The 230,686-nt window shown below is 66.6% G+C and carries 184 protein-coding genes, 1 tRNA gene, 3 pseudogenes and 1 riboswitch; of the genes and pseudogenes, 104 read left to right on the top strand and 84 right to left on the bottom strand.

Going from position 1 to position 230,686, the window contains the following annotated elements:
* The first annotated feature begins 6 nt into the window (after positions 1-6).
* The 5 genes from DVU99_RS08165 (at position 7) to DVU99_RS08145 (ending at position 4,548) form a co-directional block, all read left to right on the top strand.
* On the top strand, positions 7-663 hold the full coding sequence (locus DVU99_RS08165) for a class II aldolase/adducin family protein (RefSeq protein ID WP_114239714.1): 657 nt from the start codon (positions 7-9) through the stop codon (positions 661-663).
* Positions 656-973, top strand: a complete 318-nt coding sequence (gene cutA, locus DVU99_RS08160) for a divalent-cation tolerance protein CutA (RefSeq protein ID WP_114239713.1) — start codon at positions 656-658, stop codon at positions 971-973. Before DVU99_RS08165 ends, cutA begins: the two co-directional genes overlap by 8 nt.
* Positions 974-1,334: 361 nt before the next feature.
* Positions 1,335-2,033: an HAD hydrolase-like protein gene (locus DVU99_RS08155; protein ID WP_114239712.1), complete on the top strand. Its 699-nt coding sequence runs from the start codon at positions 1,335-1,337 to the stop codon at positions 2,031-2,033.
* Between the two features lie 8 nt (positions 2,034-2,041).
* Positions 2,042-3,367: a DUF5690 family protein gene (locus DVU99_RS08150; RefSeq protein WP_114239711.1), complete on the top strand. Its 1,326-nt coding sequence runs from the start codon at positions 2,042-2,044 to the stop codon at positions 3,365-3,367.
* On the top strand, positions 3,364-4,548 hold the full coding sequence (locus DVU99_RS08145; protein WP_114239710.1) for a TIGR03364 family FAD-dependent oxidoreductase: 1,185 nt from the start codon (positions 3,364-3,366) through the stop codon (positions 4,546-4,548). Before DVU99_RS08150 ends, DVU99_RS08145 begins: the two co-directional genes overlap by 4 nt.
* A 3-nt stretch (positions 4,549-4,551) precedes the next feature.
* Here the strand turns inward: DVU99_RS08145 and phnF are convergent, their stop codons facing one another.
* Positions 4,552-5,301 (bottom strand): phosphonate metabolism transcriptional regulator PhnF, encoded by a 750-nt coding sequence (phnF, locus tag DVU99_RS08140; protein ID WP_114239709.1) that lies wholly within the window; start codon positions 5,299-5,301, stop codon positions 4,552-4,554.
* A gap of 51 nt (positions 5,302-5,352) precedes the next feature.
* On the opposite strand from phnF, the gene DVU99_RS08135 reads away from it, so the two are divergent.
* From DVU99_RS08135 to DVU99_RS08125, 3 genes are all read left to right on the top strand, one after another.
* Positions 5,353-6,534 carry an alpha-D-ribose 1-methylphosphonate 5-triphosphate diphosphatase gene (locus DVU99_RS08135; protein WP_232823507.1) on the top strand — a complete coding sequence of 394 codons (1,182 nt, stop codon included), beginning with the start codon at positions 5,353-5,355 and terminating at the stop codon, positions 6,532-6,534.
* Positions 6,535-6,738: 204 nt separating this feature from the next.
* On the top strand, positions 6,739-9,474 hold the full coding sequence (locus DVU99_RS08130) for a TonB-dependent receptor (RefSeq protein ID WP_114239707.1): 2,736 nt from the start codon (positions 6,739-6,741) through the stop codon (positions 9,472-9,474).
* Between the two features lie 74 nt (positions 9,475-9,548).
* Positions 9,549-11,564 (top strand): tetratricopeptide repeat-containing sulfotransferase family protein, encoded by a 2,016-nt coding sequence (locus DVU99_RS08125; RefSeq protein ID WP_114239706.1) that lies wholly within the window; start codon positions 9,549-9,551, stop codon positions 11,562-11,564.
* A gap of 7 nt (positions 11,565-11,571) precedes the next feature.
* Here DVU99_RS08125 and DVU99_RS08120 read toward each other — a convergent pair whose 3' ends face one another.
* Complete coding sequence (locus tag DVU99_RS08120) at positions 11,572-13,020, bottom strand: PLP-dependent aminotransferase family protein (protein ID WP_114239705.1); 1,449 nt, start codon at positions 13,018-13,020, stop codon at positions 11,572-11,574.
* Between the two features lie 110 nt (positions 13,021-13,130).
* On the opposite strand from DVU99_RS08120, the gene DVU99_RS08115 reads away from it, so the two are divergent.
* The 12 genes from DVU99_RS08115 (at position 13,131) to purH (ending at position 24,960) form a co-directional block, all read left to right on the top strand.
* Positions 13,131-13,829, top strand: a complete 699-nt coding sequence (locus DVU99_RS08115; RefSeq protein ID WP_114239704.1) for a glutathione S-transferase N-terminal domain-containing protein — start codon at positions 13,131-13,133, stop codon at positions 13,827-13,829.
* Positions 13,830-14,028: 199 nt separating this feature from the next.
* Positions 14,029-14,940 (top strand): DMT family transporter, encoded by a 912-nt coding sequence (locus tag DVU99_RS08110; RefSeq protein WP_114239703.1) that lies wholly within the window; start codon positions 14,029-14,031, stop codon positions 14,938-14,940.
* A gap of 102 nt (positions 14,941-15,042) precedes the next feature.
* Entirely contained in the window at positions 15,043-17,256 is a 2,214-nt protein-coding gene (locus DVU99_RS08105) for a protein-disulfide reductase DsbD (protein WP_114239702.1), read from the top strand.
* Positions 17,256-17,798: a peroxiredoxin gene (locus DVU99_RS08100; RefSeq protein ID WP_114239701.1), complete on the top strand. Its 543-nt coding sequence runs from the start codon at positions 17,256-17,258 to the stop codon at positions 17,796-17,798. Before DVU99_RS08105 ends, DVU99_RS08100 begins: the two co-directional genes overlap by 1 nt.
* 150 nt (positions 17,799-17,948) lie before the next feature.
* A complete protein-coding gene (gene aroQ, locus DVU99_RS08095; RefSeq protein WP_114239700.1) occupies positions 17,949-18,404 on the top strand; it encodes a type II 3-dehydroquinate dehydratase in 456 nt (151 codons plus the stop codon).
* Positions 18,405-18,466: 62 nt separating this feature from the next.
* Positions 18,467-18,925: an acetyl-CoA carboxylase biotin carboxyl carrier protein gene (accB, locus tag DVU99_RS08090; protein ID WP_114239699.1), complete on the top strand. Its 459-nt coding sequence runs from the start codon at positions 18,467-18,469 to the stop codon at positions 18,923-18,925.
* Between the two features lie 21 nt (positions 18,926-18,946).
* A complete protein-coding gene (accC, locus tag DVU99_RS08085) occupies positions 18,947-20,314 on the top strand; it encodes an acetyl-CoA carboxylase biotin carboxylase subunit (protein WP_114239698.1) in 1,368 nt (455 codons plus the stop codon).
* Between the two features lie 48 nt (positions 20,315-20,362).
* Entirely contained in the window at positions 20,363-20,731 is a 369-nt protein-coding gene (locus DVU99_RS08080; protein WP_114239697.1) for a hypothetical protein, read from the top strand.
* Positions 20,732-20,805: 74 nt separating this feature from the next.
* Positions 20,806-21,711 carry a 50S ribosomal protein L11 methyltransferase gene (prmA, locus tag DVU99_RS08075; protein WP_114239696.1) on the top strand — a complete coding sequence of 302 codons (906 nt, stop codon included), beginning with the start codon at positions 20,806-20,808 and terminating at the stop codon, positions 21,709-21,711.
* 98 nt (positions 21,712-21,809) lie between these two features.
* Entirely contained in the window at positions 21,810-22,607 is a 798-nt protein-coding gene (locus DVU99_RS08070) for a zinc-ribbon and DUF3426 domain-containing protein (RefSeq protein WP_114239695.1), read from the top strand.
* 297 nt (positions 22,608-22,904) lie between these two features.
* Positions 22,905-23,192: a helix-turn-helix domain-containing protein gene (locus DVU99_RS08065; RefSeq protein WP_114239694.1), complete on the top strand. Its 288-nt coding sequence runs from the start codon at positions 22,905-22,907 to the stop codon at positions 23,190-23,192.
* Between the two features lie 157 nt (positions 23,193-23,349).
* On the top strand, positions 23,350-24,960 hold the full coding sequence (gene purH / locus DVU99_RS08060) for a bifunctional phosphoribosylaminoimidazolecarboxamide formyltransferase/IMP cyclohydrolase (protein ID WP_114239693.1): 1,611 nt from the start codon (positions 23,350-23,352) through the stop codon (positions 24,958-24,960).
* A gap of 93 nt (positions 24,961-25,053) precedes the next feature.
* Here purH and DVU99_RS08055 read toward each other — a convergent pair whose 3' ends face one another.
* A complete protein-coding gene (locus DVU99_RS08055) occupies positions 25,054-26,061 on the bottom strand; it encodes a bile acid:sodium symporter family protein (RefSeq protein ID WP_114239765.1) in 1,008 nt (335 codons plus the stop codon).
* A 94-nt stretch (positions 26,062-26,155) separates the two neighbouring features.
* Between DVU99_RS08055 and DVU99_RS08050 the strand changes: the two genes are divergently transcribed.
* Positions 26,156-27,046 (top strand): LysR family transcriptional regulator, encoded by an 891-nt coding sequence (locus DVU99_RS08050; RefSeq protein WP_114239692.1) that lies wholly within the window; start codon positions 26,156-26,158, stop codon positions 27,044-27,046.
* A 129-nt stretch (positions 27,047-27,175) separates the two neighbouring features.
* Positions 27,176-27,886 carry a glutathione S-transferase gene (locus DVU99_RS08045; protein WP_114239691.1) on the top strand — a complete coding sequence of 237 codons (711 nt, stop codon included), beginning with the start codon at positions 27,176-27,178 and terminating at the stop codon, positions 27,884-27,886.
* Positions 27,887-27,934: 48 nt separating this feature from the next.
* Here DVU99_RS08045 and DVU99_RS08040 read toward each other — a convergent pair whose 3' ends face one another.
* Positions 27,935-28,396: a DUF2782 domain-containing protein gene (locus tag DVU99_RS08040; RefSeq protein WP_232823506.1), complete on the bottom strand. Its 462-nt coding sequence runs from the start codon at positions 28,394-28,396 to the stop codon at positions 27,935-27,937.
* A gap of 222 nt (positions 28,397-28,618) precedes the next feature.
* On the opposite strand from DVU99_RS08040, the gene polA reads away from it, so the two are divergent.
* Both polA and DVU99_RS08030 read left to right on the top strand, forming a co-directional pair.
* Positions 28,619-31,393: a DNA polymerase I gene (gene polA / locus DVU99_RS08035; RefSeq protein WP_114239689.1), complete on the top strand. Its 2,775-nt coding sequence runs from the start codon at positions 28,619-28,621 to the stop codon at positions 31,391-31,393.
* A gap of 455 nt (positions 31,394-31,848) precedes the next feature.
* Positions 31,849-32,877: a LacI family DNA-binding transcriptional regulator gene (locus DVU99_RS08030; protein WP_114239688.1), complete on the top strand. Its 1,029-nt coding sequence runs from the start codon at positions 31,849-31,851 to the stop codon at positions 32,875-32,877.
* Between the two features lie 25 nt (positions 32,878-32,902).
* Here DVU99_RS08030 and DVU99_RS08025 read toward each other — a convergent pair whose 3' ends face one another.
* The 5 genes from DVU99_RS08025 to DVU99_RS08005 all read right to left on the bottom strand — a co-directional run bounded on the left by DVU99_RS08025 (position 32,903) and on the right by DVU99_RS08005 (position 43,643).
* A complete protein-coding gene (locus DVU99_RS08025; RefSeq protein WP_114239687.1) occupies positions 32,903-34,369 on the bottom strand; it encodes an MFS transporter in 1,467 nt (488 codons plus the stop codon).
* Positions 34,366-36,426: a Six-hairpin glycosidase-like protein gene (locus DVU99_RS08020; RefSeq protein ID WP_232823518.1), complete on the bottom strand. Its 2,061-nt coding sequence runs from the start codon at positions 36,424-36,426 to the stop codon at positions 34,366-34,368. The genes DVU99_RS08025 and DVU99_RS08020 overlap by 4 nt, the downstream gene beginning before the upstream one ends.
* 149 nt (positions 36,427-36,575) lie before the next feature.
* Positions 36,576-38,906: a TIM-barrel domain-containing protein gene (locus DVU99_RS08015; RefSeq protein WP_114239685.1), complete on the bottom strand. Its 2,331-nt coding sequence runs from the start codon at positions 38,904-38,906 to the stop codon at positions 36,576-36,578.
* Positions 38,906-40,468, bottom strand: coding sequence for an alpha-amylase family glycosyl hydrolase (locus tag DVU99_RS08010; RefSeq protein ID WP_343126321.1), 1,563 nt, complete (start codon positions 40,466-40,468; stop codon positions 38,906-38,908). The genes DVU99_RS08015 and DVU99_RS08010 overlap by 1 nt, the downstream gene beginning before the upstream one ends.
* Positions 40,469-40,661: 193 nt before the next feature.
* Complete coding sequence (locus DVU99_RS08005) at positions 40,662-43,643, bottom strand: TonB-dependent receptor (protein WP_157971383.1); 2,982 nt, start codon at positions 43,641-43,643, stop codon at positions 40,662-40,664.
* A 494-nt stretch (positions 43,644-44,137) separates the two neighbouring features.
* Between DVU99_RS08005 and DVU99_RS08000 the strand changes: the two genes are divergently transcribed.
* The 7 genes from DVU99_RS08000 (at position 44,138) to DVU99_RS07970 (ending at position 52,867) form a co-directional block, all read left to right on the top strand.
* Entirely contained in the window at positions 44,138-45,754 is a 1,617-nt protein-coding gene (locus tag DVU99_RS08000; protein ID WP_114239682.1) for an alpha-glucosidase family protein, read from the top strand.
* Between the two features lie 104 nt (positions 45,755-45,858).
* Positions 45,859-46,077 carry a hypothetical protein gene (locus DVU99_RS07995; RefSeq protein WP_114239681.1) on the top strand — a complete coding sequence of 73 codons (219 nt, stop codon included), beginning with the start codon at positions 45,859-45,861 and terminating at the stop codon, positions 46,075-46,077.
* A 101-nt stretch (positions 46,078-46,178) separates the two neighbouring features.
* Complete coding sequence (locus DVU99_RS07990) at positions 46,179-47,345, top strand: FAD-dependent oxidoreductase (RefSeq protein WP_114239680.1); 1,167 nt, start codon at positions 46,179-46,181, stop codon at positions 47,343-47,345.
* A gap of 118 nt (positions 47,346-47,463) precedes the next feature.
* On the top strand, positions 47,464-49,422 hold the full coding sequence (locus tag DVU99_RS07985) for a serine hydrolase (RefSeq protein ID WP_114239679.1): 1,959 nt from the start codon (positions 47,464-47,466) through the stop codon (positions 49,420-49,422).
* 184 nt (positions 49,423-49,606) lie between these two features.
* On the top strand, positions 49,607-51,802 hold the full coding sequence (uvrD, locus tag DVU99_RS07980) for a DNA helicase II (RefSeq protein ID WP_114239678.1): 2,196 nt from the start codon (positions 49,607-49,609) through the stop codon (positions 51,800-51,802).
* A 30-nt stretch (positions 51,803-51,832) separates the two neighbouring features.
* Positions 51,833-52,411 carry an aromatic acid exporter family protein gene (locus DVU99_RS07975; RefSeq protein ID WP_114239677.1) on the top strand — a complete coding sequence of 193 codons (579 nt, stop codon included), beginning with the start codon at positions 51,833-51,835 and terminating at the stop codon, positions 52,409-52,411.
* Positions 52,412-52,510: 99 nt separating this feature from the next.
* On the top strand, positions 52,511-52,867 hold the full coding sequence (locus DVU99_RS07970; protein ID WP_114239676.1) for a hypothetical protein: 357 nt from the start codon (positions 52,511-52,513) through the stop codon (positions 52,865-52,867).
* A 6-nt stretch (positions 52,868-52,873) separates the two neighbouring features.
* Here the strand turns inward: DVU99_RS07970 and DVU99_RS07965 are convergent, their stop codons facing one another.
* The 3 genes from DVU99_RS07965 to DVU99_RS07955 form a co-directional block, all read right to left on the bottom strand.
* Positions 52,874-54,130 carry a heme biosynthesis HemY N-terminal domain-containing protein gene (locus DVU99_RS07965; protein WP_114239675.1) on the bottom strand — a complete coding sequence of 419 codons (1,257 nt, stop codon included), beginning with the start codon at positions 54,128-54,130 and terminating at the stop codon, positions 52,874-52,876.
* Entirely contained in the window at positions 54,127-55,221 is a 1,095-nt protein-coding gene (locus DVU99_RS07960; protein WP_114239764.1) for a uroporphyrinogen-III C-methyltransferase, read from the bottom strand. Before DVU99_RS07960 ends, DVU99_RS07965 begins: the two co-directional genes overlap by 4 nt.
* 61 nt (positions 55,222-55,282) lie before the next feature.
* Complete coding sequence (locus DVU99_RS07955; protein WP_232823505.1) at positions 55,283-56,050, bottom strand: uroporphyrinogen-III synthase; 768 nt, start codon at positions 56,048-56,050, stop codon at positions 55,283-55,285.
* A gap of 82 nt (positions 56,051-56,132) precedes the next feature.
* On the opposite strand from DVU99_RS07955, the gene DVU99_RS07950 reads away from it, so the two are divergent.
* The 3 genes from DVU99_RS07950 (at position 56,133) to DVU99_RS07940 (ending at position 57,661) form a co-directional block, all read left to right on the top strand.
* A complete protein-coding gene (locus tag DVU99_RS07950; RefSeq protein ID WP_114239674.1) occupies positions 56,133-56,615 on the top strand; it encodes a YiiD C-terminal domain-containing protein in 483 nt (160 codons plus the stop codon).
* A 52-nt stretch (positions 56,616-56,667) separates the two neighbouring features.
* On the top strand, positions 56,668-57,081 hold the full coding sequence (locus tag DVU99_RS07945; protein WP_114239673.1) for a hypothetical protein: 414 nt from the start codon (positions 56,668-56,670) through the stop codon (positions 57,079-57,081).
* A 136-nt stretch (positions 57,082-57,217) separates the two neighbouring features.
* Complete coding sequence (locus tag DVU99_RS07940; RefSeq protein ID WP_114239672.1) at positions 57,218-57,661, top strand: rhodanese-like domain-containing protein; 444 nt, start codon at positions 57,218-57,220, stop codon at positions 57,659-57,661.
* Positions 57,662-57,709: 48 nt separating this feature from the next.
* Here the strand turns inward: DVU99_RS07940 and DVU99_RS07935 are convergent, their stop codons facing one another.
* Positions 57,710-58,780: a 2Fe-2S iron-sulfur cluster-binding protein gene (locus tag DVU99_RS07935; protein ID WP_114239671.1), complete on the bottom strand. Its 1,071-nt coding sequence runs from the start codon at positions 58,778-58,780 to the stop codon at positions 57,710-57,712.
* Positions 58,781-58,836: 56 nt separating this feature from the next.
* Here DVU99_RS07935 and DVU99_RS07930 point away from each other — a divergent pair, with 56 nt between their 5' ends.
* From DVU99_RS07930 to rmuC, 8 genes are all read left to right on the top strand, one after another.
* Positions 58,837-59,277 carry a hotdog fold thioesterase gene (locus DVU99_RS07930; RefSeq protein WP_114239670.1) on the top strand — a complete coding sequence of 147 codons (441 nt, stop codon included), beginning with the start codon at positions 58,837-58,839 and terminating at the stop codon, positions 59,275-59,277.
* The gene (locus DVU99_RS07925) at positions 59,274-60,215 is read left to right on the top strand and encodes a serine/threonine protein kinase (protein WP_114239669.1); all 942 of its coding nucleotides are present in this window, start codon (positions 59,274-59,276) and stop codon (positions 60,213-60,215) included. Before DVU99_RS07930 ends, DVU99_RS07925 begins: the two co-directional genes overlap by 4 nt.
* 204 nt (positions 60,216-60,419) lie before the next feature.
* The gene (locus DVU99_RS07920; RefSeq protein WP_198670228.1) at positions 60,420-61,523 is read left to right on the top strand and encodes a tetratricopeptide repeat protein; all 1,104 of its coding nucleotides are present in this window, start codon (positions 60,420-60,422) and stop codon (positions 61,521-61,523) included.
* A 54-nt stretch (positions 61,524-61,577) separates the two neighbouring features.
* Positions 61,578-62,714: a polysaccharide deacetylase family protein gene (locus DVU99_RS07915; RefSeq protein ID WP_114239667.1), complete on the top strand. Its 1,137-nt coding sequence runs from the start codon at positions 61,578-61,580 to the stop codon at positions 62,712-62,714.
* 94 nt (positions 62,715-62,808) lie between these two features.
* Positions 62,809-63,243 (top strand): hypothetical protein, encoded by a 435-nt coding sequence (locus DVU99_RS07910; RefSeq protein ID WP_114239666.1) that lies wholly within the window; start codon positions 62,809-62,811, stop codon positions 63,241-63,243.
* A gap of 131 nt (positions 63,244-63,374) precedes the next feature.
* Positions 63,375-64,550 carry a class I SAM-dependent rRNA methyltransferase gene (locus DVU99_RS07905; RefSeq protein WP_114239665.1) on the top strand — a complete coding sequence of 392 codons (1,176 nt, stop codon included), beginning with the start codon at positions 63,375-63,377 and terminating at the stop codon, positions 64,548-64,550.
* Between the two features lie 30 nt (positions 64,551-64,580).
* Positions 64,581-65,792, top strand: a complete 1,212-nt coding sequence (locus DVU99_RS07900) for a DUF2252 domain-containing protein (protein WP_114239664.1) — start codon at positions 64,581-64,583, stop codon at positions 65,790-65,792.
* Positions 65,793-65,850: 58 nt separating this feature from the next.
* Complete coding sequence (rmuC, locus tag DVU99_RS07895; protein ID WP_114239663.1) at positions 65,851-67,299, top strand: DNA recombination protein RmuC; 1,449 nt, start codon at positions 65,851-65,853, stop codon at positions 67,297-67,299.
* 22 nt (positions 67,300-67,321) lie between these two features.
* Here rmuC and DVU99_RS07890 read toward each other — a convergent pair whose 3' ends face one another.
* Entirely contained in the window at positions 67,322-67,810 is a 489-nt protein-coding gene (locus tag DVU99_RS07890) for a hypothetical protein (RefSeq protein WP_114239662.1), read from the bottom strand.
* A gap of 228 nt (positions 67,811-68,038) precedes the next feature.
* Between DVU99_RS07890 and DVU99_RS07885 the strand changes: the two genes are divergently transcribed.
* Positions 68,039-68,872, top strand: coding sequence for a hypothetical protein (locus DVU99_RS07885; protein WP_114239661.1), 834 nt, complete (start codon positions 68,039-68,041; stop codon positions 68,870-68,872).
* A gap of 2 nt (positions 68,873-68,874) precedes the next feature.
* Here DVU99_RS07885 and DVU99_RS07880 read toward each other — a convergent pair whose 3' ends face one another.
* Positions 68,875-69,741, bottom strand: coding sequence for an energy transducer TonB (locus DVU99_RS07880; protein ID WP_157971382.1), 867 nt, complete (start codon positions 69,739-69,741; stop codon positions 68,875-68,877).
* Between the two features lie 156 nt (positions 69,742-69,897).
* On the opposite strand from DVU99_RS07880, the gene folE reads away from it, so the two are divergent.
* The 5 genes from folE to DVU99_RS07855 are packed head-to-tail and all read left to right on the top strand — an operon-like array spanning position 69,898 to position 75,650.
* Positions 69,898-70,500, top strand: coding sequence for a GTP cyclohydrolase I FolE (folE, locus tag DVU99_RS07875; protein ID WP_114239659.1), 603 nt, complete (start codon positions 69,898-69,900; stop codon positions 70,498-70,500).
* Between the two features lie 13 nt (positions 70,501-70,513).
* A complete protein-coding gene (locus tag DVU99_RS07870) occupies positions 70,514-71,809 on the top strand; it encodes a hypothetical protein (RefSeq protein ID WP_114239658.1) in 1,296 nt (431 codons plus the stop codon).
* A complete protein-coding gene (locus DVU99_RS07865) occupies positions 71,802-72,533 on the top strand; it encodes a hypothetical protein (RefSeq protein ID WP_114239657.1) in 732 nt (243 codons plus the stop codon). The genes DVU99_RS07870 and DVU99_RS07865 overlap by 8 nt, the downstream gene beginning before the upstream one ends.
* Positions 72,526-75,318 (top strand): AAA family ATPase, encoded by a 2,793-nt coding sequence (locus tag DVU99_RS07860; protein ID WP_114239656.1) that lies wholly within the window; start codon positions 72,526-72,528, stop codon positions 75,316-75,318. Before DVU99_RS07865 ends, DVU99_RS07860 begins: the two co-directional genes overlap by 8 nt.
* Entirely contained in the window at positions 75,318-75,650 is a 333-nt protein-coding gene (locus DVU99_RS07855; protein ID WP_114239655.1) for an EF-hand domain-containing protein, read from the top strand. Before DVU99_RS07860 ends, DVU99_RS07855 begins: the two co-directional genes overlap by 1 nt.
* Positions 75,651-75,974: 324 nt before the next feature.
* Here the strand turns inward: DVU99_RS07855 and DVU99_RS19705 are convergent, their stop codons facing one another.
* From DVU99_RS19705 to DVU99_RS19700, 3 genes are all read right to left on the bottom strand, one after another.
* Entirely contained in the window at positions 75,975-76,667 is a 693-nt protein-coding gene (locus DVU99_RS19705) for a hypothetical protein (RefSeq protein WP_157971381.1), read from the bottom strand.
* Positions 76,668-77,022: 355 nt separating this feature from the next.
* Positions 77,023-77,556, bottom strand: coding sequence for a hypothetical protein (locus tag DVU99_RS07850; protein WP_157971380.1), 534 nt, complete (start codon positions 77,554-77,556; stop codon positions 77,023-77,025).
* 307 nt (positions 77,557-77,863) lie between these two features.
* On the bottom strand, positions 77,864-78,163 hold the full coding sequence (locus DVU99_RS19700; RefSeq protein WP_157971379.1) for a hypothetical protein: 300 nt from the start codon (positions 78,161-78,163) through the stop codon (positions 77,864-77,866).
* A 583-nt stretch (positions 78,164-78,746) separates the two neighbouring features.
* Here DVU99_RS19700 and DVU99_RS07845 point away from each other — a divergent pair.
* Complete coding sequence (locus DVU99_RS07845) at positions 78,747-79,436, top strand: transposase (RefSeq protein WP_114239653.1); 690 nt, start codon at positions 78,747-78,749, stop codon at positions 79,434-79,436.
* Positions 79,437-79,488: 52 nt separating this feature from the next.
* Here DVU99_RS07845 and DVU99_RS07840 read toward each other — a convergent pair whose 3' ends face one another.
* The 3 genes from DVU99_RS07840 to DVU99_RS07830 all read right to left on the bottom strand — a co-directional run bounded on the left by DVU99_RS07840 (position 79,489) and on the right by DVU99_RS07830 (position 92,051).
* Complete coding sequence (locus DVU99_RS07840; protein ID WP_157971378.1) at positions 79,489-80,061, bottom strand: hypothetical protein; 573 nt, start codon at positions 80,059-80,061, stop codon at positions 79,489-79,491.
* 11 nt (positions 80,062-80,072) lie between these two features.
* Entirely contained in the window at positions 80,073-90,245 is a 10,173-nt protein-coding gene (locus tag DVU99_RS07835) for a hemagglutinin repeat-containing protein (RefSeq protein WP_114239651.1), read from the bottom strand.
* A gap of 75 nt (positions 90,246-90,320) precedes the next feature.
* The gene (locus DVU99_RS07830; RefSeq protein WP_114239650.1) at positions 90,321-92,051 is read right to left on the bottom strand and encodes a ShlB/FhaC/HecB family hemolysin secretion/activation protein; all 1,731 of its coding nucleotides are present in this window, start codon (positions 92,049-92,051) and stop codon (positions 90,321-90,323) included.
* A gap of 671 nt (positions 92,052-92,722) precedes the next feature.
* Between DVU99_RS07830 and DVU99_RS07825 the strand changes: the two genes are divergently transcribed.
* The 12 genes from DVU99_RS07825 (at position 92,723) to DVU99_RS07770 (ending at position 107,279) form a co-directional block, all read left to right on the top strand.
* Complete coding sequence (locus DVU99_RS07825; protein ID WP_114239649.1) at positions 92,723-94,063, top strand: TCR/Tet family MFS transporter; 1,341 nt, start codon at positions 92,723-92,725, stop codon at positions 94,061-94,063.
* Positions 94,060-94,566: a DUF1993 family protein gene (locus DVU99_RS07820; RefSeq protein ID WP_114239648.1), complete on the top strand. Its 507-nt coding sequence runs from the start codon at positions 94,060-94,062 to the stop codon at positions 94,564-94,566. The genes DVU99_RS07825 and DVU99_RS07820 overlap by 4 nt, the downstream gene beginning before the upstream one ends.
* 144 nt (positions 94,567-94,710) lie before the next feature.
* Positions 94,711-95,364, top strand: a complete 654-nt coding sequence (locus tag DVU99_RS07815; protein WP_114239647.1) for a DsbA family oxidoreductase — start codon at positions 94,711-94,713, stop codon at positions 95,362-95,364.
* Positions 95,365-95,531: 167 nt separating this feature from the next.
* Entirely contained in the window at positions 95,532-97,166 is a 1,635-nt protein-coding gene (locus DVU99_RS07810) for an NAD(P)/FAD-dependent oxidoreductase (RefSeq protein WP_114239646.1), read from the top strand.
* A 229-nt stretch (positions 97,167-97,395) separates the two neighbouring features.
* Positions 97,396-100,335, top strand: a complete 2,940-nt coding sequence (locus DVU99_RS07805; protein ID WP_114239645.1) for a TonB-dependent receptor — start codon at positions 97,396-97,398, stop codon at positions 100,333-100,335.
* 177 nt (positions 100,336-100,512) lie between these two features.
* A complete protein-coding gene (gene dinG, locus DVU99_RS07800) occupies positions 100,513-102,615 on the top strand; it encodes an ATP-dependent DNA helicase DinG (protein WP_114239762.1) in 2,103 nt (700 codons plus the stop codon).
* Entirely contained in the window at positions 102,612-103,166 is a 555-nt protein-coding gene (locus tag DVU99_RS07795; RefSeq protein ID WP_114239644.1) for a HutD family protein, read from the top strand. The genes dinG and DVU99_RS07795 overlap by 4 nt, the downstream gene beginning before the upstream one ends.
* A gap of 163 nt (positions 103,167-103,329) precedes the next feature.
* The gene (locus DVU99_RS07790; RefSeq protein WP_114239643.1) at positions 103,330-103,908 is read left to right on the top strand and encodes an NnrU family protein; all 579 of its coding nucleotides are present in this window, start codon (positions 103,330-103,332) and stop codon (positions 103,906-103,908) included.
* 209 nt (positions 103,909-104,117) lie between these two features.
* Positions 104,118-105,911, top strand: a complete 1,794-nt coding sequence (locus DVU99_RS07785; protein ID WP_114239642.1) for an ABC transporter ATP-binding protein — start codon at positions 104,118-104,120, stop codon at positions 105,909-105,911.
* 58 nt (positions 105,912-105,969) lie between these two features.
* A complete protein-coding gene (locus DVU99_RS07780; protein ID WP_114239641.1) occupies positions 105,970-106,167 on the top strand; it encodes a hypothetical protein in 198 nt (65 codons plus the stop codon).
* A complete protein-coding gene (locus DVU99_RS07775; protein WP_114239640.1) occupies positions 106,168-106,761 on the top strand; it encodes a DUF938 domain-containing protein in 594 nt (197 codons plus the stop codon). It begins immediately after the preceding gene.
* A 95-nt stretch (positions 106,762-106,856) separates the two neighbouring features.
* Positions 106,857-107,279, top strand: a complete 423-nt coding sequence (locus tag DVU99_RS07770) for a YchJ family protein (RefSeq protein ID WP_198670236.1) — start codon at positions 106,857-106,859, stop codon at positions 107,277-107,279.
* Positions 107,280-107,301: 22 nt separating this feature from the next.
* Here DVU99_RS07770 and DVU99_RS07765 read toward each other — a convergent pair whose 3' ends face one another.
* The 4 genes and pseudogenes from DVU99_RS07765 to gltB all read right to left on the bottom strand — a co-directional run bounded on the left by DVU99_RS07765 (position 107,302) and on the right by gltB (position 115,103).
* The gene (locus DVU99_RS07765; RefSeq protein ID WP_114239639.1) at positions 107,302-108,057 is read right to left on the bottom strand and encodes an NRDE family protein; all 756 of its coding nucleotides are present in this window, start codon (positions 108,055-108,057) and stop codon (positions 107,302-107,304) included.
* Between the two features lie 61 nt (positions 108,058-108,118).
* Positions 108,119-108,982, bottom strand: coding sequence for a methylglyoxal synthase (locus DVU99_RS07760; RefSeq protein ID WP_114239638.1), 864 nt, complete (start codon positions 108,980-108,982; stop codon positions 108,119-108,121).
* Positions 108,983-109,222: 240 nt separating this feature from the next.
* Entirely contained in the window at positions 109,223-110,662 is a 1,440-nt protein-coding gene (locus DVU99_RS07755; protein ID WP_114239637.1) for an FAD-dependent oxidoreductase, read from the bottom strand.
* Positions 110,659-115,103 (bottom strand): annotated as a pseudogene (gene gltB / locus DVU99_RS07750) (glutamate synthase large subunit). The gene DVU99_RS07755 and the pseudogene gltB overlap by 4 nt, the downstream one beginning before the upstream one ends.
* A 419-nt stretch (positions 115,104-115,522) precedes the next feature.
* On the opposite strand from gltB, the gene DVU99_RS07745 reads away from it, so the two are divergent.
* Positions 115,523-116,680 (top strand): murein hydrolase activator EnvC, encoded by a 1,158-nt coding sequence (locus tag DVU99_RS07745; RefSeq protein WP_232823504.1) that lies wholly within the window; start codon positions 115,523-115,525, stop codon positions 116,678-116,680.
* 127 nt (positions 116,681-116,807) lie between these two features.
* A complete protein-coding gene (locus DVU99_RS07740) occupies positions 116,808-118,169 on the top strand; it encodes a S41 family peptidase (protein WP_114239635.1) in 1,362 nt (453 codons plus the stop codon).
* Between the two features lie 39 nt (positions 118,170-118,208).
* Here DVU99_RS07740 and DVU99_RS07735 read toward each other — a convergent pair whose 3' ends face one another.
* The 5 genes from DVU99_RS07735 to DVU99_RS07715 all read right to left on the bottom strand — a co-directional run bounded on the left by DVU99_RS07735 (position 118,209) and on the right by DVU99_RS07715 (position 120,810).
* Positions 118,209-118,688: a cupin domain-containing protein gene (locus DVU99_RS07735; protein WP_232823503.1), complete on the bottom strand. Its 480-nt coding sequence runs from the start codon at positions 118,686-118,688 to the stop codon at positions 118,209-118,211.
* Positions 118,685-119,449 carry a twin-arginine translocase subunit TatC gene (gene tatC / locus DVU99_RS07730; protein ID WP_114239634.1) on the bottom strand — a complete coding sequence of 255 codons (765 nt, stop codon included), beginning with the start codon at positions 119,447-119,449 and terminating at the stop codon, positions 118,685-118,687. Before tatC ends, DVU99_RS07735 begins: the two co-directional genes overlap by 4 nt.
* Positions 119,436-119,804: a Sec-independent protein translocase protein TatB gene (gene tatB / locus DVU99_RS07725; protein WP_114239633.1), complete on the bottom strand. Its 369-nt coding sequence runs from the start codon at positions 119,802-119,804 to the stop codon at positions 119,436-119,438. Before tatB ends, tatC begins: the two co-directional genes overlap by 14 nt.
* An 18-nt stretch (positions 119,805-119,822) precedes the next feature.
* A complete protein-coding gene (tatA, locus tag DVU99_RS07720) occupies positions 119,823-120,053 on the bottom strand; it encodes a Sec-independent protein translocase subunit TatA (protein ID WP_114239632.1) in 231 nt (76 codons plus the stop codon).
* Between the two features lie 67 nt (positions 120,054-120,120).
* Complete coding sequence (locus DVU99_RS07715) at positions 120,121-120,810, bottom strand: lipid-binding SYLF domain-containing protein (protein WP_114239631.1); 690 nt, start codon at positions 120,808-120,810, stop codon at positions 120,121-120,123.
* A gap of 108 nt (positions 120,811-120,918) precedes the next feature.
* Between DVU99_RS07715 and hemH the strand changes: the two genes are divergently transcribed.
* Both hemH and DVU99_RS07705 read left to right on the top strand, forming a co-directional pair.
* Entirely contained in the window at positions 120,919-121,974 is a 1,056-nt protein-coding gene (hemH, locus tag DVU99_RS07710) for a ferrochelatase (protein WP_114239759.1), read from the top strand.
* Entirely contained in the window at positions 121,971-122,831 is an 861-nt protein-coding gene (locus tag DVU99_RS07705; RefSeq protein WP_114239630.1) for an alpha/beta fold hydrolase, read from the top strand. Before hemH ends, DVU99_RS07705 begins: the two co-directional genes overlap by 4 nt.
* 264 nt (positions 122,832-123,095) lie before the next feature.
* Here DVU99_RS07705 and DVU99_RS07700 read toward each other — a convergent pair whose 3' ends face one another.
* The 6 genes from DVU99_RS07700 to DVU99_RS07675 all read right to left on the bottom strand — a co-directional run bounded on the left by DVU99_RS07700 (position 123,096) and on the right by DVU99_RS07675 (position 129,399).
* Complete coding sequence (locus tag DVU99_RS07700; RefSeq protein WP_114239629.1) at positions 123,096-124,799, bottom strand: Zn-dependent hydrolase; 1,704 nt, start codon at positions 124,797-124,799, stop codon at positions 123,096-123,098.
* Positions 124,800-124,985: 186 nt separating this feature from the next.
* Positions 124,986-126,188 carry an ABC transporter permease gene (locus tag DVU99_RS07695; protein ID WP_114239628.1) on the bottom strand — a complete coding sequence of 401 codons (1,203 nt, stop codon included), beginning with the start codon at positions 126,186-126,188 and terminating at the stop codon, positions 124,986-124,988.
* Positions 126,189-126,190: 2 nt separating this feature from the next.
* Positions 126,191-126,925 carry an ATP-binding cassette domain-containing protein gene (locus tag DVU99_RS07690; protein ID WP_114239627.1) on the bottom strand — a complete coding sequence of 245 codons (735 nt, stop codon included), beginning with the start codon at positions 126,923-126,925 and terminating at the stop codon, positions 126,191-126,193.
* On the bottom strand, positions 126,922-128,502 hold the full coding sequence (locus DVU99_RS07685) for an alpha/beta hydrolase (RefSeq protein WP_114239626.1): 1,581 nt from the start codon (positions 128,500-128,502) through the stop codon (positions 126,922-126,924). Before DVU99_RS07685 ends, DVU99_RS07690 begins: the two co-directional genes overlap by 4 nt.
* Before the next feature lie 50 nt (positions 128,503-128,552).
* Positions 128,553-128,747: a helix-turn-helix transcriptional regulator gene (locus DVU99_RS07680; protein WP_114239625.1), complete on the bottom strand. Its 195-nt coding sequence runs from the start codon at positions 128,745-128,747 to the stop codon at positions 128,553-128,555.
* 16 nt (positions 128,748-128,763) lie between these two features.
* A complete protein-coding gene (locus DVU99_RS07675) occupies positions 128,764-129,399 on the bottom strand; it encodes a hypothetical protein (RefSeq protein ID WP_157971377.1) in 636 nt (211 codons plus the stop codon).
* Between the two features lie 395 nt (positions 129,400-129,794).
* On the opposite strand from DVU99_RS07675, the gene DVU99_RS07670 reads away from it, so the two are divergent.
* From DVU99_RS07670 to DVU99_RS07655, 4 genes are all read left to right on the top strand, one after another.
* Positions 129,795-130,352: a fimbrial protein gene (locus tag DVU99_RS07670; protein ID WP_114239623.1), complete on the top strand. Its 558-nt coding sequence runs from the start codon at positions 129,795-129,797 to the stop codon at positions 130,350-130,352.
* 89 nt (positions 130,353-130,441) lie between these two features.
* A complete protein-coding gene (locus tag DVU99_RS07665; RefSeq protein WP_114239622.1) occupies positions 130,442-131,188 on the top strand; it encodes a molecular chaperone in 747 nt (248 codons plus the stop codon).
* Complete coding sequence (locus tag DVU99_RS07660) at positions 131,185-133,944, top strand: fimbria/pilus outer membrane usher protein (RefSeq protein WP_114239621.1); 2,760 nt, start codon at positions 131,185-131,187, stop codon at positions 133,942-133,944. The genes DVU99_RS07665 and DVU99_RS07660 overlap by 4 nt, the downstream gene beginning before the upstream one ends.
* Complete coding sequence (locus DVU99_RS07655; protein ID WP_114239620.1) at positions 133,941-134,975, top strand: fimbrial protein; 1,035 nt, start codon at positions 133,941-133,943, stop codon at positions 134,973-134,975. Before DVU99_RS07660 ends, DVU99_RS07655 begins: the two co-directional genes overlap by 4 nt.
* A gap of 13 nt (positions 134,976-134,988) precedes the next feature.
* Here DVU99_RS07655 and DVU99_RS07650 read toward each other — a convergent pair whose 3' ends face one another.
* Together DVU99_RS07650 and DVU99_RS07645 are read right to left on the bottom strand one after the other, a co-directional pair.
* Positions 134,989-135,309: a hypothetical protein gene (locus DVU99_RS07650; RefSeq protein WP_114239619.1), complete on the bottom strand. Its 321-nt coding sequence runs from the start codon at positions 135,307-135,309 to the stop codon at positions 134,989-134,991.
* Positions 135,310-135,559: 250 nt separating this feature from the next.
* Positions 135,560-136,303, bottom strand: coding sequence for an FAD-binding oxidoreductase (locus DVU99_RS07645; RefSeq protein WP_114239618.1), 744 nt, complete (start codon positions 136,301-136,303; stop codon positions 135,560-135,562).
* A gap of 93 nt (positions 136,304-136,396) precedes the next feature.
* Between DVU99_RS07645 and DVU99_RS07640 the strand changes: the two genes are divergently transcribed.
* The 9 genes from DVU99_RS07640 (at position 136,397) to DVU99_RS07600 (ending at position 147,481) form a co-directional block, all read left to right on the top strand.
* Positions 136,397-137,350: an ABC transporter ATP-binding protein gene (locus DVU99_RS07640; protein ID WP_114239617.1), complete on the top strand. Its 954-nt coding sequence runs from the start codon at positions 136,397-136,399 to the stop codon at positions 137,348-137,350.
* Entirely contained in the window at positions 137,347-138,120 is a 774-nt protein-coding gene (locus tag DVU99_RS07635) for an ABC transporter permease (protein WP_114239616.1), read from the top strand. The genes DVU99_RS07640 and DVU99_RS07635 overlap by 4 nt, the downstream gene beginning before the upstream one ends.
* A gap of 113 nt (positions 138,121-138,233) precedes the next feature.
* Complete coding sequence (gene rluF / locus DVU99_RS07630; protein WP_114239615.1) at positions 138,234-138,953, top strand: 23S rRNA pseudouridine(2604) synthase RluF; 720 nt, start codon at positions 138,234-138,236, stop codon at positions 138,951-138,953.
* Positions 138,954-139,491: 538 nt separating this feature from the next.
* Complete coding sequence (locus DVU99_RS07625) at positions 139,492-140,931, top strand: sugar porter family MFS transporter (protein ID WP_114239614.1); 1,440 nt, start codon at positions 139,492-139,494, stop codon at positions 140,929-140,931.
* A 160-nt stretch (positions 140,932-141,091) separates the two neighbouring features.
* Positions 141,092-142,468, top strand: coding sequence for an ATP-dependent RNA helicase DbpA (dbpA, locus tag DVU99_RS07620; protein ID WP_114239613.1), 1,377 nt, complete (start codon positions 141,092-141,094; stop codon positions 142,466-142,468).
* Positions 142,469-142,506: 38 nt separating this feature from the next.
* On the top strand, positions 142,507-143,283 hold the full coding sequence (locus tag DVU99_RS07615) for a glutaminyl-peptide cyclotransferase (protein ID WP_114239612.1): 777 nt from the start codon (positions 142,507-142,509) through the stop codon (positions 143,281-143,283).
* A gap of 81 nt (positions 143,284-143,364) precedes the next feature.
* Positions 143,365-144,747, top strand: coding sequence for a M28 family metallopeptidase (locus tag DVU99_RS07610; protein WP_114239611.1), 1,383 nt, complete (start codon positions 143,365-143,367; stop codon positions 144,745-144,747).
* A 118-nt stretch (positions 144,748-144,865) separates the two neighbouring features.
* Positions 144,866-145,768 carry a DUF2167 domain-containing protein gene (locus tag DVU99_RS07605; RefSeq protein WP_114239610.1) on the top strand — a complete coding sequence of 301 codons (903 nt, stop codon included), beginning with the start codon at positions 144,866-144,868 and terminating at the stop codon, positions 145,766-145,768.
* Between the two features lie 120 nt (positions 145,769-145,888).
* The gene (locus DVU99_RS07600) at positions 145,889-147,481 is read left to right on the top strand and encodes a hypothetical protein (RefSeq protein WP_114239609.1); all 1,593 of its coding nucleotides are present in this window, start codon (positions 145,889-145,891) and stop codon (positions 147,479-147,481) included.
* A 6-nt stretch (positions 147,482-147,487) separates the two neighbouring features.
* On the opposite strand, the gene DVU99_RS07595 is transcribed toward DVU99_RS07600, so the two are convergent.
* On the bottom strand, positions 147,488-148,189 hold the full coding sequence (locus DVU99_RS07595) for a helix-turn-helix transcriptional regulator (protein WP_114239608.1): 702 nt from the start codon (positions 148,187-148,189) through the stop codon (positions 147,488-147,490).
* A gap of 55 nt (positions 148,190-148,244) precedes the next feature.
* Between DVU99_RS07595 and DVU99_RS07590 the strand changes: the two genes are divergently transcribed.
* Positions 148,245-148,910: a flavin reductase family protein gene (locus DVU99_RS07590; RefSeq protein ID WP_232823502.1), complete on the top strand. Its 666-nt coding sequence runs from the start codon at positions 148,245-148,247 to the stop codon at positions 148,908-148,910.
* Between the two features lie 3 nt (positions 148,911-148,913).
* Here the strand turns inward: DVU99_RS07590 and DVU99_RS07585 are convergent, their stop codons facing one another.
* Complete coding sequence (locus DVU99_RS07585; protein WP_114239606.1) at positions 148,914-149,210, bottom strand: hypothetical protein; 297 nt, start codon at positions 149,208-149,210, stop codon at positions 148,914-148,916.
* A gap of 357 nt (positions 149,211-149,567) precedes the next feature.
* Between DVU99_RS07585 and DVU99_RS07580 the strand changes: the two genes are divergently transcribed.
* The gene (locus DVU99_RS07580; RefSeq protein ID WP_232823501.1) at positions 149,568-149,939 is read left to right on the top strand and encodes a hypothetical protein; all 372 of its coding nucleotides are present in this window, start codon (positions 149,568-149,570) and stop codon (positions 149,937-149,939) included.
* 104 nt (positions 149,940-150,043) lie between these two features.
* On the opposite strand, the gene DVU99_RS07575 is transcribed toward DVU99_RS07580, so the two are convergent.
* A complete protein-coding gene (locus DVU99_RS07575; RefSeq protein WP_114239605.1) occupies positions 150,044-150,397 on the bottom strand; it encodes a hypothetical protein in 354 nt (117 codons plus the stop codon).
* 139 nt (positions 150,398-150,536) lie between these two features.
* On the opposite strand from DVU99_RS07575, the gene DVU99_RS07570 reads away from it, so the two are divergent.
* From DVU99_RS07570 to DVU99_RS07555, 4 genes and pseudogenes are all read left to right on the top strand, one after another.
* Positions 150,537-152,609, top strand: a complete 2,073-nt coding sequence (locus DVU99_RS07570; protein WP_114239604.1) for a M13 family metallopeptidase — start codon at positions 150,537-150,539, stop codon at positions 152,607-152,609.
* Positions 152,610-152,871: 262 nt separating this feature from the next.
* On the top strand, positions 152,872-153,720 hold the full coding sequence (locus DVU99_RS20095) for an energy transducer TonB (RefSeq protein ID WP_157971376.1): 849 nt from the start codon (positions 152,872-152,874) through the stop codon (positions 153,718-153,720).
* Between the two features lie 71 nt (positions 153,721-153,791).
* Positions 153,792-154,217: pseudogene (locus tag DVU99_RS20330) on the top strand (type 1 glutamine amidotransferase domain-containing protein); the annotation flags it as partial.
* A 537-nt stretch (positions 154,218-154,754) separates the two neighbouring features.
* A riboswitch (cobalamin riboswitch) is annotated at positions 154,755-154,970 on the top strand.
* Between the two features lie 154 nt (positions 154,971-155,124).
* Entirely contained in the window at positions 155,125-157,617 is a 2,493-nt protein-coding gene (locus DVU99_RS07555) for a ribonucleoside-diphosphate reductase subunit alpha (protein ID WP_114239602.1), read from the top strand.
* Positions 157,618-157,702: 85 nt separating this feature from the next.
* Here DVU99_RS07555 and DVU99_RS07550 read toward each other — a convergent pair whose 3' ends face one another.
* Entirely contained in the window at positions 157,703-157,999 is a 297-nt protein-coding gene (locus DVU99_RS07550; protein ID WP_114239757.1) for a GIY-YIG nuclease family protein, read from the bottom strand.
* Between the two features lie 207 nt (positions 158,000-158,206).
* On the opposite strand from DVU99_RS07550, the gene DVU99_RS07545 reads away from it, so the two are divergent.
* Entirely contained in the window at positions 158,207-159,232 is a 1,026-nt protein-coding gene (locus tag DVU99_RS07545) for a ribonucleotide-diphosphate reductase subunit beta (RefSeq protein WP_114239601.1), read from the top strand.
* Between the two features lie 42 nt (positions 159,233-159,274).
* On the opposite strand, the gene DVU99_RS07540 is transcribed toward DVU99_RS07545, so the two are convergent.
* The gene (locus DVU99_RS07540) at positions 159,275-159,748 is read right to left on the bottom strand and encodes a bacteriohemerythrin (protein ID WP_114239600.1); all 474 of its coding nucleotides are present in this window, start codon (positions 159,746-159,748) and stop codon (positions 159,275-159,277) included.
* Positions 159,749-159,884: 136 nt separating this feature from the next.
* Between DVU99_RS07540 and DVU99_RS07535 the strand changes: the two genes are divergently transcribed.
* On the top strand, positions 159,885-160,982 hold the full coding sequence (locus DVU99_RS07535) for an AbrB family transcriptional regulator (RefSeq protein WP_114239599.1): 1,098 nt from the start codon (positions 159,885-159,887) through the stop codon (positions 160,980-160,982).
* On the opposite strand, the gene DVU99_RS07530 is transcribed toward DVU99_RS07535, so the two are convergent.
* The 3 genes from DVU99_RS07530 to DVU99_RS07520 all read right to left on the bottom strand — a co-directional run bounded on the left by DVU99_RS07530 (position 160,979) and on the right by DVU99_RS07520 (position 162,687).
* Entirely contained in the window at positions 160,979-161,452 is a 474-nt protein-coding gene (locus DVU99_RS07530; RefSeq protein ID WP_114239598.1) for a bacteriohemerythrin, read from the bottom strand. The genes DVU99_RS07535 and DVU99_RS07530 overlap by 4 nt on opposite strands.
* Positions 161,453-161,612: 160 nt before the next feature.
* Positions 161,613-162,482 carry an SPFH domain-containing protein gene (locus DVU99_RS07525; RefSeq protein WP_114239597.1) on the bottom strand — a complete coding sequence of 290 codons (870 nt, stop codon included), beginning with the start codon at positions 162,480-162,482 and terminating at the stop codon, positions 161,613-161,615.
* Positions 162,483-162,489: 7 nt separating this feature from the next.
* On the bottom strand, positions 162,490-162,687 hold the full coding sequence (locus tag DVU99_RS07520) for a hypothetical protein (RefSeq protein WP_114239596.1): 198 nt from the start codon (positions 162,685-162,687) through the stop codon (positions 162,490-162,492).
* Between the two features lie 351 nt (positions 162,688-163,038).
* Between DVU99_RS07520 and DVU99_RS07515 the strand changes: the two genes are divergently transcribed.
* From DVU99_RS07515 to DVU99_RS07500, 4 genes are all read left to right on the top strand, one after another.
* The gene (locus tag DVU99_RS07515) at positions 163,039-163,425 is read left to right on the top strand and encodes a BlaI/MecI/CopY family transcriptional regulator (RefSeq protein ID WP_114239595.1); all 387 of its coding nucleotides are present in this window, start codon (positions 163,039-163,041) and stop codon (positions 163,423-163,425) included.
* A gap of 1 nt (position 163,426) precedes the next feature.
* Positions 163,427-165,352 carry a M56 family metallopeptidase gene (locus DVU99_RS07510; RefSeq protein WP_114239594.1) on the top strand — a complete coding sequence of 642 codons (1,926 nt, stop codon included), beginning with the start codon at positions 163,427-163,429 and terminating at the stop codon, positions 165,350-165,352.
* 130 nt (positions 165,353-165,482) lie between these two features.
* Positions 165,483-166,784 carry an ABC transporter permease gene (locus tag DVU99_RS07505; RefSeq protein ID WP_114239756.1) on the top strand — a complete coding sequence of 434 codons (1,302 nt, stop codon included), beginning with the start codon at positions 165,483-165,485 and terminating at the stop codon, positions 166,782-166,784.
* An 8-nt stretch (positions 166,785-166,792) separates the two neighbouring features.
* Positions 166,793-168,007: an ABC transporter permease gene (locus tag DVU99_RS07500; protein ID WP_114239593.1), complete on the top strand. Its 1,215-nt coding sequence runs from the start codon at positions 166,793-166,795 to the stop codon at positions 168,005-168,007.
* A gap of 125 nt (positions 168,008-168,132) precedes the next feature.
* Here DVU99_RS07500 and DVU99_RS07495 read toward each other — a convergent pair whose 3' ends face one another.
* The 3 genes from DVU99_RS07495 to DVU99_RS07485 all read right to left on the bottom strand — a co-directional run bounded on the left by DVU99_RS07495 (position 168,133) and on the right by DVU99_RS07485 (position 171,277).
* Positions 168,133-170,466: a S9 family peptidase gene (locus DVU99_RS07495; protein WP_114239592.1), complete on the bottom strand. Its 2,334-nt coding sequence runs from the start codon at positions 170,464-170,466 to the stop codon at positions 168,133-168,135.
* Positions 170,467-170,595: 129 nt separating this feature from the next.
* Positions 170,596-170,928 carry a multidrug/spermidine efflux SMR transporter subunit MdtI gene (gene mdtI / locus DVU99_RS07490; protein WP_304529404.1) on the bottom strand — a complete coding sequence of 111 codons (333 nt, stop codon included), beginning with the start codon at positions 170,926-170,928 and terminating at the stop codon, positions 170,596-170,598.
* On the bottom strand, positions 170,918-171,277 hold the full coding sequence (locus tag DVU99_RS07485) for an SMR family transporter (protein ID WP_114239591.1): 360 nt from the start codon (positions 171,275-171,277) through the stop codon (positions 170,918-170,920). Before DVU99_RS07485 ends, mdtI begins: the two co-directional genes overlap by 11 nt.
* Positions 171,278-171,338: 61 nt before the next feature.
* Here DVU99_RS07485 and DVU99_RS07480 point away from each other — a divergent pair, with 61 nt between their 5' ends.
* The gene (locus DVU99_RS07480) at positions 171,339-171,758 is read left to right on the top strand and encodes an acyl-CoA thioesterase (protein WP_114239590.1); all 420 of its coding nucleotides are present in this window, start codon (positions 171,339-171,341) and stop codon (positions 171,756-171,758) included.
* A 57-nt stretch (positions 171,759-171,815) separates the two neighbouring features.
* Complete coding sequence (locus DVU99_RS07475; RefSeq protein WP_114239589.1) at positions 171,816-172,568, top strand: glutathione S-transferase family protein; 753 nt, start codon at positions 171,816-171,818, stop codon at positions 172,566-172,568.
* Positions 172,569-172,587: 19 nt separating this feature from the next.
* Here the strand turns inward: DVU99_RS07475 and DVU99_RS07470 are convergent, their stop codons facing one another.
* A complete protein-coding gene (locus tag DVU99_RS07470; protein WP_114239588.1) occupies positions 172,588-172,956 on the bottom strand; it encodes a hypothetical protein in 369 nt (122 codons plus the stop codon).
* Between the two features lie 128 nt (positions 172,957-173,084).
* Positions 173,085-174,212, bottom strand: coding sequence for an NAD(P)/FAD-dependent oxidoreductase (locus DVU99_RS07465; RefSeq protein WP_114239587.1), 1,128 nt, complete (start codon positions 174,210-174,212; stop codon positions 173,085-173,087).
* A 131-nt stretch (positions 174,213-174,343) separates the two neighbouring features.
* Here DVU99_RS07465 and DVU99_RS07460 point away from each other — a divergent pair, with 131 nt between their 5' ends.
* Positions 174,344-176,386 (top strand): amidohydrolase family protein, encoded by a 2,043-nt coding sequence (locus tag DVU99_RS07460; protein WP_114239586.1) that lies wholly within the window; start codon positions 174,344-174,346, stop codon positions 176,384-176,386.
* A 79-nt stretch (positions 176,387-176,465) separates the two neighbouring features.
* On the opposite strand, the gene DVU99_RS07455 is transcribed toward DVU99_RS07460, so the two are convergent.
* A complete protein-coding gene (locus DVU99_RS07455) occupies positions 176,466-177,365 on the bottom strand; it encodes a LysR family transcriptional regulator (protein WP_114239585.1) in 900 nt (299 codons plus the stop codon).
* 114 nt (positions 177,366-177,479) lie between these two features.
* On the opposite strand from DVU99_RS07455, the gene DVU99_RS07450 reads away from it, so the two are divergent.
* Positions 177,480-178,472, top strand: coding sequence for an aldo/keto reductase (locus tag DVU99_RS07450; RefSeq protein ID WP_114239584.1), 993 nt, complete (start codon positions 177,480-177,482; stop codon positions 178,470-178,472).
* Between the two features lie 397 nt (positions 178,473-178,869).
* Entirely contained in the window at positions 178,870-179,760 is an 891-nt protein-coding gene (locus tag DVU99_RS07445) for a patatin-like phospholipase family protein (RefSeq protein ID WP_198670227.1), read from the top strand.
* 52 nt (positions 179,761-179,812) lie between these two features.
* Here the strand turns inward: DVU99_RS07445 and DVU99_RS19925 are convergent, their stop codons facing one another.
* Entirely contained in the window at positions 179,813-179,956 is a 144-nt protein-coding gene (locus tag DVU99_RS19925) for a hypothetical protein (protein ID WP_198670226.1), read from the bottom strand.
* Between the two features lie 86 nt (positions 179,957-180,042).
* A complete protein-coding gene (locus tag DVU99_RS07440; RefSeq protein ID WP_114239583.1) occupies positions 180,043-180,870 on the bottom strand; it encodes an AraC family transcriptional regulator in 828 nt (275 codons plus the stop codon).
* A 169-nt stretch (positions 180,871-181,039) separates the two neighbouring features.
* On the opposite strand from DVU99_RS07440, the gene DVU99_RS07435 reads away from it, so the two are divergent.
* Positions 181,040-181,906 (top strand): isocitrate lyase/phosphoenolpyruvate mutase family protein, encoded by an 867-nt coding sequence (locus tag DVU99_RS07435; protein ID WP_114239582.1) that lies wholly within the window; start codon positions 181,040-181,042, stop codon positions 181,904-181,906.
* Here DVU99_RS07435 and DVU99_RS07430 read toward each other — a convergent pair.
* Positions 181,903-182,997: an oxidoreductase gene (locus DVU99_RS07430; protein WP_232823499.1), complete on the bottom strand. Its 1,095-nt coding sequence runs from the start codon at positions 182,995-182,997 to the stop codon at positions 181,903-181,905. The two genes, DVU99_RS07435 and DVU99_RS07430, sit on opposite strands and share 4 nt — an antisense overlap.
* 118 nt (positions 182,998-183,115) lie before the next feature.
* Here DVU99_RS07430 and DVU99_RS07425 point away from each other — a divergent pair, with 118 nt between their 5' ends.
* Complete coding sequence (locus DVU99_RS07425) at positions 183,116-183,532, top strand: cupin domain-containing protein (RefSeq protein WP_114239581.1); 417 nt, start codon at positions 183,116-183,118, stop codon at positions 183,530-183,532.
* Positions 183,533-183,535: 3 nt separating this feature from the next.
* Here DVU99_RS07425 and DVU99_RS07420 read toward each other — a convergent pair whose 3' ends face one another.
* The 6 genes from DVU99_RS07420 to DVU99_RS07395 all read right to left on the bottom strand — a co-directional run bounded on the left by DVU99_RS07420 (position 183,536) and on the right by DVU99_RS07395 (position 191,824).
* The gene (locus DVU99_RS07420) at positions 183,536-184,468 is read right to left on the bottom strand and encodes a retroviral-like aspartic protease family protein (RefSeq protein WP_114239580.1); all 933 of its coding nucleotides are present in this window, start codon (positions 184,466-184,468) and stop codon (positions 183,536-183,538) included.
* A 37-nt stretch (positions 184,469-184,505) separates the two neighbouring features.
* A complete protein-coding gene (locus tag DVU99_RS07415; protein WP_114239579.1) occupies positions 184,506-184,727 on the bottom strand; it encodes a helix-turn-helix transcriptional regulator in 222 nt (73 codons plus the stop codon).
* Complete coding sequence (locus DVU99_RS07410) at positions 184,727-185,314, bottom strand: DUF2975 domain-containing protein (RefSeq protein WP_114239578.1); 588 nt, start codon at positions 185,312-185,314, stop codon at positions 184,727-184,729. Before DVU99_RS07410 ends, DVU99_RS07415 begins: the two co-directional genes overlap by 1 nt.
* A 144-nt stretch (positions 185,315-185,458) precedes the next feature.
* Entirely contained in the window at positions 185,459-187,417 is a 1,959-nt protein-coding gene (locus DVU99_RS07405) for a M61 family metallopeptidase (RefSeq protein ID WP_114239577.1), read from the bottom strand.
* 123 nt (positions 187,418-187,540) lie between these two features.
* On the bottom strand, positions 187,541-189,685 hold the full coding sequence (locus DVU99_RS07400; RefSeq protein WP_232823516.1) for a penicillin acylase family protein: 2,145 nt from the start codon (positions 189,683-189,685) through the stop codon (positions 187,541-187,543).
* Between the two features lie 171 nt (positions 189,686-189,856).
* A complete protein-coding gene (locus tag DVU99_RS07395) occupies positions 189,857-191,824 on the bottom strand; it encodes a M1 family metallopeptidase (protein ID WP_114239575.1) in 1,968 nt (655 codons plus the stop codon).
* A 150-nt stretch (positions 191,825-191,974) separates the two neighbouring features.
* On the opposite strand from DVU99_RS07395, the gene queF reads away from it, so the two are divergent.
* Positions 191,975-192,799 (top strand): NADPH-dependent 7-cyano-7-deazaguanine reductase QueF, encoded by an 825-nt coding sequence (queF, locus tag DVU99_RS07390; protein WP_114239574.1) that lies wholly within the window; start codon positions 191,975-191,977, stop codon positions 192,797-192,799.
* A gap of 148 nt (positions 192,800-192,947) precedes the next feature.
* A complete protein-coding gene (locus DVU99_RS07385) occupies positions 192,948-193,547 on the top strand; it encodes a hypothetical protein (RefSeq protein WP_114239573.1) in 600 nt (199 codons plus the stop codon).
* 67 nt (positions 193,548-193,614) lie between these two features.
* Here DVU99_RS07385 and DVU99_RS07380 read toward each other — a convergent pair whose 3' ends face one another.
* Complete coding sequence (locus tag DVU99_RS07380; RefSeq protein ID WP_114239572.1) at positions 193,615-194,166, bottom strand: HdeD family acid-resistance protein; 552 nt, start codon at positions 194,164-194,166, stop codon at positions 193,615-193,617.
* A gap of 288 nt (positions 194,167-194,454) precedes the next feature.
* Between DVU99_RS07380 and DVU99_RS07375 the strand changes: the two genes are divergently transcribed.
* Positions 194,455-194,661 carry a CsbD family protein gene (locus tag DVU99_RS07375; protein WP_114239571.1) on the top strand — a complete coding sequence of 69 codons (207 nt, stop codon included), beginning with the start codon at positions 194,455-194,457 and terminating at the stop codon, positions 194,659-194,661.
* Here DVU99_RS07375 and DVU99_RS07370 read toward each other — a convergent pair.
* From DVU99_RS07370 to DVU99_RS07345, 6 genes are all read right to left on the bottom strand, one after another.
* Positions 194,658-194,999, bottom strand: a complete 342-nt coding sequence (locus DVU99_RS07370) for a helix-turn-helix transcriptional regulator (protein WP_114239570.1) — start codon at positions 194,997-194,999, stop codon at positions 194,658-194,660. The genes DVU99_RS07375 and DVU99_RS07370 overlap by 4 nt on opposite strands.
* 84 nt (positions 195,000-195,083) lie before the next feature.
* Positions 195,084-195,950: an MBL fold metallo-hydrolase gene (locus tag DVU99_RS07365; protein ID WP_114239569.1), complete on the bottom strand. Its 867-nt coding sequence runs from the start codon at positions 195,948-195,950 to the stop codon at positions 195,084-195,086.
* Positions 195,951-195,954: 4 nt separating this feature from the next.
* Positions 195,955-196,386 (bottom strand): DUF6691 family protein, encoded by a 432-nt coding sequence (locus tag DVU99_RS07360; protein ID WP_198670224.1) that lies wholly within the window; start codon positions 196,384-196,386, stop codon positions 195,955-195,957.
* Positions 196,383-196,805, bottom strand: a complete 423-nt coding sequence (locus DVU99_RS07355; protein WP_114239568.1) for a YeeE/YedE family protein — start codon at positions 196,803-196,805, stop codon at positions 196,383-196,385. Before DVU99_RS07355 ends, DVU99_RS07360 begins: the two co-directional genes overlap by 4 nt.
* A gap of 258 nt (positions 196,806-197,063) precedes the next feature.
* A tRNA-Arg gene (locus DVU99_RS07350) sits at positions 197,064-197,140 on the bottom strand.
* Between the two features lie 157 nt (positions 197,141-197,297).
* Positions 197,298-199,154, bottom strand: a complete 1,857-nt coding sequence (locus tag DVU99_RS07345; protein WP_232823515.1) for a M61 family metallopeptidase — start codon at positions 199,152-199,154, stop codon at positions 197,298-197,300.
* 302 nt (positions 199,155-199,456) lie between these two features.
* Between DVU99_RS07345 and DVU99_RS07340 the strand changes: the two genes are divergently transcribed.
* Positions 199,457-200,041 (top strand): outer membrane protein, encoded by a 585-nt coding sequence (locus DVU99_RS07340; protein ID WP_157971375.1) that lies wholly within the window; start codon positions 199,457-199,459, stop codon positions 200,039-200,041.
* A gap of 197 nt (positions 200,042-200,238) precedes the next feature.
* Here the strand turns inward: DVU99_RS07340 and DVU99_RS07335 are convergent, their stop codons facing one another.
* The 6 genes from DVU99_RS07335 to DVU99_RS07310 form a co-directional block, all read right to left on the bottom strand.
* Complete coding sequence (locus tag DVU99_RS07335; protein ID WP_114239565.1) at positions 200,239-201,672, bottom strand: amino acid permease; 1,434 nt, start codon at positions 201,670-201,672, stop codon at positions 200,239-200,241.
* A gap of 171 nt (positions 201,673-201,843) precedes the next feature.
* Positions 201,844-203,106 (bottom strand): sterol desaturase family protein, encoded by a 1,263-nt coding sequence (locus tag DVU99_RS07330; RefSeq protein ID WP_114239564.1) that lies wholly within the window; start codon positions 203,104-203,106, stop codon positions 201,844-201,846.
* Positions 203,103-203,819 (bottom strand): lysoplasmalogenase, encoded by a 717-nt coding sequence (locus tag DVU99_RS07325; RefSeq protein ID WP_114239563.1) that lies wholly within the window; start codon positions 203,817-203,819, stop codon positions 203,103-203,105. Before DVU99_RS07325 ends, DVU99_RS07330 begins: the two co-directional genes overlap by 4 nt.
* A 200-nt stretch (positions 203,820-204,019) precedes the next feature.
* Positions 204,020-206,323 (bottom strand): TonB-dependent receptor, encoded by a 2,304-nt coding sequence (locus DVU99_RS07320; RefSeq protein ID WP_114239562.1) that lies wholly within the window; start codon positions 206,321-206,323, stop codon positions 204,020-204,022.
* Between the two features lie 205 nt (positions 206,324-206,528).
* Entirely contained in the window at positions 206,529-207,857 is a 1,329-nt protein-coding gene (locus DVU99_RS07315; RefSeq protein WP_114239751.1) for an alkaline phosphatase family protein, read from the bottom strand.
* 142 nt (positions 207,858-207,999) lie between these two features.
* Positions 208,000-209,049: a glycerophosphodiester phosphodiesterase gene (locus DVU99_RS07310; protein ID WP_232823514.1), complete on the bottom strand. Its 1,050-nt coding sequence runs from the start codon at positions 209,047-209,049 to the stop codon at positions 208,000-208,002.
* 272 nt (positions 209,050-209,321) lie between these two features.
* Between DVU99_RS07310 and DVU99_RS07305 the strand changes: the two genes are divergently transcribed.
* Positions 209,322-210,629, top strand: a complete 1,308-nt coding sequence (locus tag DVU99_RS07305) for a S9 family peptidase (RefSeq protein ID WP_114239560.1) — start codon at positions 209,322-209,324, stop codon at positions 210,627-210,629.
* Positions 210,630-210,683: 54 nt separating this feature from the next.
* On the opposite strand, the gene DVU99_RS07300 is transcribed toward DVU99_RS07305, so the two are convergent.
* Positions 210,684-212,996: a TonB-dependent receptor gene (locus DVU99_RS07300; RefSeq protein ID WP_114239559.1), complete on the bottom strand. Its 2,313-nt coding sequence runs from the start codon at positions 212,994-212,996 to the stop codon at positions 210,684-210,686.
* Between the two features lie 121 nt (positions 212,997-213,117).
* Positions 213,118-214,863 carry an alkaline phosphatase gene (locus tag DVU99_RS07295; RefSeq protein ID WP_114239558.1) on the bottom strand — a complete coding sequence of 582 codons (1,746 nt, stop codon included), beginning with the start codon at positions 214,861-214,863 and terminating at the stop codon, positions 213,118-213,120.
* A 98-nt stretch (positions 214,864-214,961) separates the two neighbouring features.
* Here DVU99_RS07295 and DVU99_RS07290 point away from each other — a divergent pair, with 98 nt between their 5' ends.
* Positions 214,962-215,996 (top strand): PHB depolymerase family esterase, encoded by a 1,035-nt coding sequence (locus tag DVU99_RS07290; protein ID WP_114239557.1) that lies wholly within the window; start codon positions 214,962-214,964, stop codon positions 215,994-215,996.
* Positions 215,997-216,119: 123 nt separating this feature from the next.
* On the opposite strand, the gene DVU99_RS07285 is transcribed toward DVU99_RS07290, so the two are convergent.
* Together DVU99_RS07285 and DVU99_RS07280 are read right to left on the bottom strand one after the other, a co-directional pair.
* On the bottom strand, positions 216,120-216,365 hold the full coding sequence (locus DVU99_RS07285) for a hypothetical protein (RefSeq protein WP_114239556.1): 246 nt from the start codon (positions 216,363-216,365) through the stop codon (positions 216,120-216,122).
* 82 nt (positions 216,366-216,447) lie between these two features.
* Positions 216,448-216,831, bottom strand: coding sequence for a YidH family protein (locus DVU99_RS07280; protein ID WP_114239555.1), 384 nt, complete (start codon positions 216,829-216,831; stop codon positions 216,448-216,450).
* Positions 216,832-217,169: 338 nt separating this feature from the next.
* Between DVU99_RS07280 and DVU99_RS07275 the strand changes: the two genes are divergently transcribed.
* On the top strand, positions 217,170-218,561 hold the full coding sequence (locus DVU99_RS07275) for a diguanylate cyclase (protein WP_114239554.1): 1,392 nt from the start codon (positions 217,170-217,172) through the stop codon (positions 218,559-218,561).
* Between the two features lie 13 nt (positions 218,562-218,574).
* Here DVU99_RS07275 and DVU99_RS07270 read toward each other — a convergent pair whose 3' ends face one another.
* From DVU99_RS07270 to DVU99_RS07245, 6 genes and pseudogenes are all read right to left on the bottom strand, one after another.
* On the bottom strand, positions 218,575-219,648 hold the full coding sequence (locus tag DVU99_RS07270; protein ID WP_255412910.1) for an acyltransferase family protein: 1,074 nt from the start codon (positions 219,646-219,648) through the stop codon (positions 218,575-218,577).
* A complete protein-coding gene (locus DVU99_RS07265) occupies positions 219,645-221,945 on the bottom strand; it encodes a family 20 glycosylhydrolase (RefSeq protein ID WP_232823498.1) in 2,301 nt (766 codons plus the stop codon). The genes DVU99_RS07270 and DVU99_RS07265 overlap by 4 nt, the downstream gene beginning before the upstream one ends.
* A gap of 241 nt (positions 221,946-222,186) precedes the next feature.
* Complete coding sequence (locus DVU99_RS07260; protein WP_114239552.1) at positions 222,187-224,910, bottom strand: TonB-dependent receptor; 2,724 nt, start codon at positions 224,908-224,910, stop codon at positions 222,187-222,189.
* A gap of 93 nt (positions 224,911-225,003) precedes the next feature.
* Entirely contained in the window at positions 225,004-226,020 is a 1,017-nt protein-coding gene (gene glk / locus DVU99_RS07255; RefSeq protein WP_232823497.1) for a glucokinase, read from the bottom strand.
* 644 nt (positions 226,021-226,664) lie between these two features.
* Complete coding sequence (locus tag DVU99_RS07250) at positions 226,665-229,622, bottom strand: TonB-dependent receptor (RefSeq protein ID WP_114239550.1); 2,958 nt, start codon at positions 229,620-229,622, stop codon at positions 226,665-226,667.
* 81 nt (positions 229,623-229,703) lie between these two features.
* Positions 229,704-230,627, bottom strand: a pseudogene (locus DVU99_RS07245) (glucokinase).
* Positions 230,628-230,686: the final 59 nt, after the last annotated feature.

Raw genomic sequence — 230,686 nt, 5'->3', positions numbered from 1 at the left:
GCAGGCGTGAGCGAGGAACAGACACTGCGCGAGGATATCGTGGTCCAGGCACGGCGGCTGGGCCCCAGCGGCCTCAGCCAGGGCACCTCGGGCAACCTAAGTGCCCGCCACGCCGAGGGTTTCCTGATCACACCGAGCGGCATGCCGTACGAGGCGCTGACCCCGGCGGACCTGGTCTGGGTGGATCGGGAGGGCGGCTACCGGCACCGCCTGCGCCCTTCCAGCGAGTGGCGCTTCCACCGCGACGTGTACGCCGGCCGCCCGGACGTGGCCGCCGTGGTGCACGTGCACCCGCCCCACGCGACCGCCCTGGCGATGTGCCGCATGGCCATTCCGCCGGCCCACTACATGATCGCGGTGGGCGGCGGCGACTCCATCCGCTGCGCGGACTACCACACCTACGGCACCCAGGCCCTGTCCGACGCGGTGCTGCAGGCACTGGAGGGGCGCCTGGCCTGCCTGATGGCCAACCACGGCATGCTGGCCGTGGGCAGCAGCCTGGCGCAGGCCATGTGGCGCGCGATCGAGGTGGAAACCCTGGCCCAGCAATACGCGCTGGCCCTGCAGGTGGGCAAGCCGGTACTGCTCACCGACGAGGAGGTCACGCAGGTGCTGGAAAAATTCGCCAACTACGGCCTGATGTCGCCCCGTTCCGATGCCTGATTCCGTGCTGATCTGCTACTGCACCTGTCCCGATGCCGGCTCGGCCCGCACCCTGGCGGAGGCGCTGGTGGGCGAAGGCCTGGCCGCCTGCGTGAATCGCCTGCCCGGCGTGCAGTCCACCTACCGCTGGAAGGGCGAAGTGGTCACCGACAGCGAAGAGCTGCTGATGATCAAGACCACCACCGCCCGCTTCCCCGCTCTCAAGGAGCGCCTGCTCGCGCTGCACCCCTACGAGCTGCCCGAACTGATCGCGGTGCCGGTGGCGCAGGGGCACGAGGCCTATCTCGACTGGGTGCGCGACCCGGGCTGAGCGTCGGCGGAAGTCGGCAGAAGGTTGCCCGCGATCTTCGGTCGATTTCGCCACAGGGCATTTCCCCCTCACCGTCTTTTCTCCCTCACCGTCATCCCCGCGAAAGCGGGGATCCAGCGACTTTGGCTTTATTTCGGAGCTGAAAGGCACTGGATCCCCGCTTTCGCGGGGATGACGGTGAGGTCACGCTGCCCGCACTGAGCTCGTGAACGGGTTCTGGCGAGAGCGGCACGCCGATTCCGGAACGCGCGCCACGCCCCACCCCAACGATTGACTAGACAGTCCGCCCCGGCTGTCGGTGCCCGCGTCACGGGCGCGCCATCGCCGCTCGTCAGCATGCCTTCCCATCACGGGAGGCGATATGACGTTCCAACTGGCGGTTTTCGACATGGCGGGCACCACGGTGCACGATCCGGACCTGGTGGCGCTCGCGCTGCACGACGCGCTGGCGCAGGCGGGATGCCACGCGACCCTGCCCGAGCTGCGCGCGCTGATGGGCTACACCAAGCCCGCCGCCATCCGCAGCATGCTCGCCGCGCACGATCTGCCCGCGGACGATGCGCAGGTGGCGCAGGTGCACGACGACTTCGTGCAGCGCATGCTCGACTGCTACCGCACGCACGAGGCCGTGCGGCCGATGAGCGGGGCCGAGGAGACGTTCGCCTGGCTGCGCCATCGCGGCATCAAGGTGGCGCTCAACACCGCCTTCTCGCAGGACATCGCCGAGTGCCTGATCGAACGCTTCGACTGGCGCCGGCGCGGGCTGATCGATGCCGCCACCTCGGCTGACCGCGTGGAGCACGGGCGCCCCGCGCCGGACATGATCCGCGCGCTGATGGCCGAGTGCGGCGTCACCGATGCAGCACGGGTGATCAAGGTCGGCGATACCGAAGTGGACATCCGCGAGGGCCGGGCCGCGGATTGCGGCCTGGTGGTCGCAATGACCACCGGCGCCTACACCCGTGCGCAGCTGCAGGCCCACCAGCCCGACGCCGTGCTGGACAGCCTGCACGAACTGCCCGCGCTGCTGGGCCGTGCCGGCCGCTCGGACGTGGCCTGAGGCCTGCCATGGAACGCATGCCCTCGTCCCGGCGCCCCGCATCGGCGTGGTCCACCACCCTGCTGCCGCTGGTTGCCGGCTTCGCCGCGTTCTGCACGTACTCGTGCATGTATGCCTTCCGCAAACCGTTCAGCGCGGCCAGCTACGAAGGCATGAGCTGGCTGGGCGTGGACTACAAGATCTGGCTGGTGATCGCCCAGGTGCTGGGCTACGCGCTGAGCAAGCTGTGGGGCATCCGCCTGGTACCCGAACTGCAGACCTCGCGCCGCGCCCACACCATCCTCTGCCTGATCGGACTGTCGTGGCTGGCCCTGCTCGGCTTCGCGCTCGCGCCACCGGTGCCCGGCATCGTGTTCCTGTTCCTCAACGGCCTGCCGCTGGGCATGGTGTGGGGCCTGGTGTTCGGCTACATCGAGGGACGCCAGGCCACCGAGCTGATGGGCGCGATCCTCGCCTCCAGCTTCATCTTCGCCTCGGGCCTGGTCAAAGGCGTGGGCAAGGCCATGCTGCTGGCCGGCGTCAGCGACCACTGGATGCCCTTCCTGGTCGGGCTGGCGTTCGTGCCGCCGCTATTGTTGTCGCTGCGCGTGCTCAGCCGGCTGCCGCCGCCCAGCGCCGAGGACATCGCCGCACGCGCACCGCGCGGCCGCATGGATCGTGCGGCACGCCGGCAGTTCGTGCGCCGCTTCCTGCCCGGCCTGCTGCTGATCGTGCCGCTGTACGTGCTGCTGACCGTGCTGCGCGACTTCCGCGAGAACTTCGACACGGAGATCTTCCGCGACCTCGGCTTTGGCCGCAGTGCGGTAGTGTTCGGCGAAGTGGATACGCCCATCGGCATCGGCGTGCTGATGCTCACCGCCTCGCTGACCCTGGTGCGCGACAACATGCGCGCCTTCATGCTCAACCACGCGCTGATCGGCGGCGGCCTGTGCTGCGCCGGGTTGAGCACCGTGCTGTTCATGCACCGCGAGCTGCCGCCGCTGAGCTGGATGACCCTGGTCGGCTTCGGGCTTTACCTCGCCTACATACCGCTCAACGGCATGTTCTTCGAGCGCCTGATGGCCACCTTCCGCATCGCCGGCACCGCGTCGTTCGTGATGTACATCGCCGATGCCTCCGGCTACATGGGCAGCGTGGCGGTGTTGCTGGCCAGGCAGTTCCTCGCCCTGCAGCTCAACTGGACGCAGTTCTTCGAACGCGCCGTGCTCGTCAGCAGCGTGGCCGGCCTGGTGCTGATCGCGCTGGCCGCACGCTGGTTCTGGCTGCACGGCCGCCAGAACCGGCATGCACCCGAATCGTTGTCACCCCTTGAGATGGAAAGCAGCCGCTTATGAGCAAGTCGCAAACACGCACCGCGATCGTCGTCGGCGCAGGCATCGTCGGCCTGGCCATGGCCCGCGCACTGGCGGAGGCCGGTTACCAGGTCACCGTCTTCGACCGGCACGAGCGCGCCGTGGGCGCGTCGGTGCGCAACTTCGGCACGATCTGGCCGATCGGCGTGTCCAATGGCCCGCTGTACGAACGCGCCCTGCGCTCGCGCGAAGTGTGGCGCGAGTTCTGCGACGCCACCGGCACCTGGTACGCGCCCAGCGGCAGCCTGATGGCCGCGTTCCATGACGACGAGTGGGCGGTGATGAACGAGTACGCCGCCATGAACGAAGGCATCCGCCCATGCCGCACGCTGGATGCCGCGCAGGTGCGCGGCCATGCGCCGGGCGTGCAGCAGCAGGGCCTGCGCGGCGCGCTGCTGAGCACCGACGAGCTGGTGGTGGATCCGCGCGAAGCGATCCGCAACCTGCCCGCCTGGCTCACCGAGCGCTACGGCGTCACCTTCCTGTGGCGCCAGGCGGTGACCCGCATCGAGCACCCGTGGGTGTGGAGCGGCCGTCGCCGTTACGGCGCGGACGTCATCTACATTGCCAGCGGCACCGACTTCGAGACGCTCTACCCGGAGCTGTTCGAGCGCCTTGCCATCACCAAGTGCAAGCTGCAGATGCTGCGACTGGAAGCGCAGCCCTCCACCTTCCAGCTGGGCCCGGTGGTCTGCGGCGGACTGACCATGGCGCACTACAACGGCTTCCATGCCACGCCCAGCATCGGCAGGCTGCGCCAGCGCCTGGCCGAGCAATACGCTGACCTGATGGCGCTGGGCATCCACGTGATGGCGGCGCAGAACGGGCTGGGCGAGATCACCATCGGCGACTCGCACGAGTACGCGCACACGCTCGAGCCGTTCGACGAGAGCGCGATCAACCGCAAGATCGTCGACTACCTGCGCAGCGTGCTCGACCTTCCCAGCTGGAACGTCAGGCAGAGCTGGCACGGCTGCTACGCCAAGCTCACCGACGGCCAGCGCAGCGAACTGGTGCTGGAGGCGGAACCCGGCGTGACCATCGTCAACGGCGTCGGTGGCGGCGGCCTGGGCATGACGCTGTCGTTCGGCCTGGCCGAGGAAGTGGTGGGCGGCCGGCTGCGCGCCGAGACGCTCGAAACCGCCGCGGTGGCCGCCGGCTGATCCTCAGCGTTCGCTGGTGGACAGCACCAGCTGCACGCGCTCCGCGGCGAAACAGGTCAGTCCGTACTGCACGGGCTGATTGTTTCCGTCCACGTTGAGCGACTCCACCTCCAGCACCGGCAGCTCCGGCGACTGGTCCAGCACACCCGCGGTGGCCGGGCCGGCAAGGCGCGCGGTCACGCGGGTGTAGCTGCGGAAGTAGTCCGTGATGCCGAACTCCGCCAGCGTGCGGCTCACCGAGCCGGTGCGCTGGAACACCTCGTCGAGCCGCGGAAAACGCCTGGCCGGAAACCAGGCCTGGCCGTGGTCGAGCACGCGCCCTTCCGCATAGGCCGACGACTCGATCCACCACGCTCCCTCGCCGCGCGCCAGCGCCAGTGACTCGGCCACCCGCTGCGGCGGCGTGACCAGGGCGGTGCCCAACACCTTGTTGCCGGAACTCACATTGAGGTTGTGCATGTTGCGGCTGAAGCTGGTGCGACGCCCGATCGGGTAGTCGTAGCACTCCTCGCGCACGCGCAGGCCACGCGCCGGATCGCCGTGGATCACGCCACGCTCCTCCAGCGCATCCAGCGCGCGCCGCACGGTGTGCCGATTGACGTTGAACTGGCGCGCAAGCTCCAGCGCGGAAGGCAGCCGCACGCCACCGCGGAGCTGTCCGCTGCGGATCTGCTGCAGCACCTGCTGCTCGATCTGTCGCCACACCGGCACGTCACGCGAGCGGTCGGGCGGTTGGAAAGGGATTGCCATCATTCCTGCATGTTCCTCACACAGACTGACGATGGGTTGAAACGGAACACGAGTATGGGCAGGCCAGTTTTCGCCGGGATGACATCGCTGAAGGAGCGTTCATGGTGCATCGCAAAGGCGCGCCTGGTGCTCGGCGACCGGGTGGTGACGGGTGGCGTGGAAATCCATGATGGCCTGATCGCAAGCACCTGGAGCGGCGACGAACATCCGCGCAACGCCATCGACTTCGACGGCGACTACCTGATCCCGGGACTCATCGAGCTGCATACGGACAACCTCGAGAAACACCTCTTGCCGCGCGCCGGCGCGGCATGGCCGGCGCTACCGGCGATGCTGGCCCACGACGCGCAGCTGCTCGCCGCCGGCATCACCACCGTGCTCGATGCCCTGTCGCTGGGCGACCTGGAGGAAGACGGCGGCCGCACTCGCACGCTGCGCGACGCGCTCGACGCTCTGGACGAAGCGCGCGACCACCACCTGCTGCGCAGTGAGCACTACCTGCACCTTCGCTGCGAACTGAGCTGGCCCGGCCTGCTGGAACTAGCCGAGCCGCTGTTGACCCGCGCCGACCTGCGCCTGCTCTCGCTGATGGACCACACGCCCGGCCAGCGCCAGTACCACGACGTGCGCCAGTACCGCAGCTACTACAGCCGCAACGGCATCACCTGGAGCGACGAGGAATTCACTGCCGTACTGGAGGAACGCCGCGCGCAGCAGTCCCTGCACCGCGACGAACAGATGGCCGGCGTGATGCGGCTGGCGCGACGCCACGGCGTGCTGGTGGCCAGCCACGACGACACCGATGTCGCCCATGTGGACGAGGCCGTCGCGGTCGGCGCGCGCATCAGCGAGTTCCCCACCACGCTGGCGGCCGCACAGGCGGCGCGAGAGCAGGGCCTGCACATCGTGGCCGGCGCCAGCAACCTGGTGCGCGGTGGCTCGCATGCAGGCAACGTGGCGGCGATCGCCCTGGCGCGCGCCGGCTGCCTGGACATCCTGTCGTCGGACTACATGCCCACCAGCCTGCTGCAGGGCGCCTTCATCCTGCACGAGCAGGCGGGCTGGACGCTGCCGGAGGCGATTGCCACGGTGACCTCCACCCCCGCCGACGTGCTGGGCTTCGACGATCGCGGCCGGCTCGACCCAGGCTTGCGCGCCGACCTGCTGCGCGTGCGGCTGCATCGCTCGCAGCCGGTGGTCCGCTCGGCCTGGGTGGCGGGCACGCAGCGGCTGTAAGTTCATATGGGCGGCCAAACGACGAGGACGCCGCACGATATCCGTGAGCGTTAACGCGTCGGCGGCCTGCTCCAGGGCATAGACAACCGCGCAAGCTTGCCTAGTCCGGGTCACTGGCCGTTCATTCCGCCCCCCTAGCCTCCCCGCATCGCAGCACTAGGCCTGCCGACGCCGTTCGGCTTCCAAACCCTTGGGGAGATAGTCTTGAAGATCAATCCAATCACTTGCGCGGTGCTTGCCGCGCTTGCGGTCACTCGCGTGTCCTATGCCGGCGAAACCGACCAGCCCGCCACCCAGCCGTCGGCGGCGCAGGCACCGGCCACCGACGCGACGCCTGCCCAGCAGGGTCCGTCGGCCACGGAAGCCTCGGCCTCCACGCTGGGCGCGATCACCGTGACGGCCCAGCATGCCAACGAGGACATGCAGGACGTGCCGATCACCATGCAGGCATTCACCGGCAACACGCTGCAGCAGCTGAACGTAAATACTTTCGACGACCTCATCAAGTACCTGCCCAATGTGACGTTCGCCGCGAACGGGCCGGGCCAGGGCAACATCTACATGCGCGGTCTGAGCACCGGCTTCCTCGGCAACCAGTCGAGCGCGTCGATCGCGCCGTTCCCGAATGTCGCCGTGTATCTCGACGACCAGTCGATGCAGTTCCCCGCGCGCAATCTCGATGTGTACATGGTCGACATGGAGCGCGTGGAAGTCCTTGAAGGCCCGCAGGGCACGTTGTTCGGCGGTGGCGCCGAGGCCGGCGCGGTGCGCTACATCACCAACAAGCCCAACCTGGACAAGGTCAGCGGCAACGTGGAGGCCAGCACTGGCGTGACCGCGGGCGGCGCGGCCAACAACTCGGCCAACGCCGTGCTCAACCTGCCGATCATCCCGGGCACCTTCGCGCTGCGCGGCGTGATCTACAACGACCATCAGGGCGGCTACATCGACAACGTGCCGAGCACCTTCACCCGCAACAACAACGATGGGGGCAACTTCTACGCCAACATCAAGCCGACCGGCGGCCTGTGCCCGAACGGCCAGGGCACCAGCACCGGCTATTGCGCAGTGCCAGGCAGCCCGGTGGCCAACAACTACGCCGTAGCACAGAAGGACTGGAACCCGGTGGACTACCAGGGTGCCCGCCTGTCCGCGCTCTACAAGATCAATGACGACTGGAACGTACTGATCGCGCAGAGCTACCAGGAAATGGATGCGCAGGGCCAGTCATCGACCTACCCGGTGGGTTCGGATGGCCAAACCCTGCAGCCGCTGCAGATCACCGCGTTCGCGCCGGCCTGGGACAAGGACCGCTACTCCAACACCGCGTGGACCTTGAACGGCAAGCTCGGCGACGTTTCGATGGTGTACACCGGCGGCTATACCGATCGCCACATCAGCGAACAGCAGGACTACACCAACTACGCGCGCAGCGTCGGCGGCTGGTACTACAGCTGCACCGGCGGCTCGGGCCTGGGCGCGGGCACCAAGCCCACCTGCTATTCGCCGATCGGCTACTGGAACGACCAGGTCAACAGCACCCACCAGAGCCACGAGCTGCGCTTCAGCACGCCGGACGACAGCCGCCTGCGCGCCATCGGCGGCCTGTACTTCGAGGATTTCAAGATCCTCGACGACATGAACTTCAACTACAAGACGATCCCGTCCTGCACGCCGGGCAACCTCGCCACGGCACTGGCTGGCGGCGCTCCGTGCGTGGCCAATGTCGCGCCGTATCCGGGCACCGCACAGATGGACTCCAGCGTACGCAGTGACAGCACCGCCTTCGGCGAAGACGAGCAGCGCGGCTATCGCCAGGTCGCGGCGTTCGGCTCGGTGTCCTATGACATCATCGCCGACGTACTGACCGCCACCGCCGGCACCCGCTACTACCACTACTCCGAGTACCAGCGCGGTTCGCAGTACGCCACCGGCTCCAACTGCGTGAACGTGCCCAACGGCCAGTGCACCGGCGGCGATGCCACCAGCATGACGGCGGAGAACCTCAACGCCAGCTACCACGGCTTCCGCAGCCGCGCGAACCTGGTATGGCACATCTCGCCGGACGCGATGGTGTACTACACCTTCTCGCAGGGCTTCCGCCCGGGCGCCTTCAACCGCACCACCAAGGAAGTGGCCAAGGGCGTGGATGGCCCGCAGTACCAGAAGCCGCTCAGCTACGCGCCCGACTCGCTGACCAACAACGAGATCGGCTTCAAGACCACCTTCTTCGACGACCGCCTGCTGCTCAATGGCTCGCTGTACCACATGCAGTGGAACAACGTGCAGATGCAGTTCTTCAACCCGCTGGTGTTGGGCAATACCACCTTCGGCGTCAACGGCCCCGACTACAAGGTGGATGGCCTGGAACTGCAGTTCGAGGGCCGCATCACCGACGGCCTGACCCTGATGGGCTCCGGTTCGTTCAACCGTGCCAAGCAGACCAACTCGCCGTGCCTCGTGGGCAACATCCCGAACACGCCGTCCTACGGCGCGTGCATCACCGAGGTGGTCGAGGCCGGTCTGGGCGTGCAGCCGTTCCAGAACCCGTTCGGCGAGGCAGGCAGCGAGCCGGCATTCTCGCCCCGCTCGCAGTTCAACCTGCGTGCCCGCTATGACTGGATCTTCAACGGCGGCTACAAGGCTTTCGCGATGGTCGGCGCCAGCCACACCGGCTCGATGTACAACCAGCCGGCGACCTACCCCAGCGGCGAAGGCGTGCTGTACCCGACCACCGTGGACTTGCGCTACCTGCAGGCGGCCTACACCACCTACGACGCCTCAGTGGGCGTCGCCAAGGACGCCTGGAACCTGTCGCTCTACGGCACCAACCTGAGCAACAGCCACGCCAGCGTGTTCACCTCGTCGGCGCAGTTCATCGAGTCGCAGGTGCCGCTGCGCCCGCGCGTGGTCGGCGTGAAGTTCGGCTACACGTTCTGACATCTGGCCGTCGCAGGCCGGCCGCTAGCATGGGGTGGGCGCAAGCCCACCCCTTACCGCTTCCAAGACCACGCATGAACGCCGCACTCGATCCGGTCCGTCATTCCATCGAACAACAGGTCCAGCAGCTGCGCCAGCTGCACAGGGAAGGCCAGTACGGTCAGGCGCTGGCATTGGCCCAGGCCGTGCGACCCGAGGTGCCGGAAAATCGCGACGTGCTGTATTTCGTCGCCCGCAGCCAGCGCTACCTCGGGCGCATCGACGACGCCCTGCACACGCTCAACGAACTCGAACGCCTGCACGCCGGCTTCAGCCGCGTGTACGAGGAACGCGGCCACTGCCATGTGGTGCGGAAGGACGCAGCGCAGGCCATCGACCAGTTGCTGCGCGCGGTGAACCTCAACCCCGCCCTGCCTTCCAGCTGGAACCTGCTCGAAGGGCTTTATCGCATCACCGGCGACCCGGCCAACGCGCAGACGGCCGCCTCGCACGTCGCCACGCTCAAGCGCCTGGCGCCCGAAGTAGTGCAGGCCACCAGCCTGCTGGCCGACGGTGAAGCGGGCCAGGCCGAGCAGGTCATCCGGCCCTACCTGCAGCGCGTGGGCAACGACATCGAAGGCATGCGCGTGCTCGCCCGCATCGGCATGGCGCGTGACGTGCTCGACGACGCCGACCTGCTGCTGGCGACCGTGCTGCAGCTCGCACCCGATTACCACGCCGCACGCTTCGATTACGCCAAGGTGCTGTTCGAGCGCCACCTGTACCAGCGTTGCTGCGAGGAAATGCAAACCCTGCTGGCCACGGATCCCGGGCATCTCGATTACCGCGCGCTGTATGCCAGCGCCAGCGTCGGGCTGGGCGAGCACGAGCGCGCCATCGCCTTGTACCGTGCATTGCTGCAGGAAGTGCCCGATGCGGCGGAACTGCACCTGTCGCTGGCCCATTCGCTCAAGACGCAGGGGCGCCAGGACGAGGCCGTTTCCTCGTACCGCGCCGCCATCGCCGCGCGCCCGGGCTTTGGCGACGCCTACTGGAGCCTGGCCAACCTCAAGACCTACCGCTTCACCGCGCAGGAGATCGACGGCATGCGCGCGCATGAGGCCGCCGCGTCGACGCCGATGGTGGATCGCTACCACCTGTGCTTCGCGCTGGGCAAGGCGCTGGAGGACCAGGGCGAGCATGCCGGATCGTGGCGGCACTACGCCCAGGGCAATGCGCTCAAGCGTGCCGAGAGCCAGTACCGCGCGGAGATCATCGAGACCAATACGCGCCAGCAGATCGCGGTATGCACCCGCGAGTTCTTCGCCGCCCGCGCCGGCGTCGGCGATGCCGGCCCCGATCCCATCTTCATCGTCGGCCTGCCGCGTGCGGGCTCCACCCTGCTGGAACAGATCCTGGCTTCGCACTCCCAGGTGGACGGCACCCAGGAGCTGGCGGACATTCCGCGCATCGTGCTGGACCTGCAGGGCCGCGAGCCGGACTTCGAGCATCCACGCTACCCGGGCGTGCTGGCCGAGCTGCAAGCGGACGACTTCCGCCGGCTCGGCGAGCAGTACCTGCGCGAGACGCGCATCTATCGCGGCGACGCGCCCCGCTTCATCGACAAGATGCCGAACAACTTCCGGCACCTGGGCCTGATCCACCTGATGTTTCCCAACGCGCGCATCATCGATGCGCGCCGCGAACCGATGGCCTGCTGCTTCAGCAACCTCAAGCAGCTGTTCGCCACCGGCCAGGAATTCAGCTACAGCATGGAAGACATCGCGCGCTACTACCGCACCTACCTCGAGCTGATGCAGCACTGGGACGCGGTGCTGCCCGGCCGCGTGCTGCGCGTGCACCACGAGGACGTGGTCGACGACCTGGAGGGCAACGTGCGGCGCGTGCTCGACTTCTGCGGCCTGCCGTTCGAGCAGGCCTGCCTGGACTTCCACCAGACGGCGCGCAGCGTGCGTACGGCCAGCTCCGAACAGGTGCGCCGACCGATCTTCCGCGACGGCCTCGACCAGTGGAGCAAGTACGCCGCGCAGCTGGAGCCGCTCAAGGCCTTGCTCGGCGACGCGCTGCAGCGCTATCGCGACAACCCCTGAGCCCCCCTCAGCGCGGCCGGTGCGCCTCCAGCACGCGGCCCAGCACGCGCACTGCTTCGTCCATGCGTTCGGCCGGCTGCACGCCCAGGCCGAACAGCAGGCCATGCGGTGCGACGCCGCCGACCGCGCTGTCGTCCAGCGACTCGACGCGCAGGCCTTCGCGCGCCGCCTCGTCCACCACGGTGCGCGCCGGCACCGGCCAGCGCAGTCGCGCGGCGACATGCAGCCCGGCCTCGACGGGTATCGGCGCCAGCGCATCCCCGGCGTGGCGCGCCAGGGCCTGCAGCAGGGCGTCGCGGCGATCGGCGTAGACGCGCCGCATCCTGCGCACGTGGCGGGCCAGGTGGCCCTCGGCAATGAACAGCGCCAGCGTGTCCTGCGCGAGCACGTCGCCATGCCAGTCGTTGAGCTGCCGCGCGCGCGCCAGCGCTCCCAGCGCCCACGGCGGCGTGACCACGTAGCCCAGGCGCAGCGCGGGAAACAAGCTCTTGGAGAAGGTGCCCACGTAGAACACCACGCCATCGCGATCGAGCGTCTGCAGTGCATCCAGCGGGCGCTCGCCGTAGCGGAACTCGCTGTCGTAGTCGTCCTCGATCACCACCGCACCATGGCGCCGCGCGAATTCCAGCAGTGCCAGCCGCCGCGAGGGCGACATCGCCACGCCCAGCGGGCTCTGGTGCGAGGGCGTCACGTAGATCACCCGCGTGCTCGGCGGCAGGCGCTCCACCACCAGCCCCTCATCGTCCACCGGCACCGGCGCCACGCGTGCGCCAGCCAGTTCAAAGGTGCGGCGCAGCGGCCCGTAGCCGGGATCCTCCATCGCCAGCATGGTCTGCCCCGGCACGATCAGGATGCGCGCCAGCAGGTCGAATGCGTGCTGGGCGCCATTGGTCACCACGATGTCCTCGGCGCTGCAGCTCACCGCGCGCGCAAACGACACATGCCCCGCGATCGCCTCGCGCAGCGCGCGACGCCCCACCGCCGAGTCGTACAGCGCCGGCTCGCGCGACAGCGCGCGCAAGGCACGCGCGGACAGGCGGCGCCAGACTTCATAGGGAAACTGCGAGGCATCGGGGACGCAGGCGCGCAGGTCATGGCGCATCGGCGGCTGTTCGCACATCGGCCGCGGCACGGTGGCATCGCGCCAGTGCGGATGCAGGCGGTGATCCCCGCCTTCGGCCGCCCGAGGCGAGGCTTCGCGCGAGGGCACCACGGCGGCGACGCGGTAGCCCGCGCCCTGCCGCGCGGCGAGATAGCCTTCGCTGAGCAGGCGGTCGTAGGCCGAGACCACCGTGTTGCGCGACAGGCCCAGCGACTCGGCCAGCGCCCGCGTGGAGGGAAGCGACTGGCCCGCGCGCAGCCGGCCGTCGAGAATGGCGGCACGCAACTGGCCGTGCAGGGCCTGCAAGCGTCCGCGTGCGGGGATATCCAGGGGAAACGCCAGCAAGGGTTCCATGGCAGGCTCCGCGGGGTGCCAACTGGTACCAGGCATTCTCCCATACCTGGATCTTTTTCAAGACCAGTGAAGGGTCCACACTTCGCCTACCCCTTCGCCGGAGCACTGCCATGATCGAGCTGTACTTCGCCGCGACCCCCAACGGCCTCAAGATCAAGCTGTTCCTCGAGGAAACCGGCCTGCCCTACTTCGTCACGCCGGTCAGCCTGAGCAAGGGCGAGCAGTTCCAGCCGGCCTTCCTGGCCATTTCGCCCAACAACAAGATTCCCGCCATCGTCGACCACGCCCCGGCCGATAGCGGCAAGCCGCTGAACGTGTTCGAGTCCGGTGCCATCCTGCAGTACCTGGCGGAGAAGACCGGCCAGCTGATGCCCACGGCCCCGCGCCAGCGCATCGAGGCGCTGGAATGGCTGTACTGGCAGGTGGGCGGACTGGGACCGATGGGTGGGCAGGCCGGGCATTTCCGCGTGTACGCGCCCGAGCCGGTGCCCTACGCCATCGAGCGCTACACCCGCGAGGTCACCCGCCTGTATGGTGTGCTGGACCGCCAGCTGGCCGGCCGCGAGTTCATCGCCGGCGAGTATTCCATCGCCGACATCGCCTGCTATCCGTGGATCGTGCCGCACGAGGCGCACGGCCAGAACCTGGCGGATTTCCCATATCTGGAGCGCTGGTTCATCGCCATCTCGCAACGCCCCGCCACGCTGCGCACTTATGAAGGCGTGGAGAACGCGTACCAGCCGAAACAGGCCTTGTCCGAAGAGGAACGCCGGGTGCTGTTCGGCCAGGGGTCGAAGCCGCAGGCCTGATGCAACGGAAGGATGAAGTCTGCTGACAGGTTCTGACACTATGGGCGGCTAGGCTTCCAAACAAGCAGCCACATCCCCCTCGTCATTCCTGCAAAAGCAGGAATCCAGCGCCTTGGTTCCTGGTGCGATGAGGTACATCAGAAAGTCGCTGGATCCCTGCTTTCGCAGGGATGACAGGCAAAAGCCAAGAAACAAAACCATGAAAACCTCCGACATCGCTGCACTGCTCTTGCTGGGAGCCTTGTGGGGCGCCTCGTTCCTGTTCATGCGCATGGGCGCCGACGAATTCGGCGGCATGGCGCTGGCCGGCATGCGCGCGATCGGCGCGGCACTGTGCTCGGCCCCGCTGCTGCTGTCGCGCCAGCGCCGCATCGAGATGCGCACGCACTGGCGGGCCATTGCCGTGGTGGGCATGGCCAATTCAGCGCTGCCGTTCATCCTGTTCTCCTATGCGGCCAAGAGCCTGCCGGCCGGGGTTTCGGCCATTTCCGACGCCATCGCGCCGCTGCTGGTGGCGCTGTCGGGCTGGATGCTGCTGGGCGAAAGGCTGGACGCGCTGCGTGCCAGCGGCCTGGTGATCGGCCTGACCGGCGTGGTGTGGCTGGTGGCCGGCACGGTGGGCTTCGGCCACGGCAGCGGCGGTTCGGGCTGGGCGATGGCCGCCTGCGTGGGCGCCAATGTCTGCTACACCTTCGGCGCGCACTACAGCCAGCGCATGCTGCGCGGGGTGACGCCGCTGAGCGTGGCCACCGGCAGCCAGCTGGCCGCCGCCCTGGTGCTGCTGCCGCTGACCGTGTGGATGTGGCCGGCCGCCACGCCGGGCCCGGCCGCATGGGTGGCCGCCCTGGGCCTGGCCGCACTGTGCACCTCGCTGGCCTACGTGCTGTTCTACGGCCTGATGGCGCGGGTCGGCGCGTCGCGCAGCATGGCGGTGATGTACATGATCCCTGTGTTCGGCGTGCTGTGGGGCCTGCTGTTCCTGCACGAGCCGGTGACCCTGCCGATGGCCGGCGGCTGCGCGGTGATCCTGCTGGGCGTGGCGCTGACCACCGGGATGGTGCGTCTGCGCACCTCGGCACCGCTGGATCGGGCCGTGGCGGAACAAGGCTGAACCGGCGCGGTCCATCGGTTTCCGGACCGCTGCCCGCCGCGTGCGCCATAATCGGACGCTCGCCGGCCTCCCCAAGGTCTGGCCCCGTTTGTTGGAGCCGCAATGCGCCTGATTCGCCCCGGCCGCCTGGCCGCACGCTTTTCCGCCCTGCTTGGCCTGTGCCTGACCCTGCTCGTCGTCGCGCCTTCGTTCGCGCAGGATGACCTCGACGGTCTGCTGCCGGTCACCGAGGCCTACAAGCTCAGTGCCGATGCCAGCACGCCTGGCGTGCTGAAACTGCACTGGGAGATCGCGCCGGACTATTACCTCTATCGCGGCCGCCTGAAGTTCAAGCCGGCCGATGGCGTGACCCTGGGCGACGCGCAGCTGCCCGACGGCGAAAAGCACCACGACGAATACCTGGGCGATGTGGAGACCTACCACCACGCCATCGATGCCAGCCTGCCCTACACCGTGGCCACCGGCAGCACGCGCCTGAAACTGAGCGTGCAGTTCCAGGGCTGCCACGAGGTCGATCCGAAGATCTGCTATCCGCCACACACCGAACAGCTCGATCTGCCGCTGCCCGGCGCCGCGCCGGGCGGAACCGGCGCCGCCTCGCTGGGCGCCGCGCTGGGCAAGCTCGGCGCGGGCAAGGCGACCAGCGACGGCGCAGCGCTGCCGGCCGAGCAGGCCTTCCGACTGGAAGCCGTGGCCACCGACCGCCAGCACCTGCTGCTGCGCTGGAGCATGCCCAAGGGCTATTACCTCTATCGCGACCAGACCTCGCTGCAGCTGAAGGACGCCGCAGGTCTTGCGCTGGCCAAGCCCGCCTGGCCGGCCGGCGTGACGCATGAAGACGCCCATTTCGGCCAGACCACGGTGTATTTCGACCAGTTGGAACTGCCGGTGGCCATCGAGGGCGATACCGCGGCGCGCCAGGCGGTGCAGTTGGAAGCCAGCTTCCAGGGCTGCCAGGACGGCGGCCTGTGCTATCCGGTGATGACCCGCACGTTGTCCGTCGACCTGACCGGTATCCCTGCCACCGGCAGTGCGGCACAGCCCGCCCCGGAAATGCCGCCCACCGGCCTTGGCCAGGGCGCGCTCGGCGTGAGCCTGTGGTCGGCCCTGCTGCTGGCGCTGGGCGGCGGCCTGGTGCTCAACCTCATGCCCTGCGTGCTGCCGGTGCTGTCGATCAAGGCGGTGGGGCTGCTGGAGAGCGGCGAAAGCCACGCCAAGGCGCGCTCGCACGCGCTGTTCTATACGGCGGGCGTGCTGTCGAGCTTCGCGCTGATCGGCATCGCCATCGTCACCCTGCGCACAGCGGGCCACGCGCTCGGCTGGGGCGCCCAGTTGCAACAGCCGCTGGTGGTGGGCGTGCTGGCCTGCGTGATGCTGGCGGTGGGCCTGTCGATGTCGGGCGTGGTGCAGTTCGGCACCTCGCTGGGCAATGTCGGCCAGTCGCTGGCCTCCCGTTCGGGCCATGCGGGTGACTTCTTCACCGGTGTGCTGGCGGTGGCCGTGGCCAGCCCGTGCACCGCGCCGTTCATGGGCAGCGCGCTGGCCTATGCCTTCGCCGCGCCCATGCTCAACGCGCTGCTGGTGTTCCTGGCGCTGGGCGTGGGCCTGGCACTGCCGTTCCTGGCGGTGGGCTTCGTACCGGCGCTGGCCCGCCTGCTGCCGCGCCCCGGTGCATGGATGGAAACGCTCAAGCAGGTGCTGGCGTTCCCGATGTATCTCACCGCCGCATGGCTGGTGTGGGTGCTGGCGCACCAGCGCGGCGCCGACGCGGTGGGCCTGGTACTGGTGGCCGCGGTGCTGCTGGCCGCCACGCTGTGGTGGTTCGAGCGCAGCCGCTCACGCGGCGTCGCCAGCAAGATCGCGGTGGCCGTGCTGGCCGTGCTCACCCTGGTGCCGCTGTATTACCTCACCCAGGTGCCGCCGCCGGCGCAGGCCACCACGGTGGCCGAAGGCGTGGTCGCCTATAGCCCCGAAAAACTCGCCGAGCTGCGCAAGGCGGGCACCCCGGTGTTCGTGGACATGACCGCCGACTGGTGCGTGACCTGCAAGGCCAATGAGCACGCCGTGCTCGACACCGACGCCTTCCGCGAATTGCTGAAGAAGACCGGCGCGGTCTACATGAAGGGCGACTGGACCGACGTGAACCCCACCATCGCCGCCTTCCTGCAGCAATACCACTCGCCGGGCGTGCCGCTGTACGTGGTGTTTCCGCGCGACGGCGGAGAAGGCCACCAGCTGCCCACCGTGCTTACGTCATCGATCGTGGAAGACGCGCTGACCAAGACCGCCAGCACCCCGGTGGCGAGCAACCCCTGATGCTGAGCCGTAGCAACTGGACCATCCTGGGCCTGGCCGTGCTGGTCGCGGCGGTCGGCGGCTGGCTGCAGCACGCCAGCCAGCAGGAGCGAGTGCCGCCCGGGGTGCACGTCGCCCAGACCGGCGACATCGTTCCCGACCTGGCGCTGGCCGGGCTGGACGGCAAGGAGCACCGCCTGTCCGATTACCGCGGTCGCCGGGTACTGCTGAACTTCTGGGCCACCTGGTGCGGCCCCTGCCTGAAGGAAATGCCGGCGCTGTCCCAGGCCCAGGCCAACGTCGGCGAAAAAGGGGCTATTGTCGTCGGCATCGCCATGGACGACCCGCAACGCGTGCGCGACTTCCTGGTCAGCCATCCGCTCAACTACCCGGTGCTGCTGGGCCGGCTGGACAGCCCCAGCACTTCGCTGCGGCTGGGTAACGTCGGCGAACTGCTGCCATACAGCGTGCTACTGGACGAGAACGGCCGCGTGCTCGCCACCCGCCGCGGCGTGCTGGACGAGGACCAGCTGCAGCAGTGGCTGGCCGCACCCGCGCCCTGACGCGGTTTGGGCCGCCATACGTCGGCGCACGGTTTACGCGTAACTTCTCCTTCAAACATCGTCGAACTGCGCCGAACTGGACAACATCGGTCGGGGCGCGCACACTCCGCGCCGGATGTCGGCTCTGCCGGCTCAACCGAAGGTGGTTGCGTGGCGAAGATCCTGGTCCTGCATGGGCCCAATCTCAATCTGCTGGGCGTGCGTGAGCCCGAGGTGTACGGCCGCGACACGCTGGCTGACATCGACGCCATGCTCGCGCGACGCGCACAGGCGGCCGGCCATGCCCTGGAAAGCTTCCAGTCCAACGCCGAGCACGCACTGATCGAGCGCGTCCACCAGGCGCGGCTGGACGGCACCGATCTCATCCTGGTCAATCCCGGCGCCTTCACCCATACCAGCATCGCGCTGCGCGACGCGCTGGCCGGGGTGGCGATTCCGTTCATCGAACTGCACCTGTCCAACGTGCATGCGCGCGAACCGTTCCGCCGCCACTCCTACCTCTCGGACATCGCCATCGGGGTGATCTGCGGCTTCGGCGCAGACAGCTACCGGCTGGCGCTGGACGCCGCCGTGTCCAGGCTGGAGCGGATTGCCTCCGCCCACTGAACCGGCCCGATTACCCATTCCCATCCGGCTGCCAAGGCGGCCCCAACGAAAAGGTTTGAACCATGGACCTGCGCAAGATCAAGAAGCTCATTGACCTGCTCGAGGAATCCAACCTCGCCGAACTGGAAATCAAGGAAGGCGAGGAAGTCGTCCGCCTGTCGCGCGTGCCCAAGGGCGGCGTGACCGTCGCCGCCCCGGTGGTGCAGGCTGCCCCAGTGGCCGTTGCCGCCCCGGTCGCCGCTGCGGCTCCGGCCGAAGCCGCCCCGGCAGACGCCGGCCTGCCAGCCGGCCACGTGGTGAAGGCGCCGATGGTCGGCACCTTCTACGCCTCCGCGAGCCCGGGTGCCGCGGCCTTCGTGAAGGTCGGCCAGCAGGTCAAGGCCGGCGAGACACTGGGCATCATCGAAGCGATGAAGATGTTCAACCAGATCGAAGCCGATGTCGCTGGCACCGTGAAGGCCATACTGCTCGAGAACGGCCAGCCGGTGGAATTCGACCAGCCGATGTTCGTGATCGGCTAAGCCGGGCCCACCTCCATGCCCATGCTAGAAAAAGTCGTCATTGCCAACCGTGGTGAGATCGCGCTGCGCGTGCTGCGCGCCTGCCACAGCCTTGGCATCAAAACCGTGGCGGTGCACTCCACCGCCGACCGCAACCTCAAGCACGTCGGCCTGGCCGACGAGGCCATCTGCATCGGCCCCGCGCCGTCGGCCGACAGTTACCTCAACATCCCGCGAATCATCGCGGCGGCAGAGATCACCGACGCCCAGGCCATCCATCCGGGTTACGGCTTCCTCTCCGAGCGCGCCGACTTCGCCGAACAGGTGGAGCAGTCGGGCTTCATCTTCATCGGCCCGACTGCCGACGTGATCCGCCTGATGGGCGACAAGGTGGAGGCGATCCGCGCCATGAAGGCCGCCGGCGTGCCGTGCGTGCCCGGCTCGGGCGGCCCGCTGGGCGACAACGTCGAAGAGAACATGCGCATCGCGCGTGATATCGGCTACCCGGTGATCATCAAGGCCGCCGGTGGCGGCGGTGGCCGAGGCATGCGCGTGGTGCGCACCGAAGCCCACCTGGGCAACGCCATCACCATGACCAAGCAGGAAGCGAAGGCCGCTTTCGGCAACGATCAGGTGTACATGGAGAAGTTCCTGGAAAATCCGCGTCACGTGGAAATCCAGGTGCTGGCCGATGGCCAGGGCAACGCCATCCACCTGGGCGAGCGCGACTGCTCGATGCAGCGCCGCCACCAGAAGGTGGTGGAAGAAGCACCGGCGCCGGGCATCACGCCGGAACTGCGCGAGCAGATCGGCAAGGTCTGCGTCGAGGCCTGCCTGCGCATCGGCTACCGCGGCGCCGGCACCTTTGAGTTCCTCTACGAGGACGGCCGCTTCTACTTCATCGAGATGAACACCCGCATCCAGGTGGAGCATCCGGTGACCGAGCTGATCACCGGCATCGACCTGGTGCGCGAGCAGCTGCTGATCGCCGGTGGCGAGAAGCTGTCGATCAGGCAGTCGGACATCCAGATCCACGGCCATGCGATCGAGTGCCGCATCAACGCGGAAGATCCCGATTCGTTCCTGCCTTCGCCGGGCACGGTGAAGCGCTTCGAGGCGCCCGGTGGTCCGGGCGTGCGCGTGGACACCCACCTGTACGACGGCTACCGCATCCCGCCGAACTACGACTCCATGATCGGCAAGCTGATCGTGCACGGCCCGGATCGCGAAACCGCCATCGCGCGCATGCGCCTGGCGCTGGCCGAGACGGTGATCGAAGGCGTGAAGTGCAACGTCCCGTTGCAGCAGCGCATCATGGCCGACGTCGGTTTCCAGCAGGGTGGACAGAACATCCACTACCTGGAAAAGCGCATGGCCGAACAGAAGGAAAAGGCCGCCACCGGCGGCTGATGACTCGCCGGCGAGCCGCTCGGGCGGCTCGCCGGTTTGTTTCCGACGATGTCCGCACTGCTCACTCTCCCCGAAGCGATCGACGCCATCACCGATGCGTTCGACGAAGGCGACGGCTGGGATCGCTACGCGTGGGTCTATATCCGCGGCGAGATCACCGATTCGGCCTGCCGGCTCTACCTGTCGCACGTCGCCGACGAAGATGACGCACTGATCGACGACAACGGCGAGGCCCTGCCGCCCTTCGCCGCGCAGCACCACCTGCGCCATTTCCTCGAAGCGGGCGACTTCGCCGAGGTGTTGTTCGTGCAGCGACGGCACAAGTCCGATTCCGGCCTGGCGGACTTCATCCGTGCGCTGGACCACTACCACCGTCACGACAGTTTCCTGGGCATGCGTCCGGACGCCTCGCTGTAGGAGTGCGGGGCCATCCGGCGCGCACGCTGTCACCGACATCGGCGACAATAGCCCCTTGTCTGCAGGAACCCGCCATGCCCTGGCTCGAACTCTCGCTCACCATCCGCTCCGAACAGCAGCCCCGCGTTGAGGAAGCGCTCGACGATCTCGGCGCGCTCTCCATCACCATGCAGGACGCCGATGCGGAAACGCCCGACGAACAGGCGATCTTCGAGCCCGGCGTGGGCGAACTGCCGCTGTGGCCGACCATCACGCTCAACGCGCTGTTCGATGCCGACACCGATCGCCGGGGCCTCGGCGAAGCACTGGGCGACCTGCTGCCCTGGCTGGAGCCGGACCACATGCAGTTCCGCGACGTGGCCGACGAGGACTGGGAACGCGCCTGGATGGACCAGTTCAAGCCCATGGTGTTCGGCCGCCGCCTGTGGATCTATCCGTGGAACATCGAGCCGCCGGTCGACGATGACATCGTGGTGGTCCGGCTGGATCCCGGCCTGGCCTTCGGCAGTGGCACGCATCCCACCACCGCATTGTGCCTGGCCTGGCTGGACGGGCTCGACCTGCACGGCAAGACCGTCGTGGACTATGGCTGCGGCTCGGGCATCCTCGCCATTGCCGCACTGAAGCTGGGCGCGGCGAGCGCGGTGGGCGTGGACAACGACCCGCAGGCGCTGACCGCTTCGACGGACAATGCCGAGCGCAACCAGGTTGCCGACCGGCTCGCCGTGTTCCTGCCCGAAGAGGTGGACGTCGAACCGGCGGATGTATTCGTCGCAAACATTCTTGCCGGCCCGCTCGGCGAACTTGCGCCCACCTTCGCCGCCGCTGCAAAGCCCGGGGCGCCGTTCGCCATCTCGGGCATCCTGCAGGGTCAGGAAGAGGAATTGCTCGCGCGTTACGCCGAATGGTTCGAGGACCTCGAGGTGGCCATCCAGGAGGACTGGGTGCGCATCAGCGGACGACGCACCGGGAAGCACTAATGTCGCGGCTGAGCGCCGGTTCGCGATCTGGCGATGGCCCGCGTGCTTTGTGGCGGGCAGTGCACTAGGCTTGCCCCAGCCCGATACCAGCGGACCGCATGTACGCCCAATGTCCCGAATGCCTGACCGTGTTCTCGCTGAACGCGGTAACGCTTGCGCAAGCGCGCGGCCAGGTCGTGTGCGGGCATTGCGGCGCGGAATTCGATGCACTGGCCAGCCTCAGCGAGCAGCTGCCGCCCGAGCCGTTCGAATTCCTCACCCCGCATATCCCTGATGCGCCGCCTCGGCTGGACCTGGCGGTGTATCGCCCGCAACCGGAGGCCGCGCAGCCTGCGATCGCCGAGTCCACCGCGGCACCCCACGCCGAAGCCGAGGATTTCAGCAACCTGGTGGTCGCCCCCCGCTTTGCACGCCAGCAGCCGCCGCGTCCGCGACGCTGGCCCTGGATCACCGCCTGCCTGTTGCTGTTGCTCGCGCTGGGCGCGCAGATCGCCTGGGCCAAGCGCGACGCGCTGATCAGCGACGACACCATCGGCCCGATGCTCGAACAGGCCTGCGCCAGCCTCGGCTGCCAGCTTCCACTGGTGCAGGACACGCGCCAGCTCAGCCTGGTGGCCCGTGACGTGCAAGCGCATCCGTCGGTACCCGGCGCGCTGCTGATCACGGCCAGCCTGCGCAACGATGCGAAGTTCGCCCAACCGTATCCGGTCGTGTCGATCACCCTGTCCGACGCCAACGGCAAGCGGCTGGCCATGCGCCGGCTGCGTCCTGGCGAATACCTCGGCGACAACGCGGTGCTGCAGCGCGGCCTGCCGGCCAGCGGCACGGCCACGCTCATGCTTGAAGTGGAAGATCCCGAAGGCAAGGCGGTGGCCTTCGAGTTCGGTTTCGAATAGACGTCCATTTGCGAAGGACGGGCCGGGGGCCGGGGCCCTTCCCCGGGCCGGCGGCGAGACCCAACCGTCAGGCATAGTCCGTGCCATCTCCTGCCGATTTTGTCCATAGGACATTTACTGAAAGACACGTCCGGTCCTGCGCGCTGTACTGCAGGGACTTAAAATTGTCTGGCCGCGAGGGTAAACTCGCCCCTTCGTCTTGTGCTGCACCCGGCGTTCCATGCGAGCCGCCGCCCGCGGTATTGCCATAAACAAATGCAACGGCCCACGTAGCCGTTGCGTAGAACGTGAGGGGAAATGCCCGTGAATGCCGTCAGACTGCCTGCCAACGAGTCTCCTGCCGAGACTTCGTCGCAGAGCGCGTTGAGCGAATGCGTCAGTCGCACCGTCCGCCGTTACCTCGCCGACATCGGCGACACGGAGTGTGACGAAGGCCTGCACGCGCTCGTGATCCGCGAGGTCGAAGGCCCCCTCCTGCGCGAGGTGCTGGCCTGGCACGACGGCAACCAGAGCCGCGCCGCTGCCGCGCTCGGCATCAACCGCGCCACGCTGCGCAAGAAGCTGGCCGCCCACGGCCTGCTGTAACAGCCCCTCGGCTGGACCCGCCTGCCCTGGGCGCACCGCGCCAGGGCTCGCATCGCGATACCACTGCATTTAGCCGTCCATCGTGCCCGGACCGCCCTCGCCGACGGCCCGGCCCGGGCAGGCTATAATGTGCGGCTTCCCCGTTCTGGAAGCCGCCATGTCCGCCTCTGCTGTCACCCCCATTCGCCGCGCGCTGCTCAGCGTGTCCGACAAGACCGGCCTGCTTGAACTGGGCCAGCGGCTGAGCAAGGCCGGCGTGGAGCTGCTCTCCACCGGCGGCAGCGCCAAGGCGCTGCGCGATGCCGGCATCCCGGTGAAGGACGTCAGCGAGCTGACCGGCTTCCCGGAGATCATGGACGGCCGCGTGAAGACGCTGCACCCGAAGGTGCATGGCGGCCTGCTGGGTCGCCGCGGCACCGATGCCGCCGTGATGGCCGAACTGGACATCGCCCCGATCGACCTGCTGGTGCTCAACCTGTATCCGTTCGAGCAGACCGTGGCCAAGCCGGACTGCACGCTGGAAGACGCGAGCGAGAACATCGACATCGGCGGCCCGGCGATGCTGCGTTCGGCGGCCAAGAACTGGAACGACGTCGGCGTACTCACCTCGCCCGACCAGTACGCCGAGGCGCTGGCCGAGATCGAAAGCCAGGGCGGGCTCAGCCGCGCCACGCGCTTCAAGCTTGCCGTGGCCGCGTTCAACCGCGTGTCCAACTATGACGGCGCGATCAGCGACTACCTGTCCGCGCTGAAGCTCAACGACAACCTCGACGCCATCGCCGGCCACGAGGCGTTCCCGGAGCAGGCCAATGGCCGCTTCGTGAAGGTGATGGACCTGCGCTACGGCGAGAACCCGCACCAGCAGGCCGCGTTCTACCGGGACCTGTACCCGGCGCCGGGCACGCTGGCCACCTTCCGCCAGCTGCAGGGCAAGGAGCTGTCGTTCAACAACATCGCCGACTCCGACGCCGCGTGGGAATGCGTGCGCAGCTTCACCAAGCCGGCCTGCGTGATCGTCAAGCACGCCAACCCCTGCGGCGTGGCGGTGAGCCTGGACGGCATCGGCCGCGCCTACGACCTGGCCTACCAGACCGACCCGACCTCGGCCTTCGGCGGCATCATCGCGTTCAACCGCGTGGTCGATGCGGCCACCGCCAAGTCCATCGTGGACCGCCAGTTCGTCGAAGTGGTGCTGGCGCCGGGCTACGAGGACGAGGCGCTGAAGGTATTCGCCAAGAAGGCCAACGTGCGCGTGCTCGAGATCCCCGCGCCGGCCGATGGCGACCTCAGCAAGGCGCATCCGGGCAACGACGTGCGCCGCGTGGGTTCGGGCCTGCTGATCCAGACCGCCGATCGCGCCATGGTGAAGCCGGAAGACCTCAAGATCGTCACCCAGCGCGCACCGACGCCGGCCGAGATCGACGACCTGATCTTCGCCTGGAAGGTGGCCAAGTACGTCAAGAGCAACGCCATCGTCTACGCCAGGAACCGCCAGACCATCGGCGTGGGCGCCGGCCAGATGAGCCGCGTGTACAGCGCCAGGATCGCCGGCATCAAGGCCGCCGACGAGAAGCTGGAAGTGCGTGGCTCGGTGATGGCGTCCGACGCGTTCTTCCCGTTCCGCGACGGCATCGACGCCGCGGCGGCCGCCGGCATCAGCGCGGTGATCCAGCCGGGCGGCTCGATGCGCGACGCGGAAGTGGTCGCCGCCGCCGACGAACACGGCATGGCGATGGTGTTCACGGGCATCCGCCACTTCCGCCACTGAGGCGACCAGAGAAAAAGAAACGGGGCCCTAGGGCCCCGTTTTCGTTGCCCCCTGCAGGAGCGCACAGGGTGCGCTCCTGCAGGGACTTTCGTATCAGGACAGCGCCTGCACCTGCTCCGTGGCCGCGCGCTTCACCTCCACCGGCCGCGCCGCGTACTTGCGTGCCAGCACGGCGCAGGTCATCAGCTGCATCTGGTGGAACAGCATGATCGGCAGCACGATCGTGCCCAGCGGATGGCCGGCGAACAGCACCTTGGCCATCGGCACGCCGCTGGCGAGGCTCTTCTTGGAGCCGCAGAACACGATGGTGATCTCGTCCTCGCGATTGAAGCCCAGTGCGCGTGCGCCATAGCGCGTCACCAGCAGCGCAACCGCCAGCAGCACCGCGTTCACCACCAGCAGGCCACCCAGCACCGGCAGCGGCATCTGCTTCCACAGGCCCTGCAGCACAGCCGCGCTGAAGGCGGTGTAGACCACCAGCAGGATCGAACCCTGGTCGACATAGGACAGCAGCGCACGGTTGCGCTCCACCCAGCGGCCGATCCAGCGCTGCGCCACCTGGCCGGCCACGAACGGCACCAGCAGCTGCATCACGATGGCGCCCACCGCATCCCAGCTCATGCCGCCCTGCCCGTGCGATTCCAGCATCACGCCCACCAGCACCGGGGTGATGAAGATGCCCAGCAGGCTGGAAGCCGAAGCCGCGCAGATCGCCGCGGGGATATTGCCGCGCGCCATCGAGGTGAAGGCGATCGACGACTGCACCGTCGACGGCAACGTGCACAGGAACAGCACGCCCATGTACAGCGCCGGCGTCACCAGCGGCGACAGCAGCGGACGCAGCAGCAGGCCCAGCACCGGGAACAGCACGAAGGTGCTGGCCAGCACGGTGAGGTGCAGGCGCCAGTGGGTCATGCCCGCCACCACCGCCTCGCGCGACAGCTTGGCGCCGTGCAGGAAGAACAGCAGGGCGATGGCCAGGTCGGTCAGCCAGTCGAACACGTGGGCGGTGGTGCCACGGCAGGGCAGCACGCTGGCCAGCGCCACGGTGGTGATCAGGGCACAGGTGAAACGGTCGGGAAGGAAGCGGCGGAAGGACATGGCCATCGGCACGACAGGACGGGAGAGCGCTATTGGACCGCCAGGCCATTGATTATTCAAATCGTTTTATCTGATCTACTGATAGTATTTTGATATGAATATCAGCCTGCGCCAGCTTCGTGTGTTCCTGGCCGTGGCCCGCCAGCAGCATTTCCGGCGGGCCGCCGAGAGCCTGCACCTGAGCCAGCCGGCGGTGAGCCGGCATATTGCCGAGCTGGAAGGCGAGCTCGGCGTGCGCCTGTTCGACCGCACCACCCGCGAGGTCATCCCCACCGAGGCCGGGCGCTACCTGGAGAACGCTATCGGCCGCGTGCTGGACGAACTGGAGGGCGTGCTCGACCAGGTCCACTCCGAGAGCGAGCGGCGCCGTGGCAAGGTGCACGTAGCCTCGGTGCCCACCCTGTCGGCCGGGCTGATGCCGCAATGCATCGCCGAATGCGCGCAGCTGTATCCCGAGCTCACCATCCAGCTGCATGACCAGGCCCAGACCCAGGTGCTGGATGCGGTGCTGGGGGGAGAGGTGGATTTCGGCGTCGCAGTGGCTCCCACCGCCACCGGCGAATTCGACAGCGAGCTGATCCTGCGCGACCCGTTCGTGCTGGTATGCCGACCCGATCACCCGCTGGCCCAGCTCGACCGCGTGCCCTGGCGCAAGCTGTCCGGCCAGCCGCTGGTGCTGCTGGATTACTCCTCGGGCAGCCGGCGCCTGATCGACCACGCGCTGGCCAAGCGCCACATCGAGGTGAACATCGTGCAGCAGACTGGGCACACGCTCACCGCGTTCCGCATGGTCGAGGCCGGGCTGGGCATCAGCGTGAGCCCCGCGCTGTCGCCACCGCCGCCCAACCTGGTCACACGGCCACTGACGCCGGTGGAGCATCGCGACGTAGTGCTGTTGAAACGCCGCCAGCGCTCGCTGTCGCCGCTGGCCACGCTGGTATGGGACCAGCTGCGCAGCACCGCCGCAAAGCAAAGCCTCCTGTAGCAGCGCCCCCTGTGCGCGACCGACCCGGGACCGACGGTGAGGGCGCCGTGACCGCGCACGGGGTGCGCTCCTACACGCGTCCTTGAAGGCGCGGTGGCGAAGATCGGCCTTTGATGCCCGGAGGCGGCCATGCGCTACGAGCTCTACTACTGGACCGGCATCCAGGGTCGCGGCGAATTCGTGCGCCTTGCGCTGGAGGACGCCGGTGCCGATTACGTCGACGTGGCGCGCGAGCAGGGCGATGCGGTGATGATGCCGTTCCTGCGCGGCGAGCGGCCCGGCACCCGTCCGTTCGCGCCGCCGTTCCTGCGCGCGGGAAGGCAAGTGATCGCGCAGACGGCGAACATCCTGGCCTTTCTCGCCCCGCGCCACGGCCTGGTGCCCGCCTCCGCGGCCAGCCAGTGCCAGGCGCTGCAGTGGCAGCTGACCATCGCCGACATGGTGGCCGAGGTGCACGACACCCACCACCCGATCGCCATGGAGCTTTATTACGAGGACCAGCGGGCCGAGGCGCGCAAGCGCGCCGCCTCGTTCCGACACGAGCGCATGCCGAAATACCTGGGCTACTTCGAGGACATCCTCGCCGGCGGCGATGGCCGCCACACGCTTGGCCGACGCCACAGCTACGTGGACCTGTCGCTGTTCCAGCTGATGTCGGGCCTCGAGTACGCGTTTCCGCAGGCGATGAAGGGCCTGCGCCGACGAACCACGCGATTGCGCGCACTGGCCGAACGCGTGGCTTCACGACCGCGCGTGGCGGCCTACCTGGCCTCGCCGCGCCGCGTGCCGTTCAATGAGGACGGCATCTTCCGCCACTACCCCGAACTGGATGGGGCTTAGGCGACGAAGGCTGCCGCCGGTCGGCCGGCGGCAGTACCCCGGGCGGCCTTACTGGCCACCGTTGTCCTGATCCTGGGCGGAGCGGCCCTTGCCCCACTCCATGATCTTGTACATCACCGGCTTCACCGGCTCGCCCGCCTGGTTGGTCCAGGCGCCCTTCTGGTCGACGTTGTAGGTCTGCGGAATGCCGCCCTTGGGCGTCACCACCACCATGTAGAGCTGGCCGCTGCGGCGGTATTCCTGCACCGTGTCATCGCCTTCGGTGTGCACGCTCACGGTGGGCGGCGCATTGCCATTGGCGTCACGCGGCTGCGTCGACGAGGTCGAGGTCGGGGACTGGCTCATCGGCGCCGCCGTATCGGCCGATACCTGGCCCGAGCTCGAGGCGGAGCCCGATTTGGGCGACGGTGCCGGAGCGGGAGCCGGCGCCGGGGCGGTGGCCTTCACGCCCGGATCATTGATGCCCGGCGGCGGTGGGGCCGGCGGAAACGGCGGAGAGGACTGGGACATCGCCGGCGATGCGACCGCGACACCAAGAACGACTAACCATGCAACGGGTTTCATGACGACGGCCTCCTGTTGGACTCACAGCATAGCAGTGCGAAACCCCACCGCTTGTGAAGCAACGGCACCGCTAGTCGCGCACGGAAACGCAGCGACCGGCGGACAGGTGCACGCCTGCCCTGAACGGCATGCGCCGCCGCGTCACACATGCGCATGAGAGAATGCCCCATGGCCAAGCTCATCCTCATCGACGGTTCCTCCTACCTCTACCGCGCCTTCCACGCCCTGCCCCCGCTCAGCAATGCGCAGGGCGAGCCGACCGGCGCCTTGTTCGGCGTGGTCAACATGCTGCGCGCCACGCTGAAGGCGAAACCCGAGTACGTCGCCTTTGTCAGCGACGCGCCCGGCCCGACCTTCCGCAACGCGCTGTATGACCAATACAAGGCCAACCGCCCGCCGATGCCCGACGACCTGCGCGCACAGGTGCAGCCGATGCTGGCCATCGTGGGTGCACTGGGCTTCCCCATCCTGCGCGTGGATGGCGTGGAGGCCGACGACGTGATCGGCACGCTGGCCGAACAGGCGCATGCGCAAGGCATCGAGGTGGAGATTTCCACCGGCGACAAGGACCTCGCGCAGCTGGTGCGACCCGGCATCACCCTGGTCAACACCATGACCAACACCACCACCGACAGCGCCGGCGTGGTGGAGAAGTTCGGCGTGGAGCCGACGCAGATCGTCGACTACCTCACGCTGACCGGCGACAGCGTGGACAACGTGCCAGGCGTGCCCAAGTGCGGCCCCAAGACCGCGGCCAAGTGGCTGGCCGAGTACGGCACGCTGGACAACCTGATGGCCAACGCCGACAAGGTCGGCGGCAAGATCGGCGAGAGCCTGCGCGCGACGCTGCCGCAGCTGCCGTTGTCGCGCCAGCTGGTGACGATCAAGACCGACGTGGCGCTGGAGCAGCCGGTAAGCGCGCTCACCCTGCATGAGCGCCATGTCGACCAGCTGCGCGAGCTGTACACGCGCTACGAGTTCAAGCAGGCGCTGAAGGAGCTGGACGCCGCCGTATCCCCTGCAGGAGCGCAGCCTGTGCGCGAACAGGACACCGCGAACAGTGTCGGCGATAAAGCCGAAGCCGGTCGCGCACAGGGTGCGCTCCTACAGGCAGAGCCACCCGTGCTGAACATGCCGGGCCAGTACGAGCTGGTCACCACCCAGGCGCAGTTCGACGGCTGGCTGGCGAAGGTCGCCACGGCGCCACTGGTCTCGTTCGATACGGAGACCACTTCGATCGACAGCATGCAGGCCGACATCGTGGGCCTGAGCCTGTCGGTGGAACCAGGCCATGCCTGCTACGTGCCGCTGGCGCACGACTATCCCGGCGCGCCCGCACAGCTGTCGCGCGAGCACGTGCTGGCGGCGCTCAAGCCGTTCTTCGAGGACCCCGACCGCCCCAAGATGGGCCAGCATGCCAAGTATGACATCAACATCCTGTCGCACTACGGCATCGCGCTGCGCGGTCTCAAGCACGACTCCATGCTGGAATCCTACGTGTGGAACGCCACCGCCACGCGCCACGACATGGATTCGCTGGCCAGGAAATACCTGGACGTGGACACCATCAAGTACGAGCAGGTCGCCGGCAAGGGCGCCAAGCAGATCCCGTTCTCGCAGGTGGACCTGGATACCGCCTGCCGCTACGCCGCCGAGGACGCCGACATCACCCTGCGCCTGCACCACGCGCTGTGGCCGAAGCTGGAGATCGAGCCGAAGCTGCGTTCGGTCTACGAGAACATCGAGATCCCGCTGATTCCGGTGCTGGCCTCGATGGAACAGCGCGGCGTGCTGATCGACGTTGGCGAACTGCGCATGCAGAGCCAGCAGCTGGGCAAGCGCATGCTGGAGCTGCAGCAGGAGGCCTGGAAAGGCGCCGGGCGCGAGTTCAACCTGGACTCGCCCAAGCAGTTGCAGGCGATCCTGTTCGATGAGCTCGGCCTGCCGGCCAAGCTCAAGACGCCCACCGGCCAGCCCTCCACCAACGAGGAGGCGCTGGAAGCCATCGCCGACGACCACCCGCTGCCGCGGCTGATCCTCGACTACCGTGGCCTGGCCAAGCTGCGCTCGACCTACACCGACAAGCTGGCCGAGATGGTCAACCCGCGCACCGGCCGCGTGCACACCAGCTATCACCAGGGCGCGGTGGCCACCGGGCGCATCTCGTCGTCCGATCCCAACCTGCAGAACATCCCGGTGCGCACCGAGGAGGGCCGGCGCATCCGCCAGGCCTTCGTGGCGCCCAAGGGCTGGGTGGTGCTCGCCGCCGACTATTCGCAGATCGAGCTGCGCATCATGGCCCACCTCTCGGGCGACGAAGGCCTGCTCAAGGCCTTCCACGAAGGCGGCGACGTGCATCGCGCCACCGCCGCCGAGGTATTCGGCCTCAAGCCGGAGGAGGTGTCGGCCAACCAGCGCCGCGCCGCCAAAGCGATCAACTTTGGCCTGATGTACGGCATGAGCGCGTTCGGCCTGTCCCGCCAGCTCGGCGTCGACCGTGGCGAAGCCAGCGACTACATGGCGCGCTACTTCGCGCGTTATCCCGGCGTGCACGCCTTCATGGAGGCCACGCGCCAGCAGGCCCATCGTGACGGCTACGTGGAGACCCTGTTCGGCCGCCGGCTGTACCTGGAAAACCTCAGCTCCCGCAACCAGGCCCTGCGCGCCGGCGCCGAGCGCGCCGCGGTCAACGCGCCGATGCAGGGCACCGCGGCGGACATCATCAAGCGCGCCATGATTTCGGTGCACCACTGGCTGGGCCAGCGCAACGACGACGCCCACATGCTGATGCAGGTGCACGACGAACTGGTGTTCGAGGTCCGCCAGGACGTGGTGGATGAGGTGCGCGCCGGCGTCATCGAGCGCATGTCCGGGGCGGCGACGCTGTCGGTGCCCCTGCTGGTCGAGGCGGGCGGGGGGGCGAACTGGGACGAGGCGCACTGAGCCTCCGCCCCTCCTGTAGGCGCGCACCCTGTGCGCGACGGGGCAGGGGACGGGTCGCGCACAGGGTGCGCTCCTACATAGGTTCAACATGGCCTTCCGGGACCGGCCCCACGGAAACATTTGATTTCCGTGAAATGAATATCCGCTAACCAAAATCGCGTTTTCGTGTGCAACTTTTGCCGCGTCGTGCGTTCTCAATTATCGGATGCGCGCAACGGCATCCATCGGCTCACCACCTCCCTGGATGAGCCAACCGGCCAGCGAACCTCTCCCCTGGGCTTCGCTGCCACCCCGGCCCCGAGGATTCCCCCCTAATCCTCGGGGCTTTTTTTGCCCCTGAACCAGTTGTCGCGGCGAAAGGACAGCGAACGAACAAATCGTTAGGATTTGCGCCATCCATTCGGGCCACAGGGAGCGCGGCCGGAATCGTCTCAGGGGGTCGTGGTCGCGTGCAGATGAAGGGAAAGGTCACCTCGTTCGATATTGCCCCCCTGGCCGGGGTCTCCCAGTCCACGGTGTCGCGCGCCCTGCGCGGCAGTCCGCTGGTCAACGAGGAGACCCGGCGACGCATCCAGGCCGCGGTCGAGGAGCTCAACTACAAGGTCGACAAGAACGCCTCCAGCCTGCGCGCCCGGCACACCGGCACGCTGGCGCTGCTGCTGTTCGAGGACCCCACGGCCGACGAGTCGCACATCAACCCGTTCTTCCTGTCCATGCTGGGCTCGATCACCCGCGCCAGCGCGCAGCGCGGCTACGACCTGCTGATCTCGTTCCAGCAGTTCTCGCGCGACTGGCATGCCGACTACGCAGACAGCAAGAAGGCCGACGGCATCATCCTGCTCGGCTACGGCGACTATCTGGCGATCCGCGACAAGCTGAAGAAGCTGGTCGACCAGGGCACGCGATGCGTGCGCTGGGGTGCGGTGCTGCCGGATCAGCCGGACGTCTCGGTGGGGTGCGACAACATCAGCGGCGGCCACGCGGTGACCGCGCACCTGCTCGAACAGGGCTGCAGGCGCATCGCCTTCCTCGGCGACGCCTCCAGCCACTACCCGGAGTTCTTCGACCGCTACCGCGGCCACGTGCAGGCACTCGGCGAGGCAGGGCACGAGGCGGAGCCCCTGCTGCAGGTGAACGCCGAAAGCACCGAACGATCAGGCTACGACGCGCTGGAATCACTGCTTGCGCGCGGCGTGAGCTTTGATGGCGTGTTCGCCGCCAGCGACCTGATCGCGATCGGCGCCATGCGGGCGCTGGACGATCACGGCCTGAAGGTGCCCGACGACGTGGCGCTGGCCGGCTTCGACGACATCCCCATGGCCAGCTTCGTCAATCCGCCGCTGACCACCGTGCTGCAGGACACCAGCCTGGCCGGCGAGATCCTGGTCGACAATCTGTTGCGGCTGATCCGCGGCGAGCCCGCCGAGAGCACCATGCTCCCGGCCCGACTGATCGTGCGCCGCTCCAGCCAGCGCCCCCGCTAAAGTGCGGGGCGCGCGGGGGGCGCGCCTACGCCGTCGAAGGCTCGGCCACGCGCAGCGTGCATAGCCCTGCCACGACCAGGCAGGCACCGCCCATGGCCAGTGCCCAGATCGGCTGGCCGTGGAAGAACAGCCGGAGCAGCACGCCCAGCACGCTGGCGGCCAGCAGCTGCGGGATCACGATGAAGAAATTGAAGATGCCCATGTACACGCCCATCTTCGCCACCGGCAGGTTGTCCGACAGCAGCGCATAAGGCAGCGACAGGATGGACGCCCAGGCAAAACCGATGCCCACCATCGACAGCAGCAGCCAATGCGGGTCGCGGATCACCAACAGCGAAAGCAGGCCCGCGCCGCCCAGCCACAGGTTCACCAGGTGGCTCACGCGCAGGCCCCAGCGCCGCACCATCCAGGGAATCACGATGGCGGCAACCGCGGCGAAACCGTTGTAGGCCGCGAACAACACGCCCACCCAGTTGGCGCCTTCGTTATAGGCGGCCGAATGGGTATCGGTGGTGCCGTAATGCACCGAGGTCACCGCGGCGGTGGTGTAGATCCACAGCGCGAACAGCGCGAACCACGAGAAGAACTGCACCACCGCCAGCCGACGCATGGGCGTGGGCATGCCGTACAGGTCGGCCATCACTTCGCGCAGCATGCCGACGCTGCGCGTGGCGGACAGCCAGCCGAACAGCGCGCCGAACACCAGCAGGCCGCCAGCGAGCAGGTAGAGTTCCTTCTCCAGCGCATAGTGGTGGATCGCCAGCAGCAGCAAGGCCCCGGCCACCAGCAACAGCACGCCGACCCGCCACGCCGGCCTGGCGTCGATCCAGCCTGACTCGGGCGCGCTGTCGGCAAAGGCCTCGAGCTGTTCCGGCGGGTACTCGCGCGTGCTGAACACCGTCCACAGCACCGCCAGCAGCAGCACCGCGCCGCCCAGGTAGAACGCGTAGCGCACGGTATCGGGAATGGCACCCTCGGCCGCCACGTTGCTCACGCCCAGCTTGGCCAGCAGCCAGGGCAACAGCGATGCCACCACCGAACCCACGCCGATGAAGAAGCTCTGCATGGCATAGCCCGTGGGCCGTTGGCGTGGCGGCAGCTGGTCGCCGACGAAGGCCCGGAATGGCTCCATCGAAATGTTGATGGAGGCATCCATCACCCACAGCAGTCCCGCCGCCACCCACAACGCCGGCGAGTTGGGCATGCACAGCAGGGCCAGCGTGGTGAGCACCGCGCCGATCAGGAAGTACGGCCGGCGCCGCCCCAGGCGACCCCAGGTGCGGTCGGACAGGTAGCCGATGATCGGCTGCACGATCAGCCCGGTGAACGGCGCGGCGATCCACAACGCGGGAATGTCGCCCACGTCGGCGCCGAGGGTCTGGAAGATGCGGCTGACGTTGGCGTTCTGCAGGGCAAAGCCGAACTGGATGCCGAGGAACCCAAAGCACATGTTCCAGATCTGCCAGAACGACAGTTCGGGTTTGCGGCTCATGGCTTGCCCTTGCCTGCCGGTGCCACCAGCAAGGCGCTTACCGCTGCATCGTTGACCGGACCATCCGCGCCGCCCTGGGCACTGGTGTAGTGCGCGTTGTGGCTGAGATAGCTCATGTTGAAGCCCTGGGCGAGGTCGAAGCGGCACGACGCACCGGCCGGCGCATCGAAGGCCGCCGAGGTCGAACGCTGCACGCCCAGGCTGTGCGGCATCACCACCGGCACGCCCTGCACCGGCACGCCGTCGCAGTGGATTTCCAGCATCTTCACCGCGGCCGTCACGCCGGTGTTGATCGGACCGTGGTCATTGGCATAGTCGAAGGCGGCGATGAAACGACCACTCGCCGTCGCGCGCCACGTCCACGGCCCCGCTCCGGCCATGCGTGCCGGCGAACCCTTGCAGGTAGCCGCGCTGGGCAGCGACTCCAGCCCGCGGGCATCGCGCCGGGTGAGCTGGAAGCACTGCAGGGTGTCGCCCTTGGCCACGGCCAGATGGCCGTCGATCGGGCCCACGCGTTGGCCATCGAGATACAGCATGCCTGGCGCATCGAAGCTCACGTCCCAATGGCTGCCGGCATCGGTCACCGCGGGCGCCCCGGGCATCGCCGGCGCATACAGCGGCGCGTCGGTACGCAAGGCCGGCGCGCCGGAACGGATCGCCTTCAAGGTGACTACGGTGGTATCGCCTTCGCGCTGCTGGGTGTCGCTCACCAGCAGGTCGCCATCGAGGCGGGCGGGACGCTGCAGCACAATGCGCTGCCCGGCCAGATCCAGCGTGATGCGCTGGCCGTTGCCGAACAACGGCGTTGCCCAGGCCACCGGCAGCTTGGGATCGATGCGGCCGTCATCGCCCAGGCCGAACACCCCGCCCATCACCATGTCGAGGTAACCGGCCACCGACCAGAGCTGGCGCGGCGAATTCACCACCGGGCCGCTCAGCGCGCCCTCGTCCACATGGACCGCCTGCGAGAGCAGCTCGTAGTTCTCCATGTCGGAGGCCGCGAGCGAGGCGCCGCGCACCAGCGAATCCATTTCGTGCGCGATGCGTGGCGCATCGTTGACGCTACGCGCGGCCCGCAGCGCATAGGCACTGACGAACGGCCAGATGGCGCGGTTGTGATAGACCGGCTGGTCCTTGCGCTCGGGCCAGATCACCGGGCTGCCGGCCGGCCAGGTCGGATAGTTGGCGAGCGCCAGCCTCGCCTTGGCCGGGGCGGCAACGCCGCTGGTGATCGCCAACGCAATGCCCAGCAGGTCATAACTGTCCACCGGCATCGCGCCGGGGCCGATGTAGCTCATGTACATGCCGCGATCTTCACGCCAGAAGCGGGCATTGATGGCTTGCGCCAGCGCCTCGGCCTGCGCCTGGTATTCGTGTGCGGCGGCGTCATGCCGTTGGGCAGCGAGCCGGGCCGCCAGTTGCAGGGCCTGGTAGTGCAGCACGTTGGTGGACAGCGCGAACGACTCGCCGATGAAACGCACGTCCTTGGCGGTCCACGCCGGATAGCTCTGCTCGCGCCAGTCCAGGAACGAGGTTTCGCCCCGGTAGAGGCCCAGCGTCGCGTCGAACACGTAGAGCCGGTCCTGCGCCAGCGTGTCCTTCAGGGCACGCCAGGTCTCGTCGCCAAAATGCGGATCGTCCAGCAGGTGCCGCGCACCGAGGAACCACACCACGCGGTCGGTGCTGATCGGCCAGCTGCCGCCCGAGCCGGTGTCCTGCAGCACGTACAGGCCTTGCGGGGCCGACGGCTCGCGCACGTCGGACAACTTGAAACGCAACGACTGCCGCGCGCGCGCCGGATCCAGCCGCCACAGCGACAGATCCACCGAATAGGAGAGGTCGCGCGTCCACACGTACGGCCACTTCTCGCCGGTGCTGAAGCACTCGCAGGGAATCGGCTTGCCGTGATCGAAGGCGTTGTCCTGGATCGCGCTCACCGAATCCTGGCGCAGGTCGTCCTGGGCCATCGCGAACAGGCCGTCGAACAGCGGGCTGGCGGTATGCACGGCGAGCTTCTGCGCGCCGATGCGGCGGTCGCCCTTGGGCGCATGCAGCATGAAGCCGCCATCCGGCGCGGCCGTCATGCTGGCCAGCCGGCCTTGCCAGTCCACGGCACCGTGCGCATCCAGCACCTGCGCATGGCTGGTACCGGCCAGCAGGATTCCCGCCAGCGCAAGCGCAAGGCGCCGGTGCGTGCGGCGCGCCATCAGGGCTGCCCCGCGCTGGTATCGAGCTTCACGTCATGCGCCTTGCCGGCCTGCAGCTTCACGTAGGTCACCTCGCCAAAACGATCCTTGCCCCTTGCCCAGCCTTCACCGGGCGATGCGCGCAGCGCTTCCACGCTGTCCAGCAGCGGCAACGCCTGGCCGCCGTTGCTGGCCGCACGCGCCACGCCGCCATGGATGGCCACGAGATAGTCGTGCAGTGCGGGCGCAAAACTACCCGTGGCGGCGGTGCTGCGGAAGCTCACCGCGTCGCCGTCGCGGCGTACCGCCAGATGCTGCAGGAAGTAGGCACCCTTCTCGTAACCGTAGGTATCGCCGTCGTCGTCGTAGACGTCGAAGCCGGTCTCCAGCGCCGAGGGGAATACCAGCACGTCCAGCGTGCCCACCGGCTGCTGCCCCACGTAGTCGAGCACGGGCTGCTGCGGAATGATCGCGCCTTCGCGGATGAACAGCGGGATGTCGCTCCACTGGCTGGCATCCACCGGCAGCGTGATCTCGCGGCCGCCGTCGTAGGCCTTGCCATCGAACCAGCCGATCCAGCGGCCCGCAGGGAGCTGCAGCGACTTGGAGGTCTGCCCCTGCTCCACCACCGGCGACACCAGCAGGTACTCGCCGAACATCCACGCATCGATACGATTGCGCTGGCTCGGGTCGTCGGGATAGGCGAACTGCAGCGGACGCACCAGGCCCACGCCCTGCACGTGGTTCTGGTACTCGTACGAATAGATGTACGGGATCAGCGCATAGCGCAGGCGGATCGCCTCGGTGGCAGCCTTCTCCGCAACCGGTCCGTACACCCACGGCTGCCGCTTCTGGCCGAAGTCGCCGTGCACGCGGAACACCGGGGTGAAGGCGCCGAACTGGATCCACCGCGCATAGTTCTCGTCGCTGGGGCGCGGCGACTTGAAGCCGCCGCCGTCCATGCCCCAGTGCATCGCACCCACGTCGAACGCCGCCAGCATGCGCTGGCGCTGGGCGGCCATGCTGGCAAAGCCGCTCTGGATGTCACCGGACCACACGCCATAGGCGTAGCGCTGCGAACCCAGGTAGAAGTTGCGGTTGATCGACCACACGCGCTGGTCGCTGTGCGCGCGCTGGCCGTCGTACATGGCGCGCTGCATGTTGAGGAACTGGGTGTCGACGCCGCTGTCGTCCGCCTCGTCGTTCCACCAGCCCACGATGCCGGTGTCGAACGATTGCCTCAGCGCATCGTTGAAGAACCAGTCGCGCACTTCCGGCTTGTCGAAATCCACGTCGCGCACGGGCTTGTGCGAGAAATAGTCCGGCGCCTGCTTCGATTGCGCCAGCCAGTAGCCGCGCGCGGTGGCCTCGCGGCCTTCGACCGTGTCCACGTGCACGCGCGGCTTCATGATGCCGGTCATGTGCATGCCGCGCTGGTCCATCCACTGCTTGAGCTTGCCGTCCGGACCATCGGGGAACTTGTCGGTGTTCCAGCGGAACTCGCCCATGTCCTCGCCCCACGCCTTCCAGTCGAAGTCGAAGGTGAAGTTGTCGATGGGGATGTGCTTGGCGCGGTAGGTGTCCACCAGCGCCTTGGCCTCGTTCTCGTCGATGCCCCACTGGCTGTTGGTGAAACCCATCGCCCACTTGGGGAACATCGGCGCGGCGCCGCTGAGCTGGCGCACCTGGCCGAACAGCTCGGCCGGCTTGCCCGCCAGCAGGTAAACCGTGTGCACGGGCTGTGGCTTCGCGCTGATGGCGATGCTGGCGTCGCCAAGATCGAAACGCGCGGGCTCCGCATCGGCCAGCACGCCGTATCCGGCCGTGCTCCATACCAGCGGCGCGCCGGCATGGCCCTGCTTGCCCGCGGTGGCCAGCTGCTTGCCGTTGCGCAGCAGGTCACCGGCCTGCGCGTCGAACGCGTTCAGGCCGCCGATGCCGTACTGCGGCTCACCGCGCGCATGGCTCAGCTTCCAGCGGCCGTCCAGTGCATGCGACAGGTCGGCGCTGAGCAGCAGGCGGCCGGAGGGATCCTCCATGCGCAATTCGGCCCGGCGCGGGTTCCAGCGCAGGGTGAGCTGGGGCGAGCGCAGCACCTGCTCGTCGCCCTGCTGCTCGCGCTGTACCGGCACCGGGTCGAAATGAGCCTGCGGATCGAGCACCGGCGTCGCCGGTTCGCGCACGCCCTGCGCGCGAAGCTGCACGATGCCTGGCGCCAGCAGCCGCAGTTCAAGCGTGCCATGCGGCACGGCCAGTTCCATGCGATCGATCGAGGCATCCACCGCCGCCACCGTAACCGGTGTGGCAGTCATCGCCGCCAGCAGGGCCAGCGCCAGCGCGCGGGCGCGCATCACTGCACCACCACCGAGCCATAGGCAGGCAGCGAGAGGCGGCCATTGGCGAGCGTGGCACCGTCCTGGGTCTTCAACAGCACCGCCGCGCCGGCCGGCAACGGCTTGGCGGCCGGCTTCCAACTGGCCGGCTTGCCCGAGAGGTTGTGCACCACCAGCACGCGCTGCTTGCCGTCGTCGCGCCAGAACGCGAGCAGATGCGGGTTGCCGGTATGGACTACCTCCAGCGTGCCATCACGCAGCGCACTGTTCTGCGCGCGCCAGCGGATCAGCGTGCGGTAGCTGTTGAGCAGCGAGTTCGGATCATCCTGCTCGGCCTGCACCGAGACGGCCTGGCCCTGGTTCACGCTGGAAGGCTTCCAGCGCGACTCGCCCGTGCTCGCCTCGCGCTGCCAGCGCATCGGCTCGCGCAGGTTCTCGTCGGGCTTCCTGCCCTCCATGCCCAGCTCTTCGCCGTAGTAGATGTACGGACGCCCCGGCAGGGTCAGCAGCATCGCCGCGGCCACGCGCATGTGGTCCAGGTTGCCGTTGAGCCGGCTCATCACGCGTTCCTGGTCGTGGTTGGACAGGAAGGTGGAATCGATATGAGGCGTGTCCCCCGCGACCTTGTACGCCTCGTAGGTGGCCGTGAGCAGCTTGCCGAGCGCATCGGCGTTCTCGCCCTTGGCGCTGACGATGAGCTGTTCGGCCAGCGGGAAGTCGAAGATGGAGCCCAGCGGCTTGAGGTACGGCGCCAGTTCCTTCGGCGACTTGGCGCTCACCTCGCCGACCAGGGTCACCTTGGGGTTCACCTTGGCCAGCGCATCGTGGTACTCGCTCCACCAGGCCACGTTGCTGGCCAGCGCCTTGGGGTCGTGCTCATCGGACTTGAAGTTGACGTAGATGTGCTTGGCCGCGTCCAGCCGGAAGCCATCCACGCCCTTGCCCAGCCAGAACTGGCCGACCTTGATCATCTCGGCGCGCACGGCCGGGTTGTCGTAGTTGAGGTCGGGCATGTGGCCGCCGAACACGCCGATGTACCAGCCTTCGCCGCCCTGGTGCCAGATCGGCGTGTCAGTGGCGCTCTGCGCCTTGAGGTCGGGCTTGCGGTCGGTCCAGCTGTACCAGTCGCGATGCGCCTGGCCGGTCTTCTGCGCGTCGAGGAACCACGGATGCTCGTTGCTGGTGTGGTTGATCACCATGTCCATGGTGACCGCGATGCCGCGCTTGTGTGCTTCGTCGACCAGGTGCTGCAGGTCGGCCACCGAGCCGTACTGCGGGTTGATGCCGTAGTAATCGGTGATGTCGTAGCCGTGGTAGCTGGGTGAGCTGTTGATCGGCATCAGCCAGATGCCGCTGATCCCCAGCGACTTGAGGTAGTCGAGCTTGGCAGTGACGCCGTTGAGGTCGCCGATGCCGTCGCCGTTGGTGTCGTACCAGGCGCGCACGAAGATCTCGTAGTAGACGCCCGAGTCACCCTGGCTCGCCGCGGCAGGCGCCATCGCATCGTCGGCCCGTGCCATCGAGGGGGTCGCCGCACCGGCGCCGAGTGCCAGAGACAGCAGGACTGCGAGGGGTTTCAACAGGGGATTCCGCGACATGCCTTGCTCCATTCGTTGGCCGCTGGCCTTCGCTGGAACGGTACACCAGGCACGGGCTTCGCCGGGGCAGGTGGCCGCCACGCCTGGCCTCGCGGGAGATGCCGGCATCCGCGACATGCGGACGCCCAAAAGCATCGTGCCGGCGCTCCTTGCGGGGCGCCGGCACGATCGTGGCTTACAGCTTGAGGTTCAGGCCCAGGTAACTGGTACGACCGAAGTACTGGATCGTGCCGGTCTGCTGGGAATTGCCGCCGAAGTAGGTCCGGGTCGGCTGGTTGGTCAGGTTGAGCATCTGGTAGACCACGCTCAGCTGCTTGGTGATGTCATACGAGGCCTGGAAGTCGTACACCGTCTCCGCCGCGAAGGTCACCAGCTGGTTGTCCACCGCGATCTGCGTATCGGACAGGAACGACGAGCGGTAGTTGCCCGACAGACGCGCCGAGAACGGGCCGTAGTCGTAGAACACCGCCGCGCTGGCCACGCGCTTGGACAAGCCCGGCAGGCCGACGTAGGTGGTCGGGCCACCCAGGTTGGTCGGGTTGCGCACGGTGCTGGAGGTCAGCGCGAAGTTCGCCTGCACGCCCAGTCCAGACCAGATGCCGGGCAGGAAGTTGGTCTTCGAGCCGGACAGCTCCAGGCCGCGCACCAGGCCGCCCTTGGCGTTGTAGGCCGTCTGGTACTCGCCGTTGAGGTACGGCTGGCCGGTGGCCGGGTTGGTCGGCACGGTGATGCCGGCCGCGGCGAAGTCGAAGTTGTTGTAGGTGACGTCCTGGATGAACGACTTCACGTCCTTGAAGAACACACCCGCGGTGACCGCGCCCGACGAATCGTCGAAGTAGTGCTCGTAACCCAGGTCATACTGCGTGGCGCGCAGCGGATCGAGCAGCGGGCTGGTGCCGCCCCAGACGTTGTACTGTGCACCGGCACCCGGGCCGTTGGACACCCACGAACCCGAACCCGCCAGCATCTTGTCGATCGGCGGACGCGACAGCACCTTGGCGGCCGAGAAGCGCAGCTGGTCGTTCTCGGTGAGGTGATAGATCAGGTTCAGCGACGGCAGATAGTCGGTGTAGGTCTTGCCGACGGTCAGCGGCGCGTAGTCGTAGCTGGTATAACCGTTGCCATCGGTGATGGCGATGCCCGCGTTGTTGCCCACCTGCTGCAGGCCGTAGCTGTACTGCGACTGGTGCGATACGCGGATACCGAAGTTGCCGGTCAGCGCGTGGCCGAACACATCCTCGTCGTCGATGTCGCCCTGCAGGAACAGGTCACGGGTCTTCTCGTTGACCTCGCCGCTCTGGATGTAGGTCCAGCTGTTGGCGTTGATGTCCTTCACCGGGTTGGCAGTGATGCCGTGCGCGGCAAGGATCGCCGGGCCATTGAGGGTGAGGAAACAGGGCATGCCGGAGAACTTGCCCTTCCAGCAGGTCACCTTCGCGTCACCGGCAGGAATGGACAGCGGCAGCTCGCCCGCGACCGGCGAGGTGTTCCACTCCGAACCATACACATACGCCTCGCGGTCGGCGTTGTAGTAGTGGTTGTTCATGTAGATGCCGGCTTCGACCGCCGACAGCCAGGAGCTGTTGGGCAGGTCGTACTTCACGCTGGTGCGGAAGGCCTTCATCTTGTCGTGGTAGATGTACGGGTACACACCGTAACGCGACAACGCCATGTCGTTGAGGTTGGTGTAGATGCCCGGGTTGGCGAAGCTCACCTGGCCCACGTTGGTACCGCGCAGCTGGTAGCTCATCGACTGCGACATCAGCTGCGGATTGGACGTGCCCAGGCCGGTGTACGGGTCAGCCGTGGTGTCGACGTTGATCTCGTTGCTGGAGGCGCGCGACAGCGAGATGTCCGAGTCGATGTGCCAGTTGCCGTGGTTCCACTTCAGGTTGATGCCACCGGAGAACACGTTGGTGGTGGTGGTGTAGTTGTCGGCAGTGGTCTCGTTGGAGAACTGGTTGCCGTACGGGTTGCCGGTGCGCGGATCGGTGCCGGTGGTCGGATTGCTCGCCACGGTGCCGCCGATCAGCGTACCCAGCGAGCTCCACATCGGATCGGTGATCTGGGTGTTGTTGCCGTAGAAGTTCTGCGAGCGGAAGCCGTAGCCGAACGACTCGTCCTTGAACTTGGAGAAGAAGCCGTCGCCGGTGATCTGCAGTTCGTCGGTGGGCTTCCACACGATGGTGGCGATCTCGCCGGTGCGACGCTCCTCACCGCCGTTCTGCTGCAGCTGCACGCCTTCGGGCAGGTAGCCCGACGGGGAGTTGGCCGAGGAGTTGATCTTGTAGACCGAACCGTCGGACGCCTCGCCCACGAACTGCTCGGACACGTGCGGCTGGTACATCTGCGCCACGCCCAGGCCGATGCCCAGGGTGTTGTCGAGGAACTTGCCCTGGTAGGCCGCGCTCAGGCGGTAGCCCAGCGCGTTGGCGCCACTCACGTCGTGCGCCTGGCCGTCGTAGCTGCCGCGCGCGTCGATGTTGAGGTTCTGGTCCTTCGGCGCATCCAGCGGGTTGGCCGTCTCCATCGCGATGGTGCCGCCCACGCCGCCGGTGACCAGCGAAGCCTGCGAGGACTTGTACACCGTGGCCATGTTGATCAGCTCGGACGGGTACTGGTCGAACTGGATGTAGTTGCTGCCGCTGGTGGACGGCTGTTCGCGCCCGTCCAGCGTGGTCTGGATGAAGTTGCCCGAGAGGCCGCGGATATTGATCTGCGACGCCTGGCCGGCGATGCGCTCGGCCGACACGCCCGGCAGGCGCGTCAGCGCATCGGCGATCGACTGATCCGGCAGGCCGCCGATGTCGGCGGAAGTGATGACATTCTGGATCGTATCGGCGTAGCGCTGGTAGTCGATCGACTTTTCCATGCTCTGGTTGTAGCCGGTCACCGTGATGGTGGACAGGCTCTTGGCCAGCTGCTGGTCCTGCGTCTGCTTGCCCTGATCGCCGTTCTGCGCGGACTTGTCGTCCTTGTTGGCGCCCTGGGCGTTCTGCTGCGTCGAGGCAGGCGTCGTCTGGTCGTTGGTCGCGTTGTTGCCGGCTGCCGTGCTGCCTGCGTTCGCGCCCGTATCAGCCGGCGTCGCGTGAATGCCGGCGGTCAAGCAAAGGCCGGAAGCCAGCGCCAGGGCCAGCACATTACGTTTCAGTATCACCGTCTTCCCCTCCCACGGGTTTGCACTTCATCTTTGGTCTTGTAGTTGCCGCAGCAGTCCCCACAGACTGCTGCGGGCTACGCGCCAGTGCATGCCGATGGCTCGGAGGGCCCCGTCGCGTGGCGGCCATGGTAGGGCTGCGCCAAAAGGCGAACAGGTCTATGCATACGTATTCATGACCGCGTTTTTTTGTGCACCTTTGACAAAATTCTAATGGCTCCCGGTGCAATCCGCTGCTGTTTCCCCGCGTTGCGCATCACCCGCCTGTCATGGCAATGCGCGTATTGGCGCGCTTTTCCCGCGCCTGCATGCGCCTGCGGTGCATGCAGGAAGCGCCCCGCCACTACGCATGCTGCGTCGCAATATCGCGGTTTTTTGAATACGTATGCAGTCAAAGCGTCAGCTTCGCGCTCTGCCTTTAAGCTGCCCCCCGCGCTTCGCTCGGACCCGGGGTTCCGGGCATGCGCGCATTGGGCGGAAACGGGACATGCGACATGAGTGAAGCACCGTGGTGGCGCGGAGCCGTCACCTACCAGATTTATCCACGCAGCTTCATGGACACCGACGGCGACGGCGTGGGTGACCTGCCGGGCATCATCGACAGGCTCGACTACGTGGCCAGTCTCGGCGTGGATGCGATCTGGATTTCTCCGTTCTTCCGCTCGCCGATGGCCGACTTCGGCTACGACATCGCCGACTACCGCGAAGTCGATCCGCTGTTCGGCAACAACGACGATTTCGATCACCTGCTGGCCAAGGCGCACTCGCTGGGCCTGAAGGTGATGATCGACCAGGTGCTCAGCCATACCTCGGTGGAGCACGCCTGGTTCCGCCAGAGCCGCGAGAGTCGCGACAACCCCAAGGCAGACTGGTACGTCTGGGCCGACGCGCGTGAAGACGGCACGCCTCCCAACAACTGGCTGTCGCTGTTCGGCGGCTGCGCCTGGCAGTGGGAACCGCGCCGCGGCCAGTACTACCTGCACAACTTCCTGACCTCGCAGCCCGACCTCAACTACCACAACCCGGACGTGCGCCGCGCGGTGCTGGACGAGGTGAAGTTCTGGCTGGACAAGGGCGTGGACGGCCTGCGCCTGGACGCGATCAACTTCTGCTTCCACGACCAGCAGCTGCGCGACAACCCGCCCAAGCCGGAAGACAAGCGCGTGGGCCGCGGCTTCAGCCCGGACAACCCGTACGCCTTCCAGTACCACTACTACAACAACACGCGCCCGGAGAACATCGCGTTCCTCGAGGACCTGCGCGCGCTGATGGACCAGTACCACCAGGTGGCGGCGATCGGCGAGATCTCGTCGGAAGACTCGCTGGCCACCACCGCCGAGTACACCCGCGACGGCCGCCTGCACATGGGCTACAGCTTCGAGCTGCTCACCGACGACTTCAGTGCGGCCTACATCCGCAGCACGGTGCAGAACCTCGAAGCGCAGATGCTCGAAGGCTGGCCGTGCTGGGCCATCTCCAACCACGACGTGGCCCGCGTGCTCACCCGCTGGGGCAACGGCGATGCCTCCCCTCAGCTGGCCAACCTGCTGAGTGCCATGGTCTGCTCGCTGCGCGGCTCGGTGTGCGTGTACCAGGGTGAGGAACTGGGCCTGACGGAGGCCGAGGTGCCGTTCGAGGCGCTGCAGGATCCCTACGGCATCACCTTCTGGCCGACCTTCAAGGGCCGCGACGGCTGCCGCACGCCGATGCCGTGGAACAACGGCATCAACGCGGGCTTCAGCGTCGGCGAGCCCTGGCTGCCGGTGCCCGCCGAGCACCGCGCGCTGGCGGTGTCCCTGCAGGAGTCCGAGCCCGGCTCAGCGCTGCACCGCTTCCGCGCCTTCATGGCGTGGCGTCGGACGCAGCCGGCACTGCGCCTGGGCGACATCCGCTTCCTCGATACGCCCGAACCGGTGCTGGCCTTCACCCGCCGGCATGGCGATGAAACCGTGTTGGCCGCCTTCAACCTGTCGGCGCAGCCGGTCGAACTACCGCTCGACGGCATCGCTGGCGCGACGCCTGTCAACGGGCACGGCCTCGCCCAGGGCACGTTCGCCGATGGCAGGCTGAGCCTTCCTGGCCACGGTGCGTTGTACGCGCGCATCGATTAACGCTTCCCCCCTCGACGGCGGACGTGCAGTACTGGCGCCGCCGTCGACTTTTCCCATGCCGCCATCGCTCCTATGATCGTGTCTTCGATTCCAGGGAGCTTCCCATGCGTGCAGTGCTGATCATCCTCGGCCTACTCCTGCTGGCCGCCGGCGTATGGGCGTTGCTTGGCCACGGCAGCTACCAGACCACCGACACGCTGGTGCAGATCGGTTCGGCCAAGATCACCGCCACCCACGACAAGGCCATCCCGCAGTGGGCCGGCATTGCCGCCCTGGTGGTAGGCGCCGTGCTCGCACTCGGCGGCTTCCTCAAGAAGGGCTGAGGCCCTTCGGCTTCTGCCACATGCCCTCACGCCTGTCATCCCGGCGCGGGCCGGAGTGACACGCAGGACGCATCCACGTGACACCACCGGACAGCCACCCCATGCAACGACGCCAGTTCCTTCGCCAAGCTGGCGCCACCCTCGCCGTCGCGTCGACCGCCGGGCTCGCTGCCTGTGCCTCGCAGCCGGTGGCGCCGGTCCCCAGATCCCGCAGCGCGTCGCTGGCCCCGATCCGTGCCTCGGTCGACCGCATCACCGGCGTGTACGTGTGCACGCGCCCGTTCCGCGCCGCCGGCCCGCGCATCGAGCTGGAAAAGCGCGGCAACAAGATCGTGGTTCACAACTACGGCCACGGCGGCAGCGGCTGGTCGCTGTCGTGGGGCTCGGGCGCGCTGGCGCTGCAGATGGTGCAGGGTACCGGGGCGCGCGAGCTGGGCGTGATCGGCTGCGGTGCCATTGGCCTCACCACCGCCCTGCTGGCGCAGCGCGCGGGGCTGCAGGTACGCATTTATGCCAAGGCGCTGCCGCCCGACGTGTTCTCGATGCGGGCCTCCGGCCTGTGGACGCCCGACTCACGCATCTGCGATGCCGCGCATGCGCCGGCCCTGGCGGACCGCTGGGAAACCATGACGCGTCTTTCGTATGCGCGTTACCAGAGCCTCCTGGGGCTGGCTGGCACGCCCATCGAATGGATCGACGGCTATTCGCTCTCCGACGCGCCCTTCGGCAAGTTCCACGGCGAGGTGCCCGACGAACCCGAATATGGCGACTTCAGCGACCGCGTGCGCGACCTCACCCCGCGGCCGGTGGAACTGGCGCCGGGCGAACATCCCTTCCCCGAACCCTATGTGCGCCGCTACACCACGCTGATGTTCAACATCAGCAGCTACGCGAACTACCTGATGTCGGAGTTCCTGGCGGCCGGAGGCAAGATCCAGGTCCGCGAATTCAGCCACGCTGACGAGCTGCAGGGCCTGCCCGAGCACACCCTGGTCAACGCCACCGGTTATGGCGCCCGCGCCCTGTTCAACGACGACTCGGTGATCCCGGTGCGTGGACAGACTGCGCGACTGATTCCACAGCCCGAAGTCACCTATGGCCTGCGTGCGCGCGACTTCAGCGTGGTGCCGCGCAGCGACGGCATCATGGTGCAGGTGATCGGCGACACCGGCAATTACAACAACCCCGACATCACGCCGCATCGCGAGGCATCCGAGGCCGCCGTGCGCGAACTGGCCGGGCTGGTCGCCCAGATGAAACGCGATTGAGGCCACATTTGCAGCTGAAGACGCGCTGACGCGCGTTGACGCGACGCAGACGCCGGGCAAAGTACGGCGCGGCATACTGGGCGTCCGTTTTTGCCGCGCCGGCTTCAAGGAGTCATGCATGCCCGCCATCGCGCCCGCCGTGACGAGCTGGTCCCCACTGCGGAAGTACGCTGCGGCGCTGGCCTTGCTGTTGCTTCCTGCCATGCTGTGGGCCCAGGCGCCGATCCAGATCACTCCGCTGCCCGAGAGCAAGCACGCCGCCGTCACGCAGCTGGGCGCGTCCGAACTGAGCGCCACCGACCTGCAACCGTGGCTGGATGCCGAAATGGCCGGCGTCATGCAGAAAGGCGCCGTGACCGGCGCGGTGGCCGTGGTGGTGAAGGATGGTGAAGTGCTGCTGGCCAAGGGCTACGGCTACGCCGATGCCGACGCCAGGACGCCGGTCGATCCCGCCACCACGATGTTCCGCGTGGCGTCGATCTCCAAGCTGTTCACCTGGACCGCGGTGATGCAGCTGGTGGAGAAGCACAAGCTCGACCTCGACGCCGACATCAACCGCTACCTGGACTTCACCATTCCCCCGCGCGAAGGCAAGCCGATCACCTTGCGCGACCTGATGACGCATACGGCCGGCTTCGAGGATGTGCTCAAGGACCGTTACGCGACCTCGCCTTCGTCGCTGTTGCCCTATGACGCATGGGTAAAGCGCTGGGTGCCCGAGCGCATCTATGCCGTCGGCGAGGTGCCTGCGTACTCCACCTATGGGGCGGCACTGGCCGGCTACATCGTGCAACGCGTGTCCGGACAGCCCTTCGACGACTACATCGAGCGGCACATCTTCGAGCCGCTGGACATGAAGCACGCCAGTTTCCGGCAACCGCTACCGGCGGCGCTGCGCAGCGAGGCGATCCCTTCCTACGGACGCCCCGGCACGGCGCCGCATCCCTTCGACCTGCGCACGGCTGTGCCCGGCGGCGCGCTGTCGATCAGTGGCAATGACATGGCGCAGTTCATGGTCGCCCATCTGCAATACGGTCGCGCCGGCAATGGGCAACTGCTGGAGCAGGCCACCGTGCAGCTCATGCAGAACTATCAACGCGTGGCGATCCCCGGCCTGCCCGGCATGGCGCTGGGCTTTGCGCACCTCGACCGCGACGGCCAGACCATCCTCGGGCACGGTGGCGATTTCGGCGGCTTCCACAGCCTGCTCGCGCTGCTGCCCGAGCACCACACCGGCATCTTCATCGCCACCGACGGCGGTCATGCCGCCCCACTGCTGCGGCCGCTGGTGGATCGATTCGCCGCTCGCTACTTCCCGCCGCTGCCGCAGCTCAAGCAGCCCACGCTGGCCACCGACAAGACGCACGCCGCGCAGCTGGTGGGGCGGTACCGCTCCAGCGTCACTTCGCGCAGCAATGTCTTCGCCCTGCGCGACGCGTTCGAGCAATGGCAGGTGGACCTGGCACCCGATGGCAGCCTGCGGACGCCGATGTTCGCTCCCGCGCACTGGCGCGAGGTGAAGCCGTACCTGTGGGTGGACGATGCCACCGGTCGCCTGCTCGGCGCGGTCGTGCACGATGGCAGGGTGAGCATGCTGTCGACCGACACGCAGTCGCCCGTCACGGTGTACCTGCCGGTGACCGGGGCGTCACCCGCGCAACTGAGACTGGCCATCCTCGCCATGCTGGCGGTGTTCGGACTGCTGGCGCTGTCCTGGCCGGTGCTGGCGTTGCTGCGCCGGCGGCCGGGGGCGCAAGCGCTGCCCGAGCAGGACGAGCGCTGGTATCGGCTGAGCCGCCTCAGCGCAGTGTTCTACCTGGTCTTCGCCGGCGGCTGGTGCCTGATGCTGCCGCGGCTGGGCGAGCCCGGCTTCGACCTTCGTCTGCGGCTGTTGCAGCTGATCGGCGTGTTGGCGGTGCTAGGCACCGTCGCCGTGGCCCTCGAGACCTGGCGCGCATGGCGACACGGCGGCGACTGGTGGCGACGCATCAGCGGCGTGTTGCTGCTGCTCGCCTGCCTTGGAGCCGTCGTCTTCATCCTCGCCTGGCACCTGCTGAGCCCGGGGCTGAACTACTGACCTCGCGCTGGCGGCGGGCCTTGGGTGACTGTCGCGCACAGGGCGGGCCCCTACAGTGAGGCTCCGCCAAGGCAGGAGTGCACCCTGTGCGTGACCGGATTGCGCACCAGCCTCGGCTACTGGCGTCATCAGGGAAAAGCAGGCGGCCGGGACCGCTGGGAGCCCTGCCGCTACAATAGGCGGGATGGATGTCTCCCACCTGATCGACAAGCTCAACGACGCGCAGCGCGAAGCGGTATGCGCGCCTCCCGGCAACTACCTGGTGCTCGCCGGCGCCGGTTCGGGCAAGACCCGCGTGCTGACCCACCGCATCGGCTGGCTCACCCAGGTGATGGGCGTGTCGCCGTGGGCCGTGCTGGCGGTGACCTTTACCAACAAGGCCGCCGGCGAAATGCGCGCGCGCCTGGACCAGCTGATCCCGGGCGGCACGCAAGGCCTTACCGTGGGCACCTTCCACGGCATCGCGCACCGCCTGCTGCGTCGCCACTGGCGCGAGGCCGGGCTGCCCGAGGGCTTCCAGATCCTCGACGCCGACGACCAGCAGCGCATCGTCAAGCGCGTGGTCACCGGCCTGGGCCTGGACGAGGCGCGCTTCCCGCCGCGCCAGGCCACCTGGCAGATCAACCAGTGGAAGGATGAGGGCAAGCGGCCCGACAACATCGAGCATCGCGATCACCCGATGACGCGCACGCTGGTGCAGATCTACCAGGTCTACGAGGATGCCTGCCAGCGCGCCGGCCTGGTGGATTTCGCCGAACTGCTGCTGCGCGCGCACGAGTTGTGGCTGAAGAATCCGCAGATCCTCGAGCATTACCGCGAGCGCTGGCGCTACCTGCTGATCGACGAGTTCCAGGACACCAACACCCTGCAGTACGCCTGGATCCGCGTGCTCGCGGGCAACACCGGCCAGGTGTTCGTGGTGGGCGACGACGACCAGGCCATCTACGGCTGGCGCGGCGCCAAGGTGGAGAACGTGCAGCAGTTCCTGCGCGATTTCCCCGGCGCAAGGACCATCAAGCTGGAGCAGAACTACCGCTCCACCTCCACCATCCTCAAGGCCGCCAACAGCGTCATCGCGCGCAACGGCGGCCGCCTGGGCAAGCAGCTGTGGACCGACGGCGGCGAAGGCGAGCGCATTGCGCTGTATGCCGCCTACAACGAGCAGGACGAGGCGCGCTTCGTGGTGGAGCGCATCCGCGAGTACATCGGCGAGCACGGCGACGCGCGCGACTGCGCCATCCTGTACCGCTCCAACGCGCAGTCGCGCAACTTCGAAGAACAGCTGATGCAGCGGGACATCCGCTTCCGCGTGTACGGCGGCCAGCGCTTTTTCGACCGCGCGGAAATCAAGGACGCGCTCGCCTACCTGCGCCTGTCGTCCAACCGGCACGACGACGCCGCCTTCGAGCGTGCGGTGAACACGCCGCCGCGCGGCATCGGCGACCGCACGCTGGACGTGCTGCGCCGTCGTGCCCGCGCCGAGGGCAGCTCGATGTGGGAGGCCGCGCTCAACGAGCTCAGCGGCGGCAAGGAACTGGCTGGCCGCGCGAAGAACGCGGTGAAGGCCTTCCTGCAGATGATCGAGGACATGGCGCGGGCGTTTGCCGGCGCGGAGGCGGGTGACGCACTCGCACTGGCCGAACAGATCGACCACGCCATCACCCACACCGGCCTGCGTGACTTCTACGAGAAGGACAGCCGTGGCAACGCCGAATCGCGGGTGGAGAACCTCGACGAACTGGTCAACGTGGCCAGCCGCTTCGAGCTGACGCCCGACGACGAGGAGGCCGGCCTCAGCGAGCTGGCCGCCTTCCTGTCGCATGCCGCGCTGGAGGCTGGCGAAGGCCAGGGCGAGGCCTGGGACGACTGCGTGCAGCTGATGACGCTGCATTCGGCCAAGGGCCTGGAGTTTCCGGTGGTGTTCCTGGTCGGCATGGAAGAAGGCCTGTTCCCCAGCCAGCGCTCGGTGGAGGATGAAGGCCGCCTGGAAGAAGAGCGCCGGCTGGCCTACGTGGGCATCACCCGTGCGCGCGAGCGGCTGTTCATCACCTACGCCGAATCGCGCCGCATGCATGGCGTGGAGATGCTGGCGCGCCCGTCGCGCTTCCTCGCGGAGATTCCGCCCGAGCTGATCGACGAGGTGCGCCCGCGCGTGCAGGTGAGCCGTCCGCTGTACGGCGCGCGTCCGAACAGCGGCTCCAGCTCGCTGGAGGAAAGCATGCCGCTTCGGCTCGGCCAGCGCGTCAGCCATCCCACCTTCGGCGAAGGCGTGGTGGTGAGTGCCGAAGGCAGCGGCGCGCACATGCGCCTGCAGGTCAATTTCGCCGGCGCCGGCAGCAAGTGGCTGGTGTATGCCTACGCCAACCTCACGCCGATGTAACCGCGTGCGGGTTTCGTTTCCGGAGCACTCATGAGCGTCCCTATTTCGCTGCGCGAAAACCTTCGCCGCCTGCTGGATTTCCAGCAGGACATGTCCAGCCTCTATCGCCGCCTGCCCTGGTCGCACCGCCTGGTGCAGGGCCTGTGGCTGGCCTTGCTCGCGCTGGTCGCCGCCAGCGCGGCCTACGGTTTCGGCCTGCTGCTGCACACGCAACAGGCCTTCTGGGCCGCGCTCACCGCCATCGCGGTGACCCAGCAGAACTACCTCGATACCCGCGCGTCCTCGCGCGACCAGATCATCGGCGCGCTGGTGGGCGGCGTGGCGGGTTTCGGTGCCGCCCTGATCGGCGGCGAGCACTACGCCACCTATGCGGTGGCGGTGGTGGTGGCGATTGCCGCGTGCTGGCTGTTCGGCGTGGGCAGCGCTGCACGCCTGAGCGGCACCACCACCACCATCATCATGCTGGTGCCGCACACCGGATCGTTCTGGCTGGTGGCGCTTACCCGCGTGGGTGAAGTCGCGCTGGGCATCACCTGCGCGCTGCTGGTGGTCGCCGCGGCCGAGCGCCTGCAGGTGCTGTGGGTGGGGCGGGCCGATAGCCGGGGCTGAATCCTCTTATGATCTGGCCGCTTAACGCGTGAGCTGCCGTCCGGAACCCGGGCCGGCGCCCAGGGCTCCATGTTTACGAGCTTTCCAGCAGGCCTGACCATGACGCCAAACCTTATCGACGACGCCCCCGAGCCTCGCTCGACCCGGCTGGACCACGACATCTGCGTGCACATCTTCACCGCCTCGGCCGCGATGGTGGGCGTGTGCCTCACCGTCATCGGCATCCTTCGCGTGGTGATCTCGCTGCGCAAGGAAGACCTGATCGGCGACGACCTGCTCGCCGTCAACTCGATGCTCTACCTGGCCTCGTGCCTGCTGTCCTACTGGGCCTTGCGCACGCGCAACCTCAAGCGCAACCACCGGCTGGAACGCACCGCCGACGTGATCTTCCTGGTCGCACTGGTGTTCACCGCGGTCAACGCGGGCTTCATCACCTGGGCCATCTCGGCCAGCTGATCATCCTTATTCCGGCAGTCGCGGCACACCGTGCTCGCTGCGTTCTTCCATGGCGATGGGGCGCGTATCCAGGCGCGCGGCACGTGCGCCCTGCGGCAGCGGCTGCACCGTCTCGCCGCGGGCCAGGGCCAGTGCGTTGCGGTAACAGCGCTGCGCCAGCAGCGCCTCGTCCTGTCCCGCATGCACGTCGCCGAGGGCTTCCCAGGCAGCGCTGCTGGGCTCCAGCGCCAGCGAGCGCTCCAGATACTGGGTGGCCTTGCCCCACAGCTGCTGGCGCACGCACATGCGGCCCAGCGTGAGCAGCAGCGCGGCATCGTTGGGGTGGCCGTCCAGCCATGACTCGGCGCGGCGCAGGCGCGCCTCGATGTCGTCGCCGCCCAGCGCACCATAGGTTTCGATCAGCAGCGGCGACCATTCGCGACGCAGCGCTGATTCCACTTCGTCCATCGCCGGCAGCACCATGCCGAACGACGCGGCCTGGCGCGCATAGGCATCGACCGCGGCGGGCACGCGGCGCTGTGCCTTGGGCAACTGCGACCACAACGTGTTGAGCGCGGCCGGATCGGGCTGGGCTCGCAGCGAAGCGGCCAGCACCTGCGACTCCAGCGCGGCGTAACCGCGCGGCCCCAGGGCGCCGCTCTTCTGCAGCGGTTCCAGCGCCAGGCGAGCGCGGCGGGTATCGCCGCTGGCCAGCGCGGCCAGTGCCAGCTCGCGCCAGCCACCTGGCGTGAGGTTGCCACTGTCGGCATCGGTGGCCAGCAGGTTCACGGCATCGGCAGGCTTGCCCTCGCGACGCAAGACGCGGGCGCGCAGCACGCGGGCGGCGCGCGGCGCGACTTGTCCCGCTTCGTCCAGGGTGGTCAGCGCACGCGTGTTCTCGCCGCGGCGCGAGGCGGCCTCGGCAGCGGCCAGCAAGGCCGGGCCGCGCAGCAGGTCGAGTCGCGAAGCACGATGCAGGTCGCGCTCGGCGTCACCATGGCGACCTTCCATCAGCGCAATGAGGCCCTCGCCCATCTTCTGGCGGCTCAACCGGCGATGACGGCGCGTGAGCGCGCCAAACGGCCAGCGCACCGCGAACCACACCGCGCTGAGCACCGCCCAGGCCAGCAGCAGCATCACCACCGCGGCCACCACCGTGGTCTCGGCCTGCCATCCGCGCAGGCGCACCAGCAGGTAGCCCGGGTCCTGGGCAATCCAGTGCCAGCCGAACGCCGCCAGCGCGGCCACGATCACCAGGAACAGAATCCAGCGCCACAACTTCATGGCTTGGCCCCGGCCGGCGCGCTGCTGCTGGCAGCAGGCTTGAGCGCATGCACCGCGCGCAGGTTGCGCAACTCGGTCCAGGCCGCACCCAGCTGCACGGGCGCAGAGGACGGCTGTGCGAGCAGCGCGGCCAGTTGGGCACGGGCCTGCTGCACGGCGGGCGTCGAACTGTCGAACTGTTCGGCCAGGCCAGCGTCGGCGCGCTTGAGCGCCGCGACGTAACCATCATGGTCGGCGGCCAGCAATGCAGCCTGCGCTTGCGCCAGGTCGATCGCGGTCAGCTCGCGGGCAAACCGCGCATCGGCCACCGACAGCGGCGCGCCATTGGTCCGCTGCACCTTCACCACGCTGTCCAGCGCCGCGACGATGCGCGACCAGCCGCCCGCGGAACTGCTGGAGCCCGTGGAATCCAGGGATTTCAGCGGCAACGTGGCCATGCCTGCGCGCAAGCTGGTGAGCGTGGCCAGCGATGCATCGAGGCTCGCCGGCTGGCTCTTGGCCAGCGCCTCGCGTTCGGCGCCGATGCTCTGGCGCAGCCCGGAGAAGGCGCCATCGTCCACCGCGGCCAGCGTCTGGTCGGCCAGCGCGTACGCAGCCGCCGCGCCCTGCGCGTCATGGAACAGTTCGTAGCGCTCCTTGCCCATGCGCAACAGCGATTCGGTTTCGTCCAGCAGCATCGCGTCATGCGCGGACAAGGTCTTCTCCGACAGCTTGGCCACCGCGTCTTCGAGATTGCGCGTGCGCTCAGCCTGGCTCAGCAGCTCCTCGCGCAACGAGCGGTTCACCTGGTCGGCATCGCCCAGGCGCTGGCGCAGCAGATTGCGCTCGTTGTCGCTGGCATTGGCGCCATGCTCGAGCGTTTCCACCCTGAGCCTCAGCGCATCGAGCGCCACCGAGCCGGCCACGCGGCCTTGTTCCTGCTGCCACTGGCGCCAGCCGACATAGCCGGCACCGCCGAGTGCCACCAGCGCCAGCAATAGCGCAACGGCGAGCGTGCCACTGCCGCGACGCGCGGGCGCAGGCTTGCGTGAAGGGGAATCCGCGCGGGTTTCGGCCGCGCCCGGGGAGGAGAAGGAGTCGTCTTGGCTCATGCCCGCCATGCTAGCAGCCCCTGGCCGCCCACCCGCATCAAACCCGCGTGAAGGTCCGCCCTCAGCGGGCCGCAGCGGCGAGCAGGTCTGCCGCCAGTGCCGATGCCGCCAGTTCCACGCCGGCAAAGCCGGCTTGGCGGGCAGCCTGTGCGAGCCGCTCGCTGCTGACCACCGCCGTGCAGCGACGCAGCGCTGCGAGCGCCAGCGGCGGCAAGCCGCCGCACAGATGGGCCAAGGCCTCGGCACTGGACAGCAACACGCGGGCATCCGGCGGCAACGCCTGTAGCTGTTCCAGCTGACGCCGCTGCCAGCGCGGCACGGCGCGCCGATAGACATGCAGTTCACGCAATTGCGCGCCCCGCGCAACCAGTTCGGCGCGCAGCAGGCCGCGTCCACCCGGCGCACCGATCAAGGCGACGCGTCGGCCCTGCAGGGAGTCCAATGCGGGATGTTCCAGCAAGCCTTCGCTGTCCTGCCGCATGGACGGCGCCAGTGGTTCGGCCACGCCACGGCGACGCAGCGCCCTGGCCGTACCCTGCCCTACCGCCAGCACCGTGGCCTGCGTGCGCAGCGGCCTCAGGCGCGCCGCAAAACGCACGGCTGCGGGGCTGGTGAACACCAGCACATCGTCGCCCAGCGCCTCGTCGAGCAACTCGGCGGTACGCGACGCGTCATCGGCAGCACGCAGGGACAGCCCAGGCAACAGCAACGGCATGCCACCGCGGCGACGTACCTGCCGCGCCAGGGATGAACCGGTGCCGGCCGGGCGGGTGATCACCACCGTGCGTCCGTGCAGCGGCGTTCCGGCGGTTGTCTGGGGTTCGCGCACGCGGGGCCGCCCTGGGAGAAACACCGGCCGAGTGTAGCTGGCGCGCGTACACTACGCGTTCCCCTTTCCCCACCTGGCAACGATGAGCACGACCGAACGTTCGACCCTGGCGCGCAAGCTGGTCACCTTCATGCGCGAGGAGATTCCTCTGGCGCAGAACATGGATCTGAGCCTGCTTGACACCGACGAGCAGCATCTTTCGATCGCCGCGCCGCTGGGTCCCAACATCAACGACAAGGGCTGTGCCTTCGGCGGCAGCTTGGTGAGCGTGATGACGCTGACCGGCTGGGGCCTGGTCGAACTGGAACTGCGCCTGCGCGAGCTGGAGTGCGATGTGTTCGTGGGCGAATCGACCGTGCGCTACCTGGAGCCGGTGTGGGGCGACTTCCACAGCGAGGCCCGCCTGGCCGAGGGTGCGGACTGGGTCACATTCTTCGATACGCTGGCCGCACGCGGCCGCGCCCGCATCGAGGTCACCTGCCGCGTTCCGGGCGTGGGCGACAAGCCCGCGGCCACGCTGCAGGCGCGTTTCGTGGCCAAGCGGCGCTCGCCCGACGCGGTGTGATACGCAACCAGGATTGCGGCAGAATGGCTGGCCTGTCCCTGGGGGAACCACCATGCGCCGCATCCTTGCCCTGCCCGTCGCCCTCTCCATGCTGCTGCTCGGCGGCTGTGCCACCGACCAGCGCCAGGACGCGCTGACCACCACGCTGAACGCCTATGCAAGCACCATGCGCTGGGGCGATTTCAATGGCGCGGCGCAGTTCATCGACCCGAAGGTACGCGAGGAGCATCCGATCTCCTCGCTGGAGATGTCGCGCTACCAGCAGTACAAGGTGAGCGGCTACGACGATGGCAAGGGCCCGATCCCGAACGGCCAGTTCGAAGTGACCCAGGTGGTGCAGATCAACCTGGTCAACGTGAACACCCAGTCCGAACGCACCGTCACCGACCACCAGACCTGGCACTACGACGCCGACAGCAAGCACTGGTGGCTGGTCAGCGGCCTGCCGGACATCAGCCGGCAGTGAGGCTGGACGCGGGGATGGGGGACGGGTAGCGAGGGCGCCCAAACCGCCGTTCGAGGCGAAGCCCACCCCGCCTGCCCTATAATCGACTGTTCCATTGACCCCGCGCGGCCTGTCCGCGCCTGCGGAAGCCTTTCGAATGAGCGACGTCCTGCACAAGCTGCCCGAGTTCATCGGCCATCACCTGGCGCTGGTGGCGCTGTTTTTGGCCCTGCTGGTCGCGCTCATCGTGACCCAGGTCCTCACCCTGTTCCGCAAGTACAAGGAACTGACCCCGGCCGGCCTGACCCTGCTGATCAACCGCGAGGGTCCGCTGCTGGTAGACCTCTCCGCCTATGCCGATTTCGAGAAGGCCCATGTGCCGGGCTCGCGCCATGTGGCGATGAGCCAGTTCGATCCCGAGCAGAAAGACCTGGCCAAGGCCAAGGACGTGCCGGTCGTGCTGATCGACAAGGATGGCCGCACCACCGGCAAGGCCGCGCAGCGCCTGATCAACGCCGGCTTCGCCAAGGTCTACGTGCTGGGCGGCGGCGTGCTGGCCTGGCAGCAGGCCCAGCTGCCGATCGCCAAGGGCAAGAACTAAAAGTCCGCTGCTTCGCGGTGCCGCGCTTGCGCCACGCAGGCGCGGCACTCAGGTCTCGATGGCGATGCCGGCGCGACTGCCGAGGATCTTTGCCAGCACGTCGGGCGCGTAGTCGAACGAATCGTAGTAGAGCCGTTCTTCCGGCAGGTTGGCCGCGACGAACAGCTTGCGTCCCGCGTCGATCATGGCCGGCGGGCCACTCATGTAGACATCGTAGCCGGACAGGTCGGGCTGGTCCTCCAGCAGGGCCTCGTGCACCAGGCCGATGCGTAAGCCGCTGACCGCCGCCTGTTCGGGGTCGGAAATCACCGGATGGAAGACCAGGTCGTGCGCCTGGCGCACCCAGCCTTGCGCCAGCTCGCGCAGATACAGGTCGCCCGCATTGCGCGCGCCCCAATACACCCGCATCGGCCGGCGCGTGCCCAGCGCGATGAAGTGCTCGACGATGGCCTTCACCGGTGCAAAGCCGGTGCCGCCGGCCATGAAGATCATCGGCCGCTCCGAGTCCTCGCGCGGCACGAAGGTGCCCAGCGGGCCCTCGATGCGCAGCGTGTCGCCTTCCTTCAGCGACTCGGCCACCCACGAGGTGAAGCCGCCACCGGCCACGTGCCGCACGTGCAGCTCGATGACGCCGTCGGCCTGCGGATGATTGGCGATGGAGAACGGGCGGCGCCGCTCGCCATCCAGCAGCACGTCCAGGTATTGGCCCGGTAGCCATTGCAGGCGCGGCTGGCCATCGGCGGGACGCAGCTGCACGCCGATCACGTCGGGTGCCAGCCTCCACTTGCGCGCCACCACCACGTCGAGCTGGCGGCGGGCGATGTCTTCCACCGAGGCGATTTCGCGCGCCTCGATGCGCAGGTCGCTGGCCGGCACCGCCTGGCACAGCAGGATCGCGTGCTGCGCCGGCGAGGTGCCGCTCAGCGCCAGCGGCGGGTTGCGCGGATAGGTGCAGCGCCCCTCCAGCAAGGTGGCCTTGCAGCTGCCACACACGCCCGAACGGCAGGAGTACGGCAATGCGATACCCGCGCGCTGGGCCGCTTCCAGCACGGTTTCGCCCGGCTCAGCGGTGAACTGGCGGCCGGTGGAGGAGAGAGTGACGGTGTACACGGGGCGCATTGTCGCGGCGACGGCAGTCGAACGACAATGCGGGCCCCTCCCCGGAGATTCAAGCCATGGCCATCTGGAAACAGGACACCTCGCTCGAGCGGCTCAACGGCTGGAGCGCCAACACCATGATGGAGACGCTTGGCATCCGCATCACCGAAGTCGGCGACGACTGGCTGCGCGGCACCATGCCGGTGGATCACCGCACCCACCAGCCCTACGGCCTGCTGCACGGCGGCGCCTCGGTGGTGCTGGCCGAGACGCTGGGCAGCTCCGCGGCGATGCTCACGCTCGATCCCACGCAGGAAGTGGCAGTGGGCCTGGACATCAATGCCAACCACGTGCGCGGCGTGCGCAGCGGCATCGTCACCGGCACCGCGCGCATGGTGCACATCGGCCGTACCACCCAGGTGTGGGAAATCCGCATCGAAACCGAGGCCGGCGAACTGGTGTGCATCTCGCGCATCACCATGGCGGTGATTCCCGCACGCGTGGTCGCGCCGCGTTGAACCACGAGCCCTACGCCACGCTCGATCCCGATCGCGTGCTCAACGCGGTGACGGCGTGCGGCCTGTGGCCGGACGGGCGCCTGCTCGCCCTCAACAGCTACGAGACCCGCGTGTGGCAGGTGGGTATCGAGGATGGCCCGCCGGTGATCGCCAAGTTCTATCGCCCGCATCGCTGGGGCGATGCGGCGATCCTCGAAGAGCACGCGTTTGCCGCTGAACTGGCCGCCGACGAGATTCCCGTGGTCGCGCCGCTGGTGTTCGGCGGACGCACGCTGCTGCACTACGAGGGCTTTCGCTACGCACTCACGCCGCGCCGTGGCGGACGCGCGCCCTCGCTGGAGTCGGCCGAACAACTGGAATGGCTGGGTCGCCTGATCGCACGCATCCACAGCGTCGGCGCGCGCCGTCCGTTCGAGCATCGCGGCCGCATCGACCGCGCCACCCTGATCGAACAACCCATGCGCGCCGTGCTCGACTCCGCCCTGCTGCCACCCTCGCTGCATGGCGCCTACCGCGCGGCCGCCGAACGCGTGGACCATGCCGTGGCTGATCGCTTCGAGGCCGTCGGCCCGGTGCGCCAGCTGCGCCTGCATGGCGACTGCCACCCGGGCAACGTGCTGTGGACCGACGGCGGCCCGCACTTCGTCGACCTCGACGATGCCCGCATGGGCCCGGCCGTGCAGGACCTGTGGATGCTGGCCAACGACGATGCCTCCATGCAGCACCTGCTGGAGGGCTACCAGCAGATGCGCGAGTTCGACTTCGCCGAACTGGCCCTGGTGCCCGCGCTGCGCGCCATGCGCCAGTTGCACTACGCCGGCTGGATCGCCGCGCGCTGGCATGACCCCGCCTTCCCCGCCGCCTTCCCGTTCGCGGCGGAACCGCGCTGGTGGGAGCAACATCTTGCCGACCTGCACGATCTTGCGAGCGAACTGTAGGCCAATGCCCTTTGGCTGAGTACGCCAAATCAACTGTCATCGATTTGGCCGAATTTGACCTTTGTGCGGACGGCGACCTCGCCTAACATGCGCGGCGGTTTATCCATCCATATGACAGGGGGCTGTATGGTTGTTGGAAAGCGTGCATTTTCATTTTTCCTGGCGTTCATCGCTGCCACGGCCGCTCATGCCGGGAATTCCCAGGTGCAGGTGCTGAGCGCCACGATCAAGGATCAGAAGATCGGTGGTGCATCAATCATCCTCCAGAAGAACGGCACACAGTCGGTCAACGCGACGACCGACGCCCAAGGCACGGCCAGTTTCGATGCGGGCCTGCTGGGTGACAGCAACTCGCTGATCATCATCAAGAAGGACGGCTATTCCAACCTGGTCGCCAAATGTCCCTGCACTGGCCTTACGTATGCGCTCAGTCCCGTGATGCAGAATCTCGATGGCCTTCGCGTGGTCCTGACCTGGGGCGACACACCGAAGGACCTGGACTCGCATATCGCCTATCCAGGCAACCATATCTACTGGCGCAACAGGCGTGGACAGGACGCCAACCTGGATGTCGACGATACGAATGGCTTCGGCCCCGAGACCGTCACACTCCAGTTCAAGTACCAGGGTGAGACCTACGTATATGCCGTGCACGACTACACCGACCAGAACCAGCCGGCGACGCATGCACTGTCGACCAGCCAGGCGAAGGTGTTCGTCTATATAGGCGAGTCACTGGTGCGGACCTACTACGTGCCGCAGAACCAGCCCGGCAACCTGTGGACGGTGTTCCGCATCACCGGCGATGGCGAGTTCCAGGACATCAACACGCTGAGTGGCGTGCAAGTCGATCCGGAACATGTGCTCGACTCCTTGACTGGCTTCGGCAACGATCAGACCCATGTGGTCGCCGCCAACCAGGCCCCCGTCGACGTGACGCATGCGCGGGCGCTCAACCAGTCGGGCGAAAAGGCCTATCACGCCGGCCAACTGGACCAGGCGATCACCCTGTACGGACAGGCGATCGAGCAGGACCCGAACTATGGACAGGCCTACAGCAACCTGGGCCTGGCCTATCAGAAGGCCGGCCGTAGCGCGGAAGCCATCTGGGCCAACCGCAAGGCCATCGCGCTCGCCAGCGGAGCCACGGCAGCCACTGTTCGCGCCAGCTCCTACTACAACATCGGCAGGATGTACGAGGACGCGGGCCAGTCCGCCAATGCCCTGGAGAGCTACCAGGCAGCCAAGCGGGAGAAAGCTAACCCGGTCTACGACACCGCCATCGAACGCGTCGGCGGCCACCAGTAAGTCCTCTCAACCCCCGGATCCCCGGGGGTTTTTCATTGCCGGAGTCCTTGATCCATGCGCAAACTTCCTGCCCTGCTGGGGCTGGCAGCTCTCTTGGTCGGGCCATCACATGCCGCCGGTCCCAGTGCCGTCGCCTCGATGGATAGGAGCCTGTGGCCTGAGCCGCTCAATTCACCAGCAGCATTCGACCGTGCCTCGCGCGCCGAGCTGCTGGCATTTGGCCACGCGCTCGCCGCTAGCGAGAAACTCGGTGACGACGACCTAAGGGATGAGCTGAAGCTCAAGCAGCTTGACCGCGGAGCAGTGGACCACATGCGCTCCATCTACTGGCAGCGCCTGACGTCGAACTATCAGCTCGCGGCCGCCCATTGCCAGCCGGCTGACGCGTTCTGCACCCGCGTAACGAGCGAGGATGATTTCAAGAAGACCGCCGACCACTTCACGGTTGCGGAGGGCGATCGCTACACCGCCTGGTTCAAGGCAGCAGGGGATTTTCATCGCACCTATCTGGACGAGTTATTGCGACTAGCTTCCTTGTTCCCACAGATCAGCAGCGAAGTGGATACCTATTCACCCCGCGAGCTAAGCGGCAACGAACTGCCAGACCGCCACTTCCTGCTGACCTTCGACGATGGCCCGACGCGAGCGGATGGCAACACGGACAAGTTGCTTGCCGTGCTGCGCCAGCGACAGCTCACGGCGACCTTCTTCCTGCTCGGTGCGCCGCTGCAGGCTCGTTTGCAGCAGACACCCGCGGCCCAGTTGGCGGCGAGCTACCAGGGCATGTGCGTGGGTGCTCACGGCTGGGAGCACAAGTCGCACAGCTCCTGGCCCGAGTGGCAGGACTCGGTCGAGAGGACCATTGCGCTGGTCCACGACAGCCTTCCCGGCAGCTACGCCCCGCTGTTCCGCCCGCCCTATGGCCAACGTCGTGCAGACAGCGGACCGTTCTTTGATGCGCAGGGGCTGCGCGTGGTTCTCTGGAATATCGACTCGCAAGACTGGAGCAGCAAGGTCGATGCCGACCAGGTAAAACAACGGGTGCTGACCCTGATGCTGCTTTGGCGCCGTGGGGTGATCCTGTTCCACGACATCCACCCTAAGGCGCAGGCAGCAGTGCCATGGTTGCTGGACCACACGGCGGACAGCGGGGTCGATTGGGTCGATTGCCACGCTTTTCCCGGGTCCTGAGCGTTTTATGACCGCCTGCGCCTCGCGTGCCTGAAGGTGCGCGCTGGGCAAGAGCGTTCCGCTATGCTCCCGACTTTTGGGTAGGGATGGGCACGTGCGCAATTTCCTTTTCCGACTGATCGGCATCCTCGAAGTGGCCGGCGGCTTCATGGGCATGGTGAACATGCTGCGCCGGCTGCTGCCGTTCGGCACGCACGATTCGCTGGTGGCGGTGATCGGACTGGTGCTCTACACCTTCATACTGGTGGCCGGCGTGCTGCTGCTGGAAGGCAGCGAGCGCGGCGTGTCGCTGTCGGGCTGGGCCCAGCTGCTGCAGTTGCCGCTTATCGCCACGCCGATCCTCAGCTACGCGCTGTACACCGGCGGCTTCGTGAACGTGTACGCCACGCTGCACCTGCCGGTGCGGCTGGGGCTGGACTGGCATTTCGGCAGCGAGGGCTTCCTGCTGGCGGTGGCGGGGCCGGGCGTGGCCCGCCTGGGCATCAACCTGCTCGCCCTGCTGTCCTGGCTGGCGCTGCGCCTGCGCTGACACCCCCTGTAGGAGCGCACCCTGTGCGCGAAGAGCCTACGTAGCGGTGACGCCCGGGCGCTGCGGTCGCGCACAGGGTGCGCCCCTGCAGCCGGGCGTCGCACGGCGGCCCGGCCCGCTACAATACGCGGATGAGTACCCCCGCTTCCCCCCTCCCCGTCATCCGCCTCAAGTCCGACCGCAGCCCCGGCCACCCCTGGGTGTGGTCCGCGCAGGTGCACAAGCCCGAGAACCGCCTGCCCCCGGGCAGCGTGGTCGATGTCGAGGACGCCAAGGGCCGCTTCGTCGGTCGTGGCTTCTGGAATGGGCATGCGCGCATCGCGTTGCGCCTGCTCACCACCGACCCGGCCGAGGCCATCGACGCCCAGTGGATCGCCACGCGCATCGACCGCGCGATTGCGCTGCGCCAGGAGCTGCTGCAACTCGATCGCGTGAGCGACGCCTGGCGCGTGGTGCACAGCGAGGGTGATGGCCTGTCGGGCCTGGTGGTGGACCGCTATGCCGACATCCTGGTGATCGAATACTTCGCCGCCGGCATGTGGCGCTTCCGCGAGGCCATCCACGCCGCGCTCAAGCGCCACTTCCCGGAGGCGCGCCTGTACTGGTTCGCCGAGAACCACGTGCAGAAGCAGGAATCCTTCGACTGCCGCTCGCCCGAGGCGCCGGCGCCGGTGGAAGTGCACGAGCACGGCCTGCGTTTCCATGCGGCACCGGGCTATGGCCACAAGACCGGCTTCTTCGCCGACCAGCGCGAGAACCGCCATCACTTCGCGCGCCTGGCCAAGGGCCGCCGCGTGCTGGACCTGTGCTGCAACGCCGGCGGCTTTGCCGTGCATGCGCTGGCCGCGGGTGCGGCTTCGGCCACCGGCGTGGACATGGACCCGGGCATCCTGGAGATCGCCCGCGCCAACGCCGAGGCCAACGACGTGCCGGTGGCGTTCGAGGCGGCCGACATCTTCGACTGGCTGCGCAACGCGGTGGCACGTGGCGAGCAGTACGACGCGGTGATCCTGGACCCGGCCAAGCTCACCCGCGACCGCAACAAGGTGGTGGACGCGCTGAAGAAGTACTTCGCGATGAATCGCCTGGCACTCGACGTGATCCCGCCGGGCGGCCTGCTGCTCACCTGCTCGTGCACCGGCCTGGTCAGCGAGGCGGATTTCCTGGAGATGCTGCGTCGCGTGGCGCTCAATGCCGGTCGCGAGATCCAGGTGCTGCACGTGGCCGGCGCGGGTGCCGACCATCCGTTCCGCAGCGACGTGCCGGAAGGCCGCTACCTCAAGGCCGTGTTCTGCCGCGTGATGTAGCCTGAGCACCTGCCCTGCTGGAGCGTGGTCATGTCCGATGTCGTCGAAACCATCCGTGACTTCAACACCGGGCGTGACCCCGAACGGCTGCAACGCAAGTACGCGGCGATGCGCCGCGATCCCTTCGTATTCCTGCGCGGCACCTGCCACCTGTTCTACGCGCAGCTGCCCGAGGCCAAGGTGTTCGCCAAGGCGCCGCCCACCTGGGTGTGCGGCGACCTGCACCTGGAGAACTTCGGCAGCTACAAGGGCGACAACCGGCTGGTCTATTTCGACCTCAACGATTTCGACGAGGCCGCGCTGGCACCGTGCAGCTGGGAGCTGATCCGCCTGCTGACCAGCGTGCACCTCGCGGCCGGCAGCCTCGGGCTGAGCAAGGCGCAGGCGCGCCACCTGTGCGCCAACTTCCTTGACGCCTATCGCGGCGCGCTGGCCCTGGGCAAGGCGCGCTGGATCGAACGCGACATCGCGCAGGGCATGGTGGGCGACCTGCTCAACGACCTGCGCGGACGCCTGCGCCAGCATTTCCTCGACGGACGCACCGAACGCAAGGGCAAGCGCCGGCTGATCCGCCTGGACGGCAAGCGCGCCTTGCCGGTCACCGGGCGGCAGCGCGAGAAGGTCACCGCGCTGATCGGCAAGATCTGCGCGAAGGAGGCCAACCCCGGCTTCTACCAGGTGCTGGACGTGGCGCGCCGCATCGCCGGCACCGGCAGCCTCGGCGTGGATCGCTACTCCATCCTGGTCGAGGGCAAGGGTTCGCCCGACGGCAACTACTTCCTCGACCTCAAGGAGGCCCTGCCCTCCTCGCTGGTGCCGCAGCTGCAGATCGAACAACCCGCCTGGGCCAGCGAGGCGGCACGCGTGGTCGGCGTGCAACAGCGCATGCAGGCGATCTCGCCGGCCTTCCTACGCGCCGTGACCATGGGCAAGAAGAGCTACGTGCTGCGCGGCCTGCAGCCCACCGAGGACCGCGTGGCGCTGGCCAGCTGGAACGGCAAGCTCGAACGGCTTGAAGGCGTGCTTGGCGCCATGGGCCGGCTCACCGCCTGGTCGCAGCTGCGCAGCAGCGGGCGCCAGGGCTCGGCCACCGCCGACACCCTGATCGCCTTCGCCGGAAAACGCCGCTGGCCCGGCCAACTGCTGGAACTGGCCGAAACCTGCGCCAACCAGACACGTCGCGACTGGAAGGCCTATGCCAAGGCCTACGACCAGGGTGCCTTCCCGGTCGATGCGGCCTGATCCCGGCATCTGAGACGCCAGCGCGTACACTTGGCGCCCTGTGCTACCAGGTACCGCGATGTCCGCCACCGAAATCCTGTTGATCGTGCTTGTCCTCGCCGTGCTGGCGGTGCTCGCGCTGCAAGTGATGAGCCTGCTGCGCCAGCGCGACGATGGCGGCCTCACCGCGCGCCTGGATACCCTCAAGGACGACAACCGCCATCTGCGCGAAGCACTGGCGCAGGAGCAGCGCGCCGGGCGCGGCGAGATCGGCCAGACGCTGACCCAGTTCCGCGGCCTGGTGCAGGAGCAGCTGGGCAACATGAGCACGCAGCAGCACGAGCGCATCGCCCAGTTCGGGCAGCGCCTGGACCTGCTCACCGAACGCACCGACAACGGCCTGCAGTCGCTGGCCCAGCGCCTGGCCGACGATGCACGCCACAGCCGCGAGGAGCTCACGCTTACCCTCAACCGCTTCGGCGAACAGCAGCAGCAGCGCCTGGCCGCGCTCACCGCCGACAACGAGAAGCGCCTCAACGAAGTACGCGCCACGCTGGAAACCAAGCTCAAGGCGATCCAGGACGACAACGCCGCCAAGCTGGAACAGATGCGCGCCACCGTGGACGAGAAGCTGCAGACCACGCTGGAAACGCGCCTGGGCCAGTCCTTCGCGCTGGTGTCCGAGCGGCTGGAACAGGTGCAGCGCGGCCTGGGCGAAATGCAGAACCTCGCCACCGGCGTGGGTGACCTCAAGCGCGTGCTCACCAACGTGAAGACGCGCGGCATCCTCGGCGAAGTGCAGCTGAGCGCGCTGCTCGAACAGCTGCTCACCACCGAGCAGTACGACGCCAACGTGGCCACCATTCCCGACAGCAGCGAGCGCGTGGAATTTGCCATACGCATGCCCGGCGCCAGCGAGGGCGGCCAGCTCTACCTGCCGATCGACGCGAAGTTCCCGGTGGAGGACTACCAGCGCCTGCTCGATGCCCAGGAGGCCGCCGATGCCGAGGCCGCCGCACAGGCGGGCCGCGCGCTGGAAACGCGCGTGCGCGAGGAGGCCAAGCGCATCCGCAGCAAGTACGTGGCGCCGCCGCACACCACCGACTTCGCCGTGCTGTTCCTGCCCACCGAGGGCCTGTATGCGGAAGTGATCCGCCGCCCGGGGCTGTTCGAGACGCTGCAGCGCGAACACCACGTCACCGTGGCCGGCCCCACCACGCTCACCGCGCTGCTCAACAGCCTGCAGATGGGCTTCCGCACGCTGGCCATCGCCAAGCGCAGCAGCGAGGTGTGGACCCTGCTCGGCGCGGTGAAGACCGAGTTCGGCAAGTTCGGCACGGTGCTGGAAAAGACCCGCAAAAAGCTTAGCGAGGCCAGCAACGTGATCGACCAGGCCAGCGTGCGCACGCGCGCCATCGAGCGCAAGTTGCGTGGCGTGGAGACCCTTTCGGGCGACGAGGCGAAGCAGTTGCTGGGCGACAACCTGCCGACGCTCGAAGACGCCGGCGAGGACGACGCCGAGGTTTGAGCACCCCGGCGCCGGATGGCGCTCAGGCCGAGGTGCTGACCAGGCTGCCGGTACTGCTGCTGCCTTCGGCCAGCAGGGCGGTGGACAGTTCGCTGGTGGCGGTGGCCAGTTCGCTCGAGGTGGTCGCCACCTGCGTCTGCAGGCCGGCCACGGCGGTCATGCCTGCCTCGCCCTGGCCCTTGCTGCTGTTCTGCGCCTTCTGCAACTGCTGCTGCTCCTGGGAGAGCTGCTTCTGCAGCTGCGCCACCAGGCGCTGTAACGTCTCGACCGTGGTCGAAGTCGAGCTGCTGGAGCTGCTGGAACCACCGCCGGCACCACCCGCCATACCCGCCGCCGAGGCGCTCTTGCTGCTCGACGACTTGGAAGTGCTGGACGTCGTTGCGGACGAAGTACCGCTGGACGAGCCCGACGACGACGACGAGCCCGACGCGCTGGCGTTGGTAGCGGTCGTGGAGGTGCTGGCGATGGTCACCGGGATGCTCGACTTGGTCGTGCTCAGGTTGATGTTCACGGGAAGACTCGATGGGGGTTCCAGAGGAGCTATCGGCCGCCAGCGGAGGAACTTGATGACCCGTCGTTGTGAAGTACGCGCAGTACCTTGCGATGCCGGCGGGTGCGACCCATCGGCCGTGGAATCGTTCCCGGTCCACGGCGAGGCGGGATCCTGCGTTCAAGTTCGGGCAGGCCCATCAATGGCAGCATCCGGCCTGTTAGCCAAGTACGCCTGTCGGAATTCGCCATGCTGCACGACCTGATCTGTGAGCTAGAGAGCGATCATTCGCTAGAACAACCCGAACGCCTGCGCGAGCGCGTCGATGCCATGGAGCGGCTGGAAGATGTACTTGCCCATGCGCAGGAGGCCGACGGCACGCCGCTGCTGCGACGAGCGCGGACCTTGCACGAAAAGCTGGCCGACGTGCAGCACCGCCTGTGCGAGGCGATCCGCCAGGCCATCGTGCTGGGTGGCGGCAGGCAGGCACTCGATGGCTGGGCCACGCCCTGCGCACGCCCCGCGCCGCTCGGCTACGACCACCTCGACGCACTGGTCAGCGAAGTGCTCTGCTTCGACGAGCCCGGCGCGACCGGCTCGCCAGCTACGGACATGGTGTTCTACCAGCCCACGCCCGCGCGCCATGTGTTTGACCTGCTTGATCGCGCCCGACTCGGCCGGGAAGACATCCTGGTCGACCTCGGCTCCGGGCTCGGCCATGTGCCGATGCTCACCACCATCCACTGCGGCGCGCGCGCCATCGGCGTGGAGTACGAGGACGCCTACGTGCGCAGCGCCCGCCACAGCGCACGGGCGCTCAAGCTCGACCGGGTGGATTTCCTGGCCCAGGACGCGCGCGAGGCGGACCTTTCGGCCGGCACGCTGTTCTACCTCTACACGCCGTTCGGCGGCGGCATGCTGCGCGACATGCTGGCGCGACTGCAGCAGGAATCACGCCGCCGCCCCATTCGCATCGCCACGCTGGGCCCGTGCACGGCTACCGTCGCCGGTGAGCCGTGGTTGCGCGCCCAGGGCCCGGTCGAGGCTGATCGCATCAGCCTGTTCCGGGCCTGCAGCAGCTGAACTCAGCCGCCGCTGCCCAGCGGCGAAGTGAGCTGCAGGCCGGTGCCCAGCGTATGCAGGCCATCGTCGGCCACCGCATCGGGCGCCGTCGCCAGCAGCCGCTGGTCCTTCACCCACGGCGCCACCTGGCGGGGACCGGGGATGTACATGCGCCAGGTGCCGTAGCGTCGCGGTTCACCCGCGCTGTTGGGCTTGTTGAGATTGAACGCCACCGGCACGCGTGCGACCCAGTACGGCGCATCGACCTCACCGCCCTGCGTGGGCGTGTTGAACGTCCATTGCCTGGCCACGTCCAGGGCGGCATTGCTGAGCGTGTCGCGGAAATGATTCATCACGCCGCGGCTGGCGTACTGGTCGAGGTTGACCTGCTCGGCGATCACGTCCTCCACATGGCCGTCGCGCCCTACCCGCAGCAGCAGGTAGACCGTGCCCGAGACACCCGCGCGCGCGGCCTCCTGCGGGTAGCGCGGTGGAATGCGCGATTTCATGCTCACGGTTTCGCCGCTCGCGGTGCCCTTGTCGCCAAACGAGGCACCCTGGATGGTGAGGCGGAAATTGTCCCCATCGACCGGATCGGCCAGCAGGCGCAGGCTCATGCTGGTGGTGTAGACCGGATCGGTGGTCGGCGGATGCTGGAAGGTCCAGTGCGGCACGTTCTTGGCGATCAGCTGCACCACCGGTGCCGGCAGCTGGTCAGGCTTGTCCAGCGTGTAGCCCTGCACGGTGCCGTCCTGGTTCACCTGCACGGTGCCCGTCACCAGCATGCTGGCCTCGGCCTGCTTGTGCACCTCCTCCTTGATGCTGCCCGCGCCCGCCGCGGTAGCCACGCCAGCCAGCACTGCCGCCCAAATCCATATTCCCTTGCCCATGCACAAGCCCTCCCTTGGTGTGGCGCCCAGTCTAGCCTTCAGCCCTTTTCAAAATCGAGGCGGCGGCCCGCCAGGCAGGCGTGGGCCGCCACGGCCCCAAGGACTTGACGGGCGGGTTAAACTGACCGGTCTCAAGCCGTACCTGAAGGAACCCGCATGAGCGAGCATCACGAACCGACCGGAGTCACCCGCGAACAGGCCGAGGAGGCCGTGCGCGTCCTGCTGCGCTGGTCGGGCGAGGATCCTAGCCGTGAGGGCCTGCTCGACACGCCCAAGCGCGTGGTCAAGGCCTACAGGGACTGGTTCTCCGGCTACCAGATCGACCCGGGCGAGTACCTGCGCCGCACCTTCGAGGAGGTGGCCGGCTACGACGAAATGGTGGTGCTGCGCGACATCGAGTTCGAAAGCCACTGCGAACACCACATGGCGCCGATCATCGGCCGCGCCCACGTCGGCTACCTGCCGACCAACCGCGTGGTGGGCATCAGCAAGCTCGCGCGCGTGGTCGATGCCTATGCGCGCCGCTTCCAGGTGCAGGAAAAGCTCACCGCGCAGATCGCGCAGTGCATCCAGGAAAACCTGCAGCCGGCCGGCGTGGCCGTGGTGATCGATGCCAGCCACGAATGCATGACCACCCGCGGCGTACACAAGCGCGGCGTGTCGATGATCACCAGCCAGATGCTTGGTGCCTTCCGCGACGACGCGCGCACGCGTTCGGAGTTCCTGCAGTTCATCGGCATCCACGGCGCGGGCCGCTGAGCCAGCCCGCCTGATGATGCCGATCGACAGCGCAGACGCCGACGAGCGTCTGCAGGACGTATTGCGCGAAGGCGTCAGCGCCGAGGACCTGCCTGCAGTGTTCCCGCTGCTGCGCGGCCGCGCCCTGCTGCGCGCGTTCAGCGCACTGTTCCATGGCGGCGAGGCCCAGGTGCTGCTGCGCCTGCTGGTACTGCGCACGCTGGGTGCACGCGCCCATGCTCCGGAATGGACGCCAGCGGAAATCCGCGACCAGCTCGCCTTCGTCGAGCCGGTGAAGCTGGAAACCGTGGTGCAGCGCCTGAAGGAGCACGAGCTGCTCACCTGGGACAGCGAGACGCTGCGTTACCGCGTGAGCCCGCTGGGTCGCAAGGCGCTGGCCTCGGTGTCCACGCTGCTGGAATTCGAGCGCGACGACGAGGATGGCCTGGGCTACATCACGGCGCAGCTTGCCGCGGGCCAAGCGGTGGGGCGCATTTCCGCCGACGAGCTTGGCCACCTGCTGTCGCGCCTGTCGGAGCTGAAGGAAGACTTCGACCGCGCCGTGCTGTCCGGTTCCGAGCATCGCATCCGCCGCGCGGCGACGCGGCTGGAATCGGTGTGGACCTGGGTGGAAAAAGGCACCGAGGTGGTACGCGCCATCGCCGACAGCGAGGATCTCGACCCGGCCACGCATCGCCTCGCGCAAGCCGTGGGCCGCGCCCAGAGCGCGCTGCTGCGCCAGGCCGGCGTGTTCCAGCGTGAGCTCAACAAGATCGACCAGCACCGCGTGCACCTGGGCCGTACCGGCCTGTCCTCGTCGGACCTGGTAACGTGGCTGCGCTCGCTCACGCCCGGTGTCCTCAGCGGTTACGCCGACGAAGCACACCTGCTGCCGGTGCAGCCTCCGTTCCTGCAGGACCAGATCGTGCTCGACGTGGCCGAATTCGAGCTGCTCGAGCGCGAGCGCGCCGCTGCCGAGAACGCCGAGCTGCCCAGCGCCGAGGCCACCCCCACCACGCACGACCTGCCCATCGACGAGGAAGACCTCTCGCCGCTGCTGGCCTGGCACGGCGAACTGGCCGCGCTCGCGGCACCGATGGAATTGAGTGACGCGCTGCGCGGCGAGGACTACGCGCTGAGCGCGTACCGCCTGTCGCTGCTGGGACTGGTCGGTGACCCGGAATCCTCCGCGCTGCAGGGCCCCACCGCTGACCTCGCGCGCCTGCCGTTGAAACTGGAAATCGAACCTCGCCTGGTCGACCCGGGCCTGGCGGCGATCGCGCTGGTCAGCGCGGGCCGCCTGCATCCCAAGGACAAGAAACATGCATGACGAGATCGCCGCGCTGATCGCGCGCCTGCTCTCGCAGCGCTGGCTGCCGCGCGAGGACGCGCAGGCCCGCAAGGCGCTGCTGGACGAGAGCTTCCGCGAAGACCTCGACCGCCGCCTCGCCGCGGTCGGCCTGGAGCTGCGCGAACACCCCTATTCCGCCTACATCGGCGTGGCCGTGGCGCGCGCCAACGAGAAGCACGTGTTCGGCGGTAGCGACAGCTGGATCTCCAACACGCTGCAGCTGGACCGCGATGCGGTGGCGCTGCTGGTGGTGCTGTGGGCGCTGATCGTGCTACCCAAGCGCCAGCGCCAGCTGGAGCGCCAGCAGGCCGAGGCCGACGCCTCGCAGACCCAGATGTTCGCCGAGGCCAAGCCGATCTCGCGCGACGCCTCGCTGTCGCCGGTGGTGGCCGAGCGCACTCTGCTCGCCGACTTCGGCGACCGCCTGGGCGGAAAGACGCGCGTGAACTTCAACCTCGGCGTGTTGAGCCGCCACGGTTTCATCGTGCGCCGCAAGGGCGAGCTGGCCGAAGGCCCTCTGCTCGACCTGGTGTTCGACTACGAGCGCACCGCGCGACGCATCCTCGATGGCGCGCTGGGCGACCTGCTGGCCGGCATCACCCCGCGCGAGGATCTCGACGGCGACGACGAGCCGCTGTACGACGACACCGACGGCGACGTGAATGAAATCAGCGAAGACAGCGAAGTGATCCACGATGTTTGATTTCCGCAGCCTCGAAGTCATCCACTGGGACTACTGGCAGCGCTTCAGCCTGCCGCTGGACACCAACATCGTCACCGTGGTCGGCCCCAACGGCTCGGGCAAGACCACCCTGCTCGACGCGCTGCGCACGCTGCTCACCATCGACTGCGCCGGCAACCGCGACTACAAGAGCTACCTGCGCCACAACGGCAAGCCGTTCGCCTGGCTGCGCGCCCGCGTGGGCAACCCGCCGGGACCGCGCGGCGAGCGCCCGTTCTTCCCGATCATGGACAGCGAAGTCACGCTGGCCGTGCGCATCCAGAAGAAAGGCGGCGAGTGGCAGCGCCAATACGCGGTGATGGGCGGCGACGTCAGCGTGGACGAGATCGAGGCGCGCAACGACTTCCTTGGCCTGCGCGAATACCGCGTGCGCCTGGAAGGCGCCGGCCTGTCGCAGGCAATCCGCCGCGTGCTCACGCTGGAACAGGGCGCCACCGACAAGCTGTGCCAGATGCCGCCCAAGGCGCTGCTGGACCTGGTGTTCGACGTGTTCGGCGACAAGAGCGTGCTGGAGGACTACCAGCGCGCCCGCAACGAACAAGGCGAAGCCGATCGCGAACTGCACGGGCTGGAACACCAGCTCTCGCTTATCGGGGTAAGCCTGCAGGAGGCCGAAGGCCGCGTGCGTTCCTGGCAGGAGTGGGACGCGCTCAAGCACGAGCACGCCGACCTGGTCGCCGAGACGCTGCCGCGCACGGAGCTTTCGGACCTGCATGCCGCCATCCGCGGCGCGCGCCCGCAGCTGCTCGGCCTCAAGCGCAAATGCCGCGAGCTTTCCGCGCGCGACGTGGAACTGCAGCTTGGCCTGCAGGCGCTGGACGCAGGCGAGGAATCGCTGCGCAGCGAACAACATGCCGCCGACCAGGCGCGCCAGCAGGCCAAGGCGCAGCTGGACGAAGCGCGCCGCGCGGAAACCGAGAACGCCACCCTGCTCAAGCAGGAACAGCACCTGCGCAAGCTGATGGCCGAGCAGGACGGAGCCGACCACGAGAAGCAGGGCAAGCTGCTGGTCGACGCGCGCAGCCAGCTGGGTCGCCTGCAGAACGACGAATCGCGGCTGCGCGACCAGCTGAGCACGCTGACTGCGCAGCTTGGTGCATGGCGACGTGGCCAGCGCTACACGCCGGAGTTCGAGCAGTCGTTCCGCCGCGCGCTGGACGAGGCCGGCATCGGCCACAGCATGCTGAGCGAGATCGTGGAGATCACCGAGCCGCGCTGGCAGGCTGCCGTGGAAGCGGTGCTCGCCGGCTACCGGCACGTGGTGTTGCTCGATCACCCGCGCGATCGCGAAGCCGCATGGCGCCTGGGCGAGCAGCATCGCTACAAGCATTTCGTCGTAGCCGAACGCGCCCCGGTGATGACGCCCACGCGCGGCTCCCTGCTGGAGGTGGTGGACTTCACTGCCGCCGCGCCGGAGTGGCTGCTGCGCCAGCTCGACCGCATCCGCCGCGTCGAGGACGTGGCTGACGGCAGCAAGCTGGGCAAGGACCAGGATTGGATCACCCCGCAGGGCTATTTTCGCGAACGCCGCGGTGGCCGCCACCTGGGCGTGGACGACGTGTACTTCGGCAGCGGCGCCCGCGAACGCCAGCTGCGCGAGGGCGAGGCGCGACTGCAATCGATCGAACAGCAGCTGCGCACCATCGCCGAGCAGCGCAAGCAATGGCAGCAGCAGGCGGCCGATGCGGAAAGCCTGCTGCGCGGCGCCAACGCCAGCCGCCAGCTGGCCGATCGCGCGGACGAGTTCGCCGAAGCCCACGAGGCCCAGGCCGCCCTGCAGGACGACGTGCAGCGTTGCGCCGACAGCTACGCCGCCGCCGAAGCTCACTACGAAGGCATCCGCGAGAAGCGCCAGCAGAATTCGCGCCAGCGCGACAACGAGGCGCGCGAGCACCGCCAGGCGCAGCAGCAGCTTGCCGACAGCGCACGCCAGTACAACCAACACCGCAACGAACAGATCGACCGCCTCAAGGCGTTTCGCCACAAGCGCAGCCACGTGCGTCCTGCCCACCGCAGTCGGCGCGCCATGGCTGAGCTTCGCGAGCGTTACGAATCACCCGCCGCCGTTCGCCGCGAGATCGAGCGCATCGAGCGCCGCCTCAACGAGGGCCACTGGGAAACCGACGACGGCTGCGTGCCGCTGCGCGACAAGTACGCCAACGACCACGATGGCCTGAAGCAGGATCTTCAGCGCCGCCGCGTGCACCTGGAGCGTGCCGGCCGCATCACCCACGAGGCCCGCGCCGCCTATCTCAACGTGCTGCGCAACACAGTCAAGCGCTACGCCCGCAACCTCAAGGTGCTGGCCGATCTGGCCGGCATCGGCGTAGACGTGGACCTGCCCGAGCTGGTCAACGAGGATCTCGCGCTGGCCCAGGCCGGCCTCACCGTGCGCTTCGAGTTCGACAAGAAGGGCTGGATCGGCATGGACGACGGCGAGGCGTCCGGCGGCCAGCAGGTGATGAAGTCGCTGTTGCTGCTGGTGGCGCTGATGCGCGACGAGGACCGCCCAGGCGGCTTCGTGTTCATCGACGAACCGTTCGCGCACCTGGACATCTTCAACATCGACAAGGTGGGCGCCTTCCTCAAGTCCACGCGTGCGCAGTACATTCTCACCACTCCGGCCACCCACAACATCAACGTGTTCCAGCCCAGCGACCTTACCCTGGTAACCAGCAAGCGCCGCCCCGGCGCCACCTGGGCGCAACCGCTGGCAGTGCTGCGCCGTCGCACCGAGGCCGCCTGATGCCACGCAGGGCCGCCCTCGCCGCCCTGCTGCTGGTCCCGCTCTGGGCGCATGCCCAGAGCACGCCGGCCGAATACCTGCGCGAGTTCGACACCGATGATGATGGGCGAGTGAGCGAGGCCGAGTACGTCGCGCACATGAGCGAGGGCTTCTATCGCCTCGATCGCAATGGCGACGGCGTGCTGGAAACCGATGAACTGCCGGGCGGCCATGGCAAGCCGATCACGCTCAAGCAGTATCAGGACAACCTGCGCCGCCAGTTCCACAAGCTGGACCGCAACCACGACGGCTACCTGGATGCACAGGAACTGACGCAACCGCCGCAGGGGTAACAGCCGGCTCCCGCCTCACGGCCGCTTGCCCGCCGCACGAATGCCCCACCTGTAGGAGCGCACCCTGTGCGCGACCGCCTTTCGCCACCGCGCCTACAACACGCGCCCCAGCGACTTTCCTACGCTTCAGTCCCACCGGAGGAGCATAGCTACGTGCTACTCACCTCACCGTCGGAATGGTGACGGACCGATCAGCCTTTCCTGGGCTGGAAGCGGCGTCATCTCCGGGGCAGTCCACAAAGCGGCTCGCGAATGTCTAGGAAACTCTGGCCGGTCCCGCCGGCCCCTGTTCTTGCGTAACCCTTCCCCCACGGACGCTGCGACCTATTCAGTACCTTCACAATCCGGTGCCCAAGAAGAAGCAGCGACCGCCGAAGCCAATCGTTCCGCTTCTGAAGCAAGCTGCAGAAGAGTGGCGCGCTTGGCGGCAGGGTCAGCACCACCGCTGACGTCAGGCCTCGTTGCATATTGAAGCGTCACCAAGCCTCGACAAGCTGGCACGTGGTACGTCTTGTGGGCATCCACTTCGTAACTGGAAAAGCGCTTATCGCCAATCACGCGCCCATCAGGCTCGTAGATCACCTTGGCATAGCCCCGCCCATCATCAATCCATACGCTGTAATGCGGTGTCTCTCTGGCGGCACTCTTAGCAAAACTCTTGGCCCACTCCATCGGTGTTACCACTACGCCCTTTGCATACGTAATCGTTATAAGGGTGCTCCAATTATCGACCGTCTCACCTTCAGTGGTGTACTCATACAAGCCGCCCTTCCCCGACGTAAAGGAAAGCCTGAAAGTCTTGCCGAACTCATCTATCTGTTCGGGCACCCTGAAATTGGCCTCCAGCGCATGCGCCTGCTGAGATATTGCGATGAAGACCCATAAGCACACGGAAGAAAGACAATAATTAGCACGCATTTTTTGCCTCACGGGTGTTTGTAGCGAATAGGGGACGAAGGTAGATAAACCGAAATCATGGTGTCCTGGCGGATTTTGAATCGCGGCAGCAACAGCCACGGTAACGATATGGCCCGCCTTCCCCGCTTCGACTTCACACCGCGTTGCGTCACATGTAGAGGAACTTCGGGTAGCTCCAGTCGAGGTTGGCGTGGCATGGCATCAGGGAGGCGACTCAGCTTGTTGCACTATGGCGATGCCATGAAACGCCTCGCGGCCGGTGCCCACCTCAACGTCGCGTGAGCTCTTATCGCGCCGCTTTGCGGTACTGTTTAACTACCTCCATCCCCTATTCCATGCGTATCAATTTACGTTTTCGCGCGACAAGCGCCGGTAGCTCAGCACCGCAGTCACGTCGAGCATGCCAAACCAGCGCGGGGCTGTCGGCCATATCGGCTCGGTGTCCATGCCCGCCTTACAGAATGGACATCCGACACTGATTGTTGATTTGGGCTACCGGTGAAAGCACCGTACCCTGTGGTGTCGTAATGAGTTCGGCGGCACCGTCGACACAGAATCCGCCGGCTGCCTGCCGCACTTCGTAATCCTTCCCTTCCTGCGGCGTGAATGTCACGCGTGACGTACAGACTTTGGTGTAGGGGCCTTGGGCGGACTGGTAGGTCCCACCAAAGGTTATGGTGAGCGGGGCGCCTGCGGGCACGTATATCTCTGCGTAGTCCTCGTCACCGAAAGCGGCCTGCCGTGGCATGCCAAGACTTCGCTTACCCAGCTTCGCGCCGACTCCCCAGTCCGCCAGGCGCCCGGAGGGTTTTGCGTCGCGTGTCGGGCACTCCGCAGCGAACACGTGAGGTGTAAGGCCAACAACGCGTACGCGCGCGCGTTGTCCCGTCGTGGGCTCTTCGTAGCGCGGAGAGACGCTTTTCACCGCGCCGCAGCCGGCAGCAGCCAAGAGATAGATGGACAGTGCCACCATGATGAGCTTGGGCATTTTCATATCGGGATCTCAGTATTCACTAAAGCTTTCGGGCGCCGGCGGCGCACTGGCGGAATAGGGGACGGAGGTAGTTAAACCGAACGGAATGGCATCCGGGAGGTGACTCAGCTTGTTGCACTATGGCGATGCCATGAATCGCTTCGCGGCCGGTGCCCACCTCAACGTCGTGTCAGCACTTATCGCGCCGCCTTGCGGTACTGTTTAACTACCTCCGTCACCTATTCGACACCTTCCTGAAGCCTCGCTACTTGACCCGCGACGAAATTCCTCATAACAGAATCGACGGAGCAAGAGACACGATTCACTTCGGCCCTGCGACTAGTGATTGGTACCACGGCTTCGACGGCCAATCTTCAAGCGCAGAAATGAATGCTGCTTCTGCTGAGAAAGCATTGGGATGCCTTTCGTAAAAAAGCGCATCTTTCCCCAAGGCGGTTTTGAATGCATAAGGATAAGGTGGAATTACCTTTCCCGACGCGATATCGTCAAAGAGTGGCTTCAACAATCTAAGCAGCATCGCTGCATCTGCATCATCTGGCATGTCATTCAAAATTACACGTAATGCTACTGCCTTGTCCTTCAGCAGAGTGCTCTTATCCATTGCCGGCATTCCTCATAATTTGGTCGGGTCGACTTGCACTGGATTAGTCCACTGCCACCGATTTGGGACGGCCAGAATAGGGGACCGGAATAGGGGACGGAGGTAGTTAAACTGGACGGAATGGCATCCGGGAGGTGACTCGGCTTGTTGCACTATGGCGATGCCGTGAATCGCTTCGCGGCCGGTGCCAACTCAAGGTCGTGTGAGCTCTTATCGCGCCGCTTTGCGGTACTGTTTAGCTACCTTCGCCCCTATTCCGGCGTAATAGTCGGACACGTTGTCTTCGCTGCCCTTCGTTATCCGATTGAAGGCACGACCCCATGGCCAAAAATTGACGCCAGACGTTGTCCGGAGGCCGGGGAAATTATGACCGCCGAGGGTAACGATGCTCCTTGTCGCGCCATGATTTCGGCGGTAGACCTCGCCTACGTAGCTCCCAAAGGCCTTCGCGAAAGACATTACCTGTTCGTCTGTTGAAAAACATGGTCAGGTTCACTTCCTATAAGTCGACTCGGTCCACACCCATACAATTATGGCGTCCCGGCTGATTTTGAATCGCGGCAACAACAGCCACGGTAGCGATATGGCCCGCCTTCCCCGCTTCGACTTGCCCAATATCCCCCAGCACATTGTGCAGCGGGGCAACAATCGCCTGCCATGCTTCCTCGATGACGCCGACCGTCATCGCTATCTTCAGCTGCTACGCGAAGCACTACTGCATACCAAGTGCGCACTGCATGCCTACGTCCTGATGGACAACCACGTCCATTTACTGTTGACGCCGCCGGCTATCGGCGCTGTTGCCCAGCTGATGCAGAAGCTCGGACGCCAATACGTCGGCCAGTTCAACGCTCGGCACCTACGAACCGGCACCCTGTGGGAGGGGCGGTACAAGGCTTGCCTGGTCGATAGCGAGACTCATCTGCTCCGCTGCTATCGATACATTGACCTCAACCCTGTCCGTGCCCGCATGACAGACGATCCCATACGATTTCCCTGGTCCAGCGCAGCCGCGCACGGCGGACACCGCACCGACTCTTTGCTAACACCCCATCCCGCGTATGACGCCCTGGGCCGAACTACCGCGGAGCGCGGCTCGGTTTACGAGGCACTCCTTCGTGAAACCGTGGCGGATGACGAGCTGCTCGCCATCCGCACACACCTGCAACAACAGCGTGTCTTGGGGAGGGACACCTTCAGAGCGATGGTGGAAGCCAAGACCCAGCGCTTCGCTGGCACCCGCCCAGCCCATCGCCCGCCGCGCAGGAAGTGAACCTGACCCCGTTTTTCCGTGCCTTCTCCAAGCATGGCCGCCTTTCCAAGTCCTAGTCGGGTCTCCTTGGGACAAAGACTAGGCTATCCGGATGGGAAGTCTTGCCGCCCACTGTGCTCTCGATATTGATGTGATGCTCGGCGATGTATGTGTTCATCGCCTCAATAAGCTCAGAAAACTTTCCTTGCCGCATGGGGCTTTCGACGATAGCGACTTTACCGCCAAGGACAGACGATGGATGCTCCTTGTTGCGCGGAAGGATATGGATGCCGAGGGTCTTTTTGTGTTCCTGCCAACTATACGAGTCAAATACCCAAATCAGCCGCACATCACGCCAAGGGATGTGCTTAATGACCCTTCGGCCTACGCAACGCGAGATGCCAGTGGTGTCCACAACAATATCCATTGCTACCACTACTGTTGAATACCAAACGAATAGCAGGAGGCTAAATACAGGCAGAAAAAAGGCATAAGGCCAATAAGAGTTATCCTGCCGCAAGGCGAATACAAAGAAGAAGACAAACATAAAAAAGAACAAACATTGCATTGCCACCGATCGACGGAGATCACGGAATTTGAAACGCACGGCTTTATCAGTGGTCGGTATTGAGCTGTCTGAGTTCATAGAGCGCATTGTTATTTGCCCTGATTGCCTTGTTGCTTCTTCGGTGTAGGTGTCGGGTCTACGGCAGCGGCACCGATGGAGAACAAACCAGAGTACGCACTGAATGCATTCGCCACACCAGTTCCTACCGCCGCCTCGCCGCCAAAGCCAACCACGACTGCCTCCCCGCTAGCGAGTGGAACGACCATACCCGCCCCTATGCCATAAGGTAGGCCATGGTTCCAAGGCTGTCCCAGTGCCACGTTGGTGGCCAAGGCACCCGCGCCACTCGTCAATCCGTTGAGTACAACGAATGTCCCCGCACCAGCCACCATACCGGTAGTGCCGCCCACTTGTCCGGCCACATATATACCGGCACCAGGAATGAACTCGCCGGCAACACCACCAACGAGAACACCAATTCCTGCCCCCTTCCATCCACCCGAGATATACCCGCCCGTGCCACCTGAAATAGCGCCGATCGCCCATCCCGATCCAGCAACGATCGGCCCCGCCGCGGCCATAGTCACTGCCCCGACTGCCACCGCAGGCGGGATGAAGAAATAGTTGCCCATTTGACTGGCATCACTCTCTCCGGCCACCAATCCCCAGTGGTATCGGTTAGCCATGTAGTCTTGCGTGGTGATGGCTTGATCCACTTGCAGCCCCAACTGGCTGGCTAACGGATCGCTGGCGTAGGCGCGCGCATCGAGGATGGCGCCCTTACATGCATCCGAATAATTGTTGGCGTTGCCGCCACAACCACTCTTCAGATCCTGCTCCTGTTTGGCGGAGGTGATTTCCGCGTCAGTCTTGGCGGATTCGATGCAGGACCGATCGCCGTTGCACGCAATGATCTGGTTTTGCAGATCAATCAACTGCGGATGCGTCAGGTAGTTGTACTGTGCGCCTGCATTGGCCGTCGCCAACCCGGTGCCACCGCCCACCACGCCGCCTACGACGGCGGACGCTAAAGCCGCCTCTTGTGGCCCCATGATGCCAGGCAGGTATTGGAGGAATGCCTCGCCAGCCCCAGCACCCAACGCACCCTGAGCAACATTGCCACCGCCCAGCGCGGCGATGGCCCCGCCGGCCACCGTATGGATAGCCGTGGCGCCGGCGCTGCCCGGCGTGAGTTGCATGACGTTCTCCAAGTCTCCCGCGGCCACCATGCCCACCTGTCCCGCCAGTTGCCCGGCCAGCATGTTGTCCTGAATCTTCTTCTCATCGAAGTTTGAGGTGAGGCCACTTGCGTTGATGTCAGGCTTGCGGTCCAGACCGCTGAGGTCGGTGTCGCCGTTGCGCGTGATGATCGTTCCGTCGGCGATACCCGCCTTCGTCGTGCTGCTTTCGTTGCCGGTTTGCGGCATCGCCAACCCCGCCAAGCCGATCAACCCCATCGGCCCACCCGTGCCGACGCCCACGCTGCTGGCGCTGTAGCTGGCATGGTTCTCGATATCGCTGAAGGTGAGGCTGCCGGTATCGAGCAGGTTCTTGGAGGCATCGGCCGTACTGGCGATCACGCCGCCCTTGAGGTCCGTGTTGCCGTTGACGTGGATGGCGAAGCCACCGTCGCCCGCGCCGATGCCGCTGACCGTCGTCACGCTGGTGTAGTCGCTATGGGCGTTGCTTTGGTTGTAGCTGCCTTGCATGCCGCTGCCGGTGGCGACGGTGGCGCTGGCTTGCTGCTGTTTGCTGGTGTAGTGGGCGGTGTCCTGCTCGCTGATGACGTTCAAATTGCCGCCGATGTTGGCCAGCACGGTGTTGCCCTTGGCCTGGGCGCCCTGGATCGTGGTGTCGCCGCCGCTGACGAGCGTCAGCGTGTTGGCCGCATCCACGCTCGTGGTGGCGTGTGTAGTGCCGTTGCCATGGGCCTTGCCTTGGCCCGCACTCGCGCTGGCGTACCAGCCGGTGGTGGCGCCGACGCTGAAGCCCACTTCGCCGCCAGCGTTGTGGTTGCTGCTCTGGTCGGTGTGCTGTTCGGCCTGGCTGAGCAGGTTGAGGTTGTTGGCGGCCGCCAGGGCAACGTTGTCGCCGCTGATTTGGCTGCCGATCACGTTGAGGTCGCCACCGGTGGCAGCGATCATCACATTGCCATTGCTGTGAATGGTGCTCCCGTAGGCCGTCTCATCGTGGGTGCTGGCCTTGGCGGAAGCGCTGCTGGCCCCGATACCGATCCGCAGGGAAATACCCGCGCTGTTGGTGTTGCCTTGGGCGGCCTGGCCGATGGCATCGGCACCGGTTTGGTTGCCCAGCCCCATCATGCGGCCCGCGCCCGGTGAGAGCAGCGCTTCGGCGCCCTGGGCGGCGTACAGCGCCTGCAGGCGAGAATCGCTGCTCTTACTGATGCCCTTGGCGTCGTGGTACACGGTTTGTGCCACTGTGACGGCGCCGCCGGTGAGCCCCACATGCAAACCGGCGCTGCTCTGCTTATAGGTCTGCGTGGTATCGGTGATGCCCATCGCCGCATCGATGGTGACGTTGTTGCCGACGATGGCGGTGCCCGTATCGCTGAGTACGGTGGCGTTGGTGAGGTGGACATTGTTGCCCGCCGTCATCGTGACGCTGCCGCCCAGGCTTCCCACGGTGGTGCCGGTGGGCGTCGTTTGCGTGATCGAGAGGTCTTGGCTTTGTTTGGCTTCGCCCACCATCACGCCCACGCCGGCACCCATGACGCCGGTCTTGGTCTTGCTGACGCTGTGGTCTTCGGTGTGGACGTCGTTGGCGGTGTTGAGGGTGAGGTTGTTGCCCGCCGCCATCACGGTGTCGTGGTCGGCCACCACTTGCGCGGCGGTGGCAGTGAGGTTGTTTCCGGCCGCCATCGTGACACTGCTGCCGCTGACCGTGGTGCCGATGGCGTAGGTGTCACTCACGCTGTCGTGCGTGCGCGTGGTGCTGTGGCTGAGCACGTTACCGCCGGTTTTCTTGGTGTCGACGACGGTGCTGTGGGTGTCCTGTGCGGTGTCGAGGGTAAGGTCGTGGCCAGCCATCAGGCCGATGGCGCCGTTCGTGCTGGTCATGGTGGTGGCGGTGGCCGTCAGGTCGTGGCCCGCCGTGAGCGCCACGCCGTTGGCACCACTCAGGGAGCTGCCGCGCACAGTGTCGTCATCGGCACGCGTGGTGGTAATGGTGTGCCCCGATACGGTCTTGCTGTAGTTCGACTGGTGGTCGGTAACGGTGTTGAGGGTGAGGTCGTGGCCCGCGGCCAGGCCCAACCGGTTGCCCGCACTGAGTTGGGTGCCGTCGCTGGTGAGGTCGTTGCCGGCGACAACCGCGAGGTCGCCGCCGGCCTGGATGGCGGTGACCGCATGGGTGGTCGACTCCTGGCCGTTCGAAGCGCCACCCGTGCGCGTGGTGTGGCCGGTGGCGTTGAGCGTGAGGTTGTTACCGGCCATCAACTGCGCGTCACCCACGGCCGAAATCGTCGATGCCGTGGCGGTGAGGTCGCGGCCCGCCACCATAGCGAGGTTGCCCCCGGCCTGAATGGGTGCGACGCCGGTCGTCAGGTCGCGGCCCGCTACGAGGGCCATGTCGCCGTTACTGGTGATGCTGCCGGTGTTCAACAGATCGCGCCCCGCCGTGACGCTGATCGCCCCGGCGCTGAGCGTGCCGCTATTGATCGTGTCGTTGCGGGTGGCGATGGCGAGGGTGCCGTCACTTTTCATCGCGCCGGTGTTGATCAGCGTGTCGGCGCTGAGCCACGTGCCCTGCGTTCCGCTGATGGTGCCGTCGTTGCGCACGGTGCCGGTGGAGGCGACGTTGACCGTATCGCCAGCAATCAGGGCGCCTTCGTGCTGCATCCGATCGGCGGTGGCCTTGCTGAGGTACACCACGGGCGTTAGCACATGCTGCCCATCGACCACCTGGTCGACCAGCCACACGATGTCGGTATCCAACGAGGCGATCTGCGCGCTGGTGAGTGGCGCACCCAACTGCAGCCCCAGGCGTGCGGCTTCGCTGGCCGCGCCATCCATCAGGGATTGGTACTGTGCCATCGGGTCGCCACCGCTCAGGCTACGACGGCCGGTGAGCTGCAGGATCTGGTCCATCACCAGGTTCTGCTCGACGTAACCATCGCCCAGGCGCTTCTGCATGTTGCTGGGGTCATCGCCCAGCGCGCGCAGCAGGTAGTCGGAGCTGGTCGAGGCACCCTGGGCAAAGCGCGGTGCGGTGGTGACCAGGAACGGCGCATTGGCGTCGGGATGCTGTTGCACCGTGGGATTGTTCGGCGGGGTGTAGCCGGGCAGCGGGCTGTTCGTGTCGCCTATCGTTTGCCCGGCGGCGCCGCCCTGGTGCCCGGGGCCGTTCACGGTCTGGCCCGCGGTGGCGGCAATGGTGCCCGCGCTACCCGCCTGCGCGCCGTTGGCGCTCTGGAAAGTGGTGCTTCCCGGACCGGCGAGGCCGCCGGGAGTGATACCGCTGACGCCGCCCCCGCCACCGACCACGGTGTTGGTGACGTCACCGCCAATGATGGTGACGCTGCCGACAGCCGTGATGCTGCCGGCCAGACCGGGGCCCGCGCTATAGGTCACCCAGGTAGGCGCATTGCCTTGGGCGACATTGATGGTGGAGCTGCTTTGGTAGATGCCCCAGGTCCACTTATAGGGCTCCACGTCCCAATGACGATCGCCACTGAAGCTGACGTAGCCAATGCCGGTCTGTTCGGTAGTGGTTTCCTGCACGGTACCGGTGGGCGTCCAGGCGATGTTCTGCACGGAGGCGGTGCCGGACGCACCGGAAGAAGGATCATAGATGGTGAGGTTACGGCCGGCCGCGATGGTGGATTTGTCGTTGAGCACGGCGCCGGTCAACGTCATGTCGCCACCGGAGACGATCTCGCCGGTCGCGCTGGCCGACACCAGGCGTTCCACCGACACCAGGGTGTCGGTGACGTTGGCGGTCAAATCGTTGTGGTAGATGTTGTGGGCGTTGCTTTGCCCCGGCATGGTGATGCCGTTGCACCATTGGTCGCCGTCCTTGCCGGGTGAGCCCTTGCCACCGCAGAAGGCTTCGAGCTGGGCGATCTGCGCGGCGCTCAACACCTGGCTCGGATCGACGTAGGGTGGGTGATGCAGAGGATTGGGATCGTCATCGCGATAGATGGCCACCGTCTGCGTGAAGGTATTCTGGGCCTGCTCGGCGGGCGAGAGGGTGTAGACCTCCGTCTGGAACACGCGTCGCGCGTTGGCGATCTGTTGGGCCGCAAGGCTGAGGTTGCCTTCGGCCTGGATAAGACCGGAGCGATTGAGGATCGATTGCGCCTGATTGCCCGCGGCATCGGCTGCGATGGTGAGATCACCGGCGCTGTAGAGCTGGGCGTCGAGGTTGGCGAGCGTGCCGACATGCAGGTTGAGTACCTGCGACGCGCCGATGAAGCCTTCGCCGTAGTCCACGGCAGCGGTGGCCGTGCCCAGATCGCGGCCGTTGGTGAGGCTGCTCGCGTCGAGAGTCACCACGTCACCGACGATGTCACCGGTGTTGGTGAGCGTGTTGGCGGATACGTTCAGCGTGTCGCCTTCGAGGGTGGCACCCTGCTGGTTGTCCACGCTGCCGCTGACGCGGAGGTTGGCGACGCCGCTGCCGTCATCCGCACTGGCGTTGATCACGGCGCCGTGGGTGTTGATGAGGTTGGCCGCGGAAAGGTCCAGCTCGCCCTGGGTTTGCAGCGTACCCTGGTTGATCAGGGTGCCGTCGACAGTGAGGCTGAGCACGCCATCGCTTTCCAGGCGCTGGCCGGCCAGATGGGTGTAGTCGCCGGTGACATGGGCATCCAGCAGCTGGCTGCCGTAGATGCGACCGACGCCGTTCAAGCTTGCGAGCGTAGCGTGCACGACGGCGCCATCCACTTCACCATCGTCGTTGAACAGCGTGGGTGTGGTGAGCCACAGCGTCGCGGCCTGCAGGTGGCCGCCCGCGTTGTTGGTGATCTGGCCGAGATCGAGCCACGCGGTGTCACCGGCGCCGAGTTGGCCACCGGTGTTGTCGAGCGTGGCGCTGCCATTCTGGAAACTGAGGTTGCGCGTGGCGTAGGTCGTTCCGCCGGTGTTGTTGAGCACACTGACACGGTCGAGCGTGAGATCGCGCTGGGCGACCAGCGTGCCGTTGCTGCTGTTGTCGATGCTCGCCGCATGGAGCGTGACGTCGCCGCCACGATTGCCGATGGTGCCGCCGCGATTGTCGAGCGTGCTTCCAGACGTGATCTGCAGTGCGGCCCCGGGGTTCGACGCATCGCCGGCGAGCAGTTGGCCACCGACATTGCTGACCGAGGCGGCCGCGATGGTCGCCGCGCCGGCGGCATCGAGCTGGCCGGCGCTGTTGTCGAACGCGCCGTTGGCGCCCAGCGTCAGCGTACCCTGGGTTTGAAGCACGCCACTGTTGCGGTTGAGCAGGTCGCCATCACTGGCGAGGGTAAGGTCGCCCTGCGCCGCGGCGGTGCCTCCGCTGTTGTCGAACGAGCCCGCATGAATGGTGGCCGTGCCCTCTGCCCCGATCAGGCCGCCGCCGGTATTGGTGAGCGCCTGAGTGACGTTGAGGCTGAGCAATCCGTCATGGCCGCGCTGGATCAGTTGGCCACCGGTGTTGTCGAGCGTGATGGCAGCAACCGACACGGTCCCGGTGCCGTCCATACTGCCGCCTGCATTGGTGATGGCGCCGCCTGATGCGATTTGCCCCCGCACGGCAAGGCTGTCGTTGGCATGGATCTGCCCTTGGGTGTTGTCGAGCGTGTCCGCGCGCAACTGGACGTGATCGCCATACAGGCCCTGCGGGGCGCTCGTGTTCAGCGTGTTGCGGTTGAGCAGCGAGTCCGCCTGGACGTTGAGGTCACCACCAGCGATCACAGTGCCGCCGTTGCTGTTGTCGAGTGTGCCGGCCACAGTCGCATCGATGGCTTGTTGGGCCTGGAGGGTGCCGCCGTGATTACTGAGGGAGCCCGCGCTGAGTGCAAGCGCGCCGTTGCCGACCAGGGTGCCGCCGTCGTTGATCAACGCCCCGTCGCTGCTGACGGTCAGCACGTCATCACTGGCCGCTTGCAAGGTGCCGGCTGTGTTGTCGAGCGAGCCGGCATGCACCGTCGTCGCGCCCGCCGTAGCGAGGATGCCGTGGGTGTTGTCGAACGCCTGGGTGATGGTGAGAACCGTGGCATCACTACCCGCGGCCTGTAGCGTGCCGTTCGCGTTGCTAAGCGCCTGCGCGGTGAGGTGCAGCGACCCGTTGGTGGCGATCTGCCCGCCCATGTTGTCGAGCAGGCCACGCACCGTCAGGTTGAGCGGGCTGCCGCCCAGGGCCTGCAGGGTGCCGCCCGCCGTGGTGAGTGCATCGGCGTTGACGGTGACACTCTGCGCAGTCGTGGTGCTGTCACGCAGGTTGAGGGCCCCGCCGTGCAGGGTGAGGTCACCGTTGCTGGCGATCGCGCCGCCTTGGCCGTTGAGCGTGGTGGCGGTGATCGTGGCCGCGCCTTGGCCGGCGTGCTGAATGGTGCCAGCCGTGTTGTCCAGAGTGGCCGTTTGGAGGGTCAGGTCGCCGTCGCTGGCGAGCACGCCGTGCTGGCTGTTGTCGAGCAGGCCGTTAGCCGTCACGCTCAGGGGTGCCCCCGACACCTGCAGCGTGCCGCCCTGGTTGATCAGGTCGTGCGCCTGGACCGTGGTGGCGCCCGCCGCCGCGAGGGTGCCGCCGGTGTTGTCGAGGCGGTTCGTCACGGTGAGATTCGTGGCACCGGTTCCCACTGCCACCACTGAGCCACCTACATTGGTAAGCGACGCCGCGTTGAGCTGGAGCCCGCCACCGGTGCTGACCTGACCGCCGGTGTTGTCATAGGCGCCGGTGACGGCCATTTGCAGAGGATCACTGCCTGCAGCGATCAGCGTGCCGTGCGCCGTGCTGAGGACACTGGTGGAGATCGCTAAGGATTGGGCCGATGTGTTGCCCCCACTGAGGTCTGTGGTGACTCCGGTGAGATATAGCTGGCCGTTGCTGCCGATAGTGCCGCCGACACCGTTGAGCGTGGTGGCGTCGATGCGAAGGGTGCCCGCACCCGCGTGCTGGATGGTGCCACTGGCATTGCCCAGCATGCTGGCCTGCAGCGACAGATCCGCATTGCTCGCAATCGTGCCGCCGTCGCTGTTGTCCAACGTGCCGGCAACCTGCAGCGTATTGGCGTTGTCGCCGGATGCCGTGATGGCGCCGCCACGGTTGTCGAAACTGGCCGCGTTCACGGTGACCTGCGTCGCTGCGAGGATGGCCTGTTGGTGATCGACGGCACCTGCCGTCAATTGCACCGCACCGGCCGTGGCGATCTTGCCGCCTGCGCCGTACAGCGCGTTCGTCGTGACCGTGAGGCGATCGAGCCCTGTGTGGCTGATCTGGCCGCCTTCGTTGACCAGCATTCCGCTCGTGATCGCCAACGACGATGCGTTGCTCGCCAGCGTGCCACCGGTGTTGTCGAGGGCGTCGGCGACAGACAACGTGGTCGCTGCTGTACCGACATGCGTGAGCGTGCCGCCTCGGTTGGACAGGTTCTGTACGTTGAGGATGAGGGTGTCGGCAAAGTTCAGCTGGCCCGCATCGTTGATGACGTTGCCGCCCTGGATGTTTGCCGCCCCGTTGATGGTCAGCGTGCCACCCTGATTGCTGAGGTCGCCGCCCGTCATGGTGAGTTGGCGCAGACCCAACTGGCCGCCGTCGTTGGCCAGGCCGTTGGCGGTGGTGAGATCGAAGCCTGCAGCGGCACTGATGCGGCCGCCGTCGTTGTCCAGCAGCCCCGCAATATGCAGGGCGCCGTCCGCGAGCGGCGCCACCGGCGTGGTGCCCGTTGACCCGCTGCCTGTCGCCGCGGCGTCACCATCACCGCCAGTGCCACCGCCCGGTGGTGTCGTCGATCCACCGGATGACGATGACGCACTACTATCGTCGCCCGCGTCAGCCACGGGCATGCCGATGCTGCCCCCGTTGCTGTTGGAGAGCGCACCCGCTTGCAGCGACATGCCCTGTACGCTGGTTTGCGCGATGGTACCGGCCTGATTACGGAGCGAGGCCGCATCCAGGGCGATGCGACCCGCGTTCAAGGTGCCCCGGCTGTTGTCTACGTCTAGCGGAGTCGTGATCGCGAGGGTGTTCGTGGCGGAGATCGTGCCGTTGTTACTCAAGCCGCCGGAAGCGCTGAGGTTCGTATCGGACAGCGATTGCAACGAGCCGGTATTTTCAAGACGGCCGTCAACGGTGACCACCACATTGCCGGCCGATGCGGCGATCGTGCCAGCGTTGCGCACACCCACGCCCTGCTCGTTGGCGAGCAGGACGATCTTGTTGGCGTACATACCGCCCAGCGCGCTGGTGTCGAGCGCAAAGGCCGGCTTGGTGCCGGCCCCCTGAATCGGGGTGACCTGACTTTGATCGGTATTGACCTGATTGGCGCCGAAGGTGGCCCGTAGTTGCTGGGCGTAGACGGCGCCATCCAGCACAGCGGCCCGCGCGATGATGTCCGTGTAATCGGCGCGCGAGGCATCGAGGCCGTTGCCGCTGACTTGAATGATGCCGCTGCTGTTGACGCGATAGCCCTCCAGCGCGCCGCCGTTCAAGAGGGGCGTCCCCGTGGTCAACGTCACGCGGGAGGCGTTGAGGAAGCCACCACCATCGACGGCGATGCCGGCGGGGGACGCGATGACGACCTGGGCTTTGTCGCCCGCCACTTCGATGTAGCCGCCGAGCGCCGCCGGCGAGCTGCTATTGACCTGGTTGACGATGACGCGCGCCGAACCGGTTGCCAGCCAGGGATTGCCGCCGATGGTGCCGGCCAACGTCGTTTGCGTGTTGTCGCGGGAGTTGTTCAGCACGGCGCCATGCGAGTCAACCTGGAATGCGCTGTACTGGTTGATCGACACGCCAGCCTTGGTAGGCGTGGTGATGTTGATGAGCGCGGCGTTGCCCGGGGAGCCCAGGACGGTCGGACGCTGATTGCCCGGAGCATTCGGGTCGGCAGTGATCAGCCCAGCGACTTGGCCCGCGTTGACGGGCGCGATCACGCTCACCATGCCCAGCGCGACCCAGGCGGCGAAGCTCAGCCCCTTGAGGGGGAGCGCCGAGTGCGCTGGCGTGGCAGATGCACCGGAGGCGCTCGGGCTACCTCCTTTGGGACGATGCGCCAGTTCGCTTGCAACCTGCACCATGCGAAGGCTTTTGTTCCACACCAGCCGATACTGCATGTTCATCCGAAGCTTCCTTCTTCTTGGGGACGCATCGCGGGCCAACCCCGCGCAGCGCCTTCCGGTGCGCTCGTGCTTGAGTCAGTAGGACCAGGAAAGGTTGAATCCAACGGTGGGGTTATCAGTAGCGAAGCCCTGCGGCTTGCTGATCGGCGCGGCTGCAAACACATCCCACGCGAAGCCACGCCAGGCTCCTCGCCAGCCGATCACCCCGCCGGCCAAGGTCTGCCCCAACTCCCACCGGATGGGCGGACCGCCGACATGGCCCACGTCGAGTCCGAGATAAAGTTCCTGGCTGCCGAACACGGCCCAGCCGAGGTCGTTGCGCACCAGCCAACCGTGGTCACCGGTGAGCTGAAGCTCACCGTCGTAGCCGCGAACCGTAAAGCGCCCGCCGATGGCGAAACGATCCTGGGGGACCAGCGCTGCCTGGTTCCATTGCGCACGCCAGCTGACGATGTAGCGGAAGTGCTGATCGCCGAACTGGAACGGCAACGTGAGCGTGGCATCGGCAGTGATGATGCGGGGACGGGCCGTGCCCTCATCGAACGCTTCTTCGGGCGCATGAAGGGCATTGAACGCACCGGTGCCACGGCGATAGGCCGCATCGGCATCGAGCGTGGCGGCACCGATGAACTGCTTGTAGGTGAGCCCGGCTTCCCAACCGCCCTGGCGACGGCGCTGCACCAGCAGCTCGGCGTCGTCGATGTAGTTGTTGGAGTTGCGCTCCCAGGCGCGGAGGTACCCGCCCAGCTTGACGGAGGCATTGCGGTACAGCAGGCGGCTCAGTTTCAGGTCGGCGTTGTGGCTCTGGCCACTGTAGACGTAGTTCTGGGCGTAGCCCGCCACCGTTTGGCGATAGGTGTAGCCACTCGCCGTGGCGCCCACCAGCCAATACCCGTAGGGCACGTCATAGTGCAGCGTATAGCTGCGGGTGCCCTTGTCGTTTCCATCGAAGACGTCCTGGCCAAGATTGGCGTAGAACAGGTCGTTCCAGGTGAGCAGGTTGTCCAGGGAAAGCGTGGCGCTGCCTTGGAGTTTGCCGGTGGCCTGGCTGCCGGAGTCGTCCACGCTGATGGCCACACGTGCAGGTGCGGACTGTTTCCAGACGATGAGCAGATCGCTGTCGCCTGGTTGGGCATCAGTTCCCTCGGCCGGGGCGATCTTGATGTCCGCTTCGACGGTAGGCACACGCTTGAAGTTTTCCAGTGCCTGCTCGATGTCACGCAGATTGAGCAAATCGCCGGGGCGCGCGGGCAAGGCATCGCGCCAGGAGGTGGCGCGAGCATCGACACCCGGCGCAAATCGAATGGCATGGATGCGACCGGGAACGACGGTGAGCGCGAGCACGCCCGTGTGCAGGTCCTGCGGCTTGGCCAGGACACGGGTGGTGACGTAACCGCGTGCGATGATGGTGTTCTGGATGCGCTTCATCACCACGTTGATGCCGGCCGAGCCGAGGCAACGACCGGTGGCGGGATCGCCATGCGGGCTCGCCGCCTTGAGCGCCCACTGGAAGCTCGATGCGTCATCGCCATCCATGCGAATCGCCTGGATGGGAAAGCATGGGGTTTCGTGGGTGGGGATGCGGTCCACGGCCACTTGCCCTTGGCGCGGCAGGCGCACGTCGGGCGCAGCCTCCTGCTGCTCGCGGAGGGCGCGCTCACGCTCCTGTTGGCGCAGCAGTTCCTGTGCTGCCGGATCCACCGCCTGCGCGAAGGACGGCGTGATCGACCCAGCTGTCGCCAGCGCAAGCAGCACGCCGGTCGTCAGCGTATGCGCGTGCCTCCACCCTGGCACACGATGATGCATCGTCCCATCGACATCCATGTCGTTACCGGCTCCCCGTGTTGAAAGACGAGCTCGGAACCGCTCACGACCTTCAGGTAGTCGCGGTTCAAGCGACGTCGAGCACAACAATCCAACAGGGGACGCTAGCGAGTCCGCAGCCTTTCATGAATCAGACAGATCCTGAAATGCGGGGGAATTTTGTCGCAGGGCATGAACGACAGGGCGATGACGGCCGCCAGCACGTGCCCATGCCATGCGATCACTGCGCATGAAACACCTCGACACGAAAGGAAAGGCTCATCCGCGGTGCCGGAGGCGGTCGCCGAAAGCGATCGGCACCGCCAGGGGACCCGATCGGTGACAGTGATGTCCGAAAGCATCACGTGGGGTGGAATATCCACGCGTTCATGATGAGAGCCCGTGTCGACCCGTTCCGGTCCATGGCTCCCCAAGCCATTGCACTTATGCCGTCCCGGGGAAGGGCTTCGGCTTGAGCCGACCTCGGCTTCGTCTCGGCCCATGGCTCGGAAAATCAGTCATCTGGGCTTGCAATGAGCGTTTGAGGGGTGAATTTCGTCTGCCCCGCATCACGCGTATGGAAGCCTCCCTACCCGGCCGATTTCCATACTGCACCGCACACACACCGTCACACGCAATCGGCTATCGTGCACGCCTCACTGCCTGCGACGTCCATGGAACAGCCAGCCACCACCGAGCTTCATTCCCGCCGCCGCGCTGCGGTGGCGCTGATCTACATCACCGTGGTGCTGGACATGCTGGGCTTCGGCATCGTGATTCCGGTGCTGCCCCATCTGGTGGAACAGCTCGCCGGCGGCGGCATCGCCAACGCGGCCTGGTGGGTGGGCGTGTTCGGCACGGTATTTGCGATCGTGCAGTTCGCCTTCTCGCCGGTGCAGGGTGCGCTGTCCGATCGGTTCGGGCGACGCCCGGTGATCCTGGTGTCCAACGCGGGCCTTTCGCTCAACTTCGTGCTGCTCGCGCTGGCGCCCACGCTGTGGCTGCTGCTGATCGCGCGCGTGCTGCTGGGCATGACCGCGGCCAGCTTCACCACCGCCAACGCCTATATTGCCGACATCACGCCCAAGGAGAAGCGTGCCGCCGCCTACGGCATCCTCGGCAGCGCGTTTGGTGTTGGTTTCATCATCGGCCCCGGCGTGGGCGGCTTCCTCGGCCACTACGACCTGCGCCTGCCGTTCTGGGTCGCCGCGGCGCTGGCGGCGTGCAATTTCCTGTATGGCCTGTTTGTGCTGCCCGAGTCGCTGCCCAAGGAGCGCCGCACGCCGCGCTTCGAGATGCATGCGGCGCATCCGCTCGGGTCGCTGGCGCTGTTGCGCCGCTATCCGCTGGTGCTGGGCCTGGCCGTGGTGATGTTCCTGGTGTATCTGGCGCACTACGTGCTGCAGACCACCTTCGTGCTGTATGCGGATTACCGTTATGGCTGGGGCACCCAGGCCGTCGGCTACGTGCTGATGCTCATGGGCGCCTGTGACGGCCTGGCCCAGGCCTTCCTCACCCGCCGGCTGGCGCCGGTGCTCGGGGAGCGTCGCCTGATGCTGGGCGGCATGCTGTGCGGCGTGGGCGCCTTCCTGGTGATGGGCCTGTCCAACAGCGGCGCGGTATTCCTGCTGGGCATTCCGTTGATGGCGCTGTGGGGGCTCTCGCAGCCGCCGATCCAGTCGATCATGACGCACGAGGTGGACCCCACCGAACAGGGGCGCCTGCAGGGTGCGATCAGCAGCCTGGCGAGCTTTGCGGGCATCTTCGGCCCGTTCCTGTTCGCGCAGGTGTTCTCGCTGTCGATTTCGCCCTCCTCGCCCTATCACCTGCCCGGCCTGGCCTTCGTGCTGGCGGCGGTGCTGCTGGCCGTGGGCGCGCTGATCGCCTCGCGCATCACCCGCCATACCCAGGACCTGGCCAAGGCCGACGCAGCACCGACCCATGCCGAGCTTGCCGCGGCGGCGCTGGTCCCGCCCACCGTTTCCACCACCGAACCCTCGGAGCATTCTCCATGACCTTGTCGATGTACCAGGCTTCCGTCCCCGTGTTCCTGCGCGCTCTGCACAACCTGCAGCATGTGCTGCGCAAGGGCGAGGCGCACGCGGAAGCCCGCAAGTACGAACCCTCCCTGCTGCTGCAGTCGCGCCTCACCCCCGACATGCTGCCGCTGACGCGCCAGGTGCAGATCGCCACCGACATGGCCAAGAACGGCTGCGCGCGCCTGGCCGGCGTGGAACCGCTGAAGTTCGAGGACAACGAGACGAGCTTCACCGAGCTGCATGCGCGCATCGAACGCGCCATCGAGTACATCAAGAACTTCAAGGCCGACCAGATCGACGGCAGCGAGACGCGCGAGATCACCCTGAAGATGCGCACCGGCGAGCAGCATTTCGAGGGCCAGGGCTACCTGCTGCACTTCGTGCTGCCGAACCTGTTCTTCCACTGCACCACCGCCTACGCCATCCTGCGCGAGGCGGGCGCCGACCTGGGCAAGCCCGATTTCATCGGCAAGCCCTGATCCGCTGGCGCGATGCGCTGTACCGCCATTCCGGGCATCACCGGAATGGCGGCGGCGCAAGCTCGCCATGATGGGCACGGGCCACTTGATAGTGGTGCCGGCGGCTACCACTAAGTGGAAATCGCCCATCCACGGAACCGCCCCATGACCGCGCCCACGCCCATCAAGATCGACTTCGTCTCCGACGTGGTGTGCCCGTGGTGCGCCATCGGCCTCAAATCGCTCGAACAGGCCCTGCACAAGCTCGGCGACGACGTCGCGGTGGAGCTGCACTTCCAGCCGTTCGAACTGAACCCGCAGATGGAGCCCGATGGCGAGGACATCGGCGAGCACCTGGCGCGCAAGTACGGCAGCACGCCCGAGCAGATGCGGCAGAACCAGGAGGCGATCCGCCAGCGCGGCGCCGATGTGGGTTTCACCTTCAACATGGACAAGCGCAGCCGCATCGTGAACACCTTCGATGCGCATCGCCTGCTGCACTGGGCGGCGCTGGAAGGCAGCCAGGCCGAACTGAAGCAGGGCCTGCTGGCCGCCTACTTCACCGATGGCCGTGACGTGAGCTCGCGTGACGTGCTGGTGGACGTGGCCGCCTCGGTCGGCCTGGACCCGGCGACCGCCCGCCAGGTGCTGGACGAGGACCGCTACGCCCAGGACGTGCGCGCCCAGGAACAGTTCTACCAGTCCCAGGGGATCCGGGCGGTGCCGTCGGTGATCGTCAACGACCGCTACCTGATCCAGGGCGGCCAGCCGGCCGAAGTGTTCGAGCAGACCCTGCGCAAGATCGCGGCCGAGGGGTGATGGATAGTGGGGGCGCGAAAGCCGCGCCTCTGACTGATCCATAGCCCGGCTGCTTCGTCACCCCGCACCGGGCTGACCCAGGTGGCCGGCTTTGGCGCCCCCGCTACCCATCCCCCATCGCCATACATGCGAAAATACGCGGCTTCAACGCCTGAAGCCCTGCCCGCATGCTCCGACTGACCGACATCAAGCTCCCGCTCGACCACCCCGAAGGGGCCATCGAGGCCGCCGCGCGGGCGAAGCTGGGCCTGGGCAAGGAGGGCCTGCTCGCGGTGCACGTGTTCCGGCGCGGCTATGACGCGCGCAAGCGCGGCAACATCCAGCTGATCTACACGCTCGACGTCGAGCTGGCCGACGAAGCCGGCGTGCTCAAGCGCCATGCCGCTGACAAGCACGTGCAGCCGACACCCGACACCAGCTACCGCTTCGTGGCGAAGGCCCCTGACGAGCTCAGGCAGCGCCCCATCGTGATCGGCATGGGGCCCTGCGGCCTGTTCGCCGGCCTGCTGCTGGCGCAGATGGGGTACCGGCCGATCATCCTCGAGCGCGGCAAGGCCGTGCGCGAACGCACCGTGGATACCTGGGGCCTGTGGCGCAAGCGCCAACTTGAGCCGGAATCCAACGTGCAGTTCGGCGAGGGCGGTGCCGGCACCTTCTCCGACGGCAAGCTGCACAGCCAGATCTCCGATCCGCACCACCACGGCCGCAAGGTGCTCACCGAGTTCGTGCAGGCCGGTGCGCCGGAAGAAATCCTCTACGTCAGCAAGCCGCATATCGGCACCTTCCGCTTGGTCACCATGGTGGAGAACATGCGCGCGACCATCGAGTCGCTCGGCGGCGAGATCCGCTTCACCCAGCGCGTGGACGATTTCCTGGTCGACACCGCCGACGACGGCTCGCGCCAGCTGCGCGGCGTGGTGCTGTCCGACGGCGCACAACTGCTCAGCGACCACGTGGTACTCGCGGTCGGCCACAGCGCCCGCGACACCTTCTTCAAGCTGCACGAGCGCGGCGTCTACATGGAGGCCAAGCCGTTCTCGATCGGCTTTCGCGTGGAACACCCGCAGTCGATCATCGACAAGGCGCGCTTTGGTTCGCAGGCCGGCCACCCCATCCTTGGCGCCGCCGACTACAAGCTGGTGCACCACTGCAAAAACGGCCGCTCGGTGTACAGCTTCTGCATGTGCCCCGGCGGCACCGTGGTGGCGGCGGCCTCCGAGCCCGAGCGCGTGGTCACCAACGGCATGAGCCAGTACTCGCGCAACGAACGCAACGCCAACGCGGCCATCGTGGTGGGCATCGATCCCAAGGACTTCGCCGCCTTCGACGACAGCGGCAGCCCGCTCGCCGGCATCGCCCTGCAGCGCGCGCTGGAATCGCGCGCCTATGAACTCGGCGGACGCGACTACAGCGCGCCGGGCCAGCTGGTGGGCGACTTCCTGCACGGCAAGCCCTCCACCGCGTTTGGCGAAGTGCAGCCCTCATACAAGCCCGGCGTGCACCTCACCGACCTGGCGCCGGCCTTGCCGGAATACGCCATCGAGGCCATCCGCGAGGCATTGCCGGCGTTCGATCGCCAGATCAAGGGCTTTGCCATGGGCGATGCCGTGCTCACCGGCGTGGAAACCCGTACCTCCTCGCCGGTGCGCATCCGTCGCGGCGAGGACTACCAGAGCCTCAACACGCAGGGCCTCTACCCGGCCGGCGAAGGCGCCGGCTATGCCGGCGGCATCCTCTCCGCCGCCGTCGACGGCATCCGCGTCGCCGAGGCGGTCGCGCTCGCCATCAACGCCGGGCGCTGACGCCCGCCAGCCGGCCCCCGCGCCTTGGCGCGAGGGCCGCGCATGACTTGTTACCTATGTGTGAATTCGGGGCTGTTTCGTCAGCCTCGCGCCAGCTTAGTGTGATCGAATCGTAATTTCTTGCTGTTACCCCCTAGCGCAGCAAGCCCCCTGCCGACGCTGATCCCCGAGTGACGTTGCCAGACGTCGGCTATCGATAACTCTATGCCCCGTAAGGGAGAACGGCTGCATGAAGAACCCCGCATACACCCGTAAGCTGCTCGCCATCGCCTGCCTGGCGGCCCTCGCCGGCCCGGCCATTGCGCAAGAAACTACGACCGCATCCACGCCGGCCGATGCCAGCAATGCGACCAAGCTGGAATCGATCACGGTCCCCGGCACCCGCATTTCCAACCCCAACGTGATCTCGCCCACGCCCGTCAGCGTCATCTCGGCGGCCGAGATCAAGGCCACCGGCGCGGTCAACATCGGCGACCTGATGACCACCATGCCGCAGCTGTCGAGCAGCTACACCATGGGCAATTCGGGCCGCTTCATCGGCACCGCCGGCGTCGCCATGCAGGACCTGCGCAACCTTGGTACCAGCCGCACCCTGGTGCTGGTGAACGGTCGCCGCTTCGTGGGTTCCAGCGCGGGTGACACCGCAGTGGACGTCAACCTGATCCCGGCCGACTGGGTCGAGCGCGTGGAGATCATCACCGGCGGCGCTTCCGCGGTGTACGGCGCCGATGCCGTGACCGGCGTGGTCAACTTCATCCTCAAGAAGAACTACCAGGGCGCCAACCTGCACGCCCAGCTCGGCACCTCGCAGCACGGCAAGTTCAACAAGGGCCTGTTCTCGCTCACCGGCGGCATGAACTTCGACAACAACCGCGGCAACATCGCGGCCTCGGTCGAGCACAGCGACCAGGACAACCTGATGTTCCGCGATCGTTTCGGCCACAAGGCTTACGCGACGATCGACACCCCGGACGGCCCGACCGACTCCGCGCTGTTCAACAACGCCGGCAGCTACTCGCGCATCGATGCCGGCACCTTCTCCGGCGGCAGCGGCGTTGGCAATCGCTACGTGTTCAACCCGGACGGCACCATCCGCAAGCAGCAGTTCCGTGGCATCTATGATGCATACGGCTACTGCCAGGATTGCGACCGCTCGGACAACAACCAGTACGTGCAGCTGCAGCCCAAGTACGGCCGCACCACGCTGAGTACCATTGCCAGCTACGACCTGACCCCCGACCACAAGCTGTACTTCGAAGGCACCTACAGCCACGTCGACGTCAAGACCTATTCGTCGCCGGCCTTCGACAGCACCCGCGCCGGTGGCCGTGGCTACGTGATCACCCGCGACAACGCCTACATCACGCCGGACCTGGCCGCGCTGATGGACGCGAACAAGCTGCAGTCGATCCGCGTTTCCCGCATCGACGGCGATGCCGGTGTCCGCGGCGAAGACACCAAGCGCGACACCACCCGCGCCGTATTCGGCGCCAACGGCCTGTTCGCCAGCGACTGGCAGTACGACGCCTCGGTGGATTACGGCGTGATGGACGAGAGCCGTCACAACCTCAACAACCGCATCAACGACCGCTTCTTCGCCTCGATCGATGCGGTGCGCGATCCCAAGACCGGCAACATCGTCTGCCGTTCCACGATCGACCCGAACTACCTCAATCCCAACCACATCAACGTGGCGCAGAACACCCGCGGCGGCGTGCTGAATCCGATCGCCCTGGGCGGCGGCTGCGTACCCACCAGCATCTTTGGTGCCGGCGCGATCAATCCGGCGGCCGCGCAGTGGTTCAACACCACCACGACCACCACCTCGCGCCTGACCCAGTTCGTTGGCGGCGGTTCGGTCACCAACAACAACCTGTTCCAGATGCCGTTCGAGGCAGGCTCCGCCAGCCTGGCCGCGGGCGTGGAGTACCGCCGCGAGAGCAGCCGGCAGATCACCGATCCGCTGGACCAGCAAGGCCTGACCTTCCTCAACGCCATCCCGAATTCGAGCGGCAGCTACAACGTGAAGGAAGGCTACGTCGAAACGGCGCTGCCGCTGATCTCCGGGCGCCCGTTCGCACAGAACCTCACCTTTGACGCCGCGGCACGCTTCTCCGATTACAGCAGCGTGGGCCACACCAAGGCGTGGCGCTGGGGCCTGGACTGGTCGGTCATCGACGACCTGCGCCTGCGCGGCACCATGTCCAGCGCCGTGCGCGCGCCGAACATCGGCGAGCTGTTCGGCGGCATGAGCCAGAACTTCTTCACCATCAGCAAGGACCCCTGCTCGGCCGACCAGCTGAAGAACGGCAAGAGCGAGGCGGTGCGCACCGCGAACTGCGCGGCGCTGGGCATCCCGGCGAACTGGAAGTCCCTGCGCACTTCGTCGGTGCAGGGCCTGTCCGGCAGCAACCCGGATCTCAAGCCGGAAAACGGCCGCACCTGGACTGCAGGCATGGTGATCACGCCGCGCTTCCTCGATGGCTTCGGACTGACGCTGGACTACTGGAACATCAAGCTGACCAACGCGATCACCGCACCCGGCGCACTGGACATCGTGAACCGTTGCGTCGACACGCCCAGCGGCATCAACAACATCTACTGCGCCAATGTCCAGCGCGGCACCGATCATGAGCTGACCGGCATCACTTCGCTGTACCAGAACATCTCGGCGCTCAGCACCTCCGGCGTGGACATCGGTGCGTACTACAGCACCCAGGTCGGCAGCGGCAACCTGAAGTTCAACCTCAATGCCACCAAGGTGATCGCCTTTACCGAGCACCCGTTCCAGGATGACCCGGACTCGACCATCCAGGACAACGGCACGCTGGGCTATCCGAAGTGGAAGGCCACGCTGTTCACCAGCTATGCGTGGAACAACTGGGTGTTCAACTGGAACATGCGCTACTTCTCCTCGATGCTGCGCGTCAGCAACGAGAGCTACGAGTCGAACCCGACCCAGACCACGCCGATCAAGGCGGGTGCCGGCTTCTTCAACGATGCCCGCGTGAGCTACTCGATCGCCAACAGTGGCTGGCAGGTCTACGGCGGCATCACCAACGTGTTCGACCGCGACCCGCCGGTCAACCTGTTCGGCACGGGCTTCGGCTCGGGCCTGTATGACGCCGTCGGTCGCGCCTACTACGCCGGCTTCAACTACAACTTCTGACCTGGGTGGCAGCCCAGGGACTTGGGGCGAAAGGACCGGGACGCCGGGCCTTTGCATAGGAAGGGAATCGGGCCGGCGCAAGCCGGCCCTTTTTCTTTGGGACGCTGGCTCCGGCAGGCCGGGGCCGGGCATGCGAGAATGGCCGGCCGACGCGACCTGCCGCGCCCGATCCGCCCCATGCTCACCGACGCCACCAAAGACACCATCCGCGCCGCCTACACGCGCCTGAAGGAAGGGCTGCCGGGCTTTCGTGCGCGTGCGTCGCAGGGAAAGATGATCGCCGAGGTGGCCAAGGCGCTGGCGCAGGAAGGCGGCGCCGCGGTGATCGAAGCGCCCACCGGCACCGGCAAGTCCATGGCCTACCTGATCGCAGGCGTCGAGGTGGCCCGCGCGCAGAAGAAGAAGCTGCTTATTGCCACCGCCACGGTGGCGCTGCAGGAACAGCTGGTGCAGCGCGATATCCCGCTATACCTCAAGCTCAATGGCAGCGAGGCCAAGGTGGCCCTGGCCAAGGGCCGGGCGCGCTACCTGTGCCCGCGCAACCTGGCCATGGCCAGCAGCAGCATGAACGAAACGGCGCAGATGGGCCTGGGCTTCGACGCCGACCTCGCGCTGTGGAGCAAGCCACCGCAGGAACGCGACAAGAAGGCACTGGCCAAGCTGGCCAGCCTGTTCGATCGCGGCGAGTGGGATGGCGACATCGACGCCGCGCCGGAACCGATCAGCGACGTGCTGCGGCCCATGGTTACCACCAGCGCGGGCGGCTGCACCGGCCGCAAGTGCGTGCATTTCATGCAGTGCCCGTTCTTTGCCGCGCGCCGCGCGGTGGGCGATGCCGAGATCATCGTGGCCAATCAGGACCTGGTGCTGGCCGATCTCACCATGCCGCGCGAGGAAGACGGCTTCGGCGGCGTGATCCTGCCCAAGCCGGATGAGACGCTGTACATCTTCGACGAGAGCCACCACGTGCCGTCGAAGGCGATCGACCGCGGCGCGGCCGAGGTCTACATGAATGCCGCGATACGCCAGCTCAGCCGGCTGGGCCGGCAGATCCATGCGGCCTATTCGCTGACCGACAAGGAAGTGATCGGCAAGCTGTCGCTGGATGCCGGCGACGAAAAGCTGCAGGAACTCAGCAACGCGCTGGAGGAGTTGGAAAAGGAGATCCGCCTGGGCTGGCTGCCCTCGCCCGATGACGACGAGCCGATGTACCGCGGCTCTCTCGGCCAGTTGCCGGAAGCCTGGGTCGAACATGCACGCGCGCTCTACGTGTTCACCGCCGAGGTGGACCGCTGGGTGGGCGCCGTGCGCCGCGCCGTGCTGGAGATGACCGAGAGCGGCCCCACCCATGAGGCGCTGTCGCGCGAACTGGGCATGGCGCTGGAGCGCATCGACCGCCAGCTGCGCACCTGGCGAGCCTGGTCCACCACCGATGGCGAGAACACGCCGCCCCTGGCACGCTGGGTCACCCTCAGCACGGACCAGCAGCTGGTGTGCCACGCCTCCTCGGTATCCGCCGGTGGCCTGTTGCGCAGCGTACTGTGGGGCAATGCCAGCGCGGTGGTGATGACCTCGGCCACGCTGAGCGCGGGTGGCAATTTCCGCGGCTTCGCCGACGCGGTGGGCCTGCCCGATGAGGCGGTGACACTCAGCCTGCCCTCCCCGTTCGACCTCGCGTCGCAGGCACGGCTGGAGGTACCGGCCATGCGCGCCCTGCCCGATGCGCGCGAAGACCATGTGCAGGAAATCTGCGACTGGCTGGCCGCCCACCTGGACTGGAACGCGGGCAACCTGGTGCTGTTCACCTCGCGCGCCAAGCTCGACCGCGTGCTGCAGAAGTTGCCTATCGAGTACGTGCGCAAGGTGCGCGCGCAGGGTTCGCTGGGCAAGTCGCAGCTGGTGGCCGAACACATCGCCGATGTGGAGGCGGGCAAGGGCAGCACGCTGTTTGGCCTCGCCTCGTTCGGCGAGGGCCTGGACCTGCCCGGCAAGCTGTGCGAGACGGTGGTGATCACCCAGCTGCCGTTCGCCGTGCCCACCGATCCGGTGGGCGCCACCTATGCCGAGTGGCTGGAATCGCGCGGCCGCAACCCCTTCATCGAAGTGACGGTGCCCGATGCCACCCGCCTGCTCACGCAGTATTGCGGTCGCCTGATCCGCACCGAGACGGACCAGGGCCGCATCGTGCTGCTGGATCGCCGCGTGGTGCTCAAGCGCTACGGCGAGCGCATGCTCAAGGCACTGCCTCCGTTCACCCGCGTCATCGAGAAGGTCGCATGAGTTTCCACATCATCCGCGCGTCCGGGATCCAGCCCCAGCCATGGAAGAACGGCATGGGCGTGACGCGCGAGATCGCGCGCTTCCCCGCCGACGCGGGTGCTGACGATTTCCTGTGGCGCGTGAGCGTGGCCGAGGTGAACAGCGCGGCGCCGTTCTCCACCTTTCCCGGCATCGACCGCCAGATCGTGCTGCTCGACGGCGACGGTTTCACCATGACGCTGGACGGCGCGCACACGCATGCACTCACCACGCCGCACGCACCGTTCGCCTTTGCCGGCGAGCAGCAGGTGGACGTGGCCATGGCCGGTGGCGCCACCAGCGATTTCAACCTGATGATCCGCCGCGCGTGGGGACAGGGTGAGCTGCGTGTCCTCGCGCAGGCCGGAAGTCACCAGACCGATCCTGCCTGCGTGCTGCTCTATGTGGCGCGTGGCACCGTGACCACCATCGATGGTGAGTTGCACGCCGGCGATGCCTGGCTGCCCGATCGCAGCCCGTTCGAACTGGCCGAAGGCAGCGTGGCGCTGCTGGCGATGGCATCGCCACGCTGATCCAGCTCCCCTGCAGGAGCGCACCCTGCGCGCGATGGGGCACGCCCGAACGCTGGCAATTCACCGGGCATGATGTCGCGCACAGGGACGCGACATGTACTTCACCAACGGAGCTGGTTCCGCGCCTATCATGGTCGCATGATGCCAACTCCCAGGTGAGCCCATGGCTGTGCTGATCCTAGGTCTGGTCCTGTTTCTCGGCGCGCACTCGGTGCGCATCTTCGCCAACGACTGGCGCCGCCGGCAGATCGAGCGCATGGGCGAGATGCGCTGGAAGGCACTCTACTCGCTGACGTCCGCCGCCGGCCTGGTGCTGCTGGTATGGGGCTTCGGCCTGGCCCGTCACCAGCCCGTACTGCTCTACACGCCGCCGCTGTGGCTGCGCCACCTCAATGCCTTGTTCACCCTCGTAGCCTTCGTCCTGGTGGCGGCGGCCTACGTACCCGGCAATCACCTCAAGGCGAAGCTCGGCCACCCGATGCTGGCCGGCGTGAAGACCTGGGCCTTCGGTCACCTGTTGGCCACCGGCATGTTGCACGACGTGGTGTTTTTCGGTGCCTTCCTGCTGTGGTCCGGCGTGGACTTCATCACCTGCCGCCGGCGTGATCGTGCGGCGGGCGTGGTCTATCCCGCGGGCAGCTTCAAAGGCGACCTGCTCACCGTGCTGGCCGGCGTGGTGGGTTGGCTCCTGTTCGCCTTCTGGCTGCACGGCTGGCTGATCGGCGTGAGCCCGCTGGTCTGAGACCACTCGCGACGCCGGGGCGGAGCGCCGGAACCGCGCCGTGTTCTTGCGACTGGCCGTCATTATACGAAAGTGCGCCCAGCCTACCGGTGAATGGCCTCCATTCGCGGCGTGGAACGAGCCCATGCGCCTGCTAAGGTGCCTTGCGCTGCGAGGGCTTCCCTTGCGGCGGCCTTCGATCGACTTCGCGCAGGGAGCGAGCCAACGGCATGTCAGCCTTCCATTTCAACTATCGCGACCGTCCCGCCGACGTCACCATGACGCTGGGCGACTGGCGACGCATCGCGCGCCACGTGCTGCCCAAATGGCGGCCCAGCCTGCAACTGGTGTTCTGCATCGTGGCTTCCGCGGCGCTGGCGGTGGTGCCAGGCCTGATGATGCGCGATGTGTTCGACCTGGCCATTCCCCGCCACAGCCTGCCCCTGCTGTTGCTGTTGGTGGCCGGCATGGTCGGCGCGTCGTTGGCCGGCAATCTGCTGGGTGTCTGGCAAAGCCAGATCGCAACCCGCTTGGGCCAGTCGGTGATCTACGACATCCGCAACCAGATGTATGCGCGGCTGCAGCAGCAGTCGTTGCGCTTCTACACGCACACGCGCTCGGCCGAGGCCCTGTCGCGCCTGCAGAACGATGCGAGCAGCATTCAGGGCGTAGTGAGCAATACGCTGGTGAACCTGGTCAGCAATACGCTGACCGTGCTGGCCATCGCGCTGGTGATCCTGCGAATGGACTGGCGACTGGCCCTGGTGGCGCTGGGCATCCTGCCGATCTTCATCCTGCCCACGCGCAAGGTGGGCCAGGCACGCGGTCGCATCGCCGGGCGCACGCAGGAGCAGATCGCCGAATTCAACGCGCACGTGCAGGAACGGCTGTCCATCGGTGGATTCCTGCTGATGCGCCTGTTCGGCACCCAGGCGCTCGAACGGCAGCGTTTCCAGCAGAAGGCCGGTGACATCCGCGACTCGGTGATCCAGCAGAACATGCTGGGGCGCTGGTTCCTGATGTTCATCAGCTCGTTCGCCAGCATCGGGCCGGCGCTGATCTTCCTGGTAGGTGGTTGGCAGGCAATCGCCGGTGCCATCAGCACCGGCACCATCGTGGCCTTCATCACCTATCTCAATCGTCTCTATGCGCCCGCCTCGGCACTGGTCAATGCGCAGGTGGAGTTGATCAGCGCCACTGCCCTGTTCCGCCGCATCTTCGAATACCTCGACCTGCCGATCGAACTTCCCGATGCAACCGCGCCCGTCACCATCGCGCATCCACGTGGCGTGTTGCGCTTCGACCACGTGTCGCTGGCCGATGACGCCGGCGGGCGGCAGGTGCTGGAGGATATTTCCTTCGAGGTCCCGGCGGGCAAGATGGTGGCCCTGGTCGGGCCTAGCGGCGCCGGCAAGACCAGCGTGACCTACCTGGCCACCCGCCTCTACGACCCCACCGCCGGCAAGGTCAGCCTGGATGGCGTGGACCTTCGCGAGATCGACTTCGCCACGCTGTCCCAGCTCATGGCGAGCGTCACGCAGGAGGCGATCTTCTTCAATGCCAGCGTGAGGGACAGCCTGCTCTACGCCAAGCCGGATGCCACCGATGCCGAGATCGAACGCGCCTGCCGGCTGGCCCAGGTCCATGACGTGATCGCAGCCATGCCGCAGGGCCTGATGACGGTGATCGGCGAGAAAGGCTACAAGCTTTCCGGTGGCGAGCGGCAACGACTGGCGTTGGCGCGTATCGCCCTGCGCGATCCCAGGCTGGTCATCCTGGACGAGGCCACTTCTTCGCTGGATTCACAGTCGGAAGCGCTGATCAACGAAGCCCTCGAAACCCTGCTGGCCGGGCGCAGCAGCCTGGTGATAGCCCACCGCCTGAGCACCATTGTGCGGGCCGACCTGATCCTGGTGATGGACCGGGGCCGTATCGTGGACCGCGGTACCCATGCGCAACTGCTGGCCCGCGGCGGCCTGTACGCGGAGCTGTGCCGCAAGCAGTTCCTGGGTCATACGTCATAGGGCGGCATGCGTGCCAACTGCGCTAGAGTGGCGCCGTTTCCGACGCGAGGATGTCCTCATGGTCGCTTTCCTTCTTTGGGTATTGCTGCTGGTGCTGTGCTGGCCCATCGCGCTGCTGGCGCTGGTGCTGTATCCCATCGTGTGGCTGATCCTGTTGCCGCTGCGACTGGTGGGCATCACGGTGAGCGCCGTGTTCGCCTTCCTCGGAGCGCTGTTGATGCTGCCCGCGCGCGTGCTGCGCGGCCGCCCGGTCTGAGTGGACAAGCCCACCGCTCCTTCCTGCGAGCGCAACCGCGACCCCATCCTCGAAGTACTGCGGGTGCAGTTCGCCGACCGGCAGCACGTGCTCGAGATCGGCAGCGGCACCGGACAGCACGCGGTGCATTTCGCGGCGGCATTGCCGCACTTGCAATGGCAGTGTTCCGACCGCGTGGAAAACCTGCCCGGTATCCGCCTGTGGCTGGATGAGGCGGCACTGCCGAACACGCCAGCGCCACTGGAGCTGGACGTGGCAGGCAGCTGGCCCATGGCCCGTTACGACGCCGTGTTCAGCGCCAACACGCTGCACATCATGGCGTGGGACGAAGTGGAGCAGCTGTTCGAGCAGCTGCCTGCCGTCACCAGCGGGGACGCACTGCTGGCCGTCTATGGCCCGTTCAATTACAACGGCCGCTACACCAGCGACAGCAACGCAAGCTTCGACCAGTGGCTGCAGGCGCGCGGGGCGCACATGCGCATCCGTGACGCCGAAGCGGTGGATGCCCTGGCCGAGGTGGCCGGCTTCGACCTGGTCGACGACATCGCCATGCCGGCCAATAACCGCATCCGCCTCTGGCGGCGCCTGCGCTGAGGCTACGCCTTAAGCCATAGGCACCATTGGCATTTGCCCGCGGAGGCGTCAGGATGCACGCCATGGGGCGCCCGCTCACGCGCCCGGCCAGGATCATGCGACCGTACGTGCAAGCCATCGACACGCTCACGCCCTGCCCCTGCGGCAACGAGATCGGTTATGCGCGCTGTTGTGGGCCGCTGCATGAGGGCGGTGTGGCCGGGACCGCCGAACAGTTGATGCGTTCGCGTTACAGCGCCTATGTGCTCAAGCGCGAGGACTACCTGCTGGCCACCTGGCATCACAGCACGCGCCCGGCCCACCTGAAGCTGGGCACGCAGCAGCCCGCGCCGAGCTGGCTGGGGCTGAGCGTGAAGCGGCACGAAAGCGAGCAGGACCGGGCCATCGTGGAATTCGTGGCGCGCCTGCGCTATGGCGGCGGAAAGGCCCAGCGCATGCACGAGATCAGCCGCTTCGTGCGCGAGGATGGCCGCTGGTACTACGTGGACGGTGAATTCCCCGAACGCTCCACCGACTGACAACCGATTCACTGCGCGGGTTTCAGAACGGCATCGCCGTCTCGCCTTCCTCGCGACCCCACGGTCCGAAACGCCGTTCCACCACCACGCCACGACCGTCGTGTCCCATCGCCACCACGGTGCTGGCACGCGTGCCGTAGTGCTCGCCGCGGATGAACGCGGAGGAGAGCCAGCGCTCGCGCTCCAGGCCCACGCCGGTGTCGGGCAGTTGATCATCCGGGTAGCCGCGCGGATCGGCCAGTGCGGCGAACAGGGGCGCGAACTCGTCGTCCTGCCCTGCCTCGAGCCATGCGGTGAGGTGCTGGATCAAGGCACGCGTCTTTGGCCAGGGCGTGTTGAAGTCGGCATTGGACAAGCCATGCACGCCAGCCGTCACCGCCTGCGCGCGCGGCTCCGGGCGATTGCCCAGGTAGAACGCGTCGTGCTGGTCGAAGGTGAGCAGGTTGAATGGTCGATAATCCGCCGCAGTGGCCAGCAAGGCCTGCGCGTGCGTGGCGGCGTCCGCCGCGCCACCGAGATAATCCAGCGCCAGCAGCCCGCGCGAGCGGCCATGCTGCGGGTCGCGCGGATCGCGCACGTTGGTCACCACGCTGCAGCGCCCGTCATCGGTGACACCCAGCCAGGTGCCGCCGGCCTCCAGGTCCTTGCCGGCGACCATGGCCGGCCGCTCCCAGCGCATCAGCGGCAGGCTGGGGCGTGCATGGAATTCGTCGCGGTTGCCGATCAGCACCAGCCGCCAGCGCGGATGCATGTTCCAGGCAAAGGCAATCACGCACATGGGGCACTCCCTGCAACAAGGCGGTGCACAGTATGCACCCTTGCACCGCCCGCACCCGCCATCACTGGCGCAGGCGCACCGCGGCGGCCCAGCGTGCAGCCACTTTGGGCGAGGTCATGCATACCGCCTCGTCGGTACGCGTGGTGACGGCGCGCTCCAGCAACTGGATGTCCGCCTCGTGCTGGCGCGCGACGTGGGGATCCTCGAAGAAGATCGCCCGCTGGCAGCGACGCTCCAGCACCAGGTCGGCGATCTGCGCGTCGCCCCCCATCGGGCCGCTCTGGTAGCGCTGCACCCACGACTGGTCGCTCGGCCAGCCGCGGCTCCACGCCAGCTCGTTGAGGCGCTGGCCCGTGGTGCCCGTGCCCACGCGGCTGGCGAAACCCGACAGCACATCGAAGTGCTCCGCCGCGTAAGCGAGCATCTGCGGCTTCATCGCATCGTGTGCGATCAGGGCCAGCGTGTGGTTCTCCAGTGCGTAGAAACTGTCGGCGCCAGGGTCCCGCGCGAGGCCGGCGTGGATGCGCTCCAGCTCGATCCAGTCGCGCGCGGAAGCCACAGTGGAAATGAAGGGTTTGCCGTGGATCACGCACTGGCGCTTGAGCGCGATGGCCTCCGGGAAGATCGACGAGGGATCCACCGGATCGATGAAGTAGATGGCGCCGTCGAGCGACCTTTCGCCGCCCAGACCCACCACTTCGGCCACCAGCTTCATCAGGCCGCCCTCGCGGCCATACGGGTAACGTCGCAGCGGCCCGTAGCCCTCCAGATAGCCGTTGCGCTGGATCGCATCGTAGGTACGCCCCACCGCGTGCAACCCGATTTGCAGTTCGCGGATGCCGGCCTCGCTCGCGCGCAGCCATTGGAACAGCGCGGCGCTGGCGTGGGCGTGGTGAAGCTGGTTGGCGGCAAGACCAAGACGCATGGGGATCACTTCAACGTAGCGATGGGGCTATCACTGTAGGGGCGCACTCGGTGCGCGAAAACCCTGCGGAGCGAAACACCGAGAGACGAGTCCCCTAAGGGGATAAATAGCGAGGGCGCCAGCACCCCGGCCTGCCGCAGCGTGCAAGCTGGCCGCAGGTAGCCGGCCTTGGCGCCTCCACGGCCCTTCCCCCGTCCCCGCTTCGAAGCGGTCGCGCACAGGGCGCGCCCCCACATGGGGTCAGGCGTGCGCCAGTGCGTTCGTGTCGGCCGTGGCCAGCATCTGCACGATCGAAGCTGCCGCCTCGCGACCGTCGTACACCGCGCGCACCACCAGGTCCGCGCCACGCACGTTGTCACCGCCGGCAAAGATCTGCGGGTGGCTGGTCTGGTGCGGCAGGGCAGCGCCCGCGCCGGTGATGACCCGACCGGTCGTGTCCAGCGCCACGCCGTGCGAGCGCAGCCAGTCCGGCGGGCTGGGCAGGAAGCCGAACGACTGGATCACCACATCGGCATCGATCACGTACTCGGTGCCGGGCACGTTCTGCGGACGCAGGCGGCCGGAGCCGTCGTCCATCAGGGCGGTTTCCACCACGCGCACACCGCGCACGTTGCCACGCGCGCCGCCAAGGATCTCCAGCGGCTGGCGCTGGAACAGGAAGGTGACACCTTCCTCGCGGCTGTAGTTCACCTCGCGCGCCGAGCCTGGCATGTTGGCCTCGTCACGACGGTAGACGCAGGTGACGCTGGCGGCCCCCAGGCGGATGGCGGTGCGGTTGCAGTCCATGCCGGTATCGCCGCCGCCCAGCACCACCACGTGCTTGCCGCGGAAATCGAAGGCCGGCGCAGGAGCCTCGTCACGCAGCAGGCGCTCGGTGTTGCCGATCAGGAACGGCAGCGCATCATGCACGCCGCGCAACTCTCGGCCCGGCAGCTGCGCATCCACATAGGTGTAGGCGCCAGTGCCGACGAACACGGCATCGTAGTCGTCCAGCAGCTGGCCAAACTCGATGTCGCGACCCACGTCGCGGTTGAGCAGGAAACGCACGCCCATGCCTTCGAGCACCTCGCGGCGCGTACGCACCACGCTCTTGTCGAGCTTGAACGGCGGAATGCCGAAGGTGAGCAGGCCGCCGATCTCGCCCTGGCGGTCGTACACGTCGGCCGCGATGCCGGCGCGACGCAGCCGATCGGCGCAGGCCAAGCCCGCGGGGCCGGCACCAATGATGGCTACGCGCTTGCCGGTTTCGCGTACCGCCGAGAGATCCGGGCGCCACCCCTGGCGGAACGCCTCGTCGGTGACCCAGCGCTCGATGCTGCCGATGGTCACCGCGCCGAAGGCGGTCTGCTCCAGCGTGCACGCACCCTCGCACAGGCGATCCTGCGGACAGACGCGGCCGCAGATCTCGGGCAACGGGTTGGTTTCGTGCATCAGCGTGGCCGCCTCGGTCAGGCGGCCTTCCTGCACCAGCTTCAGCCAGTTGGGAATGTAGTTGTGTACCGGACAGGCGTGCTCGCAGTACGGGTTGCCACAATCGATGCAGCGCTCAGCCTGGCCGGCCGCCTGGGGACCGGCGAAGTCGCCGGCGATCTCGCCATAGCCCAGCACGCGGATCGACACCGGCACCGTGCGCGGCGTTTGCCGCTGGACGTTGAGGAACTGGAAATCCTTGCCGCTCATGCCGCGCTCCTCAGTTCTTCCGCCAGCGCCGCCAGGCTGGCCGCCTTGGGCTTCACCAGCCAGAACTTGTATTGCAGGCCGCGGAAGTCGGCGAGGATGCGACGCCCCCATTCGCTGCCAGTGAGCTCGACGTGGCGCGACACCAGGCTGCGCAGGTGCTGCATGTAGTGCTCCATGCCCTCGGGCGAGATGCGCAGGATGTCCACCAGTTCGTGGTTGTAGCAGTCGACGAAGGTACGCTCGATGTCGAGCACATAGGCGAAGCCGCCAGTCATGCCCGCGCCGAAGTTGAGGCCTACCTTGCCCAGCACGGCGACCACGCCGCCGGTCATGTATTCGCAGCAGTGGTCGCCCGCGCCTTCCACCACCGCCAGCGCACCGGAGTTGCGCACGGCGAAGCGTTCGCCGGCGCGACCCGCCGCGTACAGCTCGCCATCGGTGGCACCGTACAGGCAGGTGTTGCCAATGATCGCGGCGTCCTGCGTGGCGAACGGTGAATCCTCGGGCGGACGCACCACGATGCGGCCACCGGCCATGCCCTTGCCGACGCCGTCGTTCGCCTCGCCGACCAGGTCGATATGCACGCCACCGGCATTCCAGGCGCCCAGGCTCTGCCCGGCCGCACCGCGCAATTTGAGCGTGACCGGATGCTGGTCCATGCCGTGGTCACCCCACAGGCGTGCCACCGCACCGGACAGGCGCGCCCCGATGGCGCGATCGGTGTTGACGATGTCGAAGGCGAACTCACCGCCGATGCGGTCGGCCACTGCCGTGCGCGTTGCCTCGTCGATGCGCGTGGCCAGTGCGGCCTCGTCTCGCATGGGATTGCGCGGCAAGGTGCAGGCAAAATCCACCTGCGCCGCCAGCGCGGCGTCGCCCAGCAGGGGGTGCAGGTCGAGCTTGTGCTGTACCGGCGTGCTGCCGTCCACCTGCTCCAGCAGGTCGGCCCGGCCGATGATCTCGTCCAGGCTGCGCACGCCCAGCCGCGCCAGATGCCCGCGCACGTCCTCGGCGATGAAGCGGAAATAGTTCATCACCATTTCCGGCAACCCGATGAAGTGCTCCTTGCGCAGCACCGCATGCTGGGTGGCCACGCCGGTGGCGCAGTTGTTGAGATGGCAGATGCGCAGGTACTTGCAGCCCAGCGCCACCATCGGGCCGGTGCCGAAACCGAAGCTCTCCGCACCGAGCAGGGCCGCCTTGATCACGTCCAGGCCGGTCTTGAGGCCACCATCGGTCTGCAGGCGCACGCGACCTCGCAGGTCATTGCGACGCAGCGTCTGCTGCGTTTCGGCCAGGCCCAGTTCCCACGGCGTACCGGCGTACTTGATGGAAGTGAGCGGACTGGCACCGGTGCCGCCGTCGTGGCCACTCACGGTGATGAGATCCGCACCGGCCTTCACCACGCCCGCGGCCACGGTACCCACGCCCGCGTGGCTCACCAGCTTCACCGACACCAGCGCCTCGGGATTGACCTCCTTGAGGTCGTGGATCAGTTCGGCGAGGTCTTCGATGGAGTAGATGTCATGGTGCGGCGGCGGCGAGATGAGGCCAATGCCGGGCTTGGCGTAGCGCAACCGCGCAATGGTGCTGTCCACCTTGTGCCCGGGCAGCTGGCCGCCTTCGCCGGGCTTGGCGCCCTGCGCGATCTTGATCTGCAGCACTTCGGCATTGACCAGGTACTGCGGCGTGACGCCGAAGCGGCCGGAAGCGACCTGCTTGATCTTGGAGGTCTTCTCGGTGCCGTAGCGCGCCGGGTCCTCGCCGCCCTCGCCCGAGTTGCTGCGCGCGCCCAGCCGGTTCATGGCGATGGCCAGTGCCTCGTGCGCTTCGGGCGACAGCGCGCCCAGCGACATGCCGGCCGAGTCGAAGCGGCGCAGGATGCTGTCGGCCGATTCCACCTCGTCCAGCGGCACCGCCTCGCGCAGCGGGCGCGGCGAGAGCAGGTCCGCAGCGCCGACGGCGGGCGCCGGTCGACGAAGTTGGCGTACGCGCGATAGTCGCCGGTATTGCCCGTGCGTACCGCCTTCTGCAAGCTGGCGATCACGTCCGGGTTGTACATGTGGTACTCGCCGCCGTACACGAACTTGTACAGGCCACCCGCACGCAGCGGCAGCGCATCGCTCCATGCTTCGGCCGCCAGCAGCCGCTGGTCGTGCTCAAGATCGGCGAAGCTCGCGCCGCCGATGCGCGAGGGCGTACCGGGGAAACACAGCTCCACCACCTCGGGCGCCAGGCCGACGATCTCGAACAGCTGCGCACCGCGATACCCGGCCACGGTGGAGATGCCCATCTTCGACAGGATCTTCATCAGGCCCTTGCGCACGCCACGGCGGTAACTGCGGCCGATCTCGAAGCGGTCGCTGGCGATATGGCCCTCGCGGCCCAGCTCGAACAGGCTCTGGTAGGCCAGCCACGGATAGATCGCGGTGGCGCCGAAGCCGAGCAGGCAGGCGAACTGGTGGGGGTCGCGCGGCGTGGCCGTCTCCACCAGGATGTTGCACTGGCAGCGCAGCGCCTGGTCGATCAGGTGCGCGTGGACCGCGCCCACCGCCAGCAGCGAATGGATCGGCAGCAGGTCCTGGTGCGGATAACGGTCGCTGAGGAACACCAGCTGGCAACCCTCGCGCACCGCCTTCTCCACCTCGCGACACAGGCGGCGGATGGCCGCCTCCAGCCCTTCCTCCGGCGCGTACACCAGGTCGAAGCGCGGCGTGCCGACGATCTGCGGCAACGCCAGCAACTGGCGGAGCTTGCGCTGCGAGAGCACGGGCGAGTTGATCAGGATCTGCCTGGCGTTCTCCGGCGCGAGATCGAACACGTTCGCTTCGGGGCCGATCTGGGTGACCAACGACATCACCAGCTTCTCGCGCAACGGATCGATCGGCGGATTGGTGACCTGCGCAAACGCCTGGCGGAAGCGGTCGAACAGCGGACGCACCTGGCGCGACATCGCCGCGATCGGCGTGTCGTCGCCCATCGAGCCGGTCGCCTCCTGCTCCAGCTCCACCATCACCTTGAGCACCGTCTCGCGCTCCTCGCGCGAGAGGCCGTAGAGCTTCTGGTAGCGGCGCAGTTCGTCCTGCGGCAGCGGCTCGGCGGCCAGCGAGGGATCGATCAGGTCCGATTCGAGGTAGCTCACGCCAGCGCGCAGCCAGTCGCGAAACGGCGCGCGCCTGCGGTTGATGTCGTCGATGTCGGCGTCGCGAAGCAGGCGATGCGCCTTGAGGTCCACCGCGATCATCTCGCCTGGCGCCAGGCGACCCTTGGCCACGACCTGCGAGGATGGCACGTCCCACAGGCCCGCCTCGGAGGCGACGATCAGATGGTTGTCGGCCGACAACGCCCAGCGCGCAGGGCGCAGGCCGTTGCGGTCCAGCGTGCAGGCGGCGTAGTGGCCGTCGCACATCACCAGGCCTGCAGGGCCATCCCACGGCTCGCTGTGCAGCGCGTAGTACTCGTAGAACGCAGCGAGATCCTCGTCGATGCCTTCGCGCGCGGCGAAGGCCGGCGGGACCAGCACGCGCATGGCGGCGATGAGGTCGAGGCCGCCGGCCAGCAGCACTTCCAGTGCGTTGTCGAGGCTCTCGGAATCCGAGCCGGTCTGGCGCACCAGCGGGCCGATGTCGGAAAGATCCACCAGCTCCGAATGCAGGATGGATTCGCGCGACTGCATCCAGCGCCGGTTGGCGCGGATGGTGTTGATCTCGCCGTTGTGCGCCAGCAGGCGGAACGGCTGGGCCAGGCGCCACTGCGGCGTCGTGTTGGTGGAGAAGCGCTGGTGGAATACCACCGCGTCGGCGCCGAGCGCCGGATGGGCGAGGTCGGCAAACACCTCGCGCAGGCGGCCGGGCGCGGCCATGGCCTTGTAACCGACCACCTCGGCCGACAAGGTGACCACATAGAAATGCGGGTCGGCGGCCAGCACCGTCTCGGCGCGGCGACGCGCGCGGAACAGTGCGCGCTCGAAACGCGCGTCGTCCATCGCGTCAGCGGGCTCGACAAACACCTGGCGCACGCGCGGACGCGCCGCGGCCGCGAGCGGCCCGCAGGCCTCGGCATTCACCGCCACGTCGCGCCAGCCGGCGATGCGCAGGCCTTCTTCATGCACGTACTGCTCGAGCGTCGACGCAGCGGCGTCGTCACCCTGCGGATCAAGGAATACCAGTCCCGCCGCGTAGCGCTCACCGAGCGCGATGCCCGCCTCATCAGCAAGCGCCTTCAACCATACCAGCGGACGATGGAACAGCACGCCGCAGCCGTCGCCACTCACGCCGTCGGCATTGACGCCGCCGCGGTGCGAAAGTTTGGCGAGCGCATCGAAGGCGGTGTCCACCACCCAAGCGCTCGCACGACCGTCGATCTGTGCGACCAGGCCAAAACCACAGCTGTCGTGCTCAAACGCAGCGTCGTAAAGCGTCGCTGGTACTCCTCGCGCCATCTTGCCTCCCCGGCCGATGGTTGGAGACGCGTCGTCCCAACAGGGCCAACGGCGCTGCTGTCACGCATCCAGATGTGTGGTTTCGACTAAAACACAATTGGTGCGTCGCGTCAAAGACATCTTTACGTCCAAATGAAAGTTTCACTTGGAAGTGTTTTCGCGTTGACCGCACCTGCTCGCGCGCATCGCGCCTGCGCGGACTGATCGCGTCGATCACGGAGATCCACCCATGCCATGCGCATCGCGAAGCGTCATGCGCATGCGTCCGGGGCATACCACTGGCGTAGCAAGCCGGCAATGAAGCCGGCGTGACCCGTCCCTACGCACCACCCTGCCCCGGCTCGCGTGTGGTCACCGCGCTCTGTGATAATCGGCCGATGCCCATACCAGTCCGTCGTGCCCGCCCCCTCGTCCGCGCCATGACCGGCGCCTTCGCCTTCATCCTCGTCGTGGCTCCCGCCTGGGCCGCCCAGGACAGCAAGACGCGCGCCGAGCAGGCCGATGCCCAGAAGAAGCTGTCGGACGTACGCAGCAAGATGGAGGCCCTGTCCAAGGAGCAGGCCGACACCGCGGCCAAGCGCGACAGCGCCACGGCCGAACTGGCCAAGCAGGCCAATGCGGTGGCGGTCGCCGCCAAGGCCGTGCGCGACACCGACACCCAGCTGGCCGCCAAGCAGAAGGACCTGGACGAGTTGCAGCAGCAGCGGACCGAGCTGCAGAAGAACCTGGAAGGCCAGCGCGCCGCCATCGCCGACCTGCTGCGTGCCACCTACGCGCTGGGCCGCGGTTCGGACCTGCGCCTGCTGATGGGTGACGACGATGTGGCGCGCATCGCCCAGGCCCTGGCCTATTCCAAGTACTTCCAGGAAGACCGGGTGGCCCGGGTGCAGAAGCTGATGGGCGACCTGGCCCACCTGCAGGACCTGGAGACCCAGATCACCGCGCAGCAGCAGGCCCTGCAGACCAGTCGCGCCGAACGCGAGACCCAGGCCAGGGCGCTGGAACAGCAGCGCGCCAGCCAGGCCAAGCTGGTGGCCGACACCGACGCCCAGTACAAGGACCAGGGCGCCAGGCTCGCCGCCCTCAAGCAGAACGAGGCCTCGCTCAACCAGCTGCTCGACAAGCTGCAGAAGGCCATCGACGAGGCCGCGCGCGAAGCCGAGCGTGCCGCCAAGGCCAGTGGCAACAACGCGGCGCCGCCCGCGGGCAAGGGCCTGGCCAATATCCGCGGCAACCTGCCATGGCCGGCCGCCGGCGTGGTCAACACCTATGGCAACGGCGTGCTGATCAAGGCACCGGGCGGCAGCGAGGTGCGTGCGGTCGCGGCCGGCCGGGTGGTCTACGCCGCCTTCCTGCGTGGCTACGGCATGCTGGTCATCGTCAGCCATGGCAATGGCTGGATGAGCATGTACGGCAACAACGAGACCCTGCTGCACGGCGTGGGCGACCAGGTGGCCTCCGGCGAGGCGGTGGGTACGGCCGCGGCCCCCACCGGCGTCAACACCGGCGTCTATTTCGAGCTGCGCCAGGACAACAAGCCGGTGGACCCGCGCAGCTGGCTGGGCCGGCAGCGTTGACGCCGGCTACGCGCCGTCGCAGGCTAATCTCAAGGCCATGGCATTGAATTTCGACGAGAACCGGCGGTCCAAGCACCCAGGCAGCCCGCCGGCAGCGTCCCCACTGTTTTTCCGGAGTCCCCCATCCATGCGGTTCCCTTCCTTGAGCCTGGCCGTCCTGTTGCTGGCGGCGCCGTTGGCGCAAGCCCAGACCGCGCCCGCGCAAAGCACAGGCGGCAAGGCCCAGGCCGCCAGCCCCGCCGCAGCCGCTTCGGCACCCGACCAGGTGGACCTGGACGACATCCGCAATTTCAGCCGGGTCTACGAGATCGTGCGCCAGGCCTACGTGGAGCCGGTGGACAACAAGACCCTGATGAAGGCCGCCATCAGCGGCATGCTCACCGGGCTGGATCCGCACAGCGAGTACCTGGACAAGGACGGCCTGGCCGAACTCAACGAGGACACCACCGGCCAGTACGGCGGCCTGGGCATCGAAGTGCTGCAGGTGGACGGCACGCTGCGCATCATCGCCCCGATCGACGACACGCCCGCCGCCCGCGCCGGCATCAAGCCCGGCGACACCATCATCAAGGTGGACGGCAAGCCGGTGGATTCGGAGAACATCGACGAGATGTTCAAGGAATTGCGCGGCGATCCGGGCACCAAGGTCACCCTCACCATCCTGCACGAGAAGAGCGACAAGCCGATCGACCTGCCGCTGGTGCGTGAGCGCATCTCGGTCACCAGCGTCAAGGTGCGCGAGATCGAGCCCGGCTACGCTTATATCCGCGTCAGCCAGTTCCAGGACGACACCACGGCCGACCTGGAGAAGAAGCTCGGCGACCTGATCCGCAAGAACGGCCCGCAGAAGGGCGCCATCCTCGACCTGCGTTCCAATCCGGGCGGCCTGCTCACCGCCGCGGTCGGCGTCAGCGACGACTTCCTCGACTCCGGCACCATCGTCACCACCCGCGGCCGCCTGCAGGACTCCAACCTCAGCTTCGAGGCCCATCCGGGCGACCTGCTCAACGGCGCCCCGATGGTGGTGCTGGTGGACAATGGCACCGCCTCGGCGGCCGAGATCGTCTCCGGCGCGCTGAAGGACAATCGCCGCGCGCTGATCATGGGTCGCCGCACCTTCGGCAAGGGCGTGGTGCAGACCGTACTGCCGCTGGACAACGACCATGCGGTGAAGATCACCACGGCCCGCTACTACACGCCCAACGGCACCTCGATCCAGGCCGAGGGCATCAAGCCCGACATCCCTCTGGCCGACCTGTCGGTGAACAAGGCCGACAGCTCCGTCACCCTGATCAGCTCCGAGGCCGACCTGCCCAACCACCTGGCCAACGAGGACGGCAGCAAGGGCGGCAAGGACATCGACAACGACGGCAGCGCCGAGAACGCCAAGCTGGCCACGCAGGACTACGCGCTGTCGCAGGCGCTGAATGTGCTCAAGGGCCTGGCGCTCAACCGCACGGCACCCAGCGCGCCGGCCTCGCAGCACTGATCCGTCCGGCGCTTCCCACGGGGAGCGCCGAGCGCGTGTTCAGAAACGGATCTCGGGCGCCAGTCCGGACAGGTGGCTGGCCAGCGGATTGTCTTCCGCCATCAGCTCGAACCCTTCGTATTCGAAGCCCGGAGCCACCAGGCAGGTCATCAGCGCATAGCGGCCGAGCGGGCGCGCGGCCTGCCAGGCACCGGCCGGCACCACCGCCATCGGACGCGAGCCGTTGCCCACCGGACCAAGGCAGCAGCGCTCAAGGCTCTTGCTGGCCGGACTGAAGATCAACAGCTCCAGCGGGTCGCCCTCGACGAAATGCCAGGCTTCCTCGGCATCCACGCGGTGCCAGCTGCCGACGCTGCCAGCCTCGAGCAGATAGTGGATCGCGCTCAACGGGTGGCGTGTGCCGTCCCCATCACCCACCGCGCGCGACGGGTAGAACCGGTGATAGCAACCGCCTTCCACATGGGGCTGCAACTGCAGCAAAGACTTCAGTTCCTCGACACGGGCCGGGACGTCGTTCACGTGGCCTCCGCGCTGGTGGGCTTGAGCAGCCAGCGCACCGCCAGCACGCCCAGCTCGTAGAGCAGGCACATCGGGATCGCCAGCATGATCATCGAAGTGATGTCAGGCGGCGTGATGAAGGCCGCGATCGTGAACGCGCCGACGACGGCGTAACGCCGCCCGCTGCGCAGCTGCTCGAGATTGACCACGCCGATCGCAGCGAGGATCACCACCGCCACCGGCACCTCGAAACACAGGCCGAAGGCGAAGAACATCAGCATCACGAAGTCCAGGTAATGCGTGATGTCGGTCATCATTTCCACACCCTGCGGAGTCACCGCGGTGAGGAAACGGAAGGCCGCCGGCAGCACCAGAAAATAGGCGAATGCACAGCCCAGGTAGAACAGCAGCAACGCAGCCACCAGCAGCGGTCGCGCGAGCCGTTTCTCGTTGCGGTACAGGCCGGGGCTGACGAAGGCCCACAGCTGGTAGACGATCATCGGCATGCTGATGAACAGCGCCGCGTAGAACGCCAGCTTCAGCGGCGTCACGAACGGACTGGCCACTTCGGTGGCGATCAGGTGTGCGCCTGCCGGCAACCGCGAGACCAGCGGTGCGGCCAGTTCGGTGTACAGGCGGTTGGCGAACGGGATCAGTGCCGCCAGCACCACCAGCACGGTGACGATGGCGCGCAGCAGCCGCGAGCGCAGTTCGATCAGGTGCGAGAACAGGCTCTCTTCCACCCCGCCCTGGTCCGGGCCTTCCAGCTCAGGCGCTGCCATGCGGGGGCTCCTTCACCGGATCGGCCTCGGCGGTCGTTTCGGCCACGGTCGCAGCGGGCTCGGCGGCATTCGGCGCAGGAGCCTGGGCGCCACCGGTGGGACGCATCTTGCGCAGGGTTTCGTCCAGCTCGGCCTGGGCAGCCTGGGCGCGGGCGGCGGCCTCACGGGCCTGCGTGCGGATCTCCTCCACCTGCAACTCACGCTCCACTTCGGCGCGCACGCTGTCCCAGCCGGTGCGCACGCGGCGCAGCAGGGCACCCGCCGTGCGGGCCGCGTGGGGCAGCTTTTCCGGACCCAGCACGATCAGCGCGACGAGCGCGAGCAGTACCAGCTTGCCAAAGCTGATCTCGATCATGACCCGTGACCCGTCGCCTTACTTGGTTTCGGTGGTGTCGTGCTGGCTCTGGGTCTGGGAGCTGGCCGGCGGCGGATCGGCGCGCAGGCGCTCGTTCGGATCCGTGGGCTTGGCTTGTTCGTCGCCATCCAGACCCTTCTTGAAGTCACGCACGGCGCCGCCGAGATCGGAGCCGATGTTGCGAAGTTTCTTGGTGCCGAAGATCAGCACGACGACGACGAGCAGGATGAGTAGATGGGTAATGCTCATGAATCGGGCCTCAGAGACGTCAAAGCGGCGGAACGCAGGCGTCGCGCCCTCGCGCCGCCGCTCCACATCAACGCTGAGTGTACTCCTCCAGGCGGTCCCTGAAATCGACCACCGGACCCGGGACATTGCTGACTCCGCCCTCGAAGATGCGGCGCGGCGTCACGCCCTTGCCGTAGATGGACTCGTTGGCGTCGTAGTCGATGCGCAGGGCCGAGCCATCCAGGGCCACGCCGGCGAACAGGCCGCGCGAACGCGAATAGGAGTAGATCTCCGCCTTGAAATCGCTGTCGGTGGAGGCCTGGGCCGTGCGACCCACCGGGCCGGCCGCGGCAGCGGCATCGGCACCCAGGGTGAATTTGCCGTTGACGATCGAATCCACGCCGCGCTGGGTGCGGAACACCAGGATCACGTCGGTGGACGAGGCACCCGCCTGGAAGCCCACGCTGCCACCGGTCATGGTGATGAAACTGGGGTTGGACCAGGTGCCGTCCGGACCCTTCACCGAAATCAGGCCCTCGCCGCGGCGGCCGCCGAAGATGAAGCCCACCTTGAGCAGGTCGGGGATCACCGCGATGGCCTTGGCCTCCTTCAGCAGGTCGGAGGGAATGGCCTTGTCCGGCGCCTGCATGATCTCGTTGAGCACGCGCACCGAGTTCTGGGCGCGCACCAGCGGCGGGTCCTCGGCATGCGCGGCCATCGCCGGCAGCAGCAGGACCAAGGTAGCAAGCAATACCCGGTGCAACGACGCCTTGAACATGGAGCACTCCTGAGCGGTAAGGGGGATGGCCGGCTGCGGCGATGCTTCGCGCGGTGCCACCAATGGCTTGTGGCAGACTCTGCGGCGGTTTTCATCACCGCCATCACCATGCCACGCAGCCCTGACTATACCGGCCCTGCCGGCACTTCCCATGACCAGCCCGTTCAGGCTGCAGTGCTATTGGTGAACCTCGGCACACCAGCGGCCCCCACGGCCAGCGCGGTGCGCCCGTATCTCGCGGAATTCCTTGGCGATCCCCGGGTGATCGACTACCCCCGCTGGCTGTGGTGGCTGATCCTGCACGGGGTGATCCTGCGCGTGCGGCCGGCCCGTTCGGCGCACGCCTACCAACGCATCTGGACGCCGCAGGGCTCGCCGCTGCGGGTCGGCAGCGAGGCCCTGGCGGCACGCCTGCAGGACGCGCTCACGCAGCAGTGCGCCGGTCCGGTGCGGGTGGCGCTGGCCATGCGCTACGGCCAGCCGTCCGTGCAGACGCAGATCCAGGCACTGCAGCGCGAGGGCATGCGCCGCCTGCTGGTGCTGCCGCTGTACCCGCAGTACTCGGCGACCTCCACCGGCTCGGTGATCGACGCGGTGGCTGACGCGCTGAAGTCGCTGCGCTGGCCGCCCGAGCTGCGCATGATCAACGACTATCACGACGACCCGGCGCACATCGAGGCGCTGGCCCGCAGCATCGAGCAATGGTGGGCCACCCACGGCCGCGGGGAGCGCCTGCTGCTGTCGTTCCACGGTATTCCCGAACGCTACGTGCGCGAGGGCGATCCGTACCGCGCGCAGTGCGAGGCGACCACCCGCGCGCTGCGCCAGCGGCTGGGCCTGGACGAATCGCAGCTGCTGATGAGCTTCCAGTCGCGCGTGGGACGCGAGACCTGGCTGCAGCCCTACACCGATGCCACCGTGCGCGAACTGGCGCGCGGCGGGGTGAGGACACTGGACGTGGCCTGTCCCGGCTTCGCGGTCGACTGCCTGGAGACGCTGGAGGAAATCGCCATGCAGAACCACGAGTTCTTCCGCGGGGCGGGCGGCGAGACGTTGCGGTACATCCCTGCCCTCAACGACTCGGACGGCCAGGTGGACAGCCTGGCTGCACTGCTGCGCCGCCAGGCCGGCGGCTGGCCGGAATTCGCCGGGCGCGACGCATGAGCACATCGGCGCCGGTCGAACGCGAGATCATCCTGCCGCACCTGCGCCTGCGTGCGCTGGTGTGGGGGCGCGACGGGCTGCCGCCGCTGATGGCTTTGCACGGCTGGCTGGACAATGCCGGCAGCTTCGCCGAACTGGCACCCCGGCTGGCGGACCGCTGGCAGGTCATCGCGCTGGAATTGCCCGGACACGGTCACTCGGACCACCTGCCCGCCGGCGTGCCGTACCACTTCATCGACTACGTGCGCACCGTGCTGGCGGCCAGCGCGGCCATGGGCCTGCCGCGCCATCACCTGCTGGGGCATTCGCTGGGCGCCGGTGTTGCCGCGCTGCTGGCCGCGGCAGCGCCCGAACGCATCGACCGCCTGCTGCTGATCGAGAGCCTCGGCCCGGTCGCCGACGACGGCCACCACACCTTGCGCCGCTTCCGCGATGCCATGGCCAGCCATGCCACCGGGCGCTCGCTGCGCGCGTTTCCCTCGGTGGAGCTGGCGATCAGTGCACGCACCATGGCCAGCGGCCTGCCCGCCGAGCAGGCGCGCCCCATCGTCGAGCGCGGATTGCGCCAGCATGAGGATGGCTGGCGCTGGCGCAGCGATGCACGCCTCAACCGGCCGTCGGTCCTGCGCGCCGCCGAATCGCAGGTGTTGTCCCTGCTGCACGGCATCGAAGCGCCCACCGCCCTGCTGCTGGCACATCCGGATACCCCGTACCTGCCCAGCCCGATGATGCAGGCACGCGCCGCCTGTGTGCGCGACATCACCGTGAAGCACATGGACGGCGGCCACCACCTGCACCTGGAACACCCTGACGCAGTGGCCGCCTGGGCGCGGGCGCATCTCGGAACGGAAGACTGAGTCAGGCCGGGGTCGCGCACAGGGTGCACTCCTACAACGGCACCGCCGAAGCGTGGCCGGTACCCTGGCAGTCCCCTCTCTGTAGGAGCGCACCCCTGAATCGGGTTCAGGGCAGGCTCTGTGCGCGAAAAGCCTACGCAGCGATGACGCCGTAACGGTCCCTGGCGTCAGGGTCGCGCACAGGGTGCGCACCTGCATCGCGTCTCGGTAGCGGAACGCGTGGACCTGGCGTGCGGGATATCGCCAGGTCCGCGCGCTGCGTCGTTACGGCTTGCTGAGGCCCAGTGTGTCCAGGCCCTGGTCGAAGGTGATGTCGACCGGGATCTTTGCCGCATCCAGCCGCTTGAGATCGCCGGCCAGGGTGGCGTCCACGTTGCCCATGCGGTCGGTGAGCTGCTTGGCGGCGTCGTAATCACCGTCGCCCTGGATGGTGAGCAGCTTGGCCGACAGCGCGTTCATCGCGGCAGTCATCTTGTCGAAGTCCACGCGGTAACGACCTGTGGCGGGATCGCGGGTGAAGGCGCCCTGCTGCTGGAAGAAGTTGAAGCGCACCATGTTCGCCTTCGCATGGGCATCGCTGGCGCCGAAACGCACCGAGCGCAGGATGCCGGCCAGGAAGGTGACGTAGTTGTCCATCAGCTTGGACTTGTCCAGCTCGCCCTTCTCGGCCAGCTTGCTGACCATGTACAGGCCCAGGATGTCGGCCTTGCCTTCCTCGAAGCTGGAGGCCTGATCCTTCAGCGCGGTGCGCACCATGCCCTTGCCGGTCAGCGTGTTCTTGATGCCGAGCCCGTGCGCCACTTCGTGGAACATGGTGTTCTCGAAGAACGCATCGAAGGTGAGGTGCGACTGCTGGTCGTCGGCGATCAGCTCCTTGGCGATGGGCAGCATGATCTTGTCGAACTTCGCCTGCATCACGTTCTCCAGCTGCAGACGGCGGGTGCCCTTCTTCAGCTGCACTTCTTCGTCGTTGGGCAGGTTGATGGCGATGGTCTTGGCGCCGACATTGGCGTCGCCGGCGTAATACACCGCGAAGTACGCGTTGAGATCAGCGTCGGAACCGGGCTTCTCGGCCTTGTACTTGTCGTCCACCGGCAGCTCGCGCTGCAGTTCGGGAAGGTACTTGGCGAAGCGTGCCAGCTTGGCGCTCCATGCCTGGTCCTTCACCAGCACGTAGCTCTCGTAGCTGGCCTTGTAGCCGTACAGCTGGTCTTCGTAGGTTTCGATCGGGCCGATCACGATATCGACCGGATTGTTCTTCATCGACATCCAGGCGAAGTCGCTGGGGCGGTAGTCGTCGCTCTGCAGGGCATCGGCGCGCTTCTTCAGGTAGCCGGCGAATTCCTTGTCGGAAGAGAGTTCGGCGGCCTGGCGCAACAGGCCGGCGGCGCGATCGAGGTCGGCCTTGTAGGCCTCGTGATAGGGCACGGTGACCAGCTTGCCCTGCGCGTCGCGGCGCAGCAGCGTGTAAAGCGCGGCCTTGTCCTTGAGATCGGCCTTTTCGAACTCGTCCTTGCTCATGTCGGCCGGATAGAACTGCGCGCCCGCCGGACGCGGCCCCACGCCGGCGACGAAGGGCTGGTCGTTGTCCAGGCGATCCCACGGACCGTAGTTCATCTCGGCAAACCGACGGGTCACCTCGTCGGGAATGCGCGCCATCAACGCGGCCTTGTCACCCCACGATTGCTGCCAGTAGATGTCGTTGGTGACGTCGGCGGCCTCGATCAGCAGCGCGATCATCTGCTTCTGCTTGTCATCGAAGCCCGAAAGATCGGCGGTGAGCTTCACCGTGGCGTAGTTGGCCATGCGCTGCGCGGCGTTGTCGGCATCGGTGCTCGGCGGCGGCGGTGCAGCCGGAGCGGTGGCGGCCGGTGCCGGCGTCGACGACTGCGCAGCCGGCGTGTTGTCGTGCGAGCTGCAGGCGGCCAGGGCGGCGATGAGACTGAGGGCAAGCAGGTGGCGGCGCATGGGCGTTTCCGATCAGAGAAAACGGCATCTTAGCGCGACCTCCCTCTCGCCCCTTTGGGGAGAGGGTTGGGGTGAGGGGCGATCTTGCGAAAGCCCGGATCCATGTCGGCCTAGCCGGTGCACTACCGCAAGTACCCACCCCTCATCCCAGCCTTCTCCCCGGAGGGGGAGAAGGAGCTAAAGGCGTCAGCCCGAGATGGCCAGGCGTTCGGACTGGTACAGCCTGGCCGTGGCCAGCACCGCCACGGCGGCGGCGAGCAGGCTGCCGGCCAGGCACAGGCCCAGCTGCTGTGGCTCGACGGCATCGCCGCGCAACAACTGCATGATGCCCAGGTGCTGGCCGAGCAAAGGCACGGCGTACATCCACGCCTGCGACTTGATCGGCATGGTGGAGAGCAGGATGCTCGGGATCACCGGCACGAACATCAGCAGCGACAGGTAGGTCTGCGCCTCGCGATAGCTCTTGGCGAACGCAGCCACCATCGACTGCAGTGCCGCCAGCAGCAGGATCAACGGCAGCATCAGCAACAGCACCTCGCTGCCGAAACGCAGGCCAAGATCCAGCTCCATGCCAAGCTTCTCGGTGGGTATGAAGCGTCCCACCACGCCGAACGCCGCGAGGCTGATCAGCAGGCTGGCCGCGGAAAACACGCAGATCGCCGCCAGCTTGCCGGCCAGGATCTTCCAGCGCGGCACCGGGTTGGCGAACAGCGGTTCCAGCGACTGCCGCTCGCGCTCGCCCGCGGTGAGATCGATGGCCAGGTACATGCCGCCCATGAACACGGTGAGCACGAAGAAGTACGGCAGGATCGAGAACATCAGCGCCGCACGCGCCTGCGCAGTCGCCTGGTCGCGGCGTGCCGCCACCACCGGCCATGCGACCGTGGGCGAAAGCCCGCGCGATACCAGGCGCATCGCGCCTTGCTGGCGGGCATAGCTTTCCACCAGCTGGGCGATGCGCTCGACCGCGGTATTCGCATCGCGTTGCGAGGAGTCGTAGATCAGCTCCACCTGCACCGCCTCGCCCTTGCGCCACGCGGTGGCGTAGTCGGGGGAGATGCGCAGCACCACGTCGGCATCCTGCTTGCGCACGGCGGCTTCCGGGTTGGCGATGGCCGGCTGCGGTTCGATGCCCTCGGCCTTGAGTGCGGCGATCAGGTTGGGCGCGTGCTCGGCACCGATCACCGGCACCGGCAAGGGCTTCTCGGCCTTGTCGAATTCGCGGTTGAGCGTGATGTTGAGCAGCATCACCAGGATCAGCGGCCCCAGCAACGGGCCGGTAAGGAAGGCGCTGACGATGGTGCGGCGATCGCGCAGGTTTTCCTTCACCTCCTTGAGGAACACGGTGAGGAAGGCGCGCGTGCGACCGATGGTGGTATGGGTCGACATGTTCATGCAGCCAGGCCCTCTTCGCTGCCGATGATCTTGACGAAGGCGTCTTCCAGACTGGCCTCCCCGGTTTGTTCGCGCAGCGCTTCGGGCGATTCGTCCGCCACCACGCGTCCGTGGGCGATCACCACGATGCGGTCGCACAGCGCGGCGACCTCCTGCATGATGTGGCTGGAGAACAGCACGCAGCGGCCTTCGTTCTTCAAATGCTGCATGAACTGGCGCAGCGCACGGGTGGCCATCACGTCCAGGCCGTTGGTCGGCTCGTCCAGGATCACGTTGCGCGGATCGTGGATCAGCGCGCGGGCGATCGCCGTCTTCACCCGCTGCCCCTGCGAGAAGCCCTCGGTGCGCCGATCGGCGAACTCGTCCATCTCCAGCGCCTTCACCAGCGCCTCGCGCCGCTGCGCCAGCAGGTCTTCGGGCAGGCCGTGCAGGCGGGCGAAGTAGTCTACGTTCTCGCGTGCGGTGAGGCGCTTGTACAGGCCTCGTGCATCGGGAAGCACGCCAAGCCGGCGACGCACTGCCAGCGCATCGTCGGCGGCGTCGATGCCGTCCACCAGCACCTGCCCGCGATCGGGCTTCATCAGCGTGTAGAGCATGCGCAGCGTGGTGGTCTTGCCGGCGCCATTGGGGCCGAGCAGGCCGGTGATCTCGCCGTCGCGGGCGACGAAGCTGACGCCGTCCACCGCCTTCACCGCGCCAAATGACTTGTGCAGGTCCCTTACTTCGATCATGGCGCCGCTCCGTTGAAGTCGAAGAACATCGGCGTGGCCTGCAGGCGATCGAGGCACTTCACGTCGAGCTTGTGCGGATTGAGGTCTTCGATGAAATGCTTCACCACCTGCGGGGCGCAGCCGGCGTTGATCACGTTGTGTCCCTGGCCGGCCAGCACGAGGTGGCGCGACTGCGGCAGTTGAGAGGCGACCTGCTCGCCATAGCGCGGCGGCGTCACCGGGTCGTACTGGCCCGACAGCAGCAGCACCGGCTTGTCGGTCTTCAGCGGCTGGTGGAAATCGGCCGGGCGTTCGCCCTTGGGCCATACCGAGCACACCGCCTGCAGCGTCTCGACCATGCGATTGCCGAGCATGGTGTGCGCGTCCTGCGGGCGCGGTGCGAGCAGGTCGGCGTCCTCGCTGCAGATCACCGAGGACTGCATGCCGCCGTTCATGGTGTCGGAGAGGTCGCCGGTAAGCAGCTTGGCCTGGCCCAGCAAGGGACCGACGTCACCGTGCGCCGCCGCGTCGATCGACACAGGCAGCAGCGCCGCGGTCAGTGGCGAGTAGGCGAACATGCGCACCACGCTGACCAGCGAGGATTCGTTGAGCTCGCGCTGCACCGTCTGGTAATTCTGCGGATCGCGGAAGCTCACCTTGTGCGGATTGGCGCGCAGCGCGTCGCGCAACTGGTACAGGGTCTGGTAGGGGTCATTGAAGCGCTTGTGGCAGGCGGGGTCGGCGCTGCAGCGGGCGAACTGCGCCTTCAACGCATCGTCGAGGTTCTGCGCGAAGTCCTGGCCCAGCGCCAGCTCGTTCGGCACCACGCCGTCGAGCACCAGGCTGCGCACCGCGTCGGGATGGCGCATGGCGTATTGCTGCGCCATGCGCGTGCCGTAGGAAACGCCCACCAGGTCGAACGTCGGTGCGCCGAGCGCCTTGCGCACGTCTTCCAGGTCCTGCGCCGCCACGGTGGTGGTGTAGTAGCGCGGATCGGCCTTGCCCTCGAGCTGTTTCAGGCAACGCACGGTTTCCGCGCGCTGCTGCTCGGGACTGGAGTCGGCATCCTCATCGCCGGCCGGCGCCTCACCCTCATCCGCCTTGCAGCTGAGCGGGTTGGAGCCTCCGGTGCCGCGCTGGTCCAGCAGCAGCACGTGGCGATGCGCGGTCAGCGGCTGCAGGGCGGTGGCCACGCCCGGCCACGACTCGGTGGCGGCCTGACCGGGACCGCCGGCGAGCAGCACCAGCATGTCCTTGGCCGCGACCTGGGCACTGCTGCGGATCACCGCCAGCTTCAGGGCGATCTTGCGGCTGTGCGGATCGTTGCGGTTCTCCGGCACCTCGAACGGCGCACACCAGGCCGCGGTGGAAAGTCCGCTGTTGGGCTGACCCAGCTCGCAGGGCCTCAGCGTGAGCGAGCCCAGTTGCCAGGTTTGTGGCTTGGCCGGCATCGCCGGTTGCGTGGCTACGGCGGCCGGTACCGGCGACGGGCTGTCCGATGCGTCTGCCGCCGGCCGGTGGAATTGCTTCCAGCCCAGTGCGGCCAGGCCCACCGCCACCGCACCGATGCGCAGAATGGTTCGTCCCTTGATGCTCATGCGTGCACTTCCCCCTCACTCCCTTTGGGTTGCGGCCCGACCGCCAGTGATTACGGTTCGGGTTCGAAGATCGATTCGATCGGCAGGCCAAACAGCCGCGCGATCTTGAAGGCCAGCGGCAGGCTGGGATCGTACTTGCCTGTCTCGATGGCATTGACGGTCTGGCGCGACACATCCAGTCGCTCGGCCAGGTCGGCCTGCGACCAGCCGTGGTCGGCACGCAGCTGGCGGACGTGATTGTTCATGCGTGGCAGTCCAACCTCAGGAGCCCGCCTGCCCGCGGGCCGGCCGGCTGGCCACGGCCTTCACCACGGTCACCAGCAGCAATCCGGCGACGATGCCGCAGGCAAGCCCCAGCCGGTAGTCGTCCCAGCCATGCCCCCAGCCATACAGCGCGGCCACGGTCAGCAGCAGCAGGCGCAGCACCGCAGTCCAGCGGCCACCGCCTTCCTCGCCGCAGCCCGGATCGCCGCCATAGGCACGCGACACGCGGGCACGGGTCACGCTGTAGCTGATCATCATGACGGGGAACACCCAGATCAGGATCGACCCATCGACGGGCAGCACGCGGGAGGCCGCAAGGAAACCACCGGCCAGGCTCAGTGCCGCAGTCAGGCCGGTGGCGACCGCCAGCCCGACCAGGTGGGTACGCTGCTCGAGCTCGTCGCTCTCCCGGATCCGCCGGGCCATCAGGGCCAACGCATAGAACATCGGCGGCAGCGGCGTCATGGCCAGCAGGACTTTCAGCGGCAGCTGCGCCACCGATCGAGCCGATGGCCAGACCAGCAGCATGACTGCCACGTAGATCGTCATCGCCACCAACAGGCGTTGCTGGTACTGCCGCTGGGTAAGCCTGGCCATCAACGCCCCCGGTTCGATGTCAAGTGTGCTTGACACCAGACTGCCGGTGGCGCATCGCGATGTCAAGCATCCTTTACATGAACCCTTATCGGCCGGTTGCACGACAACTTTAGTGTCGTGGCAATAAGAGATTTCTCAAAACGTGACACAATTTGCACATTGGGCGGCAATTCGGGTCCGGTGTGACCCGAAAGGCATGCCCAAATCGTCACTCTGTTTTAACAAATCCCCCTCTCAAACCCCGAAACAAGGCCATCTCAAGCGCCTTGCGAGGATTGGCACGGGGGTTGCTTAGGACGGGGTAAGCGACCTGGAAACCAGCCCGCAGAGGCATGGGACCAGGAGCCAGACAGCGCAATCGGGGGGCGCTAGCCCGTGGTCCGGAAGCGCATCAAAAAGATGTAACCACCAATCGTTCAAAGGACATGGGTATGAAGAAGCTTCTCCTCTCCGCCGTGCTCGCCGCCTCGTTCGGCGCCGTTGCACTCGCTCCGCAGACCGCCAAGGCCGTCGACGGCACCATCACCTTCGGCGGCGCCGTTACCGCCAAGACCTGTACCGTCAAGCTCAACGCCGGCACCAACGGCAGCGGCACCGTGACCCTGCCGTCGGTGTCCACCAGCGCCTTCTCGGGCCTGGGCACCACCGCCGGCGAGACGCAGTTCACCATCGGCGTCAGCGGCTGCGCCACCGGCATGAACACCGTTGCCACGTACTTCGAGGCCGGCCCGACCGTGAACAGCAACGGTCGCCTGGTGGTCACCACCGGCGGCGCCACCAACCTCGACCTGCAGCTGCTGTACAGCGACGGCTCGATCGTCACGGCCGGCAGTGCCGCCGCCACCAGCGGTGCTGGCCTGGCGAACATCTCGTCGACGACGAACTCGGCCACGCTGACCTATTTCGTCCGTTACTACCAGAACTCCGCGACGGCACCGACCGCCGGCTCCGTGGCGAGCTCGGTCAACTACTCGATGATCTACAACTGATCAGTTGTTGCACGGCCAGGTGTTGCAGTCTTCTGGCTGCAGCGCCTGGCCGGTTCCACCGGTCATCCTGCCACCCTGTAGGCATTCCCATGAAGATCTTGCTTCGTGCCGCCACCGCGGCACTGCTGACGTTTTGCGTGTTTGCACCGTCGGCCTTCGCCAATGTCGTCATCGGCAATACCCGCGTGGTGTTTCCGGGCCAGGACGGCGAGACCTCAGTGAGGCTGAGCAACCTCAACGCTTACCCCACGCTGGTCGAGGCATGGATCGACGACGGCGATGAGCACTCCACGCCGGACAAGGTGCACACGCCGTTCCTGATCACGCCGCCGCTGTTCCGCATGGAGCCGCAGAAGGAGCAGAACCTGCGCATCGTGTCGACCCAGGCCCAGCTGCCGGCCGACCGCGAATCGCTGTTCTGGCTCAACGTGCTGGAAATTCCGCCGAAGCCGACCTCGCTGGAACTAAAGGACAAGAACACCCTGCAGTTCGCGTTCCGCTCGCGAATCAAGCTTTTCTATCGCCCGGCCAACCTGCCTGGCGATCCGCTGAAGGCTCCGGCCCAGGTCACCTGGGCCGCGGTCGCCGACGGCCAGGGCTACGCCCTGGAAGCACATAACCCCACGCCATATCACGTCACCATCGTGAAGATCACGGTGAACACGGGCGGCAAGCAGTTCATCTCCAACGCGGCCGGCATGGTCACGCCGTTCGCCAACCTGAAGATGCCCGTCGAGGGCATGAACCTGCGCCCCGGCGCTGGCGCCGAGGTGAGCTACGACGCCATCAACGACTACGGCGCCACCGTCACCCTGCAAGGTCATATCGGGCAGTGAACCGTCTTCGCGCCAGCTCCAGGGTCGCAGGTTCGCGCGGGCACGCCCCGCGCGGATTCGCACCGCTGTGGCTGGCGCTATCGCTGGCCCTGGCTTCGCATGGCGCGATCGCCGCGCCGGCGGCAGCGGCGGCAGCGGCAGCGGCTTCCGGTGCGGACGCGAATTTCGACCGCAGCCTGCTGTCCGGATCCGGCGCCAACACCACGGACCTGTCGCGCTTCGAACACGGCAATCCGGTGCTGCCGGGCAACTACTACACCGACGTGACGCTCAACGGCAGCTGGGTGACTCGTACCAATGTGCGCTTCGCCGCGCCCCAGGCCGATGCCAATGCTTCGGCTTGCGTGGATGACAAGCTGTTGCAGCAGCTTGGCCTTCATCCGGTCAAGCCGAGCGACGAGCTGACGGCACAACTGAAGAATCCCGCCGCCTGCGTGGATATCGGCACGCTGATTCCCGGCGCCACCGTGTCCTTCGACATGAGCGAGCTGAAGCTCGACGTGAGCGTTCCGCAGGCCTACATGGGCCAACGCCCGCGTGGCTACGTCAGCCCCGAGTACTGGGATGCCGGCATCCCCGCCGCGCTGCTCAACTACAACTTCAACAGCTATCGCAGCACCAACAACGGCCAGAGCCAGACCACCGCCTATCTGGGCATCAACGCCGGCCTCAACTTTGGCCCGTGGCACCTGCGCGAAGAATCCACCGCCACCTGGCAATCGGCGACCGCAGGCGCGTCTTCGCAGCGCCAGTGGCAGAACATCAATACCTACCTGCAGCGCGACCTGCCGTCCTGGCGCGCCCAGCTGACCGTGGGCGACAGCTTCACGGATGGCCAGGTTTTCGATTCCTACGGTATCCGTGGCGTGCAGCTTGCCACCGACGATCGCATGCTGCCCGATTCGCTGCGCGGCTATGCGCCGGTGATCCGTGGCGTGGCCGATACCAATGCACTGGTGACGATCCGCCAGAACGGCATGCAGATCTACCAGACCACCGTCGCGCCGGGCCCGTTCTCGATCAACGACCTGTATCCCACCGGCTACGGCGGCAGCCTGGACGTCACCATTACCGAAGCCGACGGCCGCACGCGCACCTTCAGCGTGCCGTACGCCTCGGTCGCCCAGTTGCTTCGCCCCGGCATCACCCGCTTCAGCATCGTGGCTGGCCAACTGCGCAACACCGCGCTGGAACACAAGCCCAACGTGTTCCAGGCCACCGTGCAGCACGGCTTCACCAACGTGCTGACCGGTTATGCCGGCCTGGCCGCCTCCGATGGCTACGGCGCACTGATCGTGGGCAGCGCGGTCAACACGCGGCTGGGCGCGGTCGCGGTGGATGTCACACAGTCGCGTGCGGAGATCCCCGGCCAGTCCACGCAGTCGGGACAAAGCTACCGGGTGAGCTACAGCAAGCTGTTCCCGGAAAGCGACACGTCGCTCACCGTGGCGGCCTACCGCTATTCCACCAGCGGCTACCTCAGCCTTTCCGATGCCGCCCTGGCGCGCGACTACGCGCGACGCGGCCTGGATGCCTTTACATATGTGCCGCCCACGGTGCAGACCATCGACGGCGTGCCGGTGACCAGCGTGCTGTCGGCCCAGCAGAACGCGCTGCTGTCCGGCTCGGCACTGAGCGATTCCGCGCTCAACCCCAACACGCTTGAGCGCCAGCGCAATCGCTTCGACCTGACCATGACCCAGCGGCTGGGCACGCGTGGTGGCTCGTTCTACGTCAATGCGTCCACCAACGACTACTGGAACCGCAGCGGCACCAACACCCAGTTCCAGCTCGGCTACAACAACACGTTCCACCGCCTGAGCTACAACTTTTCCGCAACGCGTACGCGCGATGTGACGGGCCGCTACGACAACCAGTACTTCGTCACCTTGAGCCTGCCCCTGGGCGACCATCCGCACTCGCCCACGCTGATGCTCAACCTCAGCCACGACGCGACTGACGGCTCGCAGGAGCAGGCACTGCTCAACGGCACGCTCGGCAAGGACAACCAGTTCGACTACGGCGTGATGGCGTCCCACACCAGCTCGCAGGGCGAGGCCGGTTCGCTCAGTGGCGGCTACCGCAGCCCCTATGTGCTGGTGAATGCAAGCTACGGCACGGGCCAGGGTTATTCGCAGGCATCGATCGGCGCGAGCGGTTCCGTGGTGGCTCACCAGGGCGGCGTCACCTTCGGCCAGCCACTCGGCGATACCGTCGGCCTGGTGTACGCGCCGGATGCAACGGGTGCCCGCGTGCTCAATGGCACCGACGTGCGCGTGGACGGCGGCGGCTACGCCATCGTCCCCTACTTGTCGCCGTACCTGCTCAACACCGTGCAGCTTGACCCCAAGGGCCTGCCGCTCGACGTGCAGCTTGATTCCACCAGTGCACAGGTTGCACCGCACGCCGGCGCCGTGGTGCTGCTCAAGTTCAAGACGCATAACGGCCGCAGCGTGATCATCCGCGCCAGGCTGGAAAACGGCGACCCGGTGCCGTTCGGTGCCGAAGTGCTCGACGAAAAGGGAACCTCGCTCGGCGTGGTCGGCCAGGCCGGCGGCGCACTGGTACGTGGCGTACCGGCCTCCGGCACGCTGACTGCCCGTTGGCAGGACACCGACGGCAACGACCAGAGCTGCGTGTTTCCGATCCAGCTCGCGGCTCCGGCCAAGGGCGACAAGAAGCAGAGCTATCAGGAAATCAATGTGACGTGTGCGCGACCGACGACGGTGGCACAGGTCGTCAGGAGCGGTCCATGATCCGATCTTCCCTCCTCCTTGCCCGGCGGCATCCCGGCCTGCTCGGCCTGCTGTTGCTGCTGTCGATGATGTTTGCGCCGATGGCGCGCGCGGCCAGCCCGACCTGCTCGGCGAACAGCCTGGCACTCACCATCCCCGCGGCCACGGTGCCCTCCGGCGCAGCGGTCGGAACAACCTTTGGCTCCCCCCAGACCGGCACGGTGACATTTACCTGCAGCGGCCTGCCGAATGGATATTCGCGCTTTGCCGCGCAGATGTACGGCCTGACCGCCAGCCAGTTCACCACCGGCCAGTTGCCCAGCGGCACGGGCATCACCAGCGTGATCTACACCACCAACGTAACGGGCGTCGGCGTGCAGCTGACCATGAATCCGGGCATGTCCTCCTATGACGTCACCCCGGGCGACCAGCAGTCGGGCGCTTACATCGCCGGATACGTCAATGGCAGCAGTGGTTCGCTGGCCATCAGCTATACGGCGCAGCTGATCGTGACCGGTACGGTCAGCGCAGGCACGATCAGCAGCATCACCTTCGGCAAGTACGAGTGGTACATCTACGGCTACAACATCAGCCAGACCCTGAGCAAGAGCCTCACGCTCAACAGCGGCACGGTGATTTCGCTGCCGACCTGCACGGTGAACTCAGCGTCGCAGAACCTCACCGTCACGCTGCCGTCGGTGAGCACCAGCGCCTTCACCGGCGTGGGTTCCACCGCCGGCACCACCGCCTTCAGCATCGGGCTTTCCTGTCCCAACGGCGCCAACAATGTCTCGGTGACGCTCACGGGCACCAACCCTTCGTCAACGGCCAATGGCGTACTGCTGCCCACCAGCGGTGGCGCGGGCGGCGTCGGCGTACAAGTGCTCAACCAGAGCGGCACGGCCATCACCTGGGGAACCGCCATTTCGTTCGGCAAAGCAGCGGCGGGCAACGTGACGCTGCCCTTCTTCGCCCGCTACTACCAGACGACTTCGCCGGTTTCCGCCGGCAAGGTATCCGGCACGGCGACCTTCACCATGAGCTATCAGTAGGCGGCCGCGGCAACTACTCGTAGTTGCGTGTCACCAGCTGCGCGGTCGAAGCATCCGCATAGCCGGAAAAATAGGAGAGCAGCTTGTCCCCGTCATTGATGGTCTCAAGTGCAACGACATCCTGTCGATAAAGCGAGGCATGGGGCACTGAGCTCGCCGCGGGGCCACAGCCACCGCCAAGATCGGCGAACGATGCGTCACCCCCGAAGCCACACGTGGGCGTGACGATTGATCCCACAAACGTGATGCGCCCGCCGTCTGCATGCGCCAATGGCACGCCCAGCGCCAAGGCGACTACGCAACCCATCCAGGTCCTGCGAATCCAGCCCTTCATAAACGCCCCTTCCGGCGCCCCTCAAGAAAAGGGGGCACTTGTCGGGTCTATCGGCGTGGCGTGCCGGGGGCTTGATATGCAAAACCCGTACAGGTGTCGGCAATGTGAACCGCGTCACATTTTTGACGCTCACGGCGCCGGAGCTGATCAATAAATAAGCAGGCGCGTGCGTGCTAGGCCACCGGTTAGCGGCCTATGTCGACGCAACTTGAACGCGGGGTTGAGGCGGCGTGAAGCCGGCCCGGGGCCGTCAGCGCGAGGAGACGTACTTCTCGCGACGGATGTGGGCTACCGGCAGGCCGAATTCCTTGAGCGCCGCGAAGGCCGTATCGACCATGTTCGGGTTGCCGCACAGGTAGGCGATGTCGCGTTCGGCGCTGGGCGCCAGCTCGGCCAGCACGGTCTGCACGTGGCCGGCGCGGTCGTTGGGACGCGGCACCGCGCGCGGCTGGCGGCTCAGGCAGCCGTAGAAGCTGAAGCCCGGATGGGCCTGCGCAAAGGCCTCGAACTCCTCGCCGTAGAGCAGTTCGGTCTCGTTGCGCGCACCGTACAGCAGCACCACTTCGCGCCCCTGCTTCACCAGTTCGGCGATCTGCGGAAGCATGGCGCGGTACGGGGTGACGCCGGTACCGGTGGCCAGCAGCAGGTAGCGGCCGTTGCTGTCGCCGGCCTGCAGGCAAAAGCGGCCGTAAGGGCCGCTGGCGTCGATGACGCCACCGATGTCCAGTCCGCCCAGCAACTTGGTGGCGGCGCCGCCCTCCACGTAGCTCACCGCGATCTCGATGCGCTGCACCGGCGAGGAACCGTCGCCCACCGTGCCCACCGAATAGCTGCGCTTGGTGGCGGTGCCGTCGTCGTAGTGGAAATGGATCTGCAGGAACTGCCCCGGCACGAAGGCCAGCGGCTGTCCGTCGGCACGCTCAAAGGCCATGTGGCGCACGGTGGGCGCCAGCATGGTGCTGTCGACGAGACGGAGCTGGAACTGTTCGGCCATGGGTTTTCCGGGGAAACGATGTGATCTCGGGCCCGGGCCGGTCGGCCTGGGCAAGCCACGTATAATAAAAGGCTGGCCCCTTCGGTGCAGCCCATGTCCCCCTCTTCCACACCCGCGCTGGTTGTCGACAACCTGCGCAAGACCTACAGCAATGGCGTCGAAGCCCTCAAGGGCATCAGTCTCACGGTCCAACCGGGCGATTTCTTCGCCTTGCTCGGCCCCAACGGCGCCGGCAAGTCCACCCTGATCGGCATCCTGTCGTCCCTGGTCAACGCCAGCAGCGGCGACGCGCAGGTGTTCGGCGTATCCGTGAACAAGCAGCGCGGCAAGGCCATGCAGCTGATCGGCCTGGTACCCCAGGAAATCAACTTCAACCAGTTCGAGAAGCCGTTCGACATCTGCGTCAATGAGGCCGGTTTCTACGGCATTCCCCGCAAGATCGCCGCCGAACGCGCCGAGAAGTACCTCAAGGAGCTGCGCCTGTGGGACAAGGCGCAGCACCAGGCACGCATGCTCTCCGGCGGCATGAAGCGCCGCCTGATGATCGCCCGCGCCATGATGAACGAGCCCAAGCTGCTGATCCTGGACGAACCCACCGCCGGTGTGGACATCGAGATCCGCCGCTCCATGTGGCAGTTCGTCAGCGGCATCAACGCCGCCGGCACCACGGTGATCCTCACCACGCATTACCTGGAGGAAGCCGAGCAGCTGTGCCGCAACATCGCCATCATCGACCACGGCACCATCGTGGAGAACACCTCGATGAAGCGCCTGCTGGCCTCGCTGGACGTGGAAACCTTCGTGCTGGACATCACCCAGGTGCCGGTCGAGCTGCCCAGCATCCCGGGCATCACGCTACGCCGCCAGGACGAGCACACGCTGGAAGCGGAGATGTCCCGCTCGCATGACCTCAATTCGCTGTTCGCGGCACTGAGCGAGCGCGGCATGACCGTGACCTCGATGCGCAACAAGACCAACCGACTGGAAGAACTGTTCGTGCGACTCGTGGAGAACGGCCGTAAGGACACCGTGGAGAAGGCCGCATGAACGGCACCGCCAACCTCGTCGCGCTCAACACCATCGTCCGGCGCGAGATCGTGCGCATCATGCGCATCTGGACCCAGACGCTGATCCCGCCCGCCATCACGATGACGCTGTACTTCGTGATCTTCGGCAAGCTGATCGGCAGCCGCATCGGCCAGATGCACGGCTTCACCTACATGCAGTACATCGTGCCCGGCCTGGTGATGATGAGCATCATCACCAACAGCTACGGCAACATCTCCAGCTCGTTCTTCGGCGCCAAGTTCAGTCGCGCCGTGGAAGAGATGCTGGTGTCGCCGATGCCCAACTGGGTGATCCTGCTGGGCTACGTGACCGGCGCCGTCGCCCGCGGCCTGATCGTGGGCGCCCTGGTGCTGCTGATCGCGCTGTTCTTCACCGACCTGCACGTGGCACATCCGGTCGTGACCTTCCTGTCGGTGCTGCTGGGCGCCACGGTGTTCTCGCTGGCCGGCTTCGTCAATGCGGTGTTCGCCAAGAAGTTCGACGACATCGCCTTGGTGCCCACCTTCGTGCTCACCCCGCTCACCTACCTGGGTGGCGTGTTCTACTCGGTTGACCTGCTGGGCGAGCCCTGGCGCAGCATCTCGATGGTGAACCCGATCCTGTACATGGTGAACGCGTTCCGCTTCGGCGTGCTGGGCGTGAGCGACGTGAACATTTGGGTGGCGTTCGCGGTGATGCTCGCCTTCGTGGTGGGCCTGGCCGTCGTGGCGCTGCAGTTGCTCAAGCGCGGCGTGGGCTTGCGCTCGTAATGGTTTTTGACCGTCATCCCAGCGAAGGCTGGGATCCAGCGCCTTTCCACGTGCAAGGACGCTGGATTCCGGCTTTCGCCGGAATGACGCCGTAGGAAGGTCTGGTCTCCACTATGCGCGTCAACAAATACATCAGCGAAGCCGGCATCTGCTCCCGCCGCGAGGCGGACGAGCTGCTGCTGGCCGGTCGCGTCACCATCAACGGTGAAGTGGTCACCACCGGCGCCAAGGCGCTGGAAGGCGACGAAGTACGGGTCGATGACGAGATCGTCAAGGCGCGCATCCTCGCGCACACGCCCTCGGCCAAGCGAGCCGTGTACATCGCGCTGAACAAGCCGGTAGGCGTCACCTGCACCACCGACAGCACGGTGAAGGACAACATCGTCGACTTCGTCGACCACCAGGAGCGCATCTTCCCGATCGGACGCCTGGACAAGGATTCGGAAGGCCTGATCCTGCTCACCAGCAACGGCGACATCGTCAACGAGATCCTGCGCTCGGAGAACAACCACGAGAAGGAATACCTGGTGGCGGTGAACAAGCCGGTCACCGACGAATTCCTCGCCGGCATGGCGCGCGGCGTGCGCATCCACGGCCAGATGACCAAGCCGTGCAAGGTGCGCAGGATCGCCAAGTTCGGCTTCGCCATCATCCTCACCCAGGGCCTGAACCGGCAGATCCGCCTGATGGCGGCGGCGTTCGGCTACCGCGTCACGCAGTTGCGCCGCGTGCGCATCGTCAATGTGAAGCTCGGGCACCTGAAGCCGGGGCAGTGGCGCAACCTGACGGACGCGGAGCTGAAGGGGCTGCTGCCCCATCGCACGCAGTGGTGACCACCCCATCCCGCGCAACTCCCTTGCAGGAGCGCCCCCTGTGCGCGACCGCCGTTCGCGACGGTCGTCGTACCCGCGACTTTCGCCCTACGCGGTACTCCCGCCAGCTTGCCGCCTACGCGGCGTGCGTTTCGACGTCCTGCCGGATCGGCGACGTGCTACCTCGGGGACAGCCGCCACACCGCAACGCATCGTGGCATTGAGGGCTTAGAGCCTGGGCGGTGCGGCTCTCACTTCCTCTCTCCAAGGGCGACCCGAAGGTCTCCCGTGGAAGAGAAGGCCGGGGTGAGCGGCCATTCCTGCCTCAGCCCTCCCAACCGACGTCACCGTGATGCATCGCATCATTTCCGCACGTCCAAAATCACCGGATCCTCATACCACCGCGCACAGCGTCGTCCTGCTGCCCTTGCGCACCTGCACCAATCCCTCCCGCGGCGCAAAAACCTCGACAACCCTGCCTCGCTAGTGCATACGTATTCACTTCGATCAGCCGGCGCTGCCAGCGCAGAATCGCCGGACTCTGCAACGGGGAGAGGCGATGAATTTGAATTCCACACCGACGTCGGGCACCGCCGTCGATGATCTTGGCAGCAAGGCCACCGCGCGCGTGGTGCTGATCGCTGCAGCCGCTGCCTTGGGCGGCTTCCTGTTTGGCTTCGATACCGCGGTGATCAACGGCGCGGTGGATGCGGTGCGCGGCAACTTCGGCCTGGGTGCGGGACAGATCGGCTTTGCCGTGTCCTGCGCGCTGCTGGGCTCGGCGGTGGGCGCGTGGTACGCCGGCCCGCTGGCGGATCGTTTCGGTCGCGTGCGCAGCATGCAGGTCGCGGCACTGTTCCTTGCACTCAGTGCGCTGGGCTCGGGTCTGGTGTCGGGCGTGGCCAGCCTGGTGTTCTGGCGGCTGGTCGGCGGCATCGGCGTGGGCATGGCCTCGGTGATCGCGCCCACCTATATCGCGGAGATTTCCCCCGCTGCCGTGCGTGGGCGCCTTGGGTCGCTGCAGCAGCTGGCCATCGTGCTCGGCATCTTCGCTGCACTGTTGAGCGATGCCTGGCTGGCCGGCACCGCCGGCGGCGCGTCGCAGACCTTGTGGATGGGCCTGGCCGCATGGCGCTGGATGTTCCTGGTGGCAGTGGTGCCTGCGCTGATCTACGGCTCGCTGGTGCTGGGCGTGCCGGAATCGCCGCGCCACCTGGTGGCGAAGGGTCGCCTGTCCGAGGCGCACGACGTGCTGCGCCAGGTGCTGGACATGCATGACGAAGGCGCGCTCAACGCCAAGGTCAAGGACATCCAGGACAGCCTGCATTCGGAATACCGCCCCACCCTGAAGGACCTGTGCGGTCCGCGCCTGGGCCTGCTGCCGGTGGTGTGGATCGGCATCCTGCTGTCGGTGTTCCAGCAGTTCGTCGGCATCAACGTCATCTTCTATTACTCGTCCACGCTGTGGCACTCGGTGGGCTTCAGCGAGTCCGATTCGTTCTCCATCACAGTGGCCACCTCGGTGCTGAACGTGCTGGTGACCCTGGTGGCGATCGCCCTGGTCGACCGCATCGGCCGCAAGCCGCTGCTGGTGATCGGCTCGGCCGGCATGACCCTCACCCTGGGCATGATGGCGTGGTGCTTCTCGCAGGCCACCGGCAGCGGCGCGTCCCTGAGCCTGCCGGCGCCGTGGAACATGGTCGCGCTGGTCTCGGCCAATGCCTATGTGATCTTCTTCGGCCTCAGCTGGGGCCCGATGGTGTGGGTACTGCTGGGCGAGATGTTTCCCAACCGCATCCGCGCCATCGCGCTGGCGGTGGCTGCCTCGGCCCAGTGGCTGGCCAACTTCGTCATCACCAGCAGCTTTCCGGCGCTGGCCGAAGTGGGCCTGGCCTTCGCCTACGGCCTGTACGCGCTGTTTGCCCTGCTCTCGCTGATCTTCGTGCTGAAATCGGTGCGCGAGACCAAGGGTATGGAGCTGGAGCAGATGCAGGGCTGAAGCGAGGTGGGGGCTGGGTAGTGCGGGCGCATTGATGCGCGCTACCGCTCACCCAGCCCGCGCTTGAAGCTTGTGTTGGGCACCAGGCCGCCGAGTTGGCGATCCCGGGGTGCCCACGACCCATCCCCCGTCCCCGGCCCTGGCCATGCGATCATGTCGCATGACCGATTTCCGTACGCTCCCGCTCAAACCCGCGCTGCTGGCCAGCGTGGAGACCCTTGGCTACACCGAGATGACGCCGGTGCAGGCGCTCAGCCTGCCGCCCATCCTGGAAGGCCGTGATGTCATCGCCCAGGCCCGCACCGGCAGCGGCAAGACCGCCGCCTTCGGCCTGGGCCTGCTGCAGCAGCTGGATGTGGAGACCATCCGCCTCCAGGCGCTGGTGCTGTGCCCCACGCGCGAACTGGCCGACCAGGTCAGCAAGGCGATTCGCAAGCTCGCCGCCAACACGCCCAACGTGAAGCTGCTTACCCTGTGCGGTGGCATGCCGCTGGGACCTCAGCTGGCCTCGCTCACCCATGACCCGCATATCGTGGTCGGCACGCCCGGCCGCGTGCAGGAGCACCTCAAGCGCGGCAGCCTGCATGGCGGCGGCATCAAGGTGCTGGTGCTGGACGAAGCCGACCGCATGCTCGACATGGGCTTCTCCGAAGCCATCGACGATATCGTCGGGCGCATCGCCAAGCATCACCAGACCCTGCTGTTCTCCGCCACCTATGCCGAGGAGATCCGCCAGGTCAGCAAGCGCCTGCAGCGCGACCCGGTGGAGGTGACGGTGGACACGCCGCACGACGAGGCGACTATCGAGCAGCGCTTCCACGAAGTGGAGCCGGCACAGAAGCTCGATGCGCTTGCCCAGCTGCTGGGCAAGGAGCACGCGCAACACGCCCTGGTGTTCTGCAACATGCGCAAGGACGTGGACGCCGTGGCGGACGAGCTGGACAAGCGCGGCTTCTCGGCACTGGCCCTGCACGGCGACATGGAGCAGCGCGACCGCGACGAAGTGCTGGTGCAGTTCGCCAACCGCAGTTGCTCCATCCTGGTGGCCACCGACGTGGCCGCGCGCGGCCTGGACATCAGCGCCCTGCCGCTGGTGGTGAGCTACGACATCGCGCACGACCCGGACACCCACACCCACCGCGTGGGCCGCACCGGCCGTGCCGGCGAGGCGGGGCTGGCGCTGACCCTGGTCACCCCGCGCGAACGCCCCAAGGCGCTCAACATCGAAGACCAGCTGGGCCAGCCGCTGCCATGGCAGCCGCTCAAGGTGCAAGCCTCGCGCGGCAAGCAGCTCAACCTGGCGCCGATGAAAACGTTAGTGATCGACGCAGGGCGGCAGGACAAGCTGCGCCCCGGCGACATCCTGGGTGCCCTGACCGGTGATGCCGGCCTGGATGCCAAGGACATCGGCAAGATCGACGTGTTCGCCACGCGTGCCTACGTGGCGATCCGGCGCGATCTTGCGAACAAGGCGCTGGAGCGCCTGCGCGCCGGGCGCATCAAGGGAAAGAATTTCCGCGTGCGCGCCCTGCACTGAATCGGCCACCTACACGCAACACCACAAGGAAACCCTGCATGATCCGTTGGCTCACCTGCGCGACCTTGCTTGGCGCGCTCGCCGCCACCGCCTCTGCCCAGGCCGACACGCCGGTCTATGGCTACCGCGTGGTCCACGTTTATCCGCACGACACCTCGGCCTACACCGAGGGCCTGTTCTACAAGGACGGCTACCTCTACGAGAGCACCGGCGAGGCGGGCGAGTCGACCGTGCGCAAGGTGGAACTGGAAACCGGCAAGGTGGTGCAGCGCCATGACCTGCCCGCGCAGTATTTCGGCGAAGGCATCGTCGACTGGGGCCCGCACCTGGTGCAGCTCACCTGGAAGGACCAGCTGGGCTTCGTCTACGACCTGGCCAGCTTCAAGCAGCAGCACACCTTCAACTATCCCGGCGAGGGCTGGGCGCTCACCCGCGACGACAAGCACATCTACATGAGCGACGGTTCGCCGGTGCTGCGCGTGCTCGATCCGGCCACGCTGGCGACGGTGGGCAGCATCATGGTCACCGACGGCGACAAGCCGGTGACCAACCTCAACGAACTGGAATGGGTGAAGGGCGAGATCTACGCCAATGTGTGGATGACCGACCGCATCGCGCGCATCGACCCGGCCACCGGCCACGTCACCGGCTGGATCGACCTCACCGGCCTGTTCGACTACAGCAAGCTGGCCGACCCCGCCAACGACGTGCCCAATGGCATCGCCTACGACGCCCAGCATGACCGCCTGTTCGTCACCGGCAAGCGTTGGCCCAAGCTGTTCGAGATCAAGCTGGTGCCCAAGTCCTCCCATTGATCGGCAGCGCCCCTGTCCTCCGGCAGGGGGCACCCCGGCGGGGCAGCGCTAAAGTGGGCCGTTGCCTGACCGGAGAACCCGATGCGCCCACGTCCCTTGCTGCTGCCACTGGCCCTGAGCCTGGCCGTTTCCACCGCCTGCGCCGACGAGGCGCCGGTACAGCCGCATCCGCAGCCGGCCCTGCTGGCGCTCTCCACCGCACCCAGCGAGGCGGAGTTGCACGCCACCATCGAGAAGCTGGTGGGCTTTGGTACGCGCCACACTCTTTCCGATACGCAATCGGACACCCGCGGTATCGGCGCGGCCCGTCGCTGGGTGAAATCGCGCTTCGAGCAGATGTCGAAGGAGTGCGGCGGCTGCATCGAGGTGGTGACGCCTTCGCAGGTGTTCACTGGCAAGCGCGTGCCGCAGCCCACCGAAGTGATGGACGTGGTGGCGATCAAGCGCGGCAAGACCGATCCCAAGCGCGTGATCGTGATGACCGGCCATCTCGATTCGCGCGTCACCGACGTAATGAACACCACCAGCGACGCACCCGGCGCCAACGACGATGCCTCCGGCGTGGCCGCACTGATGGAAGCGGCGCGCCTGCTCTCCAGGCAAGACAACGACGCCACCCTGGTGTTCGCCGCGCTGTCGGGCGAGGAGCAAGGCCTGTATGGCGGCAAGGTGCTGGCCGACTACGCGGTCGCGCAGGGCTGGCAGGTCGAGGCCGACCTCAACAACGACATCGTGGGCAACAGCCACGGCCAGAACGGCGTGCTGGACAACACCACGGTGCGCATCTTCTCCGAGGGCACCAAGACCAACGAGACACCGGAGCAGGCCAGGTACCGCGCCTACCACGGCGGCGAGGTGGATTCGCCCTCGCGCAACATGGCCCGCTACATGGAGCAGATCGCCACCACCTACCTGCCCGACCTGCGCGTGCGCATGGTCTACCGCACCGACCGCTACGGTCGCGGCGGCGACCAGGTGCCGTTCCTCGAGGCCGGCTTCCCTGCGGTACGCGTCACCGAGGGCCACGAGGACTACACGCGCCAGCACCAGGACCTGCGCACCGAAAACGGCATCCGCTACGGCGACACCATCGACGGCGTGGACTTCCGCTACCTGGCTCGCGTCACCGCGCTCAACACGGTGACCATGGCCTCACTCAGCCGCGCGCCGGCGCCGCCCACGGGCGTCGCCATCGAAGGTGCGCTGGCCACCGACACCACCGTGCACTGGAAGAAGGTGCCGGGCGCGGCCGGCTACGTGGTGCATTGGCGCGACACCACCGCGCCGCAATGGCAGTACAGCCGCGGCGTGGGCAACGTGGAGCAGGCCGTGCTCAAGGACGTGGTGATCGACGACGCGTTCTTTGGCGTCTCGGCGGTATCGAGGGACGGCTACGAGAGCCCGGTGGTGTTCCCGGGCGATGCCGGCAGCTTCGAGCGCTCGCCCGCCCCCAAGTCCCCCTGAGGACTACACCGACGGTCATCGACCCGCGCTAAGATCGGCTGGCCGCCACGCCCGCAGGGTGTGGCGGTGCCTCCGGGGAGGGAGGCCCATCAACGGACGATAACCAGGGGGAAGACCGATGTTTCGCAAATCGCTTTGGCCGGCGCTGGCGCTGCTGGCCGCGACGACGTTTGCCGTGCCCGCCGCGCTGGCCGATGAATCGAATGCATCCCATGAGCAATTCGTAGCCACCCTGCACCCGGTCACCGGCAAGGTGGCCCTGCCCGGCGCCCAGGCCACGCTCGATGTCAGCGATGGCTACAGCTTCCTCAATGCGCAGGATGCGCAGCGCGTGCTGACCCAGCTGTGGCACAACCCGCCGCAGAAGGACGTGCTAGGCATGATCCTGCCCGGCACGGATGCGCACAGCGTGCTACACCGCAACAGCTGGGCGGTGGTGGTGAGCTTCGTCGACGAAGGCTACGTATCCGATGCGGACGCGAGCAAGATCGACTACGCCGACATGCTCAAGGACATGCAGAAGGCCGCGCACGACAGCAATCCCGAGCGCACCAAGGAAGGCTATCCGAGCATCGAGCTGATGGGTTGGGCAGAGCCGCCGCACTACGACCCCTCCACCCACAAACTGTACTGGGCGCAGGACCTGCAGTTCAGCAAAGACGACGGCGCGTCGCTGGGCCGCACGCTCAACTATTCGATACGCGTGCTCGGCCGCCAGGGCTACCTGTCGCTCAACGCGGTGGCGCCGATCGAGTCGCTGGAGCGGATCAAGGCTGACATGCCGCAGGTGGTGGCGATGGCCGAGTTCGATCCGGGCCAGCGCTACACCGACTACAACGCCAGCACCGACAAGGTGGCGGCCTATGGCATCGCGGCACTGGTGGCCGGCGGCATCGCCGCGAAGGCCGGCCTGTTCGCCAAGCTCGGCCTGCTGCTGCTCGCCGCCAAGAAATTCGTGGTGCTCGGCATCGCCGCGATCGCCGGCGCCATCTCGCGATTCTTCAAGCGCAAGCAAGCCTGATTGCCTCATTGCGAAGGCGCCGCGCGGCGCCTTCGTCTCCATGCCGAGCGTTGTTGCACTCACCACACAGAGGGCTACCCGATGGCATTGCCTGATTCACCGTATCGGCGCGGGGAACGCGTGCCTCCCACATGGGACAGCACCCTGCCGCTCGACCTGCCCGACCAGCGTCCGTCACCTCCGGCGCGGAAACAGCACTCCAATTACCTGCTGGCGCATTGGCGCGGGGAGCTCTCCCTGGCGCAATCGTACTGGTGCAATGGCGTGCTGGTGGGGTTCGGGATGCGCATGCTGCAGGCGGGGCTGTTGGCCTGGCTCGGCCAGGCCCACCTGTCGCTGACGCGATTGCTGGTGGTGACGGCGTGCTATGCGGTGATCCGACTGGTCGTGTCGATCTGGCAGGTGATCGGCATCCTGCGCGCCGCAGCACTGAGCGACAGCCGCTGGGCGATCGTGGTGAACGTCCTGATGGTGTTCGCCGTACTCGCCACGCTCGGCAGCCTGCCCGTCGAATGGGCCGCGCTGCAGAAGCTCGCCTCCGGCGCATCCGCCCAACGCCGCTTCGACCCATACACGGTGGCACCGGATGCGGATGGCCGGGCGATCGTGGCCAAGGGCCCCATCGGCATCGGTTATGCCGATGCGGTGATCGAGGCCTTCACGACCCATGCGTCGATCCGTCGCCTGGTCCTGGACAGCGTCGGCGGCGACGTGGACAACGGCATGCAGCTGCACGATTTCCTGGCAGCCCATCGCGATATTGAGGTAGAGGTTGACCACGTGTGCGCCAGCGCCTGCACGCTGGCCTTCATCGGCGGCGCCACGCGCATTGGCTCGATCCACTCGACATTCGGTTTCCACCAGATGCGTTCGCTCATCGATACGCGCTACTCGCACGACTATGTGGATCGCGTGCAGGAGAAGTACGTGTCGCTGCTCGAACAGCTGGGCGCCTCGCAGGATTTCATCCACCTGGCCCTCGCCAAGCAAGGCGATGACGTATACGTGCCCAATGCCGACGAGATGTTCGCCAACCACATCATCACCGGCCTGCGGATCGACGACCGCGTGCTTTCTGCCGGGCAATGGCGGCAGGAGCAGTTCCTGTATGCGTTGCACGCCCAACCCTACGCGCGACGCATGGGCGACGCCATGGCGCTCGTCCGCCAGCAGTGGCCGCCGATCTACCAGGCGTGGGTCGAGCGCGACCTGCGCCTGCTGGATGCGCCGGACGGGACTGCCTCCCACCTGTCGTACGGTGTCTCCCTTTGGACCGCGCTGCACGAGGCGCGCCGGGCGGCGATGCGTACCGTCACCACCGACCACGTGCGGGCGTTTGCCGTCGCCCGGCGCGACCTGCTGCAGATGATCAGCACGCGGCTTTCGCCGGATGCGTGTGGACGTTATCTCGATGGCCAAGCCTTCGATCCGGGCAAGCTGTCCGATCCGATCTTCACCGCCAATGGCGACAGCTACGCCAACCTGCTTACCGACAATGATCCGCAGCGCCGCATCACGGTGGACTGGTCGCTGGGCGCCCAGGGCCTGGCCCGTGCGCGCAGCGCCGCGGCACGGTCGGCGCCGGTGCAGCCTGGTCCTGACTTCCACGCGCAGTCGTGCCGACAGCAGATCACCTTGATCGAGACCCTGCTTGGCTTGCCGCCGCTGGACAGCGACATGGCCTTGCGCAGCCTGTTCTCCCAACTGCGCTGAGGCGACTCAGTTTGGGTCGACCTGCACACCCAATGCCACGAGGCAACGCAGACCCTCGTGGCTGGGCTGCAGCGCACGACCGTCGGTGCGTCGCCTTAGCCAACCCGCATCGAGCAATGCGCCGGTGAGCGCGACGCCGAGCGGACCGCCGATATGCAGGCGGCGCTCGGTCCAGTCCACACAGCCTCGGCCGTTCAAGCCCAGCAGCGCGTTGACCGGCGCGTCACCCAGGCCGGCGTCGATCAACGCCCGTGCACCGGCGCGTTGCAGGCGCAATCCATCGGCTGTCGTTCGCAGGTGCCCCCGTTGCAGCAAGGCATCGCACAGGCCTACCCCGAGCCTGCCGGCAAGATGGCTGTAGCAGGTGCGCGCGGTGCGCAGGCTGCGGTCGCCGGCGACCGGCAGGGAAGTGGTGCAACGTGCGCGTGGCAAGGCCAGGGCCTCGAGCATCGCGGCGACGTCATCGCTGGCCAGGTGGTAGTAGCGATGGCGTCCCTGCGCGTGGACTTGGAGCAACCCGCCTTCGAGCAGGCGCTTCAGGTGCGCACTGGCGGTCGCAGCCCCGACGCCTGCTGCGCGTGCGAGTTCCCCCGCGGGGCGCAGGGTGCCGTCGATCAGCGCCAGCAGCATCGCCGCACGCGCCGGCTCGGCCAGCAACGCGCCGATCTCGGCCAACTGGTAGCGACTCGGGGAAACCGCATCATTCATGGTGCCAGTCTAGCGCCGGCCCCGCATGCACGTTTCGCCGCGCATCGAAACGTTCATGACGCCGTGTATCCACACTGGCTCCATGGACATCTACCGCAGCCCCGACACCCGCGTCATCCAGCCCTCGATCCTCTACTTCGGCACGCCGGTGGTGCTGATCACCACTCGCACCCCGGACGGCACCACCAACATCACGCCGATGTCCTCGGCATGGGCACTGGCCAACCGCGTGGTGATCGGTCTCGCTGGCGGCGGCCAGGGCCTGGCCAACCTACAGCGCGAGCGCGAGTGCGTGCTCAACCTGGCCGGCGAAGGCCTGGCCGAGGCAGTGGAACGCATGGCGCCGACCACCGGTCGCACCCCGGTACCGGCATGGAAGCGCGCCACCGGCTACCGCCATGAAGCGGACAAGTTCGCACTCGCCGGCCTGCATGCCGTGCCATCGCTCGAGGTGGCTGCGCCACGCATTGCCGAATGCCCGCTGCAGTTGGAGGCCCGCCTGCTACTCGCCGTCGAACGCCCGCTCGACGCATGGCGCGATGGTGCCGGCGGCTACGTGATGGCCGAACTGGAGGTGCTGCGCGTGCATGCGCACGACGACGTCACCGTGCGCGGGACGCAGCACATTGCACCGGGGCGCTATCGGCCGCTGTTCTATCTATTCCGCCACTACGTGGGCTGCGGCGCCCGCCTGGGGCGCACCTTCAAGGCCGAGGTATGAGGCTCACACGATCACCGCGACCACCGCCGCGAGCCAAACCACGGCCACGCCGAGCGCGAAGACCTTCCGCGCAGCCGGAATGCGTTCTGCGCTTTCCTCACCCACCGGCGTGGTGACGATCCACGGCACGGAGGCCAGCAGTGCCAAACCGGTAAAGGCGAACGCGGCAATCACCACGTCGACGGCACGCCATGGCGAGGCTTCGTGCACGCCCCAGTAACCGAGCATGGCCATGCCCATCGCGCACAGCGTGGCCGAGGCCGAGCACAGTCCCACCACCGAACCTGCAGGCGCACGCATGGCGACTCTCTCCCGTGACGGGCGGCGATCCACACCGCCAGCGCAGCATACGCCGCGCGATGCCGCCCGCAGGCGAGCGCCACCCGCAAGCACCGTGCAAGCTACATCCCGAAACCCCCTCCAATCTGTCGCGCAGCTGACGGTAACTTGCTGTTTTTCAGGTAAAACCGACCTGCAGCTGAATGATTCCGAGAGTGCTAACGCAACCGGTCAACCGGTCCCTGCAAGCCTCGTTTTCCGCCTTGAGCCAGCCACCTTGGCCTGGCCGCAGGGGACAACATCAGTCATGCGGGGGTGCAACTCCCCGAGGGCAGGTTCGCCTCCTGATTTCACCCACCGCACAAAGGACTAACCGCCATGAAAACCAAGATGACGTCGCGTTTCAGCCTGATCGCCTTCACGATGGTCGCTGCGCTCGCGCGCGCCGGCGCCATGGCCCAGACCACCTCCACGTCCACCACGGACATTCCCGGCCACCCGCGCGTGAGCGAAGTGAACCAGCGCCTGGACAACCAGCAGAACCGTATCCAGGCGGGCGTGGCCGATGGCCAGATGACCGCCGCGCAGGCCGCTCGTGACGAGAAGCAGGATTCCAACATCGCCCAGCGCGAAAGCCGTGACGAGGCCGAGCACGATGGTCACCTGACCAAGCAGGAGCAGAAGAACCTCAACAAGTCGCTGAACCAGGACAGCAAGCGCATCCACAAGCAGCGCACCGACGGCAAGTAATCGGCCGGCGCGGCGCCCAGGGTGGAACGCGAAGCCGCCGCCGAGCGCGCCACCCTGCGTCACCGGGATCGCCATCGGCGGATGGCCGTCCCGGTGCATCGCGACTACTGCAGCAACAGTTCGGCCTTGGTCGAGAGCGTGCGATTGGCCAGGTCGATGATCTCCCTGGCTGTCATCCCGGCGATCTGCCCCTTGATGCGCGCGGCGCTAGGCGCCTCATCCGGGCGCGCAGTTCCCGTATCACCATAAGCCTCCCTCTGGTTGAGCTGCACGATGGCAGCGACCAGCTGCTGCCGCTCGGCCGGCGACAGTTCACGCATCATGCGCGCGAAACTGCGTTCGACGCGTGGGTTGGACGACGCATCGATCCTCGCCGCCTCTTTGGCGCTGGCGCCGCCCAACGGCGCCAGCCAGATCATCGCCGCCAAGGCGACGCCGATGGCGTGCTTCCCTTTCATTGCACTACTCCCTCCCTGGAGCGGCAAAGTCTATCGCCGCCCGTTCCGGCGTGCAGCTCGACGGGTTCGCAACCCCCGGCACTGGCGCCACGCCCCGATCGTGCGAACATCCGCCGGTCACCGTCCAGCGGGAGCGCTTATGGTCAGCAGGATTCTTGCGGCAGCCTGTGTCGCCGCACTGATGATGGGCACGGCGAACGCGGCGGATCCCGCGGCAGCCAAACCTCAATACGGAAGCTGGGGTTACGACCAGGCCGGCGGCGATCCATCGGTGCGGCCCGGCGACGATTTCTTCCGCCATGCCAATGGCCACTGGCTGGACCACACCCCGATTCCCGCAGACCAGCCCGCGGTAAGCCTGCGACTGGCCATGACCGATCTCACCGAACAACGCCTGCATGGACTGATGGAGGCGGCGGCAGCCAGCCACGCGCCCGCCGGTACGCTGGAGGGCAAGGTCGGGGCGTTCTACCAGTCGTTCATGGACGAGACGCGCATCGACGCGCTGGGCGCCAAGCCGATCGCACCCGAGCTGGACGCGGTGAAGCAGGCGACCACGCGCGACGCGCAGGCGGCGCTGATGGGCCGCACCAATGTCGATTTCGACGGCTCGCTGTTCAACCTGGTGCTCGACGTGGACTTGAAGGACACGCGGCGCTACGCGGTCTACGTCACCCAGGCCGGCCTCGGCCTGCCTGACCGCGACTACTACCTCAAGGCCGAGTTTGCCGCGCAGAAAGCCGCCTATCAGGCCTACGTCACCCAGTTGCTGAGCTTGTCCGGGTGGCCGCAGCCGGCTTCTGCGGCCAAGGACGTGGTGGCGTTCGAGACGGCCATTGCCCAGCTCAGCTGGAGCAAGGTGCAGCAGCGCGACCCGGTGGCCATGTACAACCCCATGAGCGTGGCCGAGCTGGAAAAACTCGCGCCGGGCTTTGCCTGGCGCGACTACCTCAAGTCGGCGCAGCTCGGCGACCTGCAACGCATCGTGGTCGCCGAGAAGCCGGTGTTCCCGCAACTGGCCGCGCTGTACGCGCGCACGCCGGTGGCCACCATCCAGGCCTGGCAGGCCGCCCGTATCGCCGACAATGCGGCGTATTACCTGTCCCAGCCATTCCAGCACGCCTATTTCCAGCTGCACGACAAGACGCTCGCCGGACAGCAGCAGATGGCCGTGCGCTGGAAGCGTGGCGTGCGCGCGGTATCCGGTGGCGACTGCGGCGTGGGCGAAAGGCTGGCCTGTTTCGGCAACCTCGGCTGGGGCGTGGGCCAGCTGTACACGGACAAGTATTTCCCGGCCTCGTCCAAGGCCAAGATCGAGGAACTGGTGGCCAACCTCAAGGCGGCCTATCGCGCACGCATCGAAAAGCTGGACTGGATGAGCCCCCAGACGCGGCAGGAAGCGCTGCGCAAACTCGACACCTACACCATCAAGGTCGGCTATCCCGATCATCCGCGCGATTACTCGAACGTCACCATCAGCCGCGACGCCCTGGTCGGCAACGTGCTGCATGCAGCGGGCGCGGACTGGTCGTTCTACGTCAACCGCCTCGGTGGCGCGGTGGATCGCAGCGACTGGAGCATGACCCCGCAGACCAACGACGCCTACAACGGCTCGCTGCGCGACATCGTGTTTCCGGCGGCGATCCTGCAGCCGCCGATCTTCGACCCCAACGCCGACCCGGCCATCAACTACGGTGCGATCGGCGGCGTCATCGGCCACGAACTCACCCATGGCTTCGACGACGAAGGCCGCAAGATCGATGCCGACGGCAACCTGCGCGACTGGTGGACCGCCGCCGATGCCAAGGCCTTCGAGGAGCGCGCGAAGAAGCTGGGCGCACAGTACGACGCCTTCCAGCCGCTGCCTGGCGTGCACATCAACGGCGACCTCACCATGGGCGAGAACATTGCCGACCTCGGCGGCCTGACGCTCGCGCTCGACGCCTACCACGCCTCGCTGCACGGCAAGCCGGCACCGGTGATCGATGGCCTCAGCGGCGACCAGCGCGTGTTCCTGGGCTGGGCCCAGGCGTGGCGCGGCAAGCTCACCGACGACGCCATCCGCCGCCAGGTCGCCAGCGACCCGCACTCGCCGCGTGCCTTCCGCGTGAACGGCCCGGTGCGCAACATTGATGCGTGGTACCAGGCGTTTGGCGTGCAGCCAGACAATGCGCTCTATCTGGCACCGCAGGACCGCGTTCGCATCTGGTGACGGGCTCCAAGCCTTGCCCTGATGGGCAGGATGCCCCCAATGGCGGGCGTCCCGCTGCTGGCTGACGGGCAGGCAACGGCTGGCGGCCACCGGCCAAAGTTGTCCGCAGCGCGCTCCACCGATGCCACAAGGACAGCACCGACGGTGCCATCAAGGTAGTCATACTTGCCCATAGGGATGACGAACATGCCGCCCCAGCACGATCTAGCTTGTCGCCGATCTGCGCCGATAGACTGAAAGCCATTCAGAGGGGGATGAAGCGATGATTTCAAGAGCAGCGATCTTGTTGTTTCTTTGCCTGGCCGCCACCACGACGATGGCGACGGACAACTACTTCGTGAGCCAGCGCAAGGAGGCCTCCATGCTGGTCACCGGCACAGTCCATATCAATCCCGATGGCTCGGTCATGAACTACACGCTGGACCATCCGGAAGAGCTGGACTCGTCCGTGAAGGAGCTGGTCGACCAGAACGTGAAGCGCTGGAATTTCCAGTTCGCGTCAGCACCATCGGCGACAGCAACGGAGAATCTGTCGGTGCGCCTGGTTGCCAGGATGCTCGATGACCGGCATGTGTCACTGCGCATCGCAGGCGTCAGTTTTGACGATGCCGAGGTACCCGAAGACGAGAACATTCGCTACGACAAGAAGCATGGCGCGGATTTTCCCAAGGCAGCCTTCGAAGAAGGCGTCTGGGGGACCGCCTATGTGCTGCTTCGAGTGGGCAGGGACGGTCGAGTACAGGAAGCTTCGGTTGAACAGGTCGACCTGGGCACCTTCGCCCCAACGGCCGATATGGCACGCTACCGCAAGTATCTGGGCGATGCCGCGGTGAAGGGAATTAGGCAAAGCACCTTCAAGGTGCCCACCAAGGGTAAAAACGCCGACCAGCCCTACTGGCTGGTGCGTATCCCGGTGAATTTCCTCAACCCCAACGATCCTGAGCCCGTCGCCTATGGAGCATGGCAGACCTACGTACCTGGACCGCGTGCGGACGTTTCCTGGCTCGACCATCCGGAGCTTGCCGCCGGAGCTCCCGACGCGGTGCCCGATGGAATGCTGCACGCGCTACAGGGCGAACCGCAGCTGCGCACCGGAACGCGCGGCGGCTGATCCCCCGCCGCACCCTGGCCAATGTCCTCATCCCCCTGCCACGCCTCGACTTCGACCCCAGTGAGGCCGCGGTGCCCTGGCGCATCCTGGTGGCGCTGGGGCACCGGGTGACGTTCGCCACGCCCGATGGCCGGGCAGCGGCCGCGGACCCCATCATGCTCAGCGGCGAGGGGCTGGATCCGTGGGGCTGGCTGCCCGGCCTGCGCAAGCTCACCCTGTTTGGACGTCTGTTGCGCGCGAACGCCGACGCGCGACGCGACTACGCCGCCATGCTGCGCGACACCTCCTTCAACGCCCCGCTGCGCTGGGAAGCCATCGATTCCGATCGCTTCGACGGCCTGCTGCTGCCCGGCGGTCATCGCGCCCGCGGCGTGCGCGAGTACCTGGAAAGCGAACGGCTGCAAGCCGTGGTGGCGGCGTTCTTTGCGGCGGACAAGCCGGTAGCCGCGATCTGCCACGGCGTGGTGCTGGCCGCACGCAGCAAGCGGGCGGACAGGCGCTCGGTGCTGTATGGCCGGCGCACCACCGGACTGACCTGGGCACTGGAGAAGTCGGCTTGGCAGCTCACCCGTCTCACCCGCTTCTGGGACCCGCATTACTACCGTACCTATCCCGACGGCACCGGCCAGCCGGCAGGCTACATGTCGGTGCAGCAGGAAGTGATCCGTGCCTTGGCCGATCCGCAGGACTTCCTCGACGTGCCGGCCAGCTCCCCGGACCACCGGCGGCAGACCTCCGGTCTCAGTCGTGACCGCGACACTGATCTGACGCCGGGCTTTGTGGTCCGCGACGGGCGCTATGTGTCGGCGCGATGGCCGGGGGACGGGCACCGTTGCGCCCGCGAATTCGCCCGTCTGCTGGACGAAAAATACGCAGCGCGACCGGTCGCCGGCGCAGTACGCCGGCTGCACCCCAAGAACCTCGTGCCGGACGAAAATTTCCTAGGATTTCCTAACCCCTCCCCCCCGCTGGAATTTTCGAGCTTATCCACGCGTTCTCCACAATCTATTGGGTTGACCGGCCCCGATCAGCCCGATATGTTGTGCCCTGTCGGTGCCACTCTCAGACTCGATGTCGGAGTGGCTCAAAAGGGAACGCCGGTGGAATTCCGGGACTGCCCCGCAGCGGTAAGCGGAAACGAAAGCCAACAACGCACTGGCCCTCAGCGGCTGGGAAGCGGGAGCGAGTAGGTTGGATCGCAAGATCCATGTCCGCGAGTCCGAAGACCTGCCGACAGCCGTGGCCATGCACCACGGTAAGTGGTGGCGGCTTCCGCGGGGAAGCGCGCCGATGCGCGGGATGTCAGTCCTGCTGCTCGGGCGTCCGTGAAGCCACACCTCTTTTTCTTTTCAGCCCTGCGCGCGGGAGCAGGCGGTTGATGACCAAGCTTGGAGCGAAGTCGCCATGCAACCTATCGATACCACCGGCCGCGAGCGTGAAGACGAGCGCGCCGACAATCCCGTTTTCTCTGCCGACACCGCCGTGGCGGAAGCTCCGCGCACGGATACCCCGTTTGCGCTGACCCCGCCGCACAACCCGGGCCAGATGCGCGTGACCAAGCGCAACGGCCGCCAGGAAGTAGTGGACGTCAACAAGATCGTGCGCGCGGTCACCCGCAGCAGCGAAGGCCTGCACGGCGTCGATCCGCTGCGCGTGGCACTGAAGACCATCGGCGGCCTGTACGACGGCGCCACCACGCAGGAACTGGACGAGCTGTCCATCCGCACCTCCGCGGCGCTCACCGCCGAGGAGCCGGAGTATGGCCAGCTCGCCGCGCGCCTGCTGGCTGCGTACATCGACAAGGAAGTGAGCGGCCAGGAGATCCAGAGCTTCTCGCAGTCGATCGCGCGCGGTGCCGAACTGGGCATCGTCAACGACCGCCTGCGCGACTTCGTGATCGCCAACTCCCGCAAGCTCAACGATGCGATCGATCCGCTCGCCACGCGCCGCTTCGAGTACTTTGGCCTGCGCACGGTCTATGACCGCTACCTGCTGCGCCATCCGCAGCTGCGCAAGGTGATCGAGACGCCGCAGCACTTCTTCATGCGCATCGCCTGCGCGCTCGGTGGCAGCGAGATCGGCGAGACGCTGGAGCTGTATCGCCTGCTGTCCTCGCTGGAATACATCGCCAGCTCGCCGACGCTGTTCAACTCGGGCACCGCGCACGAGCAGCTCAGCTCGTGCTTCCTGCTCGACTCGCCGTCCGACTCGCTGGAGTCGATCTACGAGAAGTACGGCGACGTGGCCAAGCTCAGCAAGTTCGCCGGCGGCATCGGCCTGGCCTACTCGCGCGTGCGTTCGCGCGGCTCGCTGATCAAGGGCACCAACGGCCACTCCAACGGTCTGGTGCCGTGGCTGAAGACCCTGGACGCCTCCGTGGCCGCCGTGAACCAGGGCGGCAAGCGCAAGGGCGCGGCCTGCGTGTACCTCGAGCCGTGGCACGGCGACATCGAGGAGTTCCTCGAGCTGCGCGACAACACCGGTGACGAAGCCCGCCGCACGCACAACCTCAACCTGGCCAACTGGATCCCGGACGAGTTCATGCGCCGCGTGGAGACCGACGGCGAGTGGTCGCTGTTCGATCCCAAGATCGTGCCGCACTTCGTGGACAGCTGGGGCGAGACCTTCGAGAAGGCCTACCGCGAGGCGGAAGCCGCCGGCCTGGCCGTGAAGAAGGTGAAGGCGCGCGAGCTGTATGCCCGCATGCTGCGCACGCTGGCGCAGACCGGCAACGGCTGGATGACCTTCAAGGATCGCAGCAACGCCACCAGCAACCAGACCGCCAAGCCGCAGAACGTCATCCACCTGTCCAACCTGTGCACCGAGATCCTCGAGGTCACCAATGCCGAGGAAACGGCGGTGTGCAACCTGGGCTCGGTGAACCTATCGCGCCACGTGGTGGACGGCCGCTTCGACTTCGACAAGCTGGCCGCCACCGTGCGTACCGCCGTGCGCCAGCTGGACCGCGTGATCGACCTGAACTTCTACCCGATCGACACCGCCAAGACCGCCAACAACAAGTGGCGCCCGGTGGGCCTGGGCGTGATGGGCCTGCAGGACGTGTTCTTCAAGCTGCGCCTGCCGTTCGACTCCGCCGAAGCGCTGGAGCTCTCCACGCGCATCGCCGAGGAGATCTACTACAACGCCCTGTGGCAGTCGAACGAACTGGCCGCCGAACACGGCCCGCACCCGGGCTTTGCCGAGAGCCGCGCTGCCAATGGCGAACTGCAGTTCGACTACTGGGCGAACGCACAACCTAACGACAAGGCCCGCTGGGACGAACTGCGCGAGTCGATCAAGGCCCGTGGCCTGCGCAACTCGCTGCTGATTGCCATCGCCCCGACCGCCACCATCGCCTCCATCGCCGGTTGCTACGAGTGCATCGAGCCGCAGGTGAGCAACCTGTTCAAGCGCGAAACGCTGTCCGGCGACTTCCTGGTGGTGAACCGCTACCTGGTGGAAGAGCTCAAGACGCTGGGCTTGTGGACCGCCGAAGTGCGCGATGCGATCAAGCTGGCCGAAGGCTCGATCCAGGGCATCACCGCGATCCCGGAGCGCCTGCGCACGATCTACCGCACGGTATGGGAGCTGCCGCAGAAGGCCCTGATCGACCTGGGCGCCGCGCGCGGTGCGTACATCGACCAGAGCCAGTCGCTGAACCTGTTCATGGAAAACCCGAACATCGGCCAGCTGAGCTCCATGTACATGTACGCATGGAAGTCGGGCATCAAGACCACGTATTACCTGCGTTCGCGTCCAGCCACCAAGATCGCCAAGACCACCGTGGCCGCCGCACCGACCGCCAAGCCTGCCGCGCCTGTCGTGGATCAGGAACAGGCGAACGCTGCTGTGTTCTGCTCGCTGGAGAACCCGGAGTACTGCGAGGCTTGCCAATAATCGTCATCCCCGCGCAAGCGGGGATCCAGTGCCTTTCCCGCAAGTGTTGAAAGGCGCTGGATTCCTGATTCCGCAGGAATGACGATCAAAAGCAGATCTCGGCGTAGAGGTCGTGCCAGTAAGGATTGGTTCTTTCGATGAGTTCCAGTTTCCAAGTGCGCATCCACTTCTTGATCGCCTTTTCCCGGCGAATCGCCGACTCCATGGATTCATGCATTTCGTACCAAACCAACTTGTGGACCTTATACCGTTGACTGAAACCCTCCACCACGTCGCTGCGGTGCTGCCAGATACGCGCTGGGAGGTTGGAGGTGACGCCTGTGTACAGGGTGCCATTGCGGTGGCTGGCGAGAATGTAGACACAGGGTTGGCGATATCGCATGCAGCTCGACCGGATGGCTTTTGGTCCAAGCTTGCCGCCAACCACCACCCATACCACCGTCATCCCAGCGGAGGCTGGGAACCAGCGCCTTTCACCGACATGCTTTGTTGGAGTGAGAGAAGTCACTGAATTCCAGCGTTCGCAGGAATGACGAGCAAGAGAACAACAGCGCCGGCATCACTGGCGCAACACAACACGAGGAATCCCATGTCCACCCAACCCTCCCGCGCCCACCACATTCTCGATCCCGGCTTCGAACTCACCCTGCGCCCGATGCGCTATCCCGAGTTCTACGAGATGTATCGCAACGCGATCAAGAACACCTGGACCGTGGACGAGGTGGACTTTTCGCTGGACGTCACCGACCTGCGCTCGAAGATGTCCGACGCCGATCGCCACCTGATCCATCGCCTGGTCGCGTTCTTCGCCACCGGCGACACCATCGTGGCGAACAACCTGGTGCTCAACCTGTACCAGCACGTCAACGCGCCCGAGGCGCGCATGTATCTGTCGCGCCAGCTGTATGAAGAAGCGCTGCACGTGCAGTTCTACCTCACCCTGCTCGACACCTATATCCCCGACCCGGCCGAGCGCAACAAGGCATTCGCCGCGATCGAGAACATTCCGTCGATCCGCCAGAAGGGCGAGTTCTGCTTCAAGTGGATCGATTCCATCCAGGACATCCGTCGCCTGGAAACCCGCGAGCAGCGTCGCCAGTTCCTGCTCAACCTGATCTGCTTCGCGGCATGCATCGAAGGCCTGTTCTTCTTCGCCGCCTTCGCCTACGTGTACTTCCTGCGCTCGCGCGGCCTGCTGCACGGCCTGGCCTCGGGCACCAACTGGGTGTTCCGCGACGAAAGCTGCCACATGGCGTTCGCCTTTGACGTCGTGCGCACCGTGCGCGCGGAAGAGCCCGACCTGTTCGACGACGCCATGCGTGCGCAGATCGAGGAGATGCTCGAGGACGCCATCGCCTGCGAGACCCAGTTCGCCGAGGACGTGCTGTCCGGTGGCGTGGCCGGCCTGTCGGTGAAGGACATGCGCCAGTACCTGGAATACTGCGCCGACCAGCGCCTGACCCAGCTCGACCTGCCCAAGAAGTACGGCTCGAAGAACCCGTTCGACTTCATGGACCTGCAGGACGTGCAGGAAGTCACCAACTTCTTCGAGCGCCGCGTCTCGGCCTACCAGGTCGGCGTGCAGGGCGAAGTCTCGTTCGACATGTCGTTCTGATCGACCCGCGCCGCGCCTGCCAATGCATGCGCGGCGCCTGCTTCAAGCACCCTTCCTCCCGAAGAAGCGTTTCAACGCCACCGACAACCAGCCTCCTTCGCTGGTATCGCTGGTGAGCTTCAGCATGTTGCGCCTTACGGACTCCACGTAGGCACGATCATCGTTGCGGATATGCTGGAACAGCCAGCGCGACAACATGCTTTTCAGCTCATCGGCCACGTCCTCTCCTTCCGCGAAGCGCAGCTGATACTGCCGGATGCGCGCCGCAAAGATGTCATGCAGGCGTTTGTGGGGACGCCCGAACTCGTAGCCCGCGTCCTCCATCAGCGCCTCTTCGAAGGTGAAGTGGGACAAGGTGTAGTCCACCAGCTCCTCCAACACCTCGCCGACCGCCCGCCGGTCCTGCCGCTGTTGCGCGTCCGACAAGGCATTGACGATCGCCACGATGCGGCGATGCTGGTTGTCGATCACGTCGATGCCTGTATTCAGATCCTCCTGCCAGACCAGTGCGGTCATTGCGCCCCCCTTTGGCGTTCCATGGCCGCGCAACAGATAGCGTTGTTCCCTGACAGCCGAAATGATCTGCGTCATGGTGAAGGCGCGGTGTGATTAAATGCCGGCGCCGCCTCCCGACAACCCCGGAGTTTCCCCGATGTCGACGCCCGCTCCTGCCCGCCTGTCCTTGGCAGCACTGGGGCGGCTACCGCTGTGGGCGATCGTGATCGGGCTTTCGGCATTGTTTGTGGCCGTGCTGGAGGCGCTGCACCTTTCCGCTGCGCTGTTGATCGGTCCGATGGCCGCAGCCATCGTGGTGGCAGCCATGGAGGGCGAGCTGGCCATGGGGCCGCTACCGTTCATGGGCGCGCAGGCGCTGGTGGGCTGCATGATCGCGCGCAGCTTCAGCCCGGCACTGCTGCATGAGGCGATGCGGGAGTGGCCGTTGTTCCTCGGCGCGGTGACCTCGGTGATTGCAGTGAGCGTGGCGCTCGGCTGGCTGTTGGCGCGACGCCGCGTGCTTCCCGGCACCACCGCCATCTGGGGCTCGTTTCCCGGCGCCGCCACAGCCATGGCGCTGATGGCCGAAGCGTTCGGCGCCGACGTGCGGCTGGTCGCATTCATGCAATACCTGCGCGTGCTGCTGGTGGCGGTGGTGGCCTCCACCGTGGCCCGCATCTCCCTGGGGCATGGCCACGCGCCGGTCACCGACTGGCTGGGCCCGGTGGCGCTCGCACCGTTCGCGGCGACGCTGGCGCTGGCCTTTGCCGGCGCAGCCGTCGGGCACTGGCTGCGTATTCCCGCAGGGCCCCTTTTGCTGCCTTTGGCGTTGGGGGCACTGGCGCAGAACATGGGATGGCTGGTGGTGACCTTGCCGCCCTGGCTGCTCGCGATCAGCTATGCGGTGATCGGTTGGAGCATCGGCCAGCGCTTCACGCGTGACATCCTGGCCTACGCGCTCCACGCGATGCCGCGACTGATGGGCGCCATCGTGGCACTGATCGCCGCCTGCGCACTGCTTTCGATCGGCCTGATGGCGGTGAGTGGCGTGGATGCGCTGACGGCCTACCTGGCCATGAGTCCGGGCGGCGCCGATTCGGTGGCGATCATTGCCTCGTCCAGCAAGGTGGACCTGCCCTTCGTGATGGCCATGCAGAGCGCGCGTTTCCTGCTGGTGGTGCTCGCGGGACCCAGCATCGCGCGCTGGGTGGCGGCACGGGCGCAGCCCCCCGTGCCGGAGTCCACCGAGACCTAGTGCGCCGCGCCGAAGAAGCGCCGCAGCGAACGCGCCAGCCAGCCGCCACCACTGCCGTCGTCGTGCGCCACGTCCTGCATATGGCGACGCACCGACTCGACGATCGCCTTGTCGTCGTTGCGGATATGGTTGAACAGCCAGTGCGAGAGCGTGTGCATCAACTCGTGGCCGATATCCTCGCCGGCACGAAAGCGCAGGCGGTATTCGGACACGCGCTTGACGAACACCTCGTGCACCCGCTTGTGCGCGCGGGTGAACTCGTAACCGGCATCCTCCATCAGCGATTCTTCAAAGGTGAAGTGCGATAGCGTGTAGTCGACCAGTTCATCGAGGATGTCGTTGAGTTCCTGTCGATCGCGATGGTCCATCGCATCGTGGAGGTGGTTGATCATCTCCACGATGCGACGATGCTGGTTATCGATGACCTTGATGCCGGTGTTGAGGTCGTCTTGCCAGGTCATGTAGGGCACGTCGCACCCTCCCTTGTGCGTGAGTCTGTCCATTGGCGGCCAATCCGACGGCGGAGCAATTGACTTACGTCAAGGACGACGGAAACGAAACGCGTATCGCGACACTAGGCCGCATTCATCGGCCGCCCGGGGCGTCCCTGCCCCGAAGCGGCCAGCCGCGTCAGCGTTCCTGCGCGGGCGTGCCAAGGTTGATGAAGGGCATCGCACCACCGGCGGTGTAGGTGGGCAGGCGACCATCCCACTTCTCGATCGCGGACATCTGCACCACGTTCGGGTTCTGGCGCAGCGCCTCGCCCTTCAACGAGATAGCCTTGGCTTCCGCCTCGGCGATGGTGAGCTGGGCCTGCGCGCGGCCCTGTGCCTCGGCCTCGACCTTCTCGGCCTCCGCCTTGGCCTGCGCCACTTCGTTCTGCCGCTGCTCGGCCATCTGCGTGGCCTGGATCTTGGCGTTGATCGACTGCACCACGTTGTCCGGCAGGCGCAGCTCGCCGATCCAGTAGATCTTCTCCACCGCAATGCCGACCGGCGCCACTTCGTCGCTCACGTCACGCTGCACGGCCTCGATGAGGTTGGCCTTGCCCTTGCCGTACACCGACTCGATATCCAGGCTGGCGGCCTCCTTCACCAGGGCGTCGCGGATCATGTTGCGCAGGTACACATCGGTGATCTCGTCGATGCCCTTGCGGTACTTCTGGAAGATCAGCGTCACCTTGGACGGCTCGATGTGATAGGTGATGCCGACATCGGCGTTGACGGTCAGGCCCTGCGAGGTCTGGAAGCTGATCGACTCGTCCACCGGACGGCCTTCCATGCTGGAGCGGGTGAAGGTGTAGGTCTGGGTGAAGGTGGGGAAGGTGTACATCTCGTAGCCCCAGCCCACCCAGTAGCGGCCGGGCGGCAGCTCTTGCAGCGAGCCCTTGTCGTCGCCGTACATCTGGAACTTCACGCCGACATTGCCTGCCGGGACCTTGGAACAACCCGCCAGCAACAGGACCGAAAGCGACAGCGACAAGCTCAGTACGCGTTTCATGACTTGGTCATTCCTTGTGAGTGAAACCATGGCGCAGCAGCACGATGCCCCACGCCACCAGCAAGACCAGCAAGGCAAGGCCCGCCAGCACCGCCACGGTGCTGACTGCCGAAATCAGTGCCGGCCCGACAAAACCGACGTACAGCAGCAGGCAGACGACGAACGGCCACAGCCGATGCGCCAGCCAGTCGACGAGCGTCTTCATGGATTCCCCTTGATATGGACGGATGGTCCCGTGCGTTTGGACGTCCATCGGCAGGCCGGTCCCCGCGATGCGACGGCGCGCCGCCATCGGCCCCGACGGAGTGGGCGCGTCGAAAGTGCGCTAAGCCGCCGGAGCGGTCTTCGGCCCGTGATGTCCGAAGCGGTCAGCGAAGCGAATCTGGATGGTCTTCATATGAGCGCACTCCGATGCGCGCCGTGGGATGACGACGGCGCGCAGTCTACTCCGCTTTTTGTGCAACGCAACAAGGCGCCACCCTGCCGCCCGACCTATTGACTACATGTGTAGTCACGGGATAGGTTGACTACACGTGTAGTCACTAGGACCGTGAAGATGGGCAAGCCTTCCATCGGGGACCAGGAGCTGGCGCTCCTGCAGTACCTGGCCGAACACAACCATGCCTCTGTCGGCGAGGTCGCCGCGGACTTCGGCGAAGCCCGCGGCCTGGCTCGCTCCACCGTGCTGACCATGATGGAACGCCTGCGCGGCAAGGCCTACCTGCGCCGCCGCCAGGTGGATGGCGTCTATCGCTACAGCCCGGCCACCGGCCCGGGTGAAGTGATGCGCAGTGCCGTGGGCCAGTTCGTCGAGAGGACGCTGAGCGGATCGGTTTCGCCGTTCGTGGCCTGGATGTCCGAACGCGCCGAAGTGAGCGACACCGAACTCGCCGAGCTCGAAGCACTGGTCGCGCAACTGCAATCGCGACGCAAGGAGACCTGAGATGAACCTCGTCATATCGCTTGCCGAGCAGGTGGTCAGCCGCCTGGCATGGACGTCGCTGCAGGCGGCGCTGCTGGTCGGCGCCGTGTGGCTGTTGTGCCGCCAGCTGCCGCGCCTGAGCTCGGCCACGCGCTCGATGCTGTGGTGGCTGCTGGGTGCGCAATTGCTGATCGGACTGGCGGCACCGATGCCGGTCTCGCTGCCGTTGCTGAGTCCGGCGACGGCGGCCCCCCATGCGGATGCACCTGCCACTCCGGTGTACGCCGGACCCAGCGAGCATCGCATCAATGCGTTTGCCCAGCCATCCCAAAGTGCCGACAGCGGCAGTACCGCCACGCCGGCAATGGTCGACGCGGCACCACCAGCATCCGCACCGTGGCATTGGCAGACCGTCGTGCTCGCGCTGTGGCTGGCCGGGGTGCTGGTGCAACTGGTGGTGGCGATCCGCCATTGGCTCGAGGCCCGCGAGGTGGTGTGGAACTCCTGGCCGCTGCGCGACCCCGCGCTGCAGGCAGCTTGTGCTGCGCAGGCCAGCGCGATGGGCCTGCGCCGCTGCCCGGCGTTGCGCATGTCCGACGCCATCCATTCGCCGCAGGTGAGCGGCTGGCTGCGCCCGGTGGTATTGCTGCCCGTGCAGCAGCGCCTGACCCACGAAGAAACTTCGCTGGCGCTGGCCCATGAACTGACCCATGTGCACCGTGGCGACCTCTGGATGGGCTGGGTGCCTGCGATCGCGCAGCGCCTGTTCTTCTTCCATCCGCTGGTGGGCTGGGCGATGCGCGAGTACGCCCTGAATCGCGAGGCGGCCTGTGATGCCCAGGTCGTGCAGCAACATGACGCCACGCCCCAGGACTACGGCCGGCTGCTGTTGCGCCTTGGCGTGGCGCACCCGCTGCATGCGGGCCTGGCCGGCGCCTCGCCGACCTTCCTCAACCTCAAGCGCCGCTTGAACCTCCTGCAGCATGCGAGCGACGCCACCTCGCGCGTGCGCAGCTGGCTGCTGGTCGCCGTGCTTGCGGCGGTGGGCGTGTTGCCGTATCGCGTGACCGAGGCTGCTCCCGATCAAGCGGGCACCCCGCCGGCACCGGTGCCCGCGCCGGTTGCCGCCGCCTCCAGCGCCACGCCGGCCGCTGCGGCCCGGCCTGCGACTGCGGCACGGGCTGCGTCCCCGCAGGCGATACCGGCAACATCCACCACGCCCCGTGTTCCGCCGGTACCACCGGCGCCGCCCGTACCCAAGGCCCTGCCGGCACCGCCCGCACCACCCGCTCCTCCGGCACCGCACACCGATGGCCTTGCCGCACACCATGTGCACATCGACACAAGCAACGACGCACGCTATGGATTCGTGCTGCTGGACAACGACACCATCACGGTCAATGGCAGCGACACCGACCTGCAGGCGGCGCAGAGGTTGAGCGGGCACGGCGAGCCGCTGGTGCTGTTCCGCCGGCAGGACCAGACCTACGTGATCCACGATCCCGCCATGGTGGCGCGTGCCAGCGCCGCGTATGCACCGGTCACCGAGCTGGCCAAGGAGCAAGGCAAGCTCGGCGGCGAACAAGGTCGCCTGGGTGGCGAACAGGGCGGCATAGGCGCACGCATGGGTGCCCTGGGCATGCGCGAAGCTGCGCTCGCCCAGCGTGAGGCAGCGGTCGCTGTCCGCGAGGCTCGTGGCCAGCCTGACGAGCGATCGACCGGCGAGCGCGCCGGCATCCAGGCCGAACGCGCAGAGATCCAACGCGAACGCGACCAGCTCGAACAGCAGCAGGAAGCCCTCGGCAAGCAGCAGGAAGCCCTGGGCAAGCAGCAGGAAGCGCTTGGCCACCGCCAGGAGCAGGTCTCCGCCCAGGCAGCCCTGCAGATGAACCGCGTGCTCGACGACGCCCTGGCCAAGGGCCTGGCCCAGCCGCTCAACGCGCGTTGATCCCGGCCGCGCCGCCCTGACAGGCGGCGCGGTGATTCCGCCATGAACAATATCGCCTGATGGCCCCGGCACTTGCCGGGGCACGGTGGCCTGCACGCCGAAGAAAACGCACATTGCCCGGGAGATCGAGATGTTCCGCTATTACGCGACCATCGCTGCGCACCACCTGCGCCGCAACAAGGCGCTGGGCGTGCTGATGGTGCTGGTGATCGGCCTGGGCATCGGCGCCAGCATGACCATGATCACCGTGTTCCATGTGCTGTCGGGCGACCCGCTGCCGGATCGCAGCGCGCAGCTTTTCGTCCCGCAGATCGACCCCCGCCCGCTGGATCACGGAAGGCCGAGCGCCCCATCTACCGACGGCAACTTCACCTGGCCCGACGCGATGAACCTGTTGCACGCGGCACGCGCCGACCGCCAGGCGGCGATGACCGGCGGGGCGGTACCTGTGCGTCCCGTGCAGGGCGATGGCCTGCCCTTCTATGAAACCGGCCGCTACACCACGGCCGACTTCTTCGCGATGTTCGGCGCGCCTTTCCTCAGCGGAACAGGATGGACCGCGCAGGACGACGAGCGGCACGCCCGCGTGGTGGTGCTCAACCGCACGCTGAGCCGCAAACTGTTCGGCGAGGCACCGGCGGTCGGCCGCACGGTACGGCTGAAGGACAGCGACTTCCGCGTGGTCGGCGTGCTCGACGACTGGCAGCCGCAACCGCAGTTCTACGCACAGATCGACAAGCGCTCCTTCGGCCGCAGCGACCAGTTCTTCCTGCCGCTGCAGACCGCGCTCGATCTCAAGCTGGATTTCGTCGGCAGCCTCTCGTGCTGGGGCAATGGCGGCGATGCACGCACCAGCGACCAATGCACCTGGCTGCAGTTCTGGGTGGAGCTGGACAGTGCCGCCAAGGCCGACGCGTATCGCGAGTTCCTCTCGGGCTACTGGCGCGAACAGCAGGCGCACGGGCGCCTGCTGCGCAAGGCGGATCCGCACCTGTACGGCCTGATGGCCTGGTTGATCCGCCAGCACGTGATTCCCGACGACCTTCGCCTGCAGCTGTCGCTGTCGATGGGGTTCCTGCTGGTGTGCATGCTCAACGTGATGGGCTTGCTGCTGGCCACGTTCCTGCGCCGCGGCGGCGAGATCAGCGTGCGCCGCGCGCTGGGTGCGCGTCGACGCGACATCTTCCTGCAGCTGGGCGTGGAGTCGTCGGTGATCGGCCTGGCCGGCGGCCTGCTTGGCCTGCTGGTGGCGCTGCTGGGCTTGTGGAGCGTACGCCAGCGACCCGATGGCTACGCGCAACTCGCACACATGGACGCGGGCATGTTGCTGGCCACGTTTGCACTCGCCGTGCTGGCCGGCGTGCTCGCCGGCCTGTTGCCCGCGTGGCGCGCGTGCCGGATCGCGCCCGCCCTGCAACTCAAGACGCAATGAGGATCGCCATGCCGCACTCTCCCCTGCTGGCCAGCCTCGGCCGCCACAAGCTTCCCGTGTTGCTGATGGTGATGCAGGTGGCGCTCACCTGCGCGATCGTGTGCAACGTGGCCGCCATCCTCGGCCATCGCATCAGCCAGCTGGGCTTGCCCAGCGGCGTGGCCGAAAACGAACTGGTGATGCTGGAGAGCATCAGCATCGACGCGGGCACGGACACGCTCGCGCGCCACCAGGCCGATCTGGCCGCGCTGCGCGAGCTGCCCGGCGTGCGCTCCGCCATGGCGGTGGATGCGCTGCCCTTCAGCGGCAACAACTGGAGCAACGGCATCGCCCTGACGCCTGGCGGCGATGCGCAGGTCACCGCATCGGCATACACCGGCACGCAGGGCGAACTGGACACGCTGGGCCTGCACCTGGTCGCGGGACGCGACTTCCTGCCCGAGGAATACCTGCCGGAAGGCAGCGCCCAGGACTGGGCCGGCATCAACCACGTGCCCTCCACCATCGTGACGCGCGCGCTGGCCAACCAGCTCTTCCCCGGCCAGGACCCGCTGGGCAAGGTGATCTACCCGGGCGATGGCCCGGTGCGCATCGTCGGCGTCGTCGACCACCTGCTGCGCCCCGTGCTGGACGAATCCGCCGGCAACGAATACGCCACGCTGTTGCCGATGTTGCCGGACGGCGGCAACGTGCTCTATGTGATGCGCACGACGCCGCAGCAGCGCGAACAGGTATTGCAACGCGCCATGGCCCGGCTCGCCCAACTGGACGGCAACCGTGTGCTGAGGCGGCCACAGACCTTTGCGCAGCTGCGCGAGGACTACTTCCGGCGCGACCGCACCATGATCGGCCTGCTGCTGGCCGCGGCCGGCGCGTTGTTGCTGGTCACCGCCGCAGGCATCGCCGGGCTGGCGAGCTTCTGGGTGCAGCAGCGGCGGCGTTCGATTGGCATCCGGCGCGCGGTGGGCGCCACGCGACGGGACATCCTGCGCTACGTGCAGGTGGAGAACTTCCTCATCGTGAGCGGCGGCATCGCGCTCGGCGTGACGCTGGCCTATGCGCTCAACGTATTGCTGATGCAGCACTACGCGCTGCAACGGTTGCCGCTGATGTACGTGCCGGCCGGTGCGTTGGCGCTGTGGCTGCTGGGACAGCTGGCGGTGCTGGGGCCGGCGCGCAAGGCCGCATCGGTGCCGCCGGTGGTCGCCACGCGCTCGGGCTGATGGGTAGTGGTGAGGGCGGGTACTTGCGGAAAGGCATCAACAGGGCCCGCCTCGAACCGGCTTTCCGCGGGATCGCCCCCTCACCCCAACCCTCTCCCCGGAGGGGAGAGGAAGCAGGGCAAGGCTCAATCCTTCGGCGGCCTCATCGTGTACTCCTTCGGCGGCGTGTCACCGGCGAGGTTGCGCACGAAGTAGTCCCAACGCTTGCGCATCATGTAGTTGCTGGCCGCACCGTAGCCGTGGTGCGCGTTGGGAATCATCAGCAGATCGAAGTCCTTGTTGGCCTTGATCAGCGCATCGACCACCAGCAGGGTTTCGTACGGCGGCACGTTGTCGTCCATGGTGCCGTGTGCGAGCAGCAGGTGACCCTTCAGGCCGGACGCATGGTTCTGGTTGGCCTGGTCGTCGTAGTTGCTCTTGCCGTCCTTGTCGGTGACTTCCAGGCCCTGCCACTTCTCCGCCCAGTCGTCCTCGTAGTTGCGGTTGTCGTGGTTGCCGCTTTCGGCGATGCCCACCTTGAACAGGTCGGCATGCCGGAACATCGCGGTCACCGTGGCGTTGCCGCCGCCGGAATGACCCCAGATGCCCACGCGATCCATGTCGATCCACGGATAGCGCTTGCCCAGCTCCTCCAGGCCTGCCACCTGATCCGGCAGGGTGTTGTCGCCGATGTTGCCGTAGTAGGCGTCATGGAAGGCCTTGGAACGCCACGGCGTGCCCATGCCGTCGATCGCCACGACGATGAAGCCAAGCTCGGCCAGCGCCTGGTGGTCGACGCGCGCGGCACTGAAGCTGCGCGAGCCCACCGAACCGGTCTGCGGGCCGGGGTAGATGTAGTCGATGACCGGGTACTTCTTCGACGGGTCGAAGTGGGTAGGCTTGAACATCAGGCCGTAGAGATCGGTCTTGCCGTCGCGGGCCTTCACGGTGAACGGCTCGGGCGCCTTCCAGCCGGTGGCGACCAGGCGCGAGATGTCGGCCTTGGCGATGGTGCCCAGCACGTGGCCGTCGTCGGCGCTGCGCAGCACGGTCACCGACGGGGTGGTCGGCGTGGAGAAGGCATCGGCAAACAGACGTCCATCCGGGGACAGGCTGATGGTGTGGTCGGCCGGTTCCGGCGCCAGCAGGGTCGGTGCGCCGCCATCGAGGCTCACCTTGTAGAACTGCTGGTAGTACGGGTCGACGCCGTGCTCGCGGCCGACGCCGCGGAACCACAGCGTGCGCGACTTGGCATCCACCTTGAGCACCTCGGTGACATTGCCTTCGCCACTGGTGATGGCGTGCTTGAGCTTGCCGCTGTCGAGGTCGTACAGGTACAGGTTGCCCCAGTTGTTGCGCTCGCTGAACCACACCACCTCGTGGCTGGCCGGCAGGTACTGCCAGTTGACCTTGCCGTTGCCGCTCTCGTAGTAGGTGGGCACGCTCTCGTCGAACACGGTGCGCACTTCGCCACTGTGCACGTCGGCCACGCGGAACCAGGCCTGCTTGTGGTCGCGCGAGGACGACACGAAGGCCAGCGAGCTGGCATCGGGCGCCCACTGCACGTCGTCCCAGCCGCCGTCGCGGCCGCAGCTGACGTCGTCGCACAAGGTGGAACGGTGCTGGTCTGGCGCCATCTTCAGGCGCAGCACCTTGTGGCTGTCGACGTCGACGATGACGCGCTCGATCATCGTCACGTCCTTGTCGCCGGCCAGCGGATACTTCCACTTCTCCACCTTCGGGTGGCCGACGTTGGTACCGACGATGACCATGTCGCCGGTCTTGCGCTGGTCCTGCTGGAAGGTGGCGATCTGCTTCGAATCGGGCGACCACACCAGGATCGCCTTGTTGGAGTGCTTCCAGCCGGCGTTGTCAGTGGCGTAACCGTAGTTCTCGACACCGTCGAGGGTGAGCTGGGTTTCCTTGCCGGTGGCCACGTCGCGCACCCACAGGTTCCAGTCGCGCACGAACGCTTCGCTGTGCTTGTCCGGCGACAGCACGCCCGGCTCATGGCCCACGCTCTCGTCGCTTTCGTCCTTGCCGGCCGTGCAGGCGCCGAGCTTGGCGTCGCACAGGTAGTGCTTGCCCTTCAGGGTGAGGTCGAGGCGACCATCGCCGGCCACGGTGAAGCCCGAGATGCCCAGCTTGGTGGCGTTGACTGGCTTGCCCAGCACCTTGCCGAGCGCCGCGGCCAGGCGCTTGTGGTCGAACGCGGGCGTGGCCTTGCCGGTGGCGGTGTCGTAGCGCAGGTACTGGTCGCCATTGGCGTCGTGGTCGCGATACCAGAAGTGGGTGTCGTCCAGCCAGGTCACGCTGCCCACGGCGTGATCCACCAGCGGCGTGGTGTTGTAGCCCACGTAGCGTTCGGCCCTGGCGTAGTCGTCGTCGGTAAGGGTCCGGCCCTGCGCGGCCACAGCCGCCGACAGCGCACTCATTGCCAGTACGCCCGCCAGGCGCACCCCGTGCTTCTTCGAAACCATGTGTTCTCCCCGGATCAGCTGCAGTTGCGGGCACCCGGATGGGTGCGGTGCTCAACCTTTCATCCTACTGTCGCCGTGCAGGGGGCACCCCTGCCATTGGTCCCGTGCGCGGCAGCATGTCGCCGTGTACTAGGCGAACTTCAGCAGGCACACGCCCAGGGTGATCAGCACCAGGCCCACCCAGCCCGCGCGGTGCAGGCGTTCGCCGAACAGGGTGATGCCAAGCACGGTGGTGGCGATCAGGCCCACGCCACCCCATACGCCGTAGGCCACCGACAGCTGGATGCCCTTGATCGCATAGCTGAGCGCGGTGAAGGCAGCCAGTGCGCAGACGATGGCGGCGATCGCGGGTCGCTTGTGCGCAAAGCCGTGCGAGCGTTTCATCAGCACGTTGGCGGCGATCTCCAGCACGATCGCGATGGACAGGTAGAGCAGGTGGATCGGCTCGAAATCAGGCAGCACGGTCGGACTCCACCGCCACGGGTGCTTCGTCGGTGCCGCGCTCGAGCAGGATGATGCCGGCGATGATCAGCGCGATGGCGGCCAGCTTGGCCGGCTTGAGGTCCTCGGCGAACAGCCAGGCGCTGCACAGGGTGATCAGCACCAGGCCCAGGCTTTCCCAGGCGCCGTAGGCCACGGCCAGCGGGATGCGCTTCACCGCCAGCGCCAGGCAGGTGTAGGACAGCACCAGCATCACGTACATCACGCCCAGCCCCAGCGCATGGGAAGCATGGTGCGTGCCGTATTTCATCGCCAACGTGCCAGCGACTTCGGTGACAATAGCGGCTGCCATGAAGAGCCAGTAGCGCATGCTGTTCTCCTTGCCTCTTGCATCGCTGCCCCATCCTACCCGTCTCCCCTGCGATACCGCCATGAATCAGACCGCCGCACCCGCCGACCATCCCCAGCTGCCCGAGGCACGCTTGCTGGAGATGGTCTTTCCCGATCACACCAACCATCTGGGCACCTTGTTCGGCGGCCAGGCACTGGCCTGGATGGACAAGGCCGCCTTCATCGTCGCCTCGCGCCATGCACGCCGCACCGTGGTTACTGCCCGTTCGGAAGAGGTGAATTTCCGCGTGCCGGTGCGCAAGGGCCAGCTGGCCGAACTGGTGGCGCGCATCGTGCGCGTCGGCCACAGCTCGATGACGGTGGAAGTGGAGCTGACCGCTGAAGATCCGCTCACCGGCGATCGCCGCGTGTGCACCACCGGCCGTTTCGTGATGGTGGCGCTGGATTCCAACGGCGCACCCGCCACCGTGCCGCCGCTGCCGGAAGGTGCCTCGGCTTGACGCCCGGGCGGGGCGACCAGCACGCTCCGGGTGGTACACCGTCCCCCGGAGAAACGCATGGCGCCCCGCTTCACCGTGATTGGCAGTTATGTCTCGCCCTACGTACGCAAGGTACTGGCCTGCCTGGAACTGAAAGGCCAGGCCTACGAGATCGACCCGATTCCACCCTTCGTCGGCGATGAGCGCTTCACCGCGCTAAGCCCGCTGCGCCGCGTGCCGGTGCTGATCGACGGTGACCTGGTGCTCACCGATTCCTCGGTGATCTGCCAGTACCTGGAAGACCGCTTCGCCACGCCCTCGCTCTACCCCGCGGACATTGCTGCGCGGGCCAAGGCGCGCTGGCTGGAGGAATACTGCGACACGCACCTGGCCTCGCTGCTGTTGTGGAAGCTGTTCTACCAGAAGGTGATCCGCCGCCATTTCTTCGGCGAGGAACCCGACGAAGCCTTGATGGCGCACGCGCGCGAGGTGGAGATTCCCGCCGCGCTGGATTACCTCGAAAGCCAGCTGCCGGCCGAAGGTTACGCCTTCGGTGAACTGTCGATCGCCGACATCAGCCTCGCCAGCTATTTCCGTACCGCGGCCTTCGTGCGCTATGCCATCGACGCGACGCGCTGGCCGCGCACCGCGGCGCTGGTTCACAAGGTTCAGGCCCTGCCGCCGTTCCAGCGGCTGGCACAGCTGGAGGACGCTATCTTGCGCGTTCCGCCGCAAGACCAGCGTGCCGTGCTGGCCACTGCCGGCGTGCCACTGACGGCGACGACCATGGGCACGCAGGCGCCACGCAAGGGCTCGGCAAGAGTGGAGTGAGGCGGCGCGGCGCGTGCGCTCAGCGCAGGTGCAGCCAGTGCAGGTGGACGCCGTTCTCGCGGTCTTCGGCACGGAAACCCTCGCGCCCCTCGGCCACGATGCCCCACACGCTGCGCAGGCTCACGCCGCGTGGTTCGTCCACGCGCACCTGTTCGCCCAACGGGATCGGAAAGCGTGTCTCGACCATCATCACCTGGTCGCGCTCCCAGATCAGCAGCGCACTTTGCCCGGTGGTGGCACCCCAGCCCAGGTGGATCTGCACGTCCTTGGGGGTGTAGGTGCCGCGGTTGTCCAACTTCCAGTGCTCCGATTTGCGCAGCAGCGCCTGCAGGTGCGGATCGCTCCAGTCCACGTGGCTTCCCTTGGAATGAGGCTTGTGAGCGGTCATGCGGATAACAACTTCCCGACGGGCTGTATCGTCGGCCTGCGCGCAGGCCGAACCGGCACGCAGTCCATGCGGGACGGAGTGCGCGCTGTCCCTTGTATCGACCGATGCGGCGCCGACTTGAGCCCGAATCAGGGACGGGTCTTCAACGGGTGGTCGATGCCACCCACGGTGCGCAGCATCAGCTGCCGGGCAAAGGCGAGATGGCCGGCCACCGGTACGACTTCGTCACGGAACCAGCGCAGCCAGGGCGGCCGGCCATGCATCAGGCGGGTGATGATGCCGATCCGGCGCACCACGTCCTTGTGTATCGCATGACGCAGCACGTGATAGTCCTGCAGGCGCTCCGGTTGACCGGCCAACGCTTCGGCGGCGCAGTCGGCATAGACGTATGCATCCTCGATGCCCAGGTTCATGCCGCGTGCACCGAGCGGTGAGTGGATGTGCGCGGCATCGCCACCCAGGGCCACGCGTCCGACACCCGCCTGTGCGGCCACCCGGTGCCCGATGTGGAACTGCGATTGCCAGGTCACCGTGCCCACGTTGCCGATACGGCGCAGCGCCCCCAGCGGGTCGACCCCATTGCCGATCACGCGCCACTGCTTGCCGTGCAGGCGCAGCACGAACACAAAGCCATCGGGCTCGAACAGGATGTGCGCGCGCTGCGGGTCCAGCGACGTCTGCATGTCCAGGTCCCACAGGTGCCATGGCTCGGGCAGGCTGCTGCCGGTGAAAGCCAGGCCCAACGCCTGGCGCACCGTGCTGCGCGCGCCGTCCGCACCAAACAGCAACGGACTGGATACCTGCTCCTGCAGGCCATCGGCGTGGAGCAATGTCGATTGCACGCCGCCGTCGCCCTGGCTCAGCCCGATGAGGGCCACGCCCCGCTCCACGCCCACGCCCTCGGCACGCAGGGCCTCGGCCAGCAGCGCCTCGGTCCGCGCCTGCGGCAGCACCGTCATGGCGTGCTGCGCACCGAGCACGGCGGGCAGGTCGAAGGCGAGCACCACGCGGTCGTGCTCGTGCAGGCTGGCGCCCTGCACGGCCCAGCCCTCGGTGACGATGCGCTCGGATACACCCGTGTCGTCCAGCACCTCCAGCGTGCGGCTGTTCACCGCCAGCGCCCTGGAGTTGGGCGAGGGCTGCGCAGCCTGATCGATGATGCGCACCGGCACGCCGCGACGCGCAAGAAATAGCGCTGCGGCCAATCCGGTGGGGCCGGCGCCGGCAATCAGCACCGCGGGCTCGCTAGACACCATGACGTATTCGCTCGGGCAGGCCAGGAACCGGGAGTCTGACCCGCGGGCACGTTGCGCTGGCGTCAACGCCGGGTGTGGTTCCGCGCCCCGACTGCAACGATACTGCGCCGACCATCCACGGAGGCCGTCCCATGCGCGCGTTGCCCATCGTGTTTGCCCTGTGCCTTGCCCTGCCCTGCCTCGCCGATACCGCAGCGCCTGCGGAAACGCTGGCCATCCCGCCGGCCAATGCGCAGCAGTTCACCATCCTCTCCAGCGCCGGCAAGCACGGCACCTCGTCGCGATGGACTGCCGCCGACGGCGCCCACATGGGGCGCGAAAGCATGCTGCTGCGCGGCTTCGTCACCGAGGTCGACAGCCGCGCCACGCTCGGCCCTGACGGACTGATCCGGCAGCTGGTGATCCGCGGCCACACGCCCAACGGTGACGCGGCCGAAAGCTTCTCGGTCAGCGGCGGCACCACGCACTGGAAGAGCCCGGTCGACGCCGGTTCGGCGCCTTTCGGCAGCGGCGCCGAATACGTGGCCTTCGGCGGCCCGTTCGAACTGTATGCCGAGCTGGTCGAAAAACTGCTGGCCACGCCGGACCATTCCCTCGCCCTGCTGCCCGGCGGCAAGGCGCACGCCGCGCCGCTCACCACCGCCACGGTGGGCGAAGGCGCGGCGCAACGGCAACTGACCGCCTATGCCATCACCGGCCTCAACAACACGCCGATCCCGGTATGGGTGGACGGTTCCGGCCATTTCTTCGCCTATGTGGGCGACATGTCATGGATTCCGGCGGGCTATGAATTCGCCGTGCCAGCGCTGGAAAAGGCGCAGTCCACCGCCATGGCGCAGCACGCCCGCGAGATCGTGCCGCGACTGCTCAAGACGCCCGCTGGCCCGGTGGCCTTCACCCATGTGCGCGCCTTCGTCGACGGCACGCGCTTCGTCGACGACCAGACCGTGGTGGTGGACAAGGGCGTGATCACCCAGGTCGGCCCCGCCGCCAAGGTCACCGTGCCGGCCCACGCGCAGGTCTTCGACGGCCAGGGCAAGACCCTGGTGCCCGGCCTGTGGGATTCACACCAGCATGTCGCCGATGACAGCAGCGGGCCGATGCTGCTGTCGCTGGGCATCACCTCGGTGCGCGACCCGGGCAACATCAACGAACGCACGCTCTCGCGCGCCGAACGGCGGGCCAAGGGCGAGCTGTTGATGCCGCGCGTGTATCCCTCGCTGCTGATCGACGGCAAGGGACCCAACACGGCGCAGGGCGCCAGCGTCGCCACCACGCAGCAGCAAGCCATCGCCTTCGTGCACCAGGCCAAGGACCAGGGCTTCGATGCGATCAAGATCTATGGCAGCTTCAATCCCGCCTGGGTCAAACCCACCGCGGCCGAGGCGCATGCGCTGGGCCTGCACGTGCACGGCCACCTGCCGGCCGGCATGCGCACCAGCCAGGCCATTGCCGATGGCTACGACGAAATCACCCACATCTACTTCGTGATGATGGAGGCGATGCCCGATGCCGTGGTCGATCACTCCAACGGCATGGCCCGCTTCGAGGGGCCGGGGCGCTATGCCAAGGATGTCGATCTCGACAAGGATCCGATGAAGTCGCTGATCGCCACCATGGCCAGCCGCAAGATCACCTCCGATCCCACCCTGGTGGTGACGGAGATCCTGTACGTGCCCGAGAACGGCGATCTCTCGCCGGCCTATGCGCCATTCATGGGCAGCTTGCCGCCGGCGGTGGAGCGCAGCTTCCGCCAGGGCGGCCTCGCCGTGCCCAAGGACCTCACCCGCGCCGACTACCGCGCCAGCTTCGCCAAGCTGCAGGCGCTGGTGGGCGCCATGCACAAGGCGGGCGTGCCGATCGTGGCCGGCACCGACGGCAGCGGGCTGGAGCTGGTGCGCGAGCTGGAGCTGTACGTGCAGGCCGGCTTCACCAATGCCGAGGCACTGGCCAGCGCCACCATCGCCACCGCGCACCTGGTGGGCGCCGACCAGCGCACCGGCAGCATCCACGTGGGCAAGGCCGCCGACCTGGTGCTGGTGGACGGCAACCCCGCGGTGAACATCGGCGACCTGCGCCATACCGATGTGGTGATGATGGACGGCAAGCTCATGGATGCGAACGCACTGCGCACCGAGGGCGGCATCAGCCGGCAACCGGCATACCGGGAGTGACCGCGACGACTGGCCCCTCTCCCTTGGGGGAGAGGGGTTGGTGTGAGGGTGCGGTGCCTGCCCCCCACGGAAGTGCCGCCTAGGTCATCTTCCCCAGCAACTCGGCGACCCAGTCGATAAACACGCGCAATCGCAACGGCAATTGCCGTTGCGACTGGTACAGCACGCTCACCGGCAGTGGTGGTGGCGGCGTGGCCGGCAGCAAGGCCACCAGTTCACCGCTACGCAGCTGCTCGACCAGGCGGTAACGCGGAAACTGGGCAATCCCCAATCCCGCCTCGCAGCTGGCGTGGTAAGCGTCAACACCACTGACGGTCACCAGGGACGGCAAGGCGATCTCACGCAGCTTGCGTCCCACACGGAACTCCAGCGGGGTCAGGCGCCGCGTGGTGGGTGACGCCCAGTTCACTGCCATGTGCCCGGTCTGTAGGTCGGCCAGGGTTTGCGGGTGACCATGACGACGCAGGTAATCGGCGCTTGCCACGGTGATCTGTTCCAGCATGGCGACCCGCCGCCCTACCATGGTGGAGTCGGCCAGATCGCCGACCCGCAACACGCAGTCCACGCCCTCCTGTACCAAGTCGACGAAACGGTCGCTGGTGCCGATGTCCAACTCGATCTGGGGGTAGCGTGCGAAGAACGCCGGCAAGGCCGGAATCAGCACATACCGGGCGAGCGACGACGCCAGATCGATGCGCAACTTACCCTTGGGCACTACGGCAGCTTCGCGAAAATCCGCCTCCACCGCATCCAGGTCGGCCAGCAGCCGCACGCAGTGGTTGTAGTAGACCTCGCCATCCCGGGTGGGGCGAACGCGACGCGTGGTCCGCTGCAGCAGGTGCGCTCCCACGTACTCCTCCAACCGCTTGATGGTGTGGGTAAGCGTGGCGCGCGGCAGACTGAGGTCATCGGCGGCGCGCGTGAAACTGCCCAGCTCGACGATCCGGGTAAACACCCGCATGGCTTGCAGTCGGTCCATGGCGATTGTTGGCCGTTTTGCTAACAGACATGGCGATTATTGAGCATTTATCGCCAGGCCGACATGCCCAAGAATGCCTGCCTCCGGTTCCCCACCCTGTGCAAGGACACTCCGATGCAGATGCGCCAGCTTGGCAAGCAAGGTCCGTTCGTTTCCGCCCTCGGCCTCGGCTGCATGGGCATGAGCGATTTCTACGGCGGCCGCGACGACGCCGAATCCGTCGCCACCATCCACCGCGCGCTGGAGCGGGGTGTCAACCTGCTCGACACCGCCGACATGTACGGCCCGCACACCAACGAAGTGCTGGTGGGCAAGGCCATCCGTGATCGTCGCGAGCAGGCGTTCATCGCCACCAAGTTCGGCATCGTGCGCGACCCCAACGACCCGGCGCGGCGCGGCATCAACGGCAGCCCCGAATACGTGCGTGCCTCCTGCGAGGGCAGCCTCAAACGACTGGGATTGGACCATATCGACCTGTACTACCAGCACCGCGTGGACCCCAACGTGCCGATCGAGGAGACCGTGGGCGCGATGGCCGAATTGGTGAAGGCCGGCAAGGTGCGCTACCTGGGCCTCTCCGAAGCCTCGGGCGGCACGCTGGAGCGCGCGGCCAAGGTGCATCCGATCAGCGCCTTGCAGGTGGAGTTCTCGTTGTGGACGCGCGATCCCGAACAGAACGGCATGCTCGACGCCTGCCGCCGGCTCGGCACCAGCCTGGTGGCCTACTCCCCGCTGGGGCGTGGCTTCCTCACCGGCGCATTCGCCAGCCCCGAAGACTTCGACGCCGATGACTACCGTCGCCACAGCCCACGCTTCCAGGGCGAGAACTTCATCCGCAACCTGCAATTGGTGGACAAGGTGAAGACCATTGCCGCGGACAAGGGCTGCACGCCCGCACAACTGGCATTGGCCTGGGTACTGGCCCAGGGCAAGGACGTGGTGGCGATTCCCGGTACCAAGCGCCGCGATCGGCTCGAGGAAAACCTCGGCGCATTGCACGTCAACCTCAACGACAGCGAGCTTGCCGCCATCGACGCGGTGTTTCCGCTCGATGTCGCCAACGGCATGCGCTATCCGGAAGCCGGCATGCATCTGGTCAACGTCTGAGCACGGCCGTCGCGCCGATTCACGCAGCCCGCCCTGGGCTCACGGGCCGTGCACACGGCCCCTGGCTTCCAGTCACAACGGGAGCTGGAATTTCGTGAGCCCGTGGGCGGTTTTCGTCAATTCCTTGTGTACGCCGACAAGTTTCGAGGCTCGACCCTACCAACTGGGTAGTCTTTCACTGACATCGTAATTTGGGCCACTCCAGCAACCTATGCCGGTCGGCGGGCACTCTGTACCGCTCGACGCCCCGGGCCAGACACCCCCCTTGCTCTGGCCCATTGGCCCCCGAAAGGGGGCCTCTTTGCTTTTGGCGTAGGCCGATCCCCGGATGCCCTTGGCCTTGAGTCTCCGCGACAATGGCTCCATACAGGGAGACTTCGGGATTTCACGCACCGCCATGCAATACGAGGCAGTGACACGACTGCAGTTGTCACAGGTAGAGACGCTGGTCTTCGCCGGCGGGGGTAACCGTTGCTGGTGGCAGGCCGGTGTAGTGAACCACTGGATGGCCAACGGCTGGCGCCTGCCGCCCACCTTGGTGGGCACCAGCGCCGGTGCCGCAGTGGCGGCCGCTGCACTCACCAGCGGGGGGCTCAAGCGCGCCTTCGATGCCTGCGGGCAACTATTCCGCGACAACCCCCGCGTAGTGGAACGACGCGGGCTGCTGCCGCGCCATTGGCGTTTCGCCCACGACTGGCTGTACCCCGCGTGGCTCGCCTCGTTCGTCAACGAGAACACCTTCCAGAACCTCAGCGAATCGCCACAGCGGCTGTTGATCTCGCTGACGCGGCCAGCACGCCGGCTCGGGCTCGGCGGTTCGGTGGTGGCGGGTACGCTGGCCTACCTGGTGGACAAGTTCGTATGGAACCGACTGCATCCGGGCTTGCCGCGCATGCTCGGGCTGCGCCAGGAATTCCTCGACCTGCACGCGTGCAGCACGCTGGCCGAAGCGCAGACCCTGCTGCTTGCGGCCGCGGCCGCGCCACCGATGATGCGTGCGCAACAGGTGGCCGGCGCGCTGGCCATCGATGGCGGCTATCTCGACAGCGTGCCGGTGCTGCCGGAGGACGAAGCCGATCCCGCCGGCACGCTGGTGCTGCTGACGCGGCACTATCCGCGGATGCCGATGCTGTTCCGCTATCAGGGCCGGCACTATCTGCAGCCGAGCCAGCGCGTACCGGTATCCACCTGGGATTGCACGGCGCGCACCGACATCCAGGCTGCGCTCGCGCTCGGCAAGCGCGACGTGGCCACGGTGATGGAACACGCGCTGGTCACCACCGACTGAACCGCACCGCGCCCGGAAAGGTGACCATTCCCGGGCGCATGCCACGTTCGCATCAACTGCCAGCCTTTGCACTGGCCTCGCGCAGCTTCTGCGCACATTCCTCGCAGCACACTTCCACCACGCGATGGCCGATGGTGACCTCGATGGCATGGTCATCCAGCGGGTAATCACATACGGCGCAGGTCTTCTCGCTCACGGCACATCTCCGTTGATCGCCTCCAGTTGGGCAACATCAAGCAGACCACGGCGACTGCCGCCGGCGCTGTCGAGATCTTTAGCGACCTAAGCCTGGGTGACTCGGCGGAATTCGGTGGGCGAGCGCCCGTAGGCACGATGGAACGCGTGGCTGAAATGACTGTGGCTGGAGAAGCCCAGTTCCGTGGCCAGCGCCGAGAGATCCTCGTGCTGCGCCAGCAGGTCCAGTGCGCGGGCCAGGCGAAGCTGCAACTGGTATTGGTAGAGCGGCAAACCCTCCACCTGCTTGAACACCTGGGTGAGATAGACCGGCGAGCAGCCGATGGCGCGACCGATCTCGGCCAGCGTCCAGCGCCGCGAGAGGTCGCTGGACAGCAGCAGCTTCACACGATCGGCCAACCGGCGGCGACCGTGGCTGGCCGCGGAGTCACGCGTGCTGCGCGGCCCCAGGCTGCGGCCGACCAGGGTAAGCGTCAGCGCCTCGGCTTCCAGCGGCTCGATGCTGCCCTGCTCGAGGCTGTGGCGAAGCAGCGCCACCAGCGCCTGCGCACGCGCATCGATACGCATGGATTGCGCGCGGAACGCCACCTCGGGCTCGGTACGCAACAAGCTGTGCGGCGCCAGCTCGGCGAGCAGCGCCGGATCCAGGCTCAGGCTCAGGCAGCTGTCGCCGCCATCCAGTGGATGGCTGACCTGGTAACCCTCCTGCGCATTGAAGAACAGCACGTGGTTGGCATCGGCCACCGCCTGGTCGCGGCCGACATGGCGCAGGTACAGGCCGCGATAGGGAAACACCAGCTGGGTCGCGGACGCGCACTCCTCGTCGCTGCGATGGCGACACGTGCCCGTGCAGTGCACGCTGCGCAGGCCCAGCGTTTCAGTCGACAGCAGGATGCGCGAAGTGAGGATCGACATGGTCCCTGCAGCGGGGCGCCCGCCCCTGGCTTTCCAAGGCGATGGCCAGCTTAGCAGTGCGCCGGAGCAGCGTCCCGTGAACCGCATGCGGCCGCTAAAGATTCTGACAGCGCCCCCGGAGCGGCCATGGTCTGCTGTACCTGCCCCCTGCCTTCCAGGAGAAACAGCCATGAACCGCGAGCAGATTCAGCGCGCCGAGCGCTTCCACCAGATGCACAGCGGACCCGAACCACTGGTATTGCCCAATGCATGGGATGCCGCCAGTGCGCGCGTCATCGAGGCCGCTGGCGCCGAAGCCATCGGCACCACCAGCGCCGGCATGGCATGGTCGGCGGGCTATCCCGACGGCGAGCAGTTGCCGGTGCGGGAACTCATCGATGCCTGCGCACGCATCGCACGCGTGGTCTCCGCGCCGCTGACGGTCGACATCGAACGCGGTTTCGGCGCGACGTCGCGCGACACCGCAGTGCTGGTCGAGGCATTGATGGACTTGGGCGTGGTGGGCATCAACATCGAGGACGGCACCGATCCCGCCACGGGACATCTTGCCGACCCGGCCATCCTGGCCGAACGCATCGCCTGCATTCGCGCCGTCGCATCGAATCGTGGCCTGCCGCTGTTCGTCAACGCGCGCATCGACACCTATGTCGGCACCGACCCCGCTCCCGGCTCGCGCCTGGAGCGCACGCGGCAGCGCGCACTTAGCTACATCGATGCCGGCGCCGATGGCATCTTCGTGCCCGGCCTTGCCGACCGGAAGGACGTGGCCTCGCTGGTACGCGCGCTACCGGTACCCTTCAATGCCTATGCGGGCTATCCCGGCGCGCCGTCGGTCGCGGCATGGGCCGAGGCCGGTGCGCGACGGATCAGCCTGGGCTGCGGACCCATGCAGGCCATGCTGGCCCAGCTTGGCCGCCTTGCCACCGAGGCATTGGTCGACGGCCGCTACGACGCCATGGGCTCCCACATGCTGAGCGTGTCCGAAGCCAATGGTCTGTTTCCACTCCGTGCCGCGCACGCCGCACGAGCGGCCTAGCGCGTCGTGAGCGACTGTGGCCAGGCCTCGCGCTCCTGCGTGGACCATGCCGGGGCCACTGGGTTTCCCGTGGTCGCGCATGCAATGGCGGCATCCAGCACGGCCATCACGCTCACCGCCTGCCAGGGTGTCACCGGGTTGACGCCCTGTCCGGTGAGTGCTTCGTACAAGGCCTCGTAATAGCGCCGTTGGTCACCACGGGGCGTGGCGATCATCACCGGATGGTCGCTACCGTCATGAAGCTGCATGGCGTCCGCATCGACTCCCCAGCCGTCGGCGCCCGGATGCAGTCCAGCCAGCAGCTGCGCTTCCTGGCGATCGGGCAGCGCCTTCACCAGGCTGCCACCCGTGCCATGCAGCACGAAGCGCGGACTGCCACCGGCCACCAGCATGCTGGCGTGCAGGATCACGCGGCGCGCGCCGTACTCAAGCACCACGTGCGCCCAATCGGTGACTTCGCCATGCACGCGCTGCACCGCCATGCTGGCCAACACGCGCTGTGGCAGGCCAAACAACAGCAGGGCCTGGTCCACCAGGTGCGGGCCGAGGTCATACCACAGGCCGCTGCCGGCACCGCGCTGTTCGCGCCAGCGTGCGCGCACCTGCGGGCGGAAACGATCGATGTGCGATTCGAAGTGCATCACCTCGCCCAGCAGGCCCTGCTCCAGCACCTGCTTCACGCCGAGGAAATCGCTGTCCCAGCGGCGATTCTGGAACACCGACAACACGCGCCCCTGCCGTTGGGCCAGCACGGCCAGGGCACGCGCCTCGGTAGCGTCCAGGGCGAACGGCTTGTCGACCACCACGTGCTTGCCGGTCTCGAGTGCAGCACGTGCCAGCGGCGCGTGGGTGTCGTTGGGCGAGGCAATGACCACCAGCGATATGCGTGGATCATGGAGGGCCGACTGCACATCCGCGACGACTTCGACGTCCGGCAGGTCGGCATGCACCTTGGCCGCATCGCGCGAGGCCACCAGCGCCAGTTCGAGGCCTGCCACGCTGCGGATCAGCGGGGCATGGAACGTCTTGCCGGCGTAACCGTAGCCGATCAGGGCCACGCGCATCGGCGCAGTGGAGGGCTTGCTGGGCATGGCGTACACGTATCGACGGGCCGTCCATGGTACGCCATGCCCCGCGCCGGGCTTCGCATGGCTGTAACGCCGGCGCGCGCACTATGCGGCGGCACCCCGAGCGCAGGAGCACGTCGCCATGTCCAGCCGTTACCTCGCCGCCTTCGCCATGGCTGCTGCCATCGGCTTCAGCCTGGCTGCCAGCGCGCAGGATGCCGCCCCGAGCGGACCACAGCCCAAGCGCACCATCCTAGACACCCATGACCAGAGCGGCGTGCCGGACAAACAGATCGTGCTCGGCACCGCGGAGATCCCCGCGGGTACGGCGGTGGGCTGGCACATGCATGACGGCGATGAGTCGGGTTATGTGCTCAAGGGCAACCTGATCCTCAAAACGCGCGGCAAGCCCGACCAGGTGCTAAAGGCGGGCGATCACTTCTTCAACCCACGCGGTGCCGTGCACAGCCTGGCTGCCGCGCCGGGCAGCGACGGCGGCGTGGCGTTGTCCACCTGGATCGTCGACAAGGGCAAGCCGCTGGCCGAACCGGTGAAGTGATAGCTAGGGTAGCGGACAACGCGACAGCGGCAGCCAGAGGGTGTGCGATGCATGGTCGTAGACCAGCCGGTAGCGACCAAGCAGGTCGGCGCCAAGGATCATCGCCGGCTTGCCGCCGAAATCCTGGGTGAGCACCGGCAGGTCGATCACCTGCGCGTTGGCATCCATGAAGGTGAGGCCGGCCACCCCCACCTCACCGATGGGTCCGGTGCGCGGCACCAGCTCGTGCTGCGAGGTGCCGTAGATCGGATCATCGTCACGAAACGAGGACGAGGCCGGATCGAGGCCCGCGCCCTTGGCGAATGCGGTGGTCAAGCGCGTGCGCCGTGAACCGGTGTCGACCACCGCCACGCCGGCGTAGCCGTTGACCGTCACCGGCACCGTGAGCAGGGTGGTGCCGGGATCGATGCCGGCGTGGATGGCCTGCGCATGAGGGCCGACGATCTGCTCGATTGGCGTGCTACGCGGATACAGCTCGACCCGGTGGCAGGGAAAATCGAACACGGCCAGCGCCTGATCCATGAAATCGTTGCCGAGCACGCCGGCCTGGATTCCCGCGTCGTGCCGATTCGGAAGGCCAAACGCCTCGACGTTGCGCAGATGCATGCCGGCAAGCGAGAGGTCGCCCACGCGATACATGTCGACCCGCGCCGAGCCGGTCTGGCCGGACAGGTCCTGCCCGTGGCCAGCCAACTTCTTTAGCTGCATCTGCTCGGCAAACCACGCGTACACGGCCGAGCCGTCGGCACCGCTGTCGAGAATGAAGGGAAAGGGTCCCTTGCCGTCCACGTACACGGGCACGGTGTCGTGTCCGTCGCCCGCGGCGGTCATGGGCACCGGCGAACCGGGCGGGAGTTCGTTGGCATTCGCACTGGCACCGGGCGTGAAAACGACTGACAGCATCCAGGCGAGCGCAAGGGCGCGAAGACGGATCATGTTGGTACTCCGCAGGGGAAGATGGTGGCGCGACGCGCTAAGGCGCGTCGTCGCCGTCGGGGACGTATTCCAGGAGATCGCCCGGCTGGCAATCGAGGTGGCGACAGATCGCCTCCAGCGTTTCGAAGCGCACGCCCTTCACCTTGCCGGACTTGAGCAGGGAGAGATTCGCCTCGGTGATGCCGATGGCGCGCGCAAGCTCCGTCGAACGCATCTTGCGGCGTGCCAGCATGAGGTCGAGCCGGACCACGATGGCCATCAGACGAAGCCCTTGCGATCCTCGTCGATCGCGCAGCCGAACGACATCACCCGCGCCAGCGCCAGCACGATCAGTCCGGCCACCAGCGCATCGAGCTGGCGCACTTCGAGGCGGATCGCCACCGGGCTCATGTGCATCAGGTACAGCGTGGCGTGGGTGATCAGCGGTACCACCGCGTAGGCGATCAGGGCCCAGGCCATGACGCGCACGTAGTGCTCGTTGCGCGTGGTGAACACCTCGCCGCGACCGTACATGCCGAACAGGCGCATCAGGCTCCACAGGATCACCACACCGGGAGCAAACCGCAGCGCAAGCAGTGCGGCGCACGCCAGCGACTGGACCTGCGTGTAGTGATCGATCGGCACCAGCGCCGGGCCGGGCGCACCCCAAGGCCACAGCGAGCCGATCTCGAAGGCGAAGCTGCCGTTGGCCAGCCCGACGCGCCCGGAGCGGAAGACAAACGCGGCCACGGCCAGCAGGTCCACCAGCAAGGTGGCGCCAAGGCATAGCGCTGCCAGCACGGAAAACAGCTTGCCGTCGCGGATCAGGCGCGGGCTGGGCGAGTTGGAGGATTCGGGCGTGGGCATGGCGTTCTCCCTGGACGGGCGCCAGCCTAGCAGCGAAATTATCGTAAAACAATAATTTCTTTTATTTATGCAATAACGAATTCGTGGCCGGACGGCCTGCCTGCAAGGGGCGCGGTGGTTACCGCGCCCCTCGTCCGCGAACGCTCACTTGCGCGGCGCGATGATCTCGCTGAGGTAATCCGGCGTGCCTTCCACCCGCACCAGGTGCGGGTACTGCAGGCCGTCGTGATAGTCCACCGGAATGGTGCGCAGCACGCCCTGGTACTTCAGCAGCAACTGGATCGGCGCCTTGCTGGTCTTGGCGGCCGCAATCGCGTCCTTCAGCAGGTCATCGGAGAAATCCTGCCCGTTCACCGCGACGATGCTGGCACCCGTGCTCACGCCGGCCTTGAAGGCCGGGCCGTTCCAGCGCACGTCGTTGATCTGCCCCTTGTCGCCCAGGGTCAGGCCGATCGACCAGGCGAAGTTGTACAGGTGGCGCGGCGACTGCGGACGGCTGTTGTACGCCTTCTCGTAGTCGCTTTCCTGGTCGGTGTAGACAAGCTTCCAGCCGGTGGCGGCGATGCCGTTGAGCAGCGGCGGATTCACCTTGGTCACGCGGTCGCGCAGGAAGCTCGCCCAGTCGTACTTGGCCACGCCGTTGAGCGCCACCACCACATCGTCGAAGGTGTAGGTCTTGGTGACGTAGCTGCCGTTGTCCACACCGAAGAAGGCGCGCGCGAAATCATCCAGCGACTTCTTGTCCTGGGTGAGCGAACGCAGCTTGGCGTCCACCTCCAGCCACATCATCTGGCCGCCCGAGTAATAGTCCTCGCTCATCTGCCAGCTGCGGTACGGCAGGCTGGAGCGGCGCGCGGCGGTCGGGTCGTTGGTGGTGTCCTCCAGCGAACGCCACTGGAAGCCCGGGCGGTTGCGGTCGTAGTTGGCCGCCACCATGGCCAGGCCATCGCGGAACTCCTGCGCCGACCACATGCCCGAGCGCGCGGTCAGCACGAAGCCCCAGTACTGGGTCTGTCCCTCGTACACCCACAACAGCGAGTCGCCCATCGGCACGTTGAAGTTGGGCGTCCACAGGTCTTCGGGGCGACGGAACTTGCCGTTCCACGAGTGCGTGTACTCGTGCGCGAGCAGGTCGCGGTCGGGCGCGCCCTCCTTCCAGGCGGTGAAGTAGTCGGCGCCCAGCCCATCCTCGCTGGACTGGTGGTGCTCGGTGCCGTTGCCGCCGAGCTGGTCCGACAGCGAGAACAGGAAATCGTAGTGGTCGTAGTGATGCGAGCCGAACAGCTTCACCGCCTGCGTCACCAGGTTGCGGTGCACCTGCAACTGCTCGGGCGTCATCTCCAGGTACTTCGGCGCATCGGCCACGATGTCCAGGTGCACCGGCGCGTCGCCGCCCGGGTTGAGGTCCACGCGCTTGAAGTACTGCCCGGCGTACACCGGCGAGTCGACCAGGTTGTTGAACGTCACCGGCTTGAAGGTCACGGTGTCGCCCGACTGTGAGGCCGTCTCCAGCGCGGTGCCGAACTGCCAGCCATGCGCCAGCTTCATGCTGGGCTCGAAGGTGATGGCGCGCGAGTAGTGGCCGGCGGGATACAGCGCCACCTTGCTCCACTCCATGTCCATCATGCGGTCGGTGATCTCGAAGCCCTGGCTGTCGGTGCGGCCTGACAGGTACTGGAACTCCACGTCGATGGCGGCCACGCCCTGCGGGATGTCGAGATGGAAGGCATACACGTCGTACTTGTCGCGCTTCCACGCCAGCGGCTTGCCGTTGGCGCTGACCTTGAGCCCGGCCAGCATGGAGATCGGACCGGTGGGCGAGTGGTCGCCGGGAATCCACTGCGGATACAGCAGGGTCAGCTCGCCCGCCTTCACCGGGATGGTTTCATGGACCCGGAAGATGCCCTGCGCGGTATCGCTGGCATCGACGTGCAGCTTCACCGTACCGACGTACGGCGTGTCCTGCGGCGGCGGCACGTTGGCGGTGCGCGCATCCTGCGCTGCGGCGGCGCTGGCGGCGAACGCCATCGCCACGGCCAGGGCAAGGCGCGAGAACGTACGACGCGGGGCAACCTGCGGGCTGGCGGGAAGGACACGGGACATGAGTGACTCCAGCAAACGGATGGATGATGTCGCTACTTAACACCAGGGGTGCCAGGCGCGCCTAGGGGATATTCGGTCATGCAGCCCACCGGGGCACGCCGGCGGACCGCACGATGGAACACATCAACTGCCGGGGTGATAGACCCGCTCGGTGTGACCGACCAGGTCCTCCGGCCAGAAATACACCTTGCGCAGGTTGCCGGTGGTGTAGCGCTCGGCCTCGTCGTTGAAGTGCGGCGAGCCGGGGTGGCCGCTCTCGCCACCGGCGGTGATGGCGCGTGCGCTGACCTTGTCGCCGAACTCCACCACGGCGACGAAGCTGTTGCCGCTGGTGCCGTAGTAGCGGCGCGTGCCGGGCCAGCGATGTGCACCGAACGACGCCAGCGAGCCCCAGCGCGAGGACGTGAACGGCACCGGGATGCTGGGCTTGGCGTCGTCGAACGGCTGCACCAGGTCGCCGTTGAGGCGCTGGTAGCGGTTCACCTCGCCCCACGGCACGCCCCAGCTGCCGAAATCCTTCTCCAGCCGATCCACCGCCTCGGACAGCGCCGCCAGGCGCGCCCTGGCACCCGCGCGCTCGGCCATGATGTCGTACACCGACAAACCCTCGGACACGTCGGACTTGTCGACCTCGTCCCACAGCGTGTCGCCCCAGAACACCGCCAGCGTGGTCGGCATCGAGGCGATGCCCCAGCGATAGTCCCAGCTGCGCAGCAAGGCGATGGGGCCGGCGAGCTTGTGCTTGAGCGGATCGCTGGCGGGCAGCGCGTCGTAGTCGGCCACCAGGATGGGCAGCTGGCGCGCGAACGCCGGCAGGTAGGAGTCGAAGGCGGCGCTGATCAGCGAGGCCTTGGTGAAGTCGCGCTTGTCGCTCAGCACCAGGGTGGCGTGGATGCCACGCGGATTCTCGCCGACGCTGTCCATGTAGCGCGGGTAGTCCTCGCGGCGCGGGCTGTCCTTGCCGGCGGCGGAGTATGGCCAGTTGTTGGTGTTCATGATCCAGCCGGTGGCCGGATTGAGCAGGTGCGGCGCCGCATCCAGCGGCAGCAGGCCCTGCCAGTCGGTGGCCGGATCGCTGCCATCCACCGGCCTGGTGTAGTCGAAGCGGTTGTCGCGCTTGGGGATGAACTGTGGATGCAGGTACGCGATCTCGCCCTTGTCGTCGGCGAAGATGGTGTTGTTGGACGAGTTGGCCTTGAGCTCGGCGATCTTCATGAAGCTGGCGAAGTCGTTGGCCTTGGTACGCAGCCAGCTTTGCTCCAATGCTTCCAGCGGCTTGTTCATCAGTGCGGTGGCGATCCACTTGCCATCGGCCTCGCGCACCACCGGGCCGTGGTGCGTGGCGTAGGTAGTGAATGCACGCTCGCCCAGGCTGCCGTCGCTCTTGCGGTAGGCCACGCGGATCTCGCGCGTGCTGACCGGGCGCAGCGCCTTGCCGTAGCGGTAGCTGAGCTTGCCACCATCGCGCACGATGGTCTCGGCGAATTCGTCCACCACGTCGGCCGTGGTGGAGGTATGCATCCAGCCGATGTGCGGGTTGAAGCCCTGGTAAATGAAGAACTGGCCCCAGGTCACCGCGCCGTAGGCGTCCAATCCCTGCTCGCTGCTCATCTGCAGTTCGGAGCGGAAGAAGAACGAGGTGTGCGGATTGATCAGCAGCAGCGCGCGCCCATCGGCGCTGAGCTTGGGCGCGATGGCAATGCCGTTGGAACCGGTGGGTTCGACCCAGCTCGACGGCGTGTCGACGAAGGCGACCTTGTCATCCTGCTTGCCATAGAACGCCTGCAACTGCTTGAGCGACACGCGCTCGATGTCGCCACCGATGCTGCCTTCGCTGAAACTCAGCGCCATCCACGGCTCGAAATGCGTGATCACCCGCGGGCGCACGTCCGGATGGGTCGCGAGGTAATAGTTGAGCCCATCGGCCCAGGCATCCATCAGCGCGCGCAGCCAGCCGGGACTCTTCGCATACAACCGCATGAGCTCGACCGGATCGATCCACAGCTGCTGGCGCAGGTCCGACCAGATCGCCTGCTCGCCCTCGGCCTGGGCCAGCCAGCCCAGCGAGTTGAGGTAGTTGGTCTCGATGCGGTTGAAGTCGTCCTCGGCCTGGGTATAGGCCATGCCGAACACCGCATCCGCATCGGTCTTGCCGTGCACGTGGGCAATGCCCCAGTCGTCGCGGGTGATGGTGACGGCCGAGGCTTGCGCCTGCCAGCGCGCCTGGTCGGCGCTGGCGGCCTGCACCGTCGTCGCGCCGAGTGTCATCCACAGCGCGGTGGCCAGCGGCAGGCAACGAAGGATCGGTTTGGCGTAGTGGATCATCGCGGTGTCAGTAGGTCTTGGAGGAGTCATTCGCGACGCGCGGAACCCCCACGCCCGTCATGCCGGCTTTCGCCGGGACGACGGAACATGGTTTGTCCCGGTGAGCCGGAAGCATCAGGGCATGCTGAAGCTGTTGTTGCCGCGATCGGCATCCGGCAGCTTGTGGTCCGGATCCAGCGTCAGCTTGCTGATGCGCTTGACGGTATGCAGCGCCAGCTTGGGCGTCGCGCTCTGGCGCCAGGCTTCCACCGGCACTGGCACGTCCTCGTGGCTGCCATCGGCGTAGTCCACGCGCAGCGTCGCCGGCATCACCAGCTTCTGCTTGCTGGCCAGCGTCACCACCGCGCCCTTGGCCGGATCGTTGTCCACGTAGCTGGCGGTGCTGATGCCCATGTCCAGCTGCCAGTTGTTGAGGTACCAGCCGCGCCACCACCAGGACAGGTCCTCGCCCGCCTCGCTGCTCATGAAGCGGAAGAAATCCGACGGCGTGGGGTGGTGGTACGCCCAGGTGGCGATGTACTTGCGGAAGGCCGGATCGAAGCGGTCAGGCCCGAGGATCTGCTCGCGCAGCAGCACAAGGCCCAGTGCGCCCTTGAAGTAGCTCACCGAGTGACGGTACTTCTCGGAGATCGAATCGGCCGGTGCCATCATGGTCGGCGCCTGCGGATCCGCCAGCAGCGGCAGGATCTCGTCCACCGGGTTGCCGCCCTTGGGCGCGTACTCGCTGTCGCGCTTGGGCGCGAACTCGCCGTGGTTGAACGCGTCGGAGGCGTACACGTCGATGAAGGTGTTGAAGCCTTCATCCATGAGGGCATTGCGGCGCTCGTTGGAGCCCACCACCATCGGGAACCAGGTGTGGCCGATTTCGTGCGCGCTGATCCAGAACAGCATCGGGCCCTTGTCGTCGAAACCGTCGAACACGATGCCGGGGTATTCCATGCCGGCGCCGTGTCCACCCAGGTTCACCGCGGCGGGCCACGGGTACGGATACCACTTGGACGAGAAATGCTCGACCGCGCCCTTCACGTATTCGGTAGAGCGGTCCCACTTGTCCTTGCCCACGCCCTCCACCGGATACACCGACATCGCCAGCGAGTGCTTGCCGTCGGGCAGGTTGATGCGCGCAGCGTCCCACACGAAGGCCGGCGAAGCGGCAAACGCCACGTCGCGGGTGTGCTCCATGTGGAAGCGCCAGGTCTGCGTGCCGCTCTGCTTCGGACGGCTGGCCGGGTCGTTCACTTCCTGCGGGCCGCGGATCATCACCGTGGCATCGCTTTGCGCGGCCTTGGCCAGGCGCTGCTGCTCGGTGGCGGTCAGCACGTCGTTGCCGTTGGTGAGTTCGCCCGAGCCGGCCACGATGTAGTTCCACGGCACGGTCACGGCGTAATCGATGTTGCCGTACTCCAGGTAGAACTCCGAGCCGAGGTAAGGCAGCGTGTCCCAGCCGCGCAGGTCGTCATACACCGCCATGCGCGGGAACCACTGCGCGATCTCGTAGATGTCGCCGTTCCTGGTCGGCGTCACCGCGGTGCGGCCGCCCCAGGTGCCGGGCACCGTGTAGTGATAGCGAATGCGCAGCTTCAGCTGCTTGCCGCCACCGGCCAGCGCCTGCGGCAGGTCCACGCGCAGGCGCGTGTCGTCCACCAGGAAATGCACCGGCTTGCCATCCACTTCCACCGCATCGAGCTGGTAGCCGTCGGTGAAGTCCTTGCGCGGGCGCGGCGAGGTCAACGAGCCGCGCGAATCGGCGCGATAGGCGTTCTGGTCCAGTTGCACCCACAGCACATCGAGCGCGTCGGGGCTGTGGTTGGTATAGGTGATGGTCTCGTCGCCACGCAGCGAGTGCGAGGCCGGATCGATCTCGGCCTGGATGGCGTAGTCCACCCGGTTCTGCCAGAACAGCGGCCCGGGCTTGCCGGCACCGCCGCGAAAGGCGTTGGGTGCATCGGGCAGCGACAGCGGCGCGAACAGCGCCTGCGGGTCGAATCCGGCATCCGTGCCATCAGCGTGGGCGGGGGCGCTCAGCGCGCCGGCGGCGAGCAGGCCTGCAGCGGCGTGGCAGGCCAGGGCGAGTTTCTTCATGCAGCGGTTTTCCTTGGAATCCCCAGAGTCTCAACAGGACACTATAGGCAGGCCAGCCCCTGCTGGACCGGGTCAGTGGTCATGGTCCGGCTCCTGCGGATTCGCAGGTTCATGCGAAGACGATCGTCATCAGGGCGGTAGAATGGCGCCATGAGCACTCCCGAACATTCCCCGCTCGGCAAGACCACGGTCTACGCCGACCGCTACGACCCTTCCCTGTTGTTTCCGATCCCGCGCTCGGCCAAGCGCGAGGAGATCGGCGTGGCCGAGCCGCTGCCGTTCCATGGCGTGGACATCTGGAACGCCTATGAGCTGTCCTGGCTGGATGCCCGCGGCAAGCCGGTGGTGGCGCTGGCCGAATTCCGCGTGCCGGCCACCTCGCCCAACATCATCGAATCGAAGTCGTTCAAGCTCTACTTGAATGGCTTCTCGCAGGAACGCATGCGCGACAGCGCGGCGCTGCTGGAAATACTGCTACGGGATCTTTCAGCCGCCGCCGGCGCCCCGGTGGAGGTCGCGCTGACCGAGGCGCAGGCCCGCGGCCATGCGGTGACCGACCTCGACGGCACGCTGGTCGACACGCTGGACGTGGCCATCGAGGACTATGGCCCGCCGCGCGCCGACTACCTGGTCGCCGATGCCGGCCAGCCGGTGGTCGAGGAAGCCCTGGTGTCCAACCTGCTGCGCTCCAACTGCCCGGTGACCGGCCAGCCCGACTGGGGCAGCGTGCAGATCCATTACCGTGGTGCACCGATCGATCGCGCCGGGCTGCTGCGCTACCTGGTCTCGTTCCGCAATCACAACGAATTCCACGAGCAGTGCGTGGAGCGCATCTTCGTGGACGTGATGCAGCGTTGCCGGCCCGAGCAGCTCAGCGTGTATGCGCGCTATACGCGCCGTGGCGGCCTCGACATCAATCCCTACCGCAGCACCGGCACCGAGCTGCCCGGCAACCCCCGCGGCGCGCGCCAATAGCCGCGACTGGCGTGAAGGTTATGTCGAAGCGGGGTCGTCCGGTAATGGCCGCTTCAGTCCGATGGGACTAGTGTTTGCTGGCATGAGCGTCCGGCAGCAGGGCTTGGCCCGCCGGACGCGTGTTCCGTCACCAGCCACGGGGTCCGTCATGAACGTTCAGGCACGCAACACCGCTTTGTACTGTGCGACCCTTGCCGGCCTGCTGATGCTCAGCGCGTGCGGCAAGAACGAGCAGCAATCCGAAAACGCGCCACCGGCACCTGCCGCCAGCGCCCCGGCCATGCCATCGCAGCCAGCGGCGCCTGCCACCGCGCCGGCACCCGCGACCACCATGCCGGCGCCGGCATCGACCGCCCCGGCGCATTCCGCTGCGTCGCCGGGCGGCATGGCCAGCGCGCCCGCTACCCACGACATCAAGGTTGCCGCGGTGACACTGGGCAACGCGGTGACCGAGTCTCACGCCATCAGCAAGGAACAGCGCCACTTCGCCCCTGAAGACAAGGCCATCTATGCCAGCGTCGCGACCGTCGGCAGCAGCGACAACGCCACGCTCAACGCGCAGTGGCACTACGTCGACGGCAAGGACCAGATGTTCAGCAGCACCACCGAATCGATCGCCACCAGCGGACCGGCCACCCCCACGTTCAAGGTGCAGAACCCCAATGCATGGCCGCAGGGGCGCTACAAGGTGGTGATTTCGCTCAACGGCAAGGCCGTGGCGAGCGAGGATTTCGAAGTCCGCAGCTGATGCGCAAAGCGACGGCAACGAAAAAGGCGCCCGCGGGCGCCTTTTTCATGGAAGCCGTCGCAGGCATTCAGAGCGCGCGCTTCCAGCGGTGCAGTCGCACGCCCGCAACCAGCTGAAGCACGCCGTAAACCAGCGCCGCGGCACCGATCCAGATGGCCACGGTGAGCAGACCCGCCACCGGGTACGCCACGAACAGGCCACCCAGCACGATCGCCAGCACGCCACTCAATGCGATCATCCACTCACCCTGGATCTCCTTGCGCACGCGGATCGCGAACACGATGCGATACACGCCGGCCACGATGAGCCACGCGGCGAGGAAGATCAGCAGCACGTTGGCCACGGCCAGCGGATGCCAGATCGCCAGCAGGCCAAAGACGATCGAGGCGACGGCGTACAGCAGCAGCCAACCTCGCGAGATCGCCACATCACGCTTGAACAGCGCGAACACGCTGATGATGCCCTCGGCCAGGGCCATCACGCCGAACGCCCAGGCGAGCGCGATGACCGTGCTGCCGGGCCAGATCAAGGCACTGATGCCGAAAAGTATCGAGATGACGCCATAGAGCACCAGCAGCCAACCCGTGCGACCCACGCCCTGCTGCAGAATCGAGCCCATATGCCTACCTCCGTGCCGTTGGACGGCGGACCGCTGCTGGGCCGCCGCAAAGTGGTTGTCGTCGGCATGCGCCCCGCTACGCGCCCCTGGCCGTCGCTCGCCACGCCGAGACGCCATCGACGCATCATCCATGTCGACGTGGCGCGAATGCGGTATCAGTCACCCTCATACGCCCATGAACCGCTCCCACCACAAGCAACACCCCGGGCACGCGCACTTAACCCTGGCGCTGCTCGAATCGGTCCCCGCAATGCGCATTGCATTTCCCCACACCCAACGAGGACCGCCATGAATCAAGACACCATCCAGGGCCAGTGGAAGCAACTCAGCGGCCAGATCAAGCAGCATTGGGGCAAGCTCACCGACGACGACCTAAAGGTCGCGCAGGGCAACGCCGAGTACCTCTCAGGCCGGCTGCAGGAGCGCTACGGCATGGCGCGCGACGAAGCCGACAAACAGGTCAAGGCCTTCGAAAAGCAGCTGCGCCACCACTAACCCTTTTCACGCCCCCTTCCGCGAGGAAGGGGGCCTCCACCCTGGCGCACCGGCGCCGGGTGGGTGCAGAACAGTTCAAACAGGGTGGCCATCAGGGAGCGCAGCCGCGCATCGCTGATGGCATAGAGGATGGACTGGCCATCGCGCCGGCCCGTCACCAGGCCTTCGCGGCGCAGCAATGACAGATGCTGCGACACCGCGCTCTGGGCGAGCCCCAGCACCTCCGCCAGGTCGTTCACCGGGCGCTCGCCGTCCAGCAGTTCGCATAGCAACATCAACCGCTTGGTGCTGCCTACCGCCTTGAGCACGGCCACCGCCTCGTCGGCATGGCGTTGCATGGATGCCACGTCGGGCCTGGTCCTGCGTCCCCGCACAGAAGAAGATGTGGAAGCGGACTTCATCGGCTCACCGCCCTGGGCAGGTCACAGTGCATCCAGCGGGATCTTGAGGTAGCGGATGCCGTTGTCCTCCTCGGGCGGTAACTGGCCGGCACGCATGTTCACCTGCACCGCCGGCAATAACAGCCTGGGCACCGGCAGGGTGGCATCGCGGGTGTTGCGCATCTGCACGAAGGCATCCTCGCCAATCCCATGCCGCACGTGGATGTTCCCGCTGCGCTCCGCGTCAACCGACGTCTCGCAGGCGAACATCTCGCGCCCCGGGGCCTTGTAGTCGTGGCACATGTACATCCGTGTTTCGCCGGGCAGCGCGAACAGGCGCTGGATCGAACGATAGAGCGCGCGCGCATCGCCCCCGGGGAAATCGCAACGCGCCGTGCCGTAGTCGGGCATGAACAAGGTATCGCCCACGAAGGCCGCATCGCCGATCACGTGGGTCATGCAGGCCGGCGTGTGCCCGGGGGTGTGCAGCGCCACCGCCTCGAGGTTGCCCACGCGATAGTGCTCGCCGTCCTTGAACAGGTGGTCGAATTGGCTGCCGTCGCGACGAAACGCTTCGCCCGCATTGAACAGCTGGCCGAACGAGGCTTGCACCTCACGGATGTGTTCGCCGATGCCCAGGCGGCCACCCAGCCGCGATTTCACATACGGTGCGGCGGACAGGTGGTCGGCATGCACGTGGGTATCGATCACCCATTCCACCACCAGGCCGTGCGCCTGCACGAACGCCACGATGGCGTCGGCGGAATCGCGACTGATGCGGCCTGAAGCAGCGTCGTAGTCCAGCACGCTGTCGATCACCGCGGCATGCCGCGTGGCCGGATCCCACACGATGTAGCTGAAGGTGTTGCTGGCCTCGTCGAAGAACGATTTCACTTCAGGGCGATTCATGTACTCAACCTCGTAGCCTGTTGCTTGTGCGCGCCTGCCACTGTGCCGCCAGCCACCAGCCCAGCGCCATCGCTGCGACCAGCACACCGACCGATCCGATCCCGCCAGCCAGCGCGACCAGCGCCGGCCCCGGGCAATAGCCAGCAATACCCCACCCGATGCCGAACAGCGCGGCACCGCCGAGCAGGCGCGCGTCGATGCGCGTGGCCCGAGGCAGTGCAAAACCCGTGGCCAGCCACGGCATGGAACGTCGCCATACGAGCCGGTAGCCCACGGCGGTCGTCAGCACGGCGCCCGCCATCACGAACAGCAATTGCGGATTCCATGCCCCGGCGACATCGAGGAAGCCGAGCACGACGGCAGGCTGGGTCATGCCGGCGAGGCTCAGCCCCAGGCCAAACAGCAAGCCAGCTGCCAACGCCATCAAGATCTTCATGTGCCCGCACCTGCCAGTACATGGCGCACCAGGTACACCGTGCACATGCCAAACAGGACGAACACCACGGTCGCCACCAGCGAGCGTGGCGACAGCCGCGCGATGCCGCACACGCCATGCCCGCTGGTGCAGCCGCTGCCCAGGCGGGTGCCCAGGCCCACCAACAGGCCGGCCACCGCCATCCACGGCCAGCGCACCACCGGCGTGCCGATGCCGCTGTCACCGCGCACCGCGAACAGCAGCAGTGGAGCAGCCAGCAATCCCGCCACGAAGGCGATGCGCCATGCACGATCGCTTTCGGCCAGCACGCCACTGGCGATGCCGCTGATGCCGGCGATGCGACCCAGCATTGCCATCAGCAGCACGGCCGAAAGCCCGACCAGGACACCGCCCAGGACAGCGAGCAACCAGGGATGCATCGCGGCCTCCTTATGTACATATATTCGATTTTTCTAATATAGAAGCCGGTCCGAATGGTCGCAACCGATCGCGCCGCCACGCAGACCCGCCAACAGGTTCGAGGGTGGCGCGCGACCACGCTGCGTCAACGGATGCATGGTCTGCTATCGGCGCATTGCGCATGGCAGGTGCATGCAGGCGTGGCGTTTCCGCCGCGGCGCGTCGGCATGCACAACGCAAGACAGCCCCTGGCAACAGGGGCTGTCTTGTCGGGAAGATGGCGCGCCCGGAGGGATTCGAACCCCCGACCAATGGCTTCGGAAGCCACTACTCTATCCGGCTGAGCTACGGGCGCATGGACGCTGCACGTGCGTGGTGACACACGGCGGACGCGCAGTATAGCGGAGTTGGGGGCGGGAGTGGCCGCAGCCTCCCGGCCCCTTGCAGGAGCGCACACGGCACGCTACTGCAGGAGGCCCCCTCCCCGCGCGTGGAGGGGGCAGGCGCTCGGCTCAGCGCGCCTTGAGCAGCTCGGACAGGCGGTCGGCCTTGCCCTCGATGCGCTCCAGGTGCGGGTACTTCAGGCCGTCGTGGTAGTCGATGCGCAGCGTCTGGTACTCGTCGAAGTTCTTCACCAGCAGCTCCACCGGCTGGTTCTTGTCCTTCGCCGCCGCGGTCACCGCGTCCTTGATGGCGTCGCTGGAGTATTCCTTGCCGTTGACGGCGATCAGCTTCATGCCCGGCGACAGGCCGGCCTTGAAAGCGGGGCCGTCCCACAGCACGTCGACGATGTCACCGCCCTTGCCCACCGACACGCCCAGCGAGTAGGTGAGGTTGGCGCCGCCCAGGCGCGCCTCGATGGCCTTGGTCGCCGCGGAGGGCTTGTCGTTGTAGACAAGCTTCCAGCCGTTGGCCTCGAAGCCGCCGATGATCGGGCCGTGGCCGTCCAGGCGCTCGCGCAGGTAGCTGGCCCAGTCGTACGGAGCGATGTCGTTGAGCGTCTTCACCACGTCCTCGAAGGTGTAGGTGTTGACGTCCCACTCGCCGTTCTTCACGCCAAAGAACGCCTTGGCGAAGTCGTCGATCGAGCGCTTGTTGCCGCTGAGGTCACGCAGCTTGCCGTCGACGTCCAGCCAGATCATCTGGCCGCCCGAGTAGTAGTCCTCGCTCATCTGGTAGTTGCGATACGGCAGCGGGCGGCGCATCGCGATGATCGGATCGTTGGTGGTGTCCTGGATGTTGCGCCACTGCTGCAGGCCCGGGCGGCCCTTGTCATAGGTAGCGGCGACATTGGCCAGCATGTCCAGCGCGTCATCCTGCTTCCACAGGCCCGAGCGCGCGGCCATCACGTAGCCCCAGAACTGGGTCTGGCCTTCGTATACCCACAGCAGGCTGTCCTGCATCGGCACGTTGAAGTTCGGCGTGCTGAGGTCGGCGCCGCGACGATACTTGCCGTCCCAGGAATGGTTGAACTCGTGGGCCAGCAGGTCGCGCATGACCATGCTCTTGTCCCACTCGGTGAAGTAGCCCGGGCCCACGCCGTTCTCGCTGGAACGGTGATGCTCCAGGCCATTGCCCGACATCTTGTCGCTCAGCGAGAACAGGAAGTCGTAGTGGTCGTAGTGGTGCGCGCCGTACAGCTTGTACATCTGCTGCACCAGGTTGCGGTGGATCTTCAGCTGCGCGTCGGTGATCTCCAGGTACTTCGGATCATCGGCCACGACGTTGAGGAATACCGGGGTCTTCGCACCCGGGTCCAGGTCCACCCGCTTGAAGTACTTGCCGGCGTAGATCGGCGAGTCGACCAGGTCGTCGTAGTTGATCGGCTTGAAGTGCACGGTGTCGCCGTCGCGCGAGGCCAGCTCGAGCGCGCTGCCGTACTGCCACCCGGCCGGGAAGGTCACGCTGGTCTCGGCGTTGATGCGGCGGGCGAAGTAGCCGGCGGGATACAGCGACACCGAGTTCCACTGCAGGTTGAGCATTTCCGGGGTCATCACCACGCGGCCCTGGCGGGTGTCCTGCGCGGAGAGGAACTGGAACTCCACTTCCACCTGGTTCGCGCCCTGCGGCACGTCGACGTGGAAGGCATACACGTTGAGCGGGTCACGCTTCCACGGCACCACCTTGCCATTGGCCTTGACCACCAGGCCGGCGAGCTTGTCGATCGATCCGGTCGGCGAATGGTTGCCCGGCAGCCACTGCGGATACAGCAGCGTGAGCGGGCCCGGCTTCGCCGGCACCACCTCGTGCACGCGGAACACGCGGTGCGCGATGTCCGTGGCGTCGACATTGATCTTCAGCGTGCCGTCGAACGGAACGTCCTGCGGAGCAGGCACGTCGGCCAGCGCAGCAAAGCTGCCCAGGCCCATGGCGGAAGCGAGGATGGCGGTAGCGAGACGCGAAACTTTCAAAGGGTTCTCCTGTGACCGATCCGCGCGATATGAAGACAAGCTGCACGGAACATGAACCCGCGATCGTAGTGCGCGACCGCATATCGCACCCCCTGCCAGAGGTCATGGCGGTGTCTGAACCTCGCCCATCCCGCGTAATCGTGTCGCGGTGTGCAGTCGTTAAAATCCCGTATCCTTTACTCACCGCGATCCCCAACGCGGGCCGCGTGGCATTCCCCCTTGATGCCACGACGGAAACACATAAAAAGATGGAGTACTCCATGAACAAGACTCTGATTGCGGCCGCACTGGCCGTCGTCGCTGTTGCGCCGTTTGCTGCCAAGGCCGACGAGAGCAACCAGCTCGACAACTTCTTCGTGGCCGGCAACCTCGGCCAGAGCGACTACCGCATCGGTGGCGTCTCGGACAAGACCGACGTGTTCCAGAACGTGCGCTTCGGCTGGCGCTGGAACGGCATCGTCGGTGCCGAAATCGGCTACGCCTACCTCGGCAAGGTCAAGAACGACTTCGACTTCGCCAGCGTCTCGGCCAAGCCGCGCGTCGGCCAGATCGGTGTGACCGCCAAGTACAACTTCTACAACAACTGGTTCGTCACCGGCCACGGCGGCTACCTGCGTTCGCGCACCACCGGTGCCGTCACCGTGGGCGACGCTTCGGTCAGCCAGAAGAGCTGGAACAACGGTTGGTACGCCGGCGCCGGCGTGGGCTACGACATCACCAAGAACGTCGCCCTGGCGCTGAACTACGACAACTACCACGTCAAGTACGACCGCGGCAGCTCGGACGACCTGAGTGCCAAGGCCAACGTGGCGACCTACTCCGCTTCGGTGGAAGTGCGCTTCTAAGCGTCACTACCTGCGCAGTAACGAAAAACGGCCGCGCAAGCGGCCGTTTTTCTTTGCCTTTCTGTAGGAGCGCACCCTGTGCGCGACAACCCTACGCGGCGGCAACCGGATACCCGCGCATCACAACATACGGGACGCCCATGCCGCGGCCATGGTCGCGCGCAGGATGCGCTCCTACAACAGGCTCAGGATGTCGCTTACTGCTTCTCCAGCTTGCTGTGGCGCATGCCGTAACCGAGGTAGACCAGCAGACCCAGGCTCACCCACACCAGGAACACCTTCCAGGTGATCGCCGGCAGCTCGGCCAGCAGCCAGATCGAGAAACCGATGCCCACCAGGGGCACCAGCGGCACCAGCGGCGTGCGGAACGCGCGATGCAGGTCCGGCTTGCGCTTGCGCAGGATCATCACCGAGGTGCAGATCACGATGAAGGCCGACAGCACGCCGATGTTCACCAGCTTGGCCACTTCCTCGATCGGCAGCAGGCCGGCCACCAGCGCGGTGAACACGCCCAGCACCACGGTCGGGCGATGCGGCGTGCCGTAGCGCGGGTGCACCTTGGCGAACCAGCCCGGCAGCAGGCCGTCGCGCGACAGCGCGAACCAGATGCGCGTGGCGCCCAGCATGAAGGCAAACAGCACGCTGATCAGGCCGAATACCGCCGACACCGAAATGATCAACGCTACCCAGTGCAGGCCCAGGTTGCGGAACGCATCGGCCACCGGCGCGTCGGTATTGAGCGTGCTGTAATGGGCAATGCCGGTGAGCACCAGCGACACCGCCAGGTACATCGTCATCGAGATGCCCAGCGACAACAGCACGGCGCGCGGCAGGTCGCGCTGCGGATTCTTCGATTCCTCCGCAGCGGTGGTCAGCGTGTCGTAGCCGAACACCGCGAAGAACACCACGGCCGCCGCCGCGGCCACGCCCTGGAAGCCGAAGTGGCCCACGCCATCGGGCCCCACCACGTGCTCGGGAATGAACGGCACCCAGTTAGCCGGATTCACGTAGAACACGCCCACGCCGATCACCAGCGCCACGGCAGCCACCTTGATCGCCACCACCAGCGTGTTGAAGCGTGCGCCCCACTCGGTGCGGAAGATCAGCAGCGCCGCCACGGCCAGCGTCACGAACGCGGCGATCACGTTGAACACATGGCCTTCGCCGGTGCCGATGGCGCCTTGCGCCCATACGGGCAGGGTCACGCCGATGCCGGTAAGCGCCGCCTGCACGTAGCCAGACCAGCCGATGGCGACCACCGCCACGATCAGCGCGTATTCCAATAACAAGTCCCAGCCGATCAGCCAGGCCGCCAGCTCGCCGAGTACGGCGTAGCCATAGGTGTAGGCGCTGCCGGTGACCGGGATCATGCCGGCGAACTCGGCGTAGCACAGCGCCGCCGCTGCGCTCGCGATGCCGGCGATCAGGAACGAAATGGCCACCGCCGGACCGGCGTTGATCGCCGCCTGCTTGCCGGCCAGCACGAACACACCCACGCCGATAATGCCGCCGATACCGATGGCGGTGAGCTGCCACAGGCCCAGCACGCGGCGGAAATCGCCACGCTTGCCGGCCTCCGCCTGCAACAGCTCCACAGGCTTGTGGCGCACCAATTTATTGAAGAAACCCATCAGCTCATCCCCGGGAAACGAGCCGCGATCATAGCGAATGGGGTCGCAGGTGCCACGCTGCGGGTGCGATGAGGGGGCCTGCCGTTCGCTGGGACGACGCGCAGGCAAGGCCTACACCCCCTCCCCGGGCCGCTCCCTGGGAGAAAGGAAGGAGCCCGCCCGCATGGAGCGCTAGCCCGGAATCGCCTTCCCCGCCCGGCCCGGCGCAGCCAGGACCAGCCACGCGAGTACCAGCGCGCTCGCCGCCGCAACCACGACGATCGCGCCGATCGCCCCCACGGGCAGCTGCGCGATGCCAAACCATCCGCCGCTGAGCAGCGGAATGGCGGCGGTCACCAGCCATCGCGCCCCTTCCAGCGCCACGCCGATCCGACGGCCTTCGGTCAGCGCGCCCAAGGCGGTCAGGCTCAACACCAGGAAGGCCGCATAGCCGGCGAGGGCCAGCGCGGGCAGGTGCTTGGCCAGGTCGAGGAACTGCACGGCCATGCCCAGCAGCAGCGCGAACTGCACCAGGCTGTACACCACCAGCCCCCGCGACAACACGGGCAGGAAACGCTCGCGCTGGATGTCGAAGTCCGGCTTGGGAAAGCCCTCGGCCACATCGGCCGGCCGCCAGCCCGGCGGCTTGATCCACACCAGCAGCTTGTCGCGCCAGCGACGTGCATGCCAGGCATCCTTGGCGGTGGCCCAGTACACCTCGGCATTGGCCCACAGCGGATTCCAGCTGCGCAGCGGCGAGCGCGTGCCGAACACCGGCGGATCGTTGTCGTCCTCTTCCACGAAGGTGCCGAACAGGCGATCCCACAGGATCAGGATGCCGCCGTAGTTGCGATCGAGGTACTTGTCGTTCACCGCATGGTGCGCGCGATGGTTGGACGGCGAGCAGAACACGCGGTCGAACCAGCCCAGCCTCCCCACCAGCTCGGTGTGCACCCAGAACTGGTAGAGCAGGTCGATCAGCGCCACCACCACGAACACTTCCAGCGGATAGCCGAGCACCGCCATCGGCAGGTAGAACAGCCAGCCCAGCAACACGCCGCTGCCGGTCTGGCGCAGCGCGGTGCTCAGGTTGTAGTCCTCGCTCTGGTGGTGCACCACGTGGGCGGCCCACAGGATGTTGACCTCATGGCCGGCACGGTGCAGCCAGTAGTAGCAGAAGTCGTAGGCGATCAGCGCAGTGACCCACACCAGCACGCTGTTGGCGGGCAGGTGGAACAGTGCGAGGTGTTCGACGCACCAGGCATAGATGCCCAGCGTGAGCACCTTGGAGAAGACACCGACGATCTGCGAGATCACGCCCAGCCCGAGGCTGTTGATCGCGTCGCTGGAGTGGTAGACCCTGCGGCCACGAAGCTTCGCCAGCAGCAACTCCAGCGCGATCAGCGCGAAGAACACCGGCGTCGCCCAGGTGATGATGGTTTCCTGCATGTTCATGCCTGCCCTGCCCCTCGCCGGACCGAACGCGCCAGGCACCACAGCGCCGCGTAATAGGTAGCCAGCACCCACAGCGACGCCCGCGGTAACGCCACGCGAAAGCGGTTCCAGGCCAACAGTGTATCGCTGGCCATGAACAGCAGCGCGCCGACGGCCGCCCAGCGGGTGGGCCCGGCCAGATCGTCGCCGCCATGGGCCAGCGCGCGGGCCACGGCCTGGCCACCCATGCTGGACAGCACCAGGACGTAGACCACCACCGGCACGTGCAGGGGCGGCGGCAACCAGGGCCACAACGCCCACAGGTTGAGCGCGCCATAAGCCAGGCACGCGAGCATGCCCCAGGGACGGGCCGCAAGACGCGTATCGAGCAGCAGCGCGCGGATGAAGCACGCATGCCCCAGCAGGAAGGCCACCAGCCCCGCGACAAATGCATCCATCGGCAGCATCAGGAACACATCGCCAGCCAGGGAGAACAGCATGCCGATCGCTATCCAGCGCCGATAGGCCACCGAGACAGGCGCGGTGGCGTGCCATGCCATCCACAGGATCAGCCCGGTGGCGAGGGGCTTGCTGATCCAGTGCAACCAGCGCCAGCCATCGACCGCCTCAGGCGCGCCAAGCGTCGCGCCAGCGATGGCTGCCATCGCGACCAGCACAATGACGAGATCGACCGCGCGCGGTGACGATCGGGCGGCGGCGTTTGAAACAGACATGCGAGGCTTCCCCTTGCCCTCGGACGAACGCCGATCTTAGTGCCATCGATGCCACTTGACGTTCGGCACCGCACCAAAAAAAAGCCCTCCCCTGTTCGGGGGAGGGCTGGGGGAAAGGCAGGGCGCGCCGGCGGGACGGCGGCCCTCCCAGCCGCGCCCATCGCTGGGCGCGGCAACAAGCAACGAAGCCTGAGGGGAGATCAGAACTTCGCGTTGATGTTGAAGAACACCTGGCGCGGCGCACCTGCCATCAGCGTCTGGTTCCAGCCCTGCGGATCGGAGGCGACATAGCCGTTGGTACCGGTCGTGGCGAAATAGCGCTTGTTGAACAGGTTGGTGACGTTCAGCCCCAGGCTCAGGTCCTTGAGGATGGACACCGCCCCGATGTCATAGTTCACGCCGGCCTCGAACAGCCAGTACGAGGGCACCTGCGAGTCGTTGATGTAGGTGATGTAGCGGCGGCCGGTGTACTTGCCGTCGATATTGGCCGTCCATCCGCCATAGCTGTAGCTGAGGTCGGAAGTGAACATCCAGGTGGGAATGCCGACCACGTACTTGCCGTCGGTGGCGACCACGCCGTTGTTGAGGTAGTCGTCCTGGTACTTGGAGTTGTCGTACGAGAGCGAGTTCAACCAGCGCACATGCTCGATCGGGCGCCAGATCACCGCCAGGTCCACGCCGGTGCTCTTCACCGAGCCCACGTTGTTGAGGATGGCCGAGCAGGTCTGCACCGCCGAGCACGGCGACACCGCGAGCAGGCGGTTGGTGAAGCGCGTGTAGTACGCATCGGCTGAAGCCTCGAAACTGTCGCCGTGCACGCGGTAGCCCAGCTCGAAGGTCTGCGACTGCTCGGGGTTGAGCGAGCTCTTGCTGGCGTTGAAGGCGGTCTGCGACTGACTGAACGGCAGGAAGCCGTAGGCCGCCATGTTCTTGCTGTAGGAGGCGTAGACCTCCTGGTTGGCGTCGATCTTGTAGTTGGCGCCCACCTGCGGCAGGAAACCGTCGCTGGCACGGATGCGGCCCTGCGCCAGCGCGCTGGACGGCACCCACGAGTCGGCGATGTTGGTGACGCCCAGGGCCTTGGCGCCGAAGTTCAGCGTCAGGCGATCATCCATCAGGTGGATGGTGTCGGAGGCGTAGGCCATGCGCGTCTGCGTCACGTAGTGCTGCAGGAAGCCGCGCAGGAACGGCTCCTCGTTCTCGTAGAAGTTGCTCAGGTAGTCGTACTGCCCGCTGAGGTAGAAGTAGTTGCGCTCCTGATTGGTCTTGGCGTTCTCCGCCCAGAAGCCCACTTCGATGTCGTTGTTGCCCAGCGAGAACTGCAGCGAGCCGGTGCCGCCATAGCGGTCCAGGCCGTAGTCGGTGGTACGCATGGCCAGCGGCACCGTCGGCGACGAGGCCACGTACGGCGTGGCCCACTGACCCTCGCCGCGATTGTCGTGGTAGTAGGTGCCGAGGTTCAGCGTGGCGTGCTCGCTCAGGTTGAACGTGCCGCTGAGGCCCGCCAGGTTGTCGCGACGAATGCCGCCACCGGCGTAATAGGTCGAGTCGACCAGGTCATAACCGGTCGGCAGCGACGACAGCACGGCCGGATAGCCGCCCTTGCCGTTGTATGCGTTGGCGATCTGCACCGCCGTGCCCCAGTTCGGCTGCAGGTAGTCCCAGTTCCAGCCCAGCGCCTTCTGGCTGGCCAGGGACAGGTCCATGTAGTCGTATTCCTTGCGCTTGGACGAGTCGTAGAACAGGCTCACGCTGCCGCCGTCCCACTGGTACACCGACTTCAGGTTGAGCTGGTCCGAGCGCTGGTCGCCATAGCCCTTCCACTTGTCAGTGTCGGCGTGGTCGAACGAGATGTAGGTGGAGAAGCCGTGGTAGTCGCCGCTGTCCAGGCGCACGAAGGTACGCGTGGTGGAGTCCGAACCGATCACCTGGTTGATGCGCGCGCCGGCGACCGCATCCGGGTCGGCCGAGTAGAACTGGATGGTGCCGCCCAGGTTGGTGTTCGACGCCGTGCCCAGCGCGCCCGCGCCCTGCGCCAGCTCCACCGTGCTGATGTTGTCGCTGCTGATCGCGCGCGTCACCTGCAGGCCAGTGGTGGTGCCGTAGCTCATGTTGCCCAGCGGGATGCCGTCAAGCGTGAAGCCGAGGCGGCTCTGGTCGAAGCCATGCAGGGTGATCTGGGTCGACCACTCGTAGTCGCCCCACGGGTCGGCGGCCTGGAAGTTGACGCCCGGCAGCTTGTCGATGGCCTTGAGCGGACTGGTGCCCGGCGCGAGCTGCTGGATGTCTTCGCTGGTGACCTTCTGCACCTGGCGGGTTTCACCCGAGGCCACCACCGACACGGCCTCCATGTTCTTGGCCTTGTCGCGGTTGTTGGTCGCCGATGCGTCGGCGGCCGGTGCCGCATTGGGCGAGGTCACATCGTCGGCGAGTACGACGCCGCTGTAGAGCGCGGCCAGTGTTGCCAGCGCGATCGCGGTCCTGCGAAGGGATTGCTTGGGCATGACGAGTCCTTTCGCACGGATTCGCCATGAATCCGTACGTTCCTGGTTTTTCGATAAGAAGATGGGGAATTGGCCGTCCATACCATTTGGACGGCTCCATGAAATCGTGAAGAATTCGTATGTATCAGCGATGACACGCAGATTTAAAACACCGCGTTTTTACGAATAAAACGCGGTGTTTCCTACGTCATGCTGACGTTAGCGCTTACGGAATGAGCGACTTTCCGTCGGCCGTCGGCAAGCTCACACCAAGCAGGTGCGCGACGGTCGGCGCGATGTCGCGCATGTCGATGTCGCCAAGGTCCTTGCCGGCGGGCACGCCCTTGCCAGCGATCAGGAAGGTGGAGCGCATCTGCGGCAGGGCCGGGTCATATCCATGCATGCCGTGGTAGTGGCTGGACGAAAGCATGGCCACGTCCGGACGCGGCGCCATCTCGTAGTCGGGCTTGAACAGCACGAACCATTGCGCCTGCGTGGTGCCGCCCGCCTTCTCCACACCGGCCTGGTCGAGCACCTTGGCAATGGCGTAGTCGGGATTGGCCTGCAGCTGCTGCAGCAGCGCCGCCACCTTGGCGCGCACGACCTGGTCCGACGGGTCGCGCAGCACGATGGCTGCGCTGCCGCCGTCGTTCCACGGCATGGCCTTCCAGTCGGTCACGGTGCTGCCGTCGAGGGTGATCAAGCCGGCCTGGATGAAGGGTGCATAGAGGTTCACGTCGTTCTTCACCGGCAGGAAGCCGTGATCGGAGACGATGGCCACCACGCCGTCGGGATGCACGCGATGCGCCGCCTGCACCAGCTGGCCCACCAGCACGTCGATCTGTTCCAGCACGGCGCGCGAGGCGGGCGTGTCGGGGCCGCTGGCGTGCTGCTCGTGGTCGAGCGACGTGAGATACGCCGTCATGAAATCGGGCTTGCGCGATTCGAGCAGCGCCACCGCGAAACGCGTGCGGTTCTGGTCGCCGGCGAGGCTCTCGTCGATGCCGTCGGCGTACGGGCCCAGCTCCTTCTCCAGCGACGGCAGCAGGCCGGGCGTCGACAGCGCGGCAACCAGCTTGCGGTCATCGGCGGTGCCGGTACGCCAGATCTGCGGCAGGTTCCAGTCGACCTGGGCACCCACGCTCACCGGCCAGTGCACATTGGCAGTATGCAGGCCCGCCTCGTGCGCGGCATCCCACAGCGTCGGCACCTTGATGTCGCTGGCGTACCAGTCCCAGCCCTGCTGGTTCTTGTTGTACGGGTCAAAGGTGAGGTTGCCGCCGATGCCGTGGCGCGCCGGCGACACGCCGGTGATCAGCGTGGTGTGGCTGGGATAGGTCAAGGTCGGCAGTACGCCGCGCACCGTCTCGGCGTAGGCACCCTGGACAAGGAAGGCCTGCAGGTTGGGCAGGTGCAGCCCACGCTGTTCTGCATGCACCACGTCGGCGGGCCGCAGGCCGTCGATGGAGATCATCAGCACCGGCGCTGCGGCGGCCGGCGTGGACAGGGAAAGGGCCAGCAGGCTGGCGGCAATGAACGATGATGGAAGGCGCATGGTCGTCACAGGAGGTTCGAGATTCGTCGAAGCACCACCCCCGCTGCACCTTCATCGCGGCGCGGGCCGGAATCGGGTGACACCCGGGTGGTGAAAGGGCACGCGATTCCAGCCACGCCGGAATCGCCCACGAGCCGCGAGCTCAGCGCTCGTCCACGGCCTTGCGGCCAATGGCCGGATCGTCGGTAAAGAACGCATCGATGCCGGCATCGAGGTAGGCGCGGATCTCCGCCACCGAGCCGGCTTCGTTGAAGGTCTTGGGGTTGCTGCCCTGCCAGAAGTTCCTGGCCTGGAAATAGTTTTCCGGGCGGAAGGTGTAGGGGTGCAGCTCCAGCTTGACCGCATGCGCGTCATGCACGAGAGCAGTGGGTTTGCCCAGCGTACCGTCGGCGGCCAGCGGAATGATCGCGCGGATGTTGGGGCCGATGGCATCGGCATAGCCGGCGATGTCGCGCAGCCCGTCCGGGGTCATCATGTCGCGGTAATGCAGCGTGCCCTTCGCGGCCGCCACGTCGTACGGCTGTTCGCCCGGGTCATCCAGCAGCTGTAGCAGGCGAATGTTCGGATGATCCTTGCCGAGCTTGCCACGCAGATAGCGCAGGTTGCCGATCTCGAACGACTGGATCTCCACCGGCGCGGTGCGCGTATAGGCGTGCGCCGCGAGGATGGCCAGCACGCGGTCTTCCATCGGCAGGCCGGCCTTCTGGAAATAGGTGCCGTGCTTGATCTCGGGGATGATGCCGATGACACGGCCACGCGTGGCCGACTCGGTGGCCACGAAATCGATGATCTCGTCCAGCGTGGGGATCTGGAACTGGCCGTCGTACGCCGTGCTGCGCAGCTCCGGCAGGCGCTCGCGGGCGCGCAGGGTCTTCAGTTCGTCCAGCGTGAAGTCTTCGGTGAACCAGCCGGTCACCGCATGGCCGTCGATGGTCTTGGTGGTCTTGCGCGAGGCGAACTCCGGATGCTGCGCCACGTCGGTGGTGCCGCTGATTTCGTTCTCATGGCGCGCCACCGGCACGCCGTCGCGGGTCATCACCAGGTCCGGCTCGATGAAATCGGCGCCATCGGCGATGGCCTTGCCGTACGAGGCCAGGGTGTGTTCCGGGCGCAGCGCGCTGGCGCCACGGTGGCCGATCACCAGCACCTTGGCGGCGATCGGTGCCTCGTTGGCCTGTACACCGCCGGCCATCACCAGCGCTCCTGTCATGACGATGGCCCAGCTTAAACGACCCATGGCAAACCCTCGTGATCCATTCGATGCGCCGGCGTGGCGCAAGCCATCCGGCCATGGTGGAACGTGGCCATGTCGTTTCCTTGACAGCGAGATGGCGGCAGCTTCCTGCGAAGCCTGGCGCAAGCCATGTGCAAGCCATGACTAAAGGCCTGGCGTGACGAGTGGCCAATGGGCCGTGGGGACGGGCGTGCTAGCGTGGAACCGAGCCACCGTCACGGGGACCCGCCATGCTCGCCCTGTTGCTTGCCAGCCTGCTCACCAGCACCGCTCCCGCCCTCGATTGCCATGTCGGCGCGTATCGCCTGAGCGACGGCAGCACGCTGGATGTCGCGCCCTCGGAAGGCACGGCACTGCGCTGGCGCCAGATCGACGGCCGCACCGGCAAGCTCACCCACGCCCAGGGCGGCGTGTGGACCAGCACCCTGGGCTGGACCGATCGCCCCGACGGCAACGACGTGCGTTTTGGCGACTGCGGCACCGGCCAGCTCCACTTCGGCAAGCTCAGCGGCCAGCGCATTCCACTGGTGGTGCGCGACACGGTGTTCGCCGGCGATGGCGGCACCCGGCTGGTGGGACGCCTGCTGCTTCCTCCAGGCCAGGCCGAGGTGCCCATCGTGGTGTTGATCCACGGCTCCGAACACGACTCGGCGCGCACCTTCGATGCCATGCAGCGTGAGCTCCCTGCCGAAGGCGTGGGCGCCTTTGTCTACGACAAGCGGGGCACCGGCGACTCCGGCGGAGTGTACACGCAGGACTTCAGCGTGCTGGCCAACGACGCGGTCGCCGCGATGGCCGAGGCGCGCAAGCTGGCCGGTTCACGCGCAGGTCGCGTCGGCTATCGCGGAGGCAGCCAGGGCGGCTGGGTGGCGCCGCTCGCCGCCACGCGCACGCATGCCGACTTCGTCATCGTCGGCTACGGCCTGGCCATTTCGCCACTGGAGGAAGACCGCGAGTCGGTCGCCCTGGGACTGAGGCTCAAGGGCTACGACCAGTCGGTGGTCGACAAGGCCTGGGAGCTCTCTGACGCGATTGGCCTGATCCTTTCCAGCCACCTGACCGAGGGCTATGCGCAGCTCGATGCCGCGCGCGCGAAATACGGCAAGGAGCCCTGGTACAAGGACGTGCGCGGCGACTTCAGCTACCTGGTGCTCCCGCTCAGCAGCGACGACATCCGCGAAAAGGGCAAGGCCTACATGTTCGGCACGCCCTGGCACTACGACGCCATGGCCGTGCTGGAGCGGCTGCACACGCCGCAGCTGTGGATCCTGGGCGGCATGGACCTCGATGCGCCCAGCGGCGAGACCTTGCGCCGGCTCTCCTCGCTGCAGGCCAAGGGTTTTCCGGTCACCACCGCGCTGTACGAGCAAGCGGACCACGGCATGACCGAGTTCGAGCCCGGCAAGGATGGCGAGCGTGTCGATACGCGCTATGCGAACGGCTACATGCGCATGACCATCGACTACGCCAAGGGCGCCTGGCACCCGCCATACGGCGACGCCAGCCTGGGCTATCCAGGGAAGTGGGTCACCGACTAGCCCCGGCCTGTCGCCGTCTCTCGTCATCAGCGAAGGGAGACGGCGACAGCCGCCTTAGAACTTCACGTCCAGGGTGAGGAAACTCTGGCGCGGCGCGCTGGCATGGAAGGACAGTGCGCGGCCCTTCGGATCGCTGTTGGTGAATGCGGTGAGGTTGGACGCGTAGCGCTTGTCGGTGAGGTTGGTGATGTTGAGCGACAGCTTTACATCGGTGAGGCCATAGACCGCGCCGAAGTCATAACCCGCGCCGAAATCGAACGAGGTGTAGCCGCCAAAGCCCTGGTCGTTGGTATAGGTGTAGTAGCGCGTGCCGGTGTACTTGCCGCGCAGGCCGAGGTTCCACGGGCCGTACACCCAGCTGACCTCGCTGGCGAACAGCTTGTTGGGCGTGTCCACGGTGGTCTTGCCGCGGGTGGGAATGGTCACGCCGTTCTGCTGGTAGTTGTTGTCGTAGGTGGAGTGGTTGAACGAGGCCGAGTTGTACCACTCGAAGTGCGCGAAAGGCTTCCAGATGAAGGTGAGCTCCGCGCCGTGGCTGCTCACCGAGCCCACGTTGTAGAAGCGCGTGGTGCATGCCGGCGTGGTGCCCTGCTGGATGCTCGGGCACGGATTGAGCGAGAGCAGGCGGTTGTCGAACTTCACGTCGTACACGGCCGCGGAGGCTTCGAACTCACGCTGCACCACGCGGTAGCCGCCCTCGATGGTGCGCGACTGCTCGGGCTTGAGATTGCCGCGGGTGGCATCGAACGCCGACTGCGTCACCAGCAACGGGCCGCTGGCGCCACCGCCCTGGAAGGCGGCGATGTTCTTGGCATAAGACAGGAACAACTCCTGTCCACTGCCCAGCTGGTAACCAATGCCAGCCTCCGGCAGCAGTGCCTTGCTTGCGTTGAGACGGCCATTGGCCACCGGCGACTCCACCTTCACGCCCGGCACTTCCTGCGCGCCCATGCTCACGTGCGGGCTCTTCACGCCCAGGTCGATGCTGAGGCGGTCATCGAGCAACTTGAAGCTGTCCTGCAGGTAGGCCTGCCGCGTGATGATGGTGTACTTCTGATAGAACAACCGGCGGTTCGGATCGCTGAGATAGGTATCGTCGTTGACCGGGCCGGTGATCCAGTAGAAGTTACGCTGCACCGAGTGGTGGTTGTTCTCGTACCACACGCCGCCCTCCAGGTGCTGGCCGGCGATGTCCCAGGCCAGCGAGGCGATCGCGCCATTCCGGTTGATGGTGTAGTTGGTGCTGCGGATCGAGATCGGCACCTCCTGCGGCGTGCCCGGGTACGAGGGCTGGCCCGGCGCCCACCAGTGGCCCTGGCCTGCGTTCTCGTGGTGATAGACCTGCGCGTGCACGGTCAGCGCGTCGCTGGGGAAGAAATCGCCGGCGAGGTAGTACAGGTCGTCGCTGCGCAGGGCGCGGCTCTGGTAGTAGGCGTCGTCGATGTTGTCCACGCCGCCGGAGAATGCGCAGCGCGGATCGGCCTTGCCGTTCTTGGTGTACACCGGCGCGCAGTACGCGGCGGCCACGGCGCGCTTCCAGTCGGGCGCGTAGAGGTTCCAGTCCCAGCCCAGGCCACGCGCCATGCCGCTCTTGGACAGGTACGCATAGTCGGCCTGCGAGGTGCGCGAGTTGTCGGCATAGGCGGTGAGCTTGCCGCCGTCGAACTGGTACACCGCCTTGGTGTTGTACTGCTTGGTGGTGGTGGGTGAACCCGGCGGTGCCCACATGTCGGCAGTGGCGCGGATGCCCGATACGTACATGGAGAAGCCGTGGTAATCGCCGGTATCCAGGCGCAGGTAGGTGCGACGGTTCTGGTCGGTACCGAAGGTCTGGCTGAAGCGGCCACCGGCCACCGTGGACGGATCGTCGGTGAAGTACTGGATGGTGCCGCCAAGGTTGCTGGTGGACGCCGTGCCCAGGCTGCCGATGCCCGAAGCCAGCTCCACGCCGCCGAAGTTCTCCGCCAGCATGGCGCGGCTGATGTTGAGGCCATTGTAGTTGCCGTACGCGTTGTCGCCCAGCGGCAGGCCATCCAGCGTGTAGCCCAGGCGCACGGTGTTGAAGCCGCGCAGGCTGATGGTCTGCGATTCCTCGTTGGCGCCGAAGGCGTCGTTGGACTGCACGTTCACGCCGGGAATGCGGTTGAGCACCTTCTGGATGCTGGTGCCGGCCGGCAGCACCTTGGTGTCCTGCACGGTGACGCGCTGCACCTGGCGGGTTTCACCCTGGCCGATGACCGAGATGCCGTCGAGGTTCTTGGCGTTGTCGGTGGTGGCCGCAGGGGTTGCGGCATCGGCCGCGTGGGCCATGGGCAAAACGACGACCAGGGCCGCCGCAACGGCGGCGGCGAGCACGTGCTTCTTCATGAGGCGGTAACTCCAGGGGAAGGGACATCCGCACGGCGGCGGATGCCCATCGATGCTGGAGCAATCGCATGAAATTACGTTTACACGGAAATTTCACGCGACGGGCCCGCGCAAGCCTCGCTCAACGCGGTGCCGGCGTAGCGGCCTGCTGCAGCCATGCCTGGTAGGCCGGTCGATCCACCGGCACGCCCTGGCTGTTGCAGCTGCCGAGCTTGCACAGCTCGTCGCGGATACGCGGCGTGTGCTGCACGATCACGTGGAAGATGGTGTTCTGCTCCATCTCGCCATGGAAAGCTGCCGCGCCGGGCCCGGTGGCGAAGATCGCCACATCCTCGCCGCCATGCGTTTCCGCCTTCATCGGCAGGATCGACTCCTGCATGTAATCGGGGCCGCGGGTATCGACACGGGTAAGGTCCGGACGCCCCTGGGTGATGTGCGAGTAATCATGCGCAACGTGCGGGTACTGCTTGCTGCCCTCGGGCTGCGTATCGCTGGCGCCGGTGTAGCCGGGGCCATTGGCGAAGCCCAGCGTGGTGTACGGCTTGCCGGCGGCGTCACGGGCCATGCCGGCGCCGCCCTCGTCGTCGTAGCTGTCGGTGTGACCCTGCACCAGGCCGAGGATGTCGTTGCCGCGCTTGGGATAACCCGCGAAGGTCAGCGTGTGGCTGTGGTCGGAGGTCACCACGATCAGCGTGTCGCGCGGATCGGTGTGCTGCAGCGCGGCCTGCACGGCATCGGCGAAGGCAATGGTTTCGTCCAGCGCGCGATAGGCATTGCCGGCGTGCAGCGCATGATCGATGCGCCCGCCTTCCACCATCAAGAAGAAACCGTTCGGGTTCTGCTTGAGCACCTCGATCGCGCTGGTGGTCATCTCGGCGAGGCTGGGTTCGTCCAGCTTGTCGCCGACGCGCTCGTGTTCGTAGTTGAGATGCGAGGCATTGAACAGGCCCAGCAGTTGCGGCGTGTGCGCGAGGTCCAGTGACTTCAGCTGCAGGCCACTCCACACATAGGCGCCCTGCGGATGCCTGCGCTTCCATTCGGCGATGAGGTCGCGGCCATCCAGCCGCTGGCCCACCTTGCCCCGCTCCACCGGATCGTCTTCGCCGGCCAGCATGAACTCGGTGCGGCCGCCGCCCATCGCCACGGTCAGCCCGCCCGCGACGGGGAAATCCACCAGCTGGGCGGCGAAATCCTTGCAGCCCTGCGCCTTGGCCTCGGTCGTCAGATCGGCATCCACTTCCCAGTTGCGCTCGGGCAGATGGCCAAAGGTGGCGGCGGGCGTGGCGTGGGTGATGCGCGTGGTGGTGACCGCGCCGGTGCTCATGCCGGCCGTGGCAGCCAGCTCCAGCGTGCTGACCAGCTCCTGCCCCTGCGAGGCCGCGCAATCCTGGCGACGCGGCAGCTGCGATATGCCGATGAAACCGCCACGCGTCTTCACGCCGCTCATGATCGCGGTCATGGTGCCAGCGGAGTCAGGCGTCTGCTGGTCGGTTTCGTAGGTGCGGCTCAAGGCGCTGAACGGAAACTGCTCGAAGCTCAGCCGGTAGCTTTCGCCATCCACGCCCTTGAGCTGCCCCGCGCGCACGTGCGCGGCGGCGACCGTGGTCAGGCTCATGCCGTCGCCGAGGAACACGATCACGTTTTTGGCGCGCTGGCCACCGGTGTTGGCCTGGGCGGCCAGCCGGTTCGCCGCCGCCGCGCCGCTGCGGAACCACCACTGCGGTGTCTCGCCATCCGGCCGCTGGATCGCCGGCACGTCCACGCTTGCCGGCATGGACGATGGCGAAGGTGCCTGGCTCGCGCAGGCACTCAACATCACCAATGAAGCCAGCAACAGGGCACGGCGTGCAGGCGGCGAAACAATCATGGACAACCTCGATGGTGGGCAGTGAGCCCCCGATCATAGGGATTGCGCAAGAAATTGCGATGACAACCGCCACCCGGAGCGGGTGCTAGCCTCGCGGCATGGGCCGTCATTGCCGGAGGCTGGCTTGCGCATGGCTGCTGTCGTGGGCGGCGGCGGGCCCCGCCGCGGACGCACCCACCGGCCTGCACGACAACGTGGTGTTCGACGCCTATTCGCCGCTGTCCGGCAGCAGCGAACTGGCGCGGCGGCTGGTGTCCCCGCTCAATGCGCGGCGCCTGCAGCAACAGGCCGCGGCCACCGGCGCGACCATCCAGGAACAGCCGGTGGATCTGGCCCGCGAGCGCTTCGCCCTGTATGTGCCCGGCCGCATGCCCGACCACGGCTATGCGCTGCTGGTGTTCGTGCCGCCGTGGAACGAGGCGCGCGTACCGCCTGCATGGATCGACGTGCTGGAGCGGCAGGGCGTGATCCTGGTGACGCCGGCCAATGCAGGCAACGACGCCAACGTGCTGGACCGGCGCGAGCCGCTGGCGCTGCTGGCGGCCAGCAACGTGATGGCGCTTTACCGGGTCGATCCGCGGCGCGTCTATGTCGGTGGCTTCTCGGGCGGCTCGCGGGTGGCGCTGAGGCTGGCGCTGGGTTATCCGGACCTGTTCCACGGCGCCTTGCTCGACGCCGGCAGCGATGCCATCGGCGTGCAGATACCGCTGCCGCCGCGCGAACTGCTGGAACAGTTCCAGACCACCACGCGCGTGGTGTACCTCACCGGGCAGCAGGACACCTACCACCAGGACACCGATCGGCAAAGTCGCCAGTCATTGAAGGATGCATGCGTCACCGACATCGACGTGGAGTCGATGGCATGGACCGGCCACGATCTGGCCAGTCCCGCCTCGCTGCAGCGCGCGCTGGCCTCGCTGGATGAGCACCATGCGGGCGAGCCCGCCACGCTGGCCGCCTGCCGACAACACCTCGACGGGGAACTGTCCGCCCAGCTCGACCAGGTCCAGGCACTGATCCAGCGTGGCAGCGACGACGAGGCACGCCAGCGGCTGCAGCAGATCGACACGCGTTTTGGCGGCCTCGCCGCACCGCGCAGCCTGACACTGGCGACACGACTCGGCGGGCCGTGAAAACCCAAGGTGCGGAAGGTTTGCAGCCGGAGCCGCAGATACCAGATTGCTGCCCGCTGACCCGACCTGCGGCCTCCGGCTGCAAGCCTTCCGCACCTTGTGCGAGAACCTCGGTGCAGCGCCTCAGCGGGGCATGCGCAGGCGCGTTCGTACCCGGGCGGCGGGCGGCGCACGGGTGAACAGGCGCCGCTGGGTGAGGCAAAAACCGATGTACAGCGAACTGAGCGCCAGGCCGCGCCACAGGCCGACATCCTCGCCGGCACCGGCCAGCAGGCGGGCCACGGCAACCAGGAATACCAGCGCTGCCACCACCACGCCGAGGCTACGGAGGCGTTGCGAATACGAAAGCGGACGCGGGATCGTCTTCATGCCGCCATTGTCCGGCGGCGTTCCATAAAGAATCGATGTGGCCCGGTGTCGTTTCCATATAGAACGCGTAAAGAATGCGCGCTTAGCTGAGCACCGCGATCTGCCGCGCCACGTACAGCACCAGGAACAAGGCCATCACGATCAGCAGCGTCGCCATGATGCGCGCGCTCCAGTTGCCGCCGTAGGGCGATATCTCGGCGGCCTCGATCGCTCGCCGGTTGCGGTAGAACCGGTGCGACGCGCCCACGATGATCAGCGCCCCCACCAGCAACAGGCCCAGCCCCAGCCATTCCGAGGCGTGCGTGTGGAGGCCCGCAATTTCTCGCGAAGCGGACCTGGACGCGTACATCAGGAAGATATCGAAACGCTCAAGCAGGAAACCGAACGCCATCACCGAGATCGCGGTACGCACCCAGGCCAGGTAGGTGCGTTCGTTGGCCGAATGGTCGGTGTAGTGAGGAATCACGGATCACCCCGGGCAGTGTCGGCGTCGCCACGCCGGGTTCAGACCATACAACATCCCCTGCACCGTAGCGGTGCATTCGCCACCGCAGGTGACCCGTTGCGGCACCGTCCCGGCCCAGCGTGTCACCCCGCAGCGGGCAAGCGGCCTATAGTGCTATTGCCCTCGCACACCGCCAGGTGCCCCGTTTTGCGCCCGAGCCATGTACAGCAGCCCTCGCCAAGCGCCCAGGAATTCCTCGTCGATGGCTTGTCGACGTGATCGTCATGCCGCGGCACGCATCTTGCCTGTCTTCCCTGTGACCTACCGGAACCCCACGGGCAGCGCAGACAGATAGGCCGATGGAAACCCCCGCGATCACCCCGCTCAACAAGATCCTGGATTTGCTGTGGGATGCGATCTGCGTGGTCGACGCGGAAGGCCGTTACGTGTTCGTCAGCGCCGCCTACGAACGCATCTTCGGCTACGCCCCGGCCGACGTGATCGGGCGCCCGATGATCGAGCTGGTGCACCCGGACGATCGCGAACTGACCCTGCAGACGGCGGCGGCGATCATGGCCGGCCAGCCACAACCGCACTTCCAGAACCGCTACATCCGCAAGGACGGCAAGGTGGTGCACATCATGTGGTCGGCACGCTGGTCGGAGCCTGACCAGGTGCGTATCGCCGTGGCGCGCGACATCACCGCGCTCAAGCGGGCGGAGTCGATGACCACTGCCCTGCATGCGATCTCCGAGGCGGCGCATGCCACCGACAACCTGCCGGCGCTGTTCGAACAGATCCACCACATCATCGGCGGGCTGCTGCCGGCGCCGAATTTCTTCGTGGCGCTGTACGACGCCGAGCATGACGCGCTGAGCTTTCCCTATTTCGTGGACGAACGGGACGCCGCGCCGCCCACCCACGCACTTGATTCGGGCACACTCACCGCGCAGCTGATCCGCAGCGGCCAGCCGCTGCTGCTGACGCCGGCCACCCCGCCAGCACCCGACCTGCCCCTGCACGGCACCGATGCGCTGCACTGGCTGGGCGTGCCGCTGGTATCGCGCAACAGCACCGTGGGTGCGCTGGTGGTGCAAAGCTATTCCGACGCCACGCGCTATACCGATGCCGACAAGGAACTGCTGCAGTTCGTCTCCACCCAGGTGGCCTCGGCGATCGAACGCAAGCAGGCCGAGGCACGGCTGCACCACATCGCCCGCCATGATCCGCTGACCGACCTGGCCAATCGTGACCTGTTCTACCAGCAATTCGAGTCCGCACTGGAACAGGTCGCGCGCTTTGGCGGCAACCTGGCCTTGCTCTACATGGACCTGGACGAGTTCAAGCAGGTCAACGACCGCCACGGCCACGACGTAGGCGACCAGTTGTTGTGCAAGGTAGCCGAACGCATCCGCGGCCACCTGCGCGAGGTCGACGTGGTCGGACGCGTGGGTGGCGACGAGTTCGTGGTACTGCTGAGCCACCTTCAGTCGCCGGCAGACAGCGTGGCTGTCGCCGAGAAACTGCGCTCGGCCCTGGACGAGCCTTTTGAGCTGGCGGGGCATCAGCTGCGGGTGTCGCCCAGCATCGGCATCGCGACCTATCCGCGTCACGGCAAGGATGCCCGTGAACTCACCCGCGCCGCCGACTACGCGATGTACCAGGTCAAGAAAAGCGGCGGCAACCGCGTGCGCATGGCCGGCGGCCGCGAACTCTGGGCCGACCACGCGGATGCGGGCGAGGCCTACTGAGCACGACGCGGATTCACAGCTTCAGGTAGATGCGCCTGCGGTCCATCGCGTACACGATCATCCACCACACCGCGACGAACGCCAGTGCAAAGGCCAGCGACGCCACATAGGGCCCGGCCAACGGCGTGATCCAGCCGGCAAAGGCATGCTGGTAGAGCGGCTCCTGGATACCCAGGCCCGGCAGCAGGATCTGCATCAGCTCCGAACCGGCGTACGCCGCGACGGCATTCATGCCGAAGCGGCGCCCGATCGCCGGCCAGCCGCGCCGGTCCACCAGCACGTGGAACAGCACCAGCGCCAGCATGGCCCAGCCACCCGTCCACAACACGAACGACGGCGTCCACAGGTTCTTGTTGAGCGGAAGCACCAACGACCAGGCCAGGCCCAGCAGCACCGACAGCACGCCCGCGCCGAGCAGGCGCGGCACGTTCTCCTCACGCAGCCAGTGGCCGGCGCGCAGGCCAAGCAGGCAGGTGGCCAGCGAAGGCAGGCAGCCCGGCAGCCCTTCCGGATCATGGCCCAGGCCGCTCAGTGGATCGATCAGGTAGACGAAGCGGCCGAACAGCGCATAGTCGATGCGACTGACGATGTTGACGAAGGGCTCCAGCGTACCGCCCGCCAGCAGCAGGCCCCAGTAGCCGAGCAGGATGGCCACGATGACGATCCATTGCAGCCTCGCACGCGTGTAGATGGCGAACGCCGCCGCCCCGGCGAAGCAAAGGCCAATGCGCTGCAGCACGCCCGGAAAGCGCAGGTGTGCACCCGGCATAACCAGCCACGCCAGCACATTGATCGCCACGCCCAGCAGCACGATGCGCAGCGCACGCTTCAGCGCCCCGCGCATCAGACTGCCCTTGTCGGCGCCCTGCTCCACCCGCGGGCCGATCGCCAGCGCGATCGACACGCCCACCACGAACAGAAAGAACGGAAACACCAGATCGGTGGGCGTGCAGCCGTTCCATTCGGCGTGCTCCAGCGGCCAGTACACGTGATCCCAGTCGCCGGGATCGTTGACCAGCAGCATCAGGGCGACCGTACATCCACGCAAAGCATCGACCGAGGCCAGGCGACGCAGCGCGTTGTTCACTGGGCGCCCCCGGCCACCGGCAACAGCTGGGCTTCACCGATGCCATACAGCGGACCGCTGTTGGGCGAGGTGAATACCAGGCACAGGTCGTGCACACCCGCCTGCCTGGCCAGGTTGCCCTGCAGGGTGAAGGTCTTGCTGCCGTCCCTGGGCAGCGGCAGCGTGGCCAGCGTCTTGCCCTTGCAGCTGTCCAGCCGCACCACCAGTTCACCCTGCGGCGTACTGCCCTTGTGCACCGCCACCAGCTTGGCGTCATGCGCCAACTGGTAGTTGCGCGGCAGGCGCGCCGTATCCACCCGAATGCCGGCAATGCCATCGAGGTCGGCCGAGCGATACATGCGGCAGTTGTCGAACACGTTGATCAGGTAGCTCGGCGCCATGCTGGTAGCATCGGCCGTGGGCTGCACGCGCAGGCGGAAATCGCTGCCCGGGCAGTTTTCCAGCTCGCCCGTGCTGCGCGTGCGCAGCGTGGCCGCATCGAGCAGGCGCTTGCGCGGCGTGGCCAGCGGCGTGCCGTCGTCGGCCAGCGCCACCGCGGTGACGGTGGCCGGCAGGTTCACCGAGAACGGTGCCACGTACAGCGGCGACGCAGCACTCGGCACGCTGCCATCGGTGGTGTAGTGCAGGTTGCCGAAACTTGCCTGGTTGGAAAGCATCACCGCTGCATGGCCGGAACGCAGTGCGGCGTTACGGTCGACCTCGATCGACGCGGCGAAGGCACTGTCCGCGTACCCGATGTCCTGCATGCGATAGCGCGCGAGCTGTGCCGGCAGGCGTTCGAGGAAACCGTGCCAGTCGCGTACCGCCGCTGGCGTCCATGCGGCTTCGGCCAGGGCGTCCAGGCGCGGGAACACGGCATGTTCGACGTGGCGCAGCGTAGGCATGTGCTCGGTCCACATGTTGGCCTGCACGCCCAGCACGTGCGCAGCCTGGGCGGCGTCCAGCTCCTTGGGCACCGGCTCGAAGGCGTAGTAGCTCTGCAGCGACATCGACGGCAGCCGGCCGGTGGTCTCGTCGGGCAGATCGCTCTGCATCTGGTCCAGATACAACTGGGGCGCCGGTGAAAGCACCACGTCGTGGCCCAGTTTCGCGGCATCGATGGCGCCCTGCGTGCCCCGCCACGACATCACGGTGGCGCTGGCCGGCAGGCCACCTTCGAGAATCTCGTCCCAGCCGATCAGGCGTCGGCCATGGGCATTGAGGTACTGGCCCATCTGGCCGATCAGCCAGCTCTGCAGCTGGTCTTCGTTCTTCAGGCCCAGCGACTTGATGCGCGCCTGCACGGCGGGCGAAGCCTGCCACTGGTCCTTCACCGCCTCGTCGCCGCCCACGTGGATATAGGTGGACGGAAATAGCGCCATCACTTCATCCAGCACGTTGTGCAGGAACTCGACCGTGGCGTCGTCGACGTTGTACAGATAGGGATGCACGCCCCAATCGGGCGATACCGGCGGACGCTTGCCGGTCACGCCCAGTGCGGGATACGAGGCCACTGCGGCCTGCGCATGGCCCGGCATGTCGATCTCCGGCACCACGGTGATGTGGCGGTCGCGCGCATAGGCCACGATCGCGCGGATCTCGTCCTGCGTGTAGAAGCCGCCGTAGCGCTTGGGTTCGCCGTCCTGCCCGGCATCGGGCGGGGTTCGCCAGGCACCGATGCGGGTCAGCTCGGGGTAACGCTTGATCTCGATGCGCCACCCCTGGTCATCCGTGAGGTGCCAGTGCAGCACGTTGAGCTTGTGCTGGGCCATCTGGTCGATCAGGGTGCGAACTTCGTCCGGCGTCTGGAAGTGACGGCAGGAGTCGAGCATGAAACCACGCCACGCAAAGCGTGGCTGGTCCTGGATGTGTACGGCACCCACCCGCACGTCACCCGTGCCCTGGTCTGAAGACAACAGCTGCCAGGCAGTGACGGCGCCATAGAAAAGCCCCGCCTCGCCACGCGCCACGATGCGGATGCCCTGCGGGGTGACGTCGAGCTGGTAGCCCTCGTCACTGGCCAGCGGCGCCTGCGGGTCGCGTTTCAGCACGATGGACGGACCCTGCACGGGCGCGGTCTTCACCTGCAACGACAGATGCCGCGTGCGGCTGGTGAGGCCGGCGAGATAGTCGGCGGCGCGGCGGGCGTCGACGTCATCGGCGTCGACCACGATCGGCGTCGCGGCATCGACGGCGAACACGCCATCGGCGGGCGCCACCTGGGCGGGCATCGGGATGAGGTCCAGCGGACGGGCGCCGCTTCCGTGGGCGGCGGCGGCAAGGCCGCACAGGGCAAGGCACAGCAGGCGACGGGTCATTCGCATCGGTCTCGCAGCTCCAGCATCCATCGAGTGGGAAAGGAGAGGCTTCGGGCGTGGCCCGCTCGCGCACCCGCTGGGTGCGCCCCCTTGTTTTGGACGGCCATTCTTGCATACGAGCGCGGCTGTTGAAGATGTCACCGCGTACTTTTTTCAGGCACATAAAAAAACGGACCTGGCAACACTGCCAGGTCCGTGGCGGGGAGGATCAAGCCAATGAAAACAAGGAGACCGGCATGGCTCAGAACTTGAAATGGAAGTTCGCCATGTAGCGACGACCCGTGGTGTAGGACGCCACCGGCAGGTCCGTCGTCCCCTGGTACTGGGAGTACTTCTGGTTGAGCAGGTTCATCGCGTCGAACGACACCGAGTAGTGCTCGTTGAAGTTCCAGCCAAGGCTGGCGCTCAGGTCGGTGTAGTCGTCGATCGTGGCCGGCACGGCACCCGCCACGTAACCGGCGCCCAGGTAGTGGCTGCGGAAGTTGTAGTTCACGCGGGCCGAGAACGGACCCTTCTCGTAGTACGGACTGAGGCTGACCGAGTGGCGCGACAGGTACGGCATGGAGGTGCCGGCATCGGTCTTGCCCGAGGCAAAGGTGTAGTTGGCGGCCAGGCCGAAGCCGGTTTCGCCGAACGGCTGCTGGTAGCTGAAGGTCAGGCCCTTCACGTTGGCGCCGCCGCCGTTGTGCGGACGGGACACCGAGTAGTTGCAGTAGCCGTCGGCGGTACAGCCGTTGGAGCCCACGTAGTTCAGCCACTGCGCGGGGTCGTTGTCGCGGATGGAGTTGTACTGGCGCTCGGTGGCCGGCGTGATCAGGATGTAGTTGAGCACGTGCTTGTAGAACGCCGACACCGCGAACACCGACTGCGGGGCGAAGTACCACTCGACCGACGCATTGAAGTTGTACGACTTGTACGGGTCGATGTTCGGGTTGCCGCCGCTGCCGGTCAGCACCGTGTCGTTGAGGAAGGTCTGGTTGACCATCAGGTTGTACGGCGCCCAGGCCATGACCTTCGACGCCGCGCCGCGCAGCACCACGTCGTTGCCGGTGTCATACGAGATGTTGAACGACGGCAGCCAGTTGTTCTTGGTGCTGGACTGGGTCTGCCACCAGCCGGCCGGCGCCGGCAACACCGGGGTCGCACCGTTGGGGATGATGTAGCCCGAACCGTCGGTCTTGGTGTGCACGTAGCGCAAGCCGAAGTTGCCGCGCAGGTCGCCCTCGGCGAAGTTCAGCTGGGCATAGGCCGCGCTGTTCTTCTGGGTCAGGCCCCAGGTGTTGTTGAGCGTGGAGCCCGGGTCCGGGTGGTTCCAGTCGATCGGGCTGTTGTTGATCCAGTTCTTGATGTTGCCTTCGCCCACTTCCGGGGGATGGCTGGTGTTGTCGAACACGCCAGGGTAGTCGCCCAGGATATCGGTGTAGCCATCGGTGCCCACCTGCGAGAGGTTGCCCGGCGTCACGCCGCCGTAGACCGCCAGGCCGTACTTCTCGTCATGCTTGGTGTAGCGCACGCCCACCAGCAGCTGGTTGAAGACGCTGTCGAAGTCCTTGCTGAAATCGAGCTGGCCGTACTGGTCCTTGGCATGCGAACTGAACACGCCATGGTTGCCCAGCCAGCCACCTCCCCAGTTCGCGGGGTTGTGGTACGCACCCTGGTCATCGGCCTGGAAGCCCTGGTGCAGGCCCCAGCTGTAGCCGCCGGAATACACCGGCTCGAGCAGCCACTGGCCGATGTTCGGATTGTCGGACTTGCTCACGCCGATCTGGCCACCCAGGGTCCAGCCATTGCCGGTGTAATCGGCTTTCAGATCCAGGCCCTTGGTCTTCACTTCCGACTGGCGCAACTGGTTGTCGTACACGATGCCGGTACCGCTGCCCGCGTTACTGTTGGTGTGGCCGCCGTAGACCACGCCGTTGCTGCTGGGGATGAAGTAGTCGATTGCACCCATCGAGGACGGGTTCTGGTGCATGAAGTTGTAGATCGACTGGTTGTAGTTGTCGAAGTTCTCCTGGATGTACAGGCCACTCAGGATCGCCTCGAACTGGTCGTTCGGCTTGAACTGCACGTTGACCAGTGCGCTGTCGCGCTTGCGGGTCTGCTGGAAGTAGGCGGCGTTCACCTCGTCCGGCACCATGTCGTTCGGGCGCAGTTCGCCCTTGGCCACCTGGGCCGCGATGTTCGGGTTGACCGCGGCGTAGTCGGACACCGGGTGGTAGCCGAACACTTCGATGCCCTGGCGGTCCACGCGCTCTTCATAGTGCTGCGCCGCCACGTCGAAGCCGAAAGTGCTGTCCGTATTCTTCCAGCTGTAGAAGCCCGATACGGTCGGCTTGGCGGTGCCGGCCTGGTCGTTGTAGTTGCCGCCCACCGTGCCACTGATGGTGTTGGCCGGAAGATCGAGCGGCTGGCGCGAATGCATCAGCACGGTGCCGCCCAGGCTTCCTTCCGGCAGGCGCGCCTCGGCCGACTTGATCACTTCCAGGCGGCCAAGGATTTCCGGCGCCAGCAGGGTGTAATCGAAACCGCGGTTCGGCTGCTCGCCGTAGAGCCAGATGGCCTGCGCCACCGGATGGCCGTCGAGGAAGCTCATGTTGAGGCTGGGATCGGTGCCGTCGATGCTGACGCGCTCACCCTGGCCGAAGCGACGATCGATGGTCACGCCCGGCATCAGCGACATCGCCTCGGCCACGTTGGTGTTGGGGAACTTGCCGATGTCCTCGGCGGTGATCGCGTCGGAAATCGTGTCGTTGTTGCGCTTGGTCTCCAGAGACTTCTGCATGCTGTCGCGGATGCCGGTCACGGTGACCGCGGCAAGATCCTTGGCCTGGTCCTTCTGCGCCTCACTCTTGGCCTCGGTGGCCGTGTTGCCGCCCTGCTGGCTGGCGTCCTGCGCGTGGATCGTGGCAGTGAAACACAGGCCGGCGAAGATGCTGGCGGCCAGAAGTGTCTTGCGATATGACATGACGTTCTCCCCTCGAAGGTGTCTCGGCAGCGGCTCATGTGGGTTTGCGCTGCATGTGGCTGAGCGCCCGCGCCCGCATGGGCGCATGCGGTGTTACTGCGGTACTGCGTTCTCCCCTGGTCTTGCGTACTGCCCGTCCAGATACAGACCGGCCGCGCCTATCACGCCGTGCTGGCCGTGCTCCATCAGTCGTACGGGAACCTGTTGCAGAAAGGCGCGCATGACGCCCTTGTTGAAGAAGCGCTGGCGGAAGCTGCTGGTCAGCAGCACGTCGCGGATCTGCGGCAGGATGCCGCCGGCGAGGAACACGCCACCGCGGGCGCCGTACAGCAGCACCAGGTCGCCCACGAAGCTGCCCAGCAGCCCGCAGAACACCTCCAGGGCTTCCACCGCCGCCGCGTCGCTGCGCTCCAGCGCCGCCTGCGTCACCTGGCTCGGTTGGGTCAGGCGCGGCGCCTGGTCGCCCAGGCTGCAGAGCGCGCGATACAGGTTGAGCAGGCCCGGGCCCGACAGCGCGTGTTCGAACGACACGTAGGCGCGATCGCGCGCCAGGTAGCGTAGGATCTCGATTTCGCGTTCCTTGCCCGGCGCCCGCGCGATCTGGCCCGCTTCGGTGGCCAGCACCGTGGCGTGCGGCTGGCCCGGCAGCAGCACCGCCGAGCCCAGGCCCGTGCCCGGGCCCATCACCAGCACCGGACCGGTGGCCGGCGCGGCATGGGTCTCGATCTCCGGCGTGGTGTCGGTCTGGCCGAGGAACTGCGTGGCATACGCCACCGCCTCGAAGTCGTTCACCACCGCCAGCTGGCCGATGCCCAGGCTGTCGCGGATGTCGCGGATGGAGACCGGCCACGGCAGGTTGTCGTTGACGATCGCATCGCCCAGCACGTAGCCGGCGCTGGCCACCGCGCAGCGGTCCACCTGCACCGAACGATCCAGCTGGCTGACGAAGTCGCGCAGCACCGCGGTCAGGCTCGGCCAGTCCGCGCAGGCATAGCGGTGGTATTGCAGCACCGTCACCGGACGCGCGCCGTCCGGTCGCGGACTCACCAGCCCGATGCGCGCATGCGTGCCGCCGACGTCGGCCGCAAGAAACGTTCTTTCTTGCGACAAGAAATCGCGCGCACCGTTGCCCAATCCCTCGCCCACGGTCACCTCTCCGTCATCCCCATGTCGCATCCCTGTCAGGCAGGGGGCGAATTTGGCCGGAGTCTGGGTAATGGTTGACAACGTTGTCAAGAACTTGCGATGACGAATCGCAAGACTTCTGCGCTGCACGACAGCAAAGCGTGCGCCAGCATGCGCGAGAAATGCTTATAACGCGCCTTAAATCATTGGCTTATATTGATTCTTCCGGGCCAGGATAGACGTTTTTTCTTGCGGCAACGCACCAATAAAACGCAAGAAAAGTCCGGAAAGATGGGTCAATTCGAGCGCAGCCAGGCCACGCGAACACCGCCGGAGAGGCCATGCCCAGGTCTTTCGCGAGAACCAATTGACAACGTTGCTAAGACGTCTGGCCCGCCGCCGGTCGCTGCCGACAGCTGATCGGGATGCGTGGCGATTCGTAGAATCATGCCGACGATCTTCGTGATATTTCACGACAGGGCGAGATCAAATCCAGCCGGGGGCAACAGCACACCTGCAGGGCCACCGCGGAAGCCACGTCCTTACCTGCGAAATCCGTGGCCGAGATAAAAAAAAGGACCTGGCAAGCCGCCAGGTCCAGGTTGGGGAAGAAAGCAAACGAAACGGGCTTAGAGCTTGAAGTTCGCCGTCAGGTAGTACTGGCGACCATTCACATAGAACGCCTCTGGCTCCTTGCCGAAGCCCAGGCCGGCCTGGTAGCCGTAATCGTAGTAACGCAGCTTCGGGTTGTTGAGGTTCATCGCATCGAACGCGAAGCTCACATGGTCGTTGAGCTTGTAGCCCGCCGAGAACGACAAGTAACCCTGGCCTGCCTGGAAGTACGGCTCCAGCGGCACGTTGCCCGTGGCAACCACCTCCATGCCGTCATAGAAAGCCGAACGGTAGGTGTAGTTGATGCGCGCGTTCCAGTGGGCGTTCTCGAAGAATGCCGAGAAATTCGCGGTGTTCTTGGAGTTGCCGATCAGCGGACGGCTGCCCGCAGCCAGGTTGTTGGCCGGCGAACCATCCGAGTTGTACAGCAGCGAACCGCCTTCCTCGTGACCATTGGTGTAGGTGTAGTTGGCCTGCACACCGAAGTACTCGCCGATCGGCTGGATGTAGTTGAGCTCCACACCCTTGATGTTGCCGTTGACGTTGACCGGAATGCTGACCAGGTAGTTGCTGTAGATCGCCGCCGAGGACGGATTGGTCGTCGGGTTGTAGGTCAGGTAGTTGTTGAGGTACGAGCGCTGGACCGTGCCGTAGTCGTAGTAGTTGTGCAGCTCCATCGCGAACACGCTGGCCGACAGCAGGCCGCGCGGCGCGAAGTACCACTCCAGTGCCGAGTCGAAGTTGGTGGAAATCAGCGGCTTCAGTTCGGGGTTGCTGCCGCTGCCGCCGCCCAGAGTGCCCTCTTCATGAGGATCGGCGAGGTTCACCGGGCCGGCCAGCTGACTGTAGTCCTGGCGGGTCAACGTCTGCGACGCGGCGAAACGGGCCAGCAGGCTGCCGTCGTCGTTGAGGTTGAACTTCAGGTTGAAGCTCGGCAGCAGCTTGCCGTACGTCTTGTGATAGTAGTTCCAGTAATACGGACCCCACGCAGAACCCTCGATCGGGCCGCTGTAGTCCGACTCCAGCGCCGAGGGGCTGGTGTAGGAAATGTTTTCGCGGGTCGTCACGTAGCGCAGGCCGGCGTTGCCGCTCCAGCGATCGGACGAGAAGTTAAGCTGCAGGTAGCCGGCCGTGTTGTGCTCGTTCACCGCATACAGCTGGTTCCAGTCATTACGCACGACCGGGTCGCGATAGGCGTAGAGCGAGTTGAGATAGGCAAGCTGGCCCGGCGTCCAGGTCCAGATGTTGCTCGGCATTTGGCCAACGCCCAGGTCGCTGGCGAAGCTGCCCGGGTAGCTGCCACCGGCCGGGGTACCGTACACCGACGGGTTGTAGGCGGAGGTGGCCGGGGCCGTACAGTAGTACGGAGTCGCGCCCCAGTTGAGGCCGGTGCCGTCGCTGCATCCCGGTGACTGGCCGATCGCGGTCAGGCTCTCGCGGGTGTGGTTGGAGTAGCGCGCACCGAACATCAGCGAGGACAGCGGGCCGGCATTGTCGAAGTCGAATTCGCCATCAGCCTTGAACCATTGCTCCTTGTCGACCACGTGGATGTCCTGGTCGCCAAAGATCCAGCTGAAGGTATTGGTCGCCGTGTTGGCGCTGTTGTTGCCGCCAAGCATCCAGTTGGCCGGGCTGCCGGTGCCGTTGAGCGAGTAGCCGGCCGACTGGCCACTGCCGGTGTTGAGCTCCATCACGTCCTGCTCGGGCGTGTTGCCGGTGCCGCGGGTGGTGCCGCCCTCGAACGAGAAACTCAGATCGGGATTGACCTTCCAGTTGGCATCGAGGGTGATGTAGTAGCTCGACTCCGATTCACCCGGACGGGAGATCTGGTCATAGACGCCGGGGGTGGAACCGGCCACGCCAGGGAACGTCGCGCTGGTGAGCACGTTGTTCTGCACCGTGTACGACGACAGCGAGGTCGCCGCCGGCAGGTGGCTGTAGTTGTACAACATGTAGTTGTAGTTGACGTCGGTCGCATTCAGCTTCGAATAGAAGCCATTGAGATCCAGCGTCAGGTTGTCGAGCGGCTTCCATTCCAGATCGATGTTGCCGCCCTTGCGCTTGCGGGTCTGCTCGAACAACGCAGCGCCCGGCAGGTTCGGGAAGTACTTGCCGGCGAGGTTCGGATAGGCCGTAGCCAGCGCCGAGGTAGCCGGGATATACGAATAGCCCAGCATTTCCTGGCCATCGCGCTGCAGGGCACGCTCCTCATAGAAGCCCTGCAGCATCACGCCAAAAGTGTTGTCGCTGTTCTTCCAATTGACCAGGCCGTTGAACTGCGGCTTGGTGGTGCCCGGCAGGTCGGCATACACGCCACCCACCGACGCTTCAGCGGTCAGCGGCTTGTCGAATTCCAGGGGCTTGCGGGTGATGATGTCGACCGTGCCGGCGGCGCCACCCTCTTGCAGGCGCGCCTCGGACGACTTGTACACCTGCACCTGGCTCACGACTTCCGACGGCAGCATGCTGTAGCTGACGCTGCGACCGCTGTTGTCGTTGAGCACGAACCAGTCGCCCGAGCTGATCGAGTGGCCATTCACCGTGGTCAGGGTGAGCGAGGGCGCGCTGCCACGCAGGCTGACGCGATCGGCTTCATCGAAACCACCTTCGGAACCGGCAGCGTCGGAGATGTTCACGCCCGGCAACTGCGCCAGCGTGTCGGCCACGTTCTTGGCCGGCAGCTTGCCCACGTCCTCGGAGGTGACCACTTCGATGTGCGAGTCGGCCGCCTTCTTGAGGTTCAGCGAAGCGGCCTGCGAGTCGCGGATGCCGACCACGGTGACCGTACCCAATTCCTTGGCCTTGGCCTTGTCGGCCGCCGTCTTGGTCTGGTCGGTGGTGCTCTGGCTGTTGTCCTGGCCGCTGGTGGCCGGGCCCGCCTGCGGAGCCGGCGCGTTGTCGGTGGCATAGGCGAAGCCGGTCAAACACAAGCCGGCGACGATGCTTGCTGCTAGCAGAGTCTTACGGTGCAACATGATTTCCTCCCCTCTAAGGCATATCGGCAGCGGATGTGTGTGGGCCGTCCGGCTGCGTGGCTGTCTGGGCTCGCGCCCGGTTCAGTGCGACGGTGTTACTGCGTTCTCCCCTGGTCTTGCGTATTGCCCGTCCAGATACAGACCGGCCGCGCCTATCACGCCGTGCTGGCCGTGCTCCATCAGTCGTACGGGAACCTGTTGCAGAAAGGCGCGCATGACGCCCTTGTTGAAGAAGCGCTGGCGGAAGCTGCTGGTCAGCAGCACGTCGCGGATCTGCGGCAGGATGCCGCCGGCGAGGAACACGCCACCGCGGGCGCCGTACAGCAGCACCAGGTCGCCCACGAAGCTGCCCAGCAGCCCGCAGAACACCTCCAGGGCTTCCACCGCCGCCGCGTCGCTGCGCTCCAGCGCCGCCTGCGTCACCTGGCTCGGTTGGGTCAGGCGCGGCGCCTGGTCGCCCAGGCTGCAGAGCGCGCGATACAGGTTGAGCAGGCCCGGGCCCGACAGCTCGTGTTCGTACGTCACGGAGGCGCGATCGCGCGCCAGGTAGCGCAGGATCTCGATGTCGCGTTCTTTGGCCGGCTACAGCGCGATGTGGCCGGCTGCGGTGGCCAGCACCGTGGCGTGCGGCTGGCCCGGCAGCAGCTCCGCCGAGCCCAGGCCCGTGCCCGGGCCCATCACCAGCACCGGACCGGTGGCCGGCGCGGCATGGGTCTCGATCACCGGCGTGGTGTCGGTCTGGCCGAGGAACTGCGTGGCATACGCCACCGCCTCGAAGTCGTTCACCACCGCCAGCTGGCCGAAGCCCAGGCTGTCGCGGATGTCGCGGATGGAGACCGGCCACGGCAGGTTGTCGTTGACGATCGCATCGCCCAGCACGTAGCCGGCGCTGGCCACCGCGCAGCGGTCCACCTGCACCGAACGATCCAGCTGGCTGACGAAGTCGCGCAGCACCGCGGTCAGGCTCGGCCAGTCCGCGCAGGCATAGCGGTGGTACTGCAGCACCGTCACCGGACGCGCGCCGTCCGGTCGCGGCCTCACCAGCCCGATGCGCGCATGCGTGC

Source organism: Dyella sp. C9 (assembly GCF_003332825.1).
Taxonomy (GTDB): Bacteria; Pseudomonadota; Gammaproteobacteria; order Xanthomonadales; family Rhodanobacteraceae; genus Dyella.
This window is presented reverse-complemented; position numbering and strand designations above follow the sequence as displayed.

Coding starts and splice junctions, on each gene's coding strand:
- rluF (WP_114239615.1), top strand. CDS start 138,234: ATGCGCGTCAACAAATACATCAGCGAAGCCGGCATCTGCTCCCGCCGC.
- DVU99_RS07960 (WP_114239764.1), bottom strand. CDS start 55,221: ATGAGCCAAGACGACTCCTTCTCCTCCCCGGGCGCGGCCGAAACCCGC.
- DVU99_RS07430 (WP_232823499.1), bottom strand. CDS start 182,997: ATGCCCAGCAAGCCCTCCACTGCGCCGATGCGCGTGGCCCTGATCGGC.
- DVU99_RS07395 (WP_114239575.1), bottom strand. CDS start 191,824: ATGAAGAAACTCGCCCTGGCCTGCCACGCCGCTGCAGGCCTGCTCGCC.
- DVU99_RS07640 (WP_114239617.1), top strand. CDS start 136,397: ATGTCCCCCTCTTCCACACCCGCGCTGGTTGTCGACAACCTGCGCAAG.
- DVU99_RS07850 (WP_157971380.1), bottom strand. CDS start 77,556: ATGCCCAAGCTCATCATGGTGGCACTGTCCATCTATCTCTTGGCTGCT.
- DVU99_RS07300 (WP_114239559.1), bottom strand. CDS start 212,996: ATGAAGAAGCACGTGCTCGCCGCCGCCGTTGCGGCGGCCCTGGTCGTC.
- DVU99_RS07410 (WP_114239578.1), bottom strand. CDS start 185,314: ATGCCCACGCCCGAATCCTCCAACTCGCCCAGCCCGCGCCTGATCCGC.
- DVU99_RS07670 (WP_114239623.1), top strand. CDS start 129,795: ATGAAGAAGCTTCTCCTCTCCGCCGTGCTCGCCGCCTCGTTCGGCGCC.
- DVU99_RS07385 (WP_114239573.1), top strand. CDS start 192,948: ATGAACGTTCAGGCACGCAACACCGCTTTGTACTGTGCGACCCTTGCC.
- DVU99_RS07830 (WP_114239650.1), bottom strand. CDS start 92,051: ATGCATCATCGTGTGCCAGGGTGGAGGCACGCGCATACGCTGACGACC.
- dinG (WP_114239762.1), top strand. CDS start 100,513: ATGCTCACCGACGCCACCAAAGACACCATCCGCGCCGCCTACACGCGC.
- DVU99_RS07760 (WP_114239638.1), bottom strand. CDS start 108,982: ATGCGTCTTGGTCTTGCCGCCAACCAGCTTCACCACGCCCACGCCAGC.
- DVU99_RS07615 (WP_114239612.1), top strand. CDS start 142,507: ATGATCCGTTGGCTCACCTGCGCGACCTTGCTTGGCGCGCTCGCCGCC.
- tatB (WP_114239633.1), bottom strand. CDS start 119,804: ATGATCGAGATCAGCTTTGGCAAGCTGGTACTGCTCGCGCTCGTCGCG.
- DVU99_RS07655 (WP_114239620.1), top strand. CDS start 133,941: ATGATCCGATCTTCCCTCCTCCTTGCCCGGCGGCATCCCGGCCTGCTC.
- DVU99_RS07785 (WP_114239642.1), top strand. CDS start 104,118: ATGTCAGCCTTCCATTTCAACTATCGCGACCGTCCCGCCGACGTCACC.
- DVU99_RS07435 (WP_114239582.1), top strand. CDS start 181,040: ATGAACCGCGAGCAGATTCAGCGCGCCGAGCGCTTCCACCAGATGCAC.
- DVU99_RS08100 (WP_114239701.1), top strand. CDS start 17,256: ATGCTGAGCCGTAGCAACTGGACCATCCTGGGCCTGGCCGTGCTGGTC.
- DVU99_RS07795 (WP_114239644.1), top strand. CDS start 102,612: ATGAGTTTCCACATCATCCGCGCGTCCGGGATCCAGCCCCAGCCATGG.
- DVU99_RS07860 (WP_114239656.1), top strand. CDS start 72,526: ATGTTTGATTTCCGCAGCCTCGAAGTCATCCACTGGGACTACTGGCAG.
- DVU99_RS07580 (WP_232823501.1), top strand. CDS start 149,568: ATGAAAACCAAGATGACGTCGCGTTTCAGCCTGATCGCCTTCACGATG.
- DVU99_RS07425 (WP_114239581.1), top strand. CDS start 183,116: ATGTCCAGCCGTTACCTCGCCGCCTTCGCCATGGCTGCTGCCATCGGC.
- DVU99_RS08040 (WP_232823506.1), bottom strand. CDS start 28,396: ATGTCCCAGTCCTCTCCGCCGTTTCCGCCGGCCCCACCGCCGCCGGGC.
- DVU99_RS07950 (WP_114239674.1), top strand. CDS start 56,133: ATGAGCACGACCGAACGTTCGACCCTGGCGCGCAAGCTGGTCACCTTC.
- DVU99_RS07780 (WP_114239641.1), top strand. CDS start 105,970: ATGGTCGCTTTCCTTCTTTGGGTATTGCTGCTGGTGCTGTGCTGGCCC.
- rmuC (WP_114239663.1), top strand. CDS start 65,851: ATGTCCGCCACCGAAATCCTGTTGATCGTGCTTGTCCTCGCCGTGCTG.
- DVU99_RS07665 (WP_114239622.1), top strand. CDS start 130,442: ATGAAGATCTTGCTTCGTGCCGCCACCGCGGCACTGCTGACGTTTTGC.
- DVU99_RS07905 (WP_114239665.1), top strand. CDS start 63,375: ATGAGTACCCCCGCTTCCCCCCTCCCCGTCATCCGCCTCAAGTCCGAC.
- DVU99_RS08020 (WP_232823518.1), bottom strand. CDS start 36,426: ATGCTGCATGCGCCCAAGGGCGACCGCCGCATCGGCGCGCAGAAGCTC.
- DVU99_RS07570 (WP_114239604.1), top strand. CDS start 150,537: ATGGTCAGCAGGATTCTTGCGGCAGCCTGTGTCGCCGCACTGATGATG.
- DVU99_RS07515 (WP_114239595.1), top strand. CDS start 163,039: ATGGGCAAGCCTTCCATCGGGGACCAGGAGCTGGCGCTCCTGCAGTAC.
- folE (WP_114239659.1), top strand. CDS start 69,898: ATGAGCGAGCATCACGAACCGACCGGAGTCACCCGCGAACAGGCCGAG.
- DVU99_RS07705 (WP_114239630.1), top strand. CDS start 121,971: ATGAGCACATCGGCGCCGGTCGAACGCGAGATCATCCTGCCGCACCTG.
- DVU99_RS08030 (WP_114239688.1), top strand. CDS start 31,849: ATGAAGGGAAAGGTCACCTCGTTCGATATTGCCCCCCTGGCCGGGGTC.
- DVU99_RS07825 (WP_114239649.1), top strand. CDS start 92,723: ATGGAACAGCCAGCCACCACCGAGCTTCATTCCCGCCGCCGCGCTGCG.
- DVU99_RS07320 (WP_114239562.1), bottom strand. CDS start 206,323: ATGCCCAAGCAATCCCTTCGCAGGACCGCGATCGCGCTGGCAACACTG.
- DVU99_RS07450 (WP_114239584.1), top strand. CDS start 177,480: ATGCAGATGCGCCAGCTTGGCAAGCAAGGTCCGTTCGTTTCCGCCCTC.
- DVU99_RS07495 (WP_114239592.1), bottom strand. CDS start 170,466: ATGGTTTCGAAGAAGCACGGGGTGCGCCTGGCGGGCGTACTGGCAATG.
- DVU99_RS08145 (WP_114239710.1), top strand. CDS start 3,364: ATGAGCAAGTCGCAAACACGCACCGCGATCGTCGTCGGCGCAGGCATC.
- DVU99_RS07380 (WP_114239572.1), bottom strand. CDS start 194,166: ATGGGCTCGATTCTGCAGCAGGGCGTGGGTCGCACGGGTTGGCTGCTG.
- DVU99_RS07805 (WP_114239645.1), top strand. CDS start 97,396: ATGAAGAACCCCGCATACACCCGTAAGCTGCTCGCCATCGCCTGCCTG.
- DVU99_RS07315 (WP_114239751.1), bottom strand. CDS start 207,857: ATGCGCCTTCCATCATCGTTCATTGCCGCCAGCCTGCTGGCCCTTTCC.
- DVU99_RS07550 (WP_114239757.1), bottom strand. CDS start 157,999: ATGCGATATCGCCAACCCTGTGTCTACATTCTCGCCAGCCACCGCAAT.
- DVU99_RS07790 (WP_114239643.1), top strand. CDS start 103,330: ATGGCTGTGCTGATCCTAGGTCTGGTCCTGTTTCTCGGCGCGCACTCG.
- DVU99_RS08050 (WP_114239692.1), top strand. CDS start 26,156: ATGAATATCAGCCTGCGCCAGCTTCGTGTGTTCCTGGCCGTGGCCCGC.
- DVU99_RS07525 (WP_114239597.1), bottom strand. CDS start 162,482: ATGAAACGCGTACTGAGCTTGTCGCTGTCGCTTTCGGTCCTGTTGCTG.
- DVU99_RS07680 (WP_114239625.1), bottom strand. CDS start 128,747: ATGAACAATCACGTCCGCCAGCTGCGTGCCGACCACGGCTGGTCGCAG.
- DVU99_RS07685 (WP_114239626.1), bottom strand. CDS start 128,502: ATGAGCATCAAGGGACGAACCATTCTGCGCATCGGTGCGGTGGCGGTG.
- DVU99_RS07485 (WP_114239591.1), bottom strand. CDS start 171,277: ATGCGCTACTGGCTCTTCATGGCAGCCGCTATTGTCACCGAAGTCGCT.
- DVU99_RS08110 (WP_114239703.1), top strand. CDS start 14,029: ATGAAAACCTCCGACATCGCTGCACTGCTCTTGCTGGGAGCCTTGTGG.
- DVU99_RS07575 (WP_114239605.1), bottom strand. CDS start 150,397: ATGAAAGGGAAGCACGCCATCGGCGTCGCCTTGGCGGCGATGATCTGG.
- accB (WP_114239699.1), top strand. CDS start 18,467: ATGGACCTGCGCAAGATCAAGAAGCTCATTGACCTGCTCGAGGAATCC.
- DVU99_RS07995 (WP_114239681.1), top strand. CDS start 45,859: ATGCGTGCAGTGCTGATCATCCTCGGCCTACTCCTGCTGGCCGCCGGC.
- dbpA (WP_114239613.1), top strand. CDS start 141,092: ATGACCGATTTCCGTACGCTCCCGCTCAAACCCGCGCTGCTGGCCAGC.
- DVU99_RS07470 (WP_114239588.1), bottom strand. CDS start 172,956: ATGACCGCTCACAAGCCTCATTCCAAGGGAAGCCACGTGGACTGGAGC.
- DVU99_RS07745 (WP_232823504.1), top strand. CDS start 115,523: ATGACCGGCGCCTTCGCCTTCATCCTCGTCGTGGCTCCCGCCTGGGCC.
- queF (WP_114239574.1), top strand. CDS start 191,975: ATGAGCACTCCCGAACATTCCCCGCTCGGCAAGACCACGGTCTACGCC.
- DVU99_RS08125 (WP_114239706.1), top strand. CDS start 9,549: ATGAACGCCGCACTCGATCCGGTCCGTCATTCCATCGAACAACAGGTC.
- DVU99_RS07455 (WP_114239585.1), bottom strand. CDS start 177,365: ATGGACCGACTGCAAGCCATGCGGGTGTTTACCCGGATCGTCGAGCTG.
- DVU99_RS07325 (WP_114239563.1), bottom strand. CDS start 203,819: ATGTCTGTTTCAAACGCCGCCGCCCGATCGTCACCGCGCGCGGTCGAT.
- DVU99_RS07740 (WP_114239635.1), top strand. CDS start 116,808: ATGCGGTTCCCTTCCTTGAGCCTGGCCGTCCTGTTGCTGGCGGCGCCG.
- DVU99_RS07295 (WP_114239558.1), bottom strand. CDS start 214,863: ATGATTGTTTCGCCGCCTGCACGCCGTGCCCTGTTGCTGGCTTCATTG.
- DVU99_RS07945 (WP_114239673.1), top strand. CDS start 56,668: ATGCGCCGCATCCTTGCCCTGCCCGTCGCCCTCTCCATGCTGCTGCTC.
- DVU99_RS07840 (WP_157971378.1), bottom strand. CDS start 80,061: ATGAACTCAGACAGCTCAATACCGACCACTGATAAAGCCGTGCGTTTC.
- DVU99_RS07505 (WP_114239756.1), top strand. CDS start 165,483: ATGTTCCGCTATTACGCGACCATCGCTGCGCACCACCTGCGCCGCAAC.
- DVU99_RS07540 (WP_114239600.1), bottom strand. CDS start 159,748: ATGACCGCACTGGTCTGGCAGGAGGATCTGAATACAGGCATCGACGTG.
- DVU99_RS07880 (WP_157971382.1), bottom strand. CDS start 69,741: ATGGGCAAGGGAATATGGATTTGGGCGGCAGTGCTGGCTGGCGTGGCT.
- DVU99_RS07290 (WP_114239557.1), top strand. CDS start 214,962: ATGGGCCGTCATTGCCGGAGGCTGGCTTGCGCATGGCTGCTGTCGTGG.
- DVU99_RS07265 (WP_232823498.1), bottom strand. CDS start 221,945: ATGACCCGTCGCCTGCTGTGCCTTGCCCTGTGCGGCCTTGCCGCCGCC.
- DVU99_RS07310 (WP_232823514.1), bottom strand. CDS start 209,049: ATGGCCGGCGGTGTACAGGCCAACGAGGCACCGATCGCCGCCAAGGTG.
- DVU99_RS07415 (WP_114239579.1), bottom strand. CDS start 184,727: ATGGCCATCGTGGTCCGGCTCGACCTCATGCTGGCACGCCGCAAGATG.
- DVU99_RS07605 (WP_114239610.1), top strand. CDS start 144,866: ATGTTTCGCAAATCGCTTTGGCCGGCGCTGGCGCTGCTGGCCGCGACG.
- phnF (WP_114239709.1), bottom strand. CDS start 5,301: ATGATGGCAATCCCTTTCCAACCGCCCGACCGCTCGCGTGACGTGCCG.
- DVU99_RS08000 (WP_114239682.1), top strand. CDS start 44,138: ATGAGTGAAGCACCGTGGTGGCGCGGAGCCGTCACCTACCAGATTTAT.
- DVU99_RS07440 (WP_114239583.1), bottom strand. CDS start 180,870: ATGTCGATCCTCACTTCGCGCATCCTGCTGTCGACTGAAACGCTGGGC.
- cutA (WP_114239713.1), top strand. CDS start 656: ATGCCTGATTCCGTGCTGATCTGCTACTGCACCTGTCCCGATGCCGGC.
- uvrD (WP_114239678.1), top strand. CDS start 49,607: ATGGATGTCTCCCACCTGATCGACAAGCTCAACGACGCGCAGCGCGAA.
- DVU99_RS08150 (WP_114239711.1), top strand. CDS start 2,042: ATGGAACGCATGCCCTCGTCCCGGCGCCCCGCATCGGCGTGGTCCACC.
- DVU99_RS07715 (WP_114239631.1), bottom strand. CDS start 120,810: ATGTTCAAGGCGTCGTTGCACCGGGTATTGCTTGCTACCTTGGTCCTG.
- DVU99_RS07975 (WP_114239677.1), top strand. CDS start 51,833: ATGAGCGTCCCTATTTCGCTGCGCGAAAACCTTCGCCGCCTGCTGGAT.
- DVU99_RS07520 (WP_114239596.1), bottom strand. CDS start 162,687: ATGAAGACGCTCGTCGACTGGCTGGCGCATCGGCTGTGGCCGTTCGTC.
- DVU99_RS07360 (WP_198670224.1), bottom strand. CDS start 196,386: ATGAAGATCTTGATGGCGTTGGCAGCTGGCTTGCTGTTTGGCCTGGGG.
- DVU99_RS07870 (WP_114239658.1), top strand. CDS start 70,514: ATGATGCCGATCGACAGCGCAGACGCCGACGAGCGTCTGCAGGACGTA.
- tatA (WP_114239632.1), bottom strand. CDS start 120,053: ATGAGCATTACCCATCTACTCATCCTGCTCGTCGTCGTCGTGCTGATC.
- DVU99_RS07400 (WP_232823516.1), bottom strand. CDS start 189,685: ATGACACTCGGCGCGACGACGGTGCAGGCCGCCAGCGCCGACCAGGCG.
- DVU99_RS07330 (WP_114239564.1), bottom strand. CDS start 203,106: ATGAACATGCAGGAAACCATCATCACCTGGGCGACGCCGGTGTTCTTC.
- DVU99_RS07930 (WP_114239670.1), top strand. CDS start 58,837: ATGGCCATCTGGAAACAGGACACCTCGCTCGAGCGGCTCAACGGCTGG.
- DVU99_RS07770 (WP_198670236.1), top strand. CDS start 106,857: ATGCGACCGTACGTGCAAGCCATCGACACGCTCACGCCCTGCCCCTGC.
- DVU99_RS07985 (WP_114239679.1), top strand. CDS start 47,464: ATGCCCGCCATCGCGCCCGCCGTGACGAGCTGGTCCCCACTGCGGAAG.
- DVU99_RS08105 (WP_114239702.1), top strand. CDS start 15,043: ATGCGCCTGATTCGCCCCGGCCGCCTGGCCGCACGCTTTTCCGCCCTG.
- DVU99_RS07345 (WP_232823515.1), bottom strand. CDS start 199,154: ATGGGCCTGGGCAGCTTTGCTGCGCTGGCCGACGTGCCTGCTCCGCAG.
- DVU99_RS07935 (WP_114239671.1), bottom strand. CDS start 58,780: ATGCGCCCCGTGTACACCGTCACTCTCTCCTCCACCGGCCGCCAGTTC.
- DVU99_RS07355 (WP_114239568.1), bottom strand. CDS start 196,805: ATGCATCCCTGGTTGCTCGCTGTCCTGGGCGGTGTCCTGGTCGGGCTT.
- DVU99_RS07275 (WP_114239554.1), top strand. CDS start 217,170: ATGGAAACCCCCGCGATCACCCCGCTCAACAAGATCCTGGATTTGCTG.
- DVU99_RS08055 (WP_114239765.1), bottom strand. CDS start 26,061: ATGTCCTTCCGCCGCTTCCTTCCCGACCGTTTCACCTGTGCCCTGATC.
- DVU99_RS07420 (WP_114239580.1), bottom strand. CDS start 184,468: ATGATCCGTCTTCGCGCCCTTGCGCTCGCCTGGATGCTGTCAGTCGTT.
- tatC (WP_114239634.1), bottom strand. CDS start 119,449: ATGGCAGCGCCTGAGCTGGAAGGCCCGGACCAGGGCGGGGTGGAAGAG.
- DVU99_RS08015 (WP_114239685.1), bottom strand. CDS start 38,906: ATGCGCGCCCGCGCGCTGGCGCTGGCCCTGCTGGCGGCGATGACTGCC.
- DVU99_RS08120 (WP_114239705.1), bottom strand. CDS start 13,020: ATGGAACCCTTGCTGGCGTTTCCCCTGGATATCCCCGCACGCGGACGC.
- purH (WP_114239693.1), top strand. CDS start 23,350: ATGTCCGCCTCTGCTGTCACCCCCATTCGCCGCGCGCTGCTCAGCGTG.
- DVU99_RS07765 (WP_114239639.1), bottom strand. CDS start 108,057: ATGTGCGTGATTGCCTTTGCCTGGAACATGCATCCGCGCTGGCGGCTG.
- DVU99_RS07460 (WP_114239586.1), top strand. CDS start 174,344: ATGCGCGCGTTGCCCATCGTGTTTGCCCTGTGCCTTGCCCTGCCCTGC.
- DVU99_RS07815 (WP_114239647.1), top strand. CDS start 94,711: ATGACCGCGCCCACGCCCATCAAGATCGACTTCGTCTCCGACGTGGTG.
- DVU99_RS08155 (WP_114239712.1), top strand. CDS start 1,335: ATGACGTTCCAACTGGCGGTTTTCGACATGGCGGGCACCACGGTGCAC.
- DVU99_RS07635 (WP_114239616.1), top strand. CDS start 137,347: ATGAACGGCACCGCCAACCTCGTCGCGCTCAACACCATCGTCCGGCGC.
- DVU99_RS07305 (WP_114239560.1), top strand. CDS start 209,322: ATGCTCGCCCTGTTGCTTGCCAGCCTGCTCACCAGCACCGCTCCCGCC.
- DVU99_RS20095 (WP_157971376.1), top strand. CDS start 152,872: ATGATTTCAAGAGCAGCGATCTTGTTGTTTCTTTGCCTGGCCGCCACC.
- DVU99_RS07285 (WP_114239556.1), bottom strand. CDS start 216,365: ATGAAGACGATCCCGCGTCCGCTTTCGTATTCGCAACGCCTCCGTAGC.
- DVU99_RS07335 (WP_114239565.1), bottom strand. CDS start 201,672: ATGGGTTTCTTCAATAAATTGGTGCGCCACAAGCCTGTGGAGCTGTTG.
- DVU99_RS08025 (WP_114239687.1), bottom strand. CDS start 34,369: ATGAGCCGCAAACCCGAACTGTCGTTCTGGCAGATCTGGAACATGTGC.
- DVU99_RS07445 (WP_198670227.1), top strand. CDS start 178,870: ATGCAATACGAGGCAGTGACACGACTGCAGTTGTCACAGGTAGAGACG.
- DVU99_RS07510 (WP_114239594.1), top strand. CDS start 163,427: ATGAACCTCGTCATATCGCTTGCCGAGCAGGTGGTCAGCCGCCTGGCA.
- hemH (WP_114239759.1), top strand. CDS start 120,919: ATGCCACGCAGCCCTGACTATACCGGCCCTGCCGGCACTTCCCATGAC.
- DVU99_RS07650 (WP_114239619.1), bottom strand. CDS start 135,309: ATGAAGGGCTGGATTCGCAGGACCTGGATGGGTTGCGTAGTCGCCTTG.
- DVU99_RS07260 (WP_114239552.1), bottom strand. CDS start 224,910: ATGTCATATCGCAAGACACTTCTGGCCGCCAGCATCTTCGCCGGCCTG.
- DVU99_RS07480 (WP_114239590.1), top strand. CDS start 171,339: ATGAATCAGACCGCCGCACCCGCCGACCATCCCCAGCTGCCCGAGGCA.
- DVU99_RS19700 (WP_157971379.1), bottom strand. CDS start 78,163: ATGGATAAGAGCACTCTGCTGAAGGACAAGGCAGTAGCATTACGTGTA.
- DVU99_RS07645 (WP_114239618.1), bottom strand. CDS start 136,303: ATGGCCGAACAGTTCCAGCTCCGTCTCGTCGACAGCACCATGCTGGCG.
- DVU99_RS07535 (WP_114239599.1), top strand. CDS start 159,885: ATGTCGACGCCCGCTCCTGCCCGCCTGTCCTTGGCAGCACTGGGGCGG.
- DVU99_RS08065 (WP_114239694.1), top strand. CDS start 22,905: ATGCCCGTGAATGCCGTCAGACTGCCTGCCAACGAGTCTCCTGCCGAG.
- DVU99_RS07545 (WP_114239601.1), top strand. CDS start 158,207: ATGTCCACCCAACCCTCCCGCGCCCACCACATTCTCGATCCCGGCTTC.
- DVU99_RS07965 (WP_114239675.1), bottom strand. CDS start 54,130: ATGAAGTTGTGGCGCTGGATTCTGTTCCTGGTGATCGTGGCCGCGCTG.
- DVU99_RS08135 (WP_232823507.1), top strand. CDS start 5,353: ATGGGCAGGCCAGTTTTCGCCGGGATGACATCGCTGAAGGAGCGTTCA.
- DVU99_RS07970 (WP_114239676.1), top strand. CDS start 52,511: ATGACGCCAAACCTTATCGACGACGCCCCCGAGCCTCGCTCGACCCGG.
- prmA (WP_114239696.1), top strand. CDS start 20,806: ATGCCCTGGCTCGAACTCTCGCTCACCATCCGCTCCGAACAGCAGCCC.
- DVU99_RS07940 (WP_114239672.1), top strand. CDS start 57,218: ATGAGCGACGTCCTGCACAAGCTGCCCGAGTTCATCGGCCATCACCTG.
- DVU99_RS07835 (WP_114239651.1), bottom strand. CDS start 90,245: ATGAACATGCAGTATCGGCTGGTGTGGAACAAAAGCCTTCGCATGGTG.
- polA (WP_114239689.1), top strand. CDS start 28,619: ATGGCCAAGCTCATCCTCATCGACGGTTCCTCCTACCTCTACCGCGCC.
- DVU99_RS07610 (WP_114239611.1), top strand. CDS start 143,365: ATGCGCCCACGTCCCTTGCTGCTGCCACTGGCCCTGAGCCTGGCCGTT.
- DVU99_RS07900 (WP_114239664.1), top strand. CDS start 64,581: ATGTCCGATGTCGTCGAAACCATCCGTGACTTCAACACCGGGCGTGAC.
- DVU99_RS07405 (WP_114239577.1), bottom strand. CDS start 187,417: ATGTCCCGTGTCCTTCCCGCCAGCCCGCAGGTTGCCCCGCGTCGTACG.
- DVU99_RS07845 (WP_114239653.1), top strand. CDS start 78,747: ATGGCCCGCCTTCCCCGCTTCGACTTGCCCAATATCCCCCAGCACATT.
- DVU99_RS07370 (WP_114239570.1), bottom strand. CDS start 194,999: ATGCAACGCCATGCCGACGAGGCGGTGGCCGTGCTCAAGGCGGTAGGC.
- DVU99_RS07555 (WP_114239602.1), top strand. CDS start 155,125: ATGCAACCTATCGATACCACCGGCCGCGAGCGTGAAGACGAGCGCGCC.
- DVU99_RS07625 (WP_114239614.1), top strand. CDS start 139,492: ATGAATTTGAATTCCACACCGACGTCGGGCACCGCCGTCGATGATCTT.
- DVU99_RS07595 (WP_114239608.1), bottom strand. CDS start 148,189: ATGAATGATGCGGTTTCCCCGAGTCGCTACCAGTTGGCCGAGATCGGC.
- DVU99_RS07990 (WP_114239680.1), top strand. CDS start 46,179: ATGCAACGACGCCAGTTCCTTCGCCAAGCTGGCGCCACCCTCGCCGTC.
- DVU99_RS08045 (WP_114239691.1), top strand. CDS start 27,176: ATGCGCTACGAGCTCTACTACTGGACCGGCATCCAGGGTCGCGGCGAA.
- DVU99_RS07365 (WP_114239569.1), bottom strand. CDS start 195,950: ATGAATCGCCCTGAAGTGAAATCGTTCTTCGACGAGGCCAGCAACACC.
- DVU99_RS07755 (WP_114239637.1), bottom strand. CDS start 110,662: ATGAGCGGCAAGGATTTCCAGTTCCTCAACGTCCAGCGGCAAACGCCG.
- DVU99_RS07585 (WP_114239606.1), bottom strand. CDS start 149,210: ATGCGTGCGCCTGCAGGTTCGGTGGTGGGACTGTGCTCGGCCTCGGCC.
- DVU99_RS07590 (WP_232823502.1), top strand. CDS start 148,245: ATGACGCCGTGTATCCACACTGGCTCCATGGACATCTACCGCAGCCCC.
- DVU99_RS07695 (WP_114239628.1), bottom strand. CDS start 126,188: ATGTCGACCCATACCACCATCGGTCGCACGCGCGCCTTCCTCACCGTG.
- DVU99_RS07820 (WP_114239648.1), top strand. CDS start 94,060: ATGACCTTGTCGATGTACCAGGCTTCCGTCCCCGTGTTCCTGCGCGCT.
- DVU99_RS07855 (WP_114239655.1), top strand. CDS start 75,318: ATGCCACGCAGGGCCGCCCTCGCCGCCCTGCTGCTGGTCCCGCTCTGG.
- DVU99_RS07250 (WP_114239550.1), bottom strand. CDS start 229,622: ATGTTGCACCGTAAGACTCTGCTAGCAGCAAGCATCGTCGCCGGCTTG.
- DVU99_RS08070 (WP_114239695.1), top strand. CDS start 21,810: ATGTACGCCCAATGTCCCGAATGCCTGACCGTGTTCTCGCTGAACGCG.
- DVU99_RS07690 (WP_114239627.1), bottom strand. CDS start 126,925: ATGATCGAAGTAAGGGACCTGCACAAGTCATTTGGCGCGGTGAAGGCG.
- DVU99_RS07375 (WP_114239571.1), top strand. CDS start 194,455: ATGAATCAAGACACCATCCAGGGCCAGTGGAAGCAACTCAGCGGCCAG.
- DVU99_RS07340 (WP_157971375.1), top strand. CDS start 199,457: ATGAACAAGACTCTGATTGCGGCCGCACTGGCCGTCGTCGCTGTTGCG.
- DVU99_RS07865 (WP_114239657.1), top strand. CDS start 71,802: ATGCATGACGAGATCGCCGCGCTGATCGCGCGCCTGCTCTCGCAGCGC.
- DVU99_RS07915 (WP_114239667.1), top strand. CDS start 61,578: ATGCGCAAACTTCCTGCCCTGCTGGGGCTGGCAGCTCTCTTGGTCGGG.
- DVU99_RS08080 (WP_114239697.1), top strand. CDS start 20,363: ATGTCCGCACTGCTCACTCTCCCCGAAGCGATCGACGCCATCACCGAT.
- DVU99_RS07885 (WP_114239661.1), top strand. CDS start 68,039: ATGCTGCACGACCTGATCTGTGAGCTAGAGAGCGATCATTCGCTAGAA.
- DVU99_RS07465 (WP_114239587.1), bottom strand. CDS start 174,212: ATGGTGTCTAGCGAGCCCGCGGTGCTGATTGCCGGCGCCGGCCCCACC.
- DVU99_RS07700 (WP_114239629.1), bottom strand. CDS start 124,799: ATGCGCCGCCACCTGCTTGCCCTCAGTCTCATCGCCGCCCTGGCCGCC.
- accC (WP_114239698.1), top strand. CDS start 18,947: ATGCTAGAAAAAGTCGTCATTGCCAACCGTGGTGAGATCGCGCTGCGC.
- DVU99_RS07810 (WP_114239646.1), top strand. CDS start 95,532: ATGCTCCGACTGACCGACATCAAGCTCCCGCTCGACCACCCCGAAGGG.
- DVU99_RS08115 (WP_114239704.1), top strand. CDS start 13,131: ATGATCGAGCTGTACTTCGCCGCGACCCCCAACGGCCTCAAGATCAAG.
- DVU99_RS07475 (WP_114239589.1), top strand. CDS start 171,816: ATGGCGCCCCGCTTCACCGTGATTGGCAGTTATGTCTCGCCCTACGTA.
- DVU99_RS07500 (WP_114239593.1), top strand. CDS start 166,793: ATGCCGCACTCTCCCCTGCTGGCCAGCCTCGGCCGCCACAAGCTTCCC.